This window comes from Pontixanthobacter aquaemixtae (assembly GCF_009827395.1).
Classification (GTDB): domain Bacteria; phylum Pseudomonadota; class Alphaproteobacteria; order Sphingomonadales; family Sphingomonadaceae; genus Pontixanthobacter; species Pontixanthobacter aquaemixtae.
The window spans coordinates 398102-625728 of record NZ_WTYX01000002.1; the positions used below are offsets into that span (position 1 = coordinate 398102).

Annotated in this window: 222 protein-coding genes, 2 tRNA genes and 1 pseudogene (2 of these 225 running past the window's edge); 110 read left to right on the forward strand and 115 right to left on the reverse strand. The window is 58.0% G+C overall.

Features of this window, described 5'->3' with window-relative positions:
- A protein-coding gene (locus GRI41_RS10895) for a serine hydrolase domain-containing protein (protein WP_160605024.1) crosses the window boundary here: on the forward strand, positions 1 to 435 show its 3' portion. 702 nt of this gene lie to the left of the window's left edge; the window shows 435 of its 1137 coding nt (coding positions 703-1137); its start codon lies off the left edge, out of view; its stop codon occupies positions 433 to 435.
- A 52-nt stretch (positions 436 to 487) separates the two neighbouring features.
- On the opposite strand, the gene GRI41_RS10900 is transcribed toward GRI41_RS10895, so the two are convergent.
- Positions 488 to 1432 carry a cation diffusion facilitator family transporter gene (locus GRI41_RS10900; RefSeq protein ID WP_160605025.1) on the reverse strand — a complete coding sequence of 315 codons (945 nt, stop codon included), beginning with the start codon at positions 1430 to 1432 and terminating at the stop codon, positions 488 to 490.
- Positions 1429 to 2043: a pyridoxamine 5'-phosphate oxidase gene (gene pdxH / locus GRI41_RS10905; protein ID WP_160605026.1), complete on the reverse strand. Its 615-nt coding sequence runs from the start codon at positions 2041 to 2043 to the stop codon at positions 1429 to 1431. Before pdxH ends, GRI41_RS10900 begins: the two co-directional genes overlap by 4 nt.
- A gap of 630 nt (positions 2044 to 2673) precedes the next feature.
- On the opposite strand from pdxH, the gene GRI41_RS10910 reads away from it, so the two are divergent.
- From GRI41_RS10910 to fabI, 3 genes are all read left to right on the forward strand, one after another.
- Entirely contained in the window at positions 2674 to 3636 is a 963-nt protein-coding gene (locus GRI41_RS10910; RefSeq protein WP_160605027.1) for a DnaJ C-terminal domain-containing protein, read from the forward strand.
- A gap of 134 nt (positions 3637 to 3770) precedes the next feature.
- A complete protein-coding gene (locus tag GRI41_RS10915) occupies positions 3771 to 4670 on the forward strand; it encodes a YihY/virulence factor BrkB family protein (protein WP_235901203.1) in 900 nt (299 codons plus the stop codon).
- Positions 4670 to 5494, forward strand: coding sequence for an enoyl-ACP reductase FabI (fabI, locus tag GRI41_RS10920; protein ID WP_160605028.1), 825 nt, complete (start codon positions 4670 to 4672; stop codon positions 5492 to 5494). Before GRI41_RS10915 ends, fabI begins: the two co-directional genes overlap by 1 nt.
- Positions 5495 to 5519: 25 nt before the next feature.
- Here fabI and GRI41_RS10925 read toward each other — a convergent pair whose 3' ends face one another.
- The 10 genes from GRI41_RS10925 to GRI41_RS10970 all read right to left on the reverse strand — a co-directional run bounded on the left by GRI41_RS10925 (position 5520) and on the right by GRI41_RS10970 (position 15892).
- Positions 5520 to 6698: a tetratricopeptide repeat protein gene (locus GRI41_RS10925; protein ID WP_160605029.1), complete on the reverse strand. Its 1179-nt coding sequence runs from the start codon at positions 6696 to 6698 to the stop codon at positions 5520 to 5522.
- Positions 6699 to 6704: 6 nt separating this feature from the next.
- Positions 6705 to 8855, reverse strand: a complete 2151-nt coding sequence (locus GRI41_RS10930) for a GumC family protein (protein ID WP_160605030.1) — start codon at positions 8853 to 8855, stop codon at positions 6705 to 6707.
- Positions 8856 to 8868: 13 nt separating this feature from the next.
- Entirely contained in the window at positions 8869 to 9582 is a 714-nt protein-coding gene (locus GRI41_RS10935) for a polysaccharide biosynthesis/export family protein (protein ID WP_160605031.1), read from the reverse strand.
- Between the two features lie 84 nt (positions 9583 to 9666).
- Positions 9667 to 11073, reverse strand: a complete 1407-nt coding sequence (locus tag GRI41_RS10940) for an O-antigen ligase family protein (RefSeq protein ID WP_160605032.1) — start codon at positions 11071 to 11073, stop codon at positions 9667 to 9669.
- Positions 11070 to 12215 (reverse strand): glycosyltransferase family 4 protein, encoded by a 1146-nt coding sequence (locus GRI41_RS10945; RefSeq protein ID WP_160605033.1) that lies wholly within the window; start codon positions 12213 to 12215, stop codon positions 11070 to 11072. The genes GRI41_RS10940 and GRI41_RS10945 overlap by 4 nt, the downstream gene beginning before the upstream one ends.
- A 40-nt stretch (positions 12216 to 12255) precedes the next feature.
- Positions 12256 to 13158, reverse strand: coding sequence for a glucose-1-phosphate thymidylyltransferase RfbA (rfbA, locus tag GRI41_RS10950; protein WP_235901204.1), 903 nt, complete (start codon positions 13156 to 13158; stop codon positions 12256 to 12258).
- Positions 13145 to 14008 (reverse strand): dTDP-4-dehydrorhamnose reductase, encoded by an 864-nt coding sequence (gene rfbD, locus GRI41_RS10955; RefSeq protein ID WP_160605034.1) that lies wholly within the window; start codon positions 14006 to 14008, stop codon positions 13145 to 13147. Before rfbD ends, rfbA begins: the two co-directional genes overlap by 14 nt.
- Positions 14005 to 15045 carry a dTDP-glucose 4,6-dehydratase gene (gene rfbB / locus GRI41_RS10960; protein WP_160605035.1) on the reverse strand — a complete coding sequence of 347 codons (1041 nt, stop codon included), beginning with the start codon at positions 15043 to 15045 and terminating at the stop codon, positions 14005 to 14007. The genes rfbD and rfbB overlap by 4 nt, the downstream gene beginning before the upstream one ends.
- Positions 15042 to 15608, reverse strand: coding sequence for a dTDP-4-dehydrorhamnose 3,5-epimerase (rfbC, locus tag GRI41_RS10965; RefSeq protein ID WP_160605036.1), 567 nt, complete (start codon positions 15606 to 15608; stop codon positions 15042 to 15044). Before rfbC ends, rfbB begins: the two co-directional genes overlap by 4 nt.
- A gap of 32 nt (positions 15609 to 15640) precedes the next feature.
- The gene (locus GRI41_RS10970) at positions 15641 to 15892 is read right to left on the reverse strand and encodes a hypothetical protein (RefSeq protein ID WP_160605037.1); all 252 of its coding nucleotides are present in this window, start codon (positions 15890 to 15892) and stop codon (positions 15641 to 15643) included.
- 56 nt (positions 15893 to 15948) lie between these two features.
- On the opposite strand from GRI41_RS10970, the gene GRI41_RS14335 reads away from it, so the two are divergent.
- The 11 genes from GRI41_RS14335 to GRI41_RS11025 all read left to right on the forward strand — a co-directional run bounded on the left by GRI41_RS14335 (position 15949) and on the right by GRI41_RS11025 (position 28541).
- Positions 15949 to 17016, forward strand: a complete 1068-nt coding sequence (locus GRI41_RS14335) for a glycosyltransferase (RefSeq protein WP_328600565.1) — start codon at positions 15949 to 15951, stop codon at positions 17014 to 17016.
- Between the two features lie 41 nt (positions 17017 to 17057).
- The gene (locus GRI41_RS10980; protein WP_268893213.1) at positions 17058 to 18398 is read left to right on the forward strand and encodes an oligosaccharide flippase family protein; all 1341 of its coding nucleotides are present in this window, start codon (positions 17058 to 17060) and stop codon (positions 18396 to 18398) included.
- A gap of 204 nt (positions 18399 to 18602) precedes the next feature.
- A complete protein-coding gene (locus GRI41_RS10985; protein WP_160605040.1) occupies positions 18603 to 19298 on the forward strand; it encodes an FkbM family methyltransferase in 696 nt (231 codons plus the stop codon).
- A complete protein-coding gene (locus GRI41_RS10990; protein WP_160605041.1) occupies positions 19276 to 20091 on the forward strand; it encodes a class I SAM-dependent methyltransferase in 816 nt (271 codons plus the stop codon). Before GRI41_RS10985 ends, GRI41_RS10990 begins: the two co-directional genes overlap by 23 nt.
- 48 nt (positions 20092 to 20139) lie before the next feature.
- Complete coding sequence (locus GRI41_RS10995) at positions 20140 to 21351, forward strand: glycosyltransferase (protein ID WP_160605042.1); 1212 nt, start codon at positions 20140 to 20142, stop codon at positions 21349 to 21351.
- Between the two features lie 25 nt (positions 21352 to 21376).
- Positions 21377 to 22237, forward strand: a complete 861-nt coding sequence (locus tag GRI41_RS11000) for a class I SAM-dependent methyltransferase (RefSeq protein ID WP_160605043.1) — start codon at positions 21377 to 21379, stop codon at positions 22235 to 22237.
- Complete coding sequence (locus GRI41_RS14480) at positions 22234 to 23343, forward strand: glycosyltransferase family 4 protein (protein WP_160605044.1); 1110 nt, start codon at positions 22234 to 22236, stop codon at positions 23341 to 23343. The genes GRI41_RS11000 and GRI41_RS14480 overlap by 4 nt, the downstream gene beginning before the upstream one ends.
- Positions 23340 to 24248 (forward strand): SDR family oxidoreductase, encoded by a 909-nt coding sequence (locus GRI41_RS11010; RefSeq protein ID WP_160605045.1) that lies wholly within the window; start codon positions 23340 to 23342, stop codon positions 24246 to 24248. The genes GRI41_RS14480 and GRI41_RS11010 overlap by 4 nt, the downstream gene beginning before the upstream one ends.
- Positions 24249 to 24281: 33 nt before the next feature.
- Complete coding sequence (gene asnB, locus GRI41_RS11015) at positions 24282 to 26264, forward strand: asparagine synthase (glutamine-hydrolyzing) (RefSeq protein ID WP_160605046.1); 1983 nt, start codon at positions 24282 to 24284, stop codon at positions 26262 to 26264.
- On the forward strand, positions 26264 to 27325 hold the full coding sequence (locus GRI41_RS11020) for an EpsG family protein (RefSeq protein ID WP_160605047.1): 1062 nt from the start codon (positions 26264 to 26266) through the stop codon (positions 27323 to 27325). The genes asnB and GRI41_RS11020 overlap by 1 nt, the downstream gene beginning before the upstream one ends.
- 31 nt (positions 27326 to 27356) lie before the next feature.
- The gene (locus GRI41_RS11025; protein ID WP_160605048.1) at positions 27357 to 28541 is read left to right on the forward strand and encodes an acyltransferase family protein; all 1185 of its coding nucleotides are present in this window, start codon (positions 27357 to 27359) and stop codon (positions 28539 to 28541) included.
- A gap of 30 nt (positions 28542 to 28571) precedes the next feature.
- On the opposite strand, the gene tviB is transcribed toward GRI41_RS11025, so the two are convergent.
- Entirely contained in the window at positions 28572 to 29834 is a 1263-nt protein-coding gene (gene tviB, locus GRI41_RS11030) for a Vi polysaccharide biosynthesis UDP-N-acetylglucosamine C-6 dehydrogenase TviB (RefSeq protein ID WP_160605835.1), read from the reverse strand.
- Positions 29835 to 30081: 247 nt separating this feature from the next.
- Between tviB and GRI41_RS11035 the strand changes: the two genes are divergently transcribed.
- Positions 30082 to 31383, forward strand: a complete 1302-nt coding sequence (locus tag GRI41_RS11035; RefSeq protein WP_160605049.1) for a sugar transferase — start codon at positions 30082 to 30084, stop codon at positions 31381 to 31383.
- Positions 31384 to 31415: 32 nt separating this feature from the next.
- A complete protein-coding gene (locus tag GRI41_RS11040; RefSeq protein WP_160605050.1) occupies positions 31416 to 32429 on the forward strand; it encodes a GDP-mannose 4,6-dehydratase in 1014 nt (337 codons plus the stop codon).
- 6 nt (positions 32430 to 32435) lie between these two features.
- Here the strand turns inward: GRI41_RS11040 and wecC are convergent, their stop codons facing one another.
- The 10 genes from wecC to GRI41_RS11090 all read right to left on the reverse strand — a co-directional run bounded on the left by wecC (position 32436) and on the right by GRI41_RS11090 (position 41109).
- Positions 32436 to 33737 carry a UDP-N-acetyl-D-mannosamine dehydrogenase gene (gene wecC / locus GRI41_RS11045; protein WP_160605051.1) on the reverse strand — a complete coding sequence of 434 codons (1302 nt, stop codon included), beginning with the start codon at positions 33735 to 33737 and terminating at the stop codon, positions 32436 to 32438.
- A 110-nt stretch (positions 33738 to 33847) separates the two neighbouring features.
- Positions 33848 to 34972 carry a non-hydrolyzing UDP-N-acetylglucosamine 2-epimerase gene (gene wecB / locus GRI41_RS11050; protein WP_160605052.1) on the reverse strand — a complete coding sequence of 375 codons (1125 nt, stop codon included), beginning with the start codon at positions 34970 to 34972 and terminating at the stop codon, positions 33848 to 33850.
- Between the two features lie 58 nt (positions 34973 to 35030).
- Entirely contained in the window at positions 35031 to 35615 is a 585-nt protein-coding gene (locus tag GRI41_RS11055) for a hypothetical protein (RefSeq protein WP_160605053.1), read from the reverse strand.
- Positions 35616 to 35732: 117 nt separating this feature from the next.
- Positions 35733 to 36269 (reverse strand): demethoxyubiquinone hydroxylase family protein, encoded by a 537-nt coding sequence (locus GRI41_RS11060; RefSeq protein ID WP_160605054.1) that lies wholly within the window; start codon positions 36267 to 36269, stop codon positions 35733 to 35735.
- Positions 36266 to 36733 carry a disulfide bond formation protein B gene (locus tag GRI41_RS11065; protein WP_160605055.1) on the reverse strand — a complete coding sequence of 156 codons (468 nt, stop codon included), beginning with the start codon at positions 36731 to 36733 and terminating at the stop codon, positions 36266 to 36268. Before GRI41_RS11065 ends, GRI41_RS11060 begins: the two co-directional genes overlap by 4 nt.
- Positions 36734 to 36749: 16 nt before the next feature.
- Positions 36750 to 38108 (reverse strand): S41 family peptidase, encoded by a 1359-nt coding sequence (locus GRI41_RS11070; protein WP_202388798.1) that lies wholly within the window; start codon positions 38106 to 38108, stop codon positions 36750 to 36752.
- A gap of 132 nt (positions 38109 to 38240) precedes the next feature.
- Entirely contained in the window at positions 38241 to 39458 is a 1218-nt protein-coding gene (locus GRI41_RS11075; RefSeq protein WP_160605056.1) for a murein hydrolase activator EnvC family protein, read from the reverse strand.
- 4 nt (positions 39459 to 39462) lie between these two features.
- Complete coding sequence (locus GRI41_RS11080) at positions 39463 to 39885, reverse strand: 23S rRNA (pseudouridine(1915)-N(3))-methyltransferase RlmH (protein WP_160605057.1); 423 nt, start codon at positions 39883 to 39885, stop codon at positions 39463 to 39465.
- A gap of 42 nt (positions 39886 to 39927) precedes the next feature.
- Complete coding sequence (gene rsfS / locus GRI41_RS11085) at positions 39928 to 40296, reverse strand: ribosome silencing factor (RefSeq protein WP_160605837.1); 369 nt, start codon at positions 40294 to 40296, stop codon at positions 39928 to 39930.
- A gap of 156 nt (positions 40297 to 40452) precedes the next feature.
- A complete protein-coding gene (locus GRI41_RS11090) occupies positions 40453 to 41109 on the reverse strand; it encodes a nicotinate-nucleotide adenylyltransferase (protein WP_160605058.1) in 657 nt (218 codons plus the stop codon).
- A 325-nt stretch (positions 41110 to 41434) separates the two neighbouring features.
- On the opposite strand from GRI41_RS11090, the gene GRI41_RS11095 reads away from it, so the two are divergent.
- Positions 41435 to 42532 (forward strand): M23 family metallopeptidase, encoded by a 1098-nt coding sequence (locus GRI41_RS11095; RefSeq protein WP_160605838.1) that lies wholly within the window; start codon positions 41435 to 41437, stop codon positions 42530 to 42532.
- A gap of 4 nt (positions 42533 to 42536) precedes the next feature.
- Positions 42537 to 42944 (forward strand): bactofilin family protein, encoded by a 408-nt coding sequence (locus GRI41_RS11100; RefSeq protein WP_160605839.1) that lies wholly within the window; start codon positions 42537 to 42539, stop codon positions 42942 to 42944.
- Between the two features lie 30 nt (positions 42945 to 42974).
- On the opposite strand, the gene GRI41_RS11105 is transcribed toward GRI41_RS11100, so the two are convergent.
- The 4 genes from GRI41_RS11105 to GRI41_RS11120 all read right to left on the reverse strand — a co-directional run bounded on the left by GRI41_RS11105 (position 42975) and on the right by GRI41_RS11120 (position 47639).
- Positions 42975 to 44666, reverse strand: coding sequence for a long-chain-fatty-acid--CoA ligase (locus GRI41_RS11105; protein WP_160605059.1), 1692 nt, complete (start codon positions 44664 to 44666; stop codon positions 42975 to 42977).
- A 66-nt stretch (positions 44667 to 44732) separates the two neighbouring features.
- Positions 44733 to 45494: a DUF1013 domain-containing protein gene (locus GRI41_RS11110; protein WP_160605840.1), complete on the reverse strand. Its 762-nt coding sequence runs from the start codon at positions 45492 to 45494 to the stop codon at positions 44733 to 44735.
- Positions 45495 to 45645: 151 nt separating this feature from the next.
- Positions 45646 to 46725, reverse strand: coding sequence for a glycosyltransferase family 4 protein (locus tag GRI41_RS11115; RefSeq protein WP_407985558.1), 1080 nt, complete (start codon positions 46723 to 46725; stop codon positions 45646 to 45648).
- Positions 46722 to 47639 carry a UDP-2,3-diacylglucosamine diphosphatase gene (locus GRI41_RS11120; RefSeq protein ID WP_160605061.1) on the reverse strand — a complete coding sequence of 306 codons (918 nt, stop codon included), beginning with the start codon at positions 47637 to 47639 and terminating at the stop codon, positions 46722 to 46724. Before GRI41_RS11120 ends, GRI41_RS11115 begins: the two co-directional genes overlap by 4 nt.
- Before the next feature lie 157 nt (positions 47640 to 47796).
- Between GRI41_RS11120 and GRI41_RS11125 the strand changes: the two genes are divergently transcribed.
- On the forward strand, positions 47797 to 48507 hold the full coding sequence (locus GRI41_RS11125) for a hypothetical protein (RefSeq protein WP_160605062.1): 711 nt from the start codon (positions 47797 to 47799) through the stop codon (positions 48505 to 48507).
- 6 nt (positions 48508 to 48513) lie between these two features.
- On the opposite strand, the gene GRI41_RS11130 is transcribed toward GRI41_RS11125, so the two are convergent.
- The gene (locus tag GRI41_RS11130; RefSeq protein ID WP_160605841.1) at positions 48514 to 49131 is read right to left on the reverse strand and encodes a glutathione S-transferase family protein; all 618 of its coding nucleotides are present in this window, start codon (positions 49129 to 49131) and stop codon (positions 48514 to 48516) included.
- Positions 49124 to 50134 (reverse strand): NAD(P)H-quinone oxidoreductase, encoded by a 1011-nt coding sequence (locus tag GRI41_RS11135; RefSeq protein ID WP_160605063.1) that lies wholly within the window; start codon positions 50132 to 50134, stop codon positions 49124 to 49126. The genes GRI41_RS11130 and GRI41_RS11135 overlap by 8 nt, the downstream gene beginning before the upstream one ends.
- A gap of 138 nt (positions 50135 to 50272) precedes the next feature.
- Here GRI41_RS11135 and GRI41_RS11140 point away from each other — a divergent pair, with 138 nt between their 5' ends.
- The 3 genes from GRI41_RS11140 to GRI41_RS11150 all read left to right on the forward strand — a co-directional run bounded on the left by GRI41_RS11140 (position 50273) and on the right by GRI41_RS11150 (position 53666).
- A complete protein-coding gene (locus GRI41_RS11140) occupies positions 50273 to 50473 on the forward strand; it encodes a DUF1192 domain-containing protein (RefSeq protein ID WP_160605064.1) in 201 nt (66 codons plus the stop codon).
- A 121-nt stretch (positions 50474 to 50594) separates the two neighbouring features.
- Positions 50595 to 52976: an ATP-dependent Clp protease ATP-binding subunit ClpA gene (clpA, locus tag GRI41_RS11145; RefSeq protein WP_160605065.1), complete on the forward strand. Its 2382-nt coding sequence runs from the start codon at positions 50595 to 50597 to the stop codon at positions 52974 to 52976.
- Between the two features lie 174 nt (positions 52977 to 53150).
- A complete protein-coding gene (locus GRI41_RS11150; RefSeq protein WP_160605066.1) occupies positions 53151 to 53666 on the forward strand; it encodes a DUF1993 domain-containing protein in 516 nt (171 codons plus the stop codon).
- Positions 53667 to 53741: 75 nt separating this feature from the next.
- Here the strand turns inward: GRI41_RS11150 and GRI41_RS11155 are convergent, their stop codons facing one another.
- From GRI41_RS11155 to GRI41_RS11175, 5 genes are read right to left on the reverse strand one after another with little or no spacing between them, the layout of a single operon-like run.
- Positions 53742 to 54317, reverse strand: coding sequence for a gamma carbonic anhydrase family protein (locus GRI41_RS11155; RefSeq protein WP_160605067.1), 576 nt, complete (start codon positions 54315 to 54317; stop codon positions 53742 to 53744).
- A complete protein-coding gene (locus tag GRI41_RS11160) occupies positions 54314 to 54889 on the reverse strand; it encodes a GNAT family N-acetyltransferase (protein WP_160605068.1) in 576 nt (191 codons plus the stop codon). The genes GRI41_RS11155 and GRI41_RS11160 overlap by 4 nt, the downstream gene beginning before the upstream one ends.
- A complete protein-coding gene (locus GRI41_RS11165; RefSeq protein ID WP_160605069.1) occupies positions 54886 to 55446 on the reverse strand; it encodes a GNAT family N-acetyltransferase in 561 nt (186 codons plus the stop codon). The genes GRI41_RS11160 and GRI41_RS11165 overlap by 4 nt, the downstream gene beginning before the upstream one ends.
- Positions 55439 to 56434, reverse strand: coding sequence for a porphobilinogen synthase (gene hemB / locus GRI41_RS11170; protein ID WP_160605070.1), 996 nt, complete (start codon positions 56432 to 56434; stop codon positions 55439 to 55441). The genes GRI41_RS11165 and hemB overlap by 8 nt, the downstream gene beginning before the upstream one ends.
- Positions 56435 to 56491: 57 nt before the next feature.
- Positions 56492 to 58135: a M23 family metallopeptidase gene (locus GRI41_RS11175; protein ID WP_202388799.1), complete on the reverse strand. Its 1644-nt coding sequence runs from the start codon at positions 58133 to 58135 to the stop codon at positions 56492 to 56494.
- 205 nt (positions 58136 to 58340) lie between these two features.
- On the opposite strand from GRI41_RS11175, the gene GRI41_RS11180 reads away from it, so the two are divergent.
- From GRI41_RS11180 to GRI41_RS11205, 6 genes are all read left to right on the forward strand, one after another.
- Entirely contained in the window at positions 58341 to 60863 is a 2523-nt protein-coding gene (locus GRI41_RS11180; protein ID WP_160605843.1) for a helicase-related protein, read from the forward strand.
- A gap of 13 nt (positions 60864 to 60876) precedes the next feature.
- Positions 60877 to 61143: an RNA-binding S4 domain-containing protein gene (locus GRI41_RS11185; RefSeq protein WP_160605071.1), complete on the forward strand. Its 267-nt coding sequence runs from the start codon at positions 60877 to 60879 to the stop codon at positions 61141 to 61143.
- 40 nt (positions 61144 to 61183) lie between these two features.
- Positions 61184 to 61522: a ferredoxin FdxA gene (gene fdxA / locus GRI41_RS11190; protein ID WP_160605072.1), complete on the forward strand. Its 339-nt coding sequence runs from the start codon at positions 61184 to 61186 to the stop codon at positions 61520 to 61522.
- 273 nt (positions 61523 to 61795) lie between these two features.
- A complete protein-coding gene (locus GRI41_RS11195) occupies positions 61796 to 62332 on the forward strand; it encodes a CarD family transcriptional regulator (protein WP_160605073.1) in 537 nt (178 codons plus the stop codon).
- Between the two features lie 208 nt (positions 62333 to 62540).
- On the forward strand, positions 62541 to 63257 hold the full coding sequence (locus GRI41_RS11200) for a head GIN domain-containing protein (RefSeq protein WP_160605074.1): 717 nt from the start codon (positions 62541 to 62543) through the stop codon (positions 63255 to 63257).
- A 49-nt stretch (positions 63258 to 63306) separates the two neighbouring features.
- Positions 63307 to 63621 carry a hypothetical protein gene (locus GRI41_RS11205; protein ID WP_160605075.1) on the forward strand — a complete coding sequence of 105 codons (315 nt, stop codon included), beginning with the start codon at positions 63307 to 63309 and terminating at the stop codon, positions 63619 to 63621.
- A 9-nt stretch (positions 63622 to 63630) separates the two neighbouring features.
- Here the strand turns inward: GRI41_RS11205 and GRI41_RS11210 are convergent, their stop codons facing one another.
- The gene (locus tag GRI41_RS11210) at positions 63631 to 64596 is read right to left on the reverse strand and encodes an L-threonylcarbamoyladenylate synthase (RefSeq protein WP_160605076.1); all 966 of its coding nucleotides are present in this window, start codon (positions 64594 to 64596) and stop codon (positions 63631 to 63633) included.
- 73 nt (positions 64597 to 64669) lie between these two features.
- Here GRI41_RS11210 and GRI41_RS11215 point away from each other — a divergent pair, with 73 nt between their 5' ends.
- A complete protein-coding gene (locus GRI41_RS11215; RefSeq protein WP_160605077.1) occupies positions 64670 to 66424 on the forward strand; it encodes an acyl-CoA dehydrogenase in 1755 nt (584 codons plus the stop codon).
- On the opposite strand, the gene GRI41_RS11220 is transcribed toward GRI41_RS11215, so the two are convergent.
- Positions 66421 to 67887, reverse strand: a complete 1467-nt coding sequence (locus tag GRI41_RS11220; protein ID WP_160605078.1) for a PQQ-dependent sugar dehydrogenase — start codon at positions 67885 to 67887, stop codon at positions 66421 to 66423. The two genes, GRI41_RS11215 and GRI41_RS11220, sit on opposite strands and share 4 nt — an antisense overlap.
- A gap of 62 nt (positions 67888 to 67949) precedes the next feature.
- Between GRI41_RS11220 and GRI41_RS11225 the strand changes: the two genes are divergently transcribed.
- The gene (locus GRI41_RS11225) at positions 67950 to 68447 is read left to right on the forward strand and encodes a GAF domain-containing protein (protein ID WP_160605079.1); all 498 of its coding nucleotides are present in this window, start codon (positions 67950 to 67952) and stop codon (positions 68445 to 68447) included.
- Between the two features lie 149 nt (positions 68448 to 68596).
- Complete coding sequence (locus GRI41_RS11230) at positions 68597 to 69553, forward strand: glycine zipper 2TM domain-containing protein (RefSeq protein ID WP_160605080.1); 957 nt, start codon at positions 68597 to 68599, stop codon at positions 69551 to 69553.
- A 50-nt stretch (positions 69554 to 69603) separates the two neighbouring features.
- Here GRI41_RS11230 and GRI41_RS11235 read toward each other — a convergent pair whose 3' ends face one another.
- The 10 genes from GRI41_RS11235 to GRI41_RS11280 all read right to left on the reverse strand — a co-directional run bounded on the left by GRI41_RS11235 (position 69604) and on the right by GRI41_RS11280 (position 80024).
- Positions 69604 to 72042 (reverse strand): fimbria/pilus outer membrane usher protein, encoded by a 2439-nt coding sequence (locus tag GRI41_RS11235; RefSeq protein ID WP_160605081.1) that lies wholly within the window; start codon positions 72040 to 72042, stop codon positions 69604 to 69606.
- Positions 72014 to 72763, reverse strand: a complete 750-nt coding sequence (locus GRI41_RS11240) for a fimbrial biogenesis chaperone (RefSeq protein WP_160605082.1) — start codon at positions 72761 to 72763, stop codon at positions 72014 to 72016. Before GRI41_RS11240 ends, GRI41_RS11235 begins: the two co-directional genes overlap by 29 nt.
- Before the next feature lie 28 nt (positions 72764 to 72791).
- Complete coding sequence (locus GRI41_RS11245) at positions 72792 to 73283, reverse strand: Csu type fimbrial protein (RefSeq protein WP_160605083.1); 492 nt, start codon at positions 73281 to 73283, stop codon at positions 72792 to 72794.
- Between the two features lie 220 nt (positions 73284 to 73503).
- Entirely contained in the window at positions 73504 to 74010 is a 507-nt protein-coding gene (locus GRI41_RS11250; protein WP_160605084.1) for a Csu type fimbrial protein, read from the reverse strand.
- Between the two features lie 120 nt (positions 74011 to 74130).
- Positions 74131 to 75138, reverse strand: a complete 1008-nt coding sequence (locus GRI41_RS11255) for a ParB/RepB/Spo0J family partition protein (protein ID WP_160605085.1) — start codon at positions 75136 to 75138, stop codon at positions 74131 to 74133.
- A complete protein-coding gene (locus tag GRI41_RS11260) occupies positions 75135 to 75911 on the reverse strand; it encodes a ParA family protein (protein ID WP_160605086.1) in 777 nt (258 codons plus the stop codon). Before GRI41_RS11260 ends, GRI41_RS11255 begins: the two co-directional genes overlap by 4 nt.
- On the reverse strand, positions 75908 to 76543 hold the full coding sequence (gene rsmG, locus GRI41_RS11265) for a 16S rRNA (guanine(527)-N(7))-methyltransferase RsmG (protein ID WP_160605087.1): 636 nt from the start codon (positions 76541 to 76543) through the stop codon (positions 75908 to 75910). The genes GRI41_RS11260 and rsmG overlap by 4 nt, the downstream gene beginning before the upstream one ends.
- Positions 76540 to 78396 carry a tRNA uridine-5-carboxymethylaminomethyl(34) synthesis enzyme MnmG gene (gene mnmG / locus GRI41_RS11270; RefSeq protein ID WP_160605088.1) on the reverse strand — a complete coding sequence of 619 codons (1857 nt, stop codon included), beginning with the start codon at positions 78394 to 78396 and terminating at the stop codon, positions 76540 to 76542. Before mnmG ends, rsmG begins: the two co-directional genes overlap by 4 nt.
- 69 nt (positions 78397 to 78465) lie before the next feature.
- Entirely contained in the window at positions 78466 to 79740 is a 1275-nt protein-coding gene (mnmE, locus tag GRI41_RS11275) for a tRNA uridine-5-carboxymethylaminomethyl(34) synthesis GTPase MnmE (RefSeq protein WP_160605089.1), read from the reverse strand.
- 23 nt (positions 79741 to 79763) lie between these two features.
- Positions 79764 to 80024, reverse strand: a complete 261-nt coding sequence (locus tag GRI41_RS11280; protein ID WP_160605090.1) for a DUF6489 family protein — start codon at positions 80022 to 80024, stop codon at positions 79764 to 79766.
- A 100-nt stretch (positions 80025 to 80124) separates the two neighbouring features.
- On the opposite strand from GRI41_RS11280, the gene GRI41_RS11285 reads away from it, so the two are divergent.
- Positions 80125 to 80541, forward strand: a complete 417-nt coding sequence (locus GRI41_RS11285; protein WP_160605844.1) for a nuclear transport factor 2 family protein — start codon at positions 80125 to 80127, stop codon at positions 80539 to 80541.
- On the opposite strand, the gene GRI41_RS11290 is transcribed toward GRI41_RS11285, so the two are convergent.
- The 6 genes from GRI41_RS11290 to hemE all read right to left on the reverse strand — a co-directional run bounded on the left by GRI41_RS11290 (position 80517) and on the right by hemE (position 85522).
- Positions 80517 to 80945 (reverse strand): DUF2007 domain-containing protein, encoded by a 429-nt coding sequence (locus GRI41_RS11290; protein WP_160605091.1) that lies wholly within the window; start codon positions 80943 to 80945, stop codon positions 80517 to 80519. The genes GRI41_RS11285 and GRI41_RS11290 overlap by 25 nt on opposite strands.
- Positions 80946 to 80989: 44 nt before the next feature.
- Complete coding sequence (locus GRI41_RS11295; RefSeq protein WP_160605092.1) at positions 80990 to 81937, reverse strand: 2OG-Fe(II) oxygenase; 948 nt, start codon at positions 81935 to 81937, stop codon at positions 80990 to 80992.
- Positions 81938 to 82032: 95 nt separating this feature from the next.
- Positions 82033 to 82428 carry a BLUF domain-containing protein gene (locus GRI41_RS11300; protein ID WP_160605093.1) on the reverse strand — a complete coding sequence of 132 codons (396 nt, stop codon included), beginning with the start codon at positions 82426 to 82428 and terminating at the stop codon, positions 82033 to 82035.
- A gap of 134 nt (positions 82429 to 82562) precedes the next feature.
- Entirely contained in the window at positions 82563 to 83828 is a 1266-nt protein-coding gene (gene rho, locus GRI41_RS11305; RefSeq protein WP_160605094.1) for a transcription termination factor Rho, read from the reverse strand.
- Positions 83829 to 84021: 193 nt separating this feature from the next.
- Entirely contained in the window at positions 84022 to 84465 is a 444-nt protein-coding gene (locus GRI41_RS11310; protein ID WP_160605095.1) for a CopD family protein, read from the reverse strand.
- Between the two features lie 31 nt (positions 84466 to 84496).
- Positions 84497 to 85522 (reverse strand): uroporphyrinogen decarboxylase, encoded by a 1026-nt coding sequence (gene hemE, locus GRI41_RS11315; RefSeq protein ID WP_160605096.1) that lies wholly within the window; start codon positions 85520 to 85522, stop codon positions 84497 to 84499.
- Positions 85523 to 85851: 329 nt separating this feature from the next.
- Here hemE and GRI41_RS11320 point away from each other — a divergent pair, with 329 nt between their 5' ends.
- The 10 genes from GRI41_RS11320 to GRI41_RS11365 all read left to right on the forward strand — a co-directional run bounded on the left by GRI41_RS11320 (position 85852) and on the right by GRI41_RS11365 (position 92361).
- A complete protein-coding gene (locus tag GRI41_RS11320) occupies positions 85852 to 86697 on the forward strand; it encodes a pyruvate, water dikinase regulatory protein (RefSeq protein ID WP_160605097.1) in 846 nt (281 codons plus the stop codon).
- A complete protein-coding gene (locus GRI41_RS11325; RefSeq protein WP_160605098.1) occupies positions 86694 to 87281 on the forward strand; it encodes a Maf family protein in 588 nt (195 codons plus the stop codon). Before GRI41_RS11320 ends, GRI41_RS11325 begins: the two co-directional genes overlap by 4 nt.
- On the forward strand, positions 87278 to 88141 hold the full coding sequence (gene aroE / locus GRI41_RS11330; RefSeq protein WP_160605099.1) for a shikimate dehydrogenase: 864 nt from the start codon (positions 87278 to 87280) through the stop codon (positions 88139 to 88141). Before GRI41_RS11325 ends, aroE begins: the two co-directional genes overlap by 4 nt.
- Positions 88138 to 88737 carry a dephospho-CoA kinase gene (gene coaE, locus GRI41_RS11335; RefSeq protein ID WP_160605100.1) on the forward strand — a complete coding sequence of 200 codons (600 nt, stop codon included), beginning with the start codon at positions 88138 to 88140 and terminating at the stop codon, positions 88735 to 88737. The genes aroE and coaE overlap by 4 nt, the downstream gene beginning before the upstream one ends.
- A 54-nt stretch (positions 88738 to 88791) precedes the next feature.
- Positions 88792 to 89478 (forward strand): DNA polymerase III subunit epsilon, encoded by a 687-nt coding sequence (dnaQ, locus tag GRI41_RS11340; protein ID WP_160605101.1) that lies wholly within the window; start codon positions 88792 to 88794, stop codon positions 89476 to 89478.
- A 37-nt stretch (positions 89479 to 89515) separates the two neighbouring features.
- Complete coding sequence (hpf, locus tag GRI41_RS11345; RefSeq protein WP_160605102.1) at positions 89516 to 90097, forward strand: ribosome hibernation-promoting factor, HPF/YfiA family; 582 nt, start codon at positions 89516 to 89518, stop codon at positions 90095 to 90097.
- Between the two features lie 138 nt (positions 90098 to 90235).
- Positions 90236 to 90697 (forward strand): PTS sugar transporter subunit IIA, encoded by a 462-nt coding sequence (locus tag GRI41_RS11350; RefSeq protein ID WP_160605103.1) that lies wholly within the window; start codon positions 90236 to 90238, stop codon positions 90695 to 90697.
- Between the two features lie 4 nt (positions 90698 to 90701).
- Complete coding sequence (locus tag GRI41_RS11355; RefSeq protein WP_160605104.1) at positions 90702 to 91163, forward strand: PaaI family thioesterase; 462 nt, start codon at positions 90702 to 90704, stop codon at positions 91161 to 91163.
- Positions 91164 to 91174: 11 nt separating this feature from the next.
- Positions 91175 to 91516 (forward strand): DUF1491 family protein, encoded by a 342-nt coding sequence (locus GRI41_RS11360; protein WP_160605105.1) that lies wholly within the window; start codon positions 91175 to 91177, stop codon positions 91514 to 91516.
- Between the two features lie 188 nt (positions 91517 to 91704).
- The gene (locus GRI41_RS11365; RefSeq protein ID WP_160605106.1) at positions 91705 to 92361 is read left to right on the forward strand and encodes a cell wall hydrolase; all 657 of its coding nucleotides are present in this window, start codon (positions 91705 to 91707) and stop codon (positions 92359 to 92361) included.
- A gap of 70 nt (positions 92362 to 92431) precedes the next feature.
- Here the strand turns inward: GRI41_RS11365 and xth are convergent, their stop codons facing one another.
- From xth to GRI41_RS11380, 3 genes are read right to left on the reverse strand one after another with little or no spacing between them, the layout of a single operon-like run.
- The gene (xth, locus tag GRI41_RS11370; protein ID WP_160605107.1) at positions 92432 to 93223 is read right to left on the reverse strand and encodes an exodeoxyribonuclease III; all 792 of its coding nucleotides are present in this window, start codon (positions 93221 to 93223) and stop codon (positions 92432 to 92434) included.
- Complete coding sequence (gene erpA, locus GRI41_RS11375) at positions 93223 to 93552, reverse strand: iron-sulfur cluster insertion protein ErpA (RefSeq protein WP_160605108.1); 330 nt, start codon at positions 93550 to 93552, stop codon at positions 93223 to 93225. Before erpA ends, xth begins: the two co-directional genes overlap by 1 nt.
- 31 nt (positions 93553 to 93583) lie before the next feature.
- On the reverse strand, positions 93584 to 94015 hold the full coding sequence (locus GRI41_RS11380; RefSeq protein WP_160605109.1) for a CBS domain-containing protein: 432 nt from the start codon (positions 94013 to 94015) through the stop codon (positions 93584 to 93586).
- 109 nt (positions 94016 to 94124) lie between these two features.
- On the opposite strand from GRI41_RS11380, the gene GRI41_RS11385 reads away from it, so the two are divergent.
- Positions 94125 to 94421 (forward strand): hypothetical protein, encoded by a 297-nt coding sequence (locus GRI41_RS11385; RefSeq protein WP_160605110.1) that lies wholly within the window; start codon positions 94125 to 94127, stop codon positions 94419 to 94421.
- Between the two features lie 28 nt (positions 94422 to 94449).
- On the opposite strand, the gene GRI41_RS11390 is transcribed toward GRI41_RS11385, so the two are convergent.
- The 5 genes from GRI41_RS11390 to GRI41_RS11410 all read right to left on the reverse strand — a co-directional run bounded on the left by GRI41_RS11390 (position 94450) and on the right by GRI41_RS11410 (position 99782).
- Complete coding sequence (locus GRI41_RS11390) at positions 94450 to 94851, reverse strand: (2Fe-2S) ferredoxin domain-containing protein (RefSeq protein WP_160605111.1); 402 nt, start codon at positions 94849 to 94851, stop codon at positions 94450 to 94452.
- Positions 94848 to 97037, reverse strand: coding sequence for a S9 family peptidase (locus GRI41_RS11395; RefSeq protein ID WP_160605112.1), 2190 nt, complete (start codon positions 97035 to 97037; stop codon positions 94848 to 94850). The genes GRI41_RS11390 and GRI41_RS11395 overlap by 4 nt, the downstream gene beginning before the upstream one ends.
- 78 nt (positions 97038 to 97115) lie before the next feature.
- Positions 97116 to 97607 (reverse strand): DUF2497 domain-containing protein, encoded by a 492-nt coding sequence (locus tag GRI41_RS11400; protein WP_160605113.1) that lies wholly within the window; start codon positions 97605 to 97607, stop codon positions 97116 to 97118.
- 26 nt (positions 97608 to 97633) lie between these two features.
- Positions 97634 to 99139: a TolC family outer membrane protein gene (locus tag GRI41_RS11405; RefSeq protein ID WP_160605114.1), complete on the reverse strand. Its 1506-nt coding sequence runs from the start codon at positions 99137 to 99139 to the stop codon at positions 97634 to 97636.
- A 4-nt stretch (positions 99140 to 99143) separates the two neighbouring features.
- Complete coding sequence (locus GRI41_RS11410; RefSeq protein ID WP_235901207.1) at positions 99144 to 99782, reverse strand: protein-L-isoaspartate O-methyltransferase family protein; 639 nt, start codon at positions 99780 to 99782, stop codon at positions 99144 to 99146.
- 169 nt (positions 99783 to 99951) lie between these two features.
- Between GRI41_RS11410 and GRI41_RS11415 the strand changes: the two genes are divergently transcribed.
- The 3 genes from GRI41_RS11415 to GRI41_RS11425 all read left to right on the forward strand — a co-directional run bounded on the left by GRI41_RS11415 (position 99952) and on the right by GRI41_RS11425 (position 103539).
- Positions 99952 to 101472 carry a fumarate hydratase gene (locus tag GRI41_RS11415; protein WP_202388800.1) on the forward strand — a complete coding sequence of 507 codons (1521 nt, stop codon included), beginning with the start codon at positions 99952 to 99954 and terminating at the stop codon, positions 101470 to 101472.
- Between the two features lie 97 nt (positions 101473 to 101569).
- A complete protein-coding gene (locus GRI41_RS11420) occupies positions 101570 to 102790 on the forward strand; it encodes a sensor histidine kinase (RefSeq protein WP_160605116.1) in 1221 nt (406 codons plus the stop codon).
- Between the two features lie 8 nt (positions 102791 to 102798).
- Positions 102799 to 103539 (forward strand): LytR/AlgR family response regulator transcription factor, encoded by a 741-nt coding sequence (locus tag GRI41_RS11425; protein WP_160605117.1) that lies wholly within the window; start codon positions 102799 to 102801, stop codon positions 103537 to 103539.
- Between the two features lie 12 nt (positions 103540 to 103551).
- On the opposite strand, the gene GRI41_RS11430 is transcribed toward GRI41_RS11425, so the two are convergent.
- Both GRI41_RS11430 and GRI41_RS11435 read right to left on the reverse strand, forming a co-directional pair.
- The gene (locus tag GRI41_RS11430; protein WP_160605118.1) at positions 103552 to 104484 is read right to left on the reverse strand and encodes a flavin reductase; all 933 of its coding nucleotides are present in this window, start codon (positions 104482 to 104484) and stop codon (positions 103552 to 103554) included.
- Between the two features lie 153 nt (positions 104485 to 104637).
- Complete coding sequence (locus GRI41_RS11435; protein ID WP_160605119.1) at positions 104638 to 104931, reverse strand: UrcA family protein; 294 nt, start codon at positions 104929 to 104931, stop codon at positions 104638 to 104640.
- Between the two features lie 221 nt (positions 104932 to 105152).
- On the opposite strand from GRI41_RS11435, the gene GRI41_RS11440 reads away from it, so the two are divergent.
- Positions 105153 to 105419: a hypothetical protein gene (locus GRI41_RS11440; RefSeq protein ID WP_160605120.1), complete on the forward strand. Its 267-nt coding sequence runs from the start codon at positions 105153 to 105155 to the stop codon at positions 105417 to 105419.
- Positions 105416 to 106168, forward strand: a complete 753-nt coding sequence (locus GRI41_RS11445) for a metallophosphoesterase family protein (RefSeq protein ID WP_160605121.1) — start codon at positions 105416 to 105418, stop codon at positions 106166 to 106168. Before GRI41_RS11440 ends, GRI41_RS11445 begins: the two co-directional genes overlap by 4 nt.
- 67 nt (positions 106169 to 106235) lie before the next feature.
- Here GRI41_RS11445 and rpsI read toward each other — a convergent pair whose 3' ends face one another.
- The 4 genes from rpsI to GRI41_RS11465 all read right to left on the reverse strand — a co-directional run bounded on the left by rpsI (position 106236) and on the right by GRI41_RS11465 (position 108785).
- Positions 106236 to 106760, reverse strand: coding sequence for a 30S ribosomal protein S9 (gene rpsI, locus GRI41_RS11450; protein WP_160605122.1), 525 nt, complete (start codon positions 106758 to 106760; stop codon positions 106236 to 106238).
- Complete coding sequence (rplM, locus tag GRI41_RS11455) at positions 106760 to 107239, reverse strand: 50S ribosomal protein L13 (RefSeq protein ID WP_160605123.1); 480 nt, start codon at positions 107237 to 107239, stop codon at positions 106760 to 106762. The genes rpsI and rplM overlap by 1 nt, the downstream gene beginning before the upstream one ends.
- A 176-nt stretch (positions 107240 to 107415) precedes the next feature.
- Positions 107416 to 107727, reverse strand: a complete 312-nt coding sequence (gene cutA, locus GRI41_RS11460; RefSeq protein WP_160605124.1) for a divalent-cation tolerance protein CutA — start codon at positions 107725 to 107727, stop codon at positions 107416 to 107418.
- Positions 107724 to 108785, reverse strand: coding sequence for a COX15/CtaA family protein (locus tag GRI41_RS11465; protein WP_160605125.1), 1062 nt, complete (start codon positions 108783 to 108785; stop codon positions 107724 to 107726). The genes cutA and GRI41_RS11465 overlap by 4 nt, the downstream gene beginning before the upstream one ends.
- Before the next feature lie 95 nt (positions 108786 to 108880).
- Between GRI41_RS11465 and GRI41_RS11470 the strand changes: the two genes are divergently transcribed.
- From GRI41_RS11470 to GRI41_RS11480, 3 genes are all read left to right on the forward strand, one after another.
- Positions 108881 to 109264, forward strand: coding sequence for a MerC domain-containing protein (locus GRI41_RS11470; RefSeq protein ID WP_160605126.1), 384 nt, complete (start codon positions 108881 to 108883; stop codon positions 109262 to 109264).
- A 16-nt stretch (positions 109265 to 109280) separates the two neighbouring features.
- Positions 109281 to 110270: a sulfur carrier protein ThiS gene (gene thiS, locus GRI41_RS11475; protein ID WP_160605127.1), complete on the forward strand. Its 990-nt coding sequence runs from the start codon at positions 109281 to 109283 to the stop codon at positions 110268 to 110270.
- 370 nt (positions 110271 to 110640) lie between these two features.
- The gene (locus tag GRI41_RS11480) at positions 110641 to 111168 is read left to right on the forward strand and encodes a hypothetical protein (protein ID WP_160605128.1); all 528 of its coding nucleotides are present in this window, start codon (positions 110641 to 110643) and stop codon (positions 111166 to 111168) included.
- A 239-nt stretch (positions 111169 to 111407) separates the two neighbouring features.
- Here the strand turns inward: GRI41_RS11480 and GRI41_RS11485 are convergent, their stop codons facing one another.
- From GRI41_RS11485 to GRI41_RS11495, 3 genes are all read right to left on the reverse strand, one after another.
- Positions 111408 to 113213, reverse strand: a complete 1806-nt coding sequence (locus GRI41_RS11485) for an AMP-dependent synthetase/ligase (RefSeq protein ID WP_160605129.1) — start codon at positions 113211 to 113213, stop codon at positions 111408 to 111410.
- Positions 113214 to 113308: 95 nt separating this feature from the next.
- Positions 113309 to 115054: a gamma-glutamyltransferase gene (gene ggt, locus GRI41_RS11490; protein ID WP_160605130.1), complete on the reverse strand. Its 1746-nt coding sequence runs from the start codon at positions 115052 to 115054 to the stop codon at positions 113309 to 113311.
- A 10-nt stretch (positions 115055 to 115064) separates the two neighbouring features.
- Positions 115065 to 116093 carry a quinone-dependent dihydroorotate dehydrogenase gene (locus GRI41_RS11495; protein ID WP_160605131.1) on the reverse strand — a complete coding sequence of 343 codons (1029 nt, stop codon included), beginning with the start codon at positions 116091 to 116093 and terminating at the stop codon, positions 115065 to 115067.
- A gap of 316 nt (positions 116094 to 116409) precedes the next feature.
- Here GRI41_RS11495 and GRI41_RS11500 point away from each other — a divergent pair, with 316 nt between their 5' ends.
- The 9 genes from GRI41_RS11500 (at position 116410) to GRI41_RS11540 (ending at position 124399) form a co-directional block, all read left to right on the forward strand.
- Positions 116410 to 118248, forward strand: coding sequence for a DUF885 domain-containing protein (locus GRI41_RS11500; RefSeq protein ID WP_160605132.1), 1839 nt, complete (start codon positions 116410 to 116412; stop codon positions 118246 to 118248).
- A gap of 137 nt (positions 118249 to 118385) precedes the next feature.
- Complete coding sequence (locus tag GRI41_RS11505; RefSeq protein WP_160605133.1) at positions 118386 to 118805, forward strand: SUF system Fe-S cluster assembly regulator; 420 nt, start codon at positions 118386 to 118388, stop codon at positions 118803 to 118805.
- Positions 118802 to 120283, forward strand: a complete 1482-nt coding sequence (sufB, locus tag GRI41_RS11510; protein WP_160605134.1) for a Fe-S cluster assembly protein SufB — start codon at positions 118802 to 118804, stop codon at positions 120281 to 120283. Before GRI41_RS11505 ends, sufB begins: the two co-directional genes overlap by 4 nt.
- A complete protein-coding gene (locus GRI41_RS11515; RefSeq protein WP_160605135.1) occupies positions 120280 to 120780 on the forward strand; it encodes a DUF559 domain-containing protein in 501 nt (166 codons plus the stop codon). Before sufB ends, GRI41_RS11515 begins: the two co-directional genes overlap by 4 nt.
- 23 nt (positions 120781 to 120803) lie before the next feature.
- Entirely contained in the window at positions 120804 to 121547 is a 744-nt protein-coding gene (gene sufC / locus GRI41_RS11520; RefSeq protein ID WP_160605136.1) for a Fe-S cluster assembly ATPase SufC, read from the forward strand.
- Entirely contained in the window at positions 121547 to 122314 is a 768-nt protein-coding gene (locus GRI41_RS11525; protein ID WP_160605137.1) for a SufD family Fe-S cluster assembly protein, read from the forward strand. The genes sufC and GRI41_RS11525 overlap by 1 nt, the downstream gene beginning before the upstream one ends.
- Complete coding sequence (locus GRI41_RS11530) at positions 122311 to 123534, forward strand: aminotransferase class V-fold PLP-dependent enzyme (RefSeq protein ID WP_160605138.1); 1224 nt, start codon at positions 122311 to 122313, stop codon at positions 123532 to 123534. The genes GRI41_RS11525 and GRI41_RS11530 overlap by 4 nt, the downstream gene beginning before the upstream one ends.
- A 20-nt stretch (positions 123535 to 123554) precedes the next feature.
- Positions 123555 to 124043 carry an SUF system Fe-S cluster assembly protein gene (locus tag GRI41_RS11535; protein ID WP_160605846.1) on the forward strand — a complete coding sequence of 163 codons (489 nt, stop codon included), beginning with the start codon at positions 123555 to 123557 and terminating at the stop codon, positions 124041 to 124043.
- The gene (locus GRI41_RS11540) at positions 124043 to 124399 is read left to right on the forward strand and encodes a HesB/IscA family protein (RefSeq protein WP_202388801.1); all 357 of its coding nucleotides are present in this window, start codon (positions 124043 to 124045) and stop codon (positions 124397 to 124399) included. Before GRI41_RS11535 ends, GRI41_RS11540 begins: the two co-directional genes overlap by 1 nt.
- 39 nt (positions 124400 to 124438) lie before the next feature.
- Here GRI41_RS11540 and GRI41_RS11545 read toward each other — a convergent pair whose 3' ends face one another.
- The 3 genes from GRI41_RS11545 to GRI41_RS11555 form a co-directional block, all read right to left on the reverse strand.
- On the reverse strand, positions 124439 to 125383 hold the full coding sequence (locus GRI41_RS11545; protein WP_160605140.1) for a hypothetical protein: 945 nt from the start codon (positions 125381 to 125383) through the stop codon (positions 124439 to 124441).
- A 57-nt stretch (positions 125384 to 125440) separates the two neighbouring features.
- Entirely contained in the window at positions 125441 to 125698 is a 258-nt protein-coding gene (locus GRI41_RS14520) for a hypothetical protein (protein ID WP_407985559.1), read from the reverse strand.
- 187 nt (positions 125699 to 125885) lie between these two features.
- A complete protein-coding gene (locus GRI41_RS11555; RefSeq protein WP_160605142.1) occupies positions 125886 to 126593 on the reverse strand; it encodes an EI24 domain-containing protein in 708 nt (235 codons plus the stop codon).
- 128 nt (positions 126594 to 126721) lie between these two features.
- Here GRI41_RS11555 and GRI41_RS11560 point away from each other — a divergent pair, with 128 nt between their 5' ends.
- Together GRI41_RS11560 and GRI41_RS11565 are read left to right on the forward strand one after the other, a co-directional pair.
- Complete coding sequence (locus tag GRI41_RS11560; protein ID WP_160605143.1) at positions 126722 to 127717, forward strand: adenosine kinase; 996 nt, start codon at positions 126722 to 126724, stop codon at positions 127715 to 127717.
- 12 nt (positions 127718 to 127729) lie between these two features.
- Positions 127730 to 128266, forward strand: a complete 537-nt coding sequence (locus tag GRI41_RS11565; RefSeq protein WP_160605847.1) for a pseudouridine synthase — start codon at positions 127730 to 127732, stop codon at positions 128264 to 128266.
- Here GRI41_RS11565 and GRI41_RS11570 read toward each other — a convergent pair.
- Positions 128263 to 129411, reverse strand: coding sequence for a cupin domain-containing protein (locus GRI41_RS11570; protein WP_160605144.1), 1149 nt, complete (start codon positions 129409 to 129411; stop codon positions 128263 to 128265). The genes GRI41_RS11565 and GRI41_RS11570 overlap by 4 nt on opposite strands.
- A 15-nt stretch (positions 129412 to 129426) precedes the next feature.
- Positions 129427 to 130722 carry a phosphoribosylamine--glycine ligase gene (gene purD / locus GRI41_RS11575; RefSeq protein WP_160605145.1) on the reverse strand — a complete coding sequence of 432 codons (1296 nt, stop codon included), beginning with the start codon at positions 130720 to 130722 and terminating at the stop codon, positions 129427 to 129429.
- Between purD and xseA the strand changes: the two genes are divergently transcribed.
- From xseA to GRI41_RS11595, 4 genes are read left to right on the forward strand one after another with little or no spacing between them, the layout of a single operon-like run.
- A complete protein-coding gene (gene xseA, locus GRI41_RS11580) occupies positions 130721 to 132181 on the forward strand; it encodes an exodeoxyribonuclease VII large subunit (protein ID WP_160605146.1) in 1461 nt (486 codons plus the stop codon). The genes purD and xseA overlap by 2 nt on opposite strands.
- A gap of 24 nt (positions 132182 to 132205) precedes the next feature.
- On the forward strand, positions 132206 to 132409 hold the full coding sequence (locus tag GRI41_RS11585) for a DUF2093 domain-containing protein (protein WP_160605147.1): 204 nt from the start codon (positions 132206 to 132208) through the stop codon (positions 132407 to 132409).
- The gene (locus GRI41_RS11590; RefSeq protein ID WP_235901208.1) at positions 132406 to 133359 is read left to right on the forward strand and encodes a M23 family metallopeptidase; all 954 of its coding nucleotides are present in this window, start codon (positions 132406 to 132408) and stop codon (positions 133357 to 133359) included. The genes GRI41_RS11585 and GRI41_RS11590 overlap by 4 nt, the downstream gene beginning before the upstream one ends.
- A 30-nt stretch (positions 133360 to 133389) precedes the next feature.
- On the forward strand, positions 133390 to 134364 hold the full coding sequence (locus tag GRI41_RS11595) for an esterase-like activity of phytase family protein (protein WP_160605148.1): 975 nt from the start codon (positions 133390 to 133392) through the stop codon (positions 134362 to 134364).
- 78 nt (positions 134365 to 134442) lie between these two features.
- Here the strand turns inward: GRI41_RS11595 and rpmB are convergent, their stop codons facing one another.
- Positions 134443 to 134739 carry a 50S ribosomal protein L28 gene (rpmB, locus tag GRI41_RS11600; RefSeq protein ID WP_160605149.1) on the reverse strand — a complete coding sequence of 99 codons (297 nt, stop codon included), beginning with the start codon at positions 134737 to 134739 and terminating at the stop codon, positions 134443 to 134445.
- Between the two features lie 187 nt (positions 134740 to 134926).
- Between rpmB and GRI41_RS11605 the strand changes: the two genes are divergently transcribed.
- Both GRI41_RS11605 and GRI41_RS14430 read left to right on the forward strand, forming a co-directional pair.
- Positions 134927 to 135382: a nucleoside deaminase gene (locus GRI41_RS11605; RefSeq protein WP_160605150.1), complete on the forward strand. Its 456-nt coding sequence runs from the start codon at positions 134927 to 134929 to the stop codon at positions 135380 to 135382.
- A gap of 122 nt (positions 135383 to 135504) precedes the next feature.
- On the forward strand, positions 135505 to 135639 hold the full coding sequence (locus GRI41_RS14430; protein WP_268893205.1) for a hypothetical protein: 135 nt from the start codon (positions 135505 to 135507) through the stop codon (positions 135637 to 135639).
- Between the two features lie 4 nt (positions 135640 to 135643).
- Here GRI41_RS14430 and GRI41_RS11610 read toward each other — a convergent pair whose 3' ends face one another.
- The 5 genes from GRI41_RS11610 to GRI41_RS11630 form a co-directional block, all read right to left on the reverse strand.
- A complete protein-coding gene (locus GRI41_RS11610) occupies positions 135644 to 136267 on the reverse strand; it encodes a ribonuclease T2 family protein (protein WP_235901209.1) in 624 nt (207 codons plus the stop codon).
- Between the two features lie 85 nt (positions 136268 to 136352).
- Positions 136353 to 136772: a hypothetical protein gene (locus tag GRI41_RS11615; RefSeq protein ID WP_160605152.1), complete on the reverse strand. Its 420-nt coding sequence runs from the start codon at positions 136770 to 136772 to the stop codon at positions 136353 to 136355.
- Between the two features lie 59 nt (positions 136773 to 136831).
- Positions 136832 to 137704: a carboxylating nicotinate-nucleotide diphosphorylase gene (gene nadC / locus GRI41_RS11620; protein ID WP_235901210.1), complete on the reverse strand. Its 873-nt coding sequence runs from the start codon at positions 137702 to 137704 to the stop codon at positions 136832 to 136834.
- Positions 137694 to 138491 carry a LytR/AlgR family response regulator transcription factor gene (locus GRI41_RS11625; protein ID WP_160605154.1) on the reverse strand — a complete coding sequence of 266 codons (798 nt, stop codon included), beginning with the start codon at positions 138489 to 138491 and terminating at the stop codon, positions 137694 to 137696. Before GRI41_RS11625 ends, nadC begins: the two co-directional genes overlap by 11 nt.
- The gene (locus GRI41_RS11630) at positions 138488 to 139723 is read right to left on the reverse strand and encodes a sensor histidine kinase (protein ID WP_160605155.1); all 1236 of its coding nucleotides are present in this window, start codon (positions 139721 to 139723) and stop codon (positions 138488 to 138490) included. The genes GRI41_RS11625 and GRI41_RS11630 overlap by 4 nt, the downstream gene beginning before the upstream one ends.
- Positions 139724 to 139855: 132 nt before the next feature.
- Between GRI41_RS11630 and GRI41_RS11635 the strand changes: the two genes are divergently transcribed.
- Positions 139856 to 140464, forward strand: a complete 609-nt coding sequence (locus GRI41_RS11635) for an HD domain-containing protein (protein ID WP_235901211.1) — start codon at positions 139856 to 139858, stop codon at positions 140462 to 140464.
- Here GRI41_RS11635 and GRI41_RS11640 read toward each other — a convergent pair.
- The 10 genes from GRI41_RS11640 to GRI41_RS11685 all read right to left on the reverse strand — a co-directional run bounded on the left by GRI41_RS11640 (position 140461) and on the right by GRI41_RS11685 (position 149613).
- Positions 140461 to 141411 carry a hypothetical protein gene (locus tag GRI41_RS11640; RefSeq protein ID WP_160605156.1) on the reverse strand — a complete coding sequence of 317 codons (951 nt, stop codon included), beginning with the start codon at positions 141409 to 141411 and terminating at the stop codon, positions 140461 to 140463. The genes GRI41_RS11635 and GRI41_RS11640 overlap by 4 nt on opposite strands.
- Before the next feature lie 11 nt (positions 141412 to 141422).
- Complete coding sequence (locus GRI41_RS11645; RefSeq protein WP_160605157.1) at positions 141423 to 142130, reverse strand: DsbA family protein; 708 nt, start codon at positions 142128 to 142130, stop codon at positions 141423 to 141425.
- 10 nt (positions 142131 to 142140) lie between these two features.
- Positions 142141 to 143517 (reverse strand): M48 family metalloprotease, encoded by a 1377-nt coding sequence (locus tag GRI41_RS11650; protein WP_160605158.1) that lies wholly within the window; start codon positions 143515 to 143517, stop codon positions 142141 to 142143.
- Positions 143518 to 143527: 10 nt separating this feature from the next.
- A complete protein-coding gene (locus GRI41_RS11655; protein ID WP_160605159.1) occupies positions 143528 to 144472 on the reverse strand; it encodes an alpha/beta hydrolase in 945 nt (314 codons plus the stop codon).
- Positions 144473 to 144496: 24 nt separating this feature from the next.
- Entirely contained in the window at positions 144497 to 145606 is a 1110-nt protein-coding gene (locus GRI41_RS11660; RefSeq protein ID WP_160605160.1) for an App1 family protein, read from the reverse strand.
- Positions 145607 to 145655: 49 nt separating this feature from the next.
- Positions 145656 to 147320, reverse strand: coding sequence for a hypothetical protein (locus GRI41_RS11665; RefSeq protein WP_160605161.1), 1665 nt, complete (start codon positions 147318 to 147320; stop codon positions 145656 to 145658).
- A gap of 127 nt (positions 147321 to 147447) precedes the next feature.
- On the reverse strand, positions 147448 to 147966 hold the full coding sequence (locus tag GRI41_RS11670; protein ID WP_160605162.1) for a DUF2141 domain-containing protein: 519 nt from the start codon (positions 147964 to 147966) through the stop codon (positions 147448 to 147450).
- Entirely contained in the window at positions 147885 to 148607 is a 723-nt protein-coding gene (locus GRI41_RS11675) for a sterol desaturase family protein (RefSeq protein ID WP_160605163.1), read from the reverse strand. The genes GRI41_RS11670 and GRI41_RS11675 overlap by 82 nt, the downstream gene beginning before the upstream one ends.
- Positions 148608 to 148659: 52 nt before the next feature.
- Positions 148660 to 149157 (reverse strand): MmcB family DNA repair protein, encoded by a 498-nt coding sequence (locus GRI41_RS11680; protein ID WP_235901212.1) that lies wholly within the window; start codon positions 149155 to 149157, stop codon positions 148660 to 148662.
- A gap of 57 nt (positions 149158 to 149214) precedes the next feature.
- Positions 149215 to 149613, reverse strand: a complete 399-nt coding sequence (locus tag GRI41_RS11685) for a hypothetical protein (RefSeq protein ID WP_160605165.1) — start codon at positions 149611 to 149613, stop codon at positions 149215 to 149217.
- 155 nt (positions 149614 to 149768) lie between these two features.
- Between GRI41_RS11685 and GRI41_RS11690 the strand changes: the two genes are divergently transcribed.
- The 6 genes from GRI41_RS11690 to GRI41_RS11715 all read left to right on the forward strand — a co-directional run bounded on the left by GRI41_RS11690 (position 149769) and on the right by GRI41_RS11715 (position 158442).
- Positions 149769 to 149845: transfer RNA gene (locus tag GRI41_RS11690), tRNA-Arg, on the forward strand.
- Positions 149846 to 150462: 617 nt separating this feature from the next.
- A complete protein-coding gene (locus GRI41_RS11695) occupies positions 150463 to 153858 on the forward strand; it encodes a hypothetical protein (protein WP_160605166.1) in 3396 nt (1131 codons plus the stop codon).
- Between the two features lie 3 nt (positions 153859 to 153861).
- The gene (locus GRI41_RS11700; protein ID WP_160605167.1) at positions 153862 to 156174 is read left to right on the forward strand and encodes a hypothetical protein; all 2313 of its coding nucleotides are present in this window, start codon (positions 153862 to 153864) and stop codon (positions 156172 to 156174) included.
- A 462-nt stretch (positions 156175 to 156636) separates the two neighbouring features.
- Positions 156637 to 157704: a PGN_0703 family putative restriction endonuclease gene (locus tag GRI41_RS11705; RefSeq protein ID WP_160605168.1), complete on the forward strand. Its 1068-nt coding sequence runs from the start codon at positions 156637 to 156639 to the stop codon at positions 157702 to 157704.
- Positions 157704 to 158060 carry a DUF2958 domain-containing protein gene (locus tag GRI41_RS11710; protein WP_160605169.1) on the forward strand — a complete coding sequence of 119 codons (357 nt, stop codon included), beginning with the start codon at positions 157704 to 157706 and terminating at the stop codon, positions 158058 to 158060. Before GRI41_RS11705 ends, GRI41_RS11710 begins: the two co-directional genes overlap by 1 nt.
- 184 nt (positions 158061 to 158244) lie before the next feature.
- A complete protein-coding gene (locus GRI41_RS11715; RefSeq protein WP_160605170.1) occupies positions 158245 to 158442 on the forward strand; it encodes a MerR family transcriptional regulator in 198 nt (65 codons plus the stop codon).
- 46 nt (positions 158443 to 158488) lie between these two features.
- Here GRI41_RS11715 and GRI41_RS11720 read toward each other — a convergent pair whose 3' ends face one another.
- Entirely contained in the window at positions 158489 to 160525 is a 2037-nt protein-coding gene (locus GRI41_RS11720) for an AAA family ATPase (protein ID WP_160605171.1), read from the reverse strand.
- Positions 160526 to 160902: 377 nt separating this feature from the next.
- On the opposite strand from GRI41_RS11720, the gene GRI41_RS11725 reads away from it, so the two are divergent.
- The 10 genes from GRI41_RS11725 to GRI41_RS11770 all read left to right on the forward strand — a co-directional run bounded on the left by GRI41_RS11725 (position 160903) and on the right by GRI41_RS11770 (position 174463).
- Positions 160903 to 161238, forward strand: a complete 336-nt coding sequence (locus GRI41_RS11725) for a helix-turn-helix domain-containing protein (RefSeq protein WP_160605172.1) — start codon at positions 160903 to 160905, stop codon at positions 161236 to 161238.
- A gap of 120 nt (positions 161239 to 161358) precedes the next feature.
- Positions 161359 to 162852, forward strand: a complete 1494-nt coding sequence (locus tag GRI41_RS11730; RefSeq protein ID WP_160605173.1) for a DUF2779 domain-containing protein — start codon at positions 161359 to 161361, stop codon at positions 162850 to 162852.
- A 174-nt stretch (positions 162853 to 163026) separates the two neighbouring features.
- Positions 163027 to 163365: a hypothetical protein gene (locus GRI41_RS11735; protein ID WP_160605174.1), complete on the forward strand. Its 339-nt coding sequence runs from the start codon at positions 163027 to 163029 to the stop codon at positions 163363 to 163365.
- 837 nt (positions 163366 to 164202) lie between these two features.
- Positions 164203 to 164799, forward strand: coding sequence for a hypothetical protein (locus GRI41_RS11740; RefSeq protein WP_160605175.1), 597 nt, complete (start codon positions 164203 to 164205; stop codon positions 164797 to 164799).
- A 533-nt stretch (positions 164800 to 165332) separates the two neighbouring features.
- Positions 165333 to 165788: a hypothetical protein gene (locus GRI41_RS11745; RefSeq protein ID WP_160605176.1), complete on the forward strand. Its 456-nt coding sequence runs from the start codon at positions 165333 to 165335 to the stop codon at positions 165786 to 165788.
- Complete coding sequence (locus GRI41_RS11750) at positions 165788 to 166582, forward strand: hypothetical protein (protein ID WP_160605177.1); 795 nt, start codon at positions 165788 to 165790, stop codon at positions 166580 to 166582. Before GRI41_RS11745 ends, GRI41_RS11750 begins: the two co-directional genes overlap by 1 nt.
- 632 nt (positions 166583 to 167214) lie before the next feature.
- Complete coding sequence (locus GRI41_RS11755; RefSeq protein WP_160605178.1) at positions 167215 to 168633, forward strand: ATP-binding protein; 1419 nt, start codon at positions 167215 to 167217, stop codon at positions 168631 to 168633.
- Positions 168630 to 171389: a Z1 domain-containing protein gene (locus GRI41_RS11760; protein WP_160605179.1), complete on the forward strand. Its 2760-nt coding sequence runs from the start codon at positions 168630 to 168632 to the stop codon at positions 171387 to 171389. The genes GRI41_RS11755 and GRI41_RS11760 overlap by 4 nt, the downstream gene beginning before the upstream one ends.
- Positions 171382 to 172368, forward strand: a complete 987-nt coding sequence (locus GRI41_RS11765) for a PD-(D/E)XK motif protein (protein ID WP_160605180.1) — start codon at positions 171382 to 171384, stop codon at positions 172366 to 172368. The genes GRI41_RS11760 and GRI41_RS11765 overlap by 8 nt, the downstream gene beginning before the upstream one ends.
- Complete coding sequence (locus GRI41_RS11770; RefSeq protein WP_160605181.1) at positions 172361 to 174463, forward strand: AIPR family protein; 2103 nt, start codon at positions 172361 to 172363, stop codon at positions 174461 to 174463. The genes GRI41_RS11765 and GRI41_RS11770 overlap by 8 nt, the downstream gene beginning before the upstream one ends.
- Positions 174464 to 174502: 39 nt before the next feature.
- Here the strand turns inward: GRI41_RS11770 and GRI41_RS11775 are convergent, their stop codons facing one another.
- Positions 174503 to 175984: a DNA cytosine methyltransferase gene (locus GRI41_RS11775; RefSeq protein ID WP_235901213.1), complete on the reverse strand. Its 1482-nt coding sequence runs from the start codon at positions 175982 to 175984 to the stop codon at positions 174503 to 174505.
- A gap of 159 nt (positions 175985 to 176143) precedes the next feature.
- On the opposite strand from GRI41_RS11775, the pseudogene GRI41_RS14525 reads away from it, so the two are divergent.
- Positions 176144 to 176684 (forward strand): annotated as a pseudogene (locus GRI41_RS14525) (IS6 family transposase); the annotation flags it as partial.
- A 69-nt stretch (positions 176685 to 176753) separates the two neighbouring features.
- Here GRI41_RS14525 and GRI41_RS14485 read toward each other — a convergent pair.
- From GRI41_RS14485 to GRI41_RS11795, 3 genes are all read right to left on the reverse strand, one after another.
- Complete coding sequence (locus GRI41_RS14485; protein WP_328600554.1) at positions 176754 to 177965, reverse strand: tyrosine-type recombinase/integrase; 1212 nt, start codon at positions 177963 to 177965, stop codon at positions 176754 to 176756.
- Positions 177966 to 178167: 202 nt separating this feature from the next.
- Positions 178168 to 179724 carry a long-chain-fatty-acid--CoA ligase gene (locus tag GRI41_RS11790; protein WP_160605183.1) on the reverse strand — a complete coding sequence of 519 codons (1557 nt, stop codon included), beginning with the start codon at positions 179722 to 179724 and terminating at the stop codon, positions 178168 to 178170.
- 110 nt (positions 179725 to 179834) lie between these two features.
- Positions 179835 to 181043: a M20 metallopeptidase family protein gene (locus GRI41_RS11795; RefSeq protein ID WP_160605184.1), complete on the reverse strand. Its 1209-nt coding sequence runs from the start codon at positions 181041 to 181043 to the stop codon at positions 179835 to 179837.
- A gap of 136 nt (positions 181044 to 181179) precedes the next feature.
- Between GRI41_RS11795 and GRI41_RS11800 the strand changes: the two genes are divergently transcribed.
- Both GRI41_RS11800 and GRI41_RS11805 read left to right on the forward strand, forming a co-directional pair.
- On the forward strand, positions 181180 to 182184 hold the full coding sequence (locus GRI41_RS11800; RefSeq protein WP_160605185.1) for a diacylglycerol/lipid kinase family protein: 1005 nt from the start codon (positions 181180 to 181182) through the stop codon (positions 182182 to 182184).
- Positions 182181 to 183074, forward strand: coding sequence for a hypothetical protein (locus GRI41_RS11805; RefSeq protein WP_160605186.1), 894 nt, complete (start codon positions 182181 to 182183; stop codon positions 183072 to 183074). The genes GRI41_RS11800 and GRI41_RS11805 overlap by 4 nt, the downstream gene beginning before the upstream one ends.
- A gap of 20 nt (positions 183075 to 183094) precedes the next feature.
- Here the strand turns inward: GRI41_RS11805 and GRI41_RS11810 are convergent, their stop codons facing one another.
- Complete coding sequence (locus GRI41_RS11810) at positions 183095 to 183592, reverse strand: DUF2141 domain-containing protein (RefSeq protein WP_235901214.1); 498 nt, start codon at positions 183590 to 183592, stop codon at positions 183095 to 183097.
- A 263-nt stretch (positions 183593 to 183855) separates the two neighbouring features.
- On the opposite strand from GRI41_RS11810, the gene rpe reads away from it, so the two are divergent.
- The 9 genes from rpe to GRI41_RS11855 all read left to right on the forward strand — a co-directional run bounded on the left by rpe (position 183856) and on the right by GRI41_RS11855 (position 193161).
- Positions 183856 to 184518, forward strand: coding sequence for a ribulose-phosphate 3-epimerase (gene rpe / locus GRI41_RS11815; RefSeq protein WP_160605187.1), 663 nt, complete (start codon positions 183856 to 183858; stop codon positions 184516 to 184518).
- Positions 184518 to 186395 (forward strand): heparinase II/III family protein, encoded by a 1878-nt coding sequence (locus GRI41_RS11820; RefSeq protein ID WP_160605188.1) that lies wholly within the window; start codon positions 184518 to 184520, stop codon positions 186393 to 186395. Before rpe ends, GRI41_RS11820 begins: the two co-directional genes overlap by 1 nt.
- Before the next feature lie 9 nt (positions 186396 to 186404).
- Positions 186405 to 187994: a bifunctional phosphoribosylaminoimidazolecarboxamide formyltransferase/IMP cyclohydrolase gene (gene purH / locus GRI41_RS11825; protein WP_160605189.1), complete on the forward strand. Its 1590-nt coding sequence runs from the start codon at positions 186405 to 186407 to the stop codon at positions 187992 to 187994.
- A gap of 184 nt (positions 187995 to 188178) precedes the next feature.
- Entirely contained in the window at positions 188179 to 188316 is a 138-nt protein-coding gene (locus GRI41_RS11830; protein WP_160605190.1) for a hypothetical protein, read from the forward strand.
- Positions 188313 to 188990, forward strand: a complete 678-nt coding sequence (gene msrA / locus GRI41_RS11835) for a peptide-methionine (S)-S-oxide reductase MsrA (protein ID WP_160605191.1) — start codon at positions 188313 to 188315, stop codon at positions 188988 to 188990. Before GRI41_RS11830 ends, msrA begins: the two co-directional genes overlap by 4 nt.
- A gap of 78 nt (positions 188991 to 189068) precedes the next feature.
- Positions 189069 to 189533: a Fur family transcriptional regulator gene (locus GRI41_RS11840; RefSeq protein ID WP_160605192.1), complete on the forward strand. Its 465-nt coding sequence runs from the start codon at positions 189069 to 189071 to the stop codon at positions 189531 to 189533.
- Between the two features lie 70 nt (positions 189534 to 189603).
- A complete protein-coding gene (gene dxs, locus GRI41_RS11845; RefSeq protein ID WP_160605193.1) occupies positions 189604 to 191541 on the forward strand; it encodes a 1-deoxy-D-xylulose-5-phosphate synthase in 1938 nt (645 codons plus the stop codon).
- Positions 191542 to 191550: 9 nt separating this feature from the next.
- Positions 191551 to 192354, forward strand: coding sequence for an alpha/beta hydrolase (locus GRI41_RS11850; protein WP_160605194.1), 804 nt, complete (start codon positions 191551 to 191553; stop codon positions 192352 to 192354).
- A 9-nt stretch (positions 192355 to 192363) separates the two neighbouring features.
- Complete coding sequence (locus GRI41_RS11855; protein ID WP_160605195.1) at positions 192364 to 193161, forward strand: crotonase/enoyl-CoA hydratase family protein; 798 nt, start codon at positions 192364 to 192366, stop codon at positions 193159 to 193161.
- Between the two features lie 3 nt (positions 193162 to 193164).
- Here the strand turns inward: GRI41_RS11855 and GRI41_RS11860 are convergent, their stop codons facing one another.
- Positions 193165 to 193617, reverse strand: coding sequence for a PaaI family thioesterase (locus GRI41_RS11860; protein WP_160605196.1), 453 nt, complete (start codon positions 193615 to 193617; stop codon positions 193165 to 193167).
- 75 nt (positions 193618 to 193692) lie between these two features.
- On the opposite strand from GRI41_RS11860, the gene GRI41_RS11865 reads away from it, so the two are divergent.
- Complete coding sequence (locus GRI41_RS11865; protein WP_160605197.1) at positions 193693 to 194043, forward strand: winged helix-turn-helix transcriptional regulator; 351 nt, start codon at positions 193693 to 193695, stop codon at positions 194041 to 194043.
- Between the two features lie 18 nt (positions 194044 to 194061).
- Here the strand turns inward: GRI41_RS11865 and GRI41_RS11870 are convergent, their stop codons facing one another.
- The 4 genes from GRI41_RS11870 to GRI41_RS11885 are packed head-to-tail and all read right to left on the reverse strand — an operon-like array spanning position 194062 to position 198938.
- On the reverse strand, positions 194062 to 194607 hold the full coding sequence (locus GRI41_RS11870; protein WP_235901215.1) for an FKBP-type peptidyl-prolyl cis-trans isomerase: 546 nt from the start codon (positions 194605 to 194607) through the stop codon (positions 194062 to 194064).
- Entirely contained in the window at positions 194597 to 195895 is a 1299-nt protein-coding gene (locus GRI41_RS11875) for an amidohydrolase family protein (RefSeq protein WP_160605853.1), read from the reverse strand. Before GRI41_RS11875 ends, GRI41_RS11870 begins: the two co-directional genes overlap by 11 nt.
- Positions 195895 to 197271 carry an amidohydrolase gene (locus GRI41_RS11880; protein WP_160605198.1) on the reverse strand — a complete coding sequence of 459 codons (1377 nt, stop codon included), beginning with the start codon at positions 197269 to 197271 and terminating at the stop codon, positions 195895 to 195897. Before GRI41_RS11880 ends, GRI41_RS11875 begins: the two co-directional genes overlap by 1 nt.
- 23 nt (positions 197272 to 197294) lie before the next feature.
- A complete protein-coding gene (locus GRI41_RS11885) occupies positions 197295 to 198938 on the reverse strand; it encodes a peptide MFS transporter (RefSeq protein ID WP_235901216.1) in 1644 nt (547 codons plus the stop codon).
- Between the two features lie 215 nt (positions 198939 to 199153).
- Between GRI41_RS11885 and GRI41_RS11890 the strand changes: the two genes are divergently transcribed.
- The 7 genes from GRI41_RS11890 to GRI41_RS11920 all read left to right on the forward strand — a co-directional run bounded on the left by GRI41_RS11890 (position 199154) and on the right by GRI41_RS11920 (position 204917).
- Positions 199154 to 199495 (forward strand): GntR family transcriptional regulator, encoded by a 342-nt coding sequence (locus GRI41_RS11890; RefSeq protein WP_160605199.1) that lies wholly within the window; start codon positions 199154 to 199156, stop codon positions 199493 to 199495.
- A 155-nt stretch (positions 199496 to 199650) separates the two neighbouring features.
- On the forward strand, positions 199651 to 199932 hold the full coding sequence (locus GRI41_RS11895; RefSeq protein ID WP_160605200.1) for an integration host factor subunit beta: 282 nt from the start codon (positions 199651 to 199653) through the stop codon (positions 199930 to 199932).
- A 100-nt stretch (positions 199933 to 200032) separates the two neighbouring features.
- A tRNA-Leu gene (locus GRI41_RS11900) sits at positions 200033 to 200117 on the forward strand.
- Between the two features lie 153 nt (positions 200118 to 200270).
- On the forward strand, positions 200271 to 200939 hold the full coding sequence (locus GRI41_RS11905) for a PilZ domain-containing protein (RefSeq protein WP_160605201.1): 669 nt from the start codon (positions 200271 to 200273) through the stop codon (positions 200937 to 200939).
- Between the two features lie 81 nt (positions 200940 to 201020).
- Positions 201021 to 202646, forward strand: a complete 1626-nt coding sequence (locus GRI41_RS11910) for an NAD(P)/FAD-dependent oxidoreductase (protein WP_160605202.1) — start codon at positions 201021 to 201023, stop codon at positions 202644 to 202646.
- A gap of 92 nt (positions 202647 to 202738) precedes the next feature.
- Complete coding sequence (locus GRI41_RS11915; protein ID WP_160605203.1) at positions 202739 to 203149, forward strand: GtrA family protein; 411 nt, start codon at positions 202739 to 202741, stop codon at positions 203147 to 203149.
- Position 203150: 1 nt separating this feature from the next.
- Complete coding sequence (locus GRI41_RS11920) at positions 203151 to 204917, forward strand: hypothetical protein (RefSeq protein WP_235901269.1); 1767 nt, start codon at positions 203151 to 203153, stop codon at positions 204915 to 204917.
- A gap of 3 nt (positions 204918 to 204920) precedes the next feature.
- On the opposite strand, the gene msrB is transcribed toward GRI41_RS11920, so the two are convergent.
- The 4 genes from msrB to GRI41_RS11940 form a co-directional block, all read right to left on the reverse strand.
- The gene (gene msrB / locus GRI41_RS11925) at positions 204921 to 205418 is read right to left on the reverse strand and encodes a peptide-methionine (R)-S-oxide reductase MsrB (protein WP_328600555.1); all 498 of its coding nucleotides are present in this window, start codon (positions 205416 to 205418) and stop codon (positions 204921 to 204923) included.
- Between the two features lie 83 nt (positions 205419 to 205501).
- Positions 205502 to 206839 (reverse strand): cytochrome P450, encoded by a 1338-nt coding sequence (locus GRI41_RS11930; RefSeq protein ID WP_160605204.1) that lies wholly within the window; start codon positions 206837 to 206839, stop codon positions 205502 to 205504.
- A 153-nt stretch (positions 206840 to 206992) separates the two neighbouring features.
- Positions 206993 to 208255, reverse strand: a complete 1263-nt coding sequence (locus GRI41_RS11935; RefSeq protein ID WP_160605205.1) for an ABC transporter permease — start codon at positions 208253 to 208255, stop codon at positions 206993 to 206995.
- Positions 208255 to 209235, reverse strand: a complete 981-nt coding sequence (locus GRI41_RS11940) for an ABC transporter ATP-binding protein (RefSeq protein WP_160605857.1) — start codon at positions 209233 to 209235, stop codon at positions 208255 to 208257. Before GRI41_RS11940 ends, GRI41_RS11935 begins: the two co-directional genes overlap by 1 nt.
- Before the next feature lie 98 nt (positions 209236 to 209333).
- On the opposite strand from GRI41_RS11940, the gene queG reads away from it, so the two are divergent.
- Entirely contained in the window at positions 209334 to 210410 is a 1077-nt protein-coding gene (queG, locus tag GRI41_RS11945) for a tRNA epoxyqueuosine(34) reductase QueG (protein WP_160605206.1), read from the forward strand.
- Here queG and GRI41_RS11950 read toward each other — a convergent pair.
- From GRI41_RS11950 to GRI41_RS11980, 7 genes are all read right to left on the reverse strand, one after another.
- The gene (locus GRI41_RS11950; RefSeq protein ID WP_160605207.1) at positions 210394 to 211620 is read right to left on the reverse strand and encodes an NAD(P)/FAD-dependent oxidoreductase; all 1227 of its coding nucleotides are present in this window, start codon (positions 211618 to 211620) and stop codon (positions 210394 to 210396) included. The two genes, queG and GRI41_RS11950, sit on opposite strands and share 17 nt — an antisense overlap.
- 14 nt (positions 211621 to 211634) lie before the next feature.
- Positions 211635 to 216332 (reverse strand): NAD-glutamate dehydrogenase, encoded by a 4698-nt coding sequence (locus GRI41_RS11955; protein WP_235901217.1) that lies wholly within the window; start codon positions 216330 to 216332, stop codon positions 211635 to 211637.
- A 224-nt stretch (positions 216333 to 216556) separates the two neighbouring features.
- On the reverse strand, positions 216557 to 217540 hold the full coding sequence (locus GRI41_RS11960; protein ID WP_160605209.1) for an LLM class flavin-dependent oxidoreductase: 984 nt from the start codon (positions 217538 to 217540) through the stop codon (positions 216557 to 216559).
- Entirely contained in the window at positions 217537 to 218367 is an 831-nt protein-coding gene (locus tag GRI41_RS11965) for a tetratricopeptide repeat protein (protein ID WP_160605210.1), read from the reverse strand. The genes GRI41_RS11960 and GRI41_RS11965 overlap by 4 nt, the downstream gene beginning before the upstream one ends.
- 18 nt (positions 218368 to 218385) lie before the next feature.
- Positions 218386 to 219126, reverse strand: coding sequence for an alpha/beta hydrolase (locus GRI41_RS11970; protein WP_160605211.1), 741 nt, complete (start codon positions 219124 to 219126; stop codon positions 218386 to 218388).
- A 194-nt stretch (positions 219127 to 219320) separates the two neighbouring features.
- On the reverse strand, positions 219321 to 219512 hold the full coding sequence (locus tag GRI41_RS11975; protein WP_160605212.1) for a helix-turn-helix transcriptional regulator: 192 nt from the start codon (positions 219510 to 219512) through the stop codon (positions 219321 to 219323).
- Positions 219513 to 219525: 13 nt separating this feature from the next.
- On the reverse strand, positions 219526 to 220176 hold the full coding sequence (locus tag GRI41_RS11980; RefSeq protein ID WP_235901218.1) for a hypothetical protein: 651 nt from the start codon (positions 220174 to 220176) through the stop codon (positions 219526 to 219528).
- Between the two features lie 220 nt (positions 220177 to 220396).
- Here GRI41_RS11980 and GRI41_RS11985 point away from each other — a divergent pair, with 220 nt between their 5' ends.
- The 3 genes from GRI41_RS11985 (at position 220397) to GRI41_RS11995 (ending at position 225132) form a co-directional block, all read left to right on the forward strand.
- Complete coding sequence (locus GRI41_RS11985; protein ID WP_235901219.1) at positions 220397 to 222118, forward strand: alkaline phosphatase D family protein; 1722 nt, start codon at positions 220397 to 220399, stop codon at positions 222116 to 222118.
- Between the two features lie 234 nt (positions 222119 to 222352).
- Positions 222353 to 224368 (forward strand): threonine--tRNA ligase, encoded by a 2016-nt coding sequence (gene thrS / locus GRI41_RS11990; RefSeq protein WP_160605213.1) that lies wholly within the window; start codon positions 222353 to 222355, stop codon positions 224366 to 224368.
- A gap of 14 nt (positions 224369 to 224382) precedes the next feature.
- Complete coding sequence (locus tag GRI41_RS11995) at positions 224383 to 225132, forward strand: sulfite exporter TauE/SafE family protein (RefSeq protein ID WP_160605214.1); 750 nt, start codon at positions 224383 to 224385, stop codon at positions 225130 to 225132.
- Positions 225133 to 225198: 66 nt separating this feature from the next.
- Here the strand turns inward: GRI41_RS11995 and GRI41_RS14435 are convergent, their stop codons facing one another.
- From GRI41_RS14435 to GRI41_RS12005, 3 genes are all read right to left on the reverse strand, one after another.
- Positions 225199 to 225321: a hypothetical protein gene (locus tag GRI41_RS14435; protein WP_268893206.1), complete on the reverse strand. Its 123-nt coding sequence runs from the start codon at positions 225319 to 225321 to the stop codon at positions 225199 to 225201.
- 63 nt (positions 225322 to 225384) lie between these two features.
- Positions 225385 to 226365 (reverse strand): agmatine deiminase family protein, encoded by a 981-nt coding sequence (locus GRI41_RS12000; protein ID WP_160605215.1) that lies wholly within the window; start codon positions 226363 to 226365, stop codon positions 225385 to 225387.
- 37 nt (positions 226366 to 226402) lie between these two features.
- Positions 226403 to 227627 carry the 3' portion of a M28 family metallopeptidase gene (locus tag GRI41_RS12005; protein ID WP_160605216.1) on the reverse strand. It continues 443 nt past the right edge of the window, so only the last 1225 of its 1668 coding nucleotides appear in the window; its start codon lies beyond the right edge, outside the window — the gene reads right to left on this strand; the stop codon is at positions 226403 to 226405.

Sequence of the window (227627 nt, forward strand, 5' to 3'; positions counted from 1 at the left end):
TTCGGGCCGCTGGGGATGGATTCGATGGTCCCCGAATATGATGCCAATGGCACGCTGATCGGCGGCAGCCTGATGCATGCAACCGCGCGCGATTGGGCCAAGTTTGGCGAGTTCCTGCGCCACAAGGGATCCTATCGCGGTTCGCAGCTGATCCCGCGCAAATGGATCACCTTCATGACTTCGCCCAGCCCGCGATCCGAATTTTACGGCGCGCAGACCTGGCTCAACCGCGATTCCGGGCTGGACCGCGAGGAATCGCTGCAGGACCGCGGACCCGACACGATGTTCGCCGCCATCGGCCATATGGGCCAGTATATTCTCGTCTCGCCCGAACAGAAGCTGACGGTGGTCCGGCTTGGCCATTCGGGCGCCGAGGATCGCAAGCGGATGCTGCAGGAACTGCTCGATATCGTCGAGCTTTATCCGGAAACGTAGAACGCCCCCTCAAACACTGTCACGCCTTGCCGGCGAGGGGGAGCGCGACCGGTCATTGGCCTTTCTCCAGCTTGGCAAACTCGTCCTCTTCGACCAGCCGGTTGCCCGGTTCGTCAACATGCCCCGCCGGATCGATATGGATGAGCAGCTCCATATCGGGGAAGTGGCTGCACAGGTCGTTTTCGACGCGCTCGATGATGTCGTGCGCCTGCTCCACCGTCATTGCGCGCGGTAAATCGACATGGAACTGCACAAAATCGCGCGTACCGCTGGTCCGCGTGCGCAGATCGTGGAGATTGCTGAGTTCGGGGTGTTTTGCCGCCAGTTCGACAAAGCGCTGCCGCTTTTCTTCCGGCCATTCGCGGTCCATCAGATTGTCCACCGCTTCGCTCGCCGCGCGCCACGCCCCCCACAGCAGCCACGCAGCGATTGCAAAACCGAACAGCGGATCGGCAAAGGCAATACCGCCAAACTGGTCGAGCGCCAGCGCCGCGATCACCGCCACATTCAGCAGCAAGTCCGATTGGTAATGCACATGGTCCGCCGAAATCGCGACCGAGCGGGTTTGCCGGATCACATGGCGTTGCCACAGCAGCAGGCCCAGCGTCACGACTATCGCAATGGCCGATACGCCAATGCCTTCTGCGGCCGCGCTGGTCCGTCCGCCCTCAATCAAATGCTGGATGGCTCTGAAACCGATTGCCGCTGCCGACAGCGCAATCAGCATCACCTGGAACATCGCCGAAAGCGATTCGGCTTTGCCATGGCCGAACCGGTGATTGTCATCCGCCGGTTGCGCGGCGATCCAGACACCCACCAATGTCGCAAGGCTGGCGATCAGGTCGAGCGCGCTATCGGCAAGGCTCCCCAGCATCGCGGTCGAGCCGGTTTCCATGCTCGCCCATAGTTTGATCGCAACCAGAAACAGCGCCACCGAGATCGAAGCGATGGCGGCGCTGCGGGTCAAGCCGGCGCGGAGAGGGTCGCTTTCGCTCATGGGTAGAGCAAAGTGTCTTTCCAGCTGCCGCCCGCTTGTCCTTGGGTCAGCTCGAACCGGCGGCGATCATGCAGGCGGTTGGGCCGGTCCATCCAGAACTCGAATGCGTGCGGAGCCAGCGTAAAACCTGTCCAATGCGGCGGCCGTTCAACTTCGCCGCCTTCGAAGCGCTTTCTGGCGGCGGAGTAGCGTTCCACAAAGGTGGCGCGATCTGCCAGGGGGCGCGACTGGTCCGATGCCACCGCGCCCAATTGCGATTCGCGCGAACGGCTGTGGAAATAGGCATCGGCCTGCTCTGCCGCGACTTCTTCAAGCACCCCCTCGATCCGGATTTGCCGCCGCAGCGATTTCCAGTGAAACAGCAAAGCCGCCTGGCTGTTGGCCAGGATTTCGTCGCCCTTGCGGCTCTGGGCATTGGTGTAAAACGTAAAGCCATCGGGCCCGCGCCCTTTGAGCAGCACCATCCGCACCGAAGGCGCGGCATCGGCGGCTGCGGTTGCCAAAGCCATCGCATTCGAATCATTCGGTTCGGTTTCGCGCGCTTCGGCGAACCAGGCATCGAACAGAGCGAATGGATCGGTTTGCGGAATGGCGCTTTGTTCAGCTTTCACGGTAGTTTCCTGATGAGATGGACCACATGGACCACAGTCCTAACGAACAATTCTTGCCTCGCGGTACACCCGTAATCTTCATAGGCCAATTGCGTTCCGGCAAAGAGGTAAACATGTTTTTGATCTACAGCCCAGACCGCTTGTAGGAAAGCAATCTGCAAGCTTTGCGCGGCCCCAATTGCGGAGGACATACGCTGGAAATCCGCACTCAATTCTCTTATCATCGCAAAATGTCGCTAAGCGAAGATTGGTCTTCTTTCCAGATTTTGGCGTTCCTAGCCATCGGAATCTTCGGGCTTGTCATCTATGTATGTGTGCGTGGTTTTCGAGCCAAAGAGCTGACTTATCGGCCCTATGGCAAGGCAGCATTATATCTTTACGCCATTGCACTTTACAGTTGGCTGCTCGATCAATTTTTTGACGACACACCTGAGAAGCTGTCATCTAAATTCGCAGCTACCGGTGTCTTTTTTGTGCTTTTCTGTCTGCTTTGGACAGGCTCATTCTATGCTGGGAAATTGTACCGAAGAATATCAGACACCAGAATACGGTATTAACGCTTGTCTTGTGCAGCGCTACGCTGACTCAATCCGCTTGCACCGGCGCGGTGTAACACCTAGCTAACACGGTATGGCCGATCCATATAAAATTCTGGGTGTTGCGCGCGGTGCGTCCGAGTCGGATATCAAGAGCGCCTATCGCAAGCTGGCGAAAGAGCTGCACCCGGATAAGAACAAGGATAATCCCAAAGCGAGCGAGCGCTTTTCGGCCGCTACCAACGCATATGATCTACTGTCCGACAAAGACAAGCGCGCGCAGTTTGATCGCGGCGAAATCGATGCGGAAGGCAACCCAACCAATCCATTTGGTGGAATGGGGGGCGGATTTGGCGGCGGCTCCCGCGGTGGTCATCAGGGCGGTTTCAGCGCGCGCGACTTCGAGAATATGCAGCCTGATGGCGTCGATCTGGGGGATATTTTCGAAGGCCTGTTCGGCGGCGGCGGCATGGGCGGCGCGCGCGGCGCGAAACGCGGCCCGTCGGGATTTGGGCGCGGCCCTTCCCCGCCGCCGCGCAAAGGTGCCGACATTCCTTACCGCTTGCGCGTTGCCTTTACCGAGGCAGCGAGCCGTGCAGACCAGCGGATCACTTTGGCTGATGGCAAGACTATCGATCTGAAGCTGCCCGCCGGTGTCGAGGATGGCACGCAGATGCGGCTCAAAGGCAAGGGCGAGAACGGACCCGGCGGTGCGGGCGACGGTCTGGTCACGATTTCCATCGACAAGCATGCATTCTTCCGCCGCGACGGGCATGATGTACGGATGGATTTGCCGATAACGCTCAACGAAGCGGTGGATGGGGCCAAGGTGAAAGTCCCGACCGTAGACGGGCCGGTGATGATGACTCTCAAACCCGGCACCAATGGCGGAACCGTGCTGCGCCTCAAAGGCAAAGGCTTTTCCAAGAAGGACGGGTCGCGAGGTGATCAGCTGGTAACGCTGGAGATCATTTTGCCCAAAGACCTGCCCGAACTGGCCAAGCGGCTTGAAGGTTGGCAAGATGACAGCGAACCACGCAGCGAAATGGGCGTCTGACCATCCATCAGCGCGCTGTGGCGCAGCCATCAAAGGGACGAGACATCAGCAAACTTCCCCATGCTGAAGACCGCATCAAGCCGTCGCATTCGCCGGAGGCAAGGCGCCGGAGGCGGGACAAGTTGCGCGATGGATTGAGCCTGCGCGTCGGCCCCGGAACGCGCGCGTTCGAAGTTATCAAGCGAACCGCCAGCGGCGCATGGAATGACGGTTTTATCCATGCGGGCAATCTCGCTTATATGGCGATGCTGGCGCTGTTTCCGTTCTTTATCCTCGGCGCAGCGATATTTTCTGCCATCGGGGAAGAAAGCGAGCGCGCCGCGACTGTCGATGCAATTCTGTTCGCGCTGCCGCCGGTGGTGGGCAATGTCATCGAACCGGTTGCGCGCAATGTCATCGAAGCGCGCAGCGGCTGGCTGCTTTGGGTTGGCGGCCTGGTCGGCCTGTGGACCGCATCGAGCCTGATCGAAACCATCCGCGACATTTTGCGCCGGGCCTACGGGACGCAAGCAACGCTGGCATTCTGGCGCTATCGCCTGCTGTCTTTCGGTGTGATCTTGCTTGCGGTGATGCTGCTGATGCTTTCGCTGATCGCGCAGTTCCTGATCGGCACAGCGCAGGAAGTGATCGCCGCCTATCTTCCGGCCTTGAACGAGGCGATTGGCCAATTGTCGGTCTCGCGATTGGTCCCCGCGCTCGGGCTGTATGGTTCGATATTCCTGATATTTGTGACGCTGACGCCCGAACAATATCGCGGGCGCAGATATCCCAAATGGCCGGGATCCTTGCTGGTCACCCTTTGGTGGGTCGGCGTGACGGTGGCTCTGCCGCCGGTTCTCAAGCAGTTTTTCTCTTACAATCTCACCTATGGCAGTCTGGCCGGAATAATGATCGCGCTTTTCTTTTTCTGGCTGGTTGGATTAGGAGTTGTGGTAGGAGCAGAGCTGAACGCTGCCTTGGCTGCGCCGCATGATGATGACGGCAATAATGACGCGGGCGAGGCACCGACAGACACAGCAAAGGGTAATGCATAATGACCGGATTGATGGCAGGAAAACGCGGCCTGATCATGGGGCTGGCCAATGACAAATCGCTGGCATGGGGCATTGCCAAGCAATTGCACGATCAGGGCGCGGAACTGGCTTTCACCTACCAGGGGGAAGCGCTGGCAAAGCGCGTCAAACCGCTGGCCGAACAGCTTGGCTCCGATTTCACCTTCGAATGCGACGTATCACGAATGGATGCGCTCGATGCGGCTTTCGACACGCTCAAAAGCCGTTGGGAAACCATCGACTTTGTGGTCCACGCCATCGGCTTTTCCGACAAGTCCGAATTGCGCGGGAAATATGTCGATACCAGTCTCGACAATTTCCTGATGACGATGAACATCTCGGCCTACAGTCTGGTCGCGGTTGCCAAGCGCGCGGCAGAGATGATGCCGCCGAAAACCGAAGATGGAAAAGGCGGCGGCTCGATACTGACGCTGACCTATTACGGCGCGGAAAAGGTGATCCCGCATTACAATGTGATGGGCGTTGCCAAGGCGGCCCTGGAAACCAGTGTGCAATATCTGGCCAATGATCTGGGCCCCCAGAACATCCGTGTGAACGCGATTTCAGCCGGGCCGATCAAGACTCTGGCCGCCAGCGGGATCGGCGATTTCCGCTACATTCTCAAATGGAACGAGCTCAATTCGCCGCTGCGCCGCAATGTCACCATCGATGATGTCGGCGGATCGGGGCTTTATTTCCTGTCGGACCTGTCGTCGGGCGTTACCGGCGAGACACATCATGTCGACGCCGGTTATCATGTGGTCGGGATGAAACAGGAAGATGCGCCCGATATTGCGCTGGATTAGGGAAGCGTCCGACCGGTCGGACTGTTTACAGCGGCTCGACCACGATTGACCGGATTTCCCCGCGGATCGTCGGCTGGCCTCTCCATGCGCGGATATTAAGGCCCAGCACATAGGTAGAGCATGTACCCTTGGCCACCGGCACTTCGAAGCGGGAAACACCGGCCGAAAAGGCCGCGTCAAAGACCGGTTCGTCAGCCCCCGCGCAGCGAAGTTGCAGCCGGGCATTCTCGCCATCCGTGTCGACCGGCAAATCATGCGCGATCGTGATGCGCACGCCCGATCCGGCTACGTCGAGCACGCGTTCGGCGATCACGCCCCCGCTGCCGCTGCGCACGAAAATGTCCATCGCATCGCCGGACAGGGCGGTTTGGGCGCGAAAGTCCCTCTCGTTCGAAAATGCCCAGTCGAACGGAGGATAGCGGTCTGACCAACCCAATTCGCCCGAGCTCCGCGCGCCGGGCTGATCGGCCGAGAGACGCCGGTATAGCAGCATCGCGTCGCCGTGGTGGCCCGCATCGGACAATCGCGACACCAGCTCGCCATCGAAATCGGGCTGCGCCTCGCGATATTCCAGCTGGAATCGCGCCAGATTGGGAAGCAGTTGTTTCTTGAGCAAAACACCGGCGAGATAGTTTTCATGCCAGTCCGACGTGCCATCGAGAATCCGTGCGAATTCGGGCAGTGTCGATGAGCGGGCAAAGGCCTGATCGAGAACCGGGAAAAGCGCCCCTTGCTGGCCGGGATGCACTCTCAACATCCGGTCGAGCGCGCTTAGCGCTTGCGGATATTGCCCTTGTTCCACGAACCGGTCGAGCGCGAGCCCCTGCAGCAGGAGATCGCGGCGATTGAGCTTGAGCGCGGCGGCCAAAATCCGGTCTCTTTGCTCAAGATCCGCCTCGCCAAAGGCAAAAACCGCATGGGCTTTGGGGGAAAGCGCAAATTTTTCAGCGGCGCTCTTTGCTATCGGTAGCGCTTCGGCGCTTTTGCCCGGCAGATCAGCCGGATCGGTCACGCCGGTCAAAAGACGGTTGCTGGCCATTTGTTCCAGCGCCATCCCGTTGGCCGGCCACAATTGCACGGCAAGATCGGGGTTTTTCCTGAACAGCGCAGCGCTGGCCGTGGGGAAGAAGACCGCAAGCGCGATTATCAGCCCTATGGCAACTGACGCTGCAGCACGAACAGGCTTGGTCGGTGTGTTTGCCATCAGCGTTTACTGATTGGCCGTCCCGTAACCATAGCCATACCCATAGCCATTGCCATATCCGTAGCTGGAATTGCGATCATCAAGCTTGGTCACAATCGCACCGAAGATACGCGCATCGGCGGTTTTGAGCCTGCTCAGCGCATTGCCAATTCCGCGAATATTCTCGCCGTTCGATTCGATGATATAGACCACGCCTTCGACCGCGCGCGACACTTCGAGCGCGTCTGCCAGGCCGAGCACCGGCGCGCTGTCGACGATTACCAGATCATAATCGTCCTGCGCCTTGGCAATCAGCTCTTTCAACCGGTCACTGGCCAGAAGCTCCACCGGATTTGGCGGATGGTGCCCGGCCGGCACCATGGAAAAGCCGTATTCTTCGATCTCGATGGTGACATCGGAAAGCTGCTCTTGCCCGGCAAGTACCGCGCTGAGACCTCTGTCCGCGCCGTGCCGTACGCCGATGAAATCGCTGAGGCCGGAATGCCGCAAATCGGCATCCACCAGCAGCACTTTCTTGCCCAGCTGCACGAAGCTGCGCGCCAAGGCGACCGACGAAATACTCTTACCTTCATTGGGCCGCGTGCTGGTTATCATTATTGAATCCGGCGCGCCGTCGGCCGTGAGGAAGCTCATATTGGTCCGCGCTGTGGCGTAGGCCTCGCTCAATTCGGAACTTCTTTGTTCGAGCTCTTTGACGATGTCATCGGTGCTGACGCGCGGGATCAGGCCGAGCGCCGAAATTCCCAGGCGGCGATTGATATCTGCCGGATCCCTGATGGTCTGGTCGAGCGTTTCGCGCAGGAACACAAGCGTGCCCGACGCAAGCACACCGAACAGGAGGCCCAAAAACAGATTGCGCGTTAGCGAAGGAGAATAGGGCCCGCCGGGCACCGCCGCCTCTTCGATCAGCGTCATGTTGTTCTTGCCCGCGCCGGCTGCTTCGAGCTCTTTGTAGCGCTGCAGCAAGGCATCATAAAGCTGGCTGTTGGTATCAACCTCGCGCTTCAGGATGCCATATTGGATGCCTTGGCCCTGTTGGCCGAGGAAGGTATTTTTCGCCTGGCGCAGCTTGGCCTGAAGCTGTTGTTCCTGCAGCGATGCCTTCCTGAAGGCAGCCCGCAATGCTTCGTTGTCGACACTGTCTTCGCCTGACAACGCCTGCCTCAGCGAAGCAATCTCGGATTTCTTTGCCTTGATCTCGGGATAGCCGGGTCCAAATTTGGACTGCAACTCCGCCAGCTCGGCCTGTTCTTCGGCCAGCCTTGCCCGCAGGCTTGCGGCAGCGGCCTGACCGGCTTCGTTTTTCACCCCGGCATTGAGCGCGCTTTGCGCGGCAATCCGTTCGGTGGTCGCTTCGGCCAAGGCCTGGTTCAATGCGGCAAGCTCTGCACCAACCAGAGACTGGGACGCCGTTTCAGAGCCATTTTCGCCGGTGTTGTTGATGACCACGATTTCATTGGCATTTGCGTAGTTCACCAACTCGCGCTCGGAAATTGACAACCGCTCGCGCAGCTCCTCGATCTGCTCTTCGAGAAAATCTCTTGCTTCGATATTTTGCCCGAAACGCTTCTCGTAATTGGCGTCGAGAAACTCTTCCGCCCACAGATTTGCGAGGCTGCTCGACACTTCTGCCGAGGGGCTGGAGAACGAAATGTCGACCAGATTTGACTGTTCGACCGGAGTGATCGTTACGTTGCCCAGTAGTACCCGCTCAAGGACAGGCTCGGAAACCGTACCGGCCTCATCCAGCCCGAATGCCGTGAGAAATTTCTCGTCGCGCGCCAGATTGCCGGCATCGATAACCCGCCGGGCAAGGAATTTGGAAGCGAGAAGCTGATATTGCGTTTCCAGATATTGCATCTCATCGACGCGGTTCTGGCGCTCCAGCGGAGCGGCATTTGTAATATTCTCGGTCGCTCGCGAAATTTCGATGCGCGATGTCGCGCGGAAATATTCCGTCGCCAGCAAGGTCGCAATCAGACCAAACAGCAGGCCCAGCAAGATCAGGCCAAGAATCCAGAATTTCAGCGACAGCGCCTGAACCCAATAGCGTTCAAGGTTCAGCGGCAGCCCGCCATGCGCGTCCGCTTCGCTTTGGGCCGCGGTGGGCGCGGCGGCGTTCTGAAAAACTGCGGTAGGATCGGTTGTGTTGTTCATGTTCTGCTCTCGATTACCGGATCACGCGTTCGAGCAGAATTGCGGTCGTTGAAACAAGCGGGATGAATTGCAAAATGGTATCCAGACGGCGGCGCGCAGCGGATTCGCCCACGATGACCACATCGTCCGGGTAGATTTCCGGATCGGCATAGTTTCCGCGCTTGATCGCTTCGATATTGAAGACGCCGATATAGCGCTGCTCGTTCACCGTCCGCATCACCAGAACATCATCGGACTTGGCATATTCATCCAGACCGCCAGCATTGTTGATCGCCCGCAACAACGAAGTCGAAGTGGTCGCAGGATAGGTTCCCGGATTTGCAACTTCGCCGCCCAGCGAAACGGTCAGCGCTTGCGCTTGGGTGGGCCGCACATTCACTTGCGGATCGATAACAAATTCGCCGCGCAACCTGTCCGCAATCATCTTGGCGGCTTGGCCGGGCGATTTGCCCGACACGTACAGGTCCCCGACAAGCGGATAGGAAATATAGCCTTCGGAATCGGTCAGAAACGTGCCGCTTAATGGCTCGGAGCCATAGACAGTGATTTCAAGCTGTTCCTGCATCCCGATTGTTCTCGGCGCGGTAGAATCGGGGGCGGGCAGCGTTGTCAGATCAACCAACTCGACCGTTGATGCCAAGCCAACCGGCTTTGCCCCGCCGGCGCATCCAGCAAGCGCCAATGCGGCGATTGCAGCGAATAGAAATGATTTCGAGAAGTGCGTCATTTTGTCTTTCGTTTGGAGGCCCGATCGCATTAACCGCGTTGTTATCGATAAGCAAAGTTGTTTTTGTGGATGCCGGGCGGCACGCTAAGCCCGCCTGTCAGTCTTCGCCAAGTTGCGAAGCGACTTCAGTTCCAGCGCAAAGCAGCCCACCAACCACATGGCCACGGCTTGGAACAACGGCGCGCGCAGGGGATAATCGGCAAGACTTCCGATGGAAATGATCGCGAAGACTGAAACCCAATAGACCAGCCGGAAGCGTTCCTGCCGTGATGCCGCGCCCATTTCACCCATGCTTTTGGCCATCCACAGGAAGAAAGCCCCGAGGATCAATATCGCCGGCAGTCCGCCTTCGATGACCAGTTGAGCCCAGTCGTTATGCGCCATGTTGAGATAGTTCGGCAGCAGCAATTCGGTCGGCTCGTAGATATGATACACTTCTTCAAATGAACCAAAGCCGGCCCCGAACAGGGCGTAGGTTTTCATCATTTCCCAAAGCGTGGGAAGGACCGACCAGCGCATATCTTCCCACGGGCCGCCATCAACCAGCCTGTCGATCGCCGGAATCCGGCCGAATGCAAGGAACAATGCAAAGACCAACAGCGCGAGAACCACTCCGCCAACCGCCATCGATCGGTAAGGCGGCGAAGATCGACCGGGCCCTTGATCGCGCGAGGATTGCGTCTCGCGGTTTTTCAGGAAGAACAACAATCCGCATGCTGCCAGCGCAACTAGCCCGGTAATCAGGCCGGCCCGCGATCCGCTGATCAGGGCGATGGTCAGGATGGCAAGAAAGGCACCGCCAAGACAAAATTTCTGCCACAATTGGAACTTGCGGCGGCGATTATCGACCAGCAAATAGGCGGTGGTTACCAGTGCCAGTGATAGCAGCACCGCGGAGTGATTGCGGTTGGCCAGAAATCCTGTGGGGCTGCCGCGGTTGACATATTCGTAGAAATACAGCGGCGATCCGGCGCCTCCGGTGAGCTGGAAAGCGCCCAGAATGGCGCAGGACAAGCCGACAATCACAACGAAGATCAGCACCGTCGATCGATGCAGTCCCAAAGCAACCGGCAGCGCAAGTGCAACCAGCGGAACGACCAGCGAAGCAAGCGCATTGAGCGTGCGCACCGGGACAAAGGAAATGGGCCTCCAAGTCTCTGCCAGCCCGAGCAAACCGGAAAGTTCAGCGACCGGATCGGTGCCGGGGAGCGATCGCCAAAGCCCCGGCGGCAGCGGAATGATCTGGATTGCCATCCAGCCGCCCAGCAATGCCAGTAGCACCAACGGCACTTTGACCGGCCGCATGCGATCAGCGCTGTAATAATAAATGATCGGGATCAGGAACAACGCCGCCATCGAACGCAAGGCGACCGTTTGGATGGCGTCAGGCCGCGAACTGCCTCCCAAAAAGGCAACTGCCAGCGCAAACAGGGCGACCACTATCCAGCCTTTGCCGAGGCTCGCACTGGTGTCGCCGCGCAGTATCTTCATTTCCCAGCGACCTTATCCAACGAAACAGGCACATCATTGCTAACAGCAGCAATCTGCTCGCGATAGCGCCCGATAACAATTTGGTCTGAATATCCACTGACCATCTTCTCTCTCGCCGTCCGTCCCATAGCCGCCTGTTCGGCGCGGGAAAATGCCAGGAATTCCAACATGGACTGCGCCAGACTCGCGCTCGACTTGGCCTCGCACAGCAACCCCGTTTTCGCGTCTTCCACCACCGACCGGCATCCGGGTACGTCGGTCGCGATTACCGGCCGCGCCATCGCCGAAGCTTCGATCAAAGTGCGCGGTGCGCCTTCGCGGTAGGATGGCAGCACCACGCAATGCGCAGCCGCTATGTTGGGGCGAATATCATTGGTCGTGCCTAGATATTCGATCACATTTTCTGCAACCCACCCGTCCAGCGTTTCGCGGTCAATGGCAGAGCGATTATGCGGGTCTATCGCCCCCAAAAGCTGGAACCGCGCCCCCGGCACCGCCTGTTTGACGCTTCGCGCCGCGTCGACAAATTCGACCACGCCCTTATCGCGCAGCAAGCGGGCAACCATCAGGAATGTGGTTTCCGGCGTTTCTTCCGGGAAAGGCGCCGCGGCAAAATGGTCCAGATCGATTCCCGAACCGGGCAGCGCTTTGGCCTGATACGGGCGCACCAGCTTGCGCTGCGTGAACAAAGCGATGTCGTCCTCATTCTGGAAGAATACGACCGGCAATCTCGCAAAAGCGAAGCGATACAGCGCTTTGGCCAGCATACGCATCGGTCCACCGGACAAGAACGCCGTGCCCAGCCCTGTCACATTCGGAATAAACGCGTGCTGCATCCCGCGCGAGGCGAAGGCGCCGAACAGATTGTTCTTGATGGTGAAGCTTAGAACAATATCGGGATTTAGCCGTTTGAATATCCTCCGCAAACGCAGGCATAGCGCGATATCTTCAACCGGGTTCAATCCCTTGCGGCTCATTTCGAGCGGTTCGAAATCGCACCCCAAACCGCGTAGTTTTTCGACTGTGTCATCGGGCGGCGCGAGAATGGTGACCGCGTGCCCGTCCTCGATCAGCGCTTCGAGCAGCGACTTGCGAAAGTTCCAGATGTTCCAGGCAACATTGACGGTGAGAATGATCCGCATCTGCTATCGCCAGAATTGAGTGGGTTGGATCACGCGGCGCTCATTTTGACAGCGACTGCAGATAGGCTCCGTAGTCATTTTTCTTAAATTTTTCAGAGCGCTGCTGCAAATCGGATTCGCTGATCCACCCGGCTTCATAGGCAATCTCGTCGGGCGAACCGACTTGCAGGCCTTGCCTTTCGGTCAAAGTCCGCACAAAATTCCCGGCCTCCAGCAAAGAAGCGTGTGTGCCCGTGTCGAGCCACGCAAAACCGCGGCCCATGGTTTCCACGCTCAGCGAACCTTCCGCCCGGTAGAATTCGAGCAAATCGGTGATTTCCAGCTCCCCCCTTGGCGAAGGCTTCACTTGCGCGGCGAATTCGGGTGCGCGGTGATCGAGGAAGTAAAGCCCAGTAACCGCATAGTTCGAAGGCGCAACTTCCGGCTTTTCAACCAAGGAACGAACCGTCCCGTCGGCATCGAAATCGACGACACCATAGCGTTCCGGATCGGCCACGTGATAGCCGAACACCGTGCCGCCTTCGCTTTTCGCGCCTGCGTCTCCCAGCAGGCCCGGAAGTCCGTGGCCAAAGAATATGTTGTCGCCCAAAATCATGGTCGAAGGCGACCCGTTGAGAAAATCGCGCGCGAGAATATAGGCCTGCGCCAGACCATCGGGTGAAGGCTGGGTGATATAGGTCAGCGACAGCCCCCATTGCGACCCGTCGCCCAAAGCACGGATGAACTGCTTCTGGTCTTCGGGTGTCGTGATAATCGCGATTTCGCGAATGCCGCTGAGCATCAAAGTGCTGAGCGGATAGTAGATCATCGGCTTGTCGTAGATTGGCAGCAATTGCTTGGACACCGACATCGTGATCGGCCACAGGCGCGTGCCCGACCCGCCGGCCAGAATGATCCCTTTGCGTTGCGCTTGCTGGTTTTGCATGCCGTTACCCTGTGACATTGCCTAGTTCCTCAATAATCAGTTTTAGATGCGCGCGCCAATCGGGCTGCGCGATACCAAATTTGCGTTGCAGGTCAGAACAGTCGAGCCGCGAATTGCCCGGGCGCTTTGCCGGTGTCGGATATTCCGCCGTGGTGATGTCATTCACCGCGCAGGCCGATCCCGCTTCATCCATGATCGCGCGAGCAAAATCTGCCCAGCTGACCGAAGGCGATCCGGAAAAATGGAATACCCCGCCTGCATGCCCCTGAACCATTGCGGCGGCCATTGTGCCCAGCGCGTCGGCAATCGCGGCAGCGGGCGTCGGGCCGCCAAACTGGTCCGCAACCACATTCAGCTCACTGCGATCGGCGCCCAAACGCAGCATAGTTTTGACAAAATTGCTGCCATGCGCCGAGAAAACCCAGCTGGTCCGCAGAATGGCGCTGCGCCCGCCCGCGGCAAGAACCGATTGTTCCCCCGCCAGCTTGGTTTTGCCGTATACGCCCAGCGGAACAGTCGCGTCGCCAGGCTTGAAAGGCGTGTCGCCGGTCCCATCGAACACATAATCGGTGGAGATATGCAGGAAAGGAATGTTTTTGAGTGCCGCCGCCTTTGCCATGGCCGCCGGGGCAGCGGCATTGACCAAATGCGCCGTCGCCTCGTCAGATTCGGCATTGTCGACCGCGGTGTAAGCGGCCGCGTTGATGACCACATCGGCATAGCTGGCAGCAATCACCGCGGCGCAGGCATCCGGATCGGTCAGATCAGCCGCGCCGCGATCGACGAACCGCGCATCATCATTGCCCGCAAACACCCGCGCGAGCTCGCGCGCGACCTGTCCGGTCTTGCCGAAAATCAGCGGTGTCATACTTTGTTGCCCAGCCGTGTCCCGACACCCTGCCGATCCAGCAGCGGACGCCACCAATCTTCATTGGCAAGATACCACCGCACGGTTTTCAGCAACCCTTCCTCGACCGTGACCGAAGGTTTCCAGCCGAGCTCGCCGATGATCCGGCTCGCGTCGATCGCATAGCGCGCGTCGTGGCCCGGGCGATCGGTCACAAACTCGATCAGATCCGCATGCGGCGCGCCAGCCAGCCGCTCCTGGTCAAGGATCGCGCAGATGGCTTTGACCAGCTCCAGATTGGTGCGTTCATTCTCCCCGCCGATATTGTAGCTGCGCCCGGTTTCACCCTTTTGCAGCACCAGCAACAGCGCCTCGGCATGGTCTTCGACATAAAGCCAGTCGCGAACATTATCGCCTTTGCCGTAAATGGGGATCGGCCGGCCATGGATCGCGTTGAGGATCACCACCGGAATCAGCTTCTCAGGAAAATGATACGGCCCGTAATTGTTCGAACAATTGGTCAGCAATACGGGCAGTCCGTAAGTCTCCTGCCATGCGCGCACCAGATGGTCCGACGATGCTTTCGACGCCGAATAGGGGCTGCGCGGGTCATAGGGTGTTTCTTCGGTGAACTGGCCGGTCGCCCCCAGGCTGCCATAGACTTCGTCGGTGGAAATATGATGGAATCGGAAGCCGTCGGGCTTGCCCGATTGAAGCCAGAATGCCCGCGCCGCTTCGAGCAAATGAAACGTGCCGAGAATATTGGTTTCGATAAAGTCGGCCGGGCCGTCGATTGAACGATCGACATGGCTTTCGGCGGCCAGATGCATGACCGAATCGGGCCGGTATTCGCTGAAAATTGCGTCGAGCGCCTCGCGATCGCGGATATCGGCTTTGACGAAATGGTGGCGCGGATGTTCTTTCGCCTCAGCCAGGCTTTCGAGATTGGCGGCATAGGTCATCGCATCGACATTCACCACTTCGTGGCCTTGCGAAATCGCCAGCCGAACAACCGCTGATCCGATGAAACCGGCGCCGCCGGTTACGAGAAGTTTCATTGCTTTTGATCCCATTCGAATGGCGATTTGACGTCCCCCGAAAGCGGCGCAGCGGTGTCTTTTCCTGACAGGACCGGTTCGCCCGAGCCGGGCCAATCAATCGCAATTGCCGGATCATCCCAGCGCACCGCCGCATCGCAATCCGGAGCGTAGAAATCGCTGCATTTATACTGGACTTCGCAGTCAGGAACCAAAGTCTGGAATCCATGAAGAAAGCCGCGCGGTACCAGCAGCTGATGCCCGTTCTCCGCCGTCAGCTCGCGCGCGATCCAATGCAGGAATGTGGGCGACCCTTTGCGAAAATCGACCGCGACATCATAAATCGCGCCGCGGGTGCAGCGGACCAGCTTGTCCTGCGCATGCGGCGGCGTCTGGTAATGCAGCCCCCGCAAAGTGCCCGCATCCGCCGAATAGCTGTGATTATCCTGCACCCAATCGGTCTCTATCCCGAGACCGGCCATCACCTGCGCATTCCAGCTTTCGCTGAACCAGCCGCGATCATCACCAAACCGCTTCGGCTCCAGCAGCAACACGCCAGACAATTCTGTCTCAAATACTTGCATAAGATGCTTTGGTCTCGCTGTTTGAGTAGGGATCAGCGGGCAAGAATTGCCGCTTGGATACGATCCACGCTAACTCTGAATTTTCCGCCATTGCGGCAATAGTTTTCGACGGCCGAGGCAATTAACAACATCGCCGCGGATTGCAATGCAAGCAGGCCCCGGCATGTCACTGCGAAAATCCTTTTTGGAAAGCCCAACTTTCTCTCGGCGGCGCCCGATCGCGGCTGGACGCCTCGCGCCGCCAGCGGTACATGATCCAGCCCGGCAACATCCAGAATGATCAATCAATCTAGTGGCTCCCTCCCGCAACAAGAAAACAGTGGCCTTCGTTCTTCCGTCGATGCGCGGTGGAGGCGTCGAGCGCGTACGATTGACGCTGATCCGCGGATTTTTAGACCGGGGATACGAAGTTGACCTGATTCTGACAGAGGCGGGAGGCGAATTTCTTGAGCTAGTTCCCGATGGAGTTCATCTGGAGGAGTTTGACTGCCCAAGGATCAGGCATGCGATCCCCCGACTGAGGGAATATGTGAAACGCCGGCAACCGGACGCGATGATTGTCGCCCTATGGCCACTGACCGCCGCAACAGTGTTGGCGTGCACCGGGCTTCGCGAGCGGCCAAGGCTGGTGTTATCAGACCACAACAATCTGCATTCCCAATATTCGGCAGGCAAACCGGTATGGATGAGCTTGCGTGCTACCTTGCGGATGGCTTACCCGAAGGCAGACGCTCTGGTGGCAGTTTCACAAGGCATCGCACAGGATATCGCGGGTTGGGCGGGCTTGCCGGCTAACCGAGTCACAACAATTTACAACCCAACGCCAGAGCCCGTGCGTTCTGAGTGGCCAAAAGACGAGACGGATCGGTTGTGGCGTGGCCACACTGGCCCCCGGATCATTACTACCGGGCGGTTGAAAAAGCAGAAGAACCACGAATTGTTGCTGCGCGCATTTGCGAAGATCCAGAATGACAACAATGCTGTTCTTGCGATTTTAGGCGAAGGCGAGCTGGAGGATAAGCTACGCGAAACCGTGGTCCGGCTGGGGCTCGAGGAAAGCGTGATTATGCCCGGCTTCGTCGTCGATCCCGGCCCATGGTATGCATCGGCGGATTTGTTCGTCTTGTCCTCTGACTATGAAGGCTTCGGCAATGTGCTGGTCGAAGCTCTCCATTTCGGACTGCCCATTGTATCAACCGATTGCAAAAGTGGCCCCAGCGAAATCTTGGCAGGCGGCAAGTTTGGCACATTGTCGGCAACCGGTGATATCGAGGCGTTGGCCGAGGCGATGGAGACAGCGCTTGTTGGCGAACATGACAGTACGGCGCTGAAAGCCCGCGCACAGATGTTCTCCGCGGATGCTGCAATTGACGCATATGAGCGTTTGGCATTCCCGGAAGTCGCATGAGTAGCCAGCAATCAACTCTCCGCGCTCTGGCAAAGGCCGGCATGTCACTTGGTGTGCTGCGAATTGCATCTATGGCTTTGACTTTGCTGGTCGGCATATTGCTGGCCCGCCAGCTGGGCGCTGCCGATTACGGTATTTATGCCCTGGCAATGGCGGTGGTTACTTTTACAGGCGTTCTGACCGAATTTGGCCTGCCGCTGTTGGCAATGCGCGAATTTGCAAGCGCGGATGCGAAGCAGAACTGGGGCGAAGTGCGCGGCCTAGTAAAGTGGGCTGACCGTTTCATCTTGACCATTTCTGCGATCATCGTTGGCGGATTCTTGGCCGCCGCGCTCATTTGGGATTTTGCCAAGCAATCTGTTTTTCTTGCGACAATGATGTGGGCAATTGTCCTTGTACCGATAGTGGCTATCGCCAAATTTCGCGGGCTGGCATTGCTCTCGCTCGGCCATACTTTCGCCGGACAGTTCGCGGTGCTTGTATTGCGCCCCGGGCTCTTCGTTGTCGCATTGGCCGTGCTCTGGGTGTCGGGCAGCACACTCGGCCCGGCCGAAGCGATGGCGTGGCAATTCGGGGCCGCATTTGCAGCGCTGCTTTGCGTGCTTGGTCTATATTTGCGCTATCGCCCCGCCGCGATGCTCGCAGCCAAGCCAGTAAACCGTTGGCGAGAATGGATTTCCGCAACAATTCCGATGGGCATGACCGAGGGGTTGCGGCTGCTACAGGCGCAGCTAGCAATTGTTTTGCTAGGGGTAATGATGACCAGTGCTGATGCGGGTCTATTCCGCGTCGCGGACGCCAGCGCGATGGTCGGGCTGGTCTTCATTTCGATTGTCAATGTGGTCTGCGCCCCGCACCTCGCTCGTCTTTTTGCCGAGCAAAATCTTGCCGAATTGCAGCGTCTTTTGGGAGTGGTGGCTTTTGCCATGACGTTTGTCGTCGGTGTGGTTACCGTGATTGTCACTCCCTTCGCTGGTCCGCTGATGTCACTGGTTTTCGGGTCCGAGTTTGCCGCTTCAGCCTCGCCGCTGGTGATCCTGCTGGTAGGCAACACAATTGCATGCCTCTTTGGTCCGGTCTCCACGCTTTGCAATATGACCGGTCTTGAGAAACACGTGACTGTCGGCAGCGCACTTGCCGTTGTCGCGCAGCTTGCATCGGCGTTGGTCCTGATTCCCCTTATGGGTTTAGATGGCGCAGCTATTTCGGTGGTTATCGGGATGCTGCTTTGGAGATTGTTTTTGACAGTCAAGGTACGCCAGATTATCGGCATCGACCCGGGCATTCTGGCTACCGATTTTCGATATCTCGCCGATGCACTCGCCCAATATGCCACTTCTCTGCGCTCAAAGAATGCCGGGACAAAGAACGGGAATCCGTAAGTGACCCAAGCGTCCAACTTCCGACAAAAGCTGGCGTCTCGCACGCCATCGCCGCTTCGCAAATCTGTGCGCATGGGAGAACATTACCTACGGCGGCATGTTGAATGGCTTAATGTGCTTCGCGAAATGCGTGGCGCAACTGTAAGAGACTCAGCCTTGCTCTTTGCTTCGGCCATCGCCGCTCCGTTCACATCATTGCGCAGAATGGACGGATTTGAACCGCCGCATCTTTTGGGAGATCTTTCTGCCAAAATCAGAGGGGTCGGCCAATTTGCCTTGCGTGCGGGCACCGACGATATCATCCATGTACTAAGCGCGCGCGAACGCGCTGTGCGCAATGTTCTGGAGCAGCGCTTGCGGCCCGGGGATGTGTTTGTCGATGCGGGGGCCAATATCGGCTTTTTCTCTGTCATTGCCAGCAATCTGGTTGGCGAAAGCGGGCAAGTGATCGCTTTTGAAATGATGCCGGAAACAGCGGCCAGATTGCGCCACCATTTTGCGATCAACGATCTGCCTTCGGCCAAGATTTTCGAACGCGCGCTGTTCGACAAGGATGGCGAGACCATAACCGCCACCAGCAGCGCGCAAAAATTCGGTCAGGCCAGCGTCTCGCCGGAATTCCAGGCCGAACCAGGCCGGACCATCCGGCACGACGTACCCACAGTGCGGCTTGATACTGCGCTGGCCGATATTGGTGATATCGCGCTAATGAAAATGGACCTAGAGGGCGCAGAGCTTGGTGCCCTGTTGGGTGCAAAGGATGTCCTCGCCCGATGCGCAGCGGTCATTTTCGAGAACAATTCGAAGGATGAACGCGTTGTCGGCCTGCTCAGATCAGCCGGATTTTCGATCCGGCATCTCGGCGGCCGGGAGCATCTTGCCTACCGATCAGAAGAATGACGAAACCTGTATGAACACGCTTATCGAAAAAGTTAAAACGGCCCTGTGGTTTGCCCGGCGACCGTCCTTCTGGGCGCATATGGTTGCGCTGACGCGGCGCCAGTTTGATGGCTCTGCCGTGCATGAAACCAAAGCGCCAGAGGCTAAGGCGTGGGCTAGCGAACGCGCCGTGCCGATTGCCGATGCGCTGCGCGCTGTCGGGGCCCTTGGCGCAGAGGATAGCTTGCCCGCAAAGCTGCCTGCAAAGCTGATCTCCGATGGTGAAGCGCGTGCGGCAAAGGCGGCGGTAACGATGGGCGGGCCGGGCGATCTCGATCTGATCTATCAGGCGATACTCGCCACCGGGGCACAGCGGATGGTGGAAACCGGCGTTGCCTATGGCTGGAGCAGCATGGCCGCATTGGCGGCATTGGAACAGACCGGCGGCAAGCTGGTGAGCGTCGACATGCCCTATCCCAAGGCGGGCAATGAAGCCGATGTCGGGATTGTCGTTCCCGACGAATGGCGGGGGCGCTGGATGCTGATCCGCGAGCCCGACCGCAACGGCATCCGCAAGGCCTTGGCGCAATTCGGCGGCGAAATCGATCTGGCGCATTTCGACAGCGACAAAAGCTATGTCGGGCGGATGTTTGCATTCCCTCTGCTGTGGCGCGCGCTTCGATCGGGCGGCATGTTCATTTCCGACGACATTCAGGACAATTTCGGCTTCCGCGACTTTTGCGCGCAAATAGGCGTCGATTTTGCGATCACCGAAAGCGACGGGAAATTTGTCGGCATTTGCCGCAAGCCATAAGCGTCGGATAGAGGCGACACTCGGTCTAGGGAACGGGGCGGTACGGATATGGCGAGCATTCTCTACATTTCCTATGACGGAATGGCAGAGCCGCTCGGCCAGAGCCAGGTCGTTTCCTATCTGGAGAATTTGTCCGGCGAACATGCGATCCATGTGGTGTCGTTCGAAAAACCGGCCGACCTTGCCGATGACGCCAAGATGCGCCGGACGCGGGCGCGGATGGAAGCGGCGCATATCGGGTGGACTCCGCTGCGATACCATTCGCGCCCCAGCGCACCGGCCACGCTCTATGATATTGCGGCAGGGACAGCGCGCTGCATCGCGCTATGCATGCGGATCAAGCCCGACATTGTCCACGCGCGATCCTATATTTCGGGAATGATCGCGATCGCATTGAAACGCGTGTTCGGTGCAAAATTCCTGTTCGATATTCGCGGCTTCTGGGCCGATGAGCGGGTCGATGGCGGGCTGTGGGACGCCGAAGGCCGCGTGTACAAAACGGTCAAGGCACTGGAAAAACGCCTGTTCCGCGCCGCCGATCACATAGTCACGCTGACCGATGCTTCGGTTCCGATCATCGAGAAGATGGATTTTGCCGGGGCCGCTCCGCCGCCCATTACGGTGATCCCCACCTGCGCCGATTTGCAGCGTTTCGATTTGCCGGCCACCCGGCCAGCGGACCCGTTCATTTTCGGATATGTCGGCAGCTTCGGAACGTGGTATCTGATGGACGAGACCATGGCCTTGTTCCGCGCGGTTTGCGCGCTCGAACCCGATGCCCGGATGCTGATCGTCAATCGCCACGAACATGCGCAGATCCGCGCCGCCGCGCAGGCTGCGGGGATTGATCAGGACCGGATCGAGATAAGCGCAAGCGACCACGCATCGGTTCCAAACTATATCCACCGGATGCACGCCGCATCGGCGCTGATCAAACCGTGCTATTCGAAGCTTTCCAGCGCGCCGACCAAACTTGCCGAATATCTGGGGTGCGGGGTTCCCTGCGTGGGCAATACCGGTGTGGGCGATATGGAGAGCATTCTCGAGGGCCGCGATATCGGTGTGGCCCTGCGATCTTTCGACGATGCCGCGCTGGCGGAAGGCGCCAAGCGGATCGTGACCATGGCGCGCGATCCCGCAACCAGCGAACGGTGCCGGGAAGCCGCGACAGCGCTTTTCTCATTAAGCGGTGGCGTTGAGGCCTATCGCACAATATACGGCGCGCTCGCCAGCGGCGACAGACTGGCTGGACACAGCTGAAGCATCACCCCTATCGAGCAGAGCGATGAGCGAAACCAATATCGATCAAACCACGGTGGATTCCTTTGGCGAAGAATGGTCCCATTTTGACCAGTCAGAGCTGATCGGTGACGAGTGGGAAGAGATTTTCGACACCTATTTCGGGATTTTCCCCTTTGCCGCATTGCCAGACGGGGCAACCGGTTTCGATATGGGGTGCGGTTCGGGCAGGTGGGCGCGCGGCGTTGCCCCCAAAGTCGGCACACTCAATTGCATCGATCCTGCAGGCAGCGCGCTGGCTGTCGCGAAGAAAAATCTGGCCGGGATCGACAACGTAAAATTCCACCACGCCGGTGTCGACAACGCGCCTCTTGCGCCTGCAAGCCAGGATTTCGGATATTCGCTGGGCGTGCTGCATCACATCCCGCAGACCGAAGAGGCGCTCCAATCCTGCACGCGATTGCTCAAGCCCGGCGCGCCGTTCCTGCTCTATCTCTATTACAGGTTTGACAATCGCCCGGGCTGGTTCCGCGCCCTTTGGAAGGCGTCAGAACTGTTTCGCAGCGGCGTCAGCAGCCTGCCCGACCGGATCAAACCGGTGGTCACCGACATTCTTGCCGCCACCTTGTATTGGCCGTTGGCGCGCGGTTCACGCCTGATCGAGAAACTGGGCGGCAATCCGGCACCGATCCCGCTGTCATTCTACCGCGACAAGAGCTTCTACACGATGCGCACCGACAGCCGCGACCGTTTCGGGACGCCGCTGGAGCAGCGTTTTACCCGCAGCGAAATCGAAGCGATGATGAAAGGCGCAGGGCTGGACAATATCGCATTTTCGGACCGTGAACCGTTCTGGGTTGCGGTGGGGTGCAAGACCGCCACAGAGACGGCGGCCACCGCATCGTGACACGCAAACGCATGTTGGTGCTGTGCCCTTTCCCCGAGGGCGTGGCGGCGGGACAACGCCTGAAATACGAACAGTATTTTGACCGTTGGCGCGCCGATGGTTGGGACATCGACATCTCCAATTTCATGGACGATGCGATGTGGGAAGTTGTCTACAAATCGGGCTTTTACGCGCGCAAGGTCAAAGGCGCGCTCAAAGGCCATGCGCGCCGCTTGCGCGATCTCGGGCGGGTGGCCGATTATGATCTGGTCTATGTTTTCATGTATGTCACACCCTTCCTGACATCGGGCATGGAGCGGACCGTGCGCAAATTGGCGAAGCGGCTTGTCTATGATGTCGAGGACAATATTCTGGTCGAGCAGAACCTGCCCAAGGAATTGCATCCCAATTTCATAACCCGCGCATTCAAGGGGCCGGGGAAAGCGAAATATCTGATCCGCGAAGCCGATCATGTGATCAGCTCTTCACCCTTTCTCAATGACTTCTGCCTTGAAATGAACAAACGCAAGGCCTGCACCTATATCTCGTCATCGGTCGACACAGACCGGTTCCAGCCGGCAACGCCTTATACAAATGACAAGCCGGTGGTGATCGGGTGGACAGGCACATTCTCGTCCAAAATCTTTCTCGACCAGCTGCGTCCGGTGTTCAAACGCCTTGCCGAGCGTGTCGACTTCAAACTCAAAGTGATCGGGAATTTCGACTATGAATTGCCCGGGGTAAATCTCGATGTGGCCCAGTGGAGCGCCGCGCGCGAAGTCGAGGATCTGCAGGAATTCGACATCGGCGTCTATCCGCTTCCGATAGACGATTGGGTTCTGGGCAAGAGCGGTCTAAAGGCCATTCAATATATGGCTTTTGCGCTGCCTTGCGTGGCGACGAATGTCGGCACAACACCGATGCTGATCGAGGATGGCTTCAACGGGCGGCTGGTCCGCAGCGAAGATGATTGGGTCAATGCGCTGGAGGAACTCGTGCGCAATCCCGAACTGCGCCGCAAGCTGGGCGAACAGGCGCGCAAGGATGCCGTGGCCAATTATTCGCTCGACGCGATCGCGAAACAATATGATGGGGTTTTACAAGACGTGATGGAGATTTCCGTATGATTACCGGCAAGCGTATCTACATGGCCGGATCCGGCGGCATGCTGGGCGAGGCCTTTCACAAGGTCTATGGTGCCGACAACGAGCTCCGTTGCACCGACAAGGACGTCAACGCCGATTGGCTGTCCTTTCTCGATTTCCGCGATGCCGACGCCTATGTGAAAGATGTCGAGGATTTCCGTCCAGATTATCTGTTCCACCTGGGGGCGCATACCAGCCTGGAATATTGCGAAGAGAATGTCGACGACGCCTACGCCACCAATACGATCCCGGTGGAAACCGCATCGCATCTGGCCAACCGTCTGGGAATCCCGCTGCTCTATATCTCCACTGCGGGGATTTTTGACGGCGCGCAGGATACCTATGATGACTGGGATGATCCCAAGCCACTGGGCCATTATGCCCGATCGAAATTTATGGGCGAGCGTTTCGTATCGCAGAATGTCCGCCAGCACCTGGTCTGCCGCGCGGGGTGGATGATGGGCGCCGGTCCGGAAAAGGACAAGAAGTTCATCCAGAAACTGATGGCGCAGCTCAAAGCCGGCAAGGACGAATTGTTCGTGGTCGATGACAAGCTCGGCACTCCCACTTACACGCATGATTTCGCCCGCAATGTCTCGCTGCTGCTGGAACGCGAATATTGGGGCGTTTACAACATGGTGTGCGGCGGGATTACCGGCCGCCTCGAAGTCGCCGAAGAATTGGTCAAGCTGGCGGGTGTTGCGGACCGGGTTAAAGTCACTCCGGTCAGTTCGGATTACTTCGCCAAGGAATATTTCGCAGCGCGCCCCCCGTCAGAGCGGCTGATTACCAAGAAGCTTGATCTGCGCGATTGCAACATCATGCGTGACTGGCGCGTATGCCTCGAAGAATATCTCGCGGATTATTACGAGGGCTATCTGGGCTAAACCGTTGGCAGGTGACCGAAACCTTGGTGCGCCATGTGCGGAATAGCCGGCTTTTGGACCCGATCCGGTTCTGCCGGCGGGGTTCAGCTGGATGCCGAGCTCCGCGGGGAAACATTGGCGCGGATGGCATCCGCCATCCGTCACCGCGGCCCTGACGAAGATGGGTTCTGGCAAGACGCCGATATCGGGATCGGTCTTGCCCACCGGCGCCTGTCCATTCTTGACCTGTCAGAGGCCGGATCGCAGCCGATGCATTCGCCCAGCGATCGCTATGTGATCGTCTATAATGGCGAGATTTATAACCATCTGGATCTGCGCAAGCGGCTTGAAAGCGAGGGGGCTGCCCAAGGCTGGAAAGGGCATAGCGATACCGAGACGCTGCTGGCCTGTATCGACGCATGGGGTCTTGAAGCGACGCTGAAAGCGGCAAGCGGCATGTTTGCTCTCGCGCTGTGGGACAAGCAGGAAGGGACCCTTTCGCTTGCGCGCGATCGTTTGGGTGAGAAACCGCTTTTCTACGGGACCAGCGGCGGTGCCATCGTCTTTGCGTCAGAACTGAAATCCATCTGCGCGTTTCCGCAGTTCGAGCATTCGATCGACCAGAGCGCGGCCGCGTTGTTCTTGCGCTACTCCTACGTGCCGGCGCCCTTGTCGATTTTCAGGAATATTGCGAAACTGATGCCCGGCCAGATCGCCACTTTCGGCCCGGGGTCACTCGCACCTGAATTGATGTCCTATTGGACGCTCGCCGAAACCATCTCGTCGACCGCGCCCGCTAGAAATCAGAAAACCTCTTTGGCCGAGGCGGCCGATGCCGTCGAAGCAACGCTGACAGAAGTAGTCGCCTCGCAGCTGATAAGCGATGTCCCGATAGGTGCCTTCCTGTCGGGCGGAATTGATTCCTCGCTCATCACCGCGCTGATGCAGAAAGTCAGCGACAAACCGGTCAAGACATTCTCGATCGGCTTTGAAGACGAACGCTTTGACGAAGCGCGTCATGCCGCAGAGGTTGCCGCGCATCTAGGCACAGAGCATCGCGAGATGATCCTGACAGAGCGCGACATTCTGGATCTCGCCCCGTCTATTACCAGCATTTATGACGAACCCTTTGCCGATTCATCGCTTTTGCCGACCACCTTGCTCAGCCGGATGGCGCGGGAGCATGTCACGGTATCGCTGTCCGGCGACGGCGGTGACGAAATGTTCGCGGGCTACAACCGGCATATTCACGGCCCGAAATTGTGGTCGAAGCTGGAACGGACACCCGGGTTTGCGCGCAAGCTGATCGGCAAATCGGCATCGTTCGCAGAAAGAGCGGTCACCCGCTCACCAAAATTGACCGCGCGCGTGACCGGCGCATTGAAATTGCCCGTTACGGTCCCTGACAAACTCGCCCGGTTTGGCGATGCATTTGCCTCGTCAGACAGTCCCATTGCAATGTACGAGCTGCTGCTGGCCACCGGCGCCCGGCTCGAAAACGCACCGATCCAAGGATTGATCGAACGGTTGTCCAATGCGGTGGGCAAACAGGAGCTGAGCCTTGCCGAGCGGTTTATGGCATGGGACAGCCTTTCCTATTTGCCTGATGACATTCTGGTAAAGGTTGACCGCGCAGCGATGGCCAGCTCTCTCGAAACCAGAGCGCCATTTCTGGACAGCCGCACAATCGAAGCGGCCTGGTCGACCAATCTCGAACACAAGCTTGGGGTGCACGGAGGCAAGACCGTGCTGCGCGAAATCCTCTATCGCCATTGCCCCAAAGCGATCATTGACCGGCCCAAACAGGGCTTCGCGATACCGCTCAACGACTGGCTTCGTCATGAGCTGCGCGATTGGGGGCAGGCCGCGATCGATGCCTATGCCAATCATGCAGAGCTGCGCCCCTTTGCCGCAACAATCGAGAGCGCATGGGCCGACCATCAGGCATCGAAGCGGCAACACGGAACCTTGTTGTTCAATGCAATCGTCCTGTCAGACTGGCTTAGCGCCACGAAGCGTGCTGTAGGAAGCGCCTGATGATTGTTTATTGGTTGATGTTTGCGATTCCGGCGCTTCTGGCGGTTATTCTTTACCAGTCAGACAGACGCTTTGTGCTCGCCGCAACCATGCTGGTTCTGGCAGGTTTCTTTTTCATAATGGCCTTCCGCGAGAATGGCGGAGACTATTACACCTACAATCTGTTTTACGAGGTGTTCGACGGAAGCCCGTTCGGCGAAGTTACCGACAAGACCGACTTTCTCTACGGGGCCACCAATTGGATCGCGATGCAGTTCGATTGGGGGCTTTACGGCGTCAACGCGATTTGCGCGGTGATATTCCTGGTGTCGTTCTACATGTTTGTGCGGCACGAACCTTACCCGCTGCTTTCGCTGGCCATCGCTGCGTCCTATTTCATCATCGTTGTTGCGATTGGATACACAAGGCAAGGGGTCGCCGCGGGGCTGCTTTTGTGGGGAACGGTGTTCCTGAGGCAGAAGAAGCCGTGGAAATATCTTGCCCTCCAACTGCTCGCAATCGGCTTCCACACATCGGCGGCATTTGCGCTCATATTTATCTATTTCGCTCTCAACATTCGCAATGTGCAGCTGAAGCGGGTGGTCTTTGCAGGACTGTTGGTATTTGGCGTTACCTCGGTCCTCGTCCTTCAGGCAGATGTCTTCCAGCGTTACATGGTCGGCTATGTCAGTGACCTTGACTATTACAGTTCCGATGGCGCTGCAGCCCGGCTGGCGCTTAGCTGGGTTGCCGCCGCGACCTTCTTCATCGTTTACAAATTCTGGCCTCAATCGGACCGGAAAATCTGGACCGCCTATGCTCTGCTTTCGCTTTTGCTGATCCCGATTCTGGCGATCAACTCGACCATCGCAGACCGGCTCGGCCTATATGTGATTGCCTTGCAGATCGCCGTTTTCGGCCGGTTGCCGATGTTCGGCCACACGCAGGTCACGCGAACATTCATCCTGCTGGGCACCATTGCGGTTTATGCGGCAGCGCTGGGCGTCTGGTTGGAATTGGGGAATTTCGCCAAGGTCTTGTGGCTACCCTATCAAAATTATCTGTTCGGGGTCATTCCATGACCGGGCATGCGGATCGCCGGGCCGCCCAATCGTGAACGCTATCGATCATCTCAAGAATCCGTCCTTTTCTTCCTTCCTGGATCTGGCCCGGTGGGTGGCCGCATGGATCGTGTGCATCGGCCATTTGCGCAATCCGTTGTTCTTCGGTTTTGGCGCAATTGGTGAGGCAGCGCAGAACCCGCTGATTGTCGCATGGTATTTCGTTACCGGCTGGTATGGCGAAGCGGTCATCGTGTTTTTTGTGCTGAGCGGTTATCTCGTCGGCGGGTTGGGGATCGCAAAATTTGCGGCAAACACCTTCAATCCTGCCCATTACGGGATCGACAGGGTTTCGCGCCTCTATGTCGCTTTCCTTCCCTCGCTGATCCTGACAGCCGCCCTCGACATTACCGGAATGCATTATTTCGGTGCTGCGGGCCTTTATGATGGAACGCAGGCGATGTTTGCCGAGAAACTGGGCGAGGCTGCTTTTGCTGAAGCTGTCACCGCGACAACTTTTCTGGGCAATCTGGCGATGTTGCAGACATTCCGGTTTGATTCCTTCGGGACGAATTCTCCACTATGGACCATCTCGGCAGAGTTCTGGTTCTATGTTGCCTTTGGCGCGGTATTGGCGTGCCTGATTGCTGTCCGATCAAAGCTTGGGCAGATCGCCGCCCTGCTGGCGGTTGGTATCGCGCTGCTGTGGTTGCTGACCCCGACTTTCCTGTACTATCTCGGGCTGTGGCTGGTCGGGCTGGGCGTTGCCGCATTGCCTTCAAGCAAAGCACGCTGGCCAATCCTTTTCGCTATCCTGTTTGCCGCATTGCTGGTTGTTACCCGCCTCAAAGGAGACGCGCTGTCCGCCATCGCCTTCGGTCAAACGATCCGCGATTACTCTGTGGCAATCGGTTTCGCACTGGTGCTTCACGCCATGCGCGACAATCAAAGCGCGATTTTGGCGCGCATGGCACAATTCAACAAATGGCTCGCTGATTTTTCCTTCAGCATTTACCTGATCCACTTCCCGGTGATGATCTTTGTTCTGAGCGCGCTCTATTGGACGGGCAATTTCCCGGAAATTCGCACCGGCTATGCTCCGACAGATCTGACCGGAATCATGATATATGGCGGCATCATCGCCTTATTGTTCGCAGTGTCGTGGGCATTTGCCCAATGCACCGAGCAGCAAACCTGGAAAATCCGCAGGTTTCTCAAAACCCGGTTTGCGAGTTAAAGCGCCGCCCAAATAGCGATCAAGCGGCGATCACAAACGCAGGTCGGCCTTACCCAGCGGAAGAACGCTTTTGAGATCGTAAAGAATGTGCGGATCCCGGCCAAAGGCTCTCAGCGCCTCTGCACCCATATCCTTGAACTCGTTATGCGCAACGGCCAGGATCACCGCGTCATAGGTGCCTGTGTCTGGCTTTGAGGCCAGCGGAATATCATACTCTTCCGAAGCCTGCTGCGGGTCCGCCCATGGATCAGTTACGTCCACATTGATGCCGTAATCTGCCAGCTCTTCGATCACATCGACAATGCGGGTGTTGCGCAGATCGGGGCAATTTTCTTTGAATGTAAGCCCCATGACCAGAACGCGCGATCCATCGATCTGGATGCTCTTCTTCATCATCGCTTTGACCAGCTGGCCTGCGACATAGGCGCCCATTCCATCATTGATCCGGCGACCTGCCAGAATAACGTGGGGGTGATAGCCGATCGCCTCTGCCTTGTGTGTCAGATAGTAGGGATCAACACCGATACAGTGGCCCCCGACCAGACCGGGCCGGAAGGGCAGGAAATTCCATTTTGTGCCCGCCGCCTTGAGAACCGATTCAGTATCAATTCCCATCTTGTTGAAGATAATCGCCAGCTCATTGACCAGTGCGATATTGAGATCGCGCTGGGTATTCTCGATTACCTTTGCCGCTTCCGCGACCTTGATCGATTGCGCCTTATACGTCCCGGCAGTGATTATTTCGCGGTAAAGCGCGTCAACTTTCTCTGCCGCCTCTTCGGTTGAGCCGGAAGTGACTTTGCAAATGGTTGGCAGGCGATGCTCCTTATCGCCCGGATTGATCCGTTCGGGGCTATAGCCGCAAAAGAAGTCCTGATTGAATGTAAGGCCCGATGTCTGCTCCAGCACGGGCACACAATCCTGTTCGGTTGCGCCGGGGTAAACCGTGCTTTCGTAGATTACCAGATCGCCCTTTTTCAAAACCTTGCCGACAGTTTCCGATGCGCCGATCAATGGACGCAAATCGGGCCGTTTGAATTCGTCTATCGGCGTTGGAACGGTGACGATGTAGATGTCGCAATCAGCCAGATCGTCAGCATTGTCGGTGAAGCTCAGCTTGCGGGCGGCCTGCAGATCTTCGGTTTCGGTCTCAAGCGTTTGGTCAACGCCTTTGCGAAGGTCGGCAATGCGCTGCGCATTGATATCAAAGCCGATTACGTCGCGCTTCTTCCCGAATTCGACGGCAAGCGGCAAGCCAACGTAGCCCAGACCGATAATGGCAATTTTGCCCATACTCAAAAAACCCTTCAGACCACGTTGGAACCTTGGTGCGATCTCAACTCTTCAAAGAGGCCAATTGGATGGATCGGGAAAAGCTGAAATTTCCCCAGCCAATAGAGACATATTTCAGAAATTCGAGGGGTTACTGGCGATATTTTTTTCGCTAAGGCGCGATTTGTGCCGTTCGGAGGGGCTGACTTCGGCGTGTTGCTACACTGCGTGGCCTTGCCATGGCCCCCCAACCTATTGGAGATTTTTCGTGCTGACCCAGCATGACAAACCACAGGTTGCTCAATCGGAGCACCCGCTGTCCGGACGCGCGGTGCAATTTTTCTGCATTGTCACATTCGGCCTGGTAGTTCCGGTCCTGATCTGGCTGGCGGCGCGGTTTACCGAGGTCGACGCACGATATGTGCCCAACACGGCTGCGGGCGCAACGATTGCCGCACTGGCCAGCTGGTACATTCTGGACCGGCTGCGGATCTACGCGAAGGCGCGGCAATTGTCCTATGTGGTTCCGGTAAACCTGCTTACCTTCGGCTCGGCTTTCGCGGCGATCGGGCTGATGAGGGCGCCATACAGCACGTCATTATTTTTCGGCTGCCTGCTGATGACAATGGCAACCGGGTACGTCCTCACCGCGCTCACTCGCCTTGGCAACAAGCCGCAATATCTGATTGCAGGCGGAAGGGTTTCGGAAATTCCCCATCGCGGCAATCAGATTGCTGTCACTTCTTCAGCGGAAATCGAGGCGCTGATCGATAGCGGGTCGATCCAAGGGTCACTGGTCGGTGACCTGCACCATGATCACGATGATGAGTGGGAGCGGCTTTTTGCCAAGGCCGCGCTGCGCGGTATCCCTGTCTATCATTACCGCCAAATATTAGAGCTAGAGACCGGGCAAGTCCGGATCGACCGGCTGAGCGAAAACGTTCTCGGGTCGCTCATCCCAAACCTGCCCTATATGGCGCTGAAGCGGACGTTGGATGTGCTCGCGGTGATTGTCCTCTCGCCGCTGCTTATTCTGCTGATGGCCATCATCGCTATCGTCATCAAGTTCGATTCAAGAGGATCCGTGCTGTTTATCCAGGACCGGATGGGCTTTCGCGGCGAGGTTTTCCGGATGGTGAAGTTCCGCACCATGCGCGCACGCGAGGTCGATGACGACGCATTGGCGCAGCGCGAAGATGCCATGACCAGAAGCGATGATGACCGGATCACGCGGGTTGGCCGGTTCCTGCGCAAAGTCCGCCTTGATGAGCTGCCCCAGGCTTGGAACATCCTGAAGGGCGAGATGAGCTGGATTGGTCCGCGTCCGGAGGCGATCAGCCTTTCGGAATGGTATGAAAAGGAAATTCCCTTCTATTCCTACCGCCACATTGTCCGGCCCGGCCTGACCGGTTGGGCGCAAGTCAATCAAGGGCACGTTACCGATCTTGGCGATGCCAATGCCAAGCTTCGTTACGATTTCTATTATGTCAAAAACATCTCGCACTGGCTGGATATGCTGATCGCACTGAAGACGATCCGCGTCGTGCTGAGCGGGATCGGTGCGAAATAGCGCACCGGTAATATTTTTTAGGATCCACAATAATGCGCAAAGTTTTCGTCACCGGGACCGCCGGATTCATCGGGTTTCATCTCGCTCAACTGCTCTTGAAAGAGGGCTTTGCCGTGGTCGGGTTTGACGGAATGACCGATTATTACGACGTGCGGATCAAGGAACGCCGCCACCAGATGCTGCTGCAAAACCAGCATTTCAAAGCGCATGTCGGAATGCTCGAGGATTTTGATGCTCTGCGCGATCTGATGCTCGAAGAAAAACCCGATGTGATCGTCCATTTGGCGGCGCAGGCGGGGGTCCGTTACAGCCTGGAAAACCCGCGCGCCTATCTCGACTCCAACATCACCGGCACTTTCAACATCATGGAATGCGCGCGCGAATTGGCCGTCGACCATCTGCTGATGGCCAGCACAAGCAGCGTCTATGGCGCCAATGAAGACATGCCGTTTGACGAGCTGGAGCGCGTCGAAACGCCGCTGACTTTCTACGCCGCGACCAAGAAGGCCAATGAGTCGATGGCGCACAGCTATGCGCATTTGTGGAATTTGCCGACCACCATGTTCCGCTTCTTCACCGTCTATGGCCCTTGGGGCCGGCCCGATATGGCGCTGTTCAAATTCACCAAGGGTATTCTCGATGGCACGCCGATCGACATTTACAATCACGGCGAAATGTACCGCGATTTCACCTTTGTGACCGATCTGGTGCGCGGAATCCGTCTGCTGATCGATGCGGTTCCGGAGCGGCCCGCAAACAGAGAAGATATCGCCGAAGGTGACAGCCTTTCCCCCGCCGCGCCGTTCCGCGTGGTCAATATCGGCAATAGCGACAAGGTGAAGCTGACCGATTTCATCGACGCGATCGAGGAGGAGTGCGGAGTCAAAGCCAACCGCAACTATATGGAAATGCAGAAAGGCGATGTGCCCGCCACATGGGCCAATGCCGATCTGCTCAAATCGCTCACCGGATACCAGCCGCAAACCGATTTCCGCGAGGGAATCCGGCAATTTGTTGAATGGTATCGCGCCTATTACAGCGTGTGAGGCGATTTAGCTGGCGAGACGCAGTCCCGGCCTGCTCTGTTTCATTTGCGCATCGGGCCAAATACCGCGCGTGTCATAGACCATGGCATGCTGACGTTCCTCTGCGGGAACAACTTTGAAAATGTCATGATCGACCAGAACGATCAGAATCCCGCAGTTCTCCAGCGCAAAGTCGATATCGACCAGTTCCGCGCCCGTTGAATCGAATTCACGCGGCAATTGCGCAGCATAGGGTTCGACGATTTTCACGCGGTCGCCGAATTTGCGGGCAATCTTGGCCGCGACGAACCGTGCCGGGCTCTCGCGGAAGTCATCGATATTGGCTTTGAATGCTAGGCCGAGGCAGGCGACCGGCATGCCCGGATTGTCTTCGATCAGCTTGGTCGCTTGTTCGACCACATGGTGCATTTTTCCGTCATTCACTTCGCGCCCGGTCCTGATCAGCGGCGAATGCTCGGGCGCGCCGTGAATGATGAAATAGGGATCAACCGCGATACAGTGGCCGCCCACACCCGGGCCGGGCTGCAGGATGTTTACGCGCGGATGGCGGTTGGCAAGCTTGATCACCTCCCAAACATCCAGATCCATTTCGTCGGCGATCATCGAAAGTTCGTTGGCGAAAGCAATGTTCACATCGCGATAGGCGTTTTCGACCAGCTTGGTCATTTCGGCGCTGCGCGCATCGGTGGTCACGCATGTGCCGCGCACAAACCGCTTGTAGAACGCCAAGGCTTTGCGCGCGCAACGCGGGGTGATTCCGCCAATCGAGCGGTCGTTATGCGTCAGTTCTTCAAGGATTTTTCCGGGAAGAACGCGCTCTGGGCAATAGGCGATGGCAACATCGGGCGTTTCATCTGTCTTGCCCGGCAATTTGAGATCCGGACGCAATCCCGAAATCAGATCGCGCATCGCCTCGGTCGTGCCCACTGGAGAAGTCGATTCGAGGATGATCGTGTCACCCTTTTTAAGCACGCCCGCCACTTCGGTCGCGGCTGACATCACATAGGATGTATCGGGCGTATGGTGCCCGTCCTTTTCGAACGGTGTTGGAACCGCGATGACAAACACATCGGCAGGAACGATCTGGGTCGATGCTTTGAGCATTCCACGCTGGACAACGCCGCGGACAAGGCCGTCCAGATCAACCTCTTCAATGTGGATTTCGCCGCGATTGATCGTTTCGACCACGCTCTCTGTCACATCGATACCGGTAACCGGACAATTGGCCCGCGCGATGATCGCCGCGGTGGGGAGGCCGATATAGCCGAGGCCGATGACACAGACTTGGGGTTTTTCTTCGCCGCGCATGATAATCCTGCTGAGTAAGTTCAGCCGGAGCGTTACGGAGAAAGGGTAAATATAGCGGTAACGTTCGCAATTTACCGGTGACCTTGGCTTGCGGGCTTTGGCGAACCGGATCAGCCGTTGGCCAAAGCCTCTACGATCCGCGCAACCGCTTTGCCATCACCGAAGGGATTGTGCGATTGCGCCATCGCATCATAGGCGGCTTGATCATCGAGCAGCCGGTTGCATTCGGCCACAATCATATCGGCATCGGTACCGACCAGCTTGGCGGTTCCCGCATCGACGCCCTCGGGGCGCTCGGTTGTTTCGCGCATGACCAGAACGGGTTTACCCAAGGCCGGGGCTTCCTCTTGCACGCCCCCGCTATCGGTCAGCATCAACGTGCAAATGTCGAGCAGCCGCGCGAAATGCGGATAATCTAGAGGCTCGATAAGCGCGACATTGTCCAACCCGTCGAGCTGCGCATTCATGACTTTGCGGACATTGGGATTGAGATGGACGGGGAAGATCATCGCCACGTCATCGCGCGCGGCAATCCGCCGGATAGCGTCGGCAATCGCTTCCATTCCGCCACCGAAATTTTCGCGCCGGTGGCTGGTCACGCCGATAATGCGCTTGCCGGCAAAGCGTTGTTCCAACCCGGCGAGGTTGGTCGCAAGTTCGGGTTTCTGCTCAATCTGCGTAGTGATCCAGTGGAGCGCATCAATCACCGTATTGCCGGTCACATGAATGCTTGAGGGATCGACGGCTTCGCGTTTGAGCGCATCCGCAGCCGTTTCAGTCGGGGCAAAATGCAATGCGGCGAAGCTGCCCACGATCTTGCGATTGACCTCTTCGGGCCATGGGTGGTGGATATTGCCGCTGCGCAGCCCCGCCTCGACATGCGCGACGGGAATCTTCCGGTAATAGGCCGCCAGCGCGCCGCTCATTGCGGTTGCTGTATCGCCTTGGACAATCACCCAATCGGGCTTTTCCTGATCGAGCACGCTGCCGATACCGGTCAGCAGATTGGCAGTCAGTGCGTCGAGCGTCTGGTCCGGCTGCATCAGATCGAGATCATGGTGCGGCACGATCCCGGCAATTTCGAGCACCTGATCGAGCATGCCGCGATGCTGGCCCGACACGCAAACGCGCGAGTCGAACCGTTCATCTGCATCCAGCGCATGGACCAACGGGAAGAATTTGATCGCTTCGGGGCGTGTCCCGAATACGGAGAGAATTTTGATCGGCGTGCTCATGCAGCGCGCCTTAGCGCAGGAAAGTTAATTCTGCCTATGCGGCGATTAACTAAAGCGGTCAGCCGTCCGTTTGCGCGCCCGGATCGGGAAGATTGCTGGATTCTTCAGCCGTTTCATCGGGCGTGGGCGCATCGCGTTCGGCCTCAAGCCGCTCCATATATTCGCGCTCGATCTGTTCGACACGTTGCTGTTCAGCGGCAGCTTCTGCATCAATGCTCGATAGCCGCTCTGCGCGGGCCGCCGCAATCAACTCGCTAAAGCGAACATTGCTGGAATTCCGCTTCTCGCCATAGGCCTGTTCGAGCAATTGCTGCGTACAGCCGGTAAAGCCGCCGGCTGCCGCAGTAGAGCAGGAAAGTGCGCCGAAGCTTCCGATCATTTCGAGCGATTCGACCCGCCGCGCCCAAGCCGTATTTTCCGGATCATCGCTGAATCGCAGATTTTCCGGTATCCGGTAACGGTCGCCATCGGGCAGGCGCGCGATCACCACGATCATTCCGTCATCGCAGGCGGGGGCTTCATCCTCGCCATAGACAATCGCCATGCACACATCATCGCTTGGGCCGACTTCATCCTGGGCCGACACTGCGCCCGGCAGCATCGCGGCGCTGGCTATCGCGGCGGAGACAAGAATGCGTTTCATAGGATTTTCCATCGGTAGAGTCTGTTGAGCGCGACTAAGCGCTATCGAGGTTGAACATTATATGAAGCGCACGAAACAGGGAAGCGGTTCCCGATGCACTGGGATGCTTGCGCGCAGCTAAACCCGTTCGGCCAGCTTGATCGCCACCCGGCAGCCCAACCGGATTGCGCCCGAAAGCAGCGGGTAAGCGGGGGCTTGCTCTGCCCCGGCCGCCAGCGCGGCATCGCGATGCTCTCGCTCGTCCTCGCGGAATTCCTCAATCATTTCGGCCAGTTCAGGGTCGGCATTGCCTTCGGCCAGTTCATCAAGCTGGGCCGAATAATGCTTGTCAATTTCGGTCTCGACCGCCGCGGTACAAGCCATGGCTGCTTTCGGCCCGATCAACGCGGTTCCCGCGCCCAGCACATAGCCGGCTGCCGACCAAAATGGGTGGAGCGCAGTCGGGCGCACACCGCGCCGCGCCATCAGCGCGTTAAATTTTGCGTGATGGCCATCTTCTTGCGCGGCCATTGCGGCAATTTCCGCAGAAAGCGGATGGCGATCGCCCATTACCGCCAATTGGCCCGCATAGATCCGCGTTGCGCCAAATTCGCCCGCCTGATCCACTCTGATCATACGTTCGGTGTCGGGTTTGGATGGAGCAATCTTGGTCATGCGCGAGCCTTGGCCGACATGGCCACGATCGCGCAACCCGAAACGGTCGAAATCAGGAAATTCCAACCGGCCAGACTGACGCCGAAAAGCGTCCAGGGCGCAACGTCGCAGCGGATCAAAGGCGCATTCATGATGGCATCGAGCGGGTCGCCGCCACCGGCGCCAATTGCCGTGGCGCAGCTGGTCAGTCCTTCCCACCAGCCATATTCGACGCCGGCATGAAACCCGCCGATCAGGCCCGAGACAATGATCGCAAGGCCCGAAAGCATAATCCAGAACCGCGCGGGCGGGATGAAACAGGACAAGATCGCCAAAGCAAGCGCGGCAAAATGCGGCCAGCGCTGCCACCAGCACATTTCACAGGGATAGAGGCCAAAACCATACTGCGAAACATATGCGCCACCCAGCAGCAATGCCGGGATAACGAGAGCCAGCGTCCTTGCGGATCTAAGCGATTGGTTCACAGGTCTCTATCCGGGGTCAGTTGCGCCGCGCTATATTGCTGGGCCGGGTGCGGCGAAGCGTTTCGAGCGCGTAGTGAAGCTGGAAATCATCGACGCCCTGCTCTTTGAGCTGCGCCGCTGTCAGCTGGAAACGCGGATCGTCGAGCTTGTCGGTCTCGAGTGCTTTGTCTTCCAAAGCCAGTTCATTGACCAGATGCCCGCGCAGATCGGATTCGCGCAATTGGAACCGCGCGCGTTTCTCCAGATCGGGATCGGATAGCTGCGGGACCTTGATGTCGGGGCTGATGCCGCCTTCCTGCACCGAATGGCCAGCCGGAGTGTAATAGCGCGCAGTGGTCAGCTTCACCGCGTCTGTGCGGCTCCGGTCGAGATAGATCAGGCTTTGCACGCTGCCTTTGCCGAAGCTCTGCTCTCCCATAACCACAGCGCGGCGGTGATCCTGCAGCGCACCGGCGACGATTTCCGATGCGGATGCCGAACCCGCATCGATCAGAACCACCATCGGCACATCCGAGGCGATGGTCCCGGGGAATACCGTTTCCGCATCATAATAGACGGTCTCACGCGCCGCGCGCCCGCGCTGCGACACGATCCGTCCGCGGTCGAGGAACAAGTCCGAAAGGGCAACCGCTTCATCGAGCGAGCCGCCGGGATTCGAACGGAAATCGAGCACCAGACCAGTGACATTGCCGGAAGCTTCCTTGCGGATCGCCTGCCACGCTTCATAAACGTCCGCGCCAACATCCGCAGAGAATTCGTTGATCGAGATAACGCCGATATTGCCGGCTTCGAGCGAATGCGTCACCGGCTCCAGCTCGATTACGCCGCGGGTCACGGTAACATCAAACGGCTCATCACGGCCGGGGCGGAAAATTGTCAGCTTGATCGATGTGCCGGCCTTTCCGCGCATCTGGCTGACCGCTTCGTCAAGATCGCCGCCATAGATCAGCTTGCCATCGAGATGGGTGATAAAATCGCCCGCTTTCAGTCCGGCTTCCTCGCCCGGGCTGCCGCGAAACGGCGAAATGATTTTCACTGCGCCATCTTCAAGCGTGACCGACAGGCCAAGGCCCGAATAATTGCCTTGAATCATTGTTTCGAGCCGCTGGAGAGCGGATCCGTCGAGATAGCCCGAATGCGGGTCGAGCGAGGCCAGCATCCCGTCAATCGCGCCGCGAATCAGTTTGTCATCGTCGACATCTTCAACATAGTTCGCTTTGATCTGCTGATAGGTGGCGAACAATTTCGCAAATTCGGGGCCCGCCCTGCCATCGACCTGGGCAAAACCGGCTGTGGTTGCCGGAATGAGAGCAACAGCCGTTACCAGCGCTGCCGAACGCGCAAGCGCGGCGAATTTAATGCGAGCCTTCTTCATACTCTGGGCCTTTCGATTTCGGTCCTGTCTATCGCGCACAGTGGCTGAATGCCAGATGAGGATTGATCGACAGTGCCCTGCTGTCCCAAGGCGGGGCGATTGGCTTTCGATAGGTTACAAACCCGGCCCGACCTATTGCAGATATTCCAGTGGATTGACCGGTTTGCCGTCGCGGCGAATTTCCAGCGTGATAATCGGGCGTTCCGATCCGGCAACCCCCAATGGCGCGCCTGACACCAGATCATCGCCGACCCGCACATCGGTTCGTGCAAGCCCGGTTACCAGGCTGGTCCACCCGCCATCATGTTCGAGAATAACGATACGGTCATATCCGCGATAGGGCCCCGCGAATGCCACCCTGCCTTCCGCCGGGGCGATAACTTGCGCGCCTTCCCGCGGTGAAAGCGAAATGCCGCTATTGCGCACGCCGCCTTCTCCCGCCTCGCCAAAACCGACAATGGTGCGGCCCGATACGGGGAGCTGAAAACCGGATCGCGGCGCTGTCGCTGACGGGCTGGGCGAAGGGTTCGCCGCACCCGCCAATGCATTTTCGGGCTGGCCCGGGCGCATGATCGGCCCCGAAAGCGCGGCCAGTTCTTTGCGCAGACTGCCCGCGGCATCCACTTTGTCGACCAGCGAATCCAGATCGCGGGCTTCTTCTGCCAATGCCAGCGCGCGTTCGGCTTCGCGATCGGCATTTCCGCTTGCCTGGCGCGATTCCAGCCTTTGCCGTGTTTCGATGGCAGCCAAACGGGTCCGCCGGTCTTCCAGCTCTGCTTCGCTGGCTTCCAGAGCGGCGAGTGCTTGCTGGGCTTCCTGTTCCAGAGCGCGGCCCCGATCGATTTCTGCGCGCAAAACAGCCGTCCGTTCGCGCACTTGCGGGATTGTGCTTTCAAGCACGGCGCGCAGATAAACCGTTTCGCGCAAGCTGCCCGGTTTGAGCGCGGATAGCGCCAATGGCCGCCGCGCCAGTTTTTGTAGCGCGCCGGTGAGACGCACCAATGGCCCGCGGCGCTCGGCAAGACGCTTGCTCAGCCCGTCGCGCTGCTCGTTGATCAAGGAAATGCGCGCTTCGGCTGCATCAATGCCCGCCTCGGCTTGCTGGATGCGCGCGGCCAGCGCGGCTGCCTCGGTCGCTGTTTTTTCCGCAGCTTCGGTCGCAGCACGCGCTTCGGCCTCCAGCTGTTTACCCCGCTCATCTGCTTCACGCGCTTCGGCCAATGCGCGGTTCAGCGCTTCGCGCGCGCTGCCGGTATCTTCAAATTCGGCCTCGCGCTGCGCATAGGCAACCGTTCCCACCGAAACCGGGAACAACAGTGCCAAAGCGAGTAAAGGCTTGTTCGCATTCATGCCGCTACCCTGCCCGATGATAGGGATGGCCTGCAAGTATCGCGGTTGCGCGATAGAGCTGTTCCATCAGCATCGCCCGCGCCATCAAATGCGGCCAAGTGGCCTTGCCGAAGGCCAGCAGGACATCGGCCTGCCTGCGCTCTTCGGGCGAATGGCCATCGGCAGCGCCAAGAACAAAGCGCGCTTCGCGGATGCCATCATCGCGCCAATCGCCCAGCAAGCCTGCGAAATCTTCCGATCCGAATTGTTTTCCCCGCTCGTCCAGCAGGACGGTGCGGAAAGGGGTCTGTGCGTCAGGGATGCGCCCGCCACTTTCGGGCAATTCGGTGAGTTTGGTCGGCCAGGTCAGCCGCTTGTCATACCGCGCCACCAGATCGGCTTCCGGAGATCGGGCAATCTTCCCGCGGGCTATGACGTGGAGCAGCATCAATCAGGCCCGGCTGGGCAAGCGGGCCTGCAGAGAGCGCATTCAGGCAGTGCCCGACGCAACCGGAGGCGCATCGCCGAACGCCCACATGCGTTCGAGATTGTAGAAACTGCGGACTTCGGGCCTGAACAGATGGACCACCACATCGCCGCCATCGATCAACACCCAATCGGCAGCCGGCAAGCCTTCCAGCCGAACCGGGCCGTGGCCGTCTTTCTTCAGCTTTTCAGCCAGTTTCTGCGCCATCGAAGCGACCTGACGCGTCGAACGACCCGATGCGATCACCATATGGTCGGCAATGCTCGATTTGCCCGCAAGCGGAATGGTTACCACTTCCTGCGCTTGATCATCGTCGAGCTGCGTAAGCACTGTGGCAAGCGGTGTGCCCGGCTCTGCAGTGACTTCATCCATCGTGGATGCTGGACTGTTCTGGTCCGCAGAACCCGAAGGGTCTGCTGCCGATTGTGTAGGCGCCTGATTCATAGGCGTTTCCGATACTCCTGAAATCATGAATGGACTTTGTATGGATGGCTGATGTCGGGGACTGCAAAGCGAGCGGCCGACACATCATGCGATTGCGCCCGCTTCGTCTGCCCGAACTGGCTGGTGAGTTACTTGGTCGCGCGCGGGTGCCTCTGACAGGCGGGTCGCCCAATTCGGATCGGCGCGGCGGATTGCCGTTGCCGAACGCGGATCAGGATCAAAACGCAATGTCACCAGTGCCGGTGCGCTCCCAAAATGCCCTTGTCGAAATTGAGCCGCAGACATTTCGTACCGCCTGAGCCAAGCCATCGCAGGGCTCGCGATAGCTTCCGCATCATAGCCGGGCCGGGCGATGACCGCAATCGGCATTGTGCGGGCGATGTCGCGCCACCGCCGCCACAGGTGGAATTGCGCCAGATTGTCCGACCCCATCAGCCACACAAATTCGCGTTTGGGATAGCGGCGCTCGAGCGATTGCAGCGTGTCCACAGTATAGCGGGTGCGCAATTGTTGCTCGATTGCCGAGACCTTGATCGGCGCGCGCCGCGCTTGCGCGATGGCGGATTTCACCCGCGCCGAAAGCGGTGCCATTCCCGCTTTCGGCTTGAGCGGATTGCCCGGCGAGACCAGCCACCACACTTCATCCAGGCCCAGTGCATCCTTGGCAAAAAGCGATACGCGCCGGTGGCCGCCATGTGCTGGATTGAAGCTGCCGCCCAGAAGGCCGGTTCTCAGTGTCATTGTGTCTGCCTAGCATTGCCCAAGCGGGCTGTCAGCCTGCTGCGAACGGTTACGAATCGGGCTTGCCAGCGGCACAGAATCGTCGTGTTTGTACAACAAAACGTCCCATTTTGGGTGAATTGCAACGCTTCATCGCGTGACTCGCTCAACTCGGCCCTGAATCCTCAAATGCAAACCTATGCGGATTCGACCCGTCGGGGATCGCGTGCTAGCGCGCCGGCACTTGATAATTACAAAGGTCGTGGGGATCATCTTGGGACAAAACGATACAGCAGGCGGTTGGCTAAGCCGTCTGGCTGACTGGTTTCCAGACCGCGAGTTTTTCATGCGGTCCCAAGGCCAAGTCCGCTTTATAACTTTCACCTCCAGATTCCAGATGATTGCAGCCGCGATTGTGCTGGCTGCTGTGCTGGCCTGGGCGGTTTCGATGGCTGTGATGGCGTGGAGCCAGTATCAGGCACAGGCAGAGAGATCCTCTTTGCTCGAGCGTGAAGCGACGGTGGCCACCGCCGAAGAACGCGTGAAAGAATACGCTGACGATATTGACGAGGTTACGCGTGATCTTGCTGCACGGCAGGATTTCCTCGAAGCGGCTACGGCAGCCCTTCCCGATGATGCGACGGCGGACAAGGCAAACGATACGGTTTCCGATTCGAGCGGTGAAGCCGGAGAAACAGTCGCAAAAGTCAGCGCGCTGATCCCTGAAGCTGCATCGCTTGCCGAACTGGAAGCGCGACAGCTTGCTTATGTAGAACGCCTGACACGCTATGCTGACCGCCGCGCTGCACGCGCAGCCACAGCCATTCGTGAGCTTGGGCTCGACCCCAGCACGATCGAGCGTTCGGCTTCCGAAGAAGCGATGGGTGGTCCGCTGGAAATTCTTGCAACGGGCGCGAATGGAAAGATCGATCCGCGCTTTGAACGGCTGGGCCTGAGCATGGCGCGCATGAATGCGCTGGAGCGCGGATTGCAGGGCATACCGCAATTTGCCCCGGCCAACCCTGAATCCATCTCTTCGGGTTTTGGTTATCGGCGCGATCCGTTCAATGGCGGCGGCGCGATGCATTCGGGCCTCGATTTCAAAGGGCCGCGCGGTGCACCGATCTATTCCGCCGCGATTGGCGAAGTGACCTTTTCCGGCTGGAAATCGGGTTATGGTAAAACCGTAGAAATCAGTCACGGTAACGGTTTGATGACGCGTTACGCCCATATGTCCAATATTCGCGCCACAGTGGGGCAAAGTGTCGCGGCTGGCGACGTAATCGGCGCAATTGGCAGCACTGGTCGTTCGACCGGTCCGCACTTGCATTTTGAAGTGCGTATTAATGATCGCGCGGTAAACCCGCGCCCGTTCCTGGAGAAAGCCCCCAATGTTCTCAAAGAAGCCCGAGCGCAGCGTGCCACGCGCCAGCGGAGCCGGTAAATCGATGGCGAGCAACAATTCGACCTTTTCGGTGATTGGTTCCGATGTCACGATCAAAGGCGATGTGACCGCATCGACCGAGCTGCACGTTGATGGCGCGATCGAAGGGGACATTTCCTGTTCCTCGCTCGTGCAGGGCGAAGGCAGCCGGATCGAAGGAGCGATCAAGGCAGAATCAGCACGGCTCGCCGGTACATTGACCGGTTCGATCGCCGCGCGTGAGCTGGTGATCCTGAAGTCCGCAGAGATCCATGGCGACGTCCAGTATGATGCGCTGACGATCGAGCAAGGCGCTCAGGTCGAAGGCCGCTTTGCACCGCAAGGCGCGCAGGCAGCCGCGGCACCGCAGAAAAATTCAGAAGCGGCCAAGTCATCCAACGAAGATGAGCCCAAGCTGATCATCTCGAACTAACGATACGGCGTCCGGCAGTTCTCGGAAAAATCAGTCTTGCACTTCGGCGCGTAGCGCTTTGCGGTCGAGCTTGCCGATCATCGTTTTGGGCAACTCCCCGCGAATAACCACTTGCGACACGCGCTCATGCTTGCCGACACGGTCATTGAGCCATTTGGCGAGCTCTTCGCCTGAAATCTCAAAGCCGTCATTCAAGGTGATATAGGCATGCGGCGTTTCGCCGAGATAATCATCCGGCCGGCCAATCACCAAAGCCTCCTTCACGGCCTCATGATCGACCAGAACTTCTTCGACCTGGCTCGGGAAGACTTTGAAACCGCCGACCGCGATCATATCCTTGCTGCGATCGACGATCTGAACGAAGCCTTCTGCATCGATGGTTGCGATGTCGCCTGTCCGCAGCCACTGCTCACCGTCGAGAGTGACAAATGCGGTTGCCGCCGCGTCGGGCCGGTTCCAATATCCCTGCATGATTTGCGGGCCGCGAATGACCAGTTCGCCCGGTTCACCATCGGGCGCTGCCTTGGTGGCATCCTCTTTATCGACCAAGCGCAGCAATGTGCCCGGGACGACCTGACCGATGGTGCCCGATTTGCGAAATCCGTCATAGGGATTGGCGGAGACCACGCCGGAACTCTCCGTAAGCCCGTATCCTTCGATAACGCGCACGCCCGTTTCTGCCTCAAACCTCTCGCGCAAAGGTATTGAAATCGGTGCCCCGCCCGAAATACATACTTTGAGCGAGCCAAAGTCGGTCCTGGCAAATTTGGGGTTGTCGAGCAGCGCCTGAAACATCGTCGGCACGCCGGGGAAGCCGGTCGTGCCGCGATTCGAGATTACATCGAGAACCTGATCGACATCAAAACGCGGGACCATCGCAATCGATGCTCCGGTAGCCACTGCATGATTGAGCAATGCCGTGTTCGCGAACACATGGAACATCGGCAGCGCGCCCATGAACACTTCGTCTTGCGGATTGCCGAACGGATTGATCGAAGCAACTTGCTGCGCATTTACGGACAGGTTTGCATGGCTGAGCATGGCGCCTTTGGGTGCGCCCGTTGTGCCGCCAGTATACTGCAGCAGCGCCAGCGAGTCGGGGGATACTGTCGGCAGGGCGCAATGCGCCTCTCCGCTCGACAGCACATCATCCCAGCCGAGGATCTCATCCGAATAGGCCACTTTGGCAATTTTGCTGCGCGCAAAGAGCTTCATCGCGAAGCCTTTGAGAGCCGGGAGCATGGTGGAAAGCCTGCCGACAATGAGCGTTTCGAGAACGGAGTGATGCAAAACGCTTTCAGCCGTTCCCAGCAATTCGGGCACATCCACGGTCACCAGCGTGCGCGTGCCCGAATCGGCGACTTGCTGGGCGAGTTCCTCAACCGAATAAAGCGGCGAGAAATTGACCACCACCGCGCCCGCCATCATCGCCCCGTAGTATGCGGCGATATAAATCGGGACATTGGGGAGAAACAGGCCAATGCGGTCTCCTTCCGCGATGCCATTGGCCTTCAGGCCGCGCGCAAAACGCTGCGCGTCTTCGAAAATCTCGGAATAAGAATATGTCCGGCCCATAAAATGCGCGAGCGGCGCATCGGGTAGACGGCGCGCGGTGCGCGCGAACATATCGGGCAGCGCCATGGGTTCGAACTGCGTATCCCACGGCGTAGGGTGGTGATAGGCGATGTCGGCGAACGGATTCCTGACGTTACTTACACTCATGTAAGTGGGAATGGCCCAAGCCCGCGATCCGGGCAAGGGACAATCCCGCCAATCTGCGTTTTGGCTTTACTCTGTTGCTGCTTCGCCATCCTCATCGGGAGTGGCTTCGTGCGGATTCTGCTCGGCTGCTGCGGCGCTTCCATCCGCTTCGCCCGCCCGCTTGGCCTCCAGCCACGCAGCGGCCTCGGCTTCTTGCGCGGCTTCGGCTGCGGCCTTTTCTTCCGCGGCCCGCTCAGCGTGGAGTTCGGCGATCAGCTTGTCCTTGTCGCTGACTTTGGATGTTTCCGGCGCTGCATTTTCGGCACCTTCTTCCACTTCAGGAGCAGGAATGTTCTTGGCAGCTTTCGCCACCACGGCATCCAGTTCGCGCTGGGCGCACAGGCCCAGAGTTACCGGGTCCTTGGGCTGGATGTTCTGGATATTCCAGTGGCTGCGGTCGCGAATGGCGTTGATCGTATTGCGCGTTGTGCCGATCAGTTTGGAAACCTGCGCGTCGGAAATTTCCGGGTGGTTGCGCAGCAGCCAGGCAATACCGTCGGGCTTGTCCTGCCGCTTCGACACAGGGGTATAACGCGGGCCCTTGGTCCGGGTGACTTCGACCGGAGCTTTCTGCATCACCAGACTGTAGGTAGAATCCGCTTCGCCCTTGGCGATCTCTTCCTGAGTCAGCTCTCCGGAATGCAGCGGATCGCGGCCGGTATATTTGCTGCCAGCCAGATCATCGGCCATCGCCTGTACTTCGAGAATGTGCAGCCCGCAGAACTCTGCGATCTGTTCGAAAGCTAGGCCGGTATTGTCGATCAACCATGTGGCCGTTGCATGCGGCATCAGCGGTTTGGGCTGGATTTTAGTGTCGGATTTAGCCACGGGAATCTCCGTAAAATGCGGCTGAAAATAGCGCCAGAAATAGCAGGGCCGCCCCTTTCGGAGCGGCCGCTTGGAGTTTGATCTAGTGCAAATGCAGCAGTTCGGCAAGCAATTACCCTACTGGCACCAAGTCCTCATTTGTGGCGACGAGGCCAGACAAAAACTGCCCGGTTGCGGTTTCCCAGCCGAAACTGGACCCATGCTTTACGCAGTCCTTGCCGTTGCTGAACACTGCGGCGGCGATGGCCCGTTCAAGCTGGTCTGACAGGGCCCCCGTTGCCTCGGTCACAATATCGATCGGCCCAGCCACCGGATATGCCGCGACCGGGGTACCGCAAGCCAATGCTTCGATCATCACCAGCCCGAAAGTATCGGTCTTGCTGGGGAACACAAATACATCTGCGCCAGCATAGCAACCGGCCAGATCGCGCCCGGTTTTCCTGCCGAGGAAATGCGCGTCGGGAAAGGCTGCCTCGAGCGCAGCGCGCGCCGGGCCGTCGCCGACAACCACTTTGCTACCCGGATAGGGGTTGGCGAGAAATGCCTCGAGATTCTTCTCTACCGAGACACGGCCCACATAAAGCTGGATCGGGTGCGGAAGGTCCGCAAATTCGCGGGGCGCAACAGCATCGGGTGTGAAGCAGCTGAGATCCACGCCGCGCCCCCAATGATGCAGGTTGGTCAGCCCGTTCTTTCGCAATTGAGCGCGGATGCTCTCTGTCGCAACCATAATCCTTTCCGCAGGCCGGTGAAACCAGGTGATGTAGCGCCAGAATGTCTGGGCAGAGAAAGGTGTCCGGCGAGCGAGATATTCAGGGAATTGGGTGTGGTAAGCAGTCGTGAAGGGGAAATCGACGGCCACGCAGAAATTGCGGGCAGCGAGCCCGAGCGGCCCCTCTGTGGCAATGTGCACCGCATCGGGAGACAAATCGGAAATGCGCCCCGCCACCGCGCCCGGGCGCGGGAGAGCGAGCCGTATTTCGGGATATGTGGGGCACGGCACCGACAGAAACTGGTCGGGTGAAATGACATCGACGGTATGCCCCCAATCGCGCAACATCTCGCAAGTGGCGGTCAGGGTCCGGACCACTCCGTTGGTTTGCGGAAGCCACGCATCCGTAACAATAACAATCCGTTCGGGAAACGGGCGTTGAAACGCGCCGTCTTCCGGGAATTTGGACATCCTGTTCATGCGGCCACCTTCGTCGTTGAATCGGGATCATCGGCTTTGCCTTCAGGCGCCGCGGCATCAGTGCGTTTGGCGATCTCTTCCGGCCAATGGAGCAGCTCCATGGTACCGTCGAAATGTTCGACCAGCGCGTTGCAGCCTTCCACCCAGTCGCCGTCATTGTAATATTGGACGCCGTCAAAATCGCGGATTTCCGCGGTATGGATATGGCCGCAAACAACCCCGTCGACCCCGCGTTCAGCCGCGGCGCGGGCCACGACTTCTTCATATCGGGAAATAAACTCGACGGCATTTTTGACTTTGTGCTTGGCCATTTTCGAAAGCGACCAATAGGGCAGATCGAAAGCCCGGCGGATGCGGTTGACCCAGATATTCAAGCCCATGGCCAGATGGTAAAGCGCGTCACCAACGAATGCGAGCCAGCGATGGGCCAGCATGATCGTATCGAATTCGTCGCCATGAATGACCATCAGTTTGCGGCCGTCAGCGGTGGTGTGGAACGCTGCGCGCTCGATCTCGACGCCGCCGAAATTCATGCCTGAAAATGGCCGCACCATTTCGTCATGATTGCCCGGCACATAGACGATGCGCGTCCCGCGTTTGGCGCGCTTCAGAATGCGCCAGACAATATCGTTATGTTCGGCAGGCCAGTAAAATTTCTTCTTCAAACGCCAGCCATCGATAATGTCGCCAACGAGATACATGGTCTCGCTATCCGTGTGATCTAGGAAGTCGATCAACAAGCCGGAATTGCAGCCTTTGGTGCCCAGATGGACATCGCTGATCCATATGGTCCTGAATTTTCGCCTGTCGGTTCCGCTTGGTTCCGGAATTTTGGGGGCATTGAGCGGAAAGTTTGCAACTTTATCAAAAGCCGGCAGGAGATGTCCGTGTCCACCGAGGGGATTTTCCGTCATCGAATTCGCCTTGTCAGCGCCGGTCCTAGGCGCTCTGTGACAGCAAATTGTGACAAACGAATCTCACTTCTGTGACGAATTGACGCAAATATTACACCCAGGTTTCGCCGCCTGCTTCCCGATTTAACTAGATTTTTAGCAATTTAATCGAAGGGTTATGCTTTTCGAGGGGGTGACGATGATGCGCGGAATAGCAGGTGTATGTCTGGCCGTATTGTTAAGCGGGTGCGGCGGCGAAAGCGATGACTTTACCGTCCACATCAAGCGTTCTCCCGATGCGGTGGTAAGCAGCCTTGCCAAAGTGGATGTGAGCTCACCCACGGCACTGGTAAGCAAACCGATCTCGCGTACGCTGGCCGATGGCGGCATCATCGAATATTCGCTCCCCGCAGCCGATGGATACGATAATGGCATCGTGCGCTTCACCGTTACCGGTGGAGAGAAGGGCGGCAGCTATGTCGCGGTCATGGTCGATGTTCCGGCGGTCAAAGGCTATGTCGACGGCGGGCAGAAAGTTGTTGCCGAAGACAAGGTCGAGAAAGTCCTGAAGGAAGACTTGGAGGCGCTGGCCGCAAATCTGGAAAGCGGCAGCGCGGGCGATTTCGCAACTATGCGGCTAGAGGCGTCGCTGATCAGCATCGCCGCGGTTCTGCAGAATATCAGCAATGGCGGGCTTATCCCGCAAGGTGGTTCAGATGACGGGGCGACAATGCTCGCCTCCGGGCCGGGCGAAGGCGATTGGGGTGCGGGCGAGCAGGAGTTCGTGCCCGATGCATCCCCGATGAGCGATCCCGAAGCCGATGTCTCCGCTTATGGCGAACCGATGGATGACACGGCCGGATACGATGATGGCGGCTGGGGCGGCTAAGCCGCTCTATTGCATCGGAACAAAGCCGGGCAGAGCCTCCACGCGCGCGATCCAAGCGCAGATATTGGTATAATCGCTGAGCGGGAAACCGCCCGCATCGGCAACATGCGTATAGGGATAAAGCACGATGTCGGCCAGACTTGGCGCATCGCCCGCCATCCATTCGCGCGCGGACAAATGACCATCCAGCAATTCGAGCGCCTCTGCTCCGCCAGCGCGCTTTGCCATGATCTGCGCTTTCTGCTGCGCGGAGAGATTGGCCTCGCCAACAAATTGCAGCCAGAAACGCAGCGTCGCAATATTGGGTTCGTGGCTGTATTGTTCAAAAAACATCCAGCGCAGCATTTCGGCGCGAGCGAAGCGATCTTCGGGAATTAGGGCCGAACCTTCGGCGAGATACCAGCATGCGGCATTGCTTTCGGGCAGAAAGCGATCATTGATCTGGAGCACCGGAATTCGGCCGTTGGGATTAACCTCTGCCATGAATTCGGGGGTGCGCGTTTCGCCCTTGAGAATATCATATTGCCTAGTCTCCAGCGGGAGCCCGAGCAGCGCCGCCGTGAGCTTGATCTTGTAGCAATTGCCGCTGCGCGGATCTTCGTGGAGCGTGTAATTCTCAGCTATGATCCATCTCCAACACAATCTTTCCGATATGGCCGCCGTCCTCCATATGCGCGTGAGCGGCGGCGGCTTGTGCCAAGGGAAAAATCTGATCCATCTCCGGCCGCAGCGAGCCATCTTCGACATGCGGCCATGCGATCTGGTAGATTTCATCGCACAGCAGGGCCTTAAACTCGTCAGGCCGCGCGCGCAGGGTCGATCCTGTCAGCGTCAGGCGCCGCGCCATAATCTGCGCCATATTGAGTTCAGCCTTCATACCCCCAAGCACCGCGATCGTCACATGCCGGCCGTCTTCGCCAAGGCAGGCAAGGTTGCGCGGAACATAATCACCCGAAACCATATCGAGCACCAGCTCCACCCCCGCGCCACCGGTAATACACTTCACTTCCTCGACAAAGTCGGCTGTCTTGTAATTGATCGCATGATCCGCACCGATCTTGGTGGCGGCTTCGCATTTGGCATCATCGCCGCAGGTGACGATCACAGTCAGCCCGAACAGCTTACCCAGCTTGATCGCCATTGTGCCGATACCGCTGGTCCCGCCATGAACAAGCAAAGTCTCGCCCTCCGACGCCCAGCCGCGCTCGAACACATTGTGCCATACGGTGAACAAGGTCTCGGGCAGTGCGGCCGCTTGGGCGAGCGGCAAACCGTCCGGAACCGGCAGGCAGTGCGCCATCTTGGCCACGCAATATTCGGAATAGCCGCCACCGGTCACCAATGCGCAGACATTCTGGCCAACCGTATCCTGGCTCAATTCCGCACCACAGGCCACTATTTCGCCTGCAATCTCCAGCCCCGGTATCGGCGATGCACCTGCTGGGGGCGGGTAATGGCCCATCCGCTGGATCACGTCGGGCCGGTTGACTCCGGCATAGGCCACGCGGATCAGAACTTCGTCTTTTGCCGGAGAGGGAACCGGCAGGGTTTCAAGCCGCAGCACCTGCGGCCCTCCCGGTTCGTCAAAGCCCGCGGCCTGCATCGTTTCAGGAATTGTCCCGGTCATTCCACCCCTCATCTCTCATTCGCCCGTCGCTGTTTGCAAAACACGACGAAACGCTTGATTGTCTGCGAACTAACTCCACCTGCCATTGACAGCAAGCACTCGCGCTTGCGAAACTGCGCTGCATGAAAGAATTTACATATGGATGACGATCTTCCCCGGGAAAAGGGTGATGCCGCGAGCAAGCTGGCATCCGAAGATCTGGGGCCATACTCTCAAGACGAATTGACCGAACGCATTGCCCTGCTGGAGGCCGAAATTGCCCGCGTTGCCGCGCATCGCGACAAAGCCGCTACGCATATGGCCGCCGCCGATGCGTTGTTCGGGAAAAAGGGTTCCTGATGGTGGTTTGCGGCCTGTCCCATCGCAATTTTGCCAGCGCTTCCTATTTAGTTTTGGTTAACCATACCTCTTCATATTCCCTCGCAATGGGAAATCATTCCCTCATGTGGAAAGTTATCTAATGCCCAGCTTTGCCCAGAATCTCGAAAAGACGCTGCACAATGCGCTCGCCAATGCATCCGACCGGCGGCACGAATACGCCACGCTGGAACATTTGCTGTTGGCGCTGATCGACGATGAGGATGCAGCCGCGGTTATGACGAGCTGCGGCGTCGATCTGGGCGAGCTCAGCGAGGTGGTGAAAACCTATCTCGATCAGGAATATCAGTCGCTCAAGACCGAAGAAGATGCAGACCCGCAGCCAACGGCCGGGTTCCAGCGCGTTATCCAGCGCGCAATCCTGCATGTGCAGTCCAGCGGCAAGGACACGGTCAGCGGCGCAAATGTGCTGGTAGCCCTGTTTTCCGAACGCGACTCCTATGCGGTTTATTTCCTCCAGCAGCAGGATATGAGCCGGCTCGATGCGGTCAGTTTCATCAGCCACGGCATTGGCAAGGGCGGCAAACAGCTGGACGCGCCCACTCCGCAAGGGGTCGAGGACACTGCCGGAGATGAAAAATCCGGCGAAGCGGGCGGCAAGAAAGAAACTGCGCTCGACCAGTTCACGGTCAATCTCAATAAGAAGGCCGAAAACGGCAAGATCGACCCGTTGATCGGCCGCGGCCCCGAAGTGGACCGGACGATCCAGATCCTGTGCCGCCGGAGCAAGAACAATCCGCTCTATGTTGGCGATCCCGGGGTCGGCAAAACCGCCATTGCCGAAGGCCTGGCGCGCAAGATTGTCGAAGGCGATGTGCCCGAAGTGCTCCAGGATGCGGTGATTTACTCGCTCGATATGGGCGCGCTGCTCGCGGGCACACGTTATCGCGGCGATTTCGAAGAGCGGCTCAAACAAGTTGTCGGCGAGCTAGAGCAACTGCCCGAAGCGGTGCTGTTTATCGACGAGATTCACACTGTGATTGGTGCTGGCGCAACCAGCGGCGGGGCAATGGACGCGTCCAACCTGCTCAAACCAGCGCTCAGCGGCGGAACAATCCGCTGTGTCGGCTCGACAACCTATAAGGAATTCCGCAACCACTTCGAAAAGGACCGCGCATTGCTGCGCCGGTTCCAGAAAATCGATGTGAACGAGCCTTCGATTGGCGATACGATCAAGATTCTCAAAGGGCTGCGCGAAGCCTTTGAGCAGCATCACAAGGTGAAATACACGCCCGATGCGCTGAAGACTGCAGTCGAATTGTCCGCGCGCTATATCAATGATCGCAAACTGCCCGACAAAGCCATCGACGTTATCGACGAGGTAGGCGCGATGCAGATGCTTCTGCCGCCAAGCCGCCGGAAGAAGAAAATCACAGCGCGCGAAATCGAAGCAGTGGTTGCGACAATGGCGCGCATTCCGCCCAAATCAGTGTCCAAAGATGACAAGAAGGCGCTTGAGAATCTCGAGCGCGATCTCAAACATGTCGTATTCGGACAGGACGAGGCGATCCAGCGTCTGTCTTCAGCAATGAAGCTCAGCCGCGCGGGTCTGCGCGATCCGGACAAGCCGATTGGCTCGTTCCTGTTCAGCGGCCCGACCGGCGTCGGCAAGACCGAAGTTGCGCGCCAGCTTGCCAGCATCATGGGCATCGAGCTCAAGCGTTTCGATATGTCCGAATATATGGAGCGGCACAGCGTCAGCCGCCTGATCGGCGCGCCTCCGGGCTATGTCGGCTATGATCAGGGCGGTCTGCTGACCGATGCGATCGACCAGAACCCGCATTGTGTGTTGCTTCTCGATGAGATCGAGAAAGCGCACCCTGACTTGTTCAACATCCTGCTGCAGGTGATGGATAATGGCGCGCTGACCGATCATCACGGAAAGACAGTGGATTTCCGCAATGTCGTTCTGATCATGACCACCAATGCGGGCGCATCGATGATGGCAACGCAGGGCATAGGCTTTGGCGACGTGTCGAAAGAGGATGCGGGCAGCGAGGCGGTGAAGAAGATGTTCACCCCCGAATTCCGCAACCGTCTGGATGCGATTGTGCCTTTCGCCTATCTCGGCAAGAGCACCGTCAGCCGCGTGGTCGACAAGTTCATTCTCGAACTCGAACTCCAGCTGGCCGACCAGAATGTACACATCCAGTTCGACAGCGAGGCACGCGACTGGCTGGCCGATAAGGGCTATGACAAGCTCTATGGCGCCCGCCCGATGGGCCGCGTCATCCAGGAGAAGATCAAGCAACCGCTGGCCGAGGAGCTGCTGTTCGGCAAGCTGTCAGACGGCGGCGAGGTGCATGTCGGCGTGAAGGATGGCAAGCCGAGCTTCGAGCTTACGCCCGCTCCGCCGAAGTCCGCGAGCAAGCGCAAGCCGAAGAAGAAGGCAGCCTCCAAGAAAGCGCCGCCGAAAGAGCCAGGGGCAGAGGCTGGCGACGCCAAGGGCGAAGACAAAGGGTAAGATCGCGGCGCCCGGCGCGATGTGACAGAGTGAATGGCACGGCCGGCAGCGGTTCGCGCGCATTCCAGCCCTTCTCAGCCTGCTCTCTCAGTCCTGCCTACCACCGAATCCGCGCCCCACAATAAGTTGCCAATTGAAACTTTTTGCTTATTCTGGGTGGGAAGGAGATCGCCAATGACACTCTATGACCAAACAATCGCCGTCTACCGCCAATCTTTGAAGACGCTATCGGGCATTCTCGACAAGGCTGCCGCGCACGAAAAAGGACCGTCCCTGCTGGAAGCCCGGCTTGCGGAGGATATGCATCCGCTGGCGACGCAGATCCGCTTTGTCGGCAACCTTCCCGGCGAAGCGATGGAGCGGCTGACCGGCCGCAGCTTCACTTCACGCGAGGAGAATGACACGTCCTTCGCCGATGCCAAGCAAGCTCTTGCGGATATTGATGAATTTCTTGCCTCGATCGAGGCAGCTGAATTGAAGGATGCCGGGGAGACCATGGTGCTCGACATTCCCAACGGCATGGAATTCACATTGAAAGTCGAAGAATATGTTCGCGACTGGTCAATACCCAATTTCTATTTTCACCTGACCACTGCCTATGCCATCCTGCGTTCGGAAGGCGTGGAATTGGGTAAAGCAGATTTCATGTCGCATATGTTCAAATATGTGACCAAGGGCCCCGATAGCTAGGATCCGGCCGGCCAGGGCGCAGTCGGCAAGCGGCACGAGTTGCGCCGCGCAACAAGTGCTGTCTTGCTGTCACCTTCAAGTTAGGCCTGCCTCTTCGATTGCCGCGGCATGGTGCTTCGCATTTTCGGCATAATGCGCGACGCCCACTTGCATACCGGCAATCGCCGGATCGGGCAGATCGCGGAGGAATTTCGCGGGGCGTCCCGCCCATAATTGGCGCGGCTCCATTACTTTGCCTTCGGTCAGCATCGCGCCAGCCGCCAGCATTGCGTCGCTGCCGATACGCGAATCGTTCATGGCAATTGCCCCAAGCCCGATAAAGCCGCGATCCTCGACAGTGCAGCCATGGACCATGGCCATATGTCCGACCAGCACATCATCCCCGATTATGCAGGGGGATCCGCCCGGGCTGCCCGGCCGTTCGGGATCGCAATGGACAACGCTGCCATCCTGGATGTTGGTGCGCTCTCCGATCACGATACGGCTGACATCAGCGCGCAGAACGCAATTGTACCAAACCGATGAATCCGCCCCGATCTCGACATCACCCACCAATACACAGCCCGGCGCAATAAACGCGCTGTCGTGAATTTTCGGGCTCTTACCGTGGATCGGGATGATCGATACGCCGGGGCGGTTGGCATTGCTCATAATGTGGTTTCCTGTGTTTTGGTCCATTCCTCGCGCGTGATGGAATAGACGATAATTTCTTCTGCGCCGAATTCGTCATTGGCAAAGTCCAGATCCTTGCGGCGCGTCATTCCCATACGCTTCATCAGACCCCAGCTGCCGATATTCTCGTCGACCGTGAGCGCAATAATATGCGGTGCGCCGAATTGTTCGAAGCCAGCCTTCAGCGTCGCTTCGGCTGCTTCGCGCGCATAGCCTTTACCCCAGGCATCCTCGCGCAAGCGCCAGCCGGCCTCATGCTCGCCCATCGGGCCACCTTCCTGATTGGAACGTTTGAGCCCGCAAAAGCCAAGCAGCTCACCCGCCAGATGGCCGCCATCATCCTTGCGTTCGACCACCCAGAAAGTGAAACCGTGATCGCGGCGATAGCCCTCCAGCCGGTCGCGCATCCATTGTTTCTTACCCTCGTCCAGCACACCCCCGAGCCAGCGCATCACCGCGGGGGTATTCGTGTGCTGAAAGAAAGGAGCCCAATCCTTTTCGCGCCAATCGCGCAGGATCAACCGGTCGGTTTCGAGGTAAAAGCCGCTCATGCCGTGCGTCTGCGCCATGTTTCGCGGGTCAGGCAATAGACGATCGTTGGATTATCCTGCGCCTCGTAGGCCGGATCGTCAAAATCCAGATCGCGCCGCCGGACCATGCCGAGCTTTTCCATGAATCGCCAGCTGGGCGCGTTTCGCTCGCTGGTAAGCGCAACGATGTGCTGCGCCAGGTCGCGCTCAAACGCCATGTCGAGAATCGCACACACCGCTTCGCCCGCATAACCCATGCGCCAGCGGTCCTCGCGGATCAGCCAACCGACCTCGAGATCACCGGTATTTTTTGCAAGCGGATGGTCGACCCGTTTGAGGCCGCAATGGCCCACCAGTTCACCACTTGCCTTTTCGATGGCCATCATGAAGCCGAATCCTTCGCGCGCGAAGGAAGCTTCGGCCTTGGCGTGTTTCGCCTCGATTTCGTGCAGCTCTTTCGGCCCGCCGAGATATTCCATAACGGCCGGCGTATTCAGATGAAGCATCTGGAGCTGCGCATCGCCCTCCTGCGGTTTTCGCAGAACCAACCTCTCGGTTTCGAGAACCAGATCACCCATTCAAGAGCCGGGCCGCATGCGCCGCGTAGTAGGTAAGCACGCCTGTGCAGCCCGCCCGCTTGAAACTGATCAGCGTTTCGAGCGCCAATGCGTCGCGATCGCCCGCGCCCGCAGCAGCAGCCGCTTCGATCATCGCATACTCGCCGCTTACCTGATAGGCGAAGGTCGGCACTTCAAAGCGCTCTTTCACGCGGCGCACGATATCGAGATAGGGCAGGCCGGGCTTTACCATGACGCTATCGGCCCCTTCGGAAAGATCGAGGGCAATTTCGCGCAAAGCCTCTTCGCCATTGGCGGGATCCATCTGGTAACTCTTCTTGTCGCCTTTCAGCAGACCGCCAGAACCCACCGCATCGCGAAACGGGCCGTAAAAAGCCGAAGCATATTTCGCCGCATAGGCCATGATCTGGATATTCGCGTGACCCGCGCTTTCCAACGCGCCGCGAATGGCGCCGATCCGGCCATCCATCATGTCCGACGGCGCAATGATATCCGCGCCCGCTGCGGCCTGGTTGAGTGCCTGGCCCACCAGAACTTCCACCGTCGGGTCGTTGACCACATAACCAGCCTCATCGAGCAACCCGTCCTGGCCATGCGCAGTGTAGGGATCGAGAGCAACGTCGGTCAGTATACCCACATCATCGCCGCAGGCATCGCGGATCGCCTTGATGGCGCGGCACATCAGATTGTCCGGATTGAGCGCCTCTGCGCCGTCATCCGAACGGCGATCGGGCTGAGTGTTGGGAAACAGCGCGACACAGGGGATGCCCAGCCGGACCGCCTCTTTCGCCCGATCCGCGATCCCGTCAATCGACCAGCGCGATACGCCGGGTAGCGAAGCAATCGGCTCCTCAACCCCGTTGCCTTCGGTGACGAATAGCGGCCAGATCAAGTCGGCTGGCGTCAAGACGTTTTCACGGTGGAGCGCGCGGCTCCAGCCGGTCGCGCGCGTGCGGCGCAGGCGGGTATCGGGGAAGAGTCCGGTCATGAGGAGCATGTGCCGGATTTGCGCTCACGGTTCAATCGCAGAACGGCGCGTGCGCGTTCAATTGGCGCTTTTGGGCCGCTCCAGCTTCTCGATCTCTCTTTCGGGCTCGCTCCGTTCGGACGCCTCGGGAACAAGATCGGCAAGCGCGGCGCCTTCTTCGACCAGTTTGAGCTTGGCCAGCGCGGCGCGGAATTTGCGCAGATCATCGCCAGACAATTGCGCCCGCGTCACAAAGCGCACCGAAGCAGGATTTACCGAACGGCCATTGCGATACATCTCATAATGGAGGTGCGGGCCGGTGGAGAGGCCTGTCGATCCGACATAGCCGATCACTTGCCCGCGCTGCACCGATTGGCCGCCGCGCACTGCGATGCGGCTCATATGGCAATATCGGGTGGCGAGCCCGCCCGCATGGTTCAGTCGTACCGCATTGCCGCAGCCGCCCATCCGCCCCGCACCAACCACGCGCCCGTCAGTAACGGCGACAATCGGAGTGCCGCGGCTGGCGCGGAAATCAAGCCCGGCATGCATCCGCCGATATCCGAGTATCGGGTGCCGGCGCATGCCATAGCGCGAGCTGATCGGCCCGGGGACAGGCGCGACTAAGCCGCTGCGCTGCTCGCCCACGCCCGATGCTTCGTAGAAACGGCCATCGCTGCCCCAGCGCATCAGCTGTGTTCTCGATTCACCGCCGCGGTCGATCCCGGCATAGAGCAATTTGCCCGCCTGGCGCTCACCTGTGGCGGCGCGGCGGTGCGAAATGATAATGTCGAACGTGTCAGTCGGGCGGACCGAACGGTCGAGATCGATCTGGTCGCCCAAAGCTTCAAGATATTGTTGAACCGCGCTTGCCGGAGCGCCCGCGGCGCGTGCCGAGCGGTACAGGCTTTGGCCAACGGTTCCGCGAATCCTCAGCGGTGTGTCATCGACACGAATGGGTACGCGCTTGAGCGCCAGATTGCCGTCAATCCGATCGATCTGCAGCGCCAGATCGAAGCGCGCGCGAAAATTGAGATTGTCGAGCGGGCGCGTTTGACCTGCAGCAGGGCGGCGGCCCAGCGTTATGTCAACCTGAGTGCCCGATTCGATGTCGCCCAGCGGCATGGTTCGCGCGATCAACTCGCTGACCCGCTGTGCATCGGCAGAACCCACGCCCGCACGCTGCAGCATCCGGCCAAAACTGTCGCCGCGCGCCAGCGTGGCCAGAATATCGATGCTAGGCCGTTCGGGCGCGCTTTCCAGTTCTACCACGGCAGGGGTCGCGCCCATTCTGCGCCCGGTATCGGCGCCCAGCGCCAAAGGCAGGATCATCTGGCTGCGAAACTCGTCGCGCGCGGCTTCATCCACTTGCATGGCAGGCGCCGCTTCGAGCGGGGAGAAATCGGGCCACATCAACAAAGACAGCGCCGACAGGCCGAGCAGGGTTCCAAGTCCCCTGAACCAGCGCCGGCTGCCAATCCCTTCCGCCAGATCCGGCGCGAGATCGGCCTTTTCAAGCTTTTCCGAGGCAGCGAAGCGCCACTCGTCAAATTTTTCTGTCAGTCCCTTCGCGCGAAGGAGGATCTTGGGTTCTCCGGAAACTGCGGCATGGTCATGCGCGGGATCGTACGCAGAGTCATGCGCAAGCACAGCGCTACGCCATGACGTCTCGTCATTGTTCCCGGGCTCTCCGGAACCTTCAATTTCGCGAGGTGTAAACAACCCGCTCTCCAATAGAGATCGCGCGAGAATGCCGCGCGACCGACCCTGCGGTCTCCTATGCGCAGTTCTGTGCGGAATTAAAGTTAATTCCGGCTTAAATTGCGGCCATCAGACTCGCTGGCGGGATGGATTGTTGATCGCTTGCGTCCGGTGGTTGCTGGAGCGGCTGCCCAATGCCACACTAGACGCGCAACAATCCTATACCATGCGCAACCAATCCACTCTCAAGGCGGTCCTCGGGCCAACCAATACCGGCAAGACCCATCTCGCCATCGAGCGCATGTGCGCTCATTCGAGCGGTGCGATGGGTTTTCCCCTGAGGCTCCTTGCGCGCGAGGTTTATGACCGGGTGGTTGCGATCAAGGGCGAGAGCCAGGTTGCGCTGATCACGGGTGAAGAGCGGATCGAGCCGCCCAATGCCCGCTATTTCCTGTGCACGGCCGAAGCGATGCCCAAAAATGGCGGGGGCCACGCATTTGTTGCGCTCGACGAGGCGCAGCTCGCCGGAAATCGCGAACGCGGTCATATCTTCACCGATCATCTGCTTCATGCGCGCGGGCGGGAGGAAACGCTGATGCTTGGCGCGGCAACGCTCGAGCCGCTGGTTCGTTCGCTGCTGCCAGAGGCAGAAATCACCGGGCGCCCGCGTTTCTCCACTCTCACCCATATCGGGCCGCGCAAGCTCTCGCGATTGCCCCCGCGCAGCGCGATCGTCGCCTTTTCTGCAGAGCAGGTTTACACAGTGGCGGAGATGCTGCGCCGTTTTCGTGGTGGTTCGGCGATTGTCATGGGGGCGCTCAGCCCCGAAACGCGCAATCGTCAGGTCGAATTGTTCCAGTCGGGCGAAGTGGATTACATCGTTGCCACCGATGCGATCGGGATGGGGCTCAATCTCGATATCAATCACGTGGCCTTCGCCTCGCTCAAGAAATTTGACGGAATGCGCATGCGGCGGCTCCGCCCCGCGGAAATGGCACAGATTGCCGGTCGTGCGGGGCGTCACCAACGCGATGGTACATTCGGGACGCTGGCTGGTGCGGGTGACACCAATGCCGAACCCGCCGAATTTACCGAAGAAGAAGTATACGCGATCGAAGAGCACAAATTTGCTCCGATGACCAAGCTCTATTGGCGGGAGTCGCAGCCGCGTTTTGACACGATCAAGACGCTGATCGGCGATCTTGAACGCGTTCCCCACGAACCGGAACTCAAGATTGTTCCGGAAACGGTGGATCTCGCGATCCTCAAGCGGCTGGCGGACGAATCCGAGGGAGCGGCGGAGAGATTAGGCGTCAAGACGGCGTCACAAGTACGCAGATTCTGGGAAGTTTGTTCGCTTCCTGACTTCCGTCAGCAAGGCGCGGAAACCCATTCCCGCTTTGTCGCGCGCTTGTGGCAAGATCTGCGGCAAGACTATATCGGGGCCGATTATATCGCCGCGCGTATTTCCGAGCTCGACAATATGCAGGGTGACATTCATGCCCTTCAGGGACGGATCGCCGCGATCCGCAGCTGGGCCTATATCTGCCAGCGCCCCGATTGGGTGCTTGCCCGCGATGAAATGGCTGCGCGGGCCAGAGCGGTGGAAGCCAAGCTGTCCGATGCGCTACACGGGCGGTTGACCGAACGATTTGTAAATAGAAGGACCGCGATCCTGATGAAATCTCTGGGCCAGGATGCCTCGCTGCTGGCAGTGTCGCTCGCCGATGACGGTACGCTATGTGTGGAAGACGAGCCGATTGGCAAAGTGGAGGGCTTCCGCTTCACCGTTGATCCCAGCGCCAATCACACCGACCGGAAAATGTTGCTCTCTGCCGGAGAAAAGGCGTTGCCGCGTATTCTGGGGGAGAAAGCGCGGAAACTTGTTGCCGAGGGGCTGGACGAACTCGCCTTGAAGAAGGGCGGCATCTGGTGGGCGGGGCAGCGCATCGCGAAGATTGATCCGGGCAAGAATTCGGTGGAAGCGAAGATCATCCTTTCGCGTGAGCTGGATGTTCTGACCGAACGGGACCGCGCCCAGTTGCTTGCAGCACACGAAGGGTGGCTGGCGAAGCAGATCGAGCCAATCGCGCCTTTGGGTAAAATGGAACAAGCCACGCACGATGCCGATGCGAGCTCGCAAGCGCGCGCATTGCTGCTGACGCTGATCGCGGGGCATGGCTTTATCACGCGCGAGAAAGCCGGGCTTGAGCATTTGCCCAAGGAAGTCAGGCCTTTCTTGCGCCGCCTTGGTGTCACGTTCGGCGCGCTCGACATATTTGCGCCGGCATTGCTCAAGCCTGCTCCGCGGATGGTGCTTCACGCGATGGGTGTTGACCGCAGGCCTCTGAACGAAGCGATGATCCCGGTTATCGACGGGAAGGGCAAGCACCCGTCCGGCTATCGCCCGGCCGGAAAGCAGGCGGTTCGGATCGATGTGGCCGAAAAGATCTTGAAGGCCGCTTTTGAGGCGCGCGCAAATTCGGGCAAGAGGCGCTTTCTCATTGATCCTTCGCTGGCAATTTCGACGGGGCTGACATTCGATAGTTTCAAACGGCTTCTGGGTGCGGCGGGTTTTCGCAACCATCCGGGCAAGGCTTTGGCCGAAGGCGCTCTGGGGCCGCCATCGCCGGACAATTGGGAATGGCGTCCGTCGCGCAAGAAGCAGCAGCGCTCCAGCAAGGGCAAACGCCCCGGCAAACCGCCACAGAACAACGCGTTTTCCGCCTTGGCTGATTTGATCACCTGATGGCCATGCGCGCATGAGGATAGACCGGCTGCTGTGCTATTTGCGCTTCGTCAAAACACGAAGCCAGGCACATCAATTGGTCGAAGCCGCCCATATCCGCTGCAATGGAATACGTGTTGATCGTGATAGCCACGCTGTTGCGGTGGGCGACGTGCTGGTCATTCCCGTAGGGGCAGAGGTTCGGATCGTGGAAATTCTGGCGCTTCCGCAGCGGCGCGGGCCGGCCGCTGAAGCGCAGTCATGCTATCGCCTTCTTGACCCGCAAGCAGAACGACCATAGCAGGCTGAAAAGCGTTTCAGAGTAAAGGGAATACGCCGCAATGACCTATGTCGTCACTGACGCATGCATCAAATGCAAATATACCGACTGCGTCGAAGTCTGTCCGGTGGACTGCTTCTACGAAGGTGAAAACATGCTGGTCATCAATCCCAGCGAATGCATCGATTGCGGCGTTTGCGAGCCTGAATGTCCGGCGGAAGCGATCCTGCCCGATACCGAAGACGGCCTTGAGAAGATCCTCGAGCTGAACACCAAATACTCAGCCGAATGGCCCAATATCACCAGCCAGAAAGAACCCCCAGTCGATGCCGACGACTACAAGGGCATGGAAGGCAAGATGGAGCAATTCTTCTCTCCAGAGCCGGGCGAAGGCGACTAACTCCATCCTGCAAAGCTGATTTTCGAGTCCGAATCCACGAGGATTCTGGCCCAATTTGCTGCACCCGCGAATGCGACTCGCAATTTTGCGCGATTCGTGTTATATAATGTCGCATCCACGTTGGTTTGTACCAATTGCAAGCCGGCGTTGGGCGGATATCTGAAAGGGCGCAGACCACTCACCACAGCGCAAAAGAGGTTTCGACCGGACCGCGTGTCCGGCCGCAGGTTAATTTGACTGTTCGGTGGTGTAGCCCGCACGAAAGGACTTTTTATGGCAGCCAAAGGCTTGGCCTTCGATGTCGGCGACTATGTCGTCTACCCAAAACACGGCGTTGGCCGTGTGACAGAAATCGAGAATCAAGAAATCGCCGGAATGGAGCTGGAGCTGTATGTTCTGCGGTTTGAAAAAGAGCGGATGACGCTGCGGGTGCCCACCAACAAGGTCGAAGCCATCGGCATGCGGAAACTGTCGAGCGACAAGACGCTGAAAGAAGCGATGGAAACGCTCAAGGGCAAACCCAAAGTGAAGCGGACCATGTGGAGCCGCCGTGCGCAGGAATATGAAGCGAAGATCAATTCGGGCGATCTGGTGTCGATCGCCGAAGTGACGCGCGACCTGTTCCGCCCCGACGACCAGCCAGAGCAAAGCTATTCCGAGCGGCAGATTTTTGAAGCCGCCTCCAGCCGTCTCGCCCGCGAGCTTGCAGCGATGGACAAGACCGACGAGCCCACAGCGCTCGAAAAGGTACTCGAAGTGCTGCGCGAACACGCTCCGCAATATTACGACAATGATGACGAAGATAGCTGATCGACCAAGCGTCATTTAGCTTCGATGAGGGCCGTCCATCAGGGCGGCCCTTTTCATATGCGGCCTTGTTCCCGCCTGCTTAGTGTATTATGTAGGCAATACGCTATCGCGAGTTTAGAGGAGGAAGCGCGCCGTGATCCAAAGATTATTCAAGAAAGTGATTCCAGCTGCCGCCGTCGCATTGTCCGTCGGCCTTGCTGGTTGCGACATGAACGTAAATATCGGCGATTCCGATGGCGTTCCGCTTGCCGAGCTCGACCAATCGGGCGATCCCCCGACCGAATTGGTCATGGCCGGCCCTGACAAGATTATCATTACCGATGGTGACGAACTGAGCATCGAAGTCGAAGGCGATGATGATGCGGTTGCCGATCTCCGCTTCTCTCTTGAAGGCGGAAAACTGGCAATCTCCCGCAAAAGCGAGTCATGGGGCAAAAGCCAGACCGCGACCGTTCGGGTGACCATGCCATCTCCCGAGGAGCTGGTTATCGCCGGATCGGGCACTGTCGAAGCGCAATCGCTCGCTCGCGATGCTGAGATCTCGATTGGTGGAAGCGGCAACGTCACCATCGCAACCATCGACGCCGATCGCCTGAACATAAATGTTGGTGGATCAGGTTCGGTTAAATCCACCGGTTCGGTTGACAGGCTGGATGTGAATATTGGCGGTTCGGGCAATATCGATTTCAGCGAAGTCCAGGTCGATCGCGCAGAGATTAACATCGGCGGCAACGGGAATCTCAAATTTGCTTCCGATGGCACTGTTGAAGCCAACATTATGGGTTCGGGCAGTATCGATGTTGTTGGCTCTGCCGAATGCAAGCTCAACGCCTTCGGTTCGGGCAAGCTCAACTGCAAACCGGTTGCTGAAGGGTCAGACGACGCACCGGAAGCAGATGTGAAAGACGGCGACGAGGAAGCCTAATGGATCATTCAGCCTTTTGAGGCTATGCAGCGTCTGGAAAGGTCATTTCATGCTCCATTCCAGACGCTACAAAGCCTGTTGTCTTGCCGCCTTCTTCGCGCTTGCGCTGCAAGGCTGCATTGCAAAGACCGCAGTCGACGTGGTGACTGCACCGGTCCGAATGGCCAGCAAAGCGGTCGATTTTGCGACAGTCAGTCAATCAGAACGTGACGAGAGGCGCGGCCGGGAGATCCGCGAGGAAGAAGAGCGGATCGGCAAACTGGAACGCCAGTATGACAGCTATCAAAGAGACTGTGAAAATGGCGATCGGCGCGCCTGCAAGAAAGCGCGCGAAACCTATGCCGAACTCTATCCCGACGACTAGCTATCGCGCCTAGGCCGCGGCGCGTCGCAAGCGGTCATTGATTGCCTTGCCGATCCCTTCCTCCGGAACCGGGGCCACGGCGATACGCGGGCAACCAGAATGCGCCGCTTCATGCAGACTGGAATATAGTCGGGCGGCGGCCTGACCTAGGTCGCCGGCTGGCGACAGGCTGCAGTCGCCCCCGATCGATCCGAATCCAATAAGAAATTCACCCTGTGCCGCCTGATGCGCGTTCAGCCGCACCGGCTTTCCCGGCGAATAATGCCGCGCTAGCTGGCCCGGAGCTTCGATTTTGCCTGACGCTGCGGAGCGTTCCATCGGCCCATCGAAGAAATGTTGGTGAAGCATGTCCAGATCGACCGGCCCCGGGCGCAATTCTTCCCATACGCCCTTTTGGGCGCCGTCATGACGGATCGCCAAAATACTGGATTCAAGGCCTTTTCCGCTGGGCCCGCCATCGAGCACCAGATCGATCCGGCCATCCAGAGTTTCGATGACATGCGCCGCGGTTGTCGGGCTGATCGCGTTGCTGCGGTTCGCGGAAGGTGCGGCCAGCGGAAACCCGCAAGCCTCGATCAGCGCCTGCATAACCGGATGATCCGGTTGGCGTAGCGCGACAGTCTCCAATCCGGCGCTCACCGCAGCGGCGAGCGGCGCATCGGCGCGGCGGCGCACCACCAAGGTCAGCGCGCCAGGCCACGCCGCCCCGGCCACTGCCTCCTCTATCTCTGAAAAATGAGCCAGTTCGCGCGCCTGTTCGATAGATCCGACATGGACGATTAGCGGATTGAACGACGGGCGGCCCTTGGCTTCATAAATTCGCTCCACCGCCGCATCACTGTCCGCGCGCGCAGCCAGGCCGTAAACAGTCTCGGTCGGCACCGCGACCAGACCGCCAGCACGAAGGATTTCGGCCGCGCGGGCGATCCCGGCAGCGGTTGCATCTATCGTTTCCGTAGCGTCCTTGTCGCTCATGGCGTGGCGCTATAGGTGAGGGGCTGAAAAAGCCAAGGGAATCGCACTCCCGCCAGAGCCAAAGGAATCCGAATTGACACCCTTCACACCGCCCACTCAGGACCAACTGCTTGCGATCAAGATCAATGCCGGCATCGGTGAATTGGCCCAAAGCGAACGCTTCGCCGCGGCCGAGGACGATATGGTCGAGGCTATTGTCGAAGGCGTTGGTACTTTTGCCGCGGGCGAATTTGCGCCGCTCAATCGCGCGGGCGACCTTGAGGGCGCCACGCTGGAGAATGGCGTGGTACGATTGCCCGATGGCTATGAGGCCGCATACCAAGCCTATGTCGAACAAGGCTGGAATGCGATCGCCTCGCCGGAAGAATTTGGCGGGCAGGGATTGCCCTTCACGCTGTCGTGCAATGTGATCGAAAATCTGGGCGCGGCGAATATGGCCTTTACGCTGCTTCCAATGCTGTCGGTCGGGGCGCTTGAGGCGATCGAGCATCACGGAAGCGACGCGCAAAAGGCGGCCTATATGCCCAAGCTGGTCAGCGGCGCGTGGTCGGGGACGATGAACCTGACAGAACCGCAAGCGGGCAGCGATGTTGGCGCCTTGAGGTCAACCGCTACACCAATCACCCCTGATCAGTTTGGCGGCGAACATGCGGGCAAATATCTGATCAAGGGGCAGAAGATCTTCATCACCTGGGGTGAGCATGATCTGGCGGAAAATATCGTCCATCTGGTGCTTGCGCGGCTTCCCGATGCGCCCGAAGGAAGCCGGGGGATTTCGCTGTTCCTTGTGCCCAAATACCATCTGAAGGACGACGGCTCGCTTGGGCCGCGTAACGATCTGCGCTGCGTCAATCTCGAACATAAGCTGGGCATCAACGCCTCGCCCACATGTGTGATGAGCTATGGCGATAATGACGAATGTATTGGCGAATTGATCGGCGCGGAAAACCGCGGTCTCGCGGCGATGTTCACGATGATGAACAATGCGCGGATCAATGTCGGCAGCCAGGGTGTGCAAATCGCCGAACGCGCAACGCAGCAAGCGCTCGCTTTCGCGGCAGAGCGTGTGCAGTCCTCGCGCGCCGGATCGCCCGACAAAACCCCCGTTGCCATTATCGAGCACCCCGATGTGCGGCGCATGCTGCTGCGAATGAAGGCGTTGACCGAAGCGGCGCGCGCTTTGCTTTACTACACCACCGGGCAGGTCGATCGCGGAACATTGGGAGATAAAGCCGCGGGGATGCGCGGCGATGTACTGGTCCCGATGATCAAGGCGTGGGGCACCGATACAGGAATCGAAGTCGCCAGCATTGGCGTTCAGGTCCATGGCGGTATGGGCTTTGTCGAAGAAACCGGCGCAGCGCAGCATTATCGCGACGCACGAATCGCGCCGATTTACGAAGGGACCAACGGGATCCAGGCTGCCGACCTTGTTACGCGCAAGCTGGGTTTCGAAAATGATGAAGTCTATGCCCGCCTGATGGCCGATATTGTGCGCGATGCGGCAGGAGAGCCCGCGCTACTGGCTTTGGCACAGGACTGCGCCGCGATCGCCAAATGGATGGGCGGCGAAGCCTCGCTCGACGACAAATTGGCGGGCAGCGTTCCGTTCTGCACGATGTCTGCTGTGGCGGTGGCCGGATGGCAGATGCTTCTGCAAAGAAACGCTGTCGAAAAGGGCGCATCGCCCGCGCTTGCAGCAACCAAGCCGGTCACTACGCGCTATTTCCTCGATCACATTGTGCCCGAAGCCGCAGGACTCAAACCTTCCGCGCTCAGCGGAGCTGATTTGTTCTACGCGCTCACTCCGGAACAATTGACGGGTTAGTTCACCGGCATCGGTGGCGGCGCTTCACGCGCAAACTCATCGGTAAAGGCATCACGCGGATCGCCGCGCAATGCGCGCTGCGGCGGAAGCGAATCGGTGGTAAACCGCTTGATCTCCGCGCCGGGCTCCGCACCGGGTGCAACCACGCGCCAGATGATCCCGGCGGTATCATCGCTGACCAACAGCGAACCGTCGCCCGCCCATTCGACCCATGTTGGCCGGCCCCGCGTAGTCCCTTCACCCGTCAGAAAGCCGGTCAAAACAGGCAGTGGCTTGGCCAGCGGGTTTCCGCGTTCGTCAAAGGGGACATAGACCACATCATAGCCCGAGGCGGGTTTGCGGTTCCACGATCCATGGCGGGCAATGAAGGCGCCCTGCCCGAAAGTGTCTCCCATCCGGTGCCCGCCCTTGCTGAACACCAGCCCAAGCGCCGCAACATGCGGTCCAAGCGCATATTCGGGCCGGCGGACATAGCTCGGCAGGATTGCCGGCATCGGCGCGTCGACGCGGTGGTCAACAGTGTCACCGTAATAGAACCACGGCCAGCCATAATTTACGCCCAGCGGCACATTGGTCAGATAATCGGGGACCAGATCGGAACCAAGCATGTCGCGTTCGTTGACCGTGGTCCACAATTCGCCGCTCCAAGGATTCCAGTCGAGGCCGTTGGGATTGCGCAGCCCGGTGGCATAGAGGCGGCTGCGTTCTTTCTCCAAGTCATATTCATGAATAGCAGCGCGGCCTTTTTCGACCTCCATGCCCTTTTCACCAATATTGGAAACAGAACCAACCGCGACGAAGACTTTGGTACCGTCCGGATCAAGCTCCACATTGCGCATCCAATGTCCGCCGCCGCCAGGCAGGTCCATCAATTTGCGCGGCTCGCCCGCCAGTGAGGTTTCGCCAAGCGTGTAGGGAAATGCGAGAAGCGCATCATGATTGGCAATGTAAAGCGTGCCATCGCCCCATGCGATGCCCGAAGGCGAATCGAGCGCGCTGGTGAGCGTAAAGCGTTCATCGGAGACGCCGTCGCCATCCTTGTCGCGCAGGAGGACCAGCTCGTTTGCGGAATCGCCCGTTGCGCCCGCCTTTGTCAGAAGCAGATCGGCGATCCAGGCGGTAATCCCGCCCTCATCCGATTTGGGTGCGCGGGTCAGCGTGACCAGCACGTCGCCATTGGGCAGCGTGTGGATGATACGCGGATGATCGAGCCCGTCGGCGAAGCGGGTCACCGCCAATCCTTCTGCTGCGGTTGGCAGCTCGCCATCTTTCCAGCCGACCGGTTCGGCAATGTTGACCGTTGGAATGGCTTCGGCGCTTTCTTCGGTCAGAACCGGATCGCCCCCGGATACTTCGTCCACCGAAAGGTCCGCGGTGTGGCCGCGGGTCAACCAGAAGGCCGCCACTGCAATTGCGGCAAGGATGGCGAGGATCCAGTAAAGGATTTTGCGTTTGGTCGTCATGGATCGGTGAATAGGCACAGACGGGGCTTGCGGCAATGGCGCATCGCCCTAGATTCAAACGCATGTTCGATTTTGCCCCTGACCAATCCAATGCCGATCTGCCCAAAGCGGAACTGTACCGACAATTGGCCGAAGCCGCCGCCGCACTTACCGAAGGGGAGAGCGATGGCGTTGCCAATATGGCGAATATTGCCGCGCTGATGTGGGAATCTCTGCCCGATCTGAATTGGGCAGGATTCTATCGCGTGGTGGAAGGGGAGCTGGTTCTGGGCCCCTTTGTTGGCCGCCCTGCCTGTATCAGGATTCCGGTGGGCAAGGGAGTTTGCGGAGCCGCCGCCGCTACGGCCGAAACACAATTGGTCGAGGATGTGCATGCGTTTCCCGGGCATATCGCCTGCGACGCGATCACCAAGTCGGAACTGGTCGTACCGGTTGTTTGCGGCGGAGAGATTTGCGCGGTGATTGATCTGGACAGCCCCAATCTGGCCCGCTTCGATGCCGACGATGCGAAGGGCATTGAACTGCTCGCCAGTCAGATCTCGCCCTCAATCCAGATATAGAACATTTTACGTGCCGCAGCGGCGACCGCCCCGAAACGGGACAGGGCCGCGCTGAAGGCTTTGGTTTCCGGCGCTTCTAATGGTAAGTTTTCCCTTAACGCCGGGAATCATCCGGCACGCCTATGCGTATAGTCTCTAAGGGGAATAGAATGACAACCCGCCGTTTCATGTCTGCCGGAGCTGCCATTGGCGCGCTCATCATTGCTACTCCAGCCTTGGCTCAGGCCAATACCGGTCCGGAAATGACCTATGAGGATCGCGGTTACGAATATGCGCAGCCTGCGCCGCAATATCCCGCTGTCAATCAACGCGTCCAGCCGCAAGCACCGCCCGCCGCGCCCGTAACCTATCGCCAGGAAGCGGTGGTTCAGCCGGTCCCCGTGCGCGCCGAATATGCGGCTCCTGTCCGTTACGTGAAAGACGCGCCTGTACGATACGTCAAAGACCAATACGAAACCGAATATGAGTATGAGGTCGAATATGACTCCCCGCCGCCAGCTCCGCATGGCGAGCATCACGGAGCCCGCGCCCATCCGATGCCGCATCCCATGCCGCACCCGGCACCGCAGCACCATGCACAGCAACCACAGTTTGACCGCGACGCATGGCTTGATGAATGCGTCGATCGCGTTCGTGGCCGCAAAGGCGGAAACGGTGGAGTCATTGGCGGTCTTGTGGGTGCAGCCGCAGGGGGACTAATCGGCAACAGGATTGCCGGTCGCGGCGACCGTCTCGCCGGATCGCTCATCGGTGCTGGCGTAGGCGGCCTTGCAGGGTTGGCGATTGGTTCTGCGGCTGATGGCAGCAAGAAGAGTGAAGCCGAAGCCTACTGCGAGGATTATCTCGCGCGCTATTCCTATGGCGGTTACGGCTACAATTACGGCTACGCCTATCAATATGCGCAGCCGGTCGTGCTGGTTCCGGTCTGGGTTCAGGTCCCGCAACAAGCGGTCGTAACCGAATATGTGACCGAAGAAGTGGAAGAAGTTGAAGTGGTTACCTACGAACAGGCGCCGGTACGCCGCCGCGTGATCGAACGCGCTCCAGCACCGGTCAAACGGGTAAAGGTCCGCTCTTCCAAACCGCGTTACACCAAAGGTAACTAAAGGTTTTCAATAGGTTACATAGTTTCTGAAAAGTTGCGCCGCGCGACTTTTCAGGGGCCGCCTTCGGTTGCACCTCCTTCATTCTCACCGCGAGTCTGCGCGATGGTGAGCGGAGTACAATCGGCCTGTGCTTCGGGAAGGTCGAAGCTGTCCTCTCCCATATCGGGCAAGACGATCTCGCATGAGCCGCCTGCATGGCCCAGCGTTAGCGTCCGGTCACCGGACAGGGCATTGAAGTCGATCAACCCGTCAAAGGCGACCATATAGTCCTTTCCTGACGGCTGCGCCACGAGGTTCGTACCAACCGGCAGGGGCTTGCCCGAGCTATCGAGCAACTTGATCAGCTGGGAGCGATAGGCGGCTACATCAAGATTGACCGCGGCAACCGCTCCACGCGAGACCACGACCCTGCGATAGGTGGACCGGGCCACCGCATCGAATGGCAGTTTGTCGGGGTCGAGATCGAACTGGACCGGCACCAGCGGGGTGAGGTCCTCGACCAGCAATCGCCCTTTGGAGTCGGTCACGCCGGCATCGCGGTTCTCCCGCGTCACAGTGATGCCCCCGACCTTACCCGTGCGCACCAGGGCATAGGACCCGCCGGTCTGGTTACGCGCGTAGAAGGTGTTACCCGCAAAGATCAGCGTGCCACGCGCGCTGGCCCGGGCGGCGAGGCTACCGGCATTGTACTCCGCCTCGGCTTCGAGCCGTGTGTGGCGCGTACGGGTCGATAGACGGCCCGCGAGGCGCGGGCGATCAGCAGCCAGGCCTTCGATCATATAGCCTATATCGCCCACCTCAGCGTCGGGACGGAAGAATGCAGCCTGGGCGCTGTTCTGGCCTCCATTGCGGGTCAGAGAGGCCTGTGCGGCCCGTTTGCGGCCCAACTGGATATTTACCCCCACCATGGCCGAGAAATTGCCCTGAGAGCCCGTGCGGTATGAGAAATCGCTGTAGAAATCGATCCGTTCGGTCAGTTTTGCCTGAATACTGGCGCGAACAAGGTCCAATTTGAGCGCTTGGCGGGGATAGCGGGGGTCAAACTGGCGTCGTTGGCGGCTCGCGGTGAGCTGGACCTTGAGCGTATCGCGCAAATCGAAGCTGATCGAGCCGTTAAATTGCTTTGCGGGAAGCGGATCGCCCGCCTGGGCAGCGAGATCCCGGTATCCGGAGGAAGGCACAATCGCCTCTGCCCGCACGGAAAAGCCGGGTCCGGCCGATTCCAACCCGCCGCGCAGCAAAAACCCGTTGTTTTCGGCTGTTTTCGAGAAACGGACCTCAGAAAAGGCCAAAGCGCGGTCAAACAAAGTCATTTCGGCTTGCGCGCCGAAGTTTTTGACTCCGATTCCTACTTCCCCAGAAACACCGAAGGAGAGACTTTTTGAAAAGCCTCTCCTCAGGAAAAACGTGCTGGTCAGGTCACGATAATCATTGCTGACTTGTCCAAACCTTCGTCGGACATAGCCGATATTGGCGGCCCCCTCCCATAATCCGGGGGCCAGCAACTCTCTCGAGACATATATTCGGGCGCTTTGAACAACCTCGCGCCCCAATTCGTCGCGGACAATGACCGAAACTTCGCCCCTGCCGGGACTGACCGGGATATTGCGTACCTGAAACCGGCCGGCTTCGATCTCGCCACCGGTGAAACGCCGGTCATTGACGATAAGGTCCAGTCCGGTGGGTACCGCAACGTTTCCTTCGAAAGCGGGCAGTGGATTTGTGACCAGATCGGGGCGGAGCGCAAAATCGGTGCCGATTTGCAGCCCGCCGATCCGCAGCGGTCGCTGGCTCTGCGTACCAGCGGTGATGGTGTCGCCCACCCGCGTAACCAGCCCCTTGTCAGGCATCGCAAAGGTTACGGTGGTATCAAGACGTCGTATTTTTGACCGGCCAGGCGCAGGATTGGATACAAATTGCATTGCCCCGCCCGCCTGGATGTTTCCGTAAACGAGGCGCGGTGCAACGACGCCCGCGGCCGAAACTCCGTCGCCGGTAACGGTGGCATTGAGGTTGTAATCGATCAGCATCGCCGGAAGCGGTGAGCGCTCCCCGGTTCCACCGGTGAAGCGCGCCATGTTGACGTCATTCGCACCATCCCCGTCGCGGAACTTTGTAATGCTGAGCTGTTGGCTCAGCTTGTCAAATGTCCAATTAGCGATCTCGATGTCTTTGAGCTTGATATAGCCGGTAGCGCTCGGATCGATCGGCAATCCAGCCATTTGTGCCGATTCCGCTTTGATGGCCAGATCGCCATCGACCCATAGGAGGTCAACCATCCGGACGAGCGAGCGCCCGTCGACTTTGGCGGCGCTTAGACCGGGCCCGTCAGCCTCTCTGGCGCGGGCATCATTGATGGAAAGGTCTGTCGGAAGCGCAAACGGGTCGGAGGCCTGCGCCGATGCAGGATTTTGCCCCGATATCAGCGCTGCGAACGCAAACGGTAGGGCAAGAAAGGCCTTAGCCGCAGGTGTTGGTCGCCTGAACATTTACGACCTGATTGTCGATCGATGCGCTGACCGTTACCGGGCCAGTCGGACATCCCCCGGGGATGGTCCAGCTGCGCGAGCTCCCCCCGTGAATGTAATGGAGCCCGCCGGTTTCGGCTGTGACCGGTTGGCCAGCCGCATCGGTTAGGCTCAAATTAACCATACGGGCGGTTTGCTGACCGGAATTTGTCGCGGTCAATCCGTCGCTCCCGATAGACCAGGCGATTTGTGCCGGTTGGGCGGTCTCGCGGTCGATGAACATCGGAATGGTAAAGCGGATCCGGGCCTGGGCCTCTCCGCCGCGGAGCAGTTCTGGATCGGGCAGCTGGTCAACGGCGACGCGATAGCGACGTTCGCCTGCAGCGGGTAGATCTCTGCGAACCACTCGGAAAATCTGGGTATCGCCGGGTGCGATCGTGATGATCGAGGGCGAAATCATGACGTCATTCGATGGAAAGTAGACATCCGCACCGGATTCCTGCTTCCAACCAAACGCACGGACCTGAACGCCAATGGCCCGCGGTGATGGATTGTAAACACGCAGCGTTTCCGCCCGTTGTTCACCGTCCATTTCGATGCGAAGCGGTGCCAATGAAACATTTGCTCCTCGCGACAGAACATCGTCTGACACGGTGGGAGTGGAGGTGTCTTCTTGCGCCCCGGCTACGCCGCTCGAAAGCAGCGCAGCCAAGGGCAGCATAACACCTGCGCAAAGTTTCATGGCACCGTTCGTCATCTGGTTTACTCGATTAGAATTCGACGGTGACCGTCACGCTGTCCGAGTAAGAACCTGCGGTTACAGCAGTCGCAGTCGAAGGAATGCGGCCGTAAGCAGTCAAAGAAGCAACGCCGCCAGCAGCAGTGCCGGTTACAGTGTTGCCTGCGCCAGAACCCCAAGCAGAGGTGCGCGCAGCGTCAGTGTAGACGTCATATGGAATGCGTTGAGTTGTATCAGCGCCATTTACCAGCTCGCGCTGGGTGCCGGCACCCGCGTTCAAGCCGAGGTCAAGCGATACTTCGTAAGCAGCGTCTGGGGTACAAGCCAGAACGATCGAAGCCGACGAATCAATGTTGCTCGAACCAAGACCGGTCAGAGTACCGAAAGCCATTGGTGAAGCGGTTACTGTGCAGCTGTTGATGACAGTTGCAGTGACGAGCATATCGTCGGTGTCAGTTGCAGCGAAAGCTGGCGACGCCGACAGAGCAGCAGCACCGGCTGCCATCATTATAATTTTACGCATTTAATAGTCTCCTTGCCCCTGGTTAATTAGGCAAGCGAATCAATAGGGAAGACCCGTAAGGAAACAGTTAATTTGGCGAAGGCTTCTTCGGGAATTGCTCGAAGCGTCCTGCAGAATCCGGCGCAAACGGCCCGTTTCAATAGTTAATTTGGAATGATGCGCAGATTGATAATTTTATTGCGCAGGCTAGTCCAAATTGCTCGGCCGGCGAATCAACCGGTCAAAATTCCACTGTGATCGTGACGGTATCGGCGAAGACGCCCGCACCCGCATTTGCGGGGGCCAGATTCCGGATCTGCCCATAAGCGGTATGGCTGGCGATCCCCGTCACCCCCGAATTGCCACTTACCTTCCGGTTGTTTCGCGTGTCCCACGCCCCGGTAAAATTGGCGTTCCGGTATATATTGTAGCGCATGTAGCGATTGGTCGTCGGGTTATACATGCGCCGGTTGCGAGCGCCCTGCGTGTGCAGACCGGCATCGATCGCAATCTCGTAATCCGTATTGGGAGTGCACAGCAGCGATATCGTTGAAGTTGTCGTTGGACGGCCTGTCAAACCGGTAATATTGCCGAAATTCATGGTGGTGGCAGAAATCTGGCACCCCGAAACGACCGTTGCCTCGATGTCCATCGACTCGACCTCGGTACCCGCCCACGCGGGCACAGCAGCCAAAAGGCCGCCAAAGCCGACTGTAATCAATCGGATAAAGGCAAAACGGTTACGCATAGCTAGCTCTATGAGCACGATCATAGAGGCGAAGAGTTAACAAATATTGCGATTCTGGTTAGCCCGCCGCTAACCCTCTATGCTGGCGATTAAATAGCATCGCTATATCAGAGGCTTGCCCTAGATATCTCCGCCGGTCAAACGCTGGCAGATCAAGTCTAGCTGATCGAGAGTCCGGTATCGGATTGTGACCGCGCCCGATCGCGGATCGCTATCGGTTTTGATCTTTACGGGAAGTCCGAGGAATTCCTCCAGATGGCCCTGGACTGCGACGATATCGGCATCTTTCGCCGGATCGCGTGACGGCCGGGCCTGACGGCGCGTATTATCCGCGTCACTATCACCGCGTTTGGCCAGTTTCTCTACATCTCTGACAGAAAGCTTTGCCGAAACCGCACGCTTGGCCAGCGCAACCGCATTGTCATGCCCGATTAGCGCACGAGCATGCCCCATCGACAGGCTGCCATCCTCTACCAAATCCAGAACATCGCCCGGAAGCGCCAAGAGCCGCTGGAAATTGGCAACATGGCTACGCGATTTGTCGACCAGCCGGGCGATCTCTGCCTGAGTCATCGATTCCTGATCGGCCAACCGTTGATAGGCGCGCGCCTCTTCGACCGGATTGAGATCTTCACGTTGCAAATTTTCAATCAGGGCAAGCGCCATGACCTCGCGATCGTTCAACTCGCGAACAATCGCCGGAATCTGGTGCAATTGCGCCTTTTGCGCCGCGCGCCAGCGACGCTCGCCGGCCACCAGCTGGTATTTACCCTTTCCGGTCGGGCGCACGATGATCGGTTGGATAACTCCGCGTGCCGCAATCGAAGCCGCCAGTTCGTCCAGTGCGGATTCGTCAAATTGCGTTCGCGGCTGACCCGGCAGCGGCTCGATCGAGGAAATTGCAAGCGATGCGAGGCCTGTTTGCGCCGCTACATCGCCCGTTTTTTGGGCCGCCTCCAAAGCATCAACTTCGCTTTGCGAACGAACCAATGGTTCTTCTTTGCGTGTTTCGCCCATCAGAGCCCCAAGCCCGCGGCCGAGCTTCTTCTTTTTGTCAGCAGCACGCGGGGGAACGGTCAGGCGAATGGGATCGCTGGGATCGCCCTTGAGATATGGGGGCTTACTCATGCGGCTTTCCTTTTCTCTGGCAGGCGTCCGATCAGCTCGCGGGCCAATGCGATATAGGCGCGGCTTCCGGCGCAAGAATGGTCATAGACGAGCGCCGGCAGACCATGGCTGGGTGCCTCGGACAGACGGACATTGCGCGGGATGACGGATTCGAAAACGAGATCGCCGAGTACTTCGCGAACATCATCGGCGACCTGATCGGTCAAGCGATTGCGGCGATCAAACATGGTCAGAACCACGCCGACAATACCCAAATCGGGATTGAAGCGCTGCTGCACCTGTTCGACGGTCTTGAGGAGCTGGCTGAGCCCCTCCAGTGCGAAGAATTCGCATTGCAGCGGAACCATCAGCGTATCTGCCGCGCCGAGCGCGTTCAGTGTTAACAGACCGAGCGATGGCGGGCAGTCGATAAAACAGATGTCATGGCCCGTATGCGATGCGAGCGCAGAACCGAGACGCGCGGTACGATCCTCGACCGACACAAGCTCAACTTCGGCGCCGCTCAGATCTACGGTTGCGGGAACAACATCCAATCCGGGAATATTACTCGCCGAAACGCACTCTTCCAGCGGGGTCTCATCGACCAACAGATCATAAGAACTGTTCTCTCGGTCGTCGGCGTCGATTCCCATGCCTGTCGAAGCATTTCCCTGCGGATCGAGATCGATCAACAGCGTTTTCCAACCGGTCGCGGCCATTGCGGTGGCAATATTGATGGCAGTGGTGGTTTTTCCCACTCCGCCCTTTTGGTTGGCAATAGCGATCGTGATCATGCTTTCCCTCGTAACCCTTTCGCCAGTTTGCCGACCAATATACCCGCATCATCATCGGTCAAAGACTGTTCCACGTGAAACATCTTCCGTACCTTTCGCGGCATTTCGGCCAATTCTTGCGCCGCAGACCGGCCTTTGGGCAACACAAAGGTGGTTTGCCCTGTGGAGAATCTTGCGGACAAGTCGATGATAGATGGAAGCGGAGCAAACGCTCTCGCCGAGATGACCGAAGCTGGCACAGTTTCCACAAGTTCGAGCCGCGATCCCGCTACTTCGCATTTGGGCAGCGCCAGTTCGGCGCACATCCGCAAAAGCCAGTCGATTCGCTTCCGCCGCGATTCGACCAGCATTACGGGTCGTTGCGGGCGCATAATCGCGATTACCAAGCCTGGAAGCCCTGCCCCGCTTCCAAGATCGAGCCACAAGCCTGTTTCACGTGGAACATGTTCGAGCAGCTGGGCGCTATCCGCGATGTGGCGTTGCCAAGCGATATCCAGCGTTGGCTTTGCAACAAGGTTCTGCCGGGTGTTTTCTTCGCGCAAAGCCGCAACGAAGCGATCGAGCTTCTCGATGGCCTCTGCGTCGCACAATGTGCTGACATAGCTGCGGGCGCCGGCCTCGTCGCCGATCATGCCGCGATCTGCTCCAAACGGCGGGCATGGACCAACAGGGCAGACAAGGCCGCAGGGGTCACACCCTGCACGCGCCCGGCCGCAGCAAGCGAGGTTGGTTTGGCTTTGGAAAGGCGCTCCACCATCTCGTTCGAAAGCCCCGGAACGCTGGAAAAGGGAAAGTCAGGTGTCAGGCGCACCGCCTCGCTCGCACGCAGGTCGCGAAGTTCCGCCTCTTGCCGCGCCAGATAGGGCGCATAGGCGGCATCTTCTACCAGCTCGCTCGCAAGCTCGCTTTCAGTATCGAATCCTTCACCCAGCCATGGGGCGAGGGCAGCCAGATCAACACCGCCAAATCGCAACCACTCGCTCAGCGGCTTCTTCCCCCCGTCGCGGCGGACCGGCAGGCCAGCGTCACTCAGTTCGGTCGCCGCGGTTTCCATCTCGAGCCGCGCAGCCCAATCGACCCTCTGTTCCTCGCGTGCCGCGAACCACTCCATCCGCTCTGCACCAACACAGCCAGCCGCCACTGCTACGGGTGTGAGGCGCGTGGTCGCATTATTGGCCCGAAGGCGAAGTCGATACTCCGCACGCGAGGTCAGCATCCGGTAAGGTTCGCTCACACCATGGAGCGTGAGATCGTCAACCATCACCGCCATATAGGAATTGGCGCGATCGAGCTTTGGCGCTTCCTTGCCAACCACTTCGCACGCCGCGTGCATCCCGGCGACCAACCCTTGCGCCGCCGCTTCTTCATACCCAGTGGTCCCGTTGATCTGCCCCGCGCAATAAAGACCAGGCATATCGCGGAGCTCCAACGCGCTGTTCAGAGCGCGCGGATCGATATGATCGTACTCGACAGCATAACCCGGTACGACCATGTCCACTTGTGACAGTCCCTCCATCGCGCGCAGCATATCGTGCTGCACATCAACCGGGAGCGACGTGCTGATCCCGTTGGGGTAAACCAGATGTGTGTCCAACCCCTCTGGCTCGAGGAATATCTGGTGACCATCGCGGTCACCAAAACGGTGGATCTTGTCTTCAATCGAGGGGCAATAGCGCGGACCCTCCGCATCGATCGCGCCGGAAAACAATGGCGAGCGATCGAGGTTGGCGCGAATGATATCGTGGCTCTTCGCGTTGGTCCGGGTGATCGCGCAGAAAATCTGCGGATTGCAGCGCGCACCGGTCATTGGCGACATCGTCCAATGATCCACATCGGAAGGCTGTTCGGGTAAACTGGCCCAATCGATAGTGCGGCCATCCAGCCGCGGCGGCGTCCCCGTCTTCAACCGTGCCATCGGCAGTGCGGCATCGCGCATCTGCTGCGCAAGCTTTTGCGCAGAGCCCTCGCCAATGCGCCCGCCGGTTAGGCGCTCCTCACCCCGGAACAAAGTGCCACCAAGGAATGTGCCCGTACACAATATGACCGCCTGCGCGGCCAATTCGGTGCCATCGCCGAGCGCCAGCCCAGCCACGCGCTCGCCCTTAAACACCAGCCCGGCGGCTTCGCCTTCGATCAGAGTCAAATCACCCTGCCGCTCGATTGCGCATTGGACATAGGCCTTGAACAATGTCCGGTCGGCCTGGATGCGCGGACCCCAGACCGCGCTGCCTTTAGAACGGTTGAGCATCCGGTAATGGATCGCCGCAGCATCGGCTGCTCGCCCGATAATACCATCAAAGGCGTCGACTTCGCGAACCAGATGCCCCTTGCCCAATCCGCCAATCGCCGGATTGCAGCTCATCGCGCCGATGGCGGCCAAATCGAAGCTAACCAGCCCGACACGCGCACCCATTCGCGCAGCGACAGACGCCGCTTCCACGCCAGCATGACCGCCGCCAACAACAAGGATGTCGAACTTTTGCATGCCCTGCCCGATAGTCGAGCGGCGTTGGAGCGTCAAAGACAGAATGCGCGATGTTTCACGTGAAACACTCTACTTCCCGATGCAAAATCGCCCGAACAGCGTGTCGAGCATGTCTTCGGTCGAGGTTCGCCCGAGCAAACGGTCAAATGCCAGCCGGACCAGACGCAAGCGTTCGCCAATCAACAGGGGATCGCTTTCACTCTCAATTCCCATCAACGCGTCATGCGCCTCTGCCACAACGTCGTGCTGGCGTGCATTCAGTGCAACTGCGCCGGGTGCCGGCATGGCTCCGCGAGCGCGCTCGATCAATTCCTCGCGCAATTCCGCAATGCCTTCACCGGTTGCTGCTGAGATGCGCAAGAATGGAGCTGACTTCTGGACATGATCAACCGAATCGCATTTCGGATCAATTTCCCACGCGCCCTCAGGTCCCTGCCCCTCCTCACCAAGCCACAGAACCAGATCGGCCAGATCGCTTTGTTGCCTCGCGCGTTCAATGCCAATCGTTTCAATCGCGTCTTCGGTGCTTGCGCGTAGACCCGCCGTATCAACAAAGGTGAATGGCACCCCTCCCATCGCCACCGAACGCTCCAGCACATCGCGCGTGGTACCCGCTGTTGGCGTAACAATTGCCGCCTCATCCTCAAGTAACGCGTTGAAAAGTGTCGATTTCCCTGCGTTGGGTGGCCCCGCGAGAACCACGCGGAATCCTTCGTGCAATTTGTCAGCTCTTGGCCGCGCCAGAAAATCACTCAGTTCCGATGCAAATTCAGTCACTTGTGCAGAGAAAGCAGCAGGTAAAGCGGCAACATCGTCCTCGTCCGAAAAATCGAGCACGGCTTCGACCTGCGCGGATAATTTCAGAACGGTTTCGCGCCAAGCCTCCGCCCAGCGAGACAAAGCCCCACCAGCCATTGCCAGAGCAGAACGGCGCTGCAGCTCGGTCTCTGCCGAAAGGAGGTCAGCCAAACCTTCTGCTTCGGCCAGATCGATCCGGCCATTGGCAAAGGCACGGCGCGTAAACTCGCCCGGCCCCGCCTTACGCAGACCACCAATCGCACCAAGCGCAGCCTCTATCGCCGCGACAACGGCGCGCCCGCCATGCAAATGCAGCTCGACAAGATCTTCGCCGGTTGCCGTTCCCGGGCCGGGAAGCCAGAGAACCAGTGCCTCATCAAGCGGGCTTCCCTGATTGTCTCTGAGAGTTCTCGCTGTCGCCCGCCGCGGTTCGGGCATGGCACCGGCCAAACCTTCTAACGCGATAGCCGCTTTCGGCCCGCTGACGCGAATTACAGCGATACCGGCGGGCGGACTTCCGCTGGAAAGGGCAAATATCGTATCCATTGCGCCCTTCTATCGGATCGCGATCAATCCTTCTTGGATGATTTGGGTTTGCTCGCCGCAGCGCTGCTCGCGCCCTCAACAAAGTTCTGGAACAGTTTGAAACCAATTTGGCCCATCGGCGCGAGCTGCTTGGCAAATTGCTGGATTTGCTCCGGATCGCTCACGCCTTTCATCGCTTTCGAAACGGTATCGACATAAATGTCGTTCGCTTTGGTTACATCGGGAAGCCCCAAAAAGGTCCGTGCCTCTTCGGGCGAGCAATCGATTTCGATATTGACCTTCATTGTAGTTCCTCTCTCGATACCCGTGTCGTTCTGACAATCTGGGTTTGATATCGTCCCGCTGCAAGGGCTAAGCGCTTTTGTGCAAAACCCCAAGGAGAGAATCGTGAGCGCAGCGACAGGATTGAAGAACTGGCATCGTGTCGTCAGCACGGGAAGCAAGCCAGAAGATCTCGCCCAGATTTTGGCCGAAGATGCCGTGTTCCATTCCCCGGTGGTGCACACACCGCAGGAAGGCCGCGCGAAGGTAATGGCTTATCTCACCGCCGCGGGATCGGTTCTGGGTAATGACACGTTCCAATATGTGCGCGAGATCGTAGACGGCGAGAATGCCGTTCTCGAATTCACCAACGAGCTGGACGGAATACACATTAATGGGGTCGACATCATCCGCTTCAATAAAGAGGGGAAGATCACCGACTTCAAAGTGATGGTGCGCCCTATGAAGGCAATGAACAAAGTGTGGGAGATGATGGCCGCACAGCTAGAGGCCACTCAGGCTGAGGGCGGCGCCAGATAGTAATCGCCCGATCCCTGCGGGTTCACGGGTAGTGAGAAAAGCGAGAAAATCGGAAAGACCACGCCAAGCGGGCCTGAATTCTGATTTTCCCACTCAATCGCACTGATAATCATGAAGGGCAGAACAAAAACCACCGCCCAAAATGCCATCAGACGCAGCACCGCACGTTGCATAGATCGGCTAAACTCCCAATGGTCAGCCGTGCCAGCCTCCCGAATCAAATCGGAAGCCGCCTGATAGTCAGCCTTTGCGATCCAAAGACGATGGCCGCCCAGCGCAAGCGAGATCACTTCGGTCGAAGCATGGTGCGACGCGCCCACATGGACCGCAATGCCCTGTGCCTCCAGCATTGAGGCGACACACAAAGCTTCAACGCGAGAGACCAGGATGGCAATGGTGACCATTGCATCCGGGGTGCATTCTTGCGGCACAGGCCTGGAACCGTCGATCAGAATTCACCCCATGGGTGGTATTTCTCCGCCCTGATCCAGCGCGTAGCAATCCATTTCTCTCCGGCATCGACCGGCAGGCCTGCATGGAAACTGCCTTCGTGCTGCTTTCCGCTTTCGTCGAGATTGTCGAACAGCAGCATGTCCCCTTCCCCGACACGGATTTCCAGATCAAGCTTGGGAAAAGTGGTTGCCCCGCCTTCAAAGTCAGCGTTTAGATAGAGGATCGCGGTTTTGATACGCTGATTGGTCACATTCGGCAGCGCATCGAAATGCGGGCGATATTGCTGGCCCGGGCGATAGCGCAGAATGTGAAGCGGCTCTCCAGCGGCATATTGCGTGCCGCTGAGCCGCGCGATCCGGTGATTGATCCGGTTGATCACCAGATCTTCCTGTGCAGGGCCAAAGCTCATCCCGTCGGATGTCCTGATCGGGTGAGGAATCCGCCTACCGGTGCGCGGATCCTCGACGAAGGATGGTTGAACCTGCGAAGCGGCAACCATGCGAATCCAGTGACACTCCGCTTGCGACAGCACCCCTCGCCGCACTTCCACCGCCGGATCGGAGGCAAGGTTTTCGCGGACAATCTCCGCAGGTTCGGGGTTCTGCTCCAGCAACAACAATTGCTGCGCGCAAAGCCCGTCATGGTCGCGGATCTTCTCGACAATCTCTTTGGCGCGGTCGGGATCCGCGGGGGTTCCCGTCCCGGTCAGCAACAGCGGATAGAGCCTCCACAGGCTTTGAATATGGTCCTGCGCAGCGCCTTTTTCGAGCAAGGCCACCGCTCCGGGCACATCGCGCTTCATCCCTTGCCCTACAAGCTTCCAGTCACCCAGACAGAAACACGCCCAAGCATCACCTTCGCTCGCGCCCTTTTCAGCGCAGGCAATAGCCTCTGCATATTTGCCGGATTGCATGAATGCACCGACTTGCTGTTCGAAAGTCATTCCGCCCGTTCACACGGTCCGTGGGAAATTGCAAATCGGAACATATTGGCCGCAGGAATCACACCAAGCATCGCTCAAGGACCGAGCGATCGATCTTAATTCAAACTGGCGAAGTTCAAAATTATCCTACGCAAACGCGGGTTGAGCACTTCGGGCAATTGTTCATCCAGCCGTTTGCGGCGATCTTCAACGTCATCGAGCAGGCGAATATGGCGCATTAGCCAATCCGGGCACGCCCTCTGTTCGCACGGCTCATCCTCAAGCGTCGAGATACCGCTATGGCGCGCGTCCAGCTTGATCCGGTCGAGCACCCATTTGAGGTCTGCCTCTTCACCTTCCAGCAATTGAAGGAAATTGCGCCCGTTATAGAGCAACAGCCCGGTAACGCCCTTCTCCTTGTTGTGCCGCATGCACGATTCAAGGATCGAGCGGATATCGTCTTCCTGCAGCTCAAGCGCTGTGCTGATATAGATATATTGACGCAAACTCATCGAATGGCCCAACCTCCTGTTAAGGCTGTCACTCGCGATATTTCAGGTTCAAAGTCAACCGTTTAAGCGGAGAATTTCCGCCGTGGGCGGGAAATATCCAATGGAATCAAGCAAAGCATGATCCCATTTTTTGCTTACTGGTTCATGTTCTCGAAGAAATCTTCGTTGGTCTTTGAATCTTTCATCTTGTCGAGCAGGAATTCCATCGCGTCGACGGTTCCCATCTGCATCAAGATACGGCGCAGCACCCACATTTTGGAAAGCTTGTCCTTCTCGACCAGCAGCTCTTCCTTGCGGGTACCCGATTTGCCCACATCCAATGCGGGGAAGATCCGTTTGTCGGACACTTTGCGGTCGAGCACGATTTCCGAGTTACCCGTACCTTTGAACTCTTCAAAGATAACCTCGTCCATCCGGCTGCCGGTATCGATCAGCGCGGTTGCAATGATGGAAAGCGATCCGCCTTCCTCGATATTACGCGCCGCACCGAAGAAACGCTTCGGCCGCTGGAGCGCATTGGCATCAACACCGCCCGTCAGGACTTTGCCCGAACTTGGCACAACAGTGTTGTAAGCGCGGCCTAGACGGGTGATCGAATCGAGCAGGATCACGACATCGCGTTTGTGCTCAACCAGACGTTTCGCCTTTTCGATCACCATTTCGGCGACCTGCACGTGGCGTGTGGCAGGCTCGTCAAAAGTTGAAGAGATCACTTCGCCCTTCACGCTGCGCTGCATGTCGGTAACTTCTTCCGGACGTTCATCCACCAGCAGAACCAGCAGGAAAACTTCGGGGTGGTTGTCTGTGATCGCCTTGGCAATGTTCTGCAGCAGAACGGTTTTACCGGTGCGCGGCGGGGCCACAATCAGCGCGCGCTGTCCCTTGCCTTGCGGACTGATGATGTCGATGACCCGGGCTGACTTGTCCTTGACCGTCGGATCAAGCGTATCGAGCGACAATTTCTCTTCCGGATAAAGCGGGGTGAGATTGTCGAAATTGGTCCGCATCCGAACCTGCTCGGGATCTTCGTAATTGACGCTGGTCAGTTTCTCGATCGCGAAATAGCGTTCGCCTTCCTTGGGCGCGCGGATTTCACCTTCGACAGTGTCGCCAGTGCGCAGGCCCCATTTGCGAACCTGGTTTGGCGAGACGTAGATATCATCGGGCCCGGCGAGATAATTCGCCTCGGGACTGCGCAGGAACCCAAAACCGTCCTGCAGGACTTCGATCGTGCCGATGCCCATAATATTTTCGCTGTAGTCTTCATCCTCGGCCAGCTCGCGCAGGATGCAGAACATCAAATCCTGCCGGCGCATGGTGGAGGCACCCTCAACACCAAGCTCTTCTGCCATGCTGACAAGCTCGGCCGGTGCTTTGAGTTTGAGATCTTTAAGATGCATGTGTGGTGTCTTTCAAAGTTCAATTCGTGGCGCTTGATGGAAAAGCGCGATTGAGAATGGCCGGCACGTCAAAATGACAAGTCATTGGGCTTGGAGAAAGCAGACCTGGCTGGCAGTTGCGCCAACCTAAGCCGGATATGCGATTCAAATAGGCCTGGTGAAGGCGCGCGTCAATTTGTTTGCGCAGTCAGCTTCAGAACGGCCTTACCACCACCAAAATCACGATTATTGCCGCGGCAATGCCGGGCACTTCGTTGAGCAAGCGCAGTTTCTTGCCTTCCAGCGGACGCTCCCCGCGGGCCAGCTTCTTGGCATAGGATGCCATGTAACCATGATAACCGGACAGCAGCAGGACAAACAGCAGCTTCGCATGGAACCACCCCTGCAAATGCGCCCCGGTCGCGGACATCAGCGCAAGACCCAGCAACCAGACAATGATGATCGAGGGCAACAATATGATCTTGAGAAGTTTTTGTTCACGCTCGGCCCAGATTGCTTCTTCAGCCGAACCAGCTTCCGCTTCTTGGTGATAGACAAAGAAGCGCGGGAGCATGAACAGCCCCGCCATCCAGAAAATGACGAAAATGATATGGCCGGCTTTCAGCCACAGATAAATCGGCGCGAGATATTCCTGCATGGAGCCCATTTAGGGATTGGAATCGCGAAAGTCATCCCGCCCAGTTGCGGACTGTCGCCACCAATTGTTCGACATTGGCAATCGGCGTGTGCTGCCCGATACCATGCCCCAGATTGAAAATATGCGGCCGGTCCGCAAAAACTTCGAGAATGCGCTGCACCGCCTGATCGAGCGCGTTTCCGCCCGACAACAGCATCAAGGGATCAAGATTGCCCTGGACCGGCAACTCTTTGGGTAGGACCTTGGCTGCCCATAGCGGATCGACCGTTTCATCAAGACCGGCGCCGGATACATCCGTCTCGCGCATGTAAGCAGGCAATTTCTCGCCCGCACCTTTGGGAAAGCCGATAATGGGAACATCTGGGTGTAATTCGCGCAATTGAGCAACGATGCGGGCGTTGGGCGCAATGACCCAGCGTTCAAATTCGCTCGGCGCCAAGGTTCCCGACCAACTGTCGAACAATTGCACCGCTTCCGCGCCTGCCTTGATCTGGCCGCTCAGATATTCAACCGTCAGCTGTGCAATCGCATCGATGATAGCGCCAAAGGCATCTGGGTCACGATAGGCCATTGCGCGCGTTTCATGCTGGTCGCGGCTGCCCTCGCCTGCGGTCATATAGGTCGCCACGGTCCACGGCGATCCTGCAAAGCCCAGCAAGGTCGTTTCCGGGCCGAGTCCCGCCTTCACCTTGGCCACGGTGTCATAAATCGGGGAAAGGCGCTGTGGCACCGCTTCAAGGCTTCCCAGCGCATGATCCACCAGCTTAGGGGAAAGCTTCGGCCCCTCTCCAGCCAAGAATTCGAGTTTCTGACCCATCGCATAGGGAATAATCAGAATGTCGGAGAACAAAATTGCGCCATCAAATCCAAACCGCCGGATCGGTTGCAGAGTCACCTCTGCGGCGGCATCGCTGTCATAAACCAGTTCGAGAAAACCGCCTTTGTCGGCGCGTAATTCGCGGTATTCGGGCAAGTACCGGCCAGCCTGGCGCATGAGCCAAAGCGGGACCTTGTCAGCACGTTTACCGTGCAACGTATCGAGTAGAATTCCGGGCATCGAGCGGCCTCTTACTAAATAATATTATATTATAAATAGGATGATGGTGTTTGTTGGCCCTGTGGATTTCGGGGATGGCGCGCCCTTGCCTGACTTCTCCTGCAATGAACAGCATTTTGGGCAGAGCGAATCTGCATGAATGCTGAGTCGAGTCTTTCTTTTCCTCACTATCACCAGCCTGTCGAAAAGCGGGTCTGCTTGTCCATAAAGGGACTCGGCAAGGGCTGGGATTGGGCATGGAATCGGCCCCCTCACTTGTCGCCAGCTTTGTCCCGTGGTTTATGCCGGTAACTGTCCACAGCCAAATATGACCGGAATCCTCTACAGATATGAGCCGTCTGCATCTTCATCTCGTATCGGATTCGACCGGTGAAACACTCGAAATGGTCGCCAAGGCTGCTCTCGCCCAGTTCGAGGATGCCGACATCGTTCGGCATTTCTGGCCAATGGTACGGTCCAAACAGCATCTTGACCGGATTGTTCCCGAACTTGCTGCTAATCCGGGCTTGGTTCTGTTTACGCTCGTCAATCCCGATACGCGCGGGCGGCTGGAAGATCACTGCCGGCAGCTCAGCCTGCCTTCAGTGCCGGCAATCGATGCGGTGACCGAGGCGCTTGAAGAACAGCTCGGGCAGGAAGCGCATGGCCGCCCCGGCCGCCAGCACTTGATGGACGATGCCTATTTCAAGCGGGTCGATGCGATTCACTATACGATCGCGCATGATGACGGGATCGGATGGGAGAATTGGGAAGAAGCCGATATTGTCCTGGCAGGCGTATCGCGTTCCTCCAAAACCCCGACCAGCATCTATCTCGCCAATCGCGGCTATAAGACAGCCAATATTCCGCTGGTTATCGAAAGCCCGCCGCCGGAGATTCTCTACAAGTTGGAAAACCCGCTGGTGGTTGGTTTGACCACAGCGCCCGAAAGACTTGTCCAGATCCGGCGAAACCGTTTGCTCAGCCTCAACGAGCAAGCCGAGACATCCTATATCGATGACGAGCGCGTGCGCGAGGAAGTGAAATTCGCCCGGCGCATGTTTGCCGATAATGGCTGGCCAGTGATCGATGTGACGCGCCGCTCGATTGAGGAAACCGCTGCTGCTGTCATCAATCTGGTGGGCGAACGCGATCGCCGCGAAATTCCGCCGCGCATCGGGCCCAAACCGATATGACACTCATACTCGCTTCAAAAAGCGCGTCGCGGCGGGCCATGCTCGATGCGGCGGGGGTTCATTATGAATCCATGCCCGCCGAGATTGATGAGCGCGCGGTTGAAAAGAGTCTGTCGGGAGAAAAGCCCGGCGAAATTGCTCGCGCGCTTGGAGTCGCAAAAGCAAGGGCTGTGTCGCTGTTAGAGCCTCACTCATTGGTCCTCGGCAGCGACTCGCTGGTCGTGTGCGACGGCGAGCGCTTTGACAAACCTGCGAGCCGTGACGCTGCGGTGGATCACCTTCGCTTCTTTTCGGGCAAGGTGATGGAATTGCACAGCGGTGCCGCTTTGGTGCGGGACGGCGAAGTGCTGTGGACGGGCACAGCCATGGCATCGCTGCATGTTCGCGAATTGTCGGACGCATTTATCCAAAACTATCTTGATGTAGAATGGCCGGCGGTGGCAGGCTGCGTTGGTGTGTTTCGGATTGAAGCGATTGGCGTGCAATTGTTCGAGCGTATTGAAGGCGACCAGTTCACTGTCTTGGGAATGCCTTTGCTTCCCGTCTTGGCGGCGCTGCGCGAATTGGGCGAGCTTCCTGAATGACTGCGGAAACCCCTTTTGCCCAAGTCATCGGAGATCCGATTGCCCAGTCGAAATCGCCGGTGATTCACGGATTCTGGCTTGAGAATCTGGGCTTGGAGGCAAGCTACAGCAAAGCCCGCGTCGAACCGGCTGCGCTCGCTACTTATCTGGATGCAGGACGCGAGCTGCCCGGTTGGCGCGGTTGCAATGTCACGATGCCGCATAAACAAGTCATCATGACGCATCTCGACAGTCTGGACCCTTTGGCTGAGCGGATCGGTGCAGTGAACACCGTCGTCAAACAGGAGGACGGATCGCTTCGCGGATACAACACCGATGTTTCCGGCTTTCTCGAACCGTTGACCGCGATGCTTGCTGACAAACATCTGTTCCGCATGGCGCGCATTCTTGGAACCGGCGGCGCAGCGCGGGCCATTATTGCCGGGTTGTCAGACCATGGGATGGTGTTGGTGCTGGCGGGTCGAAATCCGCAGAAAGCCCGGTCGCTCCTCAAGGAGCTGGCGGCGCAGGGCGATCATCACGTCACAACGCTTGAACATTTTTCCGCTCCGACAGAATTTGAATTTGATGACCGTGAGGGCTGCCTGGATATTGTCGTCAATGCGAGCCCGCTGGGTATGCGCGGCCAACCCCCACTTGCGTTTGATTTCAGCCACGCGCCGCCGGGAAGCATAGTCTACGATATTGTCACCGATCCGATCGAAACCGATTTTCTGAAACGCGCGTGCGACGCCGGATTTGCAACGATAGACGGATATTCGATGCTGATCGGTCAGGCTGCTGCGGCGTTCGAGCTGTTCTTTGGCAAGGCGCCACCGCGGGAACATGATGCCGAATTGCGCGAAAGGTTGATGACATGAGTAAACCTCTGATCATAGGGCTGACCGGCTCCATCGGAATGGGCAAATCAACCGTTGCCGCCATGTTTGAAAGCGCGGGCGTGCCGGTTTTCGATGCCGATGCCCAAGTGCGCGCAATGCAGGGTCCGGGCGGTGTCTTGCTTGAACCGATCGAAGCCGCCTTTCCCGGCAGTACCGGGCACGAAGGGGTCAACCGCGACGCGCTGGGCAAACAAGTCTTTGCCGATCCTGAGGCGCTCGCCCGGCTGGAGGCGATTGTACACCCCGCGGTCGCAGCCAAGCGGATGGCGTTCTTGGCGGACAATGCCGATGCGCCGATGGTGGTGTTTGATATTCCGTTGTTGTTCGAAAAGGGTGGGCACGAATCGGTCGATACGGTGGTTGTGGTCTCCGCCCCCGCAGCGGAGCAACGCAAACGCGTGCTTGCTCGCCCCGAAATGACGGTTGAGAAGTTCGAGCACATTCTCTCGCTGCAGACTCCGGATGCGGAAAAGCGCGATCGAGCCGATCACATCATCGACACCGGATGCCCACTCGCAGAGACCGGGAAGCAGGTTGAAAGATTGATCAAACGCCTGACCGCCGGCGCTGCATAAAAAGTCCGTCAAAGCCCCTTGCCTAACGCAGATTGCGGGCCGATATTGATTCCAATGCGTGAGATAGTCTTCGACACCGAGACAACCGGCCTAGACCCCAAGAGCGGGGACCGGATGGTTGAAATGGGCTGCGTCGAGATGGTCAATCGAGTCGCCACCGGCGCGACCTACCACGCCTATTACAACCCAGAACGCGATATGCCCCCCGGCGCAGAGGCGGTTCACGGATTGTCCAGCGCATTTCTTTCGGACAAACCTTTGTTCCGCGACACGGCACAGGAATTTCTTGAATTTATCGGCGATGCGCCATTGGTGGCGCATAATGCGGGGTTCGACTTCGGGTTTCTCAACAACGAATTGGAAATGATCGACCTTGAGCCGATCAGCCTTGACCGGATGGTCGATACGGTCGCGATTGCCCGCAAAAAACACCCTGGCGCAAAGAATTCGCTAGATGCCTTGTGCTCGCGATACGGGGTGGATCGCAGCCACCGGATCAAACACGGCGCGCTACTCGATGCCGAATTGCTGGCGCAGGTCTATGTCGAATTGCTTGGTGGGCGCCAGATCGGGCTGGAGCTTGCCGCCGAGCAAGCCGCGGAAGAGTCTGCTCCGGCAAAGGTGGCGGTCGCCGTTTCCCGAGAATTTCGCGCGCCTCGGGCGCACTCGGCTTCACCGGAGGAACTTGCTCGCCACCAGGCATTCATAAAGACAATTGAAACACCCCTTTGGGATAAATAATCCGGGGCGCTGCCCCAATATAAGGAGAAGGTCGACTATGGATATTCGCGTTTCAGGCCATCAAGTGGAAACCGGTGCAGCACTTCAGGAACATGTAGCGGATCGTCTGAACGGAGTAGTCGAGAAATATTTTAGTCGAGCGATCTCCTCGCATGTGACTTTCGGCAAGGCACCCGCCGGCGCTTTCAGCTGCGATATTGTGACGCATGTTATGCAAGGGATGATCATTAAAGGTCATGCCGAAGCGCATGATGCGCATCAGGCCTTGGACAAGGCATCAACCAAGATCGAAACGCAATTGCGCCGCTACAAACGGCGTCTCAAGGACCGGCACGAACAAGCCGATCACGCCGCGCGCGAGGAAGAAGCGGCATATACGATCTTTGCCGGCTCGGCCCCTGAGACGGAGGAGCCCGAGATTGAAGAAAGCGGCGATTTTGCGCCGATGGTCATTGCGGAAACCAAAGTGGACATTCCCGAAGCCAGTGTTGCCGATGCGGTGATGATGCTCGACCTGCGCGATACAAATGCGATGTTCTTTAAAAATGCTGGCTCTGGACGGCATAATATGGTTTATCGCCGCCGAGACGGTTCGATCGGGTGGGTTGAGCCTCATTAATGGCTCGGTCAGGGCCCCTTTCCTAGACCTGAGCTTTCGATTGAAATTGACAGGATCGGCCGGGTTCTCCGGCGAAGGGTCTATTGGAATATGCCCTTTGCGAGCATGGCCCGCATTAGATATTGAACCAGTAAACACATGAATGCGAACGTAAAAATTCTTCCTGAAGCGGTCGGGGTTATCAGCGCCGACAACAAGCAGGCTATTCTCGACGCATTGGCGGACCGGTTTGCTGCTGTGTACGACGTTGATCGATTGACGGTCCTCGAATCGCTTGAACAACGCGAAGCGCTTGGCAGCACCGGATTTGGTCGCGGAGTGGCGATTCCCCATGCGCGAATCGATCCTCTGAATCGCCCGGTCGCGGTTTTGCTCAGGCTGGAAGCACCGGTGGATTTCGGTGCGGCTGACGGGTTGCCCGTCGATCTAGTGTTCGGGCTGCTGTCATCAACCAATGCCGGAGTGGGCCATTTGCACGCGCTCGCGGCGATTTCGCGAATTGTCCGCGATGATGCTATTCGCCAAGCAATGGGCGAAGCACAAACACCCGAAGCGCTGTTTTCCTTGCTGACCAACGTGTCGGATCGGGACGCTGCCTGAGTAGATGGCGCAGGACGAACACTCTCCTGGCGAGGAATTGCACTTTCGCGCGCTCGAATCGCTTTATCGATCTGCGCCGGTCAACCAACTGTTCGATTCCAGACTGGAAATCACCAAGCAGGGCCGCTCGCGGCTGATCTTTGACGTGACAGAGGCGTCTTATCACGCTGCGGGCGCGGCGCATGGCACGATCTATTTCAAAATGCTCGACGATGCCGCATTCTATGCGGCCAATACGCTCGTGACCGACCGGTTTTTGCTCACCACCTCTTTCAACCTGCACTTCACGAAGCCCGTTCGCGAAGGGCGCGTTGTTGCCGAGGGGAAATGGGTAAGCGGTAAGCGGCGGGTTTTTGTCGCAGAATCACGTCTGATAGATGAAGAGGGCGATGAGATAGGCCGCGGCACGGGGACATTTATGAAATCGCACATCTCGCTTTCGGGCCTCGACGGATATGGCTCCTGACAGAGTGTAGAATGGACGCGCGGCTCCCTGCTCACCTTGAAATCTCCGGAATAATTCGCGCTGTGCAGAACGAAGGTGGTTTCGCCACGGTTCTGTCGAAAGGAGAGCGTGACGCGGGAACAATCCTGATCGTGACGCTGGAGCGCGGGGGCCCGGCGCGACTTTATGAGCGGATGCCGCAGTTGGATGGATCCCGGCCATTTGTCTTTTCTCGCGAGCAAGATATTGATAATCCATCAGAATTTAACGATTATTTAACGAAAAGAAGCGCCCGCGACCCCGATTTGTGGGTTCTTGAACTGGATATCGCGAATCCTGAACGCTTTGCCGCACTGCAACATAAGACGGGTTGATCTAATTTCAATTGCAACTAAATGAACCCCCGAACTTCCGATGCGTAGGCGGCGGAATGGCACACGGTCATTCTGTTAGCACGCAGACGGGGGGCGGCCGGCAGGCCCTATCTGGACCCTAATAATTTGAATTCTTCCATGGTCCCGGCCTGCGCCAGTGCTCGTCCACCGCACAAAGTAGTTAGAACATGGCTCGCAAGACCCATTTTGCAGGCGCAGCGATTGTCGCAACACTGGCATTCACGCTTGCAAGCGCCGAACTTTCTGGCGCCAATGCCCAACAAGGCGTTGAAACAGAGAGCGATACCGCCGCTTCGGCGGTCCTGGTAACCGAAGAAACGGTACCACTGTTTGTATCCGAGGAAGTTGTTCAACCGCTTCCCGAACCGGACACAAGCGAAGAAACAACCACCGAAGTCCCTGTCGCTTCGACATTGCGCGAATTGGTGCGCAAGATCGACACCAGCGCTCCGCTTTCCAACGAACTGGAATGCCTTGCGGGCACGGTCTATTTCGAATCGCGCGGTGAACCCCTGAACGGCCAGCTGGCTGTTGCCCAAGTGGTAATCAATCGCGCCGAATCGTCGAGCTTCCCATCAAGCTATTGCGGCGTTGTGTACCAGCGTTCGCAATTCAGCTTCGTGCGCAACGGCAGCATGCCGCGCATCCGCCGCGGATCAACCGCATGGCAGAACGCCAAGGCAATCGCGCGCATTGCTCACGAAGGCCACTGGGAAAGCGAAGCAGCAGATTCGCTCTATTTCCACGCGACCTATGTCCGCCCGAGCTGGAGCTATCGCAAAGCCAAACGCGCTGCGATCAAGACCCACGTTTTCTACCGCTAGAACTCGCGGTTCAACGCTGAATTGAGGAAGCCCTCTCCAGATCACGGAGGGGGCTTTTTCGCTTGGGAACTTAACCGGCCGCGGCGATCTCGACCCAGACAGGGGTGTGATCGCTCGGTTTCTCGCGTCCGCGATATTCCTTGTCGACGCCCACTGCCGTAATCCGGTCGGCAAGCTCTGGTGTCAGCAGCAAATGGTCTATCCGGAAACCGTGATCGCGCTGCCATGCGCCCGACTGGAAGTCCCAATAGGTCCATACTCCGCCGCGCGGATTGAGTGTGCGCACCGCGTCGGTCCATCCATCGGCAAGCAATTGCGCATATGCATTGCGCGATTCGGGCTGCATCAATGCGTCGGCCGCCATTGCCTTGGGCGCCCAAACATCATCATCTTCGGGAATGACATTATAGTCGCCTACCACCGCGCAGGGGATTTCCTCTGCCCACAATTCGGCCATTCGCGCGCGCAGCTTCTCCATCCACGCGATTTTGTAGTCAAATTTGGGCCCGGGATGCGGGTTGCCATTGGGCAAATAGATACAAGCGACCCGAACGCCGCCAACATCCGCCTCCAGATATCGCGCCTGTTCGCCCTCGCCTTCCTTGGGCCCGTCGATACCGAGCCCGCGCTTGGTCTCTATCGGCTCGACGCCATCGGCAAGGATGGCAACGCCGTTGAAGCTCTTCTGCCCATGCCAGATCGCCTTATAGCCAATCTTCTCGAACTCATGCGCAGGGAAACCGTCATCTTGCGATTTGATCTCCTGCAAACAGGCCACTTTGGGGCGGGTTTCCTCGAGCCATTCGAGCAACCGCGGCAGGCGCGCCTTCACGCCGTTGATATTGTAAGTGGCGATCCGCACTAGATGCCGAAGCTCGATCCGCAGCCGCAGCCTGCCGCGGCATTGGGGTTTTCCACCTTAAACGCGGCGCCGCCCAGCGATTCGACAAAATCGACCACGCTTCCGCCAACCAGATCCAGACTAACCGGATCGACCACCAACTTCACACCATCGGTTTCGCTGACCATATCATCATCCTCGGATCCGTCGGCCAAATCAAATTTGTATTGAAAACCCGAGCACCCTCCGCCCTCGACGGAAAGGCGCAAAATTGCCGGCTTGGCTTGCTTCTCTGCAATCCAAGCGACGCGTTTCGCAGCAGATTCGGTTAGTGTCAGCGTGTTCGACATAGGGCCTATGTAGGCATTCGAATGGAATGGCTCAAGCGGTCTGGATGTAGCTCCGCATCGCTTCTGCCTCCAGAACAACCTGATCCATACGCGCCTTCACCAGATCACCGATCGAAATAAATCCGCACATCACCCCATTCTCGACCACGGGCAAGTGGCGGATGCGGCGGCGAGTCATCAGGCCAAGGGCTTCATCGACCTTGGCAGTCGTCTCGACCGTAATCGCCGGGGCGGTCATCACTTCTCCGACTTTCTTTTCAAGACAGGCCGAGCCTTCATCAGCCATACGATAAATCACGTCGCGTTCGGAAAAAATTCCGGCGAGCTGACTTCCCTCCATAACCGGCAAAGCGCCAATCCGTTTTCCTGCAAGCGTGGCGACAACATCGCCCACAGCATCATTGACGTCGCATGTGAAAATGTCGGAGCTCGCCCGGCCCGCTATCAATTGGGAAATTTCCATCTATCTATCCCTCTTTTCCGCGCAGAGTGTGCCACGAAGCGCGGGTAATTGCGAATCGGTTTGGTAAACAGATATTGCATGCGCTGCTTCGCAAGAGCATGAGGCGCGTATGTTGCCCAAATCGCCACTCGATAATCCGGAAACTGCCGCCTTCGCTTGGGCCCGGTATAAGCGGCTGATGCGCTTTATGCTGTTTGTCACAATCGGCGTGGTCGTGCTGGCCCTGGCGCTCCTCTATGATGGTGAAAGCCCGGCCTCGGTGCATTTCTACATCGCAACCGCGCTGGCGATCGGGGGCATGATGCTGCTGACGTCGGCCTTGATGGGGCTGGTGTTCCTGTCGAACGCCAGCGGCCATGATGAAAGCATAACTGGCAAATCAGAAGATAGCGAAGCTGGCGACTAAGCCTGCCGGCTGGCTTCATATTCCAGTTTCATGTGCCGGCTTCATGGGCCGGATCGCGCAGCCTGAATTCCTCCACCGGCTCCCCGCCAATAAGATGCTCCTGGATGATCCGTTCGAGAACGTCCTCTGTACACGAATGATACCAGACACGGTCGGGCCACACGACCGCTATTGGGCCTGAGGCGCAAATCTGCAGGCAATCGGCTTTGGCACGCTGTACGCCGCCCGAGCCATCGGCCTGTTTCGGGCCGACCAGCTTCAGTTCCTTGAGCCTCCGCTTGAGGAAATTCCACGCGCGCGCGCCGTCTTCATAGGCGCAGCACTTTTGTTTTTCCGACACCGCGCAGAGAAAAATCTCTCGCTCGACCGTTTCTCCGCCTATTTTAGCGAGGGCAAGCTGCGCGCGGACCAGATCCGCCTGATTGCTCATTCTTCGGCAATTGCTGGTGCCGACGGAGCAATCGAATCCTTGCCCAACCACCGATCGAGCCAGGCAAATACTGTATTGTGCCATTGCAGCGAGTTCTTCGGCTTGAGCACCCAGTGGTTTTCGTCGGGGAAGACCAGAAGCTGCGCGGGAACGCCGCGCTCCTGCAGGGCGGTGAAACTTTGCAACCCTTGCGAATAGGGAACGCGATAATCCTTTTCGCCGGTAATCACGAGCATTGGCGTTTTCCAGTTCTCGACGTGATTGACCGGGTTGTATTTCTCATACTCTTCGCTTGCCTCGGCATAGGAGCCGCCAAAATCCCACCGCGGAAACCACAGTTCTTCGGTCGAATAATAGAAGCTGCGCATGTCGAACAAACCGTCATGCTGGACCAGACAATCGAACCGGTCGGGCCATTTTCCGGCGATCCAGTTCATCATGAAGCCGCCATAGGATGCGCCCACCGCGCACGCCTTGCTGCCGTCAATCTGCGGGTCCGAAGCGAGCGCCGCGGCGAGACCTTTCTGCAGATCCTCCAGCGGCTTGCCGCCCCAATCGCGGTTGATCGAGTCCGTGAAATCCTGCCCGTAACCGGTGCTGCCGTGGAAATCGACTGAGATCACTGCATAACCTTGGCTGGCAAGCACTTTGGGATTCCAGCGAGTGGACCAACCATCATTGAAGGACCCTTGCGGGCCGCCATGAACGTAAAGAATTGCGGGGAGACGACCTGTGTGATTTTCGGGCTTGGTGATCTGGCCCCACACCGTTTCACCCTCTGCCCCGGCAAAGTTGAACCGGGTCGTCACAACCGATGCGCGCTCGCCCATGAATGTGGTCGCGACATCGGAAAGCGGTTCAGCCTGGCCAAAGTTTCTGGACAGGAACAGCTCCGAAGGGGCGCCGATTGAGTTGCGGGTGAACAACATGCGGTTGCCCGGCAGGGGCGTGACATCGCCAATACGCGCTTCGTTTCCGGCCATCAGATCGAGCCGCTCCACCGCGCCGGTTCTCGGATCGATTTTGAAAGCTGGCGTGTCGAGAACGTCCTGCGCACCCGCGATGATCCACCGGGAATCGGGTGTCCAAGTGAACGAACCGAAGGATCGGTCAAATCCTTCGGTCAATGCGCGCGTTTCGCCTGTCGCGACATTGCGCAGATGGATAACCAACCGGTCGGATTCATACCCCGCGCGTTCCATTGCCGCATAGGCAAGCCATTTTCCGTCGGGCGAGGGTGCCGGGTAATTGTCATAGGCTTCATTGGCATCGGTCAGATTGACCGGCGCATTGCCATCGAGCGACGACCAATAGATATCGACATTGGTTGAGGCCGGTTCATCCCGGTCCACTTTCCGGGCAGAGAAATACAATCCGGAGCTGTCGGGCGCCCAGGCGATCTGTTCGCCGCCACCGAACGGTTTGGTCGGCGTGTCTCCAACCAGCGCATCTTCGCCATCGGGCCCGTCGGCCGCCGAACCGGTGCCCACTGCTTTGCCATCCACCATATCGAAAGCGAATAGGCGGTTATAGGTTCCCGGCGTTTCCCATGTGTCCCAATGCCGGTAGAAACCGCCTTCGGCATCATAGAGCCGGCCCGTTCCCGGTCCGGGCAAATGGGCTTTTGCATCGCCTTCGCAACCGAAGGCAACGCAGTCGCGGCCTACATCACCAAAAACCGCGATCTTTGCCGCGTCGGGGGACACTTGAAACCCCTGCACATCGGTGGGGAGATCGGTCACTTGCATAGGACCGGTGACATTGCCGCTCGCTTCGAGTGCGGCTCTCCATACTTGTGTCGATCCGATTTCACCCTCTTGTGCGTCACTCGCCGGGCGATCGGACAGGAAATACAGCCAACTGTCTGAACCGAAAGCAAGACTATGCGCCGATCCACCCAGATCAACCGCGACTGGGGCGGAGCTGGTATCGGTCAAATCCTGCAGAAAATGCGCCGTGGAGCGCGCGAAACTCTCCGGTTCTGTCGTAGTGACCGAATAGAGGGCGAACTTCCCATCGGGCGTTGTCGTGGGGGAACCAAGCCGCGGCATGGTGACCAGATCGGCCGCGCTCATCGGCGGACGATCTTCAGAGCTGGCGGCTGGTGCGGAATGGTCATCCGCGCGGGCGGGGCTGGCGATTGCCAATGCGGCGAGTGAAGCGGAAAGCGCTAGTTTTTTGATCATGCGCGAAGGATTAGACGCTCACCCGTAAGGCGCAAGCCCCGTCATCTCTCTATTTGTGCGAGCTGGTTCAAAGCTGGCTTAGTCGCGTTTCCCGGCAATCCGCGAAATCTCGTCTTTGACCATCTTTTCGACCATGCCAGGCAAGTTGGCATCAAGCCATTCGGCAAGCATTGGCCGCAACATTTCGCGGACCAGACCTTCCAAGGAAGTTTCTCCGGAACGGACGATTTGTGGCGGGACGCCGGGTTCCGCCATCATGGCCAAGGCCGCTAGATTTTCCCGCATAGTTGTCCGCGCAGAATCTGTGGTCAGCGGCGTATCGTCTTCCTCTGAGTCGGAGAGATCGGCATCCTCGAATTCGAGATCGCCTTCTTCAATAAGCTCAGCCGTGCCCAGATCGAGAATCTCTTCGGCATCCGCGTCGTCACCGGTTTCAGCTGCGCCTTCGATTAAGCCTTCTTCTTCACGCTTGCGCCGCTGTGCTCCAGCGCTTGCACGGTTGTCGCGCGCAATCACTTTCTTGATCGATTCAAGAATTTCCTCAACTGACGCTTCGCCTTGCTGGCGCATGATAGCTTCGCCCCCGATATCGCGGCTTATTGACCGCTGTCTGATTCGACCTGTGTCGCCTCTGTTGCGGGAATGTCTGCGTCAGGAGCAGGAATGTCAACGGTGCGTGTCGAAACCGCGACCGGATCAGGGTCACGGTCCCAATCCCAGAACTTGTCCTTAACGCGGTCAAAATTGACTGTCGGATCGTAAAGCAGACCCTCGCCATCGAGACCCAGATCACGAGCTTCAGCGCGGCCCATCGCAGCCAGTAGGCTGAAGCCGGCAACATAGGCATTGCGGCGGGCTGTGACCAATTGGACACGCGCAGCCAACAATTCCTGTTCAGCGTTGAGCACATCAAGAATGGTGCGGTTGCCGATCGAGTTTTCGGCGCGGGTTCCTTCGAGGCTCAGTTCAGCGGCAGCCACCGCCGTTCGTGAACTTTCGATAATCGCATTGGCCGCCTGCCAGCTGGAGTAAGCAGCGCGGACTTGGGCGATGACGTCGCGCTCGGCAGCGATCACTTGTTCAAACGCAGCGCTGGCACGCGCGCTGGCTTGCCGCTGCAAGGCGGCGGGCCGTCCACCCTGAAAAATCGGGATGCTCAGCCGCACGCCGGCTTGCGCGCCGGTGGCGGTTTGCGCGCTCGGCACGGTCGGGCCGTTCGGATCGTTGGGATCTACCGGAATATCGGGGACGCTACCGAGGAAATTCTGGTAATTGTAGCGCGTGAACAGGCTGACAGTGGGCAGCCGACCTGCGCCTGCGACATCCACATCATATCCGGCAGCTTCTGCGCGCTCCTTGGCGGCAATCAGATCGGGGTTGTTTTCTAAAGCGAAAAATACCGCTTCTTGCGCCGTGTCGGGAAGGCCGGGCAATGGCGGAGGCGGCTGCAGATCATCAGGCGCTGATCCGACCAGACGGATATAGGTTTCGCGCGCTGAAATTAGATTGGCCTGTGCAGAGCGCAAATCGCTTTGGGACACGGCCAGCCGCGACTGAGATTGCGCAATATCGGTGCGGGTCAAATCACCAATTTCGAAGCGATCCTCGGTGGCCTGTAGGTTGACCGAGAGAACATCTACCTGATTGGCCGACAAGGCAACGATCGCCTCGTTGCGGATCACGTCCATATAGGCTGCAACGACCTGGCTGAAAATTGCCGATTCGGTTCCGCGCAAATCCGCTCGACCCGCTTCGACACGCTCTTTCGCGGCGCGAATTCCGTTCTTGACCGAGCCGCCCAAATAAATCGGCACACCCAGATCGACATCGGCGTTGAGCACGCGGTTCGGCGTAAAGAAACTGGTCGAATTCTGCTTGAGAAATTCTGTCTGTGTAACCGTACTGCTGACACTGGGCAGTCCGCTGGCCTTCTGGATCGGCACATTCTCATCGGTAGCGCGCTGGTTTGCCCGCGCAGCCTGCAGCGTCGGATTGGTCTGGTACGCCTCAACCAAGGCTTCGCGCAGCGTATCTGCATAAGCGGGGGTAGCGACAATTGCCGCACCGGCGAGCAGCGCCAATTTGCCGAACCGCTTTGACATATTTCTAGAAGCTCCAGCCCTTAGGCGCGTCAAATTCCGCGAGGCGGGGGATGCCGGTTTCGGCAAGCGGAAGGAGCGCAAGATCGCTACCCGTTTTCTGTCCGATGGCCAGCTTGGTCACACCCTTTGTGGCAATTCCGGTTACGATCCGCCCATTTGCTGCCAGGCGCTTCACAAGCGTCGCTGGAATGGCTTCAGCAGCACCATCAACGAGAATGAGCGAATAGGTCTTGCGCTTGCTGGTTTTTGCGGCCGCCTCTTGCGGGTCGATCACATCAACCGAAGCGACAATGGGTTTAACCAGAGCCGGAAGGTATCCACTTCCTGCATCCACCACCAGGACGCTATCCTCGGCAGTCGGCCGGGCTTCGGTCAGAACCATTCCGTAAAATAATGGCGCCGCAATCCGGCGGCCGTTTTCAAGCGGAATTGACCGGTCAATATAGGCGGTTCCCAGCGCGCTTGCGGGAACGTGCTTTTCGCGCGGAACGTCCAGCATCCGCGCGAGAACGAATTCGTCATTCACGCCGCTTGTGCGCAGCTGGCTATCGATCATCGAACGCCGTGCAGCGGCAAAACCGGCACTGTCGCCAGCGGGCGATCCCGGCTTTGTTTTGGTCAAAGTCATAGCATCTCTACTCATTTGATCTGTATTACATCGATAATACAGCTAGTCAATTCTCCGAAATCGGTCAGAGACTTCAAAAATCGAAACGGCCTTAGTGGCAAGGTAGCGGTGGGCCAAGTGCTTTGACGCTAGAGGGTGCGCGCGCCTATGGGAGGCCCAATCGACCGGTAGGAGTATGGAATCGATGAGCGACATTATCCGCATCACTGAAGAAGACCTGATCGAGAGCGTGGCAGACGCTCTGCAATATATCTCTTACTACCATCCGATGGACTATATCCGGGCTCTGGGCGAAGCCTACAAGGCCGAGCAAGGCCCGGCAGCGAAAGATGCGATAGCCCAAATTCTGACCAACAGCCGGATGTGCGCAGAGGGGCATCGTCCGATTTGCCAGGATACCGGCATCGTCAATGTGTTCGTCAAATGGGGGCAGGATTGCCGCCTCGAATCCAAGCGCAGTTTGCAGGACGTGGTCGATGATGGCGTGCGCAAGGCCTATATGCATCCGGAAAACAAGCTGCGCGCGTCGATATTGGCGGACCCCGCTTTCACGCGCCGCAATACCCGCGATAACACGCCCTGCGTTCTATCGGTGGAGATGGTGCCGGGTAGCACTGTAGAAATCGACGTCGCAGCCAAAGGTGGCGGAAGTGAGAACAAGAGCAAGTTCAAAATGATGAACCCGAGCGACAACATCGTCGACTGGGTGCTCGAACAAATTCCTTCGATGGGTGCTGGCTGGTGCCCGCCGGGAATGCTCGGGATCGGAATCGGCGGCACCGCGGAACATTGCATGCGGCTGGCCAAACAGAGCCTGATGGACCCGATCGATATGGGGCAGCTGAAACAGCGCGGCGCCAGCAGCGATATCGAACAATTGCGGATCGACATTTTCGATGCGGTCAACGCGCAAGGGGTTGGCGCGCAGGGCCTGGGCGGGCTTTCCACCGTTCTGGACGTGAAAATCTATGATGCGCCGTGCCATGCGGCGGGGAAACCGGTTGCGATGATTCCCAATTGCGCGGCAACACGCCATGCGCATTTCACTCTCGATGGCTCGGGTCCGACCTATTTGGAGCAGCCCAAGCTGGACGAATGGCCCGATGTCAATTGGCAGCCAGACAGCGAGGCCAAACGCGTCGATCTCGACAATCTGACGCAAGAGGAAGTGGCAAGCTGGGACCATGGTGACCGTCTGCTCCTTTCGGGCAAAATGCTGACCGGTCGCGATGCCGCGCATAAGCGGATCCAGGATATGCTCGCCAAAGGCGAAGAACTGCCGGTCGATTTCAGAGGCCGCGCGATCTATTATGTTGGTCCGGTCGATCCGGTGATGGGCGAAGCGGTTGGACCGGCCGGCCCGACCACCGCGACGCGGATGGACAAATTCACCGAAATGATGCTCGATCAGGGCTTGCTGGCGATGATCGGCAAGGCAGAGCGGGGTGCGGATGCGGTGGATGTGATCAGCCGTTTTAAAGTGGCCTATCTGATGGCGACGGGCGGGGCGGCCTATCTTGTTTCGCGCGCGATCAAGGAAGCCAAAGTGGTCGGATTCGAAGATCTGGGCATGGAAGCAATCTACGAATTCACCGTGGAAAATATGCCGGTAACCGTCGCCGTCGACAGCGCCGGAAACAACGTACACACCTTGGCGCCCGCCCGCTGGAAAGAGAGGATCGCCAAGGAAGGCTTGCTCGCCTGAACGACCGACCGACCAGCGCGCTCGACGAAGGGCCGAGTCATTTCGACGACGGCGCTGGCCTCGCTTGCGCGTTGCAGGCTAAGGCGGGGATATAAATATGGAAACCGAACTATCCCCCCATACCCCTGCGCGCGTCCCGTTCCGGACGGTCTTGATCTCGATGATCGGGCTGTGGCTATGCTATTTCCTGCTCACGACATTGCGCGGTTCGATTGTCGGGCTCGAACCGCAATTCGACATGCTGTGGCGGCGGGGAATCGTAACGCTCGCAGGCCTCGCAATCACCATGGTTCTGTGGCTGCTCTTGCGGCTGTTCGATGCACGCCCACTATGGATGAAAGTGGGCGCCGCGCTGATTCTGGCGCTGCCCGCGGCGGTCCTCGTCGCGCAAGTGAACCAGGCTGCATTCTGGTCAGTCCAGGACAAGATTACCGAACGGATGGGCAAGGAACGCGGCGTGGGCATCCGGCGCGACGAATCGGGCAACATCTTTATCGAAGTCCCGCAGAACCGCGATGCTGCAGATTCGATTGATGAAGAATTGCCCGCACAGGAAGTGCTGATCGCCACGGCGCCAACCGGCTGGGATAGCTGGAAGGCAATCGTCGATATTGCGATCGGGCGCTATTTCCTGCTGCTGGCGTGGTCATCGCTCTATTTTGCATTGTTGGCGATCGCGCAAGTGAAAGTGGCCGAGCGGCGTGAAAGCGAATTTCGCCGACTAGCCAAAGAGGCAGAGCTGCGATCGCTGCGCTATCAGGTAAATCCGCATTTCCTGTTCAATTCGCTCAACTCACTCAGCGCATTGGTAATGACTGGCAAAGCCGATCGCGCCGAGGAAATGATTCAGACGCTCTCCAGTTTCTACCGGCACAGTCTTGCCGATGATACGACATCGGATGTCGACCTGGCTGACGAATTTGCCCTCCAGCAGCATTATCTAGAGATTGAATCGATCCGCTTTCCGGAGCGACTGATTATCGAAATCGACCTTCCCGACGATCTGCAAGATGCGCGAATTCCGGGAATGATATTGCAGCCGTTGATCGAAAATTCGGTCAAATATGCCGTCGCGCCGCTGACGCGCCCGGTCCGCATCCGGGTTGCCGCGCGCGAGGATTATGGCCGGCTGGCGCTTACGGTAAGCGATGACGGCCCCGGTTCGAAAGACATAGCCGAACCGGGCTTCGGCATCGGTCTTGCCAATGTTCGGGACCGCTTGCGGGCGCGCTTTGGCAATGAAGCGACGATTACAGCAGGCCCCACCGAGACTGGCTATTCGACCGAGATTCGCGTCCCTCTCAGGAAACATGACTAGCGCATATTATGGCTGACACCGGAAACGATACCGCCCTTCGCACCCTGATTGTCGATGATGAACCGCTCGCCGTAGAGCGGATGCAAGTCATCTGTGCGAAGCTGAAAGATCTCGCGGTTGTCGGCACTGCAAGCGATGGATCGGCTGCGCTGCGCCTGATTGAAGCGCTCAGGCCCGATCTGGTCTTGCTCGACATGACCATGCCCGAAGTCGACGGCCTCTCGGTGGCTCGCGCATTGGCGGATATGGACCATCGCCCGGCGATAATTTTCGTGACCGCCCATGATAATTTCGCGGTCGAGGCATTCGATCTGGATGCAGTGGATTACGTCCTGAAACCGGTGGCGACCGAGCGATTGGGACGGGCGATTGATCGCGCCATGGCGCGCCGCGGCGAACGCGAATCTGCCGAAAGCGAGTGGCTGGCCGAATTGTGGGTGCCCCATCGCAGCGAGCTACTGCGGATCGAGGTGTCGCAAGTCAGCCAGATCGATGCAGAGCGCGATTATGTGCGGCTTCATGTCGGTGAGCGCACTTATTTACTGCTCCAGACAATTGCCGGTCTGGAAGAACGGTTAAATCCGGCAGAGTTTATCCGCATCCATCGCTCCACCATTTTGCGCCGCGACAGTATTCGCGGACTCAGGCATGACGGGCTGGGCGTATGGTCGGTCGAGCTGGAAGATGGAGAGGCGCTGCGGATCGGGCGGACTTATCTGCCCAAAGTGAAAGCAATGGCCGGGCGGTAAAGCGCGCCGCGCCTACCCCTCGCCTGTAAGCTCGATAATCCGCCGCAAGACACGTTTGGTCTCGGCAATTTCGCCTTCGGTGAAATGGTCGGCAAGATCAGCTTCAAGCGCTTTGCCGAAAGCAAGCATTTCGACAAACAATTTGCGCCCGCTATCGGCCAGATCATATCCATCCGAACCGGCGCAGATGAGCCCCTTGCTTTCCATGCTGGCAAGCAAATTGCCGTCTTTGTGCCCCGTGTGCGGTAGGCGTTCGGCAATCGCTTCGCCTGACAGTGGCGCTTCCATGGCCAGCATCGCCAGCGCCATATATTCTTCCATCGACAAGCCGTTTTCGGCAAGCTTCTCTCGCGTCGGGCGCGATGTGTGGAAATGCGCCCGCGAGAGCAGGTAAAAGAGAAAGTCGTCGCTGAACTGGCCATGTTCGATGTCGATCGATTGGCCCGCCTCGCCAACCGGTCTCGGGCGACGCTCCACATAGCGCCCGCCATGAAACAGCAATGGCGCTTCGTCTCGGGCATCGAACGACACCACTTCGCCTACCAGGATGATGTGATCGCCGCCTTCATATTGATGTCTGGTGCGGCATTCGAACAAGGCCGCATGGTGGCTGAATATGGGCGAACCGAGTTCGCCAACCGACCAATCAACCGCAGCGAATTTGTCTTCGCCCGAGCGGGCGAAAAGATTGGACAGCGCCTCCTGGCTAGCGGCCAGTACGTGTATTGCGAAATGGCCGCTATTGCAGAAGGCTTCGCGCGAAAGACTGCTTTTTGCCAATGACCACAAGACAAGCGGGGGATCGAGGCTGACCGAGTTGAAGCTGCTGGCAGTCACCCCGACGGGCTGGCCATCGCCGCCCATTGTTGTTGCGATGGTTACTCCGGTCGCAAACGAGCCCAGAGCATTGCGAAACTCAATTTCCGGATTGCTACTATTCTGCACCGCGTCGCAGTAGCATTTTTCCCCGACTTAGGAAGAGCTCTCGCGCGATATTGCAATCACGAAAAAGGCCCGGGCCGGGGGACTGAACCGGCTCGGGCCTGGCCCTGCGCATGTCTAGGGGTTCGCAGGGACGTCTCGGTTGTCGGGGGATCCTCAACCGCCGAGATTACGATCCTGCACCACCGCAGCCATCTGCCGCGACGCTTGCTTCTTGGCCTTGGCATAACACGCTTTGGCCGACGGGTCGGAAATCCGCGTGCCCATTGTGTGATCGCCAAGCTTGCAGACCTTCTTTGCTGCGCGGTCGATGCGCTGTTCGAGCTTCGCCTGACCTTCGGCGGTGCTCAGATTCAGATCGCGATATTGGATCGAAATGCTGTCGGCGAAGGCAGGGGCTGCGGTACATGCCGCGCTGATGGCTGCAAGGGTGATTAGTGACTTTCTCATAGTGCTTCCTCCATGCGGACCTTTCCGGTGAAGGGGGGTGAAAGGTCCGTCTCTTTGCCTCTCGGGCGACTATTGGAATAGGCCGGGAGCGAAAGGGATGCAGCACAGCGTCGATCGCGTGCTGCAATTGCTCGACCAAGAGCGCCGATTTTGACGGGCGGCTGAAAATGCAGGACGAACGGCGCTTGCGAAGCGACGAGCGATTATGCACTAGAGCGTTCATGGCTATCGCGCTCATATTCCTCCTCGGGATCGGCAATTTCGCGCTGCACAAGGCGGTAATGCAGAGCGGGCACCCGATGATCGGGCAAATTCCGTGGCTTGCCCATGCCAATGGAAGGCGCATTGCCTTTGGTCTTGAATTTCTGGTTCTGGTTGCCGCCCTATTGCTTGTGACGAATGGCTGGCCCGGTCTTGCCTGGGGGTATTTGATCTATTCGGTTATCAACGGGCTGTCGGGCTGGCTGATCCTGTCGGGCAAGATATGACCGCGCCCATCCGCCTTTTTCATGTGAGCGATGTTCATTTCGGTGTGGAACATACCGACGCGATGGCCTGGTTTGCTGATGCTGTTCACGCTGAAAAGCCGGATGCCGTGATATGCACCGGCGACCTTACCCAACGCGCAACGCACAAACAGTTCGATCAGGCCCGCCTTTTCTTCGAAAGCCTGAAAGTGCCGGTCACGCTTGAGCCGGGCAATCACGACATGCCCTATTACAATCTGTGGGAACGATTCACGCAGCCCTATAAAAGGTATGGCGCTCTTGCGGATTCGGTCGGGGCGATATTGTCATTCGACCATTGCGTGATCATCTCGCTCAAGACCACCGTGCGTATCCAGCCGCGCTTCCCATGGTCCGACGGCTATGTGCACAAAGATGCGTTGGCGGCGACATTGCGGGAGGTCGAGGCGCTATCGGGTGATGGGCGCTTTCTGATTGTCAGCTGCCACCACCCCCTATTGCCGGCAAAGCCGGACGAGAAGAACCCGACGATTGGCGGCGATGCAGCCTTTGCTGCTTTGGCTGATGCGGGTGTCGATGCGATTCTGACGGGTCACGTCCATGTTCCTTTCGATTTGACTCGCGCCTCGGGCAACCGGTCTGTGCGAATGGTCGGCGCGGGAACATTGTCGACACGGCTGCGCGGCGCCGAGCCCGGCTATAATGTTGTGACCTATGATCCGACCGAAGGGCTTGGCGTCGAGCAGAGGGTGTTCGGTTTAGAAAGCTGAGCGCCGAAAAAAAGGCGGCCCGTTTCCGGACCGCCCCTTTTTTTTTGAAATCGAAAACGTAAGTGAATTAACGCTTCGAGAACTGGAAGCTACGGCGTGCTTTCGCTTTACCGTATTTCTTACGTTCAACCACACGGCTGTCGCGGGTCAGGAAGCCAGCGGCTTTGACCGTGCTGCGAAGCGCAGGCTCGTATTTGGTCAGGGCTTGGCTGATGCCGTGCTTCACTGCACCGGCTTGGCCCGACAGACCGCCGCCGCGAACGGTCGCGATAATGTCATACTGGCCTTCACGCTCGGTAATGGTGAAGGGCTGGTTCAGAACCAGGCGCAGAGTCGGACGTGCAAAATACACTTCCTGATCGCGACCATTGACTGTGATCTTGCCGGTGCCGGGCTTCAGCCACACGCGCGCTTTGGCATCTTTACGGCGGCCGGTTGCATAGGCGCGGCCGAGATCGTCGATTTCCTGTTCGCGCAGTGGTGCCGTTTCGACAACCACATTCTCAGCGGTTTCAGCGTCCGCAGCAGGTGCGTCAGCAGCGATGTCTTTCAGATCAGCCAGATCGGAGACGGTATCTTTGGTATCGGCCATTATGCAGACGCCTTATTCTTGCGGTTCATCGAGGCAACATCCATCACTTTGGGCTTGTTGCCATCGTGTGGATGCTCGGTGCCCTTATACAGGTGCAGGGCACGCATCTGGTCACGGCCAAGCGGGCCGCGCGGGATCATGCGCTGGATTGCTTTTTCAAGAACACGCTCAGGGAACTTGCCTTCGAGAATTTTCTCGGGCGTGGTTTCCTTGATGCCGCCGGGGTGGCCGGTGTGCTTGTAATAGACTTTGTTCGCGGCTTTGTTGCCGGTGAACTTCACCTTGTCGGCGTTGATGATGATCACGTGGTCACCACAATCGACATGCGGGGTATAGCTTGGCTTGTGTTTGCCGCGAAGCAGGTTCGCGACGATAGCAGCCAGACGGCCAACGACGAGGTTTTCCGCGTCGATGAGATGCCATTTCTTTTCGACGTCAGCCGGTTTTACCGACTGAGTCACTTTGCTGAGAGCCTTCATGGGCTGTGTCCATTCCTAAAATCTGATGCGGCACCGAAGTGCTGCCGGGCTCACGAATCTCTCACCGAGGTCCGCGAAGAGCGCGCGAAATGATGGTTTAGGGCGCAGAAGTCAAGCAAATCCGCGCATCACGGGGGAGGTAAAATAATACCGTATTTATTTGCGCAGGCTGATTCTCACCCTGTCAGATCTTTGAGCCAAGCGGCGGTAGCACCGGCGCTGGCATCGCATTTCCAGCCCAATATTGCTGGCGTGTTGTAGGGATGCAGCGCCTCGAGCCGTGCCACGGCTTTATTCAGCAGCGTGCCGTCCGTCTTGAACAACACGCCTACTTCATTGGCGGTATCGACCGTGCCTTGCCATAGGAACAGCGATGTAACGCCATCCATCATATTGGCACAGGCGACCAGCTTCTCTTCGACTAGCTTGCCGGAAATTTCCGCCGCTTGCTGCTTGTCAGCGAAAACGGTCCAGATCAGCGCGCTCACGCTTTGCGGCCCAGCAGATGCGCCCCCCACGCGACGGCAGCCACCAGCAATGCGCCTACAGCCTGATGTGCAGTGGCCACCCACAGGTCAACTCCGGTCCAAACCGTCGCGATGCCGAGCAGGATCTGAATTCCAAATGCGGAGTGAATTGCAATCGATGCCCGCCGGTCAAAAGGGCGGACTTTGCGCGCCAGAACCACCAGCGCGATAACCGCAACCCAAGCCCACCAGCGGTGGAGGAAGTGAAGAAGGAACGGATCATGCGTGATCGCCAAAAACAGCCCCTTCGATGCATCGAACTCGGGAACCAGGCGGCCCTGCATCAACGGCCAGCTATCCGACGCAAGTCCAGCATTGAGCCCGGCAACCCACGCGCCGAGCAGCAACTGGATAAACAGCACCAGGATGACCAGAAGCGAAAGGCCGGTAAGGCGCGCGGGCCGTGCTTCGGGAATGCTGTTGAGGCGGCGAAGATCAAGCGCGGTCCAAACCAGCCCGCCCAGGGTAAACAGCGCCGTTAGCAAGTGGATGGAGAGCCAAAAATGGCTGACATCGGTTACTTCGGTGGACAGTCCGGAGCGGACCATGAACCAGCCGAACGCACCTTGCATCGCGCCCAGCGCAAGCAACGCCAGCAGCCTCCATTTGTAGCCGGTAGGAATCTGCCCTTTGACCCAAAACCATGCGAGCGGAAGCGCATAGACCAGACCCAGCAACCGCCCGAGGAATCGGTGAAACCACTCCCAGAAATAGATGAATTTGTAATCCGCCAGAGTCATTCCGGCAGGGCCGTTGATCTGCTTATACTCGCCGATCTTCTGATAGGCTTCGAACTCTGCCTGCCATTGCGCTTCGTTGAGCGGGGGAATGGCCCCGGTCAGCGGTTTCCATTCGGTTATCGACAATCCCGATTCGGTTAGCCGGGTGATCCCGCCAACGATGACCATCACGACAATCAGGACCGCTACGGCAAACAGCCACCGCGCGAGCAGATCTGGTCGTCCGAGATTGGGTGTCGGCGCGCCGATGGCGTCGCTCTGGGAAGATGCATTATTCATGGCGCCCCCAATGCTATTGTGATCCGCAATGCACAAGACGATATTATGCAAGACACCTTGCGAAATGTTACACTATAACATACATGCTCCGGGACATGAGCCGCACATTTCAATCGATTCGCGCACGTCTAGATCGTGCGGGCGTGGTCCTCTCGGGCCTGTGCGTTGCACATTGCCTGCTCTCGATCCTTATCGTTTCGGCCCTCGGAATAGGCGGTGAGCTATTATTCGCACCGGCGATACATCGCATTGGACTGGCGCTGGCGCTGGTTATCGCAGCGGTCGCAATCGGATGGGGCGCAATCCAGCACCGGCGCGCGGCCCCCTTCGTAATTGCGATGATGGGTTTGACCTTCATGGGCGGGGCCTTGGCCGTACCGCACGGTGTTCACGAAGTGGTCTTGACCGTGATTGGTGTGACTTTGGTGTCGATCGGCCACATTCTCAACTTGCGCCCGCACTTGCCTAAGGCGGATTGACCGCTATCTGGCTGGCATGAGCCAGACACTTTCCATCACCGTCAACGGCGAAAGCCGCCAATCCACTGCTAGCACCATTGCCGCGCTTGTGCAGGAACTCGATCTCGATCCGGCGAAGGTCGCGGTTGAACGCAATAGCGAAATCGTACCGCGTTCGACGCTTGCAGAAGTTGCATTGGCCGACGGGGATGTCCTGGAGATCGTCCATTTCGTCGGCGGAGGCGACCATGCGGGTGAAAGTGACAGCTGGGAAGTTGCCGGGCAACGCTTCACGTCACGGCTGATTGTTGGTACCGGCAAATACAAGGATTTCGAACAGAACGCCGCCGCGGTTGAGGCTTCTGGCGCCGAAATCGTCACGGTCGCTGTACGCCGGGTCAACGTCTCCGATCCGAAAGCGCCAATGCTGACCGACTATATCGACCCCAAGAAGATTACTTATCTTCCCAATACCGCGGGCTGTTTCACCGCCGATGAGGCGATCCGGACTTTGCGCTTGGCGCGCGAAGCGGGCGGCTGGGAACTGGTCAAGCTCGAGGTTCTTGGCGAAGCGCGCACGCTTTACCCCGATATGCGCGAAACACTTCAAGCCACCGAAACGTTGGCCAAAGAAGGCTTCAAGCCCATGGTCTATTGTGTCGACGATCCAATCGCGGCGAAGCAGTTGGAGGAAGCAGGCGCGGTCGCGGTGATGCCGCTGGGCGCACCGATCGGATCGGGCCTTGGCATCCAAAACCGCGTTACCATCAGGCTTATCGTAGAAGGTGCAAATGTCCCTGTTCTGGTCGATGCCGGCGTCGGCACGGCATCAGACGCAGCGGTCGGTATGGAACTCGGTTGCGACGGCATTCTGATGAACACCGCCATTGCCGAAGCAAAAGATCCACTGAAAATGGCGCATGCGATGAAGCTCGCGGTGCAAGCAGGCCGACACGCTTATCTTTCCGGCCGGATGGGTACGCGCAAATATGCTGACCCGAGCAGCCCGCTGGCCGGGCTTATTTGATTCGACCCTCATTCGTCGGGCGGAATGCGTCCGAATTCGTTGGCTACCTCCCACCAGATCGGGCGGCCGCGCAGGTGCCCTTTGGCCGCCTACGCCTTCGGCTTCGACTCCGGCCTTGCGATCCGTCCGTTGGCGGATCGGACCATTCCAAGCCTTCAATCTTTGTCATGAACCTTGGTCGCGGCAGCCAGAGGGCGACTGCCCGACGGCCGGTCAGGCCGGAAGCCTAAGGGAGCGGATGCGACCGCCGGCGCTTGAGGCCAAACAAACAGACTCCGGCGACTGAGGGTCTAAACAAACAAACCACCTCCTAACCCAAAATTAACCATGTTGCGCGACAACCTCTCTCACAACAGAGGGGCATATTCTCATGGCGACTACTAGCACTGCATCGCTGACAATTGCTGAAATGCGCGAGTTTGCGAATTTCGATGCGGCAGAGCAACGCTACATCCGGCGCAGTCTTGATATTGGTCTGGGCCGCCAGGACGCGTTCAAGCTTTGGGCACGCGATGCGGCGGAGAATGCGGCTATACGCAGCCAGTATGTCGCCTACCAAGAGCTCAAAACACTGCGCGAGAGCATTCCGACGGCCACCGGCTTCGACGCCATCGAAGGCTTCATCGGCAAGCTCACCCGCGTTGCTGCGTTCGATCTGGCACAGGAACGGCTCGGTTGTTTTTCATCATTCCGCTTCTTGTATGAACGCCTGCTCGGCGCAGATGCGCGTCCGTGGCTACCCAGCGCGTTCTGTGCTGCCGCCGCACTTCCGCAAATCAGGCCAGAGCGTCGCAAGATGCTGCTGCAAAGTTTGAGCGAAGCTGCTGCCACTGCGCCCGGCTGGTCCGACGCGCGCCCAAGTTTCTTTCCTGAGTTTATCGAGAAAGAAGCCGCATAGCTTGTTTTGCCTCAAGCGCCGGCGCTCGTGTCCGCTCGCTTAGGCTTTCGCGCTAACCGCGCGTCGCCCGGCCGGGCTCTGGCTGCCGCGACCAAGAACAGGCACTAAACTGATGACTTGGAATGGACCGGTCCGCGTCGAGCGGACTGCAAGCGCGACCGCGCGCCCGAGCTTATGCGAGGTAGCCAAGGAATGCGGATGCATTCCGCCCGGCGACTGAGGGTCCAAAACAAAAGATCCTAACTCCGATACAAGCCGTCGATTCTTTCCCGATAGCGATCGCGGATCTTGTGACGGCGGATTTTCATGCTCGGTGTCATTTCCTCGTTTTCGACCGTGAATGCTTCGTCCGCGAAGGCAAATTGGCGGACCTTTTCGGTAACCGACACTTCGTTATTCACACGCGCGACCGCTTCGCTCACGGCCTTGCGAAATTCGGGTAAGCCTTGCAACTCGGCCAGATCAAACTTGATATCTTTGGCCCGCGCCCATTCGAGCGCCCATTCCGCGTCGGGCACGATCAGTCCGACCACATAAGGCCGCTGATCGCCAGAAATCATCGCTTGAGCAATCTCTTCCTGCAGCGTCAGCATGCCCTCAATCTTCTGAGGCGCGACATTGTCGCCCTTGTCGTTGACGATCATGTCTTTCTTGCGGTCGGTAATTTTGATCCGGCCCTTTTCATCGAGATGGCCGATATCGCCGGTATGCAGCCAGCCATCTTGCAGTGCCTTGTCGGTTTCGGCCTGGTTCTGCCAATAACCGCGCATCACCAGCTCGCCTTTGACGAGAATCTCTCCATCTTCCGCAATCTTCACATCGACTCCGCGCATTGGCGGGCCAACCGTATCCATCGCAATGCCAGTTTTGGGGCGGTTGCAACTGATAACCGGCCCCGCTTCTGTCTGGCCGTAGCCTTGCAGCATCGTCAGGCCCATTGCTTCGAAGAAGATCCCGACATCCGGATTGAGCGGCGCGCCGCCAGAAACCATCGCTTTGATCCGCCCGCCGAATTTCGCGCGGATTTTGGGGCGTAGCGCTTTCTCCAGAATGAAGTTCATCGGCCTGTCGCGCAGACGCATTTTGCCATTGGATTTGTGCTCGCCAATAGAGAGCGCCCGCTCCATCATATAATTGGCAGCTTTGCCCTGCTGGCTGACCTGTTTCATGATCCGCGTGCGCAGCACTTCGAATAGGCGCGGGACCACCACCATGATCGTCGGGCGGGTTTCTTCGATATTGCTGGCCAGTTTGTCCAAGCCTTGCGCGTAATAAATCTCTGCGCCAGCGCCGATTGGCAGATATTGCCCGCCCGAATGTTCATAGGCGTGGCTCAATGGCAGGAAGCTGAGGAACCGCTCATCATCTTCCAGACCAAAGTCGCTGGCGAGGATTTCTGCAGCGCCCGCGACATTGCACAGGATCGATCCATGGTGTTGCATGACCCCGCGCGGCGCGCCGCCGGTGCCGCTGGTATAAATGATGCACGCCGTCTGATCACGGGAGACTTTGGCCATGCGCGCATCCACGGCCTTGCGCGCCTCGGCGGCATCGCCAACCAGCATCGATGCCCAGCTGCGGCATGTCAGATCGCCCGACTGGAAAGTGCGAATTGGGTCAATCGGGATAATGTGGTCGGCAGTACCGGTGCGCATGATTGCAGGCAGCAACGGCTGCAACAGTTTCTCCTTGGAGACGACGACGGCCTTTGATCCCGAATTGTCAAGGATGTGCGCGTGGTCCCGTTCGGTATTGGTAATATAGGTGGGCACAGAAATGCAGCCCGCCGCCATGATTGCCAGATCGGCAATGCACCATTCGGGCCGGTTCTCCGACACAAGCATGACCCGGTCGCCATCGCCCAGGCCTATCTTGCGAAGGTTTTCGGCGAGCAAGCACACGCGATTGGCGGTTTCGGCCCAGCTGATGGTCTGCCATTCGCCATCGATCTTCGCGCCCAGGAATGGCGCGGAACCTTTCAGATCGGCGCGATTCAAAAATAGTTCGACCAGATTGTTGGCCGTATCAATGTCCGCTAGCTGCAAGGCTTGCTCCTGCTCCCAAACTCATTTCCGCTATTGCGGTTACATCTGATCTAGGCCGCTGCTGCCCCAGCGGCAAGGCGGTTTCGCCCGAAGCGCTAGGGTGTGGTTTCAAGCAGTCCGTCGAGGCGCGGATCGCGGGCGGACACCCATTCCTTGCCATTCCAGTGCACAACACCCGCTTTCAGCGGCGGTTTGCGGGCCGCAATCTGGCTGTGACCAAACTGCGCGAAAACATCCATCTGCTCTTCGAACCAGGTGCCCTCTTCCACCATCACACGGTCCCCAAAAGCCATCAACAAAGGCAGGCCCAGCGCCTTGTCGGCCGGCAAATCGAAGTCGATCAAACCGATAATCCCGCGCGCGGTCTGGACCGGGATGGTGGTGCCGCCGGCCGCGCCGATTGCGGCAAATGGTTTGCCATCGGGGCTGTAGATGATCGTCGGCGCCATCGAGCTGCGCGGTCGCTTGCCGCCCTCGACCCGATTGGCCACAGGCTTGCCATCCACGATAGGCGACCGGCTGAAATCGGTCAGTTCGTTGTTGAGATAGAACCCGCCAAAGATCAGCCCGGACCCGAAGGCCCCTTCGATTGTCGAGGTGTAGCTAACCATTGTTCCGTTCTTGTCGACGACAGCAAAATGGGATGTACCGTTCTCGGGCGGTTCGTCGCCATCGGCCCGCGCCAATGGTGCACCTGCGGGAATACCCGGCTGGACATTCGTGATCGCCGTTTCAGGATCGATCAACGCGCTGCGCCGCGCCAGATAGTCGCGATCGATCAGGCCCGCGACCGGGACGCTGACATAGTCGCCATCGGCAAGGTAAATTTCCCTGTCGGCATAGGCCAAGCGCTGCGATTCGAGGAACAGATGCCAGGTTGTGGGGCTGTCGGTCCCGAGTTCGCGCAAGTTAAACCGTTCGAGCTGGCCAAGGATTTGCACAACGGCTACCGCACCCGAAGAAGGCGGCCCCATCCCGCAGATCTTGTATCCGCGATAGGTTCCGCAAACCGGTTCGCGCTCTTTCGTGACATATCCGGCCACATCGTCAGCGGTCATCCCGCCTTCGCGCGGGGTGGCGGCGCGGACCGCATTTGCCATGCTCGCGGCGCTTTCGGACCGGTAGAAAGCATCGGGGCCGGCCGCTGCAATGGCTTCGAGCGTTTTGACTATGTCAGGATTGCGAATGATCGTACCAACCGGCTTCGGCTTGCCATCGCTGGTATAGTAGGTTGACCGGCCATATTCGGAGAGGCCGGCGCGGTCATATTGGCCATCGAGCGATTGGTACAGCCTGCGGTTCACCGCAAACCCGTCGCGTGCGAGAGCAATCGCCGGTTCGAAAAGCTGGCTCCATGGCAGAACGCCGTGCCGTTTATGTGCTTCGGCCACCATTGCAATGTTGCCCGGCACGCCGACACTGAGGCCGCTTAGCAAGGCTTCGCGATAGGGGCGCAATTCGCCATCCTCACCCATAAACCATTGTGGATCGGCCCCTGCAGGCGCGGTTTCGCGGCCATCGAGCGTTTCAACTTCTCCATCGGCGGTGCCGCGCACATAGAAGCCGCCGCCGCCAATGCCCGAGCTTTGCGGCTCGACCACGGTCAGAGCCAGCATGACGGCGATTGCCGCATCGGTGGCCGAACCGCCATCGGCGAGCATTTTCTCGCCCGCCGCCTGCGCACGTGGATCGGCGGCGCTGACCGAAGCTGTGGCCGAAGCCAGCGGGTCAGGGGTGCTGTTTAACCGGGGCAGATCGCCCGTATTTGGCTGGCAGGCAGCAAGTGTTAGGCCGGTGAGCGCCAGCGCTGCATAGCGGATTGGTTTGGTCAGAACATTCATGGTGATACTGCTATTCGCTTCCAATCGCCTCGGCAATGTTTGTGAAGCCGTCGCGCTGCATCAGGCGTTCCAACCCGCGTGTTATTGTGCGCGCCAGACCGGGGCCGTCATAGACCATCGCGCTATAGAGTTGGATCAGGCTTGCCCCTGCACGGATACGCTCCCACGCATCTTCTGCGCTACCGATGCCGCCCACACCGACGAGGGCGATCGCGCCGCCGGTGGCTTTGCGAAAATCGCGCATCCGCTCCAGCGCCAGTGGACGCAGCGGTGCGCCCGAAAGGCCGCCGGTTTCCGCAGCATGGCGCGAAGCGATTTGCGGCCTGCTGATCGTTGTGTTCGAAATGATCAACGCGCCGAGCCCCTTGTCGATCGCGATACGCGCGATTGCATCCACATCGCTTGTGGTGAGATCGGGAGCGACTTTCAGGAATATCGGTGGTCCCTCGCCGGCGCGCGCTTCGACCACGGCATCGAGCAGTTCCACCAATGCGCCCTCGTCCTGCAAGGCGCGAAGGCCGGGAGTGTTGGGGCTGGAAATATTAACTGCCAGATAGGTCGCGAGCGGGGCCATGATCCGGGTCATTTCCGCATAATCGGCAATGCGGTCAGCCGAATCCTTGTTTGCCCCGATATTGATACCGACCACACCGCCCTTGTTCCGCCGTGCCTTCAGCCGCGCCGCCGCCGCTTCGCTGCCGCCATTGTTGAATCCCATCCGGTTGATAACGGCTCTGTCCTCGGCCAATCTGAACAGTCGTGGCTTGGGGTTTCCGTCTTGCGGGCGCGGGGTGATCGATCCGACCTCGGCAAAGCCGAATCCCAGCCCCAGCACCGCGTCGGGAACTTCGCCATCCTTGTCGAAACCTGCCGCCATTCCAACCGGGTTTGGGAAAGTAATACCTGCCACATCGACAGCCAGTTTGCCGGGTTTGGGTTGCGGCCCGTTGGGTGCAGCGCGCAGTCCGGCAATGGTCAAACGGTGCGCCCGTTCGGGGTCGAGCGCAAAAATTGCGGGCTTGAGAAACTGGAAGATCATCGCCCGGCGCTATGCCAAGGCTTTTCCGCGCTGTCGATGGCGCCCGTTTCATGCGCTGCTTTGTTCATATATTTCAGCATTGCCGGCCAAATTTCCTGAAAACTGTCGTTTCCATACAATGCGTTTTGCGATTCTTTGAGTACCAGCATTTCTGCGACCCGAAGGGCTCTAGCATCATGCGAGAGTTCCTCGACTTCAGGGGGCAGCTTCCGGAAACGGGGCTGCCCCTTTTTTTGCGAATTTTCGACGAGCGTTGTGGCCAAACCGGCGTCCTCCCGATTAGGAGGGCGCCATTCGAGGTTTGAGGAGAATGAAGATGTCGCGCCAATCCCTGATGCTTTCTTGTGCACTTGCATCGCTATCGCTAGCGGGCTGCGCAGCAACCAACAGCCAACCGCAATCGGCGCAAACAGAAGCAGCTCCGGCGCCGGTTGCAGAGAAGGCGGATATCGACACTTTGTTTGCCGAATATGATGCGGCGCAGCTGGAATTGTCGCCGCTGTCGAAGTCATACCGCGGGATTCGCGATGAAGATTACAGCCGCTGGGGCGATTTCAGCGATGCTTCTGCGGTAGCGGGCGAAGAGCTGCTGCAATCGACCGCTCAGTCGATGCGCGAAACGTATGATGTGGCCGACCTTTCCGGTCAGGATGCGCTCTCTTACCGGCTGTTTGATGCCATGGCGAAACGCAGCGCCGATCGCTTCAAATATCGCGACTACGGCTACATTTTTGACCAGATGAACGGGGCGCAAAGCCAGTTGCCCGCCTTCCTGATCAATATCCATCGCATCAGCACCGCGGGGGATGCAGAGGCATATATCAGCCGTATCGAGAAACTCGGGCCTGCGATCGATCAACTCATCGCCGAGTCGCGCAGCCAGGCTGACGAAGGTGTGATGCCGCCCGATTGGGTCTATCCCTATGTCATCAAAGATATCGAGAACTTGCTCGAGGCTGGCGACGACAATCCGGTTCTCGAAGACTTCAACGAAAAGCTCGCGCCGATAACACCCGATTTGCCGCCTGATACGCAAGCCGAAGCCAGCCAGATTATCGGCTTAATGGAGATGGCGCGCGAGGCATGGAATGGTTCGGCCCGCCCGGCCTATCAACGCCTGCTTGCCGAGATGAAGCGGCAGCAAGCGATCGCCCCGACCGATGACGGCATCTGGCGCTTTCCCGAAGGCGCGGGGTATTACAAGGCGCTGCTCGCCAATTACACCACGACCGATCTCACTGCTGACGAGATTCACAATATCGGCCTGCGCGAAGTCGAGCGGATCCACGGTGAAATGCGCGCAATCATGAAGAAAGTGGGTTTCGAGGGAAGCCTACAGGACTTCTTCGAACACACGCGGACAGGCGACCAGTTCTTCTATCCCAGCCGCGAAGACTATCTTGCCGATGCCAATGCGGTTCTGCGCAAAGTGGAGGCCAAGCTGCCCGAATATTTCGGGCGGCTCCCCAAGGCACCGATGGTGATCAAGCCGGTAGAGGCGTTCCGCGAACAGAGCGCGGGCAAAGCCTTTTACCAAAGCCCTGCGCCCGATGGTTCGCGGCCCGGTACCTATTACGTGAACCTCTATAATCTGCGCGATATGTCCAAGAACGAGCTCGAAGCGCTTGCCTATCACGAGGGTTCTCCGGGGCATCACCTCCAACGGGCCTTGCAGACCGAAATGGGCGATCTTCCGCCCTTCCGGCGCTTCGGCGGCGTGACCGCCTATACCGAAGGGTGGGGGCTTTATTCCGAAGAGCTCGGCAAGGACATGGGCTTCTACACCGATCCCTATTCCGATTTTGGCCGGTTGGGGATGGAACTATGGCGCGCATGCCGTTTGGTTGTCGATACGGGCATTCACCACAAGCGCTGGAGCCGCGAAGAAGCGATTGCCTATCTGACCGAAAACACGCCCAATCCCGATGGAGACATCCGCAAGGCGATCGAGCGCTACGTCGTGTATCCCGGCCAAGCCACAGCATATATGATCGGCAAGCTCAAGATTATGGAACTGCGTCAAAAGGCGCGGACGGAACTGGGCGACAAGTTCGATATTCGCGGGTTCCACGACTCTGTGTTGGAAAGCGGGCCTGTGCCGCTTTCGATTCTGGAAGAAAATATCGATGCATGGATCGCTAGCCAGAAGGATTAATTCTCCTCGTTGCGTTTGCGGGCACAAACAAACCAAACGCTAACGACTCGCAACAAGCGGTTTGCGGTTGAAGTCACGCCAGACGATCTCTAGGTGAAATCGGAACGATTCAGTCTGATTTAACAGCGGAGCGTGCTTTGCGCCTGTCCAATCTTGCCGATTATGCCGTAGTCACGATGAGCGCCGCAGCGCGCCATTGCGGCGGCGTGCGCGTATCGGCTGCGGAGCTGGCAGCGGAAACCGGGCTCCCCACGCCTACGGTACAAAAGCTGGTGAGCAAGCTGACGGCGGCTGGCTTGCTGCGCTCTGTGCGCGGGGCTGGCGGCGGATTGCAATTGGCGCGTCCGGCAGCGGCGATCAGTGTGGCCGATATTGTCGAGGCAGTCGAAGGGCCGATTGCGCTCACCGCCTGCGTCGACGCGCAAGACTGCTGTTATGACGACGCATGCAGTCTGAAACCGCATTGGCCGGTGGTGAACAACGCCCTGCGCGGGGCATTGGCGAGCATCCCACTGACACAACTATCGGGCGCACCCGAAATGGAACTAACCCAATGAACGAACAGGTCGAAATCCAGGACAAAGCTGCGCGCGATGCTGCTGCAAAAGCGGCAGAGTACGAACATGGCTGGTCGAGCGATATCGAACAGGAATTTGCGCCCAAGGGCCTCGACGAAAACACCGTCCGCTTTATCAGCGAGAAAAAGGGCGAACCTTCTTGGATGCTCGATTGGCGGCTCAAGGCGTTTCGCCTGTGGCAGACCATGGAAGAACCCGATTGGGCCAAGCTCGGCTATCCGCCAATCGATTACCAGGACGCCTATTATTACGCCGAGCCGACCAAGAAGCCGGAACTGGAGTCGCTCGACGAGCTCGATCCGGAAATCAAGCGCGTCTATGACAAGCTGGGCATCCCTATTGGCGAGCAGGAAGTGCTGGCCGGGGTAAAAGGCGCGCGCAAAGTCGCGGTCGATGCGGTGTTTGACAGTGTCTCGGTGGCAACGACATTCCGTGAAGAGCTGGAAAAGGCCGGGGTCATTTTCCGCAGCATTTCCGAAGCGATCAAGGAATATCCCGACCTCGTCCAAAAATGGCTCGGCAAAGTTGTGCCGCAGCATGACAATTACTTCGCCACGCTCAACAGCGCGGTCTTCTCTGACGGGACATTCGTGTACATTCCCGAAGGCGTGCGCTGCCCGATGGAGCTCAGCACCTATTTCCGCATCAATGCCGAAAACACCGGCCAGTTCGAACGCACGCTGATTGTGGCGGAGAAGGGCAGCTATGTGTCCTATCTCGAAGGCTGCACTGCACCCATGCGCGACGAGAACCAGCTCCACGCCGCGGTGGTTGAACTGGTTGCGATGGAAGATGCGGAGATCAAATATTCGACCGTACAAAACTGGTATCCCGGCGATGCAGACGGGAAAGGCGGGATCTACAATTTCGTGACCAAGCGCGGGCTGTGCCAAGGCGCGCGGTCAAAGATCAGCTGGACACAGGTGGAAACCGGCAGCGCGGTGACTTGGAAGTACCCCTCCTGCGTGCTCAACGGCGAAGACAGCGTGGGCGAGTTTTATTCGGTCGCGGTGACCAACAATTACCAGCAAGCCGATACAGGCACCAAGATGATCCATAACGGCAAAGGCAGCCGTTCAACGATCATTTCAAAAGGCATCAGCGCGGGCAAATCGGACAATACCTATCGCGGTCTGGTGCGAGTCGCCGCCAATGCCGATGGCGTGCGCAATTTCACCCAATGCGACAGTCTGCTGCTCGGTGACACCTGCGGCGCGCATACGGTGCCCTATATCGAGGTAAAGAACCCGACCGCGCAGATCGAACACGAAGCCACCACCAGCAAAATCAGTGACGACCAGCTGTTCTACGCCATGCAACGCGGGCTGGGCGAGGAAGAGGCGGTCGCGCTGATCGTCAACGGCTTCGCCAAGGAAGTGATGAAGCAACTGCCGATGGAATTTGCCGTCGAAGCGCAGAAGTTGTTGGCGATTTCGCTCGAGGGGAGTGTGGGATGACTACCCGTAAGACTCTCTCCCTCGGCGATAACGCCTCTGCCAATGCGGATAAGACCGCTGGCTGGAACATATCCGATGCGCGCAAGGACAAGTTGCATGATCGCGCGCGGTTCAACCGGCGGCATCCGTCCGAGGCGCATAAGCGGCTTTGGGGGCTGCTCAAGGATAAGGGCGTCGGCAATTTCGCGTTCAATCGCGAGGTCGTGATGGGGTCCTCTGTGGTTGATTTCGCCTGCAAGACCCGCTGGCTGGTAGTCGAAATCAGCGGGGACAGCGAAGCGGATGCGAAGATAGAGGAATTGTCCGACCGCAAGCTCCAAGAGGTCGGGGTCCGCGTGATGCGCTACACCAAAGAGCAGGTGATGGGCGATCTCGAGCCGATCAAGGAAGCGATATACGAAGAGCTGATGAAGCCGTTCGACAAGCCGCGCAGGACCAAACCTGAGCAAACCAGTTTTGAAGACCGCGACTTCAATCGTCGCGGATCAATCCGATAGAATTCACAGAGATTTACAGAGCAATGCTGAAAATAACCGATCTCCACGCCACCGTTGGCGATACCGAAATCCTCAAGGGGCTGACGCTCGAGGTCGGCGCGGGCGAAGTGCACGCGATTATGGGCCCCAATGGCGCGGGCAAATCGACGCTGTCCTATGTGCTGGGCGGGCGGCCCGGCTATGAAGTCACCGGTGGTTCGGTCGAATTCATGGGGCAGGATTTGCTCGATATGGAACCGCATGAGCGTGCCGCGACGGGGCTGTTCCTCGGCTTCCAATATCCGGTCGAAATTCCCGGCGTTTCCAACGTCCAGTTCCTGCGCGAAGCGCTCAACGCACAGCGCGCTGCGCGCGGCGAAGAAGCGCTGTCGGGCGGTGAATTCCTGAAGCTGGCCAAGGAGAAAGCGGCGCTGCTCAAACTCGATATGGAAATGCTCAAGCGGCAAGTGAATGTCGGCTTTTCGGGCGGCGAGAAGAAGCGTTCCGAAATGGTCCAGATGGGCATTCTTGATCCCAAATTCGCAGTCCTCGACGAGACCGATAGCGGACTTGATATCGATGCGCTGCGCGTTGTCGGTGACGGGATCAATGCGATCATGCGCGATCCGGGCAAAGGCGTGTTGCTGATCACCCATTACCAGCGGCTGCTCGACTATGTGAAGCCGGACAAGGTGCATGTGCTCGCCAAGGGCCGGATCGTGAAAAGCGGCGGACCTGAGCTGGCCCTGCAGCTGGAAAGTGAAGGCTATGAGGCGGTTGCGGTCTGATGGCTGAGGCAGCAATTCTTCCTACGACCAAAGACGAGGATTGGCGCTATGCCGACGGCGCGTTCCTGGCCGCGTCCGATCCTGCCGCGATCAACCATTGGCGCATACTGGAAGTCCCCGCCGGCGAGACACGCAGCGAACATAGCTATCACAATTCGGGCGATGAAAGTGCCGGATCGGTTGACCGGCTGCGGGTTCATGTCGGCAAAGGCGGCTGTTTCGAAGCTTACAAGATTATCGCTGGCGGCAAGTACCAGCGTATCGAAATCGAAGTGACACTTGAAGAGGGCGCGCATTTCGAATTTGGCGGTGTTACGCTGGGCGGTGGTGACAAGGTGCAGGAATTTGTCACTTGCACCAAGCACGCGCATCCCGATGCGACATCGAATCAGGTCGTGCGCGCGGTGCAATGGGGGCAATCGACGGGCAATTTCCTTGGCCGGATCGAAGTGGCGCGCGATGCGCAGAAAACCGATGCGGCACAGAATTTCCGCGCGATCCTGCTGGAGAAAGGCGCTTCTGCCAACACAAAGCCCGAGCTAGAGATTTTCGCTGATGATGTACTCTGCGCGCATGGTGCGGCGATCGGCCAGCTCGACGAACTAGCAAGCTATTACATGGCTGCGCGCGGCATTCCGCCGGAGATTGCACGCAAATTGTTGATCCAGGCCTTCATTGGCGATGCTTTTGAAGCGATTGGCGATGAGGCGACACGCGAGCGGATGCTCGAACAGGCGCTTGAACAGCTCGATACGGAGGCAGTGTGAACGCACCGGCGTCCATCCTGTCGCGCAAAGCGGATTTCCCGGGCCTGACGACGGCTGACGGAAAGGCGTGGCATTATCTCGACACCGCTGCGACCGCGCAAAAGCCGCAGGCAGTGATCGATGCGATGTCCAATGCGCTGGGCCGCGACTACGCGACGGTGCATCGCGGGGTCTATGCGCGTTCGGCGGAAATGACGCTGGCCTATGAAGCTGCACGGCGACGGGCGGCTGAATTTATTGGCGCCAGAAGCGAGAACGAGATCGTTTTCGTACGCGGCGCGACAGAGGGGATCAATCTGGTCGCGCAAAGCTGGGGTGGGCTGAATCTGAAAGCCGGCGACCGGATAATGCTCAGCCAGTTGGAACATCATTCCAATATTGTCCCGTGGCAGATGATTGCCGAACAGACCGGCGCCAAAATCGATGTCTGTCCGTTGACCGAAGACCATCTGATTGACCTCGATGCTCTCGAGACGCTGTTGACGCCGCAGCACAAGATTGTCGCGCTGGCGCATGTATCCAATGTCCTTGGCTCTATTCTGGGCGTAAAGCGCGCGGCCAAACTGGCGCATGGCGTTGGTGCGAAATTGTTTCTCGATGGTTGCCAGGCGGCACCGCGGATGCGGCTCAATATGCAAGAGCTTGGCTGCGATTTTTATGTTTTGTCGGCGCACAAGCTTTATGGCCCCACCGGGATCGGGGTGTTGTGGGCGCGCGAAGAACTGCTCGACGCGATGCCGCCTTATCAGGGGGGCGGCGCGATGATCGATAAGGTGACGTTCGAGAAGACCACCTATGCCCCGCCGCCGCAGCGGTTTGAAGCTGGCACCCCGATGATTACCGAGGCCGTCGCGCTGCATGCGGCGATTGATTATGTCGATGCGCTGGGGCCGGAAAGCCTGTTCGCGCATGAAAGCGGGCTAGCCGCAACGCTTCGCGATGAACTCAGGTCGATCAACTCGATCCGCCTGTTCGGGCCGGACAAGTCCGCGGGTATCGTTTCTTTCGAGATAGAAGGCATTCACCCGCACGATCTCGGCACCATATTGGATGAAGAGAATGTCGCGATCCGCGCGGGCCATCACTGTGCACAGCCGCTGATGGCGCATCTGGGCGTTCCCGCAACCGCGCGCGCCAGCTTTGGTCTGTATAGCGACGAAAGCGATATTGACGCGCTGCTGCGCGGAATCGATCGAACCAAAAGGATTTTCGGCCAATGACCGCCGAAATGGACAAGAGCATGAACGAAACACGAAAGATCGAAGTCGAAGAAGTAAGCGAGGTTGCTTCGCCCGCCCGCGCACGCGTCGATGATGCAGTGGATTCTGCGCCCGAAACCATGGGCGAAAAGCTGGAGCGCAAGCGCGATTATCTCGAAGGCTTTCTTCAAAAGAAACCCGAACAAGTCGCGCCCGGTGAACCTGGCGGTGAACTGCACGATGCGGTGATCGCAGCGCTCAAGGAAATCTTCGACCCCGAAATTCCGGTCAATATCTATGACCTGGGCCTAATTTACGGCGTCGAAGTTGATGATGAAAGCGATGTGGTGGTGACGATGACCCTCACCACCCCGCATTGCCCAGTAGCCGAATCGATGCCGGGCGAAGTGGAACTGCGCGCGGCCAGCGTGCCCGGTGTGCGCGATGCAGAGGTCAATCTTGTGTGGGATCCGCCATGGTCGCCTGAAAAGATGACCGATGAGGCGCGGCTCGAATTGGGGATGCTGTGATGACCGATACGAAAACTCGCCAAGTACCCGCCGCTGTCACCCTGACCAAAGGCGCGGAAGCGCGCATTGCGCATCTTATGTCAAAAGCACCTGACGATGCGATTGGCGTGAAGCTCTCGACACCGCGAAGGGGCTGCTCTGGCCTCGCTTACTCGGTTGATTATGTGACCGAAGAGGCCGGCTTCGACGAGAAGATCGAGACCCCCGGCGGCACATTCTATATCGATGGTGCCAGCGTGCTCTATCTGATCGGCTCGACAATGGATTGGGTCGAGGATGACTTCACCGCAGGCTTCACTTTCGAAAACCCCAACGCCAAGGGCGCTTGCGGTTGCGGTGAAAGCTTTATGGTCTGAGGGGCAGCAAATGCCCGTCACTGAATCTGCAAAGCTGATTTAGGCGGCGTCTTCGGCCAGGCGGTCAAGCAGCGCGCGCTCCAGAACATCCACTTCGCCATCGGCTTCGACCATTCCGTCCAGCCAGTTCTTCTCGTTCTCGGTCACGATCTGGCCCGCAGCTTCCCGCGCGACAAACCCGGAATTGGCTGGCTTCCTGCCAAACGCTTTACCGAAATGATTGTGAACCTCGGGTGCGGCTTTGGCCATGCGTCCGAAGAAACGGCCGACATTCACCGAACTATCAGCGACAAATGTTTCGAGCTCTTTCATCCGTGCATGATCGAGCTGTGCATTGGCGGCGGTGAAACCGCGCAGGTAATTGGCCACGCCATCGACAAACAAATTTTGCCATTCGGGGGCGTTGTCATGACCCAGAGTCGCGTCTTTCAGGCGGAACAGCATTTCGGCATCAAACCTGCTGACCGCTGCGGGGCCGTGGCCACCGCTCGAAAAGATGATCCGGCGCACAAGGTTGCATTCGGCAGAGGAGATGTGCGTATCCGATAGGGTGCCGCCGCAGCGGGTCGGGCCGGTGCCTGTCAGGACGGCCGCCTCAACCTGTTTGAGCGCGTAGTGCTTGAGAGTTTCGGCCACATTCTGGGCGCGTTCGAGCACATGGGTGAGCAGTTCGAGCTCTGCCATTGTTTCCAGCTTGCCGTCTTGATCGAGTGCGGCGATCAACCACGCCGCCTCGTCTTCGCTGACATAACCGCGTGGCTCGGTGCCGTTGCGCACCATGTCGCTGATCGCTTCTACGAAGAAATCGACCCATTCAATGCTGGGGTCTTTGATCTGGTGATTGATCGCAAAAATCGCTTCGGCTTCGTCTTGATAGATTTTTCCGTCGCCCCAGCCTTGCTGGCGTAGCGCAAGAATTTCCTCTGCAGAAACATGGCCATCTGCAGCGACTTTGTCTGCCAATTCGCCGAAATGCACGCTCATCACTCAATCCCCTGAAATTACCGGGGGGATCGATAGCGCAATATGCTTAAATTCCCGTTAGCGTTTGAGAGCAGCCACGCAGGAGGCGCGATCAACGTCCAGCCCGTCGCTGGCACGGCGTGCATCGACGTAGGTTGCCGTTGGCTGGGCACCCTGACGCAGCGGGTAGAGATAGATGTCCAGCACGCAGGCTTCGCCGCTAAATTGCAGCTTTCGGACATCGCCTTCGCGCACGTCCAGCCTTGGTTCGCCGAATTGCCGCTGCAATGCATTGCTGTCCGCGCCGATAACGCCCTCTAGACCCAGTATATTCATCACCCGCGGGGCCTGAAACCCGTCCGTTGTTGGCGGCGGCGTATATTGCGGCGGCGGGGTCGTTGGCCGGGGGGCACGGCTGTTTGATGGCGGCGGCGAGTTTGCCCCGGTTGAAGCGGGCGGCACGGCTGTTGCTGCGCAGGCGCCAAGAAAGGGCAAAAGGCTTAGGGTCAAAATTCGCGATGTTTTACGCCGCATGATGTGCTCCGATTTTGCGCCGCCCCAGATGGCCATGGACCAGATGGGCAGCGCTTGCCGCCCCGATAATGGGTGCGAGGAAATTCACCAAGGGAATTGCCATCAGCGCGGCAATTATCCCGCCCAAGAAAAACCGCTCCAGCTTGCCCAGCGGCGGCGCTTCGTCTGGCGACAGGCTGTGGCGGAGCCAGACCATGTCCTGCAATTCGCGGCCCAAAAGCCAGGCATTGGCCGCCCAAAACACCACTGCCGGGCCAATTGCGGTGAGAAGCAAGGGAACCGCCACCAACAGAGCGAGCGCGTTGACGGCGATCACTCTGCCAATCGAGCGTAGCGTTTGGCCAAGCTCTTCGCGCCAACCCAGTTTCCGCGCTTGGCCCAAGCTGGCCCGATAGTGCTTCTCCTCCACCGCCTGAACGACTTCATCGGCGAAGAACTGCAGAACCGCCAGGGCCACCATCCGGAACAGCACCCAGCCCCCTACAATGGTCAGCAAGATAGCAATCAATCCGCCGATTTCGGCGCCCAGTGCAAAGCCTTGGCTTTCCAATGCTTTATACAGGCCGAACCATAGGCCCGCGCCCAGTAACGCGAATATCACCAAAGTGATCACAACCGTTCTGACCAGCAGCTTCACGATCTTGGGATCGCCAAGTTGCGCAATCGCACGGGACATTGCTGCGGGCACCTGTGTCATGGACCAGTGCTTTGGCCCCCACCGGGCATCCGCGTCAATCTCTGCATGCGCGGAAAACCTTGGCTCGCCCCGCACAAGCGGCTAGGCGCGCCAGCGAACTCCCTTTTTGATGAATTATTCGAGGACTTATGACCAACCCACGCTACGATGTGATCGCGATCGGCAACGCAATCGTCGATGTAATGGCGCCTTGCGAAGAAGCGCTGATCGAGGAGCTGAAACTCGCCAAAGGCGGCATGTCGTTGATTGATGCCGATGGCGCGCGCGATCTTTATGCGGCGATGGGCCCGGCGAAGGAAATTTCGGGCGGATCGGCGGCAAATACGCTAGCCGGCCTCGCCAATCTGGGTGCGAAATGCGCATTCATTGGCCAAGTCGCCAACGACCAGCTGGGCGATGTGTTCAGCCATGACATCCGTTCCGCAGGGATCGATTTCGATACTCCTGCGCGCGAAGGCGAACCGCCGACCGCGCGTTGCCTGATTTTCGTCACTCCTGATGGCGAGCGGACGATGAACACATTTCTGGGCGCAAGCCAGTTCCTCCCGCCAGCTGCCTTGACCGAAGATGCGATCGCCGATGCGGCCGTGCTGTATCTGGAAGGGTATCTGTGGGACCCAGAGGAGCCGCGCAGCGCCATGCGCCGGGCGATCGAGATTGCGCGCGATGCTGGCCGCAAAGTCGCCTTCACTGCGTCGGAGAGCTTTGTGATCGACCGCCACGGCGACGATTTCCGCGCGATGATCGAGGAAGGCCTGATCGACATCCTGTTTGTGAACGAAAGCGAACTTGCGACATTGACCGGCGAAGATGATTTCGAGGCGGGTCTGGCCAAGATCGCTCCCAAACTGCCGGTTCTGGTTGCCACTAAAGGAGAAAACGGCGCTGTCGCGATTGCTGACGGGGTGCGCGGCGAAGTCGCTGCAGAACCTGTCGATGCGGTGGTCGACACGACCGGCGCGGGCGATCTGTTCGCCGCTGGCTTCCTTTCAGGCCATGTGAAAGGCGAAAGCCTGGAAAATTGCCTGACTCGCGGCGCTGTTTGTGCCGCGGAAATCATTTCGCATTACGGCGCGCGGCCCGATGCCGATCTGAAGGCATTGGTTGCAAAGCGGCTGGGGTAAAAGGCCAAGCCGCTGCTGATCCTGCTCAACAAGCCTTATGGAGTGCTGTCGCAATTTACCGATGGCGGATCTTCGCACCCCACATTGGCAAACTATGTTGATGTGCCGGATGTGTATCCTGCCGGACGGCTGGACCGCGACAGCGAAGGGTTACTGCTGCTGACCGATGACGGGCGTCAGCAGGCGCGGATTGCGGACCCGAAATTCAAAATGCCCAAGACCTATCTTGTGCAGGTCGAAGGCGAGATTGATCGGGCAGGGTTGGACCAGTTGCGCCGCGGAGTGCGGCTGAAAGACGGGATGACACTGCCCGCCGAAGCAGATCAGATCGATGCGCCCGATTTGTGGCCGCGCAACCCGCCCGTCCGCTATCGCAAAAGCGTGCCAGATTGCTGGATCAAGCTGACAATCCGCGAGGGCAGAAACCGGCAAGTACGGCGGATGACAGCAGCGGTCGGGTTTCCGACCTTGCGGCTGGTTCGATGGTCGATTGGGGACTGGTCGCTCGATGGCATCGCGCCTGGCACCTGGCGTGAGGAGCGCGGCTAGCTTTCGATTGCCAGAACGCCGCGATTGATCAGATCGACCACCAATTGCAGCGTCGCGGCCGAGCCCAGAATTTGCGCGGAAAGCTGCATTTCTGGCCAGGCGCAGATTGCGCGCGCGAATTCTGCCGACGCACCAGTGCAATCAAAGGCTTCGCCATCTGTGAACAGCATAACCGCGCCGCTTGCTCGCTCGATATAGGCGAAGCGCGCGGCTGGATTGCGGATTAGCGTCACCCCATCCGCGTTCGCTTCCGTAAGCTCTTCCACTGTCATGGGTTTGCCCGGCCGCCAGTCTATTTCCGGATGTTTGGCCGTGCTGTTGTAGGCCCCGAACCATCGCGAAAACGCATCGCGATCAGCCAGCTTTTCGGTGACCATTGCATGCAGCCGGCCAATTGCCTTGGCGGAGATTTCACCGGGGTTGGATTGCGGGTCAAGCGCCGCGTCGCCGTACCGGTCTTCCTCGCCCAATTCCTTTAACAGGTCATCCATCCATCCGCCGATTAAGTCGCCGCGCGATGGCGCGCGAAAGCCTACCGAATAGGTCATGCAATGGTCGCTTGCCGCCACGCCATTATGCGCAATGCCGGGCGGGACATAGAGCATATCGCCCGGCTCCAGCAGCCATTCAGCCTCTGGAGTGAAGTCCTTGAGCAGACGCAAATCACCATTGGGCAGCAATTCGCTTGCCTCGTCGCACATTGCGCCGATTTGCCACTTCCGCTGGCCAAGACCCTGGATCAGGAACACATCATACTGGTCAAAATGCGCGCCCACCCCACCATTTTTGGCGGCAAAGCTGACCATCACATCATCGATCCGCCAATTGGGGATAAACCGGAACGATTCGAGCAATGCGGCAACTTCCGGCGAATGATGATCGACCGCTTGTACCAACAGAGTCCAATCTGCGGTCCCAAGCGCGTCAAAACGCGTGGCGGAAACCGGGCCATGTTCAACCTCAAGGCCACCGCCGTTGCCGCCGACTATCAGGCGCGATTCAACTGTTTCCTCGCAAGCGAGCCCGGCCAATTCCTCGGGCGTGATCGGGTCTACCCATGGATCCCATGCCTTGCGAATCAGCAATGACTTCTGCTGCCAGTAATCGCGCAGAAACGCCTCGGGATCAAAGCCGGAGAATGCCATCACACTTTGGCGGAATCAGCCACTGCGCCCCTCGCGCTCGACTTCGCGCCAGCCGATATCGCGGCGACAAAATCCGTCCGGGAAGGCAATCGCATCCACAGCCCGATAGGCTTTGGCCTTGGCCTCGGTCACATTTTCGCCGGTTTGCGTGACATTGAGTACACGGCCACCGCTTGCTGTCAGGCTGCCATCTTCGCTGCGCTTTGTGCCTGCATGAAACACCTTCGCGCCTTCGCCTTCTGCATTGCCAAGATCGATGGAGCCGCCTTTCTCAGGCGTTCCTGGATAGCCATTTGCCGCCATGACGACTGTGAGCGCGGTGGCTTCTTCGAAGCGGGCGTCGCCAGCCTTGTCCAACTCGCCATGGGCACAGGCCAACATCATTTCGCCAAGATCGCTGTCGAGGCGCGTCATCAGTACTTGGCATTCCGGATCACCGAAGCGGCAATTATACTCGATCAGCTTCGGCCCGCTATCGGTCAGCATGAGCCCGGCGAACAGGACTCCCGAATAGGGCATGCCTTCGCTGCGCAAGGTGTCGACAGTCGGTTTGATAATCCGTTCCATCACCTGCGCCTCGAGCTCGGGTGTGAGCACCGGCGCCGGGCTGTAAGCGCCCATTCCGCCGGTGTTTGGCCCTGTATCGCCTTCGCCAACGCGCTTGTGATCCTGCGCGCTGCCAAAGGGGATAATCGTCTCGCCATCGGTAAGCGCGAAAAAGCTCGCTTCCTCGCCGCGCATAAATTCCTCGATAACGACTTCGGCACCAGCTTCGCCAAAGCGTCCCGAATACATGTCGGTCAGCGCTTCTGCAGCCTCGGCGCGTGTTTCGGCAATGACCACGCCCTTACCCGCGGCCAATCCATCGGCTTTCAGAACATAGGGCGCTTCGAATTTGTCGAGCGCTGCGGTTGCATCGGCGAGCGAAGCGGTGCGGACATATCCCGCGGTGGGAATGCCGGCGCGTTCGCACAAATCCTTGGTGAAACCCTTGCTGCCTTCCAGCTGTGCCGCGGCTTTTGCGGGTCCGAACACCGCGATGGAGCTGTTCCGTAAACTATCGGCCAACCCATCGACCAGCGGCGCTTCGGGACCAATTACAACGAGGCCAATTGCGTGCTCTGCGCAGAAATCGGAAACCGCCTGATGATCAGTGGCGTCCAGCGCGACGCATCGTGCATGATCGGCAATACCGGGGTTGCCCGGCGCGGCGTAAAAGCTATCGTCGGAACCGGCAAGCAAGCTGGATTGCGCCAATTTCCATGCCAGCGCATGTTCGCGCCCGCCAGAGCCCAGTAGAAGGATATTCATGCCCAGTTCTTCATCCCAAGAAAATGCGGAGAACGGATTGGTAGCGCGCAGCGGAGAGGGCGACAACGCCGCTCCGTTCTCGATCACCGAAATATCGACAATGCTTAAGCGGACGGTGGAGGATCGCTTCGGCTTTGTCCGCTTGCGCGGCGAATTGTCGGGGGTCAAGCGCGCGGCGTCTGGCCATCTCTATTGCAGCCTGAAAGATGAAAAGGCGGTGATCGATGGAGTGATGTGGCGCGGCAATGCCGGGCGCCTGGGGTTCCTGCCGGAAGACGGGATTGAGGTCGTCGCGACGGGCAAGCTGACGACTTATGCCGGCCGCTCGAAATACCAGATTGTCATGGACAGTATGGAAATCGCGGGCGAGGGCGCGCTGCTCGCGCTGCTTGAGAAAACACGGCTGCGACTGGAAAAGGAAGGGCTTTTCGCCGCCGAACGCAAAAGGCAGCTACCGTTTCTGCCGCGCACGATTGCCGTCGTGACGTCGCCCACCGGTGCGGTCATCCGCGATATTTTGCACCGTCTGGCCGACCGCTTCCCGAGCCGGGTTCTGGTCTGGCCAGTCCTGGTGCAGGGTCAAGGCAGCGCCGATCAGGTTGCATCGGCGATTCGCGGCTTCTCGAATGTGCCGAAGACCATTCCCAAACCCGACGTTTTGATCGTAGCACGCGGCGGCGGTTCGATTGAGGATTTGTGGGGCTTCAACGAAGAGGTGGTCGTTCGCGCGATTGCGGATTGTCCGATTCCGGTGATCTCAGCCGTCGGGCATGAGACAGACACGACGCTTGCAGATTACGCCGCTGACAGGCGCGCGCCGACTCCCACCGCAGCTGCCGAAATGGCGGTTCCGGTTCGTGCAGAGCTTGCCGCGACAATCGAGGATCTGGCGCACCGCCAGAAACGCGCAATCGGGCGTCCGGTCACATTGGGCCGCGAACGATTGGAGGCACGGGTCCAGCGGCTGCCCAGGCCCGAGGCGGTTTTGCAGCCGCAAGGCCAGAAACTGGACGATCTGTCAGAGAGGCTTCGACGCGGGTTGATGGACCGCGCCGCGAAAGGGCGCGAGAAGCTCGGGGCGTTGCGCATGCCGCGCGCGATATTGGATCGCGGTCTTCGCGAGGCACGGCAGAAACTTGGCAACAATCGCTTGTCCGCGGCGGTCATCGAGGGGCGCTTTTCGCGCGATAGCGAGCGGTTTGCTGCGCTCGATCGGCTATATCAATCGCTTAACCCCAAGGCGCCGTTGAAACGCGGCTTCGTGCTGGTCAAAGATGTTGATGGAAATTTGGTCAGGACGCGCAAGGATGCGGGCCAGCACGCGGCGCTGGGTATCGAATTTGGCGATGGCATTCTTGATGTAACAACCGGTGCGGCGCCTGCAGCTCAGGCCAAACCACGCAAGCGCAAGCCACGCACCGATACGGCACAGAATCGACAAGATGATTTGTTCGGCTAGCGCCAGTTTGCTAAGGGCGCGGCTATGTTGATGTCTTCAGGTGAGAAAGAGGCCAAGCTGGCTTACGGCCCCAACGGCTTTCGGGTGGTGAAATCGGGCAGCTTTGTGCTGTGCGCGGTTACATCCGAACAGATCGGGCTGGAAGAATTGCGCTATTGGAGCGTGGATTTGCAAGAACCCTATGCCAGCGCCGAAATCGCCACGCGCAGATTGATGGACATCGAATGATGCCCCTGCGCACCGCGCTTGTGATCAGCGCTGCGTTGATGAGCTTGTCGGGCTGCAGCGGTACCGCGCTTGAGGAGCAAGCGCCCGAAACCGGTCAGGCCGAAGTGGTTCAGCCGATTTCGACACCGGCGGCGCGGCCTGCTCCGGTCTCAACACCAAGTCCATCACCCTCCCCGACACCTCCTCCGGGTCCTACGACATTTGTTTTTGACGGCGAGCTTACGCAAGGCGGGTGGATTCGCGGGCAAGCGCCGGGCGGCACCGTGACGGCAACTTTGGGAAGCCAGACGCTGACGCTCGATGATGGCGGCCATTTCTTTGCAGCTTTCGACCGCGATGCGGGCTCGACCGAGACCCTTGTTGCACGGCTTTCCGATGGCCGCAGGATCGAAAGCCCGATCGCGATCTCGCCGCGCACATGGGATATCGAACGGGTCAATGTTGCAAAACGCCCTTCGGGATCGAGCGAGGCATGGTGGAAGCGGCGAGAGCCCGAATATAACGCAATCGTCGCCGCGCGGGCCATGGAAACCGGGGCGACCGGTTGGCGGCAGGATTTCATTTGGCCGGTGACAGGGCGCATTTCCGGGCGCTTTGGACGCCAGCGGATTTATCGCGGCGAGCCCGGATCCTATCATAGCGGGATTGATATTGCCGGCGGCAATGGCACGCCGTTCGTGGCGCCCGCCGATGGCGTGGTGACTCTGGCGACAACGCAGCCATTCTCGCTCGAAGGCTATTTGCTGATCATCGACCACGGGCAGGGCCTCAACAGTGCATTCCTGCACATGTCGAAAATTGCGGTGCGCGACGGGGAAACCGTCCGGCAGGGCCAGTATATCGGCAATATCGGCGCGTCGGGGCGTGCAACCGGACCGCATCTCCATTGGGGGCTGAAATGGCGCGATGCGCGCCTTGATCCGTTGCTGTTCACCGGCCCGATGCGCTGATCACATTGCCGCGAACACGTCCGGTGAACCATGATTAGAACAGTCGCGCTGGTTATCCTTCTGGTGCTGGCCGGGCTGACGACGTGGGTGCGTTCCCCCGCGGTTAAGGCCAATCTCAGCCAGTCGCTTTCGCTCACGCCGCTCGACATCGGGGCCGGCGATATCGGAGAGGCCACGCTCGAAAGCGCATGGCACTTGGACAGCCCGAACAGCCTGTTTGGCAGCTATTCCTCGCTATTGGCCATGCCGGACGATCAGTTTCTCTCAGCCAGCGATTCGGGGGGGCTTCTCCGCTTCCCCATCCCCGGAGCCGACGGCACCGTCGAGATTGGCCGTTTCGCAGGCCGCACTGCGTATAAGAAGAAGCTGATCGACATCGAATCGCTCACTCGCGATCCGCAGACGGGCCGCATCTGGGTCGGGTATGAAGGCACCAACACGATTGAGCGGCTGGAAAGCGATCTGACCGGAAGTACCCGCGTCCAGCCAGACGCCATGGCCGGCTGGGCGTCCAATTCGGGGCCCGAATCGATGGTGCGTCTATCCGACGGGCGCTTCATTGTGATCGCCGAGGGCCGCGAATCCTACTTGGGCAGCGTACATCAGGCGATCCTGTTTGATGGCGACCCGCTGGAAGGGGCAATAGCGCAGAGTTTCCGTTTCGAACCTCCCAAGGGGTATCGCCCGGTGGATATGGCGCAGTTGCCCGATGGCCGCGTGGTGATTCTCGCGCGCAAACTCGTTCCCGGCCTTCCGCCATCATTCAACACGAAACTGGTCGTCGCCGATCCATCGCAAATCGCATCCGGCGGAAATTGGTCCGGCCGCGAGATGGCGGCAATTTCTGATCCCGATCTGGAAGACAATTATGAAGGGTTGGCAATAATCCCGCGCAAGGACGGAACGGTGGATTTATGGCTGATCTCCGACGACAATGGCACGACTTTCCAGCGGACCTTGCTGGTCAAGCTTCATTGGGATCCGGCCACGCAGGACGCGCAATAGAAAAGGCGCGCGGATATCCCGCACGCCCTTCATTGTCCTCAATGGAACGCCGCGCACCCAAAGGGCGCGGGCCGCAAATCAGGCGGCTTTGTCTTCCTTGACCGCTTTCTTCAGTTCGCGCTTCACTTTCAGCGCGTTCTTGGAGAGCTTTTCGTCTTTGGTCTTGAGCAACCAATTGTCGAGACCGCCATTATGCTCGACCGAGCGCAATGCGTGAGTCGACACACGGAATTTGAAACCGCGATCAAGCTTTTCGCTGAGCAGCGTCACGTGCTGCAGATTGGGCAGGAACACACGCTTCGTTCTATTGTTGGCGTGGCTAACGTTGTTGCCGGTCAGGCGGCCCTTGCCGGTCAGTTCGCAAATGCGCGACATGCTGTTTCTCGTTCGAATTCGGGGCCGCCGGCGTGTGCCGAGGGCCAGTTTAATCTGTGGGATTATCCCGGAAAGGCGCGCGGATAGCTTCCAAAGCGCGAATCGTCAAGCAAATCGTCGCCCTGTCGCAGTTCGCTTTAGCGGTGACTGATTGCACGAATGGGCCAGCGGCGCTAGCGCATCGGCCATGACAAAATGGCCGCTCCCCCTACCAATGCAGCGCGCGCTTGCCTTGGCCGAGGCGTCTGCGGAGGCGGGCGAAGTTCCGGTAGGGGCGGTGATTATGCGCGGCGGAAAAATTATCTCCGAAGCGCACAACACCCCGCGCACGGATCACGACCCGACCGCGCACGCTGAAATCATGGCGATACGCGCGGCGGCAAAGGCGCTGGGCGATGAGCGGCTTGAAGGCTGCGAGTTGTGGGTCACGCTGGAACCATGCGCGATGTGTGCAGGCGCGATCAGCCATGCGCGCATCGCGAAGCTATATTATGCGGCCTCCGATCCCAAAGGCGGGGCGGTAGAACACGGGGCCAGAGTGTTCGAGCAGGAGCAATGTCTGCACAGGCCGGAGGTCTATTCTGGAATAGGTGAAGCCGAGGCGACCGTTATGTTGAAGGCGTTTTTCTCCAAGCTGCGATAGCGACTGCCGCTTGGAGCCAATCGGAACCGGTGTTTACCTTGCTATAACTCTCCGGCGCTACTGATCACGGACCATCTGGCGCGAGCGATTCAGGCGGGAAGCCTTTGGGCGGGAGAACGGCGATGTACAACACTACGACCAAATCCATGATCTGGGCCGGCGTGATTATTCTCACCGTCGGTGCCTACATGGTGTTTGGTCTGATTCCTGCAGCGGTCGTAGCCGGAGCAAGCGGCTGGTGGGCACTGAACCAGTAAACCTTTACAGTCCTCGCCAGATTTTCACTTTCGCCGAATCGCGCGCACCAAACCGCCGCTTGTCACACCACTTGGGCATGAAATCCTTGCCATAGCAGAGCCTAAGCTCGCGCAGCCAACCGCGCCTGTTCAAATTCACGCCAATCGCTTCGCGCGGCCAGGCCGGATTAGTGCGAATAAAGGCGTCGCGCAGTTTTCCTGCGGTGAGATCATCCTCGCGCGATAATTGATCGCCGGGCGGGAATGTGATGCTTCTCCATAAGATGCGCGTGATCTTGAAATAGGATTCGGGCTTGCTCACCATGCAGCTGCCATGTTTCGCCCATTGGCTCGCGATCAGCCTTGCCGAAGGCATCATGCACATGTTCCGTCGCGCTTCGGCGGAGGAAACGACACGCGATGTCCGGCACCATTGCGGCCATGATCCGCGGCTTTCGGGCCACAGGCCGTGCGCGACAAAGGCGAAGCGCCCATTGCGCGTGGAGCACTGCGTCCGGTGCCGTGCTTGCGTTTCGCGCCCTTTGCAGAATTCGGGCGACCAGCTCGCCGCGAGCGTATAGCCTGTAACGGGTAGGCGCCGCGGTTTGGCATCGGGCGTTATTTTCGGAACCGGGACCGATTGCGGCATGCGGCACTGATAAGCCTGCGCCGCCGCCGCAATTGGTATGGCCGATAGCGCCAGCGAAAGCGCCACAGCCAGCAGGCGCAGGAGCCTACTTGAAAGTGTCGTGGTCAACCGGGTCATTGGACAAATAGGCTTTGGCATCGGGGCGGAACAGATAGAAGATCGAGGCAGCCTGCATGACCGTGACCGCGATAACGAACACCGTCCCCAACATGCTCATTCCAGCCAACGAAGCCGGCGTCATCAACACACCGATCACGAACAAGACGATCATGATCCACATCGCGACTTTGCTTTTCACATTCGAAATCAGAAACCACAGCAGCAAGGAAATCCCCATTCCAAAGGCGAAGGCTCCATACAGAAAGCCGCTGCCCAATTGCGCTGTCGCCGGATCCGCTTCGAGCATCGCCATGGTTTCGTTGCGCGTTACAACAAAATTGATCACACCCAGCACCAGCGAGCCGAGATAGAGAAAATCGAACGTTTTGATGGATTGTGGTTTCATATGCCTGCTCCCCTTTTGCGCTCAAGCTAGCGGATAAGGAGTGCGCAGCAAAAGAAAAATCAGTCGATCGGCGTAAAGTCGAGGCCGATATCCGCCGCGGGCGCGCTCTGAGTCAGGCGGCCGACCGAGACAAAATCGACGCCGGTCGCAGCCTTGGCCTTGATCGTTTCCAGATTAATTCCGCCGCTTGCCTCTGTCGGCACGCGCCCGGCCACGATTGCCACAGCTTCGCGCAGCGTATCAGGCTCCATATTGTCGAGCAGCAGCCGGGTCGCGCCTGCGTCCAGCGCCGGTTCGATCTGGTCCAGCCGGTCGACTTCGCAAATGATCGTCTCGACCCCCGCATCGCGCGCGCGGCGCACAGCTTCGCCAACATCACCGGCAACCAGCACATGATTGTCCTTGATCATCGCCGCGTCCCACAGACCCATCCGGTGATTGCTCGCGCCACCCATGCGCACAGCATATTTCTCCAGATGGCGCAGGCCGGGAATGGTTTTGCGCGTGTCGAGCAGCGTGCAATCGGGATTGTCCATCCTGTCGACATATTCGCGCACCATCGTTGCGATGCCCGAAAGATGCTGGACTGTATTCAGCGCGCTGCGCTCGGCGGTCAACATGGCGCGGGCATTGCCCGACAAACGCATCAGATCCGATCCGGCAGGGACGGACTGGCCTTCCTCAACGAGAATTTCGATGTGCATTTCCGGCTCGAGCGCGCGGAAAAATGCTTCGGCAATCGGCAATCCGGCGACTGTGATCGGATCGCGGCTGTCCATAACCCCTGCGAATCGGGCATCTGCGGGAATCACGCTTTCCGAAGTGACATCACGCCCCCCGCCGGCAAGCCCTTCGCCAAGATCTTCGGCAAAGGTTTCGCGGATAAATTTGTCGAGATCGAAGCCGGTGAGGCCAAACGGCTTAGTGGACAAAGCGGGCCACCACATCGCGATAGGAACGGCTCACTTTCACCTCTGCACCCGAATCGAGAACGAGGAAGCACTCGCCATTGGTATGCGGTTTGACTTGCCGCACCTGGTCTAGATTAACGATGGTGGAGCGGTGCACCCGCTGGAACTTGCGCGGATCAAGCCGCCGCTCAAGGTCTTTCATCGTCTCGCGCAGGATCAACGAATTGTCGCCGGTATAGATGCACATATAATCGCCCGCAGCCTCGATATGTTCGATCGAATCAACTTCGACGCGGAAGATCTGCCCGCGATCTTTGACATTGATCAGTTTTTCGAACCGCTCGGCGCTTTCGCCATCATCCTCGGCAAATTCCTCGGCCGCATCGGGCGCAACTTCGGCCAGAACATTCATCAGCCGCTCTGCATCCTCGGTCGACTTCTTCTCCGACAGGCGCAAGCGGACACGCTCTATCGTGTCGGCCAGCTTGTCTTCATCGACGGGCTTCATCAGGTAGTTGACCGCATTGGCCTCAAACGCGCGGATCGCATGTTCTTGATAAGCAGTCACGAATACGATCAGCGGCGGCTCCAGCTCCATTACCCCTTTGACCACGCTGAACCCGTCAAAGCCGGGCATCTGGATGTCGAGAAACACAACATCGGGTTTGAGCGTCTTGATCTTGCGGATCGCCTCGCGGCCGTTGGCGCATGTGTCGATCACTTCAACATCTTCGAAAGCCTGGAGCCGCAATTGCAGCCCTTGGACGGCGAGTTTCTCGTCATCGACGATAATGGCTCGGATGGTCATGTCTGTGTTCCAATCTGTCGCGGCGCCAATGCGGGCTCGGGGGTGGGGGTATCCTGAGCCGGCGCGGCAAGTTTCGGGGGGGAATCGTGTAACAGTTCGGGTGTTTCCGGCTCTTCTTCAAGATCATGCCGTTCGTGCGGCAGTTCGATTATCACGGTGAAGCCGCCTGCCGGGGGCGTGCGGATTTCAAACGAATGGTCTTCGCCATAGGCTTGCACCAGCCTGTCTCGAATATTCGGCAATCCAACACCGGTCGACACTGCGTGCCCTTCTCCTGTCAACGCATCAGGTAATTTGCGCGCGGAATCGCCGCCCTGCAATCCCGGTCCGGTATCGGAAACGCTAATCCGCAGCCGCTTTCCGACGAGCTGCGCCGACAGGCTGATCTTTGCGCCTTCTTCTTGAGGGGACACCGCATATTTGATCGCGTTTTCGACAAGAGGCTGGAGGAGCATCGCGGGCAGATAGGCCTTGGCCGCTGCTGGTTCGATATCGAATTCGGTCCGCAACCGGTCTTCGAAGCGCATCCGTTCGATGCCGAGATAAAGGTTCAGCGTTTCCACCTCTTGCGCCAGGGTGACTTTGCCGCTGGGCTCAATCAACAATGTATGGCGAAGGAAAGAGGAAAGCCGCGTAAGCATCGCATTGGCCGGCTCGGTCTGCTTCAGCAGCACCAGCGTGCTGATCGAGTTGAGCGTGTTGAACAGAAAATGCGGATTGAGCTGATAACGCAGCATTTGCAATTGCGCGGTGGTCGCCTGCGCTTCCAGCCGCTCCAATTGATCGGCCTGTTGTTCGACCTGCAGAAAGAAATTGATCGCATAATAAAGCGCCGACCACGCTCCAAGCAGCGTTAGAGGCAGGTAGAACAGGCCGATCACCAGTTGGGTGAAGGATGTCGCGCTATCGGCGCGGATCAACTGCAAAACCCAAGCGTCGATAAAGGTATAGAGCCCGACCGACAGCATCAGAACAACGCCGGTCACGCCCCAGGTAACGATCGGGCGGCGATTGATCAGCTCGCGGAAAATGACCGACAATACGAGAGTGATCGAAAAGCCGGTGATCACGCTGATCAGGTGTTGCAGCAGCAATGATGTGGGCTGCTGGTTGGCGATTGCCGCTGTTGCGCGCAGCAAGAACGCGCCGCCCCAGCCTGCAAGTTGCAGGACCCAGAACGCCCTGTTCTTGTTCGCGAAGAATGGCGTTGGTTGGAAAGGCAATACGGCCATAGAGGGTCTTTAGCCCAAAATTGGCCACCGCGTCACATATGTTTTACTCGCGATGCGCCTTGCGGTATCGTGGGCAGGATAAAACGCGCTAACCGGGCTGAAAGAATGGCTCTCGCGCAGGGGAGAAAAGCAATGGATATCAAGACCGGCCAAATGAAAAGCGCAGGCAAAAGCGCGAAATTCCGCGAGATGAAGGAAGGCACCGCTGAAGACTGGGCCATTATCCAGGGCCACTACATGGAATTTGCCTCGGATGTGGCGGACCGGGTTTTGACGCATCTCAAATTGCTCGAAGGCGATTTTGGCGGTTTTCCGGTGTGCCGCCTCGAACATTCGCTTCAGACCGCGACTCGTGCGCATCGCGACGGGCGCGGCGAACGCTATGTCGTAATGGCGCTGCTGCATGACATTGGCGATACGCTTGGAACCTATAACCACCCCGATGTTGCGGCCGCGATCATCAAACCCTTCGTAACCGAGGAAGAGCATTGGATTTGCCAGCATCATGGGGCGTTCCAGGGCTATTACTTTTTTCACTTCCTCGGGATGGATAAGGATATTCGCGAGCAATTCCGCGACAGTCCGTATTTCGACGCCTGCGCCGAATTCTGCGAGAAATATGATCAGGCGGCGTTTGATCCCGATTACGACAGCGAACCACTTGAGTTTTTCGAGCCGATGGTGCGCCGGGTAATGGCGAAACCGCTTAGCTCGATGTATGTCGAGGATGACGCGGCCTAACTCACCGCTTTGCGGGGAAAGCGGGCGGACCAGTCAGCGGCGCCGCCATTTTCGAGTGCTTTACCGATTAGCGGAAGCTCGGCCTCGATAAATTCGACCCGCTCGTCCCACCCATCATGGGTGCGTTTGCGAAACAGCCCGCCCCCATGTTCGGGGCCCCAGCGCCGCATGAAGCGAACGGCTGCGGCGGGGTCATAGCCGGCATTGGCAAGCAACCACGGCATCAGCCGGTCTGCCTCGCGCTCGGTCTCCCGGATATCGCGGCGTTTTCGCCCGTTGGCAGAGAGCCATTGCGGGTGGCCTAGTACGACATGCGCCAGCTCATGCGCCATCGCCGCGGCCAATTCGTCATCGGCATAGGAAAGTCCCGCAAAATTGCCGCCGACATAGACGCTTGCCGCATCGGCTGCTGCCTTATCATCGCTTGGGCGAACCACGAACCGCGCCTTGCAAACCGGTACACCCGTTACGGTAATTGCGCTTTCATCATCTGCGACATTCAGGGCCACCACTCCATTGGCCTCAAGGCTGGACTGCAACACCCGTTCGACCTGCAGCAGCCGAAGATAAATCGCCTTGGCATCGCGCACCATGCCGGACAGATCGCTGTAATCGATCGCCACAATTGGCTGATTGGACTGGAGCCCGGCTTTGTCGGCAGGACTGCCTTCGGCCACGGCCTGCACCGCAAAATCAGTTGGGATGGCCAAGGCTGACCGAGCATCATCCGGCCTGTTGTACCCCTGCAAATCCTGAATCAGCAGCCCGATTGCGGGGCTTGTTTGATCGCAGAATGACGCGTTGCCATCGGCGAGACGCCAGCCAATGGTCTGGACCCGTGTGTCGAGCAGCTGCAGGTTCCGCAGCGAGTCCCCGTAGCCTATGTCATGCGCCGCTGTGGGAACGGCGAGCGCAGCCAGAAGGATAGAAAGGAAAAGGCGCGCCAATCCGCGCAATTTCAGGATTCGCGGGCCGCGTCGATTGCAGCTTGCAGCGCCTCTTCGCCGACCGCGCCCTCAAACGCCTGGTCCCCCACGACCCAGCTCGGCGTGCCGCCAAAACCCAATTGCCGCGCAAGCCCGGTGTTCTTCGACAATTCGTAATCGGGGCCGCCCGCCTCGATGAATTGTTCCGCCTTGGCAAGATCAAGCTCGGCAATAGCCGCGGCGGCAAGGATGCCGTCTTCGCTTCGCGAGCTTTGATCAAACATGGCGGCGTGGAACTCTGCAAATTTGCCTTGCTGCGCGGCGGCCAGCGCCATGCTCGCAGCCTTGTCGCTGCCTTCGAAAATTGGCCATTCGCGAATTACAACCCGCAGATCGGGGTTCTTCGCGATCAGAGCCTCGATCGGTTCGCGGCTCAACCGGCAAAAAGAGCAGCCGTAATCGGTGAACTCGACCAAAGTGACAGTGCCTTCGGGGTTACCCAGAACCGCGCCGGGGAAGGGGGCAACCACTTGGTCCGCAACGCCCACCAACCGGGCGCTTGCTTCTTTGCGCTGAAGATTCTCTGCCATCTGCGGGAGAAGTTCGGGATTCTCGAGCAGATAGTCGCGCGTTTGCGAGTGGCCGAGCCCTGTAACCGACCACAAAGCCGCACCGCCAAATCCGAAAAGCAGCGCGACAAAAGCGGTGACCAGCAATGATCGTTTGGAATTATCCTGCATGGCGAGTGCGCTAGCGGCGCTCTTGCAGCCGTTCAAGCTCGGCGCGGGCTTGCAGGCCGATATCCTGAGCGCGAAGCCAATCGGGCGAACCAACCGGCAGCCCTGCCTCGGCGAAGCCCGCGCTGCGAATGGCCAACCCGTATTGCCTGCTCATCACCTGCTGTTCGGCGCTGGCCAATCTTGCCCTCGGCATGTCGCCTTTGGCTGCATAGACGACGCCCAGCTGATACCATGCAAAGGGATTGAGCCGGTCGCGCGCAACCGCAGCGCGAAGCACTTGTTCGGCTTCGGCGTGATGGCTCTCATCTTCGGTGGCAATAAGGGCATGGCCGAACATCGATGCAATCAGCGGTTCGCTAAGCGACAATTCGGTTGCCCGTCTGAGGGGCGAAATCGCCTCCGCAGGCCGTCCCGATTCAAGCAGCACCTGGCCCTTGAGCTCGAGGAAATAGGGGTCATCAGGGTTTGATCCGAGAAGAGCGTTGGCTTCCTCTAGCGCCTCTTCGATCATCGCATTTTTGTGATAGCCATAGGCGCGGGCATAACGGGCGGGGATATCGGTCCGGGTCTCGGGAAATTCCTGTAGAGTCTTTCTCGGGTCGGCCTGATATCCGTAAAGCTTGGCTTTGACGCGTTCGAACCTTGCCTGAAGCTCAGTGTCCGCAGGCTGATCCCACGCCGGATCGGCAATATAGGTTTCTCGCAGCAAAGCGATCCGGTCACCGGACAAGGGGTGGGTGCGGCTGAATGTCGCATCATCATCCTGACTGCGGCCGTAGCGGAATTCCAGGTTCTGCAGCTTTTTGAAGAATTCCAGCGAGCCACGGCCCGAAATTCCGGCAATCGAAAGATATTCCGCACCAGCGGCATCGGCGCTGGCTTCCTGCACGCGGGTGAAGGCAAGGAAGTTACCATAGGCGGCTTGCTGGCCTGCTGCGATAATACCCATGCCAGCATCACCGGCCCCGGCAAGCGCAGCGGCCACACCGATCAGCATCGACAGGATCGAGATATTGGTTGCCTTGCCAATGCCGTCATGCATGCGGTTTATATGACCGCCGGTAATATGGCCCAGCTCATGGGCGATCACGCCTTGGACCTCTTCGGCTGTGTCAGCCGCCTCAATCAGACCGGTGTGGATATAGACGGCTTGCCCGCCTGCCACGAAGGCGTTGATTGATCGATCATTGACCAGCACCACATCGACATTGCCCGGCTCAAGCCCTGCGGCCTCGATCAACGGAGCGGACATGTCGCTCAGCAATGCCTCGGTTTCTGCGTCGCGCAGGATTGATTGCGCGGCGGCGGGCTGCGCGATCATCGTCAACGCGGCGACAATGGCGAGCAGCCGGGCGAGGAATTGGACGGGGGAAGGGAATCTTCGCATGCGCGCCACGCTAGCGGTTTTCGGCCTGAACCGGAACTGAAGCGGCTGGTTTGACGGCGCGCGCGGCCAACACTTCGCTGATGAACGAATTGAATGCGTCGATAATCTCGCGATTGCGCCGCCACGGACTGGCCAGAGCCAGAACGGGCGCATTGTGGTCCATGTTGGCGAACATCGCGGTGTCGGCTGTTCCGCCGGCATCACTTATCGCATTTACCAAAGTGGGCGCGTGACGCGGGCTGACTAGCGTGTCTTTCTCGCCCTGAACAAGCAGCATCGGCGGCGCGTCGGCGCGCGCAAATTGTATCGGCTGGGTGGTCAGCGGATCGTCAGCACCGCCAAAGGCGAGCTTGGTCGATTCGCTATCGAACGGATAGAAATCATACGGGCCGGACATGCCGATGACCCCGGCGATATCGCTTGTTTCCAATCCTTCGCGGCCCAGCCATTGGCGGTCGAGGCCGATCATGGCGACATTGTAAGCACCGGCCGAATGTCCCGAGATGAAGATTGTTTCCGGGTCCCCGCCATATTTTGCGATATTGTTTTTGGTCCAGGCGACGGCTTTCGCGGTGTCTTTCAGCATGGCAGGAAACACGCCGTCAGCATTTAACCGGTAGCCCGCCAACACAACGACATATCCTTCGGGCACCAGCCCGCGCGCAAGAAAGCCGTAATCGTCAATATCGCCGCTGCGCCATCCGCCGCCATGGACGAAGATGATGACAGGTTTGGGTCCGGTCTCACTCGAAGCGGCGGCGGATCGATAGACAGCCAGCTTCTGCTTGGGATGGTCGCCCAAACTTTCCTTATGAACCATTTCAACGTCGCGCGATCCGCCGGTCAGGCTGTCGACCATGTCGAGCACTTTGGGCCCGTTGCGGCCGATCGAGTATTGCAAAGCCACCGCCACTCCGGCCAGCAAAAGCACCAATGCGAAAAGAATCCACCCCATGCGCCGTATTCCTTTGCTCGCCATTTATGCTGCCGTCCCGCTTGCCTTGTGCGCTTTGTCGATTGTCGTCACGATTTGTGCGGCATCGCTGTCGGATGCAAGCCCTGCTTCGCGCAAGAATGCCTGACCAGAAGCATAGCCGCTGCCGAGCCATAGGGGGACTCCCGATGCAATAATGTGCGAGCGGGCTTCCTCCTCACTTGCGGTAAAATCTTCTCCTGCCGTGCGAATGAAGACCGCTGCGATACGGCCGGGATAGTTGCGAACGATATTTCCATAGGCGACCAGGTCACCCTGCGTGTCGTCCCCGATCAGGGCAAAACGCATATCGGGATACGCGCCAAGGATCGCGGCAATTGCCTCGCGCTTATGCGCGCCGTGGCTCGCGGATCCGAACGTGTCGCGGTTGAATCCCCAATCGCGCAGCATGATCGGCCCGAGCGGAAGTTTGCGGCTCTTCTTGAAGGCAACCAGATAGGAGAACAGGTTCCATGGGCTGGAAGAGACATAGAAGAACGGACGCCGGGTCAGCGTGGGCACAGACTTTCCCTGATTGCTGCTGTCCTGCAATACGGCACCGCCACCCAAGGCCGCGTAGAAAGTGTCGACGCCGGGCACATGGAGCCGCTCATCGGGCATTTGTGCCAAGATGCGCTTCCAATTGCGGACTATAGCGCGGAAGCTGCCGGTGATGCCGGTTTCAATAATCGTGTCATCAATATCGGAAATGACGCCGAGCTGGGCGTTGGCAGCGGGAGCCAACACATGGCCTTCGGCATATTGGGCGCCGTCTCTGGTGGCCCAGCGCAAAGTGATCACTTCCCACATTGGCTTGGCGGGCAATTGGCAGTGATCCAGATCAATCCTGAAATGGACAAACCCTTCTTTGTCGGTGACTGCTTCATGCCGCACGGCTGATCCGCCGGGCATCTTTGCCACTAGCGTAACCGCAACGCCCGCGGCCTCGCGCGAGGCGAACTGGGCGAGCATGGTGCGCATGGCCTGCCACCGGCCGCCACGGCTGAAATCCTCTTTGCCCGATCGCAATGCGCGCGCGGATATGACCAGCCGGCGCTGGTTTCGATATCCGAAATAGGGTTGGACGCGCACTGGTGCGCCGCGCAGAAGTGGCATCGCCCGAGGCTAAGCCTGAGCGCGCAATATTCCTACCCCGAAGGCAGATTTATTTCAGCAGTTTGCGCGCGACTTTCTCGACCAGCGGGATGTCATCCGACACTTCGCCAAGGACAACAATTTCGCCCGTTGTCAGGCGGCGGATCATCACCACGCCGAATTCTGCGCCCTGCGGATCAATCGAATCGAGCGATTGCCCGTCGATCTTGCGCAGCTTCTTGGCCAGCGAAGGCTTGGGTGCATCAAGCGGCGCAACTTCTTTGCCGCTTTCTTCCTTGCGGATCCGGCGCTCGGCCTGAACCACGCCTTTCAGTCCGCCATCGGCATTTGCGAGAAATTCGGACAGAGCGCCGCGTTCGATCCCCATGCGCTGCGCATGGGACAGGACAGATGCGTATTCGGTCAGGCGGGTCTTGTCGTAATCGGCGCCGAAGACCAGCTTGACCACCGGCGTCATTGGCGCGCGATTCTGGATCGTCAGGCCGTTTTCCGCGACCAGCTCTTCAAAATCCTCGGGCGCATCTTGTGCTGCGACACTGACATCATAGGCGCGGCCAACCGCCGCATAGAGCGCAGAGCGCGTGCGATCTTCGCTGGTGCGGGCAACTTGTGCGAGCTCGCGGGCTTCTGCGAGGCAGTCATGCAATCCGGCGTTCGGATCGACAACAAATTCGCTTTCGACTTGTTGTTCCGGGACCAGCTCTTCTTCCATCGCCACGGGCATGGCGGGTGCCGGCTTTTGCATAAGCGGCGAGGCTTCGTTGCCTTCGATCTCTATATCGTCCTGGTCCCAATCTCCCTCGTCAGCGCCCGAAAGATCAAGTCCGGCTGTAACGCCCGTACGAGGCTGGATCAGGCTGGAGAGACGCTCGACGACCGCGTCGTCAGAGAATGTCTCATCTTCGATATCGTCCTGATCGTTCCAGACGTCGCCATCATCTTCGCCAAATTCTTCCGCTTCATCTTCGTCGAAGGCGTTTTCTAGACCACCGGATTCGGCGGTGTCTCCGAATGCGGGGGCAGGAAACTGTTCATTGTCGTCAGCCGATTCCCCGGAAACCGGGCCATCTGCCCAGTCAGTGACCGGGTCGGGCGAGCGCGCCTCTTCTGCGGAGTCATCCAGTTCAAGTGCTTGGTCAATTTCCAACAGCAATTCATCGGTAGTGACCTGATCGGCCATCTCTTTCCAATTGATGACGCCATAGATGAAATCGATCGTCTCGCCGTCGCTGGAATAAGGCAGCAAGATTCCGCGATAGAGAATGGTCGCCTCGCGCTGGTTAACAAACTCCGCTTCGAAACCGATCGGGGCCTGATTGGCGAGGATCTGCATGTAGTGATCCGTGATGCGGCTCAAGAGCGAGCGGCTGGGCACGTCGGATAGCTGAGCGATCTCGGTCTCGGTGCCGCATTCGCTTGCCAGTTCGGCGCCCAGATACTGGATGGCAGGATCGTCTATGCCCGCAGTAAAGTCGAGCAGAACGCTATAGGGTCCAAAATCGGGCAGTTCGCCTGGCTCAAGATCTTCGATCGAAGGGAAGTTGCGCTCGTCGAGCAGGCTGGCCCAGTGATTATAGGCGCGGACCTGCATCCGGCGCTCGTCGGTGCCGATAGCTGCAGGCGGCAGTTCGCGATCGGTTTCGTCGCCGTCGTCGTAACCGTCCTGATCAGCATCATAATCGGTCGAACCGAAATTTCCGCGCAGCGTATCCATGGCCTTGGAAGCCCCCTTGGTGATAGTTCAGGAGGTCTTATGAAGGTGCGTGGTAAACAACGAGTTAAGAGCGGCCGCTTTGCAGGCGGAGCAACATTGTTAAGAATGGCGTCAGCGTTGCCCGCGATCAGAGCATATAGCGCATGCGGATGGTTTGGGACTGATCTTCGGCAGTGACGTCAAACGCCGCGGCACTGAATTTGGGTGGCCCCATGCGCACTTTGGCATCGCGCGAAAAGCCGTAGCCTTCCTTGGGCATCATCATCAATGCGCGGTCAGCTTTACCGTTGTTGTTCTCGTCATGCAGCAGCGCGATGGCATAGCGCCCCGGCGCAACGTTCTTGAAGCTGAATGTTACCGTAGAGCCAGCTGGGACGACCACGGAATGGGCTTTGGCTTCGCCGCGGCATTTGGGGAACAATTCGGGATTGGTGGTCATGCAGGCCCGAACAACCCCTTTGCTGTTTCGCAGATTGGTCGCCGTAACCTTTACAGTGGCGGATTGCGCGCCGGATTGCGCGCGTATCCCGCTGCTTGCCCAGAAACCGCCCGAGACCAGCAGACCTATCGCTGCAACGCGTCCGAAATTCCGCGATCGGTTCCGCAGATTTTGTCCCAAAACCGGAAATAGAGCCCGTAATTGCATGAATATGCCTCGTGATGCCGCTGGTGATGACTGGCTGTTATCAGCCAATCGCCCAACTTGGAATGAACGAGCGCGCGTGGAAACATCTCCCAGCCCATATGATTGGTAACGCCCATGATCGTCATGATCGCCAGAACCAACCCCAGCATTGCCACGTGGATCGGGATGATGAACACCAACGCGGGAATAACGACCGCCCCGGTAATCGCTTCGAGCGGATGAAAGCTCATCGCAGCCCAGGCCGTTGGAGGGCGGCTATTGTGATGCACGGCATGCGCGATCCGGAACAGGCGTGGCCGGTGCATCCAGCGATGTGTCCAGTAAAACCATGTGTCATGGAGAAAGAGATAAATCACCAGCGATAGCGGCAAGTACCACAGCGTGTATGCGTCCAAATCGGTGTAGATCAGCGTCCACCCCTGGTTTTGCCACCCCCATGCAACGACGCCGGCCGGAACACCGTAAATTGCGGCAGATAAGAGCGACCAACGGATCTCTCTGCTGATCTGGCTTCCCAATTTCGCATAAAGCCTGGGCCTGACGCGCGATGTGGCCCATGCGAATAATCCGCTTGCGATCAGGTAGCGGACCGCAACGATTGCCGTCATCGCCAATGCAGAAATTGTGATTGCGGTCAGCATCTTTGGCTCTATGCCGCATCATCCCGGCCAGCAACAGCGCCAAATGGGCTGATCAGGACTGGCCCCAAGTCGTACAGTCCGGATCGCTGCTCATCACATTTCTGCGCAGCGAAGCCCGCGCAAGCCGCTCGATTTCGACTTTGCGCCGTGCGGCGGCCAAAGGGTGCGACGGGGCAGGTCGGACGATTTCGGCATCATATCCATCGGCAACAATCACGCCGCAGGTTTCGGGCAGAAAAGCTTCGGTTTCCAGCGGGCTTCGATCCAGTTCTGGCGGTAGCCCCCAATAGAACCGGTCGCAAAAATCGAGATAATCAGGCCATTTGTTATCGCCCAGCAGATCCGCCCGGCTAACCTTGATTTCTACAATCACGACCTGCCCCTTGGCATCGATACCCATCAGATCGGCGCGGCGATTGTTGCGCAGGGGCATTTCGGGCAGACACCAGATATTGTTGCGCCCGAACAGCCGCAAAATACCGCGCGCGACATTCTTCGCGTCGGCGCTCAACATTGTATCACCGGGAAGGACGAGAGTCGGTTTAACCATCCCCGACACTTGGAACATATGGGGAACTTGGTCAAGCGCGGCGATGCGCTTTTGCGGTTAGGCCGATCGTTGCGGCCCCATCGCACCCGTTTCGGGCAGCAGGCTAAGCACGGCTTCGCGCGCCTCGAAATATTCGCGCCACAATGTCAGCGCGGCGACGGTCGCATCCTGTCCGCGGGCATTGACGGCGAGCAGGGCTGAGACGCCGGGTTTCATCATTGCCGCGAGATCGGCGACGTGGTTTTTGGCCAGTTCGTGCCGCCAACCCTCTGCGTCTTTGATCAGCGCGGGAAAGTTTCTGATACGATTGGTCGGCTTTTCCGGGGCAAGCCGCGCCAACATCGCCACTGCGCTCGCGGCATCTTGCACCGCAGCCCATTGCCGGCTCAGCTCGCTGCGCGGCTTTGACAGCGCCTGACCGGCAGGTTTGGCAAATTTTGGCGTTTCGGCGTCCATGGTCGCATGGCCATAACAGCGACGGCTTGCCAAAAGCCTAATGGCCGCAACCCAAAACTTTGGTGTCTGGGCTATGCGTAGTTTTGGACTGGCAAGCGCGTTTGCGCTTTGCTAAGCGCCGCGCTCGCTTCCATATTGCGAAGCGGGCAATATCAGCACCCGTAGCTCAGCTGGATAGAGCGCTGCCCTCCGAAGGCAGAGGCCAGAGGTTCGAATCCTCTCGGGTGCGCCATTTTTTCAATGACTTAATGTTCATTGATTCACCAAATAGGCAAAAAATAGGAAAACCCGATCTTTTGGTTGATTGACTAATTAGGGCCTCTGTGTGCCGATAGAGCTAGTCCGCTTTTGTAGTCGCCAGACCATATGATGTAAGTCGCGAACTGGGGTGAAAGCTGACAAGCGACCGAAGCAAAAGGCATTCCGCAAAGCGGAGCCATCTTCCCTTTGTGGTGCGTACAAATCCCCCTGTTCCGTTGTTAGGCCTAGTTTGCTTGCCGCCGATAATATGGCAGATCGGTCTTGCCCTGACTGACCTGCTTTAAGACCGTCTCAAAAGAGAGAGGTACGAGCTCCAAGGTTTACGCCGTTCGCTATTCAGAATTGCATTGCGCAGTGAAGGCCGCCGAAGAAGATCCAAATCATGTTGGGGCACTCGTCGATAACGATGACCTTTGACGTTTATGGTCATCTGTTTCACGACCCGGCGAAGGACGTGGATCTTATGGGTGAGATGGCGAGAGAATTTCTGCGCAGTGACCAAGGTTCTGTACCTTCGACAATTGAAAATTTTGTGAAATCATTGACTTGTAGTACGCCTACTCTGCGAAACAAATAAGGGGGAGGGGTATGTCGAACTATTTGCACTTCATGCAGAAGAGGCAGCCGCAGTTAGCAAATTTAGATCAATCTCTGGCTCACAGTATCCCACTCATTGATGATGAATACCCCGCAAGCGCTTATTGTCGGAGGCTGAGAGAACTAGCGGAAAGCTGCAATGCGGAGCGCGGTATCCGCCTTGCTTATTCGCGCGCGATAACAAACCTTGGGAAGTTGGAAAATCTCGAGGAAGAAATTCGTCGGCTCGAAGAGGACCGAAAAGCTAAAGCGCAAAGCGATTATGAGAAGAAGAAGGCTGAGATTGAAGCCAGCATTGCCGCGGCGACTGAGTCCATAAACACACTGGAAGGTAAGATTGATGCGCTTGATCCGCAAAAGGATCAGGCGGCCATTGACAAGCTGAAGGAGAAAATCGCCCTCAAGAAGTCTGAGATTGCATCTTTGCAATCAGATTTGGCTTCGTTGCATCCGAAGCTGGCACCTAAAACCCAGCAACACGTACTGTTTTGCACTCTCAGAGATGTAACTGAAGCATCAGCCTTTTTGTGCGATGTTTGCTCGAAAGCGGGAAAACGAAGAGCAAATCATTTCATCGAAAAGAGGATTGCACAACTAAAAGCCCTCACAAGAACCCAGTTACGCGCGGCATGGCGCTTTCTAGTCGATCTACTGATTTCCTTGCGCGTATTGAAGAAATCGACCGACTCGCAGTTGCCGAATATTCGTTGCTATCTGAAGACTATCCGCGTTCTCTCCTCGGTTATTGCTGAATATGATGCGAACCCGGGCGGGGCTCTAAGCCTGAACGAGGCATGCGAGATTTCTCGCCGTCCGATTACCTTTCCGGGCTGGGTAGCGAAGCTCGACCCTTGCTGTGGATGCAAAGAAGGGCCAGCTGGCGAGGATGAGCGTCTTTTGGATTCTGGGCCGCTAAAGAAGCTTGAGCAACTTAAAGAGTACCGAGAAGGATTGCATCGCGCGCAACGATGCCGAGAGCAGAATCCGGCCGCGGCTCCTTGCTCAGAATGCGATGGCCCATGCGAATGCACGTGCGACGAAACGTGCATGCCGCAAAACCCGTGCTGTGCTACGGTCGACACTTATGTGACCGACTTGATGACGGTTCGCCAGACACTTGAGTGTTACGAGGCGGCTGAGCTTGCCCACATTCACAATACGATGGCGGGCGAAAGCTTGGTGAGCAAACATACCGTCATGAAAGAGGTCGAGACCTTCGAAGAGACTGAAGAAACCGTCGATCGTTCAGAGGAGCAGGAGTATGCTTCTTCAGAGCAGTTCGAACTTCAAAGCGCTGTGCAAGAGACAACGGAGAAGGACTTCGCAGCGGATGCCGGTATCACAACAAGTGCGAAATATGGCATACCTAATGGTGAGATGGCAGTAAGCGCTTCGGCTAACGTTTCTTACTCCAACAGCAAGTCAAAATCGCGAAAGGAATCGGAGAGTTTTGCAAAGGACGTAACCGAACGATCGGTCATGCGGCTGCAGCAGAAGACTCGTGAGCTGTCTAGGCAGCGCCGCCTCACGCGGACTACTGATAAGAACACACATACAATTGAAGGGGGCGCGGATCATACCAACGCGCAGTTCTTCTGGACCAAGAAGATATATCGGGCTGAAACGATAAATTGGGGCAAGCGCATGATGGTGCGCAAGGCTATTTTCCATCCCTCGAAGCAATACAAGGAGCTTCTCAAGCGGCGCGAGGAGGCACAGCCGCTTGACAAGCCCATCGCGCCTGAAAAGCCAGAGGTAACGCCAGCGGAAATCACGCGCGACAATTACGATGATCTATGTCATGCCCATAATGCTGCTCCGATTTCACCTCCGGTGGCGAAAAAGCACGGCTTCGCGCAATTCTCGCAGGTCGAAGACCAAAATAAGAAGGCTGCACCGGCAATAGCCGCAAAGGCATCGACGGCGATCAATATACCCCCGGGATACCATGCGACGAGCGTCAAATTTGGCGGTGCGACTTATTGGAGCAAATGGCAGAAAAACGATACTGGTGACGTGTACCCTGATGATGCTGGAGCGGAACCCAACATGGCCACTTTTTCTGCCGGTGGGCAGAATGTTGTTATCTATCGCAACGAAGCGGTGCCGACGCTCAATGTGACGATTCCGCTCAATGATCTACGTTCGGATGAGTCCGCCATCGAGATCACCATGATGAGTTTGGGGGTCAACGCATACAACATAAACGTCGCGGCAGAGTTTGTTGTGGATCAGGAAACTGAAGATGCGTGGCGGCACGAAATCTATGATGCGATTATGGCGAAGTATCGCGAAGAGCTTTCCGAATACGAAGACGCTCTGGATGAGTACGAATCTGCACAAGATGACGGTAAACTGTTTGAAATAAAGGGAGAGAATCCTGCCCTGAACAGAGTTCGGGAAAGGGAGGAGCTGCAAAAGCAAATGATCTCGATCCTCTCATGTCAGCATTTTGATGACTTCAAATCGGTTCTGTCGAAAGTTGAACCTTGCGGATACCCCCAGATTGACTTTCAAAAATCGGATCAGGAAGAGGAAATTGCTCTCTTCTACCAGTTCGCATTCGAGTGGTCTCAGATGATGTATCTGTTCTCGCCATACTACTGGGCTGACAAGTGTGATTGGTCCACGAACATGAAGTTCGATACCGGCGATCCATTGCATAACAAGTTCCTTGAGGCGGGGATGGCGCTGGTAGAGGTTCCTGTAACACCAGGATACGAGGGATTGGTGGCCCACTTGCTAGCAACCGGTGAGATTTGGGGAGGTGAGGGCATGCCTGATCTCGATGACACCCAGCCGCATTACATTGCTATGCACGAAGAATTCAAGCGACAGAATGGAACCTTTCAAGATGACCGTCCCGGGCTTGTTGACATTGACTATGAGTACAATGACGGCAGCGGTAACCCACTGACAATTGATCCTTATACGATTGTCGTACACGGCACTGACTATTGGTGGGACTGGATGGGTACTCCTATTCCGGGAGAGTATGGATCAGAAAACAACACGGCCATCGATGATGATATTGATAGGGAAATCATTATCGATCGGACTTCATATCGCATCGTCGACATAGAACTTTATCGGGGCTTGGACAGCGGTCTGACAGATCCGGTCATTCCGACCTTGGCTGCACAGCAAAATGACCCAAATTTTGTCAGCGGCATGAAATGGATCATTACGCTCGACCGGGCGGTCTCGCTCAAACAACGACATCCAACTAACCCACCACCGCGGAAGAACTGGAAATACGCGACGGGCGGCATCCACGCAGGCGCTGCATTTAATGTCGAGGTTCCAGAGCCGAACCTGATTTGGCTCCGCCCAACCGAGGATGCCGAGCACCCTTATTGCCTGCCGTGCTTTCCAGTTGAGTGCTAGGAGATGACCTATGGCGCTCTAAAGACGACTGGGGATCCCTTTGGTAAACGAAGAGATGCCGCTAACGCGGAGAACGAGGGGATACCTGATGTAGGTTGGGATTTCTCTTTAAGCCGCTTGGAAAAGGTACAAGTAAATCGGCCATATCTTGCAGGGAACTTTTTTAGGCGGAAAATCCGTGACAAGGTATCATGGATGAAGAAGTATTGGGGGGAACCCCGAGAGGTAATGGAACAGACCATTGTAGATTGGCACTTGGCTAGAAACCGCCTCGATGAAACCGAACTTCTCAAGCCAAACGATTACATCAGCGGTTTGGACTGGGTCACGCCCGAGCTGATCAAGACGCACGAGCTCACAGAAGTAGTTGTCACATCTGAAAGTGGCGAATTCTACAAAACCGACAAGTTGCATGGTTGGATCAGTAGGATTGACGGGACGGCTATCTACGCATCACCATCGAAGCCAAAAAATTTCACATCAGGGCGAGTTATCGAAAACGAAAAAATTACGATACTCGCTCGCAATAATGATGGTTGGGCTATTGCAAAACGATACAAGGAGGATGGCCCATACTTCTTTATCGACAGGCTAACTTACCTAGATGTTAGGGAGGGGGATGATGATCTCCGTTGGCGAATGATGTCCAAGGACCCAAAGTGTTTCCTTCATCGCGTCAAGCCGGGCGAAACAATTGAAGGTATCATAAAGAAATACTACTTAACGACCATCAAAGATGATGCGTTGATGGTCTATAAAGATAAGCCGCAGCACCGCCTGAAGTCTATTGCCCAGAACATAGTTTTTAATAATCCGAATGCTTTTGGCAAGAAGGTCATTGCAGGTGAAAAGAACTACGGCATCTACATGACGCTGCAATCAGATAACATCATCAAATTGCACGACCCAGACTACATTCGACAAAACATTCTCGAACTGACCGATAAGGATCTGAACGTAGCCTACTCAGAAAGTAACAGCTGGGATGCTGCTATCGAGTGGTGGGAAACTTTCGAAGACACGACCGGTGTTGGTGCTATTCGCGGGATCAGAGATGGGCTCGGTGATGGCATTGTTGCTTCGCTCTACGGCTATGTCGATATGGCGAAGGACATTTTCAAAGCCGCTTGGTTCTTGATGAAAACCACTTGGGTCGATGTCGCTGTAGCGACGGTTAAGTTCTTCAAGAAATATGACAGCTGGGAGAAATTGCAGGCTTTAGCGGCACAGATATGGGGTGAGCTTAAGGCGGGAGCAATAAAGGAATACGAGGAACTGAAGTTTGCAATATTCTCACGCAAGGCAGCCAATGTCGCCTATGCGATTGGCCGAATGATTGGCTTCATTGTGGCCGAGATCATCATTGGTATACTTACGTCGGGGATGAGTGCTGCCCTTTTGGCCGCGAAATTCGGGGCAAAAACGCTTTCAAAATTGCTGAAACAGATTTTCGAAGTGATTCTAAAAACTGCCAAGGCAAATGTCGCTAAACTCAATGATACAATAAAGAGCATAGCTAAGTTCCCGGTTACTGTTAAAGAATTGGTGAGAAAAGTTAAAAAGGGTGCAGATACATTATTAAAAGATATTCCGCCAGATGATGGCCTGTACAAGAAGTTTGCTCGCAATAAGAAAATGTGGAAGGAGTTCTATGATCAGCTAGCAGAATCTTCGACTTACAGGGGTAGGCGGATTAACGAGGCTGGCAATTTGGAGCTATCGTTCGTAGATGGAAAAAACCAACTATTGGCAGTGCTGGATGAGAATGGAGATCTGCTGGAGGCAACTGTGGATTTCACAGAGATCCATAAGCTGACAGATGCTTCCAAAAAATACGATAAGAAGGCCAATGACTGGTTTGCTAAATTTAAGGGGCGGCCCAAAGAATTCGATTCCGGACACCCCGGCCCATCGAGCTTTATTAGAGAATTGCCAGGCCTAATCCGTATTGCCCAGCCGGCGACGCAAAATGCCGGGCGCAAGTTGACGAAATACGGGATCGCGTCATTCAAAGACTTCGAAGAGGTCATGAAGCTGATGATCGGCGACATGAATGGACTAACTAAGGAAGGCAAGAAAAGCTTATATTATTTGGGCGACGAGCTTGAATGGCGAGGTGGGTTCAAGATTAAGTATAATCGAGAGGGTGGCAATGTGACCTCGATGGATATCTCCACTGTCTTTTCGGGACCAAACGGAACCAGTTGGTACAGCCCAAAATCTGTCCGATTCAGCAATAAGCCTGATGTCTTTGCATCGGAATGGATGGAACTATTGCCTCCAATCGACGGTGATTTCGTAAACGCGATGAATTGACGACCGGCCTAGCTACCATTGTTCAGGGACCGAACCCGAGGACTCAGCGGCGCCAGCGCCATACTTCCTTTAAAGCCCGAAGGACCGACAATCGTAGGTTATCCTTGCCCAATGGTGTCAAACGATGATGATCTTGGCGCAGACGCTTCTAGCAGCGACTTCCGTTCGAATTATGTAATAGTTTTTATGGCGCTGCTCCAACATTTTCACAGGACAGATACTCACCCCTGCTAACCAATAGTCGTGGCCGGACGATATGTGAAATATCGGAGATTGGGTCGTAGACTGAAGGTCCGCTTCGCAGGTTCGATCAGCTAGATTCAGTTACTCCTATCCAGCCCGAAAATCTATTAATCGAACTGGGCGGTTGTTGGCTGTGCTACTGAGGCAACTTCTTTGATCTCAAAATGAATTCAACCCGACAAGCGCGCCCCTGTGGCGCGAAATTCGGGAGAACTCACCTTGCTTACCAGCCTTCGCCAGCCAGTCCGGCAATTGCCATTGGTCCCAGCCGATTTGCTCAAGTCTCACGACGTATATGAGAAGTTCGACACCCGCTTTCGTGCCTGCGCAAGGCTCTTGCAGTCGCTTTGGCGAGAGGCGCAAGAACTGCCCTGCGGCCAGAAGCGCTCGACAAAGGGGCGCAGCAAGCGACTAGGTTCGCGGCTGGCAGCGAAAGCAGCCATTGCTGGGCGCAACTTTCTCACGCCAGCCATTGCAGCGTTAGCCGACGTGGAGATTGCTTATCAGGAGCGAGGCGCGCTTATCGATAGAGATCGCCTTTCTTCAAACCTGCTTTCATCAATGCCTCTTGCATTCAACTTGGCAGGACCTTGGCGACTTGATCCGCAGTTAGCAGCAAAAATTCTTTGCAAGCTCTTCCCATCTGTGAAAATCAAACGCGTGCTACATGTCTGGTTCGAGCACTCACCAAATCGGCTGGACCCCAATCTGACAGGCGACCGGTCGGCGCTCGACATTGCCGTTGTTTTCGAGCGACCCGACGGAAAGCGTGGCTTGATTGGCTTTGAAATCAAATACTCTGAAGACTCGCATGACGGAAGCAATCGCGAGCCCCAAAGCCCTTTTGACGAACTTGCCAAGTCCTCTGACCTTTACAAGGAGCCCGATCATTCTGCCTTGCGGGTGCGGCCAATGCAGCAGCTCTTTCGCGAACATCTGCTGTGCTACGCAGCGCTGCGCCAAGAGCTCTATGCAGAAACGCATTTCGCATTAGTGGCCCCGTGTCAAAATCACCGCATTGAACGCTTACAAACACTCTACTCTGCATTCTTAAAGAATGCAGAATCGGGCATTGTCCCGTTCCGCTATCTCGAGCTCGAGACCATTATTGCCGCTTTCGCAGAAGTGGGCGAGGAAGATTATGCAACGCTGCTGTTCGAGCGCTATTGCGACTGGCAGCGGCTCGACAACCTCATCGAAGGCTCGATCACGAGATCTGTCCGTGATTGGTCCGTAAGGTCCGCTCCTAACCGTCCAGATCTATCGCTTGTGGCGAGTGCTGCGTGATGTTTGAGCGCAGCAAACTGCTCAGCGATGAGGCCTTTACTCAATTGCTCATGAATGGCCATGCGACAGCAGGGGGTGACGATATAGATCCTCCGCCTGTGGTGAAGCTTTTCACGCCGGACGCTGCAGCGACTTGGCTGCTTACTGAAGTTGACCCTGACGATGAGGATAGAGCCTTTGGACTGTGTGATTTGGGCCTTGGATCTCCAGAGCTCGGCTGGGTTCGTTTGAGTGAGCTCGAAGCGCTTCGTGGCACGCTAGGTCTCCCAGTTGAAGTCGATCAGCAATTCACATCGGTCCAAAGTCTATCTGAACATGCCAAAGAGGCCCGTCTAAAGCGCCGAATAGCTGCATAAGCAACTTGGCGGGCTGGCAGATCAACCAGTTCACGCAGCTCCAGCGGAATGGGTGCTCTTGGAGTTTGTAACCCAGCCCGCATTAAGCAGCATTGAGGAGTGATTGAACGAAAAACTGGCTCAATTGCAATGAATGAAAAGACCACTTGCCTCGATATGGAAGCTCTTAAAAAGGAGTTCTCTAATGCACTATGATCAAGACGATCCGCCTCAGCTCATCACCATCCGTGAATTTTGTACTCGATATGCCGTTGGGCGAAGCAAAGCCTATGAACTTCTCAACGCCCGAAAAGTAGAGGCCAAAAAGTTCGGCAGCAGCACGCTGATTGTGCGCGAGAGTGCCGACCAATGGGTCGCCAACCTTCCGCCTTATGCGCCTTAAACCCAACGCCCTCCAATCATCCGCACTCTGGCACAAGCCCGTTCGGTTACCACCAGCCCTCCCTGCTCCGGGGTCGGTCATGGGCAAGCGCTGGCCAGTCCGCCTGCATGCGCGCGACCGCATGGTGATAGGCATCCCGTTCAAGCTGTGTGGCAGCTGGTGGGTATTCCTTTTGCAAGCGATCCATTTGATCCGACCTTCGCACTGTTTCGACAAGCCGGTCATTATGTTCATCGAGTTCCCAGCCCGACTGCAGAACTTCCCAAGCGCAATCGGCAAAGGCAGACAAAAATGGCATGCGTCCATCAGCGGCCTTTCGCCGCGCGGCTGGGCCAAGAGATTGTGACCCACCAAGTGCGTTCAAGTTTTGAATGCTGCCAATTATGTATCGGTCTGGCTTCGCGATATTGAGCAAATCAACCAATGGGCTGCGACTGGATAATTCTTCTTGGTCAGACCAATGTAAAATGTCAGGATGAATCGCGCTGGCCAACCAGCGAAAGATCCACCAGTGCCTCTGGTTCCGGTTATGATTGAAGCCTTCTGCGCGATTAGCCGCTTGAACATCATACTCGGTTTCTAGCTTGAATTTTGGATCAGCTTTGTCTCGCCAGGACTCCAGCCAAGGCTCGACTTTTGCCAAGGCCTGACGCGGAAGATGGAGCCCTAGTCGCGTGACTACACTTTGTTCATCCTTGGCGTTCACATAGATCCAGTGCGCAGGAGCGTTGGACCAAGCCTTTGCGCGTTGTGCCAGCGCATGGGTCACCTCGGAAACGAGTGGCGGCACCTTGGCGTTACCGACTGCATCTGGGCATTGCCTGATTGTGATTTTGGTATTGAGAAATACGCCATGTTCCTGGACCAGGAAGCTGGCCATATCGTACATGTTTTCGCACTGTTTCAGATTAAGGTAATTGCTATCTGCCGATTTCGGCCCTTGGGAAATACGTCTTCGCCTAGGTTTAGCCTTTTCCGGCAAGTCGGCAGTGACCTTGCCCATTATTTCAGGTGAAACTGGTTGTGGCGCATCTCCATGCAGCAGCCTGTCAAAACGGCACACCTTAATCATTAAACTAGATCGATCGGTTATGTTGCCCGGATCACCTTCCCATTGTTCCATCATATCAAGCATGAAGTCGGGAAATGCTCGCGCGCGTGACGAGGCCAGGTGCCGAAAGCCCGACGCGATGGCGATCCGATCAGCCTCAAGAACCTCAAAGAAGGCAGCATTTACGATATCGCTTGAGCGTTTTGCCCGCGCCTCGAAATTGTAGATGTACAACAGAAAATCACGGATGAGTTTGACGATTTCTTGAGGCTGCGTTTGCCACTGCAATATCGCTTCATCTTGCGCATCCACATCTGCTGCCAGCACTGCCCGGAAGTATTTCAACACGCTGGCTGCATTCCCCAGCGAAAGGCACTCAGCCACCAATTCAGTGGTCACAGGCCCAAGGTCAGCAATCCCGTCCAGCTGAACCAAAGCGTCCCGCGCAGCGCCTTCTGCTACAGCTGCAATCATATCGAGTGCGCGCGGCTCATACTGAATTTCTTCGGCAGCGCAGACCTTTGCTAAAAGCTCATAGAGATCGGCGCTATTGAGGGTGCGAAGTTGAACTAGCTGGCAACGTCCGCGCAATGTTCGGCGCACATTCTGGGGTTCGGTTGTCGCGAATACAATTCGAACGTCTCGGTTCGGATCTTCAATAGGCTTCAGAAGTACATCGGCCCCCGCCTTGGAGAGCCCATGAGCCTCGTCGACAAAAGTGGTCCATCTCCAGAGCACCGCCTCGTCTATGGATTTTGTGATGTATTTAGCATCTTCAGCCGAAGAGGACTTGGCTCCGTTGAATTCAGAATATCCGATGGCGGGCCTTCCCTCGAAGATTTGAACGCAGTTTTTGCATTCGCCGCATGGAGCATCAGTAGACTCACAAAGGTATGTTGCACCTATAATGCGGGCAATGGTGGTTTTTCCGGTGCCGCTGGCTCCTGCAATAAGCAATGGTTGAGGTCGCTCGGATTCAAGCCATAACTTCACTGCCTTTGCAGCTGAGTCTTGTCCGACAAGATCCGCCAACTTGCACGGTGCATGTGTCCGAGTAAGTTTACGGGGCATTAGGGTGTAGGCTCATTGTCGAGGGTACATCGATTAAGCTCTGCATTCGGCCCATCACCCCAGGTGGCCATGGCGAGCCAGATGCCATGATATCTTCGGATTTGAGCTTGGTGGGCTCGCTCTTCAAAATCAACGATCCGCATGACTTCATCAAAATCATGCGGGCGTTCGTTGGGGCGCCAACGACTAGAATTGCTGGGATGGTGGGGATTGAGCGATTCGTGCATTTCAGGACTTTCTTCGAAATATAAAGTGCACACATAAACTGTGTACAGTTATATTTTCAAGCCTAACTTTTCTGGAGTTTCGGATTTCCTTGAGTTATGGCCCTTCCTAATATGGACAGCTATTTCAGAACTCGCCGCAAGGAACTTGGCCTCACCGTCCCTGAAATCGCTGAGCGTGTAGGTGTTTCAGACACTGCTGCTTGGAATTGGGACCGCGGCAAATCACTCCCTAAAGAGGAGTATGTCGAGAAGCTGGCCGCCCTCCTTGATGTCAGTTCACACACGCTGAATGAACAGCTTGTCCGGATTGACCCAGAATTGACTGATTTATCTAGCCGCGTTGACAGAATTCTGGATCGGGCGAGAGACGATTTGGCATCCCATCTTGGCGTAGAAGTCGAGCGCGTTGAAATAAACTTTTTGATCAAATCACGAGCTGACACTTAGAAGAATGGGGGGAGTCGGATGTGCGGGCTATCCTGAAAGTTTGGATTGGCCTGTGATTGCGACGCCAAGAAACATTTCGCGCGGCCAGTTGAATGATGGGGAAATTGCGGAGCGCAGAATTTGAAACGGCACGACCTAAGTAAAACCAAGATTACGCTATTCGAGCAATGCCCAAAGCGGCTTTGGCTTTCTGTGCGCCGACGCGATTTGATCAAAATCGATGCCGCAACGCAGGCGCGCTTTGATACCGGCCATGCCGTTGGCAACCTTGCTTGTGACTTGGTCGAAGACGGAGTGATGGTCACTATGGACGAAGGCGTCCAAGGGGCGCTGCAGCAAACCAGCAATCTTATCGCGGCAGCCGATCTCCCCATATTTGAAGGCACGTTTCAACATGAAGGCGTACTTGTTAGGGTCGACATCATGTGGCCAGATCGCAAGGACGGATGGCACGTCGCCGAAGTTAAAAGTACGGCTTCTCGCAAGGACTATCACATTGCGGATTTAGCAACGCAGGTCTGGGTTATGGAAGGTGCTGGTATCAAAATTGCCTCAGCTTTCATCCGCCACATCAACACCAAGTTTGTCTATGCGCGTGAGCGCGACTACCTGGGGTTTCTAACGGATCGGCGCTCTGATGAGGAACTTAGGCCCATTGCCGACGACCGGCTGGCTGTTGTTCTGGATGCGCGCCAAACACTACACGGTGATGAGCCAGATATAGCGCCTGGCCCGCATTGCGATGAGCCATTTGGGTGCGATTTCAAAGAATACTGTTATCGCGGCATCAAACAGGCTGAGTGGCCAAATTCTCTTCTACCAAGGACCGGCAAGAAGATTGCCGCAGCATACCAGGTGAAAGGGGTTGAGGAGTTAACCGAGATTCCGGCAGGCGAGCTCAAAAACCCAGCGCATGAAACCATTCGGATTGCGACAGTCTCTGCCGAGCCTTTTCACGATCCTGAGCTAGCAGGCAAGCTCACAGCGGATTGGGTTTCACCCCGCATTTACCTGGATTTCGAAACTATCAATCCGGCTATTCCGCGTTGGATCGGCACGCGCCCCTTCCAGCAGATACCCTTCCAATTCTCCGCGCATATCGAGGACACATCCGGCGCGATAGAACACCGCGAATATCTTAGCCTTGAGGATGCAGACCCCCGACGCGCATTTGCTGAAGCTTTGCTGGACGCAGTGCCACCAAAAGGCGCAATTATCACTTACAATGCACGCTTTGAACGCTCGCGCCTAAATGAACTGGCAGCACGCTTCGGCGATTTGTCAGAAGCGCTGAAAGGGCTGGCAAGCCGCGTCGTCGATTTGGAACCTGTCGCGAGGCAATGCTGGTATCATCGCGACCAGAAGGGCAGTTGGTCGATCAAATATGTGTTGCCAACAATCCCAGGGATCAGCGGCTATGATGATCTGGATATTCAAGATGGCATGGAAGCTCAAAGAGCTTACTTTGAAGCACTAAAGGAGCCAATTGGAAGTTCTCGCCGCGACGAGATCGCGCAGAGCCTACGCGACTATTGCGCCAAAGACACGTTCGCCATGGTTGAATTGCTCCGGCATCTGACGAATGAAAGCGCTGGGGGAGTTGCAGAAAATTAGGCCAGTCACGCTGTAGAGCATGCAGAGCGGGTGCTATATGCCTTATGCCTTACTTCACCTCCCTAATACTACACCTTATCCTTCAATATCAATATAGATATCAATATCTTCAAGATCCAAATATGGATCTCAATCCTATCTACCTTCCTGCTTCAGGTTTGGGGGGATATTAAGATGTCTTCTCGAGCGGAACGCAAATTTGAGCAATATGAGTATGCAGAGCCCGAGGGCCATGCCAACCCCAAGGTGAAAGCTGCGATTGAAGAGCTTCTGCTTCATCACACCGAGGTGAAGCAAATGCCCCAGCCAAGTCAGCTCAAATTATCCGCCTGGGTGAGCTATTACCCTACGACACGAACCATCTTCATCGACGGTGAGCAAGCTAAGCGAACCAATATGAGCATTCCTGATGTTGTTGCTCTGCTGAAAGAACGCGATGAGTTGCATGAGCCTAGGCAAAGGCCTGAGCCCGGCGACTGTCATCTCAGTTTTGTTCGAAACGACAATGACTAGCGTTCGTTACCAACAGGACGTTCCACCCAAACCAGCCGGTCAACGCTGATTTGGATCAGCGGAATTGTGGTATTCATTTAACGCAGGACACTGACCTGCCTGCTCAGTTGTTTGACTGAACGGGGCCTTGGCATTGGCCTATGCGATATGGTTCATGTGGTTTCGCTAAGCGGGCAATGGGCCTTGAGCCGACGCAAACCTTCGCTGTGTTCCTGAAGCCAATTCCACTTAGCGTTCTGCTGGACCTGACAGACTGCCTACTTTTTGCCGCTGGACCAACCGACATTGCACCTTTGACTCTCTGCGGTTATTTAGGTTCCTGCAGCAGGTCAGTCCCAGCTGTGAGGCTTTAGAACCTCCCACCACTGTCGCCGGTCAAGTTCATCTTGGCCGGGTGGCCGTTACGTATGTCCAGGGTTCGCCTAAAGGTGGCGGCGCTCTGTGACAGTGCAGGGTTCTAAACACCCGGCTTCGGGCCCGCCTCTTAATCGATTGAAACAAGAGGCAAAATTGCACAACACATCCATGCACCAGCCAACGCCGCAAACCCAGCGCGTTCATTTCACCGCACGTTTTCTGAATTCAATTTCAGGAGGACGATCATGAGTGGTGATAGGGGATGGCTATTCATTGCCATTGGGACATGGGGCACAGCCCTTCTGACACTTACCGATTACCGCCTCATGGCTGACCTCCCAGCCGCCTGGGCACGGGGCCAATGCAACTTGGTGGGATTTGCCACCGTTCCATTCAAATATGTCGCAATTGGTGCGGGTCTAGCAACGTTAATCTACTGGTTCACAGCCATGCCGGATGGCTCCTCCGAGCAGGAGGCGCATGACGATGACTAGGCCGGCTCATATTATCGCCCTTGCTGTCATACTCAGTACTGCGGCCTGCTCGCCCGGAGTTGACGAGGAAACAACCGGCGACGGAGGCTGGCAACTGAGAGAAGAGACCGACAAGTTTACCGACCAAACCAACAGGTCAGCTCAAAGAACATTCGTTCAAGACGATGCGCAGATCACCTTAGAAGTTAGCTGCAACAATGGCGGGGTCACATACCAAGCCACAGCATTTGACGCGGATGGCAAGGGACTCGATTTTAGCACTCAGTCAGGCTTCGATTACTATGGCAACCCATATACCAACACCCGAGTGTGGATGCGTTTCGATGACTTGGGGACGATTCCTTTTAGCGCTTCAATCCCGCATTACTCCAATCAGGCAGACATATTGGTGCGGTGGGAAAAGCAGGATGCCGTGCAGGCGCGAAATGTGCTTCTGCGCCTTCAATTCGTGGACCGTTCGACTGATCTGGAATTTGATCAATCCGACTCAGCGGTACAGCGAGTACTGGAGCCCTGTGCCGAGGCGATGGAGCAGCAGGCGCAAAGCCCGCAAGCTGCCAATGAACAGATCCGCAACAGGTAGGCTGCGCACTTAAGTGTGACAGTATTGCGCCCCAAAATCCGTCTTTCGGCGCTAACAGTTACTAGACCAAAAGCGGCCGTTCTGAAATTTGATGGTAGAGAATATCTATTGGCCGAGACGAAAGGCATAAGCGGTTAGCGCATGATGATGCTCTTCGAGTTGGACGCCTGCGATACGCGCCAAGGTGCCCGATGGGCAGCAATCAACTCAGCCCCCACAACATAGTTCGATCAAAAATCATCCTTTCAGAGTGCACCAAAGATCGGACCTTTGTTACGCGCGATCGTCCACATTAAGCGGGTTTGGGCTGAGTAAGCGGTCATCATTTCGCGATTGTCATAGCGATGCGCCGCGCGGGCCAGTGGCAATAATAACGGCGAACCTGTCCGGCCCCCGATCGACTGCTTCTACGCTGGTCGCGAGACCAAATTCGTTGTTCGCAATTAAGAGCGATTGAGGCTTTCAGCGACGTTGCATTTAACGCGAACTAGCCAAGACGTATCACCCGTGTCAAAACGCCGGCAGGAGACATTATGGCCATAAACGAAGAAGTCATGACAATCATCCGCATCCTCAACGAGGAAGGGTTCGGCGTTCTTGCCGGCGACCTCATGGTCGAAATCAGCCAGGGGCGAGACCAACGCGAACTCGACGAAGAGACGCTAGACACCGAGACGGCCGATTATGATGCGCGAGAGCCAATCGCCCCCGAGGATCAGCTCCCTGCAGCCATGCAAATTCTGCACCGCCGCCTCGTCGCACCGGCCAAGGCGCTTGCGGAAGGGGAGCGTCTGCTGGGTGAACTTGGACAGGGAAAACCGGTACGCATCCGTTTCGTCGACCCCGTCGAAGGCATCGACCGGCTGGCCACGGCGCGCGACGACAATCCCAATTTCCCACTTGGCCGCGATGACATTGGCCGGAGCGACGTTGCCGAAAAGCTCGACGAACTATTGGCGCAGATCGCCGCACCCGGGGCGATCGTCTGATGGCGCTCAGCTCGACCGCCAAGACCGAATTGCGCAATATGCTGCGGGCGTTTCGCGCGGCGCACGGACCGACCGCCGTGCCCAATGGCAATGGCAAAGCGCTCGAAGCATGGCTGCTCGTAAAGATTGCCATGGAAGCAAACCGGACCGGTCACTGGACGGTCGAGTTGCGGCGCGGCGACGGCTCACCGCTTCCCCCTGGACAGCCTTTCGATTTGCCAGGAGGTCCGAGCCAGTTGCGCCCGAGTAATCCGTCAGGTCCGTGTTTCGTCCATATCGAGCACAATCTGCATGGCGCCCGACTCGAAATTCACGGCAGCCTGCAATGGATGGGACGCAGCAATGCGCGGCACGAGTGCGATATCTCTGTAGTCCCGGCGCAGATCGCTGAACGACTGCGGTTCAATGGTGGTGGCTATCCGCATGGCCTCCCCGTTGCTGCCATCGAGTGCAAGGACAAAACGGGGGACGGCGTGCTCGACGAAACGCGCCAGACTCTCGCACGGATGTTCGACCTTGCCCTGATCACGGCACCGCAAGGCATCGGCGAGTGTCGTATTTTCGAAGCCTCTACCAACTCCCGCTGGGGAATTCGCAACACCACCTATCGCGGACTTTATTCGACCGGCACATTTGCCATCGCTCGCGCTGGGAATTTCCAGCCTGGCGCGCGGCGCCTGGCAACGCACTACTACATCGCAACGCTTGATTCGATTTATGAAGCGTCAGGAGCGTCGGTGGGCGCGCTGATGTCGCGATGGCAGACGACACTCGCAGCCATCACCACCTTCTAAGAGGGCTCGGATATGATGGATCGAGGCCGCCCAACAATCTGGCGGCTGGTTTGCGCCCCAGTTCAAGACGTAAGCTTCCGATTCCTTAGTCCCCGAAAGCGGACATTTTACTCGGCCATATGGGTAAAGAAGACTTGAGGTGGCCCACTCATCAATCGCCCTCGCCACACAAAGATGCGTTTCGGGGATTTCTGAGGCCACCTTCAAAATCGATCGTCTTCTCAGTCAGGCCGATATGCACCCATTGGAACGTCTCCCATTTCGGTCAGGCAAGGGCGTTCGCGCGTTAAACGGCGTGGCAACCGATAGCACTTCTTATGCTTGCGATTGCCCTGAGAATCGAGCGTCTATTCACCTTTCAGTTCCTCGCCTATCGTCTTGAAGTCTTGGAATTACTCGAGCGTCTAAGTCTCTCAACCTTCCGCGCTTGCGATTTCTACTATCGAACTCTAACGGTCTTTTGTGGTGCTCTATATAAGAAAATTCATCTCTTCTGCAGTTTATGAAGAGATTTGAAAGCTTTGCGAGGCCTTAAGCCAGTCTCAGCGCTATCGGAAAACCCGACGGCCCAATTCGTATCGGAGGAAAAGCTCGTGAAGAGGATAAGTAATCCGCCCGATGCTCTTTCCCTAATGACGTCTGCCCGCAGTTTCGGAAACTATGATCTTGCAGCTGCGCTCGCAGATCTGATCGACAACAGTATCACAGCAAGAGCGAAGAACGTCTGGATCGCCTGTCGATACAATGGCGGCGATCCAGCTGTCTCGATCACCGACGATGGCGAGGGAATGAGCCCCGATCGTCTGGAAGAAGCAATGCGGCCTGCCTCCTCCAATCCCTCCGAAGAGCGCTCACCCGATGATCTGGGCCGTTTCGGTTGGGGTCTGAAATCGGCTTCATTCTCTCAGTGCAAGAAGCTCACCGTGATCTCGAGAAAATCGGGCATTGCGCATGGGGCCGAATGGGACCTCGATGCCATTGAGGACTGGTCGATGGGCATCCTCGAGGCCGGAGAGGTCGATGCAATCGCTACGCACGAGTTTCCAGCCGACCACGGGACCGAGGTCACCTGGAGCAATTGCGATCGGCTCTCGGAAAACTGGAAGATTTCTTCACAAGCCTTCAATGAGCTCATCGTGCATGCGATGCACGAGCTGGCTCTTATCTTCCATCGCTTTCTGGAAGGAAAGGTCGATAGACAGAAGCTCAAAATCCATTTCAACGGCCAAGCTCTGGAGCCCTTCGACCCTTTCCATACCTCCCACAATGCCACCCAGCCACTCGAATGCGAGCCACTCGAGGTCTCGGGAAGCCGCGTCGAAATAAGGCCGTTCATCCTTCCCCACTTCTCCAAGCTCAAGGAGCACGAGCATGAAAGGCTCGGCGGCAGAGAGGGCTTTCTCAAGAACCAGGGGTTCTATGTCTATCGAAACAACAGACTGATCATTCATGGCACCTGGTTCGGTCTCGTGAAGCACGCCGAGATGTCGCAGCTGATCAGGATCAGTGTCGATATCCCAAACACCATGGACGACATGTGGAAGATCACGGTCGACAAGAGCGATGCACAGCTGCCGTCGGTCCTGAGAATGAGACTGAAGCAGATCGTCGCTGGCCTCAGGCAACGCTCGACCCGGGTCTACAGGCAAAGAGCTGGCCGGATAAACGATCCCACAACAGAGGCAGTCTGGACGCGATACACACGGAATAATGAAATCCAGTATCGCGTGAACAGGGACCACCCGATCGTTGCTCAGCATCTTTCGTCCGACAGCGGGAAAGAAGCCAGTGCCGTGATGAAACTCATCGAGCGCAACTTTCCAGTGTCATCTTTCATGGATGACACCGCGCTTCGCCCGGAACGGCTCGCGCAAACGGCTGCAAGCAGGCGAGAGATAACCGATCTACTCGAGGCCACGCTCCCTCGACTGCTTCACGAATGCGGTGGCGACAAACAAGTGATGTCGCAGAAGCTGCGGCAAACCGAACCCTTCACGGTCAATTGGCCGGTGGTCGAAGAATACCTCCAGAACCATGGTTGGGCAGCATGAGCATCAAGGCGAAAGCGGGTTACTTCGCACTTCTGGTCAGAGAACGCTACGCGGACGAGCTGAAGCAAATGGCTTCAATCCCGCCCGAGGCCATCGATACGGTGCTTCAAGAGGATCCCTTCGCTCTCAGTGAGGAGAATCTAGCTGCCGTTCGACGTCACCTCGAATTCCAGTTTTCGGTGCGACAGGACGCAGGCCATTCGGTCAAGAGCGATTACAAGCCTTGGCTTCGCGAGCGGACTATCGATTTCTATTACTGGGACCGACTGAGGAAATACTATCTCGAGTCCGATGCCCTGCCCCCAAACGTCATTTCAAGGCTCGATGAAGTCACTGACGAAGTGCTCGACTATTGCGGCAACCCCGAAGACGAGGGGACCTGGGGCCGGCGGGGAATGGTCATGGGGCATGTTCAGTCAGGGAAGACAACAAACTACGCGTCCTTGATCTGCAAGGCTGCTGACGCCGGCTACAAGATCATCATTCTCCTAGCCGGGCTCACCAACTCCCTGCGCACCCAGACGCAAGAGAGAATGGACGAGACATTCATCGGCAAGAAATCGCTCTTCGGACAGCGCTTTCCCGATCTAATGCCGATCATGTCCCATTGTCCCCCGGGCGAACGTTTCTTCCCGGTATTCGGGACGACGAGAGATTCCGACTTCAACACCGAGATCTCAAAGTTCGGTGTCACTCTCGACAACCTCAAGGACCCGATCATCTTCGTCACGAAGAAGAACAAGGGGATACTGGAAAACCTACTCAAGTGGATCGAAGGGCAACGGCAGGACGGTCGCAAGATCGACTATCCACTTCTCATGATCGATGATGAAGCGGACAATGCGTCAATCAACACGCACAAGGATCCAACCAAGTCGACCGCGATCAACAATGTCATGCGTTTGCTGCTCCAGCAGTTCAACCGATCGAGCTACGTGGGATACACTGCAACTCCGTTTGCCAACATCTTCATCGATCCTGAATCCGAAGCTCAGATGCGCGGAGATGACCTCTTTCCTCGCCACTTCATCAAGGCCCTCGACCCTCCGACGAACTATGTCGGCGCCACGAAGGTCTTCTCGCCAGAAGGCTCCCTACGACCGCAGATGCTGCGGGTCGTCGAGGACTACGGTGATATTCTTCCTCTCAAGCACAAGAAGGATCTGGAGCTGGAAGAGCTTCCGCCATCCCTTCTTGAGGCCATCCGGGCTTTCGTTCTGATCCGGGCCATGCGCGTATTGCGTGGCGATGGCGAGAAACACTGTTCGATGATGATCAATGTCAGTCGCTTCAACGACGTCCAGGCTCGCATCCATGACCTTGTCTACAGCTATCAGCAGCGGTTGGATGACGCCATCAAGGTCAATTCAGGTTTGGGATCAGCGGCGATTCAGGATCCGGATATCCTTGAGCTGAAGCAGACTTTCGAGCGCGAATTCCAGCATACCGAGTTCGACTTCGATGAGGTCCTGCCTGCGCTGACGGAAGCATCGAAAACGATCAAAGTCAGAACGATCAACATGCGTGGCGGTGCACTCAACTATGAGGAAAGCAAGGAGCACGGCCTGCATGTGATCGCGATCGGCGGTCTGGCACTCTCTCGCGGCCTTACACTGGAGGGCCTGTCCGTAAGTTATCTGCTCCGGAATTCGGCCGCGTCAGACACTCTGATGCAGATGGCGCGCTGGTTTGGTTATCGCCGAAACTACGAAGATCTATGCAGGCTATACATCTGCCAATCTGCCGTCGATCACTATGAATATATCGATGACGCGGTCGAGGAACTGCGAGGCGAACTCAAGCGAATGGAGGCTCGTGGAGAAACACCCGAGCAGTTCGGCCTGAAGGTCCGGCGAAGCGAAACCGGGATCATGATAACGGCTGCAAACAAGATGCGCAGCGCCCAGCGTATGCAGCTGGCAGAATCCTTCGCCTACAAGCATGTCGAGGGTTTCGCGCTGTTCAACGATGCCAAGGTAAATCGCACAAACCTGGAAGGCACATGTGCCTTTCTTGAGGAGCTTGGTCGCGCGGAACGGCCAGCCGGATCGGATGACGAACAGGTGCGGAAAGAGCTCGAAAAGCACCTTGCTTGGCGTGGCGTTGATGGACGCAAGATCCACGATCTTCTGATGGCGTTCCAGTTCCATGCCAACCAGCCGTCGTTGGGCAAGATCGATGGCACGAACTCTCTTCTGAGCGACTACATCTCGGACAGGCTCCAGGGCGAGCTCTCGACCTGGGATGTTGTCGTCCCATTTCGTTTTCCGAAAGGGGGAGAAACCAAGCCCCAGTCCGTCGCTATGGACAAGATAGACCAATACGGAAAATGGCCTCTGCGCAGCAGAAACAGCGGCAAGGTCAAGTCGATAAACGGGATCGAAGCCTTCAAGCCGTTTGGGGACAGGAACAGAATCGCAGACCCGTCCGAAGACCCTCCGCTTCTTTTGACCGAGGAGCAGCGTGGTAACGCTCGAAAGCGTCGGAAGGACGGCTTTCGCGGCGACACTGCATTTTGCGCTGCCCGGAAGAAGCCATTGCTGATCGTGCACCTCTTTGACGTTGCCGATCCCTCAGAGGAACTGAAGCGGAGCTTCAAGATCAAGGACCTGCCGGTGGTCTCGCTCAGCTTCTGCATCCCAAAGACCCACTCTCCGGTTCAGCCAAAAGAGTATGAGGTCAATGCGGTCTACCGTCAGCAGCTGGAGCTGTTGGCTCAAGAGCCGGATGACGATGAGGAAATATTCGATGGATGAGCATACCGACGGCTGGTCTGACATTGGGAGCGCCCCGGGAGCGAGGACGGAACGTCGCGCGGATCCTGATCACCCTCTCGACTTTTTTCGAGCCCGCAGCGAGGCCGGGAACTACATGCTCGTGCTCAAGGGCGAGAGCATCGTCATCACAAACGATCTGCCTGTGCTGTCCGGCCTCTCCATTTCGCTCGCAAATGGGGCATCTGACTCGACCGAGTTGAGGCTTGAGCTGCTCGACGCCGAACAGAGGTCAATCTTCAAGGCTTTGGTTGCAGACATTCTCAGGGCGACGCAGGACGTAGCGATCAACGACAGCAACGCAGGCGCCGCGAGGGTCGTGACTCGCATTGAAAGATGGCGCGATTTCCTGAAGCGAAGGCGCGAGCAAGTGCTGTCGCGCCAGGCGATACTTGGCCTTTTCGGCGAATTGCACTTTCTGAGTTCGAGGGTGCTCGACCAACTGGCTCCGATGGATGCAATGCTGGCATGGCGAGGGCCACACGGCGAAGAGCAGGATTTTGCGATTGGCGGATGGATCCTTGAGATCAAGACGCAGCTCTCGACTGCGGATCAGTTCCTCAAGATCAGCTCGGAAGCCCAATTGGACACCGCCTCGGGTCCGATACTGATCTGCCACCAGACATTTTCGTCATGTCCGGAATCGGATCCAGATGCGATGTCGCTGAAGGAATTGGTCAACCGACTGCGCGCGCTACTTCTGGACCAAGCTCCGCTGGCAATCGATATCCTCGAAGCCGGATTGATTGCCGTCGGCTATGAAGACCGACCGGAATACGATCAGGAGAAATGGAAGTCGGTGGCGTCGCAGTTCTTCGAAGTCGAGGAGGGCTTCCCGCGGCTGGCGCCGTCGAACATTCCACAGGGGATACAGTCGGTTCGATACAGGATCCTGCCAGCCGCATGTTCCAGATTCAAAAGAGACGAGGCTTGGCTGAAGGAGAAGATCTTCGATGCCTGACCAATCGGACCTTTCACAGGATTACCCGGCCTTCAGGGAAGACTTGCTTAGAGAAGCGGAGACGCTCGGCGAGCCTCAGCAAGCCGTCCTTTTCTCGACTTATGCGTCGCTCGCCGCGGAGAATGGGGACACCAGCGATCTGACTTATGTTCCCATCCTGAGGGAGGGGGCACGGCCTTTCCAGGTGGATGGATACGCATGGGACCCAGCCCAGGGAGAGCTGCATCTGGCTGTCTGCGACTACCACTCGGACGATGAACTTCAGACGATAAACTTTGATCGAGCGGATCAGCTGTTCAAGCGGGTGCGTCGCTTTTGTGAACTCGCGATCGATCGAGATTTCGTCCAGTCTCTGGAAGAGACAAGTCCGAGCTTTGATCTCGCCAGTCTGCTTTTCGAGATCCAAGGCAAGATCAAGCGAATTCGGTGCGTGCTGTTCAGCAATGCTCGCCTGGCCACTAGGAAGAAGACATTGGAGGCCGATGACTTGATCGGTGCCCAGATGTCGCAGAGCATAATCGACTTCGCTCGCTTCATCGACATTCAGAACGCCCAAGGTGGAACCGAGCCGATCGAGCTTGATGTTCAGGAGCTCAACGAAGGCGAATTGCTGCCTTGCCTCGATGCTCATGATGGCGATGAGTCCGTCGAATCCTACCTGATCGTGATGCCCGCTACACTGCTTGCGCGCATCTATGGACTGTATGGCGCGAGGCTCATGGAGCAGAATGTTCGCACATTCCTGCAAGCGAGGACGAAGACAAACAAGGGGATCATAACGACTGCCAAGGACGAGCCTGGCATGTTCTTCGCCTACAACAACGGCATCACCGCCACTGCGAGTGGGATTGTCGTTGGTCAGGATGAGAACGGCCAGCCCGGCATCGAGAAGATCGAACATCTTCAGATCGTTAACGGAGGGCAGACGACCGCATCTTTGCTGTATGCGAGCGATCACGGATCGGCAGATCTCTCGAAGATCTTCGTTCAGATGAAGCTCTCGGTGATCGATCCGGCAAAGGTTGATGACGTCGTGCCCAAGATCTCGCGGTATGCAAATACGCAGAACCGCGTGAGCGAGGCCGACTTCTTCTCCAATCACCAGTTCCATGTGGAGATGCAGAAGATTTCGCGCCGCCTCCTTGCTCCAGTGATGGAAGGTCGCCTCGCTGGCACCAAGTGGTTCTACGAGCGAGCTAGAGGCCAATATCGAAACGAGACCGCGCGGAAGTCAGCCAAGGACAGGAACACTTTCCAAGCCGAGTTTCCGCGCAATCAGGTCATTCAGAAGACGGACCTCGCAAAGTATCAGATATCGTTTCGTCCTGATCCGGCGATGGTCAGCCTCGGCGCCCAGAAGTGTTTCCTTGGGTTTGCCGACGAAATTGGCAAGAAATGGGAAAGTGAGCGAGCGGCGTTCAATGACGCCTATTTCAAGGAGATGGTTGCGAAGGCCATCATCTTCAAGAGTCTCGATCGCGAGGTCGCGCGCGCCCAGTGGTATAAGGAGGACCGAGGTTACAAAGCCAACATTGTCACCTACACGATTGCCTGGCTCGTTCATCACCTGAACAAGCAGAAGAAGAAAATCGATTTTGAACTGGTATGGAAGAAGCAGGAGCCTCCAGTCGAGTTGCAGGATTGCCTTGAGCTGCTGGCGCCTCAGGTAGCCAATTTGCTGAAGACTCCCCCTGCAGGCTTCTCCAATATCAGCGAATACGCAAAAAAGCCCGCTTGTTGGAGCCGCATCTCGGAGGCTGATCTTGAATGTTCGGATGACGTGCTCGAGGCAACGATCAGCTTTGACGAGGCCCAAGCAAGATCTGCGGACAACAAGGCCGCTGGAAAGATCGACATCGAGCTTGAATTCGAACAGCTACTTTTCACCGAGAGCCAGCGTATCGTGGGTCTGGAAGCCTTCCTCAGGCAAAAGGGCTTGCTGTCTCCGAACTCTCAATCGGCCATAGGCAAGTTGAAGCGCCACCAATTCAATCTGAGCAAGAGCGAAAAAAGGGCGCTTGAGCACCTCTTCAAGCGGCTGGACGACGAGTTCGATGCTGGTCCTAAGCAATGGGCAAAGGAAGCCGCAGCTTAGACTGTTTCAAGCACCTCGCTTGTTGCCTCATTTTCAGTTTCACCTTGCGCCAAGGCGCTCCAAAAGCGCCTCCGCGATTCTCCTTGCAAGAAGAGGAGGAACGGCATTCCCAACCTGGGTGAACTGGGCAGTCCTGCCTGTTCCCTCGAAAAGGTAATTGTCAGGGAAGGTTTGAAGCCGCGCTGCTTCCCTGACTGTCAGGCTCCGACATTGCTCGGGATCAGGGTGAATGTAGGCATGTCCGTCTTTTGAAATATGACTGGTGACGGTGGTGGAAGGCTGCCCCCACACTTGCACCCTGAAGCGGTCTGCATAATTGCCGGTGCTCCAGTTCTTGTGCATCGGTGCAAGGCCCGAAGGGAACTCTGAAGACTTCGGTGATCGGCCGAATGCTGTCCCGAAGGCGGAGACAAACACATAGCGCGCCAGATCGGGAGCCATGTGCCCACGGGTTTCGTGATTGGCCAGAGAGTCGAGCCTTGGATCAGACAACCAGGCTGCCAGCTCGTTGTCTCGAGCTCCGGTGATGGACTTGCTGTGTCGCTCGAACCTGGGCGCTTGGCTCTCGATCTTCTGCAGCGTTTCGCAAAGAACTTCGGCCACGGGCTCAAGCGACTTGTCCGCCTCGAGGCAGCTTGCAATTGCCTTTCTGCAGCCTGCCGCCACGGCATTTTGCCAGCCGTGAGAGCTGTCATCCCTCTCTGGACTCAGCCCGCTTCGCACTTCTGGCAGTCCTTCGAGAACATCGGAAACAGTAGCTTTGCGTATGACCGGAACGAGGCCCGGCAGGGCCTCCATGTCCTTAACGCGTGAGCCCTTCCTGATCCCGACAACGATTACGCGATGGCGCCTCTGGGGGACCCCATAGTCTTCACTTCGGATCAGGAAGCTTCCGCCCCTTCCATCCCTGACTAGAGGGAATAACTCATATCCGTCCGCGCCTCCTGCTCGCTTCAGATCATCGAGAATGCGTTCGAAAATACCGTGACCTCCCACCTTCGAGGAGAGAATGCCTTTGACGTTCTCCATCACAAAAGCGGTGGGCTGCAGGCGGTCGATTATTCGGATGTATTCCTTGTAGAGGAAGTGCCGTTCATCCTGGTTGGGATCATAGCCTTCGAGGCTGCGGTTCTTGTTTCTTCCGACGATTGAGTATGCTTGGCAAGGAGGGCCGCCAATGAGAACGGTGTTCTCTGCCTGACACCGCAGCTCGTCTAGAATTGGGTCCAATGCCTCTTGAGCCTCAGCGGTGCCGAGCTTCAGCTGCATCGTTTCTGCTTCCGCCGCTCGCCATTCAGCTGCATGTATTGAGATCATCTCATCCTTTGAGATGCGCCCAGCGATATAGTCATAATATTCGGGAGGGGCCTGCTCGAACTGCCTGAAGAAACTGCGCAGTCTCAGTGTCGCAAACGCGTTGCTTTCCATTTCGACGGAGAGTGCGATCTCAAAGACACGCTCGCCATTTTCATTTCGAAGCGATGAGAATCCCTCAGCCAGGCCTCCCGGCCCAGCAAACAAATCTACGACCCTGTATCGAGATCCCATAAGTCTGAATAACTCCTGCACTGAGTCGGATACAGGTTTGTGATGAAATAACCAGGGGCAGAATGCCAGACGGTGCTGTCAGAGCAAGTGCACCATCTAGCGTAAATCGCATGATCGGTTGAGGCGGAGCGCATGCCTAGACCGAAGAAGCCGGCCAGCCCGTTTCGCCATTTTAACTCATCACCTGAAGTGATCCGCCTTGTAGTGATGATGTATGTGCGTTTTCCGCTGAGCCTACGGAATGTGTAAGACTTGCTCGCGGAGCGAGGCATCGACATCTGCTACGAAACTGTCAGATTTTGGTGGAACCGGTTCGGGCCGCTGTTTGCGGGCGACATTGAACGGCAGTGGATCAGTCGGATGCGCGGCTTTAGAAATTGGCGCTGGCACTTGGATAAGGTGTTCGTGAAGATCAACGGCGAAACGCATTACTTGTGGCGCGCGGTTGACCACGAAGGCGAGACCCTTGAGAGCTATGTTACGAAGAAACGAAACAAATCAGTGGCTTTGCGATTTTTTCAAGAAGACGCTGAAGCGGCATGGGAAAGTCGAGACTGTCGTCACTGACGGTCTAAAACCCTACCCTGCTGCGACGAGAGAAACCGACAATTTGAACCGTCAGCAAATGGGGCGTGAAGACAGTCGGCTTTCGATATCTGAACCGCCGAGAGCGGACAGTCAGTCTTCGGCCCAATTCTAGCCACCGTTCACCGTTTCAAACAGCTGTAGACATTCGCTTCGCTCACAATGCGAGCCCTTCAAGCGCATTCAATGCCGCTTCATTAGTAAGCTGCCCATAGTGCCGTTCGATCATCTCAGCGGAAGTGCCGGAAATCTGTGCGATAGTAAGCAATGGTAGCCCTGCCTTGACCAAGTCAGTTATCGTTGAGTGACGCAAGGTGTAAGCGGTAGCATCACCTGGCAAACCCGCAGCCTCGACCGCGACCGATATTGGGCGCTTCCAAGTGTGCCGGGTCCAACGGCTTCCGTCCTTTCGCATGAATATCGGAGCGGCAGGGAGTTTGTCTTTGGATTGCTCGGATAAGAGCTTTGCGGCTTCATCTGGAACTGGAATGTCGCGCGTTTCGCCTGCCTTATCCTTTCCAATGTTTAGCAAGCCAGTTGCAGCCTGATAGTCGCCAACAGATAGATTTGCCATTGCTCCCGGGCGAATTGGCAGCAAACAAAGAGCTCGCACGAACGGCTCTGCTTCTCTGCTCATGTGTCGCAGTAATTGTCGCCTTTGCTCGCGATCCAGATAAGTTTTTCGCTTGCCGTCAGCCCTTCTGATTGAAGCGAGCGGTTCCTGCCAAGCTGAGACGGTACCAGGCGCGCCGTAGGCAAGAACCTTGGACAGTGCCGCTCTGAGCACAGCCATATCGCGGTTGATAGTCGAGGGAGCGCGCGGGCGCACCTTAACCTCTCCTCGCTTTGACCTGCTGACAAGAGCTGGTTGCTTCTCAAGCCAATCTCGCCACTCTTGAAGGTGGCGTTTGCGGAGTTTTTCTAATTTCACTCGCGCGAGCGGCTGGTCATAGATGTAGCGATCAAAGCGCTGTTTGGTCTCCTTGCGCTTTTCGGGAGTGGCCAGTTTGGCAGTGTAATCGCGGCAAGCATCCGCAACAGTCTGAATTTCGGGCGTCAGTTCACCACCTGTTTCAACTAGCTTCGCATATTCCTCGGCAGCATCCTTCGCTGCTTTGAAGCGCCTGCTAGGCTCTAGCTCGCCATAATCGCCGAGCTTCTTTTTCTTATACTTACCTGTGTCGGGGTCAGTTACCCGGGCAAACCACGTGCCATTCGCAGATTTGCCGCTCACCTTCTCAGAAGCGCGATATCCGATAAAGCACCCTGCGAAGAGCTTTTGCCAATACGGATCATTGGTTTTGCTCTGTTTCCCAGAGATACGAGGCTTAAGGCCATTGCGGGTGGTTACGTTTGATAGATCAGCCACTTGAGTGCCAACAAGAAATAGGTAAAAAATAGGAAAAACTCATATGGACACATCTGGACCTATTCGAAACAAAAAGCAATGAAAACAATATCAGAATTGTCCACGAGCATCCACAGGCATCCCTATGCCCTGCCCTCCGAAGGCAGAGGCCAGAGGTTCGAATCCTCTCGGGTGCGCCAAGGGCCAGTCTTCAGCCGGGGGCCTAGCTCACTTCGCGCTCTTGCCCTTCCCAATAGGGCGCGCGCAGTTCACGGCGCAGGATCTTGCCCGAGGGATTGCGCGGAAGCGCTTCGATGAAATCAACGGATTTCGGGCATTTGAAACCGGCGATCTCTTTTTTGGCGTAAGCGATCACGTCCTCTTCGCTCAGATCGCTGCCGGGTTTGGCAACCACGACCGCTTTCACCGCCTCGCCCCATTTGGGATCGGGAATGCCGATCACTGCAATATCGGCAATGTCCGGGTGACCGTAAAGTGCGCTTTCTACCTGTGCGGGATAGACATTTTCCCCGCCGGTGATGATCATGTCCTTGATCCGGTCCTGGATATAGAGATAGCCCTCCTCATCGAGCATCCCCGCATCGCCGGTGCGGAACCAGCCATCGCCAATCAGGGTTTTGGCGTTTTCTTCCGGCCGGTTCCAATAGCCGAGCATCACGCTGTCACCGCGAATGGCGACTTCACCCGTAACACCTGCCGGCAGCGGATTGAGCTCCTCATCCAGAATCCGCACTTCGGTTCCGGGTATCGGCTGCCCTGCGGATTTCATCACCTGTTCGCGCCCGACGATATTTTCCGGCTTGTGATCGTCCGGCGACAGACTGATCACGGTGCCGAATGTTTCGGTCAGGCCGTATAGCTGCGCAAAATCGCATTTGAGCCGCTCTACGCCTTCCTTGAGAAGATCGAGCGGTATCGGGCTGGCACCGTATGTCAGCCCTTTGACCGAGGAAAAATCGGCCTTCGCGGCATCGGGGTGGGCCAACATAATGCCCAGCGCGGCGGGAACGATAAACAGCCATTTGACCCTGTGCTTCTGCACATCTGCGATGGTCAGCGCCGGATCGAATTCGCGGTGAATGATTACTTCCAATCCGCCGAGCACGCCGCTGATTGCCGTTCCTGCGCCTGCAATGTGGCCATAGGGCATCGCGAATATCAGCGAATCGCCCTGGTCGGGGCAATACCAGTAAATATCGTGCTCTTTCATCAGCGGGCGCAGATGCGTTCCATTGTGATGGCTCAGCACAACTCCTTTGGGCAGGCCCGTCGTTCCCGATGTATAGAGCTGCAGCAAAGGATCCTGCGCATCGACTTCGGTTGTGATTGCAGCGTCCGATTGCGCATCGCGCCAGCTTTCGAAACTGTCATCCATCAGCACTTTGTTGCCATTAAAAGGCAGCTGGTCGGCGAATTCCGGCTCTACGAAAAGCACACCTGCGCCCGAATCGTTGAGGATAAATTCGACTTCTTTCGGCGCGAGACGCCAGATGATCGGAATGAAAACCATCCCCGCACGCGCCACGCCCAAGGCCAACTCGACCGAGCAATCGCTGTTCTTGCCGAAATAGGCGACCCGGTCGCCTTTGCTCAGGCCCATAGATGCAAGGCCATTGGCAATCTGTGTCGCGTGCCGATCATAGGTTTTATAGTCGGTAACCCGATCGCCATATCGCAGCGCAATCTGGTCAGGCGTGGTCGCGGCGTAATGCGCGAGCCCTTCGCCATAGGTCGGGAAGTAAGGAAAATCGTCGGACATGGGTGATCTCTCCAGCATCACATGGCCGAATCGCTCGGCTCGTATGCGATCAACCATGTCGCTTTCGCGCCATCAGGTAAATGGCTGGCGTGATCTCGCCTGACAGCGGCTTATTCGAAGCCGCGTTCCAGAAAACGCAAAGCGCAACCGGCGAGAACCGCGGTACCGCGCGGCAATGCGCTTTCATCGACATGCATCCGCGGCGAATGGATGGCGCAGCAAGATGACCAATCATCGCCTTGCGGAGCGACGCCGAGGAAGAACATAGCGCCTGGAACTTTCTCCAAGACATAGGAAAAATCTTCGGCGCCCATGATCGGCGCGGGCAAATCATTCCACGCGTCATCACCCAGCGTTTCATGCGCAACATTTTTGCCCAGATCGACAGCCTGGGGATCGCAAATCGTCACCGGGAAACCCTTGGTAATGGTAATGTCAGCCGTTACCCCATATGCCTTGGCTATGCTGGCAATCACGTCTTGCATCAGCGTATGAACAAGTGCGCGATGCTGGGCCGAGAGTGTCCGGATGGTTCCTTTGAGAGTCGCGAAATCGGGGATGACATTATGCGCGGTGCCTGCATCGAGCTGGGTCACCGTAACCACCACGGCGTCAGCGGCATTGAACCGGCGCGTGACCATGCTTTGCAGCGCGGTCACGATTGCTGCCGCGGCTGGAACGGGATCGCGCGTGTCATGCGGCATTGAAGCATGGCCCCCCTGACCAGTTACGCGAATATCAAACTGGTCGGCCGCGGCCATGAGCGGCCCCGGCTTGCCTGCGATGACGCCATGCGGCGCGTTGGGCATGATGTGCAGCGCGAATGCAGCGTCAGGCAGAGGATCGATCAGCCCGTCATCAAGCATGAAGCGCGCGCCGTGATATCCCTCTTCGCCCGGCTGGAACATGAATTGCACCTCCCCCGCGAAAGTCTCACGCTGGCTTGCAAGCAATTCGGCAGCGGCCGCGAGCATCGCGGTGTGGGTGTCATGACCGCAAGCGTGCATCCGGCCTTCGATGGTCGAGGCAAACTCCAATCCGGTATCCTCGGTCATCGGCAGTGCGTCCATGTCACCGCGCAACAGGACCCGCCGAAGGGGGGCTGAAGCGGGTTTGGTGCCTTTCAACGTTGCGACCATTCCAGTTGTCGTACCGCCTTCGCGCCATTCGAGCGGCAGATGCGCCAGAGCCGCGCGCACTTTTGCGCTTGTTTTCGGTGTTTGCAGCCCCAGTTCAGGCTCTGCGTGAATAGCGCGTCGAAGCGAGATGATCTGGCCGGACAGGCTTTGGGCGGATTCCAGAAGAGAGGTTGTGTACATTGCGCCAGACTACTGCAATTCGGCCCGCCAGTCGCCCCTTCATTGCCAATTCGCATTGCGGATTGCGCGTCGATCTGCCTCGATTGCACAAAACCATGGTGAAAAATGGTGCAGCTGTGTCTAAGGCTGCTTTTCAATGACCGGCGGACCCAATCCATCAATCCAAATGCCAAGCGGCGAAGATGCGAGTGCTTCCGGGTCTGCTCCAGTTGTCGGCGTAATCTATAATCCGCGCAGCCACCGCAATCAGGGGCGATATCTCGAGGCGGCTGCGCTTCCCAATGTGCACATGGTCGAACCGGCAGACCATGCAGAGATTTCCGAAGCATTGGCGCGCTTTTCCAAGCTCGGGATCGAATATCTGATCATCAATGGCGGCGACGGAACGGTGCGCGATGTGCTGACGTGCGGCCGGGATGTGTTCGGCGATGCCTGGCCTGTTTTGGCGGTCCTGCCGAAAGGCAAAACCAACGCGCTTAACGTCGATCTGGGCGCGCCCAGAGGGTGGAATTTGAAGGCCGCGCTTGCGGCCTTCGCCACGGGCCAGCGGGTTGCTCGCAAGCCGGTTGTGGTTGCACCAGCAAACGGAGACGGGCCGACCTATCAGGGCTTTATCCTTGGCGCTGGCGGATTCACTCTGGGCGTACGCGCGGGTCAGGATGCGCATCGAATGGGGGCCTTCAACAGCTTTGCCGTAGGCGTCACTTCGGTCTGGGGCGTGCTTCAAGGGCTGCTCGGGAGCGACAAAAATATCTGGCGTCGCGGCGTCGCCATGCGATTGCTTCTGGGCCGCGAGAAACGCGAATTGCCGCACAGCGCATATGGCGATCCGGCGCGGCGGGTATTCATGCTGTCCTCGACGCTAGAACGGTTTCCTGTGGGTTTGAAGCTGTTCGGCAAGTTCCGCGAAGGGCTGAAGCTGTTTGTGTTCGATCATCCGCGCCGTCGCACTTTGGCGTATGCGCCGGCAATCCTTTATGGCTGGCTGCCCAAATGGCTTCCCGAAAAGGGTATCCATTTCGCCGCGCCCGAGCATTTCGAAATGGATATCGGCGACGAGTTCATTCTTGACGGCGAAGCATTTCCGGCGGGGCATTATCATGTTTCCACCGGCCCGGAATTGCGCTTTGTGGTTCCATGACGACCGCGCTCGAACAGCGCATTGAAGCGGGGCTCTCGGCAGAAATCCATCCATCGGTCGCTGCCTTTGCCGAACGTTTGGCGATCCGGGCAGGGGCGCAGAGTGCGCTGTTTTACGGATCGAATTTGCGCACTGGCGAATTGGAAGGCGTGCTCGACTTCTACCTCCTGATGCCCGGCGCCCAGAAAGAGAGAATCTGGCCCTGTGTCAGCTATCACGAATGGGAGCATGAGGGCGTAGTTCTTCGTGCGAAAGTCGCCACCATGAGCACGGATCTGTTCCAGAAAGCGGCGGGCGGGATATTTCGCGACACCACCATATGGACCCGCTTTGTGCAGCCAAGCGCATTGGTTTGGTGCCGCGATGATGATGCCCGCCGAGCTGTCGTGGACGGATTGGAGGCCGCGGCCATCACCGCCGCCCGATTTGCCGCTGCGCTGGGTCCGGATAGCGGAACCGAAGAAGAATTCTGGCGCGCTTTGTTTCAGGAAACATACAAAGCCGAATTCCGCGTCGAGAAAGCAGGCCGCGAAGATTCGATCCTGTCATTGAACCGGCGACATTTTGAAGGGCTGCTCCCGCTCGCATGGTCTGCGGGGCGGATCGATTTTGATCAACAAGGCGCGCAGCTATCTACCCAATGGCCTGCGGGCCAAAAGGAAGAGATCTTACGCGCGTGGCGGCGCAAACGGTTCTGGGGAAAGCCGCTCAATCTGCTCCGGCTGGTCAAGGCCAGCGCCACTTTTGAAGGCGCAGCGCGATACGCGGCGTGGAAAGTCGAACGCCACACGGGCGTAAAGGTCGAGGTTACGCCTTGGCGTGAAAAACACCCGGTCCTCGCGGCACCGGGTGTTTTGTTCAAAGTATGGCGGTCGCGGCGCGGACCATAGCCGCCGTCAACTGCCGCCAATTACATGTAGCGCATGTTGATCGTAATCGATTTGACACCCTGACCCACGGTGAAGCGCGTTTTCTTGTAGCTTGGCTTGCCCAAATTGAAGATGTTGATGCTGGGGTTGTTCGACATTGCGCCGCCATCCGATGAAATGTCGGTTTTGCCATTGCCATTCTTGTCATGGCGAACGGCTATTCCGTATACGCCCGCTTTGGAAACCGGAACGCAAAAGGTCATGCTGCCCGCGCTTGCCGATGTCTCGATCCGGCTAAGCCAACGGCCGCTTTTGAGCCAGTCGGCCTTGGTGCCATAATAGCTCTGGACGCGGATTTTTCCGGTCGATGTTTCGATACCGCGCACCGTCACTTTGATGGCCGGGCCTGCAGAGGCCGCGCATTTGGACATGTCGTTGGAAATCGTCCGGTTATATTGCGCGCTGGCGGGGGTTGCGGCAGCCATGCTGCCTGCAACAAGCGCCATCACGCCCAATTTCGAAGATGTTTTCATAGTCATAATCTCTTGCTTCCCGTCGCGCGCTTTGTCGCGGTCATGTTAGGTCAGGGGGAGTCTATCCGAAAATCGGACCAGCCCCCATATGGGATCTGCAATACCCTACTGGCCCTGAATTTTCGCTGAACTTGGGCTGATCGAGTGGTCAGCGCCGTTCCCACCCGCCTTGACCGGTGTGGAAAAGCCCTTGGCGCCCGCTTGTGGCGGTGACTCGCGCCTTCTAGTCGGGTGTGAACCGCTTTTTGCCCGCAAGCAGGCCCCGATTTATGGCGCAACCGCTCATTTCCCCTTCCATCCTGTCCGCGGATTTTGCTCGGCTGGGTGAAGAAGTGCGCGCGATTGACGAGGCGGGCTGCGACTGGGTCCATGTTGACGTAATGGACGGGCATTATGTGCCCAATATTACAATCGGGCCCGATGTTGTGAAAGCGATCAGGCCACACACCGAAAAAGTCTTCGATGTGCATCTGATGATCAGCCCGGTTGATCAATATCTTGAAGAATTTGCCAAAGCTGGCGCCGATATCATCACGGTCCATCCCGAAGCCGGCGCGCATACACACCGGACGATTCAGGCAATTCACAGCCTCGGCAAGAAAGCTGGTGTTTCGCTCAACCCCGGGACGCCCGAAAGCGCGCTCGACTATCTGATTGATGATGTCGATCTGGTGCTGGTGATGAGCGTCAATCCCGGGTTCGGCGGGCAGAGCTTCATTTCCAGCCAGCTGCGCAAGATCGAAAAGATCCGCAAAATGATCGACGCGACCGGCCGCGATATCCATCTGGAAGTCGATGGCGGGGTCAATCCTGAAACGGCGAAGCAATGCGTTGCCGCCGGTGCCGACGTGTTGGTCGCGGGCTCGGCCACATTCAAAGGCGGAGCGAGTCAATATGCGGCCAATATCGCCGCGTTGAAGGGCGAGGGATAATGATCGAGGCGCCAAACACCACGCGCGCCAGCGACACCGATTTGGCCGACGACACGATTGATATGGCTATCCCGCTTTCGCAAAGCGATGCGCCGGACCCATTGATTGACAGCAGTGCCGGACCGCAATCGGCCAAGCGTGAAACGCTCGAGCCCGGCAAATCGCTGGTCGTCACCGATTTTGCCCCTCCGTCAATTGGTCCGGGGGAGCGTTTCATTCGTCTGGCTTACCGGCTGGGCGTGCCTGCTTCGACGCTAACTTCGCCCTTCACCAAAGCAGCCAAACCGCGCCTGTTGGCGACGGTGGAGACACCGCTAGGGGGAGAGCGCGCCGCGGGCGTTGCGCTGCGCGCCGGGCATTTTCTGGTACATGGCGTCAAGGCGCCCATTGCGCAGATGGATTTTTCCCCGACTGCCCGGCTGACACCGCCATTTGAACGCGTTGTGCACGGCTTTTCCTGGCTGCGCGATCTGGCATCGTCGGCCGCTCGCGAGCAATGCACTTCGACGGCAGAGCGGGTCATGGGCGCGTGGCTTGATGCCAATCCCAAGCCAGCCAAAGGCACGCCGTGGAATGTCGAGCATGTCGGACACCGCCTTCTGAACTGGTTGGTGCACGCGCCGCTCATCCTGTCGAATACCGGCACCGATCAACGGGCGCGGACGATCGAAGCGATGGCCGAAACCGCGCGCTGGCTCGATCGCAATGTCTCCAAATCCGCTGACAGGATGGGCGAAGTTGCCGGATGGTGCGGCGTCGTCGCCGCCGGATTGCTGTTGCCCGACGGCAAGCCGCGAAGATTGTTCGGCGAGGCCGGCTTGATCCGCGCTCTTGGCGAATTTGTGGCGGATGATGGCGGGGTTTTGTCGCGAAGCCCACTCGCACAAATGGATGCGATTGGCCTGCTGGTCGATCTGAGCGCTTGCTACCGCGCGACCGATCGCGATCCGCCCGAGGCATTGGACACAATGCTGCAATTGCTGGTGCCGCCTTTGCTCACGCTGGTGCATTCGGACGGGGCTCTGTCGAGCTGGCAAGGCGCGGGCGCCATCAGCGCTGATCGCATTGCCAATTTGATTGACGCCAGCACGGTCCGTGCGCGGCCGGTCAAGAATGTGCGCCAATGGGGCTATCAACGGGTGGCCAGCAACAAAACCACGCTGATCTTTGACGCGGCACCGCCTCCTTTGGCGCGCAATTCGAGAGCGGGCTGCGCATCGACATTGGCGTTTGAACTGTGCGCCAATGGGCAGCGCATTATCGTCAATTGCGGCGGGGCAGCCTTCGCCGGTGGCCAAGTGCCGGCGCGGATCGAGCAGGGTCTGCGCGCGACAGCGGCGCATTCCACGCTTACGCTGGATGACGCCAATTCCACCGCTGTCCACATCAATGGCAAGCTTGGTGCAGGCGTGAGCGAAGTCGAAGTCGATCGCAAAACGCTGAAAGTCGATCAGGGTCTCGCTTCGCGGCTGGAAGCCAGCCATGATGGATATGCCGCGCGCTATGGCCTTACTCACCGCCGCGTGCTGATCATGCGCGAAGACGGCAGCGAGTTGCGCGGCGAAGATTTGCTCGTTCCATCAGGCAAGAAGGGCCAGCGCGGCAAGATCGGCTTTGCCATCCGCTTCCATATCGGCAAGGGCATCGAGCTTGGTCTTTCAGATGACAAACGCGGTGCGGGCCTTGCTCTGCCTGACGGTAGCTATTGGCAATTCCGGCTCGCGGGCAAGGACGACAATGGCGGCGTTCTATCCATCGAAGAAAGTATGTGGGTTGGCGGCAACGGGCGTCCGCACCCGATCCAGCAATTGGTAATTCAGGGCATGACATCGCGCGGCGGGGGAAGTTTCTCCTGGCTGCTCAAGAAAATGGGATGATTTCGCGAAATGACTGACGTCACAATCAAGCGGGCGCTGCTGTCAGTGTCCGACAAAAGCGGTTTGGTTGAACTGGGGCAAGCGCTTGCAGAACGCGGCGTCGAGCTGGTGTCGACCGGCGGAACGGCGAAGGCGCTTCGCGATGCCGGGCTGGATGTGAAGGATGTCTCCGATCTCACCGGCTTCCCCGAAATGATGGACGGGCGGGTCAAGACATTGCATCCAATGGTGCATGGCGGGCTGCTCGCGGTGCGCGACAACCCCGAACATGCGGCGGCGATGGAGCAGCATGCGATTGGCGCGATCGATCTGGTGGTAGTGAACCTCTATCCGTTCGAAGCAACCGTGATGCGCGGCGCCGAACGGCCCGAGATTATCGAAAACATTGATATTGGCGGGCCAAGCATGGTTCGTTCCGCAGCGAAGAACCACCAGTTCGTCACCATCGTAACCGATCCGTCTGACTATGCGACGCTTACCGGCGAGCTAGACTCGCTGGATGGCGCGACTTCGCTCGAATTCCGCAAGAATATGGCTGCCAAGGCATTCAGCGTGACGGCAGCTTACGATTCGATGATCAGCCAATGGTTTGGCTTTGCCGATCAGGGCAAGATGTTCCCCGATATGCTGGCGGTCAACGGGCGGAGCCCGGTCGAATTGCGCTATGGCGAGAATCCGCACCAGAAGGCAGCGCTCTATCTGCCCGTTGGGCCGCACGGCAAGGGCATCGCACAGGCAGAGCAATTGCAGGGCAAGGAGCTGAGCTACAACAATTACAACGATGCCGATGCCGCGTTGGAGTTATGCGCGGAATTCGCCGGCGGCGATCCGGCGGTGGTGATTGTCAAACACGCCAATCCCTGCGGCGTGACCCAGCGGCCCGATCTGCTCGAAGCGTGGGAAGAAGCGCTGGCGTGTGACAGCGTATCGGCCTTTGGCGGGATTGTGGCGGTCAATGTCCCGCTCGACGGCCCGACTGCCGAAGCCATCTGCAAAATCTTTACCGAAGTGGTCATTGCGCCCTCTGTGAGCGATGACGCGCGCGCCGCTTTCGCGAAAAAGAAAAACCTGCGCTTGCTGGTCACCGGCGATCTGCCCGATCCACGGCGCGGCGGCCTCGCTGTCAAGCCGATCACAGGGGGGCTGCTGGTCCAATCGCGCGACAATGGCGCGATTTCCGAAGCCGACCTGAAAGTGGTGAGCGAACGCCAGCCAACCGAGCAAGAGCTCAAGGACTGTCTGTTCGCGTGGACCGTTGCACGGCACGTGAAATCAAACGCGATTGTCTATGCCAAAGACGGTGCGACCGCGGGGATCGGTGCGGGCCAGATGAACCGGCGCGACAGTTCGCGGATTGCAGCGATGAAAGCTTCCGAAGCGGCCGAGAAATATGGATGGGAGCAAAGCCGCGCTGTCGGAAGCGCGGTCGCGTCAGATGCATTTTTCCCCTTCGCAGACGGGCTGCTCACCGCGGCAGAGGCAGGCGCAACCGCGATTATCCAGCCCGGCGGATCAATGCGCGATGACGAAGTGATCGCAGCCGCCAATGAGGCGGGCCTCGCCATGGTCTTCACCGGAATGCGGCATTTCCGGCACTAGTTTGTTTGTTTAGCCCCTCAGACGCCAGCGTTCGCGCCGGCGTTCCGCACGGAGACCGAGGGATCAAGCAAACAGCGTAACCTTTTGCTGATCAGAATCGAACTGCCTTTTGACAACGGCGCGTTCACCGGCCCGAAAGTGCCTGCGGTCTAGAAGCGCGCATGTGATTCGAAAGAGATTCGTTATGAGTATTTTCAAAACCGATATGCCGCGCAATTTTGCGATCGGCTTTTTCGTCGGCGCATTGATCGTTGCTTTCCAGATCAGTCCAGAGCTGGGCCAGCAGATTATTCCGGAAGCTGTCGCCGCGACAATCCTGTGAAGCGCGCGCTTCTCCCACTTGTCGCCGCTGCGCTTGCCTTGTCGAGTTGCGGTCCGGCGGCAACTGCGGCAGAGAATGTCGTGGCTGCTCCTGCGGCCAAGCGCACGGCAAATGAGCGCTCAGGCCTGAAGACCGCCGTCTTTGCGGGCGGATGTTTTTGGGGCGTTGAAGGCGTTTTCAGCCATGTCAAAGGCGTGAAAAGCGCCGTGTCGGGCTATCACGGCGGCAACGCAGCGACCGCAACATACAAACAGACCAATACCGGCGTGACCGGCCATGCAGAAGCGGTTCTGGTCCGCTACGATCCCAAAGTGGTCCGCTATGACCAATTGCTGAGGATATTTTTCTCGGTCGTGGCCGACCCGACCTTGCATAACCGCCAGGGCCCCGATCGCGGCAGCCAATACCGGGCGGCACTGGTGCCCCTGAGCGCCGAGCAGCGCGCTGTAGCTGCAGCCTATCTCAAACAGATGCAGGCATCGGGCAAATGGTCCCGTCCGATCGTGACCAAGATCGAACGCTACCGCAAATTCTACAAGGCGGAGGGGTATCATCAGGATTTCATGATCCGGAACCCTCATCATGCCTATATTCGCAGGTGGGACAAACCCAAAGTGGCCGCGCTAAAACGCCTGTATCCCTCGCACTACCGACCCACTTTTGTCCGCAATTAGCGGCGCGTACCGCCGTGCGACGGACGGCAATTGCTAGTGTTATTGGAAAATCGGTAACAGGCGCGCTATATGGGCCGCATGGCACTTCACGCACATAATCATCACGAGCATTCGGGCGCAGGCCTGATCGATGCCGCGCGCGAGGCGCTGGTCAATTCGGGCGAGCAATGGACCAGCATGCGTTCGGACGTGTTCGAAGAGCTGGCAAATCACGACAGGCCCGCATCGGCATACGATATTGCCGATAATCTTTCCGCCAAGCGCGGGAAGCGCGTGGCCCCCAACAGCGTGTACCGTATCCTCGACCTGTTTGTGAGCAATAATCTCGCGCTGCGGGTGGAAAGCTCGAACGCGTACCTCGCCAACAGCCATCCGGGATGCACGCATGATTGCATTTTCCTGGTGTGCGACGAATGCGGCGAAGCGACCCATATCGACAATGACGAGATATCGACCAAAGTGCGCGGCGTAGCCAAGAGTGCAGACTTCGCAACCCGCCGCCCGATTATCGAGATCCGCGGGACATGCGCTAGCTGCAACTAGCGACGAACCGTTCTTTTTTGTCGACAAACCGTTCATCGACAGTTTTGATTTCCGGGTGTAAAGCGGTTGCATGACTTCGCGCCCTGATACTCCGCTGCTCGACACGGTCGACACCCCGACAGACCTTCGCAAACTCGAGCCCGAGCAGCTTCGTCAGCTGTCTGACGAATTGCGCGCCGAGATGATCGATGCAGTCAGTACGTCTGGCGGACATTTGGGATCGGGGCTGGGCGTGGTCGAGCTGACTGTGGCCATCCATTATGTCTTCAACACACCCGATGACCGGCTGATCTGGGATGTCGGGCATCAATGCTATCCGCACAAGATCATTACCGGGCGGCGTGACCGGATCCGGACTTTGCGGCAGGGCGGCGGCCTGTCCGGCTTCACCAAGCGCTCAGAGAGCGAATATGATCCGTTCGGCGCCGCGCACAGCTCAACATCGATTTCAGCCGCGCTTGGCTTTGCCGTAGCGAACAAGCTCAATGACAAGCCGGGACGCGGGATTGCCGTGATCGGTGACGGCGCGATGAGCGCGGGCATGGCCTATGAAGCCATGAACAATGCAGAGCAGGCGGGCAATCGGCTGGTCGTGATCCTCAACGACAATGATATGTCGATTGCGCCCCCGGTCGGCGGGCTCAGCGGATATCTCGCGCGGATGGTGTCATCGAGCGAATATCTCGGCTTGCGCAGCCTTGCCTCGAAAGCGGTCGCCAAGATCTCGCGGCGAGTCCACAAAGCGGTGGGCAAGGCTGAGGAATATACGCGTGGCATGGTCACCGGCGGAACTCTGTTTGAGGAACTGGGCTTTTACTATGTCGGCCCGATTGACGGGCACAATCTCGACCATTTGATCCCGGTTCTGGAAAATGTCCGCGATGCCGAAGAAGGCCCCGTCCTGATCCACGTCGTGACCACCAAGGGTAAAGGCTACGCCCCTGCGGAAAACAGCGCGGACAAATATCACGGCGTGGCCAAATTCGATGTGGTCAGCGGCAAACAGGACAAGGGGCCGGGCGGCGGCCCGCCGAATTACCAGAATGTCTTCGGTGAAACTCTGGCCAAACTGGCCGAAACTGATCCGAAGATCTGTGCGATTACCGCCGCCATGCCTTCGGGCACCGGAGTCGACAAATTTGCGCAGGCGCATCCGCAGCGGTCGTTCGATGTCGGCATTGCCGAACAGCACGGCGTGACCTTTGCTGCAGGGCTCGCGGCACAAGGAATGCGGCCCTTTGCGGCGATCTATTCCACATTCCTCCAGCGCGCATATGACCAGGTGGTGCACGATGTGGCGATCCAGAATCTGCCGGTCCGCTTCGCGATTGACCGCGCAGGATTGGTTGGTGCGGATGGCTCTACCCATGCCGGTTCGTTCGATGTGACCTATCTTGCGACTTTGCCAAACTTTGTCGTGATGGCAGCGGCGGATGAGGCAGAGCTTGCGCATATGACCTACACCGCCGCCGAATATGACGATGGGCCGATTGCGTTCCGCTATCCCCGTGGTGCGGGCACCGGTGTTGCCATTCCCGACAAGCTGGAGAAGCTCGAAATCGGCAAGGGCCGGATCGTTCGCGGCAAAGAAAGCGGGGCAGGCAAAGTTGCGCTGCTGTCGCTGGGTACGCGCCTCGCCGAAAGCCTGAAGGCAGCGGATGAATTGGAAGCCAAGGGCCTATCCACCACGGTCGCTGATCTGCGCTTCGCCAAGCCGCTCGACACCGACCTGATCGAAAAACTGATGCGCACGCATGAAGTGGTTATTACGATCGAGGAGGCCGCGATTGGCGGCCTTGGCGCGCATGTTCTGACTTTCGCTAGCGATAGCGGGCTGACCGATGCGGGCCTTAAAATCCGGACAATGCGCCTTCCCGACATGTTCCAGGAACAGGACGCCCCGGCCAAGCAATATGATGATGCCGGCCTCAACGCGCCGCACATCGTCGAAACCGTTTTGAAAGCGCTGCGGCACAACAGCGCCGGGATCGAAGAAGCGCGGGCCTAGGCCGGCACAGTGAACCGGCTGAGACGCCTCGTGTTGGTCGCAGCGACTACGATTCTATGCACCTATGGCGCCGTGGTGGCGCTGGCATGGGCGTTTCAGGGGAGCTTTATCTATCCGGCCCCGCAAGCCATTGCCGCGATTCCGGCAGGCTATGAGGAAGCCACTCTGGAAACCAGTGACGGACTGTCCCTGCGGGCCGCATTCAGCGCGCCTCGTGCCGGGCAGTCGGTCGTGGTTTTCTTTCACGGTAATGGCGATAATCTTCCGGGCGCAGCGACGGCTATGGGCGAAGTGCAGCAGGCCGGATATGGCGTGTTGCTGGTGGAGTATCGCGGATATGGCGGCAATGCGGGAGAGCCATCGGAAGAAGGTTTCTACCGCGATGGCCGCGCTGCGCTGGCTTGGCTGAAAGCACAGGGATATCAAGGGCAGGACATTGTTCTGGCGGGCAATTCGATTGGCTCGGGCACTGCCGTGCAAATGGCCAGCGAAGTGGATGCCCGCGCATTGATCCTCGTGTCTCCGCTCACCAGCGTCCCCGACGTTGCGGCGGAGCAGGCGAAGTTCCTACCAGTCCGGCTGCTGCTCCGCGATCAATTCGCCAATGCCGACAAGATCGGCAATCTGGCCATGCCTATTTTGCTGCAACATGGCACCGGAGACAGGGTTGTGCCCTTTTCCCATGCGGAAAAGCTGGCCGGTCTCGCCAAGAATGTGTCTCTGGAAGATTACCCCGGAGTGGGCCATGAGCTCGCCTATCTGCCCGCTCCACAAGATGCGCAGATCGCATGGCTCGCCAAATTGGCCGAATAGGAACCCGAAATGTCGTTACTCTCGATCTCTACTTCCGATCACATCACCACTCTCACGCTCAACCGGCCCGAGACGATGAATGCGCTTGGCGCGGATGGTGACGGAACGGAGTTCGTTGCTGCTTGCGATGCGATCAATGTCGATCCCGATGTGCGCTGCGTGATCCTGACCGGTGCGGGCAAGGGGTTTTCGGCAGGCGGCGACATCAAGGCGATGCGCGACCGGATCGGCAATTTTGGTGGCAATCCGGTGGAGATCGCCAATGGCTATCGCAACAATATCCATCAGATTTTGCGGGCGCTCTATGGCTTGCGCGTTCCTCTGATCGCGGCGGTCAATGGCGCGGCGATCGGATTGGGATGCGATCTCGCTTGTCTGGCCGATATCCGCATCGCTTCGGACCGCGCAAAGTTCGGCGTGACCTTCCTCAAGCTGGGGATCATTCCGGGTGATGGCGGAACGTGGGTCCTTCCGCGCGTAATCGGCGAAGCACGCGCGGCAGAGCTGTTTTATACCGGCGACGTGATCGATGCGGCAAAGGCGCTCGACTGGGGGCTGGTCAGCCATGTTGTCGAAGGTGATGCATTGATCGCAGAAGCGCAGGCGATGGCGACAAAGATCGCCGCCATGCCGCCGCATGCTCTGCGCCAGACAAAGAACCTGCTGCGGCAGGGGCGCAGCATCACTTATGACACCGCTTTGGAGCTTGCCGCGAACACACAGGCGCTGATGCATCACACCGAAGATCATATCGAGGGTGTCGATGCGCTCATCGAAAAACGTGCGCCCGATTTCAAAGGTGCATGAGGCCTAGCGTTCTTGCTCGATTTGCCCGGTGGGGACGATCGTACCTTGCGCGCTGGCGACGAGCTTCTCTACGCCATCTTCGCTTTCGCTCCAGACTTCTGCGCGAACCACGACCTGGCGCTTTCCGGATTTGATCACCGCTCCCTTGGAACGCAGCCGGCTGCCGATGGCCGGCGCGAGAAAATTGATCGTGTAGGATCCCGTCACCACATCGCCCACCACGCTCGCCGCCGCCCAGGCGCAGGCGTTATCCGCCATCAGGCCCACAATTGCACCATGCGCGAAGCCGTGATGCTGGGTCATTTCCGGCCTCAACTCCAGCAGCAATTCCGATTGGCCTTCCCAAACGGTGACGGGCTCGACCTGCAGCCAATTTGAAAAGCCGGAACGCCCGACTGCGACTTCCTTCATATAGGCAATCGATGCCTCTGGTGACTCGAAACGCGATACGGCCATGCTTTGCCCCTAAAGTCTGTAATGCAGACTACATGACACTTGCCAGCCTTGAGCGCAAGTCTGATAAGCAGACATATGAAAAGCTATGAACCTTCAAAATCTCCCTGTCCTATCGGGCGGGCGTCTCGCATTTTGGGTGATCGCTGGGTCTTGCTGATCCTGCGCGAAGCTTTTCTGGGCGTTTCCCGGTTCGAGGAATTCATGGTGCGATTGCCGATCAGCAGGGCGGCGCTTTCATCCCGGCTCAATATGATGAGTGATGCAGGGTTGCTCGTCCGCGATCCACCCGATGCGAAGCGCGCCGCCTATAGACTGACCGAAAGTGGGCGCGCGTTAGAGCTTGCCTACAAAGCGATTGGCGCGTGGAGCGCTGAACATCTTTACGCTGAGCAGGAGAAGCCGCGCGATTGGCGCAAAAGCGATTAAGGCATTGCGGCCTTTGCTCTATCGCCCCTCAATGCCCAGCAGCTCAATCGTGAAGAGCAGCGTTGCCCCGCCCGGAATCGGGCCTTTGCCAACCGGGCCATAGGCGATGCTGGCGGGCGCGGCGATTTCGATGGTGTCGCCAACCGCCATTTGCGGGACCGCCAATTGCCACGCTTTGATTAACCGGCCGAGCGGGAAGGTCGCCGGTTCGCCCCGTCCATATGAACTGTCGAAGCCGGTGCCATCGACAAAGGTTCCGGCATAATGGAGTGTAACCGTATCTGCGACGGTTGGCCTTGCGCCGCTGCCATTGCCTTTGATCCGCCGCCACAGCAGACCACCTTCCATCCAGCGCCACCCGTCCTTGTAGGTCCGCTGCGCCAAGGCAATCTGCTGCTGGTTGTGCCACGCCGCATCTTGCGCCGTACTTGGCGCAGCCTCTGCCGGAGTGTCTTGTGCGGCCGTTTGGCTAGCAAAGCCGCCCAACAGAACCGCCGCACATGTCGACGCGCACAGCTTTCGCATCAAACGAACCGTCCCGATCTGCATTGTCTTACCAATCATAGGCTTTTGGCAGATCGCTCTCGTCAAGATCGCGGTACCGGTCACGCAGGCGCATCTGGTGGTTGCCAAGCGGCTGCTCGACCCCGTCGATAAATACGCGGAGCGGCGCACTTGAAACTTCCAGCGGATCACCATCCCAGATCACCAGATCGCCGGCAGCTCCCGGCTTGAGGACGCCATAGCGGCCGCCATAGCCGGAAATTTCCGCGGGAACAGAAGTGATGCTGGCGAGAGCTTCCCCCCAGCTCAGCCCGCTGGCCCTCGGGACTTTGTTCAGCGCCACCAGATTACCGGCAAATTGCGGAGCGGTGCGCGGACCGGTGATCCCGCCATTAAGGCCGCCAATGGCGACTTTCACGCCCGCATCGACCATCCGCCCGACATTGCTTTGCGTCGCGGCAAGCTGCTCAAAGCTCGAAGGCAGATCATCCAGTGGATCGGCAATCACAGGCACTCCGCTGGCGGCGATCTCGCTTGCGACTATCCAGCCTTCACTCACCCCGACAAGCACCAGATCGAGACCAGCATAAGTCCGCTTGAGGCCCAGCACGGCAGAAATGTCCGATGCGCGTTCGACGTGGACATATAATTGTTGTTCGCCGCTCAGCACCGCGCCAAGCGCTTCCGCATCGGCGCGGTTCAACAGGCCATCGCCGCTGTCACGGTTGCCCGATGCAATCTCGCGCGCCTCGCGCAGCGCATTGGCAAATTCGGCAAAGGCCGCCGTCCGGCTTCCTCCTGCGATGCGCGCGCCGCTTTCGCCCAGCACCACCAATTGGAAAGCCTTGGGTTTCATCACCGGATTGGGATCGGCGCCCAGATCGATCACCGCACCTTGCCCGGCAAAAATCGAATCTGACGGAGCTGTCGTCACTGTCGCACGGGTCACGCCCCCGCCGCGGCTGATGGCTATGTGCTGCGATGCATAGTTGACAGCGGTCGATGCATCGAGCGAGGCGCTGAAGCGCGAATTGCTCGCGCTGATATCGTTGCTGTTGCTGACTGCGCCGACATCCCACAGGCCGAGATTGGTCAGCGGTATGAAGAGGCCCGGAGTGACCCACACATTGCTGCCATCAATCTCCGATCCCGTTTCGCGTGCCGGTGCGCCGCCATCGGGGCCCGCATAAACCACCTTTCCGCCGCGAACAGATACGGTGGCGTTGCGGATAGGCGCGCTGCCGTCGCCGGTTGCAACGGTGGCGCCGGTGATATCGACATTTTGCGCGGCTGCAGGTGCAGCCAGCCCCACTGTCGCGGCGGCCGCTAGAAGGAAAGTACGCTTCATCATTTCACGTCCCCTTCGCCGGGTTGGCCGAGCTCGAAATCGCTCACCGGTCTGCGCTTCGGATCTTGCGCGTCAAACAACAACGCGCCGTCAATCCAGACTTTATCGGGTCGTGAATAGACACTCAGCGGATTGCCGTTCCACAGTACCACATCAGCCATTTTCCCTTCGGAAAGACTGCCGGTCATTTCGTCGATGCCCATCGCCTTTGCGGCATTGAGTGTGAGCCAGCGAACCACGGTCGCATCGGGAATATCGATCCCCATACGCTTGCCCGCGGCCTGCGCTTTTGACGCTTCCTGGTTGAGCCGCTGAATTCCGTTTTCATCGTCCGAATGGATCACGACGCAGGCATCGGCATTCTGCAGCAGGGCTGCGTTTTCCGGAATGCCGTCATAGCTTTCCATCTTGAAGCCGTACCAGTCAGCCCAGATTGCAGAACAGGTGCCCGCTTCGCGCAGCAGATCGCCGATTTTGTATGCTTCTACAGCGTGGTGGAACGCGCTGACTTTATAGCCAAATTCCTTGGCCATATCGAGCACCAGCGCCATCTCATCGGCGCGGTAGCAGTGATTGTGGACCAGGATGTCGCCATCCAGCACGCCAGCCAGCGTCTCCTTCGCCAGATCGCGATTCTTGCGGTTGCCATCGGCATAGTCCTTGGCATCGAGCCAGGTCTGGCGATTGACCGCGAAATTGCCCATCCGGGTTGATGGCATCCGCCCGCGATTGCCATACACGCGCTTGGGATTCTCGCCGCAGGCCATTTTCATCCCGTAGGGCGCGCCGGGGAATTTCATTCCCTGAACCGTGCGGCTTGGCACGTTCTTCAGCGTGACCGTTCTCCCGCCCATCAGATTGGCGGAACCGGGCAGGATCTGCAGCGAGGTAATTCCGCCATTGGCCATTGCGCGGCTGAAGCCGGGATCTTGCGGCCAAACCGAATGCTCGGCCCAGACTTCGGGTGTTGTCGGGCTGGTCGCTTCATTGCCATCCGAATGCGCCTGCACCGATGGGCTGGGATAGTCGCCAAGATGGCTGTGAATATCGATGATACCCGGCGTCACCACCTTGCCGGTTCCGTCCACGGTGTTCGCGACATCGGGCGGCGGTGAGGTCGGGCCGCCGACAGCGGCAATCTTGCCATCTTTCAGATGGACCCAGCCGTTTTCCCAATCTCCACCATTGCCGTCGATTACGCGGACGGGGATGATCAGAGTTTCGGCCGATGGGTAAGGCGTATAGGTCGAAGCGTAGGGCGCTTCGGCCGACGCCGCCGGCGTATCAGACGCGCTGGCGGGTTTTGACTGCCCACTGGCAGAACAAGCAGCGAGCGCCACCGCGCCCCCTATCAAGGTTAAGGCACGATAGCGCATCGCTTCTTTCTCCAATTGTCAGATCAGGCTTTGGTCGCCGGGTGAACGCCACCCTCTTGTGCTTCCAAACCGGCTTCGGCCTCGCCTTCGAGTGCATCATCTTTCAGCGTATCAAGATGCATCAGCTTCTTGATCAGCGGGCTGATGACCATAACGGCGACACCGATGCCAACCGCATACCAACCGACCGTACTATACACGTCGAGAACCAGCTGCTTACCAGCCTCTTCGCCAACGCCTTCGCCGCCAGTGGCCGATGCGATAAGGCCTGCGGCAAAGTTGCCGGTTGCCGATGCAAAGAACCAAGTACCCATGATCAGCGAGGCCATGTGGCCGGGTGATAGGCGATTCATGGCGCTTAGACCAACCGGGCTCAGGCAAAGCTCGCCGGTTGTATGCAGCAAGTAGATCAGGAAGATGAAGATCACTGGCGTTGGAATATTCACGCCAACGCTCTCGGCTCCCCAAACCAGCACAAGGAAGCCCAGGCCAACCTGGATCACCGCCAGGCCGAACTTCATCGGCGTTGACGGTTCTGCGCCTTTGCTGGCCAGACCTTGCCAAAGCATCGCAAAGAGCGGCGCCAGAAGCACGATGTAGATCGCATTGATCGATTGGAACATCGATGCGTTCACGCCCTGCGTATCGACATGGCGATCGGTGAAGACGTTGAGCGACGACCCGGCTTGTTCGAACAATGCCCAGAACACGATCGAGACAAGAATGAGGAACATCGCTGCGAAAATCCGATCGCGTTCCTCGGATGGGAGTTTCGCAACTGCAGTGTAGAGCACATAGAGGACGAGACCGCCGCCAAATGCGCCCAGAACATATCCGACCATATCCTGGTACTGGATCGCGAGCCAGCACAGCGCGACCATCGCGAGGCCCGCCCCGTAGATGCCCCATTCCTTGCCGCCTGCGATTTTGGCCGGGTCTTTAGGCTCACCCTTGCCAAGCAATAGCGGTTTGCCGATGATGAAGAAGATAAGCCCGATCAGCATACCGACACCGGCAAGTCCGAAGCCATATTCCCAACCGTAGGTCTGGCCAAGGAAGCCGCAAATGATCGAAGCGGTCGCCGCACCGACATTAATGCCCATATAGAAGATGGTATAGGCAGGATCGCGGCGGATGTCGGTCCGGTCATAAAGCTGACCGACGATTACCGAGATGTTGGCTTTCAGGAAACCAGAGCCGACAATGATCAGCGCCAGCGCAAGCCAGAACACATTGATCATCGGGTCGTTCTGCCCGCCGCCGCCTTCGAATGCCATGAAGAAGTGACCGAATGTCAGCAGCACGGCGCCGAACAGCACGGCCTTGCGCTGACCGATATACTGGTCAGCCAGATAGCCGCCTACAACCGGAGCAATATAGACAAGCGCGGTATACGCACCATAAATTACATAGGCCTTTTCTTCGGCAAACATCCAATGCTGGATCAGGTAGAAGATCAGCAGCGCGCGCATCCCGTAGTAGGAAAAACGCTCCCACATCTCCGCCATGAAAAGCAGGAACAGGCCCTTGGGGTGGCCGATAACTTCGGCCTGTGGCCGCGTGATCAGGACCAGGCCGCCCAGCAGAAACCCTGCCAATGCGACAACTGCGACCCAGAATGCCCACATCTCAAATGCGGAATCGAAGGTGAAAATGAACTCATGCATGGGCGTGCGGCCCCCTCAATTGATTGTAACGCCCCCTCTCCCATTTTGGAGGGCTGAAAGGCGGCACACTAGCGTCCAAATCGGCCTTGTGAAGCAATAGTTTCATACGAAACCGCAATTTTCTGCGCCCGGGCGGGGGCTTGGTGGCCTTGACGCGGCGCAGTGTATTATGGCACTGATGCACCTGAAATGAGGAAACCCCCTGAGGAATTGGCATGACCCAGCAATCGCGCCCCGTCTATCTCAAGCTGCGCGACCAGATCGCCGCTTCAATCATCGAGGGCGAATATGAAGAAGGCGCCATGCTGCCATCGGTGCGCGCCTTTGCCGCCGAACAGGGGGCCAATCCGCTCACTGTCGCCAAGGCCTATCAGCAGTTCCAAACCGACGGACTGGTCGAGGTCCAGCGCGGGGTTGGCATGTATGTTGTCGATGGTGCTGCGGCCAAGCTCCGCCGTTCGGAACGCGATCAGTTTATCTCGGAAGAGTGGCCAGAAATCCAATCGCGGATGAAACGTTTGGGGATCAATCCCGCGGATTTGCTTGAATCGGCCTGATTTGGCCGATTCGGTTGCGCTGTGCTATCGCAGTTTTTCGAGGGATGTTGCGCGGCTGGCCAGTCTCTGGCAAGAAGCGCCCCGGGTCGTGCTGTAAGCAATAGTTGTGCTGGGAGATTTGCCCGTCAGGGTGGTCTGGGAGCAACGGAGACGAGATGATACGGTCAGAACTCTTAACAGCCTTGGCGAAAGACAACCCCGATTTACGCGCGGAGGAGGTCGAACAGGTGGTCGATATCTTCTTTGACGAGATAACCAAACGGCTGGCCGAAGGCGGCCGTGTCGAGCTGCGCGGCTTTGGCGCCTTTTCGACGCGGGAGCGCGATGCCCGCACCGGCCGTAACCCGCGCACCGGCGAAACAGTGTCGGTTCCGGCCAAGCGTGTGCCCTATTTCAAACCGGGCAAAGAAATGCGCGAGCGGCTCAACCCGAGCTAAGCGATCGGCCGCGGCGGGTAAGCCCGCACCGATGGCCGCAATTTCACGATATCGATAATTTGCGTTTTCCGCATGAGCGGTTAGGGCGCTGTTCTTCTGTGCGGGTGTGGCGGAATGGTAGACGCCGGGGACTTAAAATCCCCTGATCTTTGATCGTGCTGGTTCGAGTCCAGTCACCCGTACCATCCCCAATTTACGGCACGACAAGCCAGCGTTGGCGCTTGATCGCCCCTACGCAATCGCCCCTAGTCAGCGGATAGGCGGTTAATAGCAGATAGGTGTTACTCCGATTGTAACCGATGCCCGCAGCGGGCTGATGGTTGGTTTTGGGGGTATGAATGCGCGGTAGTCCGGAAATGCTCCAAGGTCCGGAGATGCTGGTGGATGTCGAAGACCGGGTTGCTCCGCGTTTCACATTACTGATCCGGACAGCCAAGCTGATCGTAGATGACCAACAGTTTCTGTGCGTGATCCGCGATATCTCGGCCACCGGGTTTAGTATCCGCAGCTTCCATCCGCTGGATCAGGGCAAACGGATAGCGGTGGAGTTCCAGTCAGGTGACCGGCAGGCGGCCGATATGGTCTGGCAGACGGATGAAGGCGCAGGGTTCCAGTTTCATACTCCGATCAATGTCGATGCCGTGGTGATGGGGTTGAGCGACTATCCCAGACGCGATTTGCGCTTTGATCTCGATCTGCCGGTTGTGCTGCATACGCATGGAATCAAATTGCAGGCCAAAATGGCCAATTTGTCACGACAGGGCGGAAACATTCAATGCGCCAGCAACCTTCTGATAGACCAGATGCTCCGCATCGATGCGCTGGGCCTGCCCGAGATTGATGCGCGTGTCCGGTGGCGCAAGCCCGGTATTTACGGGTTGATCTTCGACACGACCTTTTCGCTCGCCGAGCTCGCCCAGCTGATCCGCAATCTCCATGTGCGCCAAAAAACCGGCAGCAAAATCGCCCGCGCTTTCCAGCCGACCCCGGTAAATCCGGCGTGCTAGTCGCTTTTTGCGTGCGGAGTTAACCTTCTCCTAACCATTTTCCTTCACCTCCGGATCACACATTCTAACCGGGGGTTAAAAATGACTAACACTGCATCTCAGGAACTGCCCAAGACACTCAATGTTGATGTGGCCATCATCGGGGCGGGTCCGGCAGGACTTACCGCAGGCTATTTGCTGACCAAACAGGGCAAATCGGTCGCGATAATCGAGAAAGACGAAACCTATGTTGGCGGCATCAGCCGCACAGTAGAACATGAGGGGTACCGGTTTGACATTGGTGGTCACCGGTTCTTCTCGAAGAGCCAGCAAGTGGTCGATCTGTGGAATGAAATTCTCCCCGATGATTTCATCCAGCGCCCACGTATGAGTAGAATTTATTATGAGGGTAAGTTCTACTCATACCCGCTGCGTGCTTTCGAAGCGCTGAGTAATCTCGGCATTCTGCGCTCGACCGCCTGTATGGTCAGTTATCTGCGCTACAAGCTGTTTCCGATTTCCGAAGTGAAGAGCTTCGAAGACTGGACGACCAACCAGTTCGGCCAGAAACTCTATTCGATCTTCTTCAAGACCTATACCGAGAAAGTATGGGGCATGCCTTGCGACGAAATGAGCGCAGACTGGGCAGCCCAGCGGATCAAAGGCCTGTCATTATGGAGCGCGGTTGTTGATGGCCTGAAGCGTTCGCTCGGGCTCAACAAGAAACCCAATGATGGCCAGGCCGCCAAGACCCTGCTCGAAACCTTCCGCTATCCGCGCCTTGGCCCCGGAATGATGTGGGATGCCGCACGCGACAAAATTCTCGCCAGCGGCAAGGGCCATATCATCATGGGCCACGGGCTTGAGCAATTGGCTAGCGATGGCAACAATGGCTGGCGCATGAGTGCGACCAACAGCGATGGCGGCAAGATTGTTGTCACGGCAAAGGACGCAATCAGCTCTGCACCGATGAAAGAGCTGGCGGCGCGTTTGCACCCCTTGCCGGATACCACGCTCAACGCGTCAAATCTCAAATATCGCGACTTCTTGACAGTCGCGCTCAAAATCAAATCGGAAGATCTGTTCCCCGATAACTGGATCTACATCCATGACGAGAAGGTCCAGGTGGGCCGCGTACAAAACTTCCGCAGCTGGTCGCCAGAAATGGTGCCCGACGAAGATGTGGCCTGTGTCGGTCTTGAATATTTCTGTTTCGAAGGCGACGGACTGTGGGCATCGAGCGATGACGACCTTGTCGAACTGGCGAAAAAGGAAATGGAAATCCTCGGCCTTTGCGATCCCAAAGATGTGATCGGCGGTGCGGTTGTCCGCCAGGAAAAAGCCTATCCGGTCTATGACGAAGATTACGCCGCGAATGTCGAAGCAATGCGCGCCGAACTGGAAGAGAAATTCCCGACGCTGCATCTGGTCGGCCGCAATGGCATGCACCGCTACAACAACCAGGATCACGCGATGATGACCGCGATGTTGACCACTGAAAACATCGTAGCTGGCAAGCGTCTCTACGACACCTGGTGCGTCAACGAGGATGCTGAGTATCACGAAGCGGGTGACGAGGGTGCCGAGAAAGCGATTCCGGCGCGTGAGACCGAACCCGGTGAAATCACCGAAGATCAGGCCGCTGCGCTGAATTCGCTTCGCGGTGTGCCCGAACGGATCAAGCCCGAAGACGCCTCCGAAGCAGGGGACGACCGCAAGGTCGCCTAACGGATTTGGGGGAGAGCCATCCCGCGCGCGGTCAGGGGGCCGGCGCGGGATGGTAATCTTCCCTTCCGTTCTGACAGGGAGTTATGACTACAATGACCGATCTGCTGTTAAAAATGCGCGATGTCCGCTTGCTCCGCTATCTGCTGGCAAGCATCGGAGCGCTGGCCGTAGATGTCGGCGTATTCCTGATGCTGCTGTCAGCCAATGCGCAAGCCGCAATAGCTTCCGCAATCGGATATAGCGCGGGTATTATCGCGCACTGGATCCTGTCGAGCCGCACCGTTTTCACCGATACCGTGGCGCAGCGCGGTGCGGGCCGAACAAAGCAGAAAGCGCTGTTCGTTGTCTCGGCATTGGCGGGGCTTGCGCTCACCACCGCAATTGTTGGCGGTGCTGATATGCTTGCCTTCGATCCCCGTCCGGCGAAGCTGCTGGCGATTGTGGCCAGCTTTGCTTTGACCTGGTGGCTCCGCAGCCGCGTGGTTTTCCGGGCTGGTGACTGACATGCAAACCGATCGCCGTATGCGCGGTCATGAGCGCCCTAACCTGCGCATCGCGGTGATGTGGGGCGTTGTCTCGCTGATTTTCCTTGCGGTTGGCATGCAGCGTTTGCTGCAGGGCCAGTTTCCCGACCCTGACGATGCCTTGCGACTTGTGCAGGTGCGCGATCTGCTGGCCGGGCAGGGCTGGTTCGATTTGCACCAGTACCGGATTGATCCACCGGACGGCACATTGATGCATTGGTCGCGGCTGGTCGATATTCCCTTGGCGCTGGTCATTCTGGCCCTTTCCCCATTTGTGGGAGCGCCTGCGGCGGAAACTGCGGCTCTGATTATCGTGCCGCTTGTCACGCTGGGGGCCATCCTGTTTGTCATTGGACGGCTTGCTTGGCGCCTGTTCGATGTCGATGTGGCGGGAATCTCCTGCCTGTGCATGGCCCTGTTTGCGCCGATCGTTTTCCAGCTTCAGCCGATGCGGATTGACCACCATGGATGGCAAATCTTCACCGTCGTTCTGGCGCTGTGGGCATGTTCGCTGCGCAGCGCCTGGAAAGGCGGCGCGCTGGCCGGACTGGCGATGGCGGTGGGCGCGACCATTTCCTTGGAAATTCTGCCGATGGTCGCCGCGTTTGGCGGCATTCTGGCGCTGCGTTGGTTTCGCGATCATAAGGACCGCTGGTGGTTGGTCGGCTATATGCAGGCCTTGGCGCTCGGTCTCATCGCGGCCTTTTTCGCAACGCGCGGGATCGCTGATCTGGCGCAGCATTGCGATGTCATCGCGCCCGCGCATCTGGGCTTCTTTGCAATCACTGCAGTTTGTACCGGGCTGATCGCTGCGGCGCCGGCAATTCCGCGCCTCGCCTTGTTCGGTGCGTTCGGAGCGGCTGGTGCGGCGGGCTTGGCATTCTTCGGCCTGTCATCCCCCACTTGCTTGATGACACCTTTCGCCGCGCTTGATCCGCTGGTTCGCGATTTTTGGTACATCAATGTTCTCGAGGGGCGCCCTCTATGGGAACAGAAGCTGGCCTATGCTCTGCCCAGCTTTGTTCAATTGTGCATCGGGCTGTTTACCGCGATCGTGCTGGCTGTGCGTTCGCGCGACTGGCTGCGCCAATGGTGGATCGAATATTCGCTATTGCTTGCAGCGAGCATCCTTCTTTCGCTGTTCGTTTGGCGTTCGGCTGCCTTTGCCGCAGTCATTGCCGCGATTCCTATCGGCTGGCTGGCGACGCGGTTACTCAAACGTCTGAACCGCGCACGGGGATTGGCGGCCAAGCTCACTGCCTTGGGGGCCATTGTGCTGGCGCTCTTGCCTTCTTCTCCGGTCGCAGTGGCGGAATTGATGATGCCGGAATCGGGCAATGTGCAGACGGTCTTGGTCGAAGAATCAAGCTGCGAAATTCGCAACCAGGCGCTCACTTTGAATTCGCTGCCCCAAGGGACAATATTTGCACCGCTTGATATCGGACCGGCGATTCTGGTCAAAAGCCATCACGCGGTGGCAGCGACAGGACACCACCGGGCAGAAGAGTCGATGCGCGATGTCATACTGGCATTCACCAGCCCGGAAGCCGAGGCGCGACAAATCGTGGCGGCGCATGAATCAGACTATATTGTGATCTGCACAGATCTGGCTGAGCCACGCCTGTTCACCGCCGCCAACCCACAAGGCTTGGCCGCGCAGCTGGTCGCCGGCGAAGCGCCCGATTGGCTCGAACCGGTCGAAGTCGGCGGGCCAGAGGAATTTCGCGTCTGGCGGGTCCGCGAGTAAAGGTCACGCGGGCACAAAATCCATAGCGGTGCCATTCATGCAATACCGCTTTCCTGTTGGCTTGGGGCCGTCATTAAAAACATGCCCCAGATGCCCACCGCAATCCGCGCAAAGCACCTCTGTGCGCGGATATCCGATCTTGTAATCGGTTGCGGTCACGATCGCGCCGGGCAGCGGTTTCCAGAAGCTGGGCCAGCCGGTACCGCTGTCAAACTTGGTCGACGAGGAATAAAGGCGGTTGTTACATCCGGCACAGATGAAAGTGCCCTTGCGCTTCTCCTTGTCCAGGGGTGAGCTGAACGGCCGTTCGGTCCCTGCTTCGCGCAAGATCCGGTATTCTGCCCGCGTCAGCTTCTTGCGCCATTGCGCATCGCTTAGCTTGACACGGTAATTCCTCGCTTCCGCTGGCGTGCTGCCGCATGCGGCGAGAACGGGCAATGCCGCGCCCGCGGAAAGCCAAGCGACAACCGACCGGCGCGAATGCAATTGAGCTTCGGGCACGATTTTTCCTCCTCGAGAAGAGACATCTACCCTTATATACGCTCTGGAGGTCCGAATGGTTTCATCCGGCGGCGGATTGGCCGTCAGAACTGCGTCAATTCGACTTCGAGCTTGCGGAATCCGTGGACGAAATTCGCCCGCACGCGCTCGATATCGCCCGCGACATGAACGCGAATGCGCCGTTTGTGCATTTCTTCGAGCAGCACACGCAATTGCAGTTCTGCCAGACGGGCGCCGACGCAGCGGTGAATACCGTATCCGAAGGCGATATGCCGGCGGGCGTTTTCGCGCGTCAGGTCGAGCTTGTCGGGATTGTCGAACACCTGCTCGTCGCGATTGGCCGAGAGATACCAGAGCACCACTTTCTCGCCCGCTTTGATCGTCTGCCCGAACACTTCGGTATCTTCGGTGCAGGTGCGGCGCATATGCGCCAACGGGGTCTGCATGCGCAGCATTTCCTGCACCGCATTGGGAATCACATCGGGATTCTGTTCGAACAGCTTGCGCTGCTCCGGGTTCTTGTCCAGCTGATAGACAAATCCGCTCATCGAATTGCGCGTGGTATCATTCCCGCCGACGATCAGCAGCACCAGATTGCCCATAAATTCTTCCGGGCTCATCTGGTTCATCGCTTCTGAATGGATCATCATCGAGATGAGATCGTCACCCGGCTCTTTGTCATGGGTGCGCTCGATCCATAGCGACTGGAAGTAGGCTGCCATTTCATGAAGCAGGCTCCAACGAACTTCGTCCAGCTCGCGCACGGTGGCAAGCTCGGTATCGCCTGCCCAATCCGACCAGAAGGTCAGCAAACAGCGATCTTCCCACGGGAAACCGAACAGGATGGCCAGCATGCCGGTTGTCAGTTCGATGCTGACCTTGTCGACCCAGTCAAACACCTCGCCGCGCGGAAGAGAATCGAGCAATTCTCCGGTGCGTTGGCGTATCTCGCCTTCCATTTCGGCCATGCCGCTGGGGGTAAATTTGGGCGCAACGGTGCGGCGCTGGCCGGTATGCTGCGGACGGTCCATCGCGATGAACATCGGCAGATCGCGGCGGTCGGCGTCGCTTTCTTCGAGTTCCTCGTCGCTCAACCTTTCGAGGATGGTGATTCCGCCATGCTCCCAACTTGATGAAAACACGTCGGGCAATGCCTCGATATGCTGGATCGCCTTGTGGCCGACGACGGCCCAGTATGGCCCGAACGGGCTTTCTGGGATGTAATGCAATGGCCCGGCATCGCGCATCTCCTTGAAGATCGGGTGCCATGTGTTGTCGGCATAGATATCCGACCGGCTTACATCCCACTTGTGCGGATGTTTGGGACGTTCTTCAGGGTGCTCGGCAAAGTGATTTTGCAGCGCCTCATAGGCGGTTGGTGAAGTTCGGCATTCGGGGCGTCCGGGGGCGATCGTTGCCATTCTATATCTCTCCTTCGCCGCACCCTGTCTTCGGGCTTCAGCGTTATGATCCTATCCTGCGCTTACTTACTCCAATGTCAATAGTGCGTTGCAATTTGCGACTTAATTTTACCAATTGCCGTGGTTGGCGGATCGTTTGCAACGAATCCTCCACTACCGAATGGCCTCCGCGCTGGCCAACGCAGCCGATTTCCTGTGCCAGAAGCGCCATTTCTTGGTGTTTGCACCGCGTGGACCCGATTTCATCACTCTGCGGCGGAACAAAGTCGCGCCAAGTTTCACGAAGATCGTGACGGCCACAATCTGCCAAGCAATCGCCAACGCGTGCGGCCAGAGCGCGCCATCCTGGGCGGCACGGGCCAACATTGCAAAGGGCGAGCTGAACGGGAAAATCGCCGCTGCCAGCTCGATGGTCGAGCCCGGTTTCGCCATGGCGTAAGTCGCGAAGAAGAACACCATTAATTGCAGCATTGTGACGGGCATCGACAGTGTCTGCACTTCGCGCACGGTCGCGGCCATCGATCCGATCGCGAGGAACAGCGAACCAAGGATCAGATAGCCCATCGCAAAATAGACCACGCCCAGCATCAGGAAAATCGGCCAACCGACGGCAGGGGCGGCAAAGCTTCCCAGCGAAGCACCGCCGCCCAGAAAGATCAGTCCGCCTACACCGCCCCAAACCAGAATCCCGACGAATGACACGCCCAGCATCGCGAACAGCTTGCCGAAGAATACTGCATCCATCGGGATAGCCGCGGCGAGAACTTCGATGATCTTGTTGCCTTTTTCCTCGACAAGGTTTGAAAGGACCATCCCGCCAAGCAACATGGTGAGAAGGAACAGAAGCATCTGGCCGCCTTGCGCGGTTTTGATCCGGTCGCTCTTCTCGGATGCGCCGCTGGTTTGAACGACATTCTGTGTCAGTTCAGGGAACTTGCGGGGTGCATCACCAAGGTTGCTGGCCGCGACAAGTCCGACCTGGCCGCGCCATTTGTCAATCTGGCCTTCGGGCGCTGTCAGCGTCGGCTGTTCGGGCGTGCCGCTGACGATCGCTGCGTAATTCCCAACGCGATTGCGCAAGATCTCGGCCGGCTCCATCGCCCGCTGTTCGTCGGTCAGCGCGACCATCGGCGGGATGTAACTGCCCATATTCTCGCGCATCGCTTCGGCAGAGCTGATCATGTCCGCCGTATCAGCTGCGTTCATCGCAATACCGATTTCCGCGACGGCTGTTTCGCGCTGGACTTCGCTACCGATACCGCCCGCCAGGCCGCCGACGACAATAGGAAACAACGGTCCAAGCAGGAAGAACAGAAACGCTCGGCTAAACAGGATCGCGAGGAAGTCGCGGCGCGCGATGACATAGGCTGCTTGCAGCGTGGACAGGCGCGAAGCTTCGTGGGTTTGGTTGCTCATTACGCAGTCTCCGCTGCATTGTCGGCTTCGAGCGCGCGTGCCGCGGCTTCGCCTGCAATATGGACAAAGGCGTCGTGCAATCCGGCGCGTTCGATGGAAAGCGAGAGGATACCCGCCTCGCCTTCGATTAGCGCGCGCAGCAAGGTCTCGATCCCGCTTTCGGGGAGCGAGAAATTCCAAAAATCACCTTCGTGCCGAACATCGGCGGGCAGTGCATCGCGCCATTTGCCCTCGCGTTCGCGCGTCTCGAGGCGGACCTGCGCAGGAATGCGATCGCGCGCCGCTTCGACAGAACCGGCATAGGGAACTTTTCCGCCCGCAATGATTGCGACACCTTCACAAAGCCGTTCGGCATGATGGATAACATGGGTCGAAAAAATGACTGTCGTGCCGCTCTCGGCCAGATCGCGGATCATCCGTTCGAGCTTGCCCTGGTTGATCGCGTCGAGCCCGGAAAACGGCTCGTCGAGCACAACCAGCTTGGGCTGGTGGACCAAAGTCCCAAGCAGTTGGACTGTCTGCGCCATTCCCTTCGACAGCTGGCGGATCTGGCGGTCGGCTGCATGGCCCAGGCCGTGTTTTTCCAGCAATTCGCGCCCGCGTGCCTTACCCTCTTCCAAAGGAAGCCCGCGCAGCGCGCCCATAAAGCCGATCGCTTCATGCGCTTTCATTGCGGGGTAAAGCCCGCGCTCTTCGGGCAGATACCCGATCAACTTGGCAATCTGGTGCGGGTCGTCGTGGCCGAACACTTTGCGCACACCGGCATCGGGATCGATAATGCCCAGCAGCATACGCAGTGTGGTCGTCTTGCCCGCACCGTTGGGGCCAAGAATTCCGTAGATCGCCCCTTCGGGCACCGAGATATCGACACCGTCAACCGCGCGTGTGCCTTCAAAGTCCTTAATCAGCCCGCGCGCTTCAATCGCGAGCGGGCGCAGGTCTTTCGAATGGGAGTCTGCGGGCTGGCTGATGTCATTCATGGTCGAGTCCAGTCCGTTGTATTCTGGCTGTGTATCGCTTAGCGGCATGTCCATGCGTGCCGGATAGGCGCTGCATGTGAACGGGAGTAACCCCAATCATGGTTAACGCGCCAGTAATTGTTGGGCTTAAGCATCGCCTGATCGCCGAAGCACAGCGGCTGGGCTTTGCCAGCGTGGGGTTCACCAGTGCAGCGGATGATCCGCAAAGATCGCAGCGATTGCACGCATGGATAGAGGCCGGCCATCACGGCTCGATGGAGTGGATGGCCGATCGCGCTGATGTGCGTCAGGGACCGCACAGCATGTGGCCCGAGGCGCAGAGCGTGATTGCGCTGGGCATGAGCTATGCGCCCGAAATCGATCCACTGGCGTTGGAGGAACATCCCGACAAAGCACGGATTTCTGTCTATGCGCAGGGCCGCGATTATCATGATACCGTGAAAAAAGCGCTCAAGGCGCTGGCGCGGTGGTTGGTCGCCGAAGCGAAGAAAGAAGGGCTGGAGGAGCCGCAGCTCAAGGTGTTTGTCGATACCGCACCGGTCATGGAAAAGCCGCTGGGCGAAGCGTCGGGCATCGGCTGGCAGGGCAAACACAGCAACCTTGTCAGCCGCGAACATGGCAGTTGGCTGTTCCTCGGCGCGATTTACACTACCGTACCTTTCGAGCCGGACGCACCGCACCGCGATCAATGCGGGTCATGCACTGCGTGTCATGACGCGTGCCCGACCGACGCCTTTCCGCAGCCCTATGTGGTGGATGCGCGGCGGTGCATTTCCTATCTGACCATCGAGCACAAAGGGCCGATCCCTTCTGAGTTCCGCAAAGCCATGGGAAACCGCATCTATGGCTGCGATGATTGTCTGGCGGTGTGCCCGTGGAACAAATTCGCCGATAGCGCAGCGCGGCATAAGGCCTTTGTCCCAAGGGACGAACTGATCGAACCGCGCTTGTCCGACTTTCTCGATCTGGATGATGCAGCGTTTCGCGCACTGTTCTCGGGCTCGCCCATCAAGCGGATCGGGCGTGACCGTTTTGTGCGCAACTGCCTGATTGCCGCAGGCAATAGCGGCGACACCGGCTTGCTGGGCCAGGTTGAAGCCTTACAGAGCGATGCCGACCCCGCCGTTGCCGAGGCAGCAGACTGGGCAAAGGCAGAGCTTACAGCAGCTCTTTAAGCGGGACTTCTGTGTCTGCCAGTATCGCGGGATCGGGTGACAGCTTGGCTTCGATCAGCTTCCGGCCCTGGACGTAATCTTTTACATTGTTGACGCAATCGAGTGCGATCAATCGGCCGTCCTTGAGATAAAGGACCGAAAACTTGCGGTCCGCCGGATCGCCGCGCAGCACCGTTTGGTCATAGCCGATCGACAAGCCTGCGGTTTGCAGTTTCAAATCATACTGGTTCGACCAGAACCATGGAAAAGCGCGATAGGGCTGCTTGTCGCCCATGATCGATTTCGCTGCCGTGGTGGCCATATCATTGGCATTCTGAACCGATTCCACGCGGATGACTTCGCCTTCGGCAAAGGCGCTTGCATGTGCGGCGCAGTCGCCGATTGCGTAAATGTCATCAAGGATAGTCCGGCAAAATTCGTCAACATCAACCCCGTTCGCGCCGGTTGCACCCGCTGCGATTAGCGGGCCGACCGAGGGAACAATGCCGATCCCGACGATCACCATATCGGCCGGAATCTCCTCACCCGTTGCCAATCTGACCGCGGTGACTTTGTCGCCTTCGCCAAGAATTGCTTCAACCGCGGCTTCGAGCCGGATTTCCACGCCCTGCGCGCGATGTTCTTCCTGGTAAAAGGCCGACAATTCTTCGCCCGCGACCCGCGCCAGCACGCGCGGTAGGGCTTCGAGCAGCACAACATTGCGGCCCATCTTGCGCAAGACGGCAGCGGCCTCCAGCCCGATATAGCCGCCGCCGATAACAACCGCATTTTGTGCGCCGGCTTCGAGTTCGGCCATCATCCGCTGGACGTCGGTGCTGTTGCGCACCGTATGGACGCCGCCCAGATTGCCGCCGGGGCAAGACAACCTGCGCGCATCTCCACCGGTCGCCCAAATCAGCTTCCTGTAAGACATTTTGCTATCGTCGCTCAGCAATACCATTTTTGCCACGGGATCGACTTCGAGCACGGCATTGCCAAGCCGGACATCCACGTTCTTGTCTGCCCAGAACTCGGGCGGGCGAATGTAAATCCGTTCGAACTCTTTCTCTCCGGCCAGATACTCCTTCGAAAGAGGAGGGCGCTCGTAAGGATGCACGTGCTCGCGGCCGATTATGGTAATCGAATCTTCATGGCCGTTCTGGCGCAGTGCAATCGCAGCCTGTGCGCCGCCATGTCCCGACCCGACGATAATGATGTCCGAATGATCCATATGCTATCCTTGCCTTAGCGCCCCAGCAGGTTCCGCGCCTGGCTTGCGATCTGGGCCAACATGGCCGGGGCAATAGTGCCCTGTGCCTGAGCGCGGCTGATCATTGCGCGGAATTGCCGGATAGCGGCTTTATGATCAGCAGCCCAATTGGCAACAGCACCTTCGGGATTTTTCTTGGCGCCTTTGCGCCGCGATAGCCGGCGGAGGAAATCGAGCCGCATCTGCTGGAAATCCCTCGCGAGGCCTGCGACCAGCAAACGCTCCCAAACATCGGAGGGGTTGCTTAATGCCGCTGCGCCTTGCGCCCAGTCGAGGCCCAGCCTTGCCCCCAAATCGGTAAATGCCGCTGTGAGCGGCCGCGCTTTGATGTCGGAATTGAGCGCGAGCGCAGCAAGCCCGACCGCGCCGTCGAGATCGTAGAGATGGGCTACTTCCGAAGCGAGCACGGCGGGCGCTCCGGCTTCGGCAAATTCCTTGCGAAGCGCATCGGTTTGCTGGCGCGTTTCCGCGGTCAATAGCGCGTCGGTTTCGCTGGAAAGCTCGGTTACACCCTTGCGCAGTGCGGCAATCATTTCTGAAGGCATCGTTGTGCTGGCCCCGGCGCGCATCAGATCGGCCATCTGGCTGCGCATGACTCCGGCGATATGCCGGAACAGGAGAATGCGAGCGTTTTCCGGCATTTTGGCCGTTTCCAGCTTCGCCCAAAGCTCGTCGACATTGAACAGTTCTGCTGCCGAGATGAATGACGCACACACATCTCCAAGGCCGACGCCTTCTTCTTCGGACAGCTCAAAGGGGTGTACTAGTCCGAGCCGGTTGATCACTTTGTTGGCGAGCTTGGTCGCGATAATCTCGCGGCGGAGCTGGTGGTTTTCGATCTCCGCCTTGTATGTCTTGCGCATAGGAGAAGGGAAATACTGGATCAAAGAACCGGCCAGACTTGGATCGTCAGGCAGCGCGGTCTTCTCGATTGCGTCCTGCAACACCAGCTTGGTCGACGACAGCAGCACCGCCAGTTCTGGCCGCATCAAGCCGATTCCGTCGCTGGCCCGCCGAGCGAGCGCTTCGTTCTCCGCAAGGCCTTCCGTCCGCCGGTCGAGCGCCCCGCGATCCTCTAGCCCTTCAATCAGACGAAGCTGCGCGGCGACTGCCCCTGGGCCGCCCGCTTCGGCGATCGACAATGCCAGCGCTTGCAACCGGTTGTCCTCGAGCACCAACTCGGACACTTCGTCGGTCATGCTTGCCAGAAGAGCGTTGCGTTTCCTGTCGGATAGTTTGCCCGAACGGCGCGCCGCGGCCAGCGCGATCTTGATGTTCACTTCGTTGTCCGAACAATCGACACCGGCCGAATTGTCGATGAAGTCCGTGTTGACCCGCCCGCCAAGCATCGAAAATTCGATACGCGCGGCTTGGGTTACGCCCAGATTGGCGCCTTCGCCGATAACTTTTGCGCGTATCTCTGCCGCGTCGACGCGCAGAGTGTCATTGGCCGGATCGCCGACTTGAACATTATTCTCGTTCGATCCTTTGATATAGGTCCCGATGCCGCCAAACCAGATCAGGTCCACCGGTGCTTTCATAATTGCAGAGATAAGCGTCTCGGGCTCGATCTCGCGCGATTCGAGCCCCAGCGCCTTGCAGGCCGCAGCGGACAGTTTGATTGTTTTCGACGCGCGCGAATATACTCCGCCGCCTTTCGAAATCAGGTCCTTGTCGTAATCGTCCCAGCTTGAGCGCGGCAGGTCGAACAGCCGTTTGCGTTCTTTCCAGCTGACGGCTGCGTCGGGGTCCGGGTCGATAAAGATGTGACGGTGGTCGAAGGCAGCGACAATCTTGATCGATTTTGACAGCAGCATGCCATTGCCGAACACGTCCCCTGACATGTCGCCGCAACCGACAACGCGAACCGGGTCGCTTTGCACGTCGACACCCATTTCCAGGAAGTGCCGCTGGACCGAAATCCACGCGCCCTTGGCGGTGATGCCCATCGCCTTGTGATCGTATCCATTGGACCCGCCGCTGGCGAAAGCGTCATCGAGCCAGAAGTCGCGCGATTCGGCGATTCCATTGGCGATGTCGGAAAATGTCGCGGTGCCTTTGTCTGCAGCGACTACGAAATAGGGGTCTTCACCATCGAGCGGCATGACCGCTTCGGGATGAACCACTTTGTCATCGACGATATTGTCAGTGATCGTCAGCAGCGTGCGAATAAACACTTCGTAACTTGCCCGCCCTTCCGCGGCCCACGCATCGCGGTCAATCGCGGGTGAAGGAAGCTGTTTCGGGTAGAAGCCGCCTTTCGCGCCGGTCGGCACAATCACCGCGTTCTTCACACGCTGCGCCTTCATCAAACCGAGTACTTCTGTACGGAAATCGTCGCGCCGGTCAGACCAACGAAGCCCCCCGCGCGCCACCGGGCCTGAGCGCAAATGGATGCCTTCGACGCGGGTCGAATAGACAAACATCTCGCGCCATGGAACGGGTTTGGGAAGATTGGGTACCAGGTCGGATTGGATCTTGAATGCCAGTGCCTCGGCTGCGGCGGGGGCAAAGGCATTGGTTCTCAGGATCGCTTTGATCAGCGAATGATAAAGCCTGAGCAGCCGGTCGTCATTGATCGCCGACACGCGCGCCAAGCCTTGCTTGATCGCACTTTCAGCATCGGCAATTGCGATGTCGCGGTCACCTTCAAAGGCAGGATCATGTGCGGATGTAAACCGCGCGATCAGCGCTTGTGTGACAGTGGGGGCTGCGCGCAACGCATCGACGACCGTGTAAATCGTGAAAGTCATTCCCGCTTGCCGCAGATAGCGGTAGAACGCGCGCAGCCAATTCGCTTCGCGTTCAGCCAGTCCGGTTCCGATCACCAGCCGGTTGAACGGATCATCTTCTGCCGCTTCGTTCAGAACCGCAGTTATCGCGCGTTCGATCGGCGCGACGCGATCGAGAATGGGTGCTATTTCGGCGCCGTGTGGCAGCGAGAGCGTGAAATCATGGATCGTTCCCAGCGTCCCGCCGTCAAGTGATGTGGGAACTTCCGACAATACTTCGAAACCGAAATTTTCCAGCGCGGGCACAGCATCCGATAGCGGCAAAACGCCTTCATGCTCATAGATTTTGAGGCGCAAGCAAGCGTCCGGATCGCCTTCCAGATGGTAAAGCCGCGCATCGCGCTGGGTTTGCTCTCCGTCAGAATCGGCGCTGTCGAGCGCCAGCAAGTGGCGCATGCGGCTGATATCGATCGCAGCTTCGGCGGCACCGTAAGTGGTGCGGTAGGAAGCAGGGAAAATATCGGCATAGCGGGTGGCGAGCGCCGCTCCGCGCGCTGCATCACCGATCTGCGCAAGCTCCTGTTCAACCGCCTCGCCCCAGCCGCGCAGCATGTTCTGCATGGTCCGCTCTGTCGCGGCTTCATCAAACGCCTGTTTCCCGTCGCGAATGTCGAGGACAAAGCGCAGCATGGCCAGATTGCCGCCCTCGACCTGCAGGCTCCAATCCATCAGCCGGGCGTCGGCATTCTCTTCAAGCAGCGATTGGATTTGCTCGCGCACTTGTGTCGAAAGCATATCGCGCGGCAGCCAGACGAATGCGAACAGGTGCCGCGCCAGCGGCGCCTCGACGATTGCCAGACGCGGGCGAGGGCGGTCGACCAGGCCCATCATCGCAGTGGCAACACGCGCAATGTCATCGTTGGAGAAGCCTATGACGAGATCATGCGGAAGCGCGGTCAGCGCGTGGACTAAAGCTTTGCCTGCATGGCCGGCAGTATCGAAACCGAACTCGTCCATCAGGCGCGTCATTTGCGCGCGCAGACCCGGCACTTCGCTAGGCTTGGCGGCAAGTGCGGCGCTGGTCCACACACCAGCATGCACCGACAGCGCGGTGCATTTATCATCCTCGACAATGGGTACCAGAAACAAGTCCAGAGGAACCCTGCGGTGCACCTTGGAAAGGTGGTTGGCCTTGATAATCAGCGGAACGCGATCATTGCGATTGGCCGGATCGTCAAACCATTTGAATGCCCTGTCATAGGATTCATCCGCCAGCAGATGCTTGGCGCTGCGCCGGCAAATCCCTAGCCGCCCGGTTTCCTCGCCACTGCGCTTCCTGATCACGTGGCCGAGCTGGGTCAACATTCCGTCATTGAGCCAGTCGAGCAGCGCCGAACCCTCGGTCTCGCTGCCCATCATCCGGATGCGCTTGGCATCTTCGGCCATCACTTCGCGCAGATTGGGCCAATCGGTCACCGCTGCGCGAACATCACCCAGCGTGATGCGCAGCGCCTTTTCCAACTCGCGCCGCTTCTTGGCGTCAATCCGCGCGGTCTCGATATAAATCATCGATTCGCGTGCGGTCCCCGGCGTTCCGTTTTTCTCGATTGATTGCAGTTCGCCATTGTCGTCGCGAATTACGGCGACAACCGGATGGACCAGCCGATCGATAGCCAGCCCCTGGGCGGCGATCGTTGCGGCAATCGAATCGACCAGAAACGGCATGTCGTCGCTGACGATTGCAATTCGCATAAACCGGCGGCCATTGCTGGCGGTGGCGAGCGACATCGAAGAAATCTTCGTTTCGCGCCTTGCCGCGGTATCGAGGACAAAACCCGCTGCCTCGCGTATCTTTTTTGCTTCGAATGGTGTGTCGCCGGGGAGGAGCGAGTCGCTCATCCGCTGCAGCACTGCTTCGGTCAGGCCTTTTCGCCCGGCCATCCTGCGAGTGGGGGTTGGAGTAGAATTGCGAGGCGTCCCAGCTTTATTTGCGCCGGTGGTCTTCGAACCCATCCGTCAAGCTCCATGGGCGCGCGGCCCGATTTTTGTTTTGCCGCAAGTCGCGGTGTTGCCGTGCAAATAGGCGCATCGCGTGATGCCCGCAAGCGAGTTGCGCATAGGAATGCATAGGCGTGGCGGATTGTTTGTGGGGCAGCGCGGCGGGGTTAATTGTCCATTGCATCCATTGTCAGTTGCAGCGATCGAACCCTGTCTTGGGGATCAAATGTTGAACCGGCGACGATGATTTCGTCCGCACCGGTTCGGTCGATGAAATTCTTGATCGTGGTTTTGACCGTACTGGCTGATCCGATTGCGCTGGCTTGTCCGATATGCGCCAACATAGCCTGCGCCGGTGCCGGCAAGCTTTCGCGGTACTGCGCGACTGGCGGGGGCAATTTCCCGGGGTTGCCGGTCCGCAGCCGGACGAATGCCTGCAATTGGGAAGAGGCTATCAGTTCGGCTTTTTCATCGGTGTCTGCTGCGATAACCGTCATTGCAGCCATCACATATGGTTCTGCCAACCGGTCGGATGGCTGAAAATCTCTGCGGTAAATCTCCAAAGCGGCGTCGAGATGATCGGGGGCGAAATGCGATGCAAATGCATAAGGCATTCCCAGCTTTGCCGCCAACTGCGCACCAAACAGGCTGGAGCCAAGTATCCACAATTCTATATCTGCCCCAAAGCCGGGCGTGGCCTTGATCGGAAGATCGATTTCGCCGGTAAACAAAGCGCGCAGCTCGATCACGTCCTGCGGAAAATGTTCGGCGGCCTGATGCAAATTCTTGCGCAGGGCATTCTGCAGCTCGGGGCCCGCCCCCGGTGCCCTGCCCAGACCCAGATCAATGCGTCTGGGGAAAAGGGCGTCCAAGGTTCCGAATTGCTCGGCGATCACGAAAGGATTGTGGTTGGGCAGCATGATTCCGCCAGACCCGATCCGGATCTTAGACGTGGCATGGCCTATATGTGCGAGGACCACCGAGGCGGCGGCCCCGGCGATGCCCTCCATCGCATGATGCTCTGCAACCCAATATCGCTTATATGCGCAAGCTTCGGCAGTCTGCGCCAGCGTGGCCGCATCTCGATATGCTTCGGATAATGTTCCGCCTTCGCGAACGGGCACAAGATCGAGGACGGAAAGATGCGTCATGGCCTGTCCAGTTGTTCGAGATAGGATTTGGCTGTTTTCGCCTGCGAGCTTTCCGGAGCAATCGCGACAATTGATTGCCAGCTCTGCCGTGCAGCATCATCATTGCCGGCCAAGACAGCGATGACGCCAGCTTCCAGGCCGATTTCCGGGTCGGTCGGGTTGAGGCGACTGGCTTGCTCGATCTGGCTTTGGGCGGTGGCCAGATCATTATTGCGGCGAGCAAGCGTTGCCGAAAGCAGCCATGCCCGGGCGTTGGCCGGCGCCAATTCGCGTGCTGCGGCAAGAGCAGCGCCAGCAGAGGCAGGCTCACCAAGCGCGACATAGGCACGCGCGCGGTCAAGTTCTATTTCCGCCTCAAGTGCAGCAAACCCGGCTTCAGCGGCATCCGATTTTGCTGTTTCGAGCACTTCGATCGCGCGCCTGTTGTCGCCAGCCGTCAGCAGCGCATTGGCCGCCATCGTGCCAAGCCGCGCACGATATCTGGAATCCACGGCCTCGCTGTCATCGCGGGCAGCGATAAAGCTCGATGCGGCCTCGTTCCAGAACGCCGAATTGGCAAAGGCATATCCGCGGCATTGCAGCGCTTCGGCGCGGGTCACGCCAACCGCATTTCGCAGCCAGCTATCGGCTTCGATGCGGGCTGCGACGCTGTCTTGCTCTGCCCGCGCGAGGCAGGATTGCAATCTGTCGCGGGTGAGAGTGGGCTCGATAGCCGTTTCTTGCTGGCGGCGGCGCAATTCAACCAGCTCTTCGGGGACGGTCGGGATTGATCCGGCGCCCGGGTTGGGGCCAACTTGCATCAGCAAAGCGAGAGTAGCGGAAAGCACGCGATTTCTCCGTAGAAATTATCCGAGCAGATTGGTGACCTGGCTCAGAAGCAGTTTGATATCGCTATCGCGCGACAGGCGGTGATCGCCGTCTTTGACCAGCGTCACCTGTACGTCGTCCGAACGAAGCCGCTGTGCGAGCCGCAAGCTGGTTTCATACGGCACATCGGCATCTTGCTGGCTGTGAATCAAACGCGCGGGGCAATCGATCGCGATCTCGCTGCCCAGCAACAAGTTAGCCTGCCCGTCGGACCAGAACTTTGCGTGCATCGGGGTTGGCTCAGGGCCATAGGGATTGTCGTCAAAAACCGTTTCGCCGGCGGCCAGTGTGGCCTTGTCTCCCTCGGTTCGACCCCATTCGGTAAAATCAGGGGCAGAGGCAATTCCAACCAGCCCCGCAAGTCGTGGACCCAGCGCAAGTCCGGCCAGGAGCATCAGCCAGCCGCCCATTGATGATCCGATGAGCAGCACCCTTTCCAAATTAAGCGCCTCTATCAAAGAGAGCACTTCATCACGCCAGATCGACAAGTTCCCGTCAGCGAAATCTCCTTCGCTTTGGCCGCATCCCGAATAGTCGAGCAGCACGCATCCGGCCCCTTGCGATCGCGCCCAATCGAACAGCGCGGTCGCCTTTCCCCCCTCCATATCGGACATATATCCGGGCAGGAACACAATCGTTGGATTGTCCGTGCTGCCCGGATGATGGCGGAAAGCGATCCGGTTTCCGGCAGCGGTTTGATGAAATTGAACGTCGTTCATGATCGTGTTCTTCACCGATCATGCAGTGTCAGGCAAGCCTACAATGCTGGCCGGGTGGTTCAAATCTGAAAGCTTAGTAGAGCGCGGGAAGAGTCAAAGGCTCTTCGCATTTTCCAGCCGAACCGCCATCTTGGCATGCCCCTAGAAAGGCAACAAGAAAGAGAATTGCAAATCGCATTCCAATACCCTCCAGCTTAGCCCCGCTCGAAAATTTCTTCGATTGGCATAGCAAAGGTTTCCGCGATGGTGAAGGCCAGCGGTAGAGACGGGTCGTATTTGCCGGTCTCGATGGCGTTTACACTTTGCCGAGAAACGCCAAGCCGGTCGGCCAGATCTTGCTGGCTCCAATCGCGTTCGGCGCGGAGCACTTTGAGCCGGTTCTTCATGCCCTGTCCCCGATCATACCGCGCCCCATGTGCCATATTGGATACGGTTTATGACCGCGCCCACTCCCAGGCCGAAGAACCACCACACAGCCCACCAATAGGCGTCCAGATGGATGACGATGTCGGCCTGTTCAAGAAAACCCCAGACGGACGCCGCGCTAAGTGCGAAGCCCGTTGCCCATAGCGATTGGCGGATGGTCAGCATGCGGATGAATTCATCGGTCTGCTCCACGATCAAGCGGCCGATCGACCAGAATATCCCAGCAATGGCGAGTCCGGGCAACAGTGCCAGGAACGTCCGTAGTTCTATCGCAGGATCGAAATCTTTGTTGATGAATTTCATCAGTGCCAAAGTGGCGAGATAGAAAGAAGTGAACATCGCGACGCGTCTCAGGTAACGCCGGTTGACCTCTCCCTTGCCCGCACAGGACGCTTCGGCCCGGCGATTGGCGGCCTTGACCGCGGGGATCACCAGCCACAGCGGCGCAATCATCAGAATAAGCGCCGTCGGCCCGTTAATCGCATCGGTTGCGGCCAGGGCAATGACCGTCCCGATCGCGGCGAACATAATGCCGACATAAAGGAAAGGGCTTTTGCCCTGCGGGGGTGTTGGTGCGGTGTTGGTCATCGTGAAACCCCGCATTTTCTTGAACTTCCAAGCCATGCGGAAGGCGCAAGCGCGAGGAGAGCAAGCGGAGCCCATTGGGCGATTTTCTCCGGAATGATTCCGGCGACAGCAAGCAGAGCGATAGCAATCATCGCGCTTGCAAGCAGCAGAGCTTTGTGATTCTGGTTCATTGTCAATGATCCTTTTCGTTGTGTAAAGCGTCATTTACACGACCTCTGCCCAATGTCAAGCAACATTTACATAATGATTGGGGTGCTTGTCTGATCCGCCGATCAATCTTGGCGTCGTACCTTGGCGCGCCTATGCGTTCGGAATGACCATCGAACAGCCCCCAGCCGCCGCCATCCCCCTTCTCGACCGCCGGACTTTATTCCGCGGCGGATTGTTGGGAGCTGGCCTTGCGGCGATGCCCAAAGCGGCCGCCTCCGCCACATTGTCGGGTTTTGGCTATGGCGTTGCCAGCGGCGAACCGAGCGCAGACAGCGTCTTGCTTTGGACAAGGTTTCAAGCGGATCGGGAAACCGCATTGCGCTGGGAAGTCGCAACCGACGCCGGCTTCAGCAAAGTTGCTGCTGGCGGAGAAATTGTCGCCCGGCCCGATCATGATTGGTGCGTGAAGCCGGTTGCGCAGGGTCTTGCGGCGGATAGCTGGTACTATTTCCGCTTTGTCGCGCCCGATGGGCAGGTCTCCCAAACGGGGCGGACTCGAACGCTGCCAATGGGGCCGAAAGATAGCTTCCGCCTGGCAGTCGTTGGCTGTTCCAATATCGGCTTCGGATATTTCAACGCTTATGCGCATATCGCAGAGGCGGACGATACCGATCTGGTGCTGCATACCGGCGATTACATTTACGAATATGGGCGCGATATCTATCCAACCAAACAGCAAGAGCTCGCGGTCCGGATGACGGGAATCGACAGTGAAATCGTCGCGCTGGCCGATTACCGGGCGCGCTACGCACAGTACCGGTCTGATCCCGATCTCCAGCGGTTGCACCAGCTTTTCCCGATGCTGCATGTGCCCGACGATCATGAAAGCGCAAATGATTCCTACGCCGCCGGTGCGGAGAACCACCAGCCTCAAACCGAGGGGCCATGGGCAGCTCGCAAACGTGCTGCGGTACGCGCCAATCGCGAATGGATGCCGGTGTCGGATGAACCGTGGGCAGCATATGAAATTGGCGATCTGGCAACATTGTTCAGGCTCGAAACCCGGCTGGAGGCGCGGACCAAGCCGTTTGATCTGGCAGATATTATCAGGCCCGCTGGTCAGGACCCCGAAAAAATACTGGCCGCATTGAAAGCATTTGAATCGGGTGATTGGCGCGACCCCGCGCGCACTTTGATGGGCGGCGTGCAGGAAAGCTGGCTCGCTGACGGGATGGCTTCTTCGCGCAAGGCAGGCAAAGTGTGGCAGGTTCTGTTGCAGCAGACGATCATGTCAAACCTCAAAACCTCGCCCGATCTTGCCAATGGTATGAACGAGGCGCTGCCCGAATTCATAAAAGCACGGATCAGGGCGGGGGTTCTGACCGCGACCGCAGGCCTGCCATTCAATATGGACGCATGGGATGGCTATCCCGCGGCGCGCGAACGGCTACTTACATCTGCGCAAGAGGCGGACGCCAATCTGATTGTCCTGGCCGGTGACAGCCACAATGGCTGGGCATCGGAACTGGACAATATGGGCGCCGCAGCAGGCGTGGAGTTCGCCGGACATTCGGTGACCTCGCCCGGCGCCGAAGGATACATTACCTGGATCAAACCAAAGGATTTTGCGGCGCAGTCAGTTGCCGCGAACAGTCAGCTCAAATGGGCAGACACCGGCCAACGCGGCTATATGTCGGTCAAACTGACGCCCACCCGCGCTACCTCAGAATACCGGTTCCTCGCTGGAATACGCGCAAGGTCCACTGCCCTCGCGGGGACGCAGCGCATCTCCTCCGAAGCGGGTAGCCACAAGCTCGACATTGGTTGAATCTTAACAGCTGCGCGGCTACATCGCCCGTATGGCACAGCTATGTTTCTTGACCACCACCACTACCACCGGCTTTGACCGGGGGCAGTTGGTCGCGCGTTAAGCCAGCCACTGCCGCCCGATTTCGGGCGGTCCGGTGTCACCTCCCGAAATCGTTAGAATAACCGACACCGACTCTTCCGGTGCGCGCGCTCTTCTGCCATGGCGCATCAAAACGAAATACGGACGAATTCGATGAGCGAACTTCTCAAGATCAGCCTTCCCGATGGATCGGTGCGTGAAATGCCCGAAGGCTCCACCCCTGCCGATGTCGCGGCGGCAATCGGCCCGGGCCTCGCCAAGGCGGCGATTGCGGCCAAGGTCGATGGCGAACTCCGCGATATTGGCCGGCCCTTTGACGGCGATGCCGAATTGGCGCTGGTCACCAATCGTGACGAGGAAGAGGCGCTCGAACTCGCGCGGCACGATTTTGCGCATGTTCTGGCAGAGGCGGTGCAGGCGCTGTGGCCCGGCACGCAGATTACTTTCGGCCCCGCAACCGATGATGGTTTCTATTATGATGTGATGGCACCCGAAGGCCGCGACCCGTTCGGCATGGATGATCTTCCCGCAATCGAAGAGAAAATGCGCGAAATTATCAAGGCCGACAAACCTTTGCGGCGTGAAGCGTGGAGCCGTCAGGCACTGATCGACAAATGGCAGGCCGAGGGCGAGAGCTTCAAAGCCGAATGGGCGGCGGAGCTTCCCGAAGGTGAAGAACTGACGGTCTATTGGTCCGGCGATGACTGGATGGATATGTGCCGCGGGCCGCATCTGCCCAGCACCGGAAAACTTGACCCACAGGCATTCAAACTGATGCGCGTTGCCGGCGCCTATTGGCGCGGCGATCAGGCCAATGCGCAGCTAACGCGGATTTACGGCACGGGCTGGCTCAACAAGAAACAGCTCAACGCGCATCTTCATCGGCTGGAAGAAGCCGGCAAGCGCGATCACCGCAAGCTGGGCCGCGAAATGGATCTGTTCCACTTGCAGGAAGAGGCGCATGGCAGCGTTTTCTGGCATCCCAAGGGTTACAAGATCTGGCGCGAGCTGGAAGCCTATATGCGGCGCAAAATGGATGGCGGTGGCTACCGCGAAATCAAAACGCCGCAACTGATGGATGTGCGCCAATGGACGCAATCGGGCCATTGGGGCAAATATGCAGAAAACATGTTTGCGGTGCCTGACATCGTGCCCGATGTTGACGAGGAAAGCGGCGCGGCATCGCCCAAAGTCGCCAATGATGCCGACTGGATGGCGATCAAGCCGATGAATTGCCCGGCGCACGTGCTGGTCTTCAAACAAGGCATCACATCCTATCGCGATCTGCCGATCCGGCTGGGCGAGATGGGGTGTTGCCATCGCAACGAACCGCATGGGGCGCTGCACGGTCTGATGCGTGTGCGGCAATTCACGCAGGACGATGCGCATATTTTTTGCACCGAAGATCAAGTGGTCGAGGAAGTGCGCAAATTCTGTAAATTGGCGGACGAGGTCTATTCGGATTTCGGTTTCAAATATCATGTAAAACTGGCGCTGCGGCCGGAGAAACGTTTCGGCAGCGATGCCGATTGGGACAAGGCCGAACAGGAATTGCGCGATGCCGTGGCCGAAGCGGGCATGGATAATGAGGACTATGGCTGGGAGGAGCTTCCCGGCGAAGGCGCGTTCTATGCTCCCAAGCTCGAATGGCACCTGACCGATGCGATTGGCCGTACATGGCAAGTTGGCACGATCCAGGGTGACCGGGTCCTGCCCGAACGGCTCGATGCGACTTATGTCGGTGAGGATGGCGGTCGGCATCGCCCGGTCATGCTCCACCGCGCGATCTTCGGGTCTTACGAACGCTTTATCGGCATTCTGATCGAGCATTTTGCCGGCAAGGTGCCGCTGTGGCTTGCGCCAACACAGGCGGTCGTCGCACCGATTGTGTCCGACATTGATGGCTATGCCAGTGAGGTTCTGGCCAAGCTGGAAGCAGCAGGGCTCCGCGCCGAATCCGATCTTCGCAATGAAAAGATCAATTACAAGGTCCGCGAACATTCGCTGAAGAAAGTTCCGCATCTGTTGGTCGTCGGGAAGCGCGAACAGGAAGAAGGCACCGTTGCCATCCGCACCTTGGGCGAGAAGGATCAACAGGTTCTTCCGCTCGATGACGCAATTGCAATGTTGAAGGCAAACGCAACCCCGCCCGATTTGCGCCGGGCCTAAGGCACCGTAGCGGCATGGACTTGCTGGCCGATTTTACTGTTCTGCAGATCGCGGTGGCAATTGTCACAGCGCTGGTCGCTGCGTTCATCCGCGGGCTCGCAGGGTTCGGCCTCGCCATCCTGCTTGTCCCGATCCTGGCTTTCGCCATGACTCCGGTTGAAGCCGTGCTGGTGACCAATGTCGTCGCCTTGCTGATCGGCCTGAGCGAAATTGCCCGCATCATGCGCGAGGCGGAAAAATCAGCCTGGACCATCGGCCTGTTGGTGGTCCTTGCCACATGGCCCGGCCTGTATTTGCTCAGCATCACCCCAACCGCTTTGGCGCGGTTGCTCATAGCATTGATTGCCCTGTCCGCTTTTTTCGCGATGTTCCTGCCGCAACGTCCGGCGGAACAGCCGGGTCCGGTGCAAACGGGCCTTGTCGGTATTTCGAGCGGATTGCTCACCGGATTTGCCGGCATGCCCGGGCCACCGGTTGTGCCCTACTACCTTGGCCGGGCCATTCCCAAAGAAGTCGCCAAACCGTCGATGTTGCTGATCTTCACCATTGCCGCCGCCGCCGGGCTAGGGTCCGGGGCCGCGATAGGCGTGATGGACTGGAGCATCGTGGCGCTTGGCGCGTTACTGTTTCCAGCGGTACTGATTGGCAATTATTTCGGCGCAAAGGCGTTCGGCAAAGTCAGCGATACGGTGTGGCGATCATTTGTCATGTTGGTGTTGGGCGCGACCGCAATGGCGGCCCTGTTGCCAGTGCTATCAGCCTAGCGACTGCTATCTCTAGCGTAAGAGGCCGCTGTAAAAACGGCTGGCGTGTAACTGCGGTCCAATCCGTCAGAAAGGCTGCGCTGCGCCGGCGAAAATCAACGCCAAGGCGCATCCGCTGACGATCACCGCGCGCAGCGATTCTACAATGTCATCGGTATATTTACGCGAAAGGGCAGCAATTTTGGCCATGCCGCAATATCGCGCCGAATTCCTAATGCGGCGTTAAACCGGTCAATTGGTTGGATGGAAGATCTATTGGTCCGATGGCATCTGCTGGCTGGCGCAGTGAAACCCGCCTCCACCCGCAAGCACTGCATCGGCAGGCAACCCGACTGTGTCGCGATCAGGGAACAGCGCTGCAATTGCAGCGACGCCATCGGCATCGTGCGGCGAACCAAATGTCGGTACCACAACGACTTTGCTGGTGATCGCGAAATTGACATAGCTTGCGGGTTCGATCTGGCCGCTGCGCTTGATCAGACCGGGCGATGGAATGCTGACCACCTCTACCCCGCAAGCTTCCGCACGCTTGCGCGCATCGGCATAGATTGCTGCGTTCGGGTCATCATCTTCGGTTGCCACCGGCACGACAAGCCTGTTTTCGCCGACAAAGCGGGCAAGATTGTCGACATGCCCGTCGGTGTGATCGTTGATCAGCCCGTCGTCCAGCCATAGGACGCGGTCAAAACCAAGATCGCTATGCAAACGCCCCTCGATCTCTTGCCGCGATAGATCGGGATTGCGATTCGGGTTGAGCAGGCATTGCTCGGTGGTGACCACCAAACCCGTCCCGTCGCCATCAATCGCGCCGCCTTCCAAGATCCAGTTGGCAGTTTCGACCGGCAATCCGGCATCGCGCGCAATATCCGCGCCGATGCTTTGATCGCCTTCCATCAGATATTTGCCGCCCCACCCGTTGAAGCCGAAGCGTTTGGCGACACGTTTTTCGCCATTTGAGACCACCAGCGGCCCGGTATCGCGCAGCCAAATATCACCATAGATCCGACGCTCTAGTTTTACCGTGGCGCTGACCAGATCGCGGGCGCGTGCTTCATTGGCTGCATCGCGGACCAGCAGCCGCACTTCCTGCCCGCTATCCGCAACGGCGTTGGCAAAGGCGGCTATCTGCTCCTGCGCGCGCGCTAGAAAGCCGGGCCACTCCTCTGCATCATGGGGAAAGCCGATCCACAACCAATCCTGCGGATCCCATTCGGGCGGCATGTGGATGGTCATGGACCGGCCTTCGATTGTGCCTGCACCAGACTTCGGCTTAGCAACCCTCTCCGGCGGCGCAGCTTTCGTCACGGGTTGCCTTGAACTCGTCACCTTCGACCCAATTGGGCCAGCTTGTGCTGTTGCCGATCATCCGGCCAAGACGGTAGAAAAGTTGGAGGTCTTGCATCACGCCGGACCAATCCCACTCTTCGTTAAATTCGTCCTTTGGCCCGTGATAACGATTGGCGCGATATTCGTCAGAGATCGCTTTGCCGGCTTCGCGGCCACCTTCGACCAGATCTTCGCCGCCATCGACATAGAGCATCGGGACACCGCGCTTGGCGAAAGCAAAGTGGTCTGACCGATAATAGTAACCGGCTTCCGGGCTGGGGTTTGGCGTTGCCGTGCGGCCATCAGCTTCCAGCGCTTTGGTCAGATATTCGTCCAGCTGCGACTTGCCCGGGCCAACAACGGTGACGTCTTTGGAAACGCCCGCCACCAGAAACGCATCCATATTGATGCCGCCTACCGTTTGCGACAGCGGGAATACCGGATTGGCTGCATAATAATCCGCGCCAAGAAGGCCCTGTTCTTCTGCAGTCACCGCAAGGAACACCAGGCTGCGCGCAGGGGCGCCGGCTTTGGCATGGGCTTCCGCCAGGGCGACAAGCGCAGCGGTGCCGGTCGCATTATCGACCGCACCATTGCAAATATCATCGCCATCATCGGCCGGGGTGCAGCGGCCAAGGTGATCCCAGTGCGCTGTGTGCATGACATATTCGTCAGGCCGCTCGCTACCGGGAAGAATTCCGATCACATTCTGCGATTCATATTTGCGGATATCGTTGGAAAAGCTCGCGCTCGCCGTCAGCCCCAGCGGAACAGGTTTGAAGCCCTTTTCCTTGGCCGCTGCGGACAGAGCGGTCAGATCCTGCCCTGCCGCCTCGAGGATTTTTGCGGCTGCATCTTTCTGCACCCAGCCATTCACCTGCGTCAGCTCGGGCGCGTCTTCGCCCCGCTGGGCATAGGCCTGCGGACCTGACCAGCTGCTTTCGACCACGTTCCAGCCATAGGAAGCAGGCTCGGTATCATGGATGATGATCGCACCCGCGGCACCTTGCTTTGCAGCCTCCTCATATTTGTAAGTCCAACGCCCGTAATAGGTCATCGCGTCGCCGTTGAACGGGCCTTCCAATGTTCCCGTTCCGTAGTCCGGGTCGTTGACCAGAATAACCGCAGTTTTGCCCGCCATGTCGAGACCTTCATAGTCGTTCCAGCCG

What these genes read in the sequence shown, in the direction of transcription:
- GRI41_RS10995 (WP_160605042.1), top strand. Translation starts at nt 20,140, where the DNA reads ATGGCGAGCATTCTCTACATTTCCTATGACGGAATGGCAGAGCCGCTC.
- GRI41_RS11415 (WP_202388800.1), top strand. Translation starts at nt 99,952, where the DNA reads ATGAGCGACATTATCCGCATCACTGAAGAAGACCTGATCGAGAGCGTG.
- coaE (WP_160605100.1), top strand. Translation starts at nt 88,138, where the DNA reads ATGAGTAAACCTCTGATCATAGGGCTGACCGGCTCCATCGGAATGGGC.
- GRI41_RS11540 (WP_202388801.1), top strand. Translation starts at nt 124,043, where the DNA reads ATGACCGATACGAAAACTCGCCAAGTACCCGCCGCTGTCACCCTGACC.
- tviB (WP_160605835.1), bottom strand. Translation starts at nt 29,834, where the DNA reads ATGGGCAAAATTGCCATTATCGGTCTGGGCTACGTTGGCTTGCCGCTT.
- GRI41_RS11425 (WP_160605117.1), top strand. Translation starts at nt 102,799, where the DNA reads ATGGCTGACACCGGAAACGATACCGCCCTTCGCACCCTGATTGTCGAT.
- GRI41_RS11905 (WP_160605201.1), top strand. Translation starts at nt 200,271, where the DNA reads ATGCGCGGTAGTCCGGAAATGCTCCAAGGTCCGGAGATGCTGGTGGAT.
- purH (WP_160605189.1), top strand. Translation starts at nt 186,405, where the DNA reads ATGACTGACGTCACAATCAAGCGGGCGCTGCTGTCAGTGTCCGACAAA.
- GRI41_RS11555 (WP_160605142.1), bottom strand. Translation starts at nt 126,593, where the DNA reads ATGACACAGGTGCCCGCAGCAATGTCCCGTGCGATTGCGCAACTTGGC.
- GRI41_RS11095 (WP_160605838.1), top strand. Translation starts at nt 41,435, where the DNA reads ATGCGGTCCCAAGGCCAAGTCCGCTTTATAACTTTCACCTCCAGATTC.
- GRI41_RS11610 (WP_235901209.1), bottom strand. Translation starts at nt 136,267, where the DNA reads ATGCCGCAATCGGTCCCGGTTCCGAAAATAACGCCCGATGCCAAACCG.
- GRI41_RS11595 (WP_160605148.1), top strand. Translation starts at nt 133,390, where the DNA reads ATGATTAGAACAGTCGCGCTGGTTATCCTTCTGGTGCTGGCCGGGCTG.
- GRI41_RS11205 (WP_160605075.1), top strand. Translation starts at nt 63,307, where the DNA reads ATGCTCCATTCCAGACGCTACAAAGCCTGTTGTCTTGCCGCCTTCTTC.
- GRI41_RS11765 (WP_160605180.1), top strand. Translation starts at nt 171,382, where the DNA reads ATGGATGAGCATACCGACGGCTGGTCTGACATTGGGAGCGCCCCGGGA.
- GRI41_RS11960 (WP_160605209.1), bottom strand. Translation starts at nt 217,540, where the DNA reads ATGACGCATCTTTCCGTCCTCGATCTTGTGCCCGTTCGCGAAGGCGGA.
- GRI41_RS11150 (WP_160605066.1), top strand. Translation starts at nt 53,151, where the DNA reads ATGACACTCTATGACCAAACAATCGCCGTCTACCGCCAATCTTTGAAG.
- asnB (WP_160605046.1), top strand. Translation starts at nt 24,282, where the DNA reads ATGTGCGGAATAGCCGGCTTTTGGACCCGATCCGGTTCTGCCGGCGGG.
- GRI41_RS10945 (WP_160605033.1), bottom strand. Translation starts at nt 12,215, where the DNA reads ATGCGGATCATTCTCACCGTCAATGTTGCCTGGAACATCTGGAACTTT.
- GRI41_RS11255 (WP_160605085.1), bottom strand. Translation starts at nt 75,138, where the DNA reads ATGAGTAAGCCCCCATATCTCAAGGGCGATCCCAGCGATCCCATTCGC.
- GRI41_RS11770 (WP_160605181.1), top strand. Translation starts at nt 172,361, where the DNA reads ATGCCTGACCAATCGGACCTTTCACAGGATTACCCGGCCTTCAGGGAA.
- GRI41_RS11650 (WP_160605158.1), bottom strand. Translation starts at nt 143,517, where the DNA reads ATGCGAAGATTCCCTTCCCCCGTCCAATTCCTCGCCCGGCTGCTCGCC.
- GRI41_RS11220 (WP_160605078.1), bottom strand. Translation starts at nt 67,887, where the DNA reads ATGACGACCAAACGCAAAATCCTTTACTGGATCCTCGCCATCCTTGCC.
- GRI41_RS11120 (WP_160605061.1), bottom strand. Translation starts at nt 47,639, where the DNA reads ATGACGGAAAATCCCCTCGGTGGACACGGACATCTCCTGCCGGCTTTT.
- GRI41_RS11320 (WP_160605097.1), top strand. Translation starts at nt 85,852, where the DNA reads ATGAGCCGTCTGCATCTTCATCTCGTATCGGATTCGACCGGTGAAACA.
- GRI41_RS11975 (WP_160605212.1), bottom strand. Translation starts at nt 219,512, where the DNA reads ATGAAGAACCGGCTCAAAGTGCTCCGCGCCGAACGCGATTGGAGCCAG.
- GRI41_RS11700 (WP_160605167.1), top strand. Translation starts at nt 153,862, where the DNA reads ATGACCTATGGCGCTCTAAAGACGACTGGGGATCCCTTTGGTAAACGA.
- GRI41_RS10985 (WP_160605040.1), top strand. Translation starts at nt 18,603, where the DNA reads ATGGACGGATTTGAACCGCCGCATCTTTTGGGAGATCTTTCTGCCAAA.
- GRI41_RS11800 (WP_160605185.1), top strand. Translation starts at nt 181,180, where the DNA reads ATGACCGGCGGACCCAATCCATCAATCCAAATGCCAAGCGGCGAAGAT.
- GRI41_RS11675 (WP_160605163.1), bottom strand. Translation starts at nt 148,607, where the DNA reads ATGCTGACCGCAATCACAATTTCTGCATTGGCGATGACGGCAATCGTT.
- GRI41_RS11665 (WP_160605161.1), bottom strand. Translation starts at nt 147,320, where the DNA reads ATGGATACGCTGCGCGGAAATTTCGGTTCGACCGATTATGATGCTGAT.
- GRI41_RS11535 (WP_160605846.1), top strand. Translation starts at nt 123,555, where the DNA reads ATGAACGAAACACGAAAGATCGAAGTCGAAGAAGTAAGCGAGGTTGCT.
- GRI41_RS11635 (WP_235901211.1), top strand. Translation starts at nt 139,856, where the DNA reads ATGGATATCAAGACCGGCCAAATGAAAAGCGCAGGCAAAAGCGCGAAA.
- GRI41_RS11820 (WP_160605188.1), top strand. Translation starts at nt 184,518, where the DNA reads ATGATCGAGGCGCCAAACACCACGCGCGCCAGCGACACCGATTTGGCC.
- GRI41_RS11395 (WP_160605112.1), bottom strand. Translation starts at nt 97,037, where the DNA reads ATGATCAAAAAACTAGCGCTTTCCGCTTCACTCGCCGCATTGGCAATC.
- GRI41_RS11110 (WP_160605840.1), bottom strand. Translation starts at nt 45,494, where the DNA reads ATGCCGCATGCAACGGCCACATGGTTGATCGACAATACCGGCCTAGCT.
- rpsI (WP_160605122.1), bottom strand. Translation starts at nt 106,760, where the DNA reads ATGGCCGATACCAAAGATACCGTCTCCGATCTGGCTGATCTGAAAGAC.
- wecC (WP_160605051.1), bottom strand. Translation starts at nt 33,737, where the DNA reads ATGCGCGGCGAAGAAAAACCCCAAGTCTGTGTCATCGGCCTCGGCTAT.
- GRI41_RS10900 (WP_160605025.1), bottom strand. Translation starts at nt 1,432, where the DNA reads ATGAGCGAAAGCGACCCTCTCCGCGCCGGCTTGACCCGCAGCGCCGCC.
- rsfS (WP_160605837.1), bottom strand. Translation starts at nt 40,296, where the DNA reads ATGGATGAAGTCACTGCAGAGCCGGGCACACCGCTTGCCACAGTGCTT.
- GRI41_RS11865 (WP_160605197.1), top strand. Translation starts at nt 193,693, where the DNA reads ATGAAAAGCTATGAACCTTCAAAATCTCCCTGTCCTATCGGGCGGGCG.
- GRI41_RS11245 (WP_160605083.1), bottom strand. Translation starts at nt 73,283, where the DNA reads ATGCGTAAAATTATAATGATGGCAGCCGGTGCTGCTGCTCTGTCGGCG.
- wecB (WP_160605052.1), bottom strand. Translation starts at nt 34,972, where the DNA reads ATGAGCACGCCGATCAAAATTCTCTCCGTATTCGGGACACGCCCCGAA.
- GRI41_RS11590 (WP_235901208.1), top strand. Translation starts at nt 132,406, where the DNA reads ATGATGCCCCTGCGCACCGCGCTTGTGATCAGCGCTGCGTTGATGAGC.
- GRI41_RS11405 (WP_160605114.1), bottom strand. Translation starts at nt 99,139, where the DNA reads ATGTCAAAGCGGTTCGGCAAATTGGCGCTGCTCGCCGGTGCGGCAATT.
- fabI (WP_160605028.1), top strand. Translation starts at nt 4,670, where the DNA reads ATGACCGGATTGATGGCAGGAAAACGCGGCCTGATCATGGGGCTGGCC.
- rho (WP_160605094.1), bottom strand. Translation starts at nt 83,828, where the DNA reads ATGCATCTTAAAGATCTCAAACTCAAAGCACCGGCCGAGCTTGTCAGC.
- clpA (WP_160605065.1), top strand. Translation starts at nt 50,595, where the DNA reads ATGCCCAGCTTTGCCCAGAATCTCGAAAAGACGCTGCACAATGCGCTC.
- GRI41_RS14430 (WP_268893205.1), top strand. Translation starts at nt 135,505, where the DNA reads ATGTACAACACTACGACCAAATCCATGATCTGGGCCGGCGTGATTATT.
- GRI41_RS11560 (WP_160605143.1), top strand. Translation starts at nt 126,722, where the DNA reads ATGACCAACCCACGCTACGATGTGATCGCGATCGGCAACGCAATCGTC.
- thiS (WP_160605127.1), top strand. Translation starts at nt 109,281, where the DNA reads ATGAGCCAGACACTTTCCATCACCGTCAACGGCGAAAGCCGCCAATCC.
- purD (WP_160605145.1), bottom strand. Translation starts at nt 130,722, where the DNA reads ATGAATATCCTTCTACTGGGCTCTGGCGGGCGCGAACATGCGCTGGCA.
- GRI41_RS11445 (WP_160605121.1), top strand. Translation starts at nt 105,416, where the DNA reads ATGACCGCGCCCATCCGCCTTTTTCATGTGAGCGATGTTCATTTCGGT.
- GRI41_RS10930 (WP_160605030.1), bottom strand. Translation starts at nt 8,855, where the DNA reads ATGAACAACACAACCGATCCTACCGCAGTTTTTCAGAACGCCGCCGCG.
- GRI41_RS11060 (WP_160605054.1), bottom strand. Translation starts at nt 36,269, where the DNA reads ATGACCAAGATTGCTCCATCCAAACCCGACACCGAACGTATGATCAGA.
- GRI41_RS11755 (WP_160605178.1), top strand. Translation starts at nt 167,215, where the DNA reads ATGACGTCTGCCCGCAGTTTCGGAAACTATGATCTTGCAGCTGCGCTC.
- GRI41_RS11440 (WP_160605120.1), top strand. Translation starts at nt 105,153, where the DNA reads ATGGCTATCGCGCTCATATTCCTCCTCGGGATCGGCAATTTCGCGCTG.
- GRI41_RS11585 (WP_160605147.1), top strand. Translation starts at nt 132,206, where the DNA reads ATGTTGATGTCTTCAGGTGAGAAAGAGGCCAAGCTGGCTTACGGCCCC.
- rfbC (WP_160605036.1), bottom strand. Translation starts at nt 15,608, where the DNA reads ATGCAAGTATTTGAGACAGAATTGTCTGGCGTGTTGCTGCTGGAGCCG.
- GRI41_RS11090 (WP_160605058.1), bottom strand. Translation starts at nt 41,109, where the DNA reads ATGACACTGAGAACCGGCCTTCTGGGCGGCAGCTTCAATCCAGCACAT.
- GRI41_RS14335 (WP_328600565.1), top strand. Translation starts at nt 15,949, where the DNA reads ATGCGCGGTGGAGGCGTCGAGCGCGTACGATTGACGCTGATCCGCGGA.
- rpe (WP_160605187.1), top strand. Translation starts at nt 183,856, where the DNA reads ATGGCGCAACCGCTCATTTCCCCTTCCATCCTGTCCGCGGATTTTGCT.
- GRI41_RS11385 (WP_160605110.1), top strand. Translation starts at nt 94,125, where the DNA reads ATGTTGCCCAAATCGCCACTCGATAATCCGGAAACTGCCGCCTTCGCT.
- GRI41_RS11250 (WP_160605084.1), bottom strand. Translation starts at nt 74,010, where the DNA reads ATGCGTAACCGTTTTGCCTTTATCCGATTGATTACAGTCGGCTTTGGC.
- GRI41_RS11185 (WP_160605071.1), top strand. Translation starts at nt 60,877, where the DNA reads ATGAGGATAGACCGGCTGCTGTGCTATTTGCGCTTCGTCAAAACACGA.
- GRI41_RS11695 (WP_160605166.1), top strand. Translation starts at nt 150,463, where the DNA reads ATGTCGAACTATTTGCACTTCATGCAGAAGAGGCAGCCGCAGTTAGCA.
- GRI41_RS11630 (WP_160605155.1), bottom strand. Translation starts at nt 139,723, where the DNA reads ATGGCCGTATTGCCTTTCCAACCAACGCCATTCTTCGCGAACAAGAAC.
- GRI41_RS10935 (WP_160605031.1), bottom strand. Translation starts at nt 9,582, where the DNA reads ATGACGCACTTCTCGAAATCATTTCTATTCGCTGCAATCGCCGCATTG.
- GRI41_RS10925 (WP_160605029.1), bottom strand. Translation starts at nt 6,698, where the DNA reads ATGGCAAACACACCGACCAAGCCTGTTCGTGCTGCAGCGTCAGTTGCC.
- dxs (WP_160605193.1), top strand. Translation starts at nt 189,604, where the DNA reads ATGACTTCGCGCCCTGATACTCCGCTGCTCGACACGGTCGACACCCCG.
- GRI41_RS11100 (WP_160605839.1), top strand. Translation starts at nt 42,537, where the DNA reads ATGGCGAGCAACAATTCGACCTTTTCGGTGATTGGTTCCGATGTCACG.
- GRI41_RS11040 (WP_160605050.1), top strand. Translation starts at nt 31,416, where the DNA reads ATGCGCAAAGTTTTCGTCACCGGGACCGCCGGATTCATCGGGTTTCAT.
- GRI41_RS11745 (WP_160605176.1), top strand. Translation starts at nt 165,333, where the DNA reads ATGGCCATAAACGAAGAAGTCATGACAATCATCCGCATCCTCAACGAG.
- GRI41_RS11515 (WP_160605135.1), top strand. Translation starts at nt 120,280, where the DNA reads ATGACTACCCGTAAGACTCTCTCCCTCGGCGATAACGCCTCTGCCAAT.
- GRI41_RS11365 (WP_160605106.1), top strand. Translation starts at nt 91,705, where the DNA reads ATGGCTCGCAAGACCCATTTTGCAGGCGCAGCGATTGTCGCAACACTG.
- GRI41_RS11725 (WP_160605172.1), top strand. Translation starts at nt 160,903, where the DNA reads ATGGACAGCTATTTCAGAACTCGCCGCAAGGAACTTGGCCTCACCGTC.
- GRI41_RS11080 (WP_160605057.1), bottom strand. Translation starts at nt 39,885, where the DNA reads ATGCTGCTCCACGTCATAGCCCGCGGGAAGATTGCCCGATCTCCGGAA.
- GRI41_RS11685 (WP_160605165.1), bottom strand. Translation starts at nt 149,613, where the DNA reads ATGGACGCCGAAACGCCAAAATTTGCCAAACCTGCCGGTCAGGCGCTG.
- GRI41_RS11180 (WP_160605843.1), top strand. Translation starts at nt 58,341, where the DNA reads ATGCGCAACCAATCCACTCTCAAGGCGGTCCTCGGGCCAACCAATACC.
- GRI41_RS11790 (WP_160605183.1), bottom strand. Translation starts at nt 179,724, where the DNA reads ATGTCCGACGATTTTCCTTACTTCCCGACCTATGGCGAAGGGCTCGCG.
- rpmB (WP_160605149.1), bottom strand. Translation starts at nt 134,739, where the DNA reads ATGTCGCGCATTTGCGAACTGACCGGCAAGGGCCGCCTGACCGGCAAC.
- GRI41_RS11935 (WP_160605205.1), bottom strand. Translation starts at nt 208,255, where the DNA reads ATGAGCAACCAAACCCACGAAGCTTCGCGCCTGTCCACGCTGCAAGCA.
- GRI41_RS11210 (WP_160605076.1), bottom strand. Translation starts at nt 64,596, where the DNA reads ATGAGCGACAAGGACGCTACGGAAACGATAGATGCAACCGCTGCCGGG.
- rfbD (WP_160605034.1), bottom strand. Translation starts at nt 14,008, where the DNA reads ATGACACCGCTGATTTTCGGCAAGACCGGACAGGTCGCGCGCGAGCTC.
- GRI41_RS11545 (WP_160605140.1), bottom strand. Translation starts at nt 125,383, where the DNA reads ATGAGCGTGCATTTCGGCGAATTGGCAGACAAAGTCGCTGCAGATGGC.
- GRI41_RS11070 (WP_202388798.1), bottom strand. Translation starts at nt 38,108, where the DNA reads ATGAAGAAGGCTCGCATTAAATTCGCCGCGCTTGCGCGTTCGGCAGCG.
- GRI41_RS11355 (WP_160605104.1), top strand. Translation starts at nt 90,702, where the DNA reads ATGGCGCAGGACGAACACTCTCCTGGCGAGGAATTGCACTTTCGCGCG.
- GRI41_RS11885 (WP_235901216.1), bottom strand. Translation starts at nt 198,938, where the DNA reads ATGCATGAGTTCATTTTCACCTTCGATTCCGCATTTGAGATGTGGGCA.
- GRI41_RS11660 (WP_160605160.1), bottom strand. Translation starts at nt 145,606, where the DNA reads ATGCCACTTCTGCGCGGCGCACCAGTGCGCGTCCAACCCTATTTCGGA.
- GRI41_RS11400 (WP_160605113.1), bottom strand. Translation starts at nt 97,607, where the DNA reads ATGCGCCAGCAAGGCGAAGCGTCAGTTGAGGAAATTCTTGAATCGATC.
- GRI41_RS11230 (WP_160605080.1), top strand. Translation starts at nt 68,597, where the DNA reads ATGACAACCCGCCGTTTCATGTCTGCCGGAGCTGCCATTGGCGCGCTC.
- aroE (WP_160605099.1), top strand. Translation starts at nt 87,278, where the DNA reads ATGACTGCGGAAACCCCTTTTGCCCAAGTCATCGGAGATCCGATTGCC.
- GRI41_RS11235 (WP_160605081.1), bottom strand. Translation starts at nt 72,042, where the DNA reads ATGTTCAGGCGACCAACACCTGCGGCTAAGGCCTTTCTTGCCCTACCG.
- GRI41_RS11970 (WP_160605211.1), bottom strand. Translation starts at nt 219,126, where the DNA reads ATGAACGACGTTCAATTTCATCAAACCGCTGCCGGAAACCGGATCGCT.
- GRI41_RS11680 (WP_235901212.1), bottom strand. Translation starts at nt 149,157, where the DNA reads ATGGTTAAACCGACTCTCGTCCTTCCCGGTGATACAATGTTGAGCGCC.
- GRI41_RS11920 (WP_235901269.1), top strand. Translation starts at nt 203,151, where the DNA reads ATGCAAACCGATCGCCGTATGCGCGGTCATGAGCGCCCTAACCTGCGC.
- GRI41_RS11200 (WP_160605074.1), top strand. Translation starts at nt 62,541, where the DNA reads ATGAACGTAAATATCGGCGATTCCGATGGCGTTCCGCTTGCCGAGCTC.
- GRI41_RS11380 (WP_160605109.1), bottom strand. Translation starts at nt 94,015, where the DNA reads ATGGAAATTTCCCAATTGATAGCGGGCCGGGCGAGCTCCGACATTTTC.
- GRI41_RS11420 (WP_160605116.1), top strand. Translation starts at nt 101,570, where the DNA reads ATGGAAACCGAACTATCCCCCCATACCCCTGCGCGCGTCCCGTTCCGG.
- dnaQ (WP_160605101.1), top strand. Translation starts at nt 88,792, where the DNA reads ATGCGTGAGATAGTCTTCGACACCGAGACAACCGGCCTAGACCCCAAG.
- ggt (WP_160605130.1), bottom strand. Translation starts at nt 115,054, where the DNA reads ATGAATGTTCTGACCAAACCAATCCGCTATGCAGCGCTGGCGCTCACC.
- GRI41_RS11495 (WP_160605131.1), bottom strand. Translation starts at nt 116,093, where the DNA reads ATGATCTTCCAGTTTCTCAAGCCCGCAATTTTTGCGCTCGACCCCGAA.
- hpf (WP_160605102.1), top strand. Translation starts at nt 89,516, where the DNA reads ATGGATATTCGCGTTTCAGGCCATCAAGTGGAAACCGGTGCAGCACTT.
- GRI41_RS11750 (WP_160605177.1), top strand. Translation starts at nt 165,788, where the DNA reads ATGGCGCTCAGCTCGACCGCCAAGACCGAATTGCGCAATATGCTGCGG.
- GRI41_RS11910 (WP_160605202.1), top strand. Translation starts at nt 201,021, where the DNA reads ATGACTAACACTGCATCTCAGGAACTGCCCAAGACACTCAATGTTGAT.
- GRI41_RS11390 (WP_160605111.1), bottom strand. Translation starts at nt 94,851, where the DNA reads ATGAGCAATCAGGCGGATCTGGTCCGCGCGCAGCTTGCCCTCGCTAAA.
- sufB (WP_160605134.1), top strand. Translation starts at nt 118,802, where the DNA reads ATGAACGAACAGGTCGAAATCCAGGACAAAGCTGCGCGCGATGCTGCT.
- GRI41_RS11950 (WP_160605207.1), bottom strand. Translation starts at nt 211,620, where the DNA reads ATGGATCATTCGGACATCATTATCGTCGGGTCGGGACATGGCGGCGCA.
- thrS (WP_160605213.1), top strand. Translation starts at nt 222,353, where the DNA reads ATGAGCGAACTTCTCAAGATCAGCCTTCCCGATGGATCGGTGCGTGAA.
- GRI41_RS11225 (WP_160605079.1), top strand. Translation starts at nt 67,950, where the DNA reads ATGTTCGATTTTGCCCCTGACCAATCCAATGCCGATCTGCCCAAAGCG.
- GRI41_RS11325 (WP_160605098.1), top strand. Translation starts at nt 86,694, where the DNA reads ATGACACTCATACTCGCTTCAAAAAGCGCGTCGCGGCGGGCCATGCTC.
- rsmG (WP_160605087.1), bottom strand. Translation starts at nt 76,543, where the DNA reads ATGATCGGCGACGAGGCCGGCGCCCGCAGCTATGTCAGCACATTGTGC.
- GRI41_RS11010 (WP_160605045.1), top strand. Translation starts at nt 23,340, where the DNA reads ATGATTACCGGCAAGCGTATCTACATGGCCGGATCCGGCGGCATGCTG.
- GRI41_RS12000 (WP_160605215.1), bottom strand. Translation starts at nt 226,365, where the DNA reads ATGACCATCCACATGCCGCCCGAATGGGATCCGCAGGATTGGTTGTGG.
- mnmG (WP_160605088.1), bottom strand. Translation starts at nt 78,396, where the DNA reads ATGCAAAAGTTCGACATCCTTGTTGTTGGCGGCGGTCATGCTGGCGTG.
- GRI41_RS11995 (WP_160605214.1), top strand. Translation starts at nt 224,383, where the DNA reads ATGGACTTGCTGGCCGATTTTACTGTTCTGCAGATCGCGGTGGCAATT.
- GRI41_RS10940 (WP_160605032.1), bottom strand. Translation starts at nt 11,073, where the DNA reads ATGAAGATACTGCGCGGCGACACCAGTGCGAGCCTCGGCAAAGGCTGG.
- GRI41_RS11715 (WP_160605170.1), top strand. Translation starts at nt 158,245, where the DNA reads ATGCACTATGATCAAGACGATCCGCCTCAGCTCATCACCATCCGTGAA.
- GRI41_RS11470 (WP_160605126.1), top strand. Translation starts at nt 108,881, where the DNA reads ATGAGCCGCACATTTCAATCGATTCGCGCACGTCTAGATCGTGCGGGC.
- GRI41_RS11810 (WP_235901214.1), bottom strand. Translation starts at nt 183,592, where the DNA reads ATGACTATGAAAACATCTTCGAAATTGGGCGTGATGGCGCTTGTTGCA.
- hemB (WP_160605070.1), bottom strand. Translation starts at nt 56,434, where the DNA reads ATGACCGGACTCTTCCCCGATACCCGCCTGCGCCGCACGCGCGCGACC.
- GRI41_RS11870 (WP_235901215.1), bottom strand. Translation starts at nt 194,607, where the DNA reads ATGATTGGTAAGACAATGCAGATCGGGACGGTTCGTTTGATGCGAAAG.
- GRI41_RS11350 (WP_160605103.1), top strand. Translation starts at nt 90,236, where the DNA reads ATGAATGCGAACGTAAAAATTCTTCCTGAAGCGGTCGGGGTTATCAGC.
- GRI41_RS11260 (WP_160605086.1), bottom strand. Translation starts at nt 75,911, where the DNA reads ATGATCACGATCGCTATTGCCAACCAAAAGGGCGGAGTGGGAAAAACC.
- GRI41_RS11435 (WP_160605119.1), bottom strand. Translation starts at nt 104,931, where the DNA reads ATGAGAAAGTCACTAATCACCCTTGCAGCCATCAGCGCGGCATGTACC.
- fdxA (WP_160605072.1), top strand. Translation starts at nt 61,184, where the DNA reads ATGACCTATGTCGTCACTGACGCATGCATCAAATGCAAATATACCGAC.
- GRI41_RS11000 (WP_160605043.1), top strand. Translation starts at nt 21,377, where the DNA reads ATGAGCGAAACCAATATCGATCAAACCACGGTGGATTCCTTTGGCGAA.
- GRI41_RS11735 (WP_160605174.1), top strand. Translation starts at nt 163,027, where the DNA reads ATGTCTTCTCGAGCGGAACGCAAATTTGAGCAATATGAGTATGCAGAG.
- GRI41_RS11310 (WP_160605095.1), bottom strand. Translation starts at nt 84,465, where the DNA reads ATGCAGGAATATCTCGCGCCGATTTATCTGTGGCTGAAAGCCGGCCAT.
- queG (WP_160605206.1), top strand. Translation starts at nt 209,334, where the DNA reads ATGGTTAACGCGCCAGTAATTGTTGGGCTTAAGCATCGCCTGATCGCC.
- GRI41_RS11480 (WP_160605128.1), top strand. Translation starts at nt 110,641, where the DNA reads ATGGCGACTACTAGCACTGCATCGCTGACAATTGCTGAAATGCGCGAG.
- sufC (WP_160605136.1), top strand. Translation starts at nt 120,804, where the DNA reads ATGCTGAAAATAACCGATCTCCACGCCACCGTTGGCGATACCGAAATC.
- GRI41_RS11860 (WP_160605196.1), bottom strand. Translation starts at nt 193,617, where the DNA reads ATGGCCGTATCGCGTTTCGAGTCACCAGAGGCATCGATTGCCTATATG.
- erpA (WP_160605108.1), bottom strand. Translation starts at nt 93,552, where the DNA reads ATGTCGAACACGCTGACACTAACCGAATCTGCTGCGAAACGCGTCGCT.
- GRI41_RS11300 (WP_160605093.1), bottom strand. Translation starts at nt 82,428, where the DNA reads ATGAGTTTGCGTCAATATATCTATATCAGCACAGCGCTTGAGCTGCAG.
- GRI41_RS11280 (WP_160605090.1), bottom strand. Translation starts at nt 80,024, where the DNA reads ATGAAGGTCAATATCGAAATCGATTGCTCGCCCGAAGAGGCACGGACC.
- GRI41_RS11615 (WP_160605152.1), bottom strand. Translation starts at nt 136,772, where the DNA reads ATGAAACCACAATCCATCAAAACGTTCGATTTTCTCTATCTCGGCTCG.
- GRI41_RS11760 (WP_160605179.1), top strand. Translation starts at nt 168,630, where the DNA reads ATGAGCATCAAGGCGAAAGCGGGTTACTTCGCACTTCTGGTCAGAGAA.
- GRI41_RS11135 (WP_160605063.1), bottom strand. Translation starts at nt 50,134, where the DNA reads ATGACCGGGACAATTCCTGAAACGATGCAGGCCGCGGGCTTTGACGAA.
- GRI41_RS11880 (WP_160605198.1), bottom strand. Translation starts at nt 197,271, where the DNA reads ATGCGCTATCGTGCCTTAACCTTGATAGGGGGCGCGGTGGCGCTCGCT.
- GRI41_RS11290 (WP_160605091.1), bottom strand. Translation starts at nt 80,945, where the DNA reads ATGGTCACCATTGCCATCCTGGTCTCTCGCGTTGAAGCTTTGTGTGTC.
- GRI41_RS11075 (WP_160605056.1), bottom strand. Translation starts at nt 39,458, where the DNA reads ATGAATGCGAACAAGCCTTTACTCGCTTTGGCACTGTTGTTCCCGGTT.
- GRI41_RS10910 (WP_160605027.1), top strand. Translation starts at nt 2,674, where the DNA reads ATGGCCGATCCATATAAAATTCTGGGTGTTGCGCGCGGTGCGTCCGAG.
- GRI41_RS11645 (WP_160605157.1), bottom strand. Translation starts at nt 142,130, where the DNA reads ATGCAGGATAATTCCAAACGATCATTGCTGGTCACCGCTTTTGTCGCG.
- GRI41_RS11670 (WP_160605162.1), bottom strand. Translation starts at nt 147,966, where the DNA reads ATGCAATTACGGGCTCTATTTCCGGTTTTGGGACAAAATCTGCGGAAC.
- GRI41_RS11125 (WP_160605062.1), top strand. Translation starts at nt 47,797, where the DNA reads ATGCTTTTCGAGGGGGTGACGATGATGCGCGGAATAGCAGGTGTATGT.
- GRI41_RS11195 (WP_160605073.1), top strand. Translation starts at nt 61,796, where the DNA reads ATGGCAGCCAAAGGCTTGGCCTTCGATGTCGGCGACTATGTCGTCTAC.
- GRI41_RS11875 (WP_160605853.1), bottom strand. Translation starts at nt 195,895, where the DNA reads ATGAAGCGTACTTTCCTTCTAGCGGCCGCCGCGACAGTGGGGCTGGCT.
- GRI41_RS11360 (WP_160605105.1), top strand. Translation starts at nt 91,175, where the DNA reads ATGGACGCGCGGCTCCCTGCTCACCTTGAAATCTCCGGAATAATTCGC.
- mnmE (WP_160605089.1), bottom strand. Translation starts at nt 79,740, where the DNA reads ATGGATACGATATTTGCCCTTTCCAGCGGAAGTCCGCCCGCCGGTATC.
- GRI41_RS11115 (WP_407985558.1), bottom strand. Translation starts at nt 46,725, where the DNA reads ATGAACAGGATGTCCAAATTCCCGGAAGACGGCGCGTTTCAACGCCCG.
- GRI41_RS11625 (WP_160605154.1), bottom strand. Translation starts at nt 138,491, where the DNA reads ATGACCATCCGAGCCATTATCGTCGATGACGAGAAACTCGCCGTCCAA.
- GRI41_RS11105 (WP_160605059.1), bottom strand. Translation starts at nt 44,666, where the DNA reads ATGAGTGTAAGTAACGTCAGGAATCCGTTCGCCGACATCGCCTATCAC.
- GRI41_RS11740 (WP_160605175.1), top strand. Translation starts at nt 164,203, where the DNA reads ATGACGATGACTAGGCCGGCTCATATTATCGCCCTTGCTGTCATACTC.
- GRI41_RS11940 (WP_160605857.1), bottom strand. Translation starts at nt 209,235, where the DNA reads ATGAATGACATCAGCCAGCCCGCAGACTCCCATTCGAAAGACCTGCGC.
- GRI41_RS11165 (WP_160605069.1), bottom strand. Translation starts at nt 55,446, where the DNA reads ATGGGTGATCTGGTTCTCGAAACCGAGAGGTTGGTTCTGCGAAAACCG.
- GRI41_RS11465 (WP_160605125.1), bottom strand. Translation starts at nt 108,785, where the DNA reads ATGAATAATGCATCTTCCCAGAGCGACGCCATCGGCGCGCCGACACCC.
- GRI41_RS11890 (WP_160605199.1), top strand. Translation starts at nt 199,154, where the DNA reads ATGACCCAGCAATCGCGCCCCGTCTATCTCAAGCTGCGCGACCAGATC.
- GRI41_RS11500 (WP_160605132.1), top strand. Translation starts at nt 116,410, where the DNA reads ATGTCGCGCCAATCCCTGATGCTTTCTTGTGCACTTGCATCGCTATCG.
- GRI41_RS11830 (WP_160605190.1), top strand. Translation starts at nt 188,179, where the DNA reads ATGAGTATTTTCAAAACCGATATGCCGCGCAATTTTGCGATCGGCTTT.
- GRI41_RS11295 (WP_160605092.1), bottom strand. Translation starts at nt 81,937, where the DNA reads ATGACTTTCGAACAGCAAGTCGGTGCATTCATGCAATCCGGCAAATAT.
- GRI41_RS11240 (WP_160605082.1), bottom strand. Translation starts at nt 72,763, where the DNA reads ATGAAACTTTGCGCAGGTGTTATGCTGCCCTTGGCTGCGCTGCTTTCG.
- GRI41_RS11795 (WP_160605184.1), bottom strand. Translation starts at nt 181,043, where the DNA reads ATGTACACAACCTCTCTTCTGGAATCCGCCCAAAGCCTGTCCGGCCAG.
- rfbB (WP_160605035.1), bottom strand. Translation starts at nt 15,045, where the DNA reads ATGAAACTTCTCGTAACCGGCGGCGCCGGTTTCATCGGATCAGCGGTT.
- rfbA (WP_235901204.1), bottom strand. Translation starts at nt 13,158, where the DNA reads ATGTCACAGGGTAACGGCATGCAAAACCAGCAAGCGCAACGCAAAGGG.
- GRI41_RS14435 (WP_268893206.1), bottom strand. Translation starts at nt 225,321, where the DNA reads ATGGCCAAAATTGCTGCCCTTTCGCGTAAATATACCGATGACATTGTA.
- GRI41_RS11930 (WP_160605204.1), bottom strand. Translation starts at nt 206,839, where the DNA reads ATGGCAACGATCGCCCCCGGACGCCCCGAATGCCGAACTTCACCAACC.
- GRI41_RS11570 (WP_160605144.1), bottom strand. Translation starts at nt 129,411, where the DNA reads ATGGCATTCTCCGGCTTTGATCCCGAGGCGTTTCTGCGCGATTACTGG.
- GRI41_RS11525 (WP_160605137.1), top strand. Translation starts at nt 121,547, where the DNA reads ATGGCTGAGGCAGCAATTCTTCCTACGACCAAAGACGAGGATTGGCGC.
- rplM (WP_160605123.1), bottom strand. Translation starts at nt 107,239, where the DNA reads ATGAAGGCTCTCAGCAAAGTGACTCAGTCGGTAAAACCGGCTGACGTC.
- GRI41_RS11980 (WP_235901218.1), bottom strand. Translation starts at nt 220,176, where the DNA reads ATGGCTTGGAAGTTCAAGAAAATGCGGGGTTTCACGATGACCAACACC.
- GRI41_RS11895 (WP_160605200.1), top strand. Translation starts at nt 199,651, where the DNA reads ATGATACGGTCAGAACTCTTAACAGCCTTGGCGAAAGACAACCCCGAT.
- GRI41_RS11840 (WP_160605192.1), top strand. Translation starts at nt 189,069, where the DNA reads ATGGCACTTCACGCACATAATCATCACGAGCATTCGGGCGCAGGCCTG.
- GRI41_RS11055 (WP_160605053.1), bottom strand. Translation starts at nt 35,615, where the DNA reads ATGAAACGCATTCTTGTCTCCGCCGCGATAGCCAGCGCCGCGATGCTG.
- GRI41_RS11140 (WP_160605064.1), top strand. Translation starts at nt 50,273, where the DNA reads ATGGATGACGATCTTCCCCGGGAAAAGGGTGATGCCGCGAGCAAGCTG.
- xseA (WP_160605146.1), top strand. Translation starts at nt 130,721, where the DNA reads ATGCCCAGTTCTTCATCCCAAGAAAATGCGGAGAACGGATTGGTAGCG.
- GRI41_RS11710 (WP_160605169.1), top strand. Translation starts at nt 157,704, where the DNA reads ATGTTTGAGCGCAGCAAACTGCTCAGCGATGAGGCCTTTACTCAATTG.
- GRI41_RS11605 (WP_160605150.1), top strand. Translation starts at nt 134,927, where the DNA reads ATGACAAAATGGCCGCTCCCCCTACCAATGCAGCGCGCGCTTGCCTTG.
- GRI41_RS11410 (WP_235901207.1), bottom strand. Translation starts at nt 99,782, where the DNA reads ATGAGTAGAGATGCTATGACTTTGACCAAAACAAAGCCGGGATCGCCC.
- GRI41_RS10980 (WP_268893213.1), top strand. Translation starts at nt 17,058, where the DNA reads ATGTCACTTGGTGTGCTGCGAATTGCATCTATGGCTTTGACTTTGCTG.
- GRI41_RS11955 (WP_235901217.1), bottom strand. Translation starts at nt 216,332, where the DNA reads ATGGCCGGGCGAAAAGGCCTGACCGAAGCAGTGCTGCAGCGGATGAGC.
- GRI41_RS11155 (WP_160605067.1), bottom strand. Translation starts at nt 54,317, where the DNA reads ATGAGCAATGCCAACCGCCCCGGCGTATCGATCATCCCGATCCACGGT.
- hemE (WP_160605096.1), bottom strand. Translation starts at nt 85,522, where the DNA reads ATGCCCGGAATTCTACTCGATACGTTGCACGGTAAACGTGCTGACAAG.
- GRI41_RS14520 (WP_407985559.1), bottom strand. Translation starts at nt 125,698, where the DNA reads ATGAATATACTGGGTCTAGAGGGCGTTATCGGCGCGGACAGCAATGCA.
- GRI41_RS11915 (WP_160605203.1), top strand. Translation starts at nt 202,739, where the DNA reads ATGACCGATCTGCTGTTAAAAATGCGCGATGTCCGCTTGCTCCGCTAT.
- GRI41_RS11805 (WP_160605186.1), top strand. Translation starts at nt 182,181, where the DNA reads ATGACGACCGCGCTCGAACAGCGCATTGAAGCGGGGCTCTCGGCAGAA.
- GRI41_RS11655 (WP_160605159.1), bottom strand. Translation starts at nt 144,472, where the DNA reads ATGGGGTGGATTCTTTTCGCATTGGTGCTTTTGCTGGCCGGAGTGGCG.
- GRI41_RS11160 (WP_160605068.1), bottom strand. Translation starts at nt 54,889, where the DNA reads ATGAGCGGCTTTTACCTCGAAACCGACCGGTTGATCCTGCGCGATTGG.
- GRI41_RS11855 (WP_160605195.1), top strand. Translation starts at nt 192,364, where the DNA reads ATGTCGTTACTCTCGATCTCTACTTCCGATCACATCACCACTCTCACG.
- GRI41_RS11020 (WP_160605047.1), top strand. Translation starts at nt 26,264, where the DNA reads ATGATTGTTTATTGGTTGATGTTTGCGATTCCGGCGCTTCTGGCGGTT.